The sequence below is a fragment of the Mesobacillus sp. ABV4_180 genome (assembly GCF_056158485.1).
Genome location: NZ_JBSWTJ010000001.1, coordinates 1,185,653 through 1,416,338, shown reverse-complemented (window position 1 = coordinate 1,416,338; position 230,686 = coordinate 1,185,653). Strand labels below are relative to the sequence as shown.

Genomic DNA, 230,686 nt, shown 5'->3' with positions numbered 1-230,686 from the left:
CTCAATATAATTGTACGTACTCTTTTCGATTGAAGTAAGTTTAGCATGAATCCCGGAAAAAACAAAAAGATTCACAAGTGGCCTGTGAATCTTTTTGTTTTTTATGAAATTAGTTTCTCGTTGTCCGCCTGCTTCGCTTCATATTCTTTTATGCTGTCTTCCAATTGCAGTGTTAATTCTATTTCATCCCATCCATTCAGGAGCATATTGTACCAGTATGGGTGGATCTCGAACTCTGCTTTGAAACCTTCATTGTCGAATACAGTTTTCTGTTCCAGCGAAACAGTCAGTTCATATGGCTGTTTTCCTGCTCTATTTAGTAAATAGGCAGCTTCATCTTCTTTTAGTACAACAGGCAGAATACCATTCTTCAGGCAGTTTTGTTTGAAAATATCGGCAAAGGAAGGCGCAATCAACACTTTAAAACCATAATCCATCAGTGCCCACGGGGCATGCTCCCTGGATGAACCGCAGCCAAAATTTTCATTGGCGATTAATATTGATGCTCCCAGATTTTCCGGGAGATTCAGTTCGAATTTTTCATTCAGCTCACCTGTTGCGTTGAAGCGCCAGTCATAAAACAGATACTGGCCAAAACCTGTTTTCTCGATTCTTTTAAGGAATTGTTTTGGAATGATTTGGTCTGTATCCACATTTGCCCGGTCCATTGCGACGGCTTTTCCGGTAAATTGTTTAAAACTGGACATACCCGGCTCCTTTCTTCTGAAAGATTGATGTATTATATTCTCTAAACAACAACGCCAACCAATGTCCTGACATCGACGAAACGTCCAAATAACGCTGCTGCCGCTGCCATGGCAGGACTGACTAAATGTGTCCGTGCCCCTGCCCCCTGTCTGCCTTCAAAGTTGCGATTGGAAGTGGATGCACAATGTTCTCCTGCTGGCACAATGTCCGCATTCATGCTGAGACACATGCTGCAGCCGGATTCTCTCCACTCGAACCCTGCCTCAATAAAAGTTTGGGCAATGCCTTCTGCTTCTGCTATTTTCTTGACAGTCTGCGACCCAGGCACGACGATGGCCTGCACGCCAGGTGCGACTTTTTTTCCTTTGATGACTTCGGATGCTGCCCTGAGATCCTCGATCCGTGAATTTGTACAAGAGCCGATGAAAACCTTGGTGACATTAATATCTGTGATTTGTTGTCCTTCTTCAAGGCCCATATATTCAAAAGCTCTTTGGACGGATTTTCTTTCGGAATCCGTTTCGCATTCAGCCAAGGTAGGTACCCTGTCTGTTACGGGCGCGGTCATGGATGGATTCGTGCCCCAGCTGACCATCGGGGCAACATCATCGCCATCGACTTCTATCACATTGTCATACACAGCATCCTGGTCTGAAGAAAGCTGTTTCCATTCAAGGATTTTATCAAGGAAGGCATCTCCTTCGGGAACATATTTCCTTCCATTGAGGTAGGAAAAGGTTTTATCATCAGGAGCGACAATTGAAGCCTTCGCTCCTCCTTCAATCGACATATTGCAAATCGTCATCCTTTCCTCCATCGACATCTTCTTGACAACATCGCCGCAAAATTCGATCACGTAGCCAGTTCCGAATTTGACTCCATATTTACTGATGATAAACAGGATGACATCCTTGGCACTCACTCCTGGACTGAGTGAGCCGGATACTTCGACTTTCAAGGTTTTCGGCTTCGTTTGCCAGATGGTTTGGGTAGCAAGCACATGCTCCACTTCGCTCGTTCCAATTCCGAAAGCCAATGACCCGAAAGCACCGTGCGTCGATGTATGGCTGTCACCGCAAACGATGGTCATCCCGGGCTTCGTCAGTCCAAGCTCTGGTCCAATGACATGGACGATCCCCTGGTCAGGGCTGTCAAGGTCAGCGAGCGGAATGCCGAATTCAAGGCAATTATCCCTTAATGTATCCATCTGGTTTTCGGCAACTGGATCATCGATCTGGCTGCGATTGATGGTAGGAACATTATGATCCATTGTCGCAAATGTCAGATCCGGTCTCCTCACTGACCGTTTTTTCATCCTCAGCCCGGAAAAGGCCTGCGGGGAGGTTACCTCATGTACTAGATGAAGATCAATGTACATGAGGTCTGGTTTGCCTTCTTCCCTTTGGACGACATGGTTTTCCCAAATTTTTTCTATTATCGTTTTCCCCAATAATACCCTCCCCTTTTACTCGTTGATTTTGGTTTTATTATGCGTAAGCGCTCATGATATTCAAGATTGCTTCATTATCCATGAGTGCTGCCTGGATTTCTTCAACCATCCCCTCAGTTGTAACGAACGGATTGCCAAGTGTTGCGATATCTCTAGTTCTGCTGCCAGAATCAAGGACTTGCTTTACGGCGGTTTCGACAGCTTCCGCTTCTTCCTGAAGACCAAAGGACATCCTCAGCATCATCGCCGCAGAAAGGATCATCGCAATCGGATTGGCTGCATTCATGCCGGCGATATCAGGAGCTGATCCATGGATCGGTTCATAAAGATATGGTCCTTCGACTGATGCGCTGGCTGATGGCAGCATGCCAAGCGATCCAGTCAATACCGATGCCTCGTCGCTTAGAATATCCCCAAACATATTCTCTGTTACCATTACATCAAACTGGCGAGGATTCTTGATCAGCTGCATTGCCGCATTATCGACTAGCATATGCTCAAGCCGGACGCCTGGGTAATCCATTGCGACCTCTTCTGCTGTTTCCCGCCACATTCGGCTTGATTCCAGGACATTCGCCTTATCCACTGAAGTCACCTTGCCTTTGCGGGTAGATGCAAGCTCAAACGCATAGCGAATGACTCTCTCAATTTCTTTTTTCTGATAAAACAATGTATCTACTACGGATGCCTCGCCTTTCTGAACTTTCCTCTCGCTTGGTTTTCCAAAGTAAAGCCCGCCTGTCAATTCCCTGACAACGACCATGTCAGCACCATCGATCACTTCCTTGCGCAGCGGCGAAACCCCTGAAATGCTAGAATAGTATTGAACTGGCCGGACATTTGCATAAAGACCGAGCTCCTTCCTGATTTTCAAAAGCCCTTTTTCAGGACGGATATGCCCAGGCAGACGATCCCACTTTGGACCTCCCACTGCCCCTAACAGGACGGCATCGCTTGCTTTGCACATTTCGAGTGTATGGTCCGGGAGCGGGGTCCCGAATTCATCGATTGCTGCCCCGCCGATCTCACCATAAGAAAAATGGAACTTATGGCCATAAAGCTCACCTACTGCCTGGAGGATGCTGACCGCCCCCCTGCTTACTTCTTTGCCTACGCCATCACCTGGCAGGACTGCGATCCTTTTTTCCATAACATTCGCCTCCGTTTTTTTATGGTTTTATTAGCCATTGACTGCAATTTTCTTAGTATCTTCCATATATAAAACCCGATTAACTGCATTGAGATAAGCTTTCGCTGAAGCTTCAAGTACATCCTGAGCAAGGCCTCTGCCGCTGGTCTCACAGCCTCCGAACTCCAGTTTCACGTAGACCTGGGCGAGGGCATCCCTTCCTGCACCGACTGATTGTATCCTGTAATCAAGCAGACTGGCAGTTTCCTTCATGCACTTTTCCAGCGTATTATACAAAGCTTCAATGCTGCCGGAACCAGTGGATGCCTCCTGGATTTTTTCATTCTGGCATCCATAAAGGGTAACCGTTGCAGTTGGCACCTGGTTGGTGCCATACTGGACCTGGATCGAATCAAGCCGATAAAATTGCTGCTCCTTTGCCAGCTTCTCTTCAAGGATGATTGCCGCCAGGTCCTCATCCGTCATTTCCTTTTTGCGGTCTGCGAGTTCTTTAAATACAGAGAATAATTGATTAATATCCTGCTCAGGAACCGCCAGCCCGATTTCATTCAATCTATTCCGGAATGCATGCCGCCCGGAGTGCTTCCCGAGAACCATTGAGTTATTCTGTAAGCCTACCAGATCAGGAGAAATGATCTCATAGGTCGTTTTCTCCTTCAAAACCCCGTCCTGGTGGATTCCTGACTCATGCGCAAAAGCATTCCTGCCAACCACCGCTTTATTTGCCGGAACAGCCATCCCGGTCAGCTTGCTGACAAGGCTGCTCGTTCTGCTGATTTCCTTGAGGTTCATCCTCGTTTCAGCCTGGTAAAAATCTTTGCGGATATGGAGTGCAACCGCGAATTCTTCCAACGCTGCATTCCCGGCCCTTTCGCCGATCCCGTTTATTGTCCCTTCGACTTGTAAAGCCCCTGCAGACACTGCTGCAAGCGAGTTGGCGATGGACATCCCAAGGTCATCGTGACAGTGTGCCGATAGCTCAACCTTACTAATAGAAGGAACATGTTTCTGCAAATATTTAAAAATATTCCCGTATTCCTGAGGGGAAATATAGCCAACAGTATCTGGGATATTGATGACCTTCGCTCCAGCTTTAATCACTTCTTCAACGATTTCTGCAAGGAATTCCAGCTCTGTCCTGCAGGCATCCTCAGCCGACCATTGGATGACCGGAAACTTTGCTGCTGCATATTTAACAGTTCTTACCGCCGTTTCGATCACTTCTTCTTTTGTCTGCTTCAGCTTGTGCACCCTGTGAATTGGCGATGTTGCGATAAAAAGGTGGAGCCTAGGTTCTGCCCCATTCCGCAGCGCTTCCCACGCAGAGTCAATATCAGACAAAACCGAGCGTGCCAGGCCTGTTACCGAACATCCCTTGATCTGGCGCGAAATTTCCGCGACTGACGCGAAATCTCCCTTCGATGCTGCGGGAAAGCCTGCTTCGATAATATCGACATTCAATCTCTCCAACTGCTTTGCAATCTCAAGCTTTTCGGAAAAATTCAAATTGACTCCGGCCGACTGCTCCCCGTCCCTCAATGTCGTATCAAAGATTTTAATTCTTCGCACTGGCAGCCACTTCTCTCTGCTTTTGTTTATTGACGAACGGCATCATCTTTCTCAGTTCTCTTCCCACCACTTCTATCTGGTGGCGGTTCTCTTTTTCATTAGTGCTATTGAAAACCGGTCTGTTCGCTTCATTTTCGGCAATCCATCCTTTTGCGAAAGTGCCTTCCTGGATGTCCGTCAAAACTTTTTTCATTTCCTGTTTCACCTGGTCATTGACCACTCTTGGCCCGCTGACAAAATCGCCCCATTGTGCCGTGTCAGAGATGGAATAGCGCATTCCTTCGAGTCCGCCCTCATACATCAAATCAACGATCAGCTTAAGTTCATGCATCGTTTCAAAATAGGCCAGCTCTGGCTGGTAGCCTGCTTCGACAAGCGTTTCAAAGCCAGCTTTCACGAGCGAAGTCAAACCGCCGCATAGCACTGCCTGCTCCCCGAAAAGATCCGTTTCAGTTTCTTCTTTGAAAGTTGTTTCCAATGCCCCGGCTCTCAATGCACCAATCGCTTTCGCATAGGCAAGTGCCAGTTCCCTTGCTTCGCCAGATACGTCCTGATGGATTGCAAATAGCGCCGGGACGCCTGCACCTTCCTCATAAGTCCTTCTGACAAGATGTCCTGGGCCCTTTGGTGCGACTAGCAAAACATCACAGCTTTCCGGAGGGACGATCTGGTTAAAATGGACGTTAAAACCGTGAGCAAACATCAGTGCCTGATTTGTCAGCTGAGGTTCAACTTCATTTTTGTAAACAGCGGTCTGCCGCTCATCCGGCAACAGGATCATGACAACATCTGATGCGGCTACTGCTTCAGCAACCGGTTTAACTTCAAATCCATCCTGTTCCGCCTTTTCCCATGACTTTCCTGGCCTTAATCCAACGACAACTTCCACGCCGCTTTCGCGAAGATTCTGTGCATGCGCATGGCCCTGTGAGCCGTACCCGACAACTGCCACTCTCTTCCCGTTAAAATAAGCCTCATTCGCATCACCGTTATAATACATTTTTGCCATGTTCCCTCTCCCTTTCTAAAAGAAAATTTAATTTTAATTAGACAAATGAATATGTTTTTTGCTGGCTGGAACGCTGGTTTCCCCTCGGGAACGCTGTCGTTCCGGTACGGGCCATTTCCTTGATTCCGTATGGCTTGATCAAATCAATAAATGCTTCAACTTTTTCCGTTTCTCCTGTCAATTGGATGATGATGCTGTCCTTGCTCACATCAATCACTGAAGCCCTGAATGGTTCAATGACCGAATAGATTTCAGCACGGTTGTGAGGAAGGACTGGCACCTTCACGAGAACCAGCTCGCGGGCGACAATCGCCTGGTCACTGATATCCGCAACCTTCAGGACGTCAATCTGTTTGTTCAATTGCTTCGTGATCTGCTCAACCATCCCGTCATTCTCGACATGGACAACACATGTCATTCGCGAAACCCCTTCTTGCTCAGTAAGGCCAACCGAAATGCTCTCGATATTATAATTTCTTTTTGTAAATAGATTTGTGATCCTGTTCAATACTCCCGGACGGTTCAAGACTGTCAGCGTTATGATCCTTTTCATTTCTTCACTCCCACCATTTCGTGGATTCCTTTTCCTGGTGCAATCATTGGGTATACATTTTCATCTCCATCTACCCTGAAATCGAGCAGCACCGGTTCATTGTCATTGAGCACTTCATCAAGAACCTTATTCGCTTCTGCTTCGGATCGGATTTCGTACCCTTTGATGCCGTATGCCTCAGCCAATTTCACAAAGGAGGGCTGTACCGGGTTCTTGCTGTGTGAATATCTTGCGTTATAAAATATTTCCTGCCACTGTCTGACCATTCCAAGTGCGTTATTATTGAAAATCGCAATTTTGATCGGCAGCTGGTATTCTGCGATGACCGCCAGCTCCTGGGTAGACATCTGGAAACCGCCATCCCCGAGAACAGCTACAACACAGGCGGATGGATCTGCCAGCTGCGCTCCGATACTTGCGGGAAGGCCAAATCCCATTGTCCCGAGTCCTCCTGAGGTAACCCATCGGTCAGCAGTTTTAAACTGATAGTATTGGGCTGCCCACATCTGGTGCTGGCCTACATCGGTTACAACAATCGCTTCCCCTGACGTCTTTTCAAACAATAACTCCATCACTTTTTGCGGTTTAAGTACATCACTGTCCTCGTAATGATAAGGGAAATCTTTTTTCCAGGCTGATATCGTTTCCATCCAGTCATCATGCTCAGGTGGTGTGCCTGCCAATCCGACCAGCTGCCTTATCGCTTCTCCCGCGTCGCCGACAACAGGAATCTGGGTCGGGACGTTCTTGCCGATTTCAGCAGGATCGATGTCAACATGGGCGACGATTGCATGTGGTGCAAAATGCTTCAGGTTGCCTGTCAGGCGATCATCAAACCTTGCACCAATATTGATCAACAGGTCACAATGATAGAGCGCCATATTCGCTGCATAGCAGCCATGCATTCCTGCCATCCCCAGGAACAAGTTATGTCCAGCTGGAAAACCTCCCAATCCCAAAAGGGTGTGAACAACAGGAAGGCCCTGCTGTTCTGCGAATTCTTTTAAAAGGTTCGAAGCCTTTGCATGGAGGACGCCTGCTCCCGCGAGAATGACCGGCCGTTTTGCCCTGCTGACTGCATCTGATAATTTTTTTACCTGGATTAAATTCGGCTCGATTGTCGGCTGGTAGCCTGGAAGATGGATTTCCTGCTCTGGAGGCTCTTCCGAAACGGCTGCGGCAAGGTCCTTAGGGAAATCGATTACGACTGGCCCCGGCCTGCCGCTTGTTGCAATGTAGAATGCTTCCTTGATGATCCTCGGGATGTCCTTCGTGTCCCGAACCTGATAGTTGTACTTCGTTATTGGAGTAGTAATCCCAAGAATATCAGCTTCCTGAAAGGCATCTGTTCCGATGACGCCGGTCGCTACCTGGCCTGTGAAAACCACGAGCGGCAAAGAGTCCATCATCGCGTCTGCCAGGCCGGTAATAATATTCGTGGCTCCTGGTCCTGAGGTTGCGATCACTACGCCAGGCTTCCCGCTGATTCTCGCATATCCTTCCGCCGCGTGGATTCCTCCCTGCTCATGCCTTGGCAGCACATGAAGAATCTTAGAATCATAGAGTTTGTCGTAAATCGGAAGGACAGCCCCTCCGGGATAGCCGAAGATGACTTCGACATTTTCCTTTTCCAAAGCTTTAAGCAGCAAATCTGCGCCGCTCATCTGACTTGTTTCAGCCTTTGTTTCCTTCAAGGCAGCTTCCATTTATCGAACCTCCCGTTTGTTTATTGCGGTTATTATTGTTTTTTTCAAAATAAAAAAGCCCATTCCATCTCCATATGCCTGGCTGTGCCAGGCAAAGGGATGGAATAGGCTTTGTCTCCTGTTCCACGGTACCACCCTTCTTCACGCTTTAATGCGTGCGCTCATGCAGCTGCTGCTGCCTGTTTTGATAACGAGTGCCGCCACTCGACCAGTTTTACTGGGAAACCTTTCAAACTGGCGCTCCAGGGTGAGTTCATTCAATGCGGCATCACCGGTTCTCAGCAATCCCGGCTCTCTGTGCATGCTGATCGCATTAAATTAATTGTCCCTGTCTTCGCTTTACCCCTATTAAATTAACTGACTTGATGAGCTTTTTCCGGATAAACCTGGACACCTTCGGCAACGACTCTTGCTCTGAACTCCTGCAAAATATTCTGGGTATGCTTTCCTGGAACACCATCACCGATGACCCTTCCATCAACTTTTACAACCGCAATGACTTCTGCGGCGGTCCCGGTAAGGAACACTTCGTCGGCTGTGTAAACATCATGGCGGGTAAACGGTTCCTCCTTCACCTCATACCCAAGATTTTCGGCGATTTCCATTACCGCATTCCTTGTGATTCCTTCCAGAGCCCCTACGTAACCAGGCGGCGTCAGGAAGGTATTCCCTCTGACAATAAAAACATTATCAGCGGACCCTTCGGCAACATAACCTTGGTCATTCAGCATAAGTGCTTCGCTGACATTCGCCAGGTGCGCCTCGATCCTCACTAGTACATTGTTTAAGTAATTGAGTGATTTCACTTTTGGACTCAATACGTCCGGGCGATTCCTACGTGTCGCAACAGTCACGATATCAAGTCCGCGTTCATATAATTCCTTAGGAAAAATAGCGAGCGGTTCAACAATGATGACAACATTTGCGTTCGGACACTTATAGGGATCCAATCCAAGGTCCCCGACACCCCTCGAAACAACGACCCGGATATACGCATTGCGCAATTGGTTCCGTTGTACTGTTTCAACAACAAGGTCAGTGAACTCTTCCTTGGAGTGTGGCATGTTCAGCAAGATGGATTTTGCCGACCGGTAGAGTCGGTCCATGTGTTCTTCCATCCTGAAAATATTGCCGCCGTATACCCGTATCCCTTCAAAAATGCCGTCTCCGTATAGAAATCCATGGTCATATACTGACACCTTAGCATTTTCCTTGGTGACGAATTCACCGTTCAAGTAGATCCATTGATCGGGCACAATCAACACTCCTTTAATGAATAGACGCTTTAAATTATTAAATTCAATAGTTAAAAAAATACAGCTTTACATTATCAATAAATTAATATAAAACTATGTTTCACTTTTGATGCAATTAACTTGTTTTTTTATTTGAGGATTATCTTACGCCCATTTTTTACCCTCGTCAACAGTCTTTTTCCAAATTATCCGATAATTTAGATTAATTAGTTTATTTGTATACGCTTACATTGTTGATATATTCACATTTATAAAATCTTAAAATTTTTTCCTCTTACTGATATTTTATCTTCCTTTCCCAGAGGTGTGGCGATCCATATTATCCGAGCCCCTTTGTCAGGAGAATATAAAAAAAACTCACCTTACAGAAAGGTGAGTTAAGGTATGTAGTCTAAATGGCGTCCCAGGAGAGATTCGAACTCCCGACCGCACGCTTAGAAGGCGTGTGCTCTATCCAGCTGAGCTACTGGGACATGTTTGTTTTTCAAAGACAAGATTTATTATATTACCCAAATAAATAAAAGTCAATAAAAAATAAAACTTTTTTTCTGAGGGAATGATTATCTTCCCTCAGAAAAAATTATAATAGTTTTAGCTGGTTTTGTGAAGAGAAAACTCCTGTTTTAATCCAGGGATTTCTCCTTGTCCGTAGTCAAAAACTCTCAGGACGGCTTTGCCGCTTTCAAATTCAAGAATCGTATAAGTCCTTTCATTTCTGCCTCTAGGAAGTCTTATGCTTCCCGGATTGATGAACAGGACATCGTCTATCATTTCAGCTCCCAGAACGTGAGAGTGCCCGAAGCAAACAATATCTGCCTGTATTTCTTTAGCCTTATAATATAAATTCACGAGTGTTGTTTTCACTGAGTAATGATGCCCGTGCGTCACAAAAATAGTTAAGCCATTGATCACATGAATATCATCATCGGGGAAACTACCAAAGAAATCGCAATTCCCTTTGACTGACTTAAAGTTTTTGATTGCAGGTTCATCTTCTTTAAGCTCAGAATCGCCGCAATGGATCATCAAGTCTACATCTTTTCCATGAAGCTTTTCGATGCCCTCAAGCAGTTCTGTTGATCCGTGGCTGTCGCTGACAATCAATACTCTATTCATCGCCCTGCTCGCGCTCCTTGAGGACTTCCTCCAGTTTCCTGATGGCATTCGCCCGGTGGCTGATCCTGTTTTTCTCTTCGGAGGATAATTCCGCCATCGCCCTGCCTTCAGTTTCTACGAAGAAAACCGGGTCATACCCGAACCCATTGTTCCCTCTCCGTTCATGAAGGATCCTGCCTTCACAAGTCCCGAAAACCGTCAAAGTTTCCTTGCCAGGCTCCGCCATTGCGAGGGCGCAGCAAAACCTCGCAGTGCGCTCGCTTTCTGGCACATCCTGAAGTTCCATGAGAACTTTGTCAATGTTTGCTTCATCATTTTTTTCAGTCCCTGCATATCTTGCCGAATAGACACCAGGCCGCCCGTCCAGTGCATCGACTTCCAGCCCGGAATCATCCGCAATCACACTCACACCTAGAGCGTTTGCGATTGTCTCTGCTTTTAGGATTGCATTTTCTGTAAACGTTGCCCCTGTTTCTTCAACATCATCGAGCTCTGGAAAATCAAGAAGCGTTTTCACTGCCAACCCTTTCGGCAAAAAGATATTTTCGAATTCCCTTGCTTTCCCCTTATTTTTCGTTGCAATAATAACTGTATTCAATTGGGAGCCCCCTATCTCTTTTTTGCGGCTTCAATCCTGGCTGACAATTCCTCACCCAATGCTTCTTTCTGTTTCTCAAAAAGGTCTGCGATTCCTCCTTGTGCAGCCTTTAATAGTTCCTGAAGCTGGCTGTATGAAAAAGTCGATTCTTCGCCGGTTCCCTGAAGCTCAACGAATTCTCCATTGCCAGTCATGACAACATTCATGTCGACGTTCGCAGCGGAATCCTCTACGTAATTCAAATCTACCACTGCCTCGCCGCTTTTAAGGATCCCAACGCTCGTTGCAGCCAGGAAGTCTGTTACAGGAAACCCTGAGAGTTTCTTTTGCTTACTGAGCTTATAAAGTGCCTGTGCCATCGCCACATAGGCCCCCGTTATCGATGCTGTCCGGGTCCCGCCGTCCGCCTGGATCACATCGCAATCTACCCAGACTGTCCGCTCCCCAATTGCCTCGAGGTTGACTACAGCCCTCAATGCCCTGCCGATCAGCCTCTGGATTTCCATCGTCCTTCCGGAAATCTTCCCTTTCGCCGCTTCCCTGATATTCCTCTGCTCAGTTGCACGCGGAAGCATCGAATACTCCGCAGTGATCCATCCTTTGCCTTCACCGCGCATGAATGGCGGGACCCTGTCGTCTATACTTGCAGTGCATATTACTTTCGTATCCCCAACTGTGATTAATACAGAACCTTCGGGATGCTTCAAATAATCAGTTTCAATATGTATCGGCCTTAATTGTAGGGGTTCTCTCCCATCGAATCGCATATAAAAAGCCCTCCTTAGCATGATGAAAGGCAGACGCCGCTTTAGGATCTGCCAGCTATACACAATAAAGAAGAGGCAGCCGAAAGCCTGCCTCTTAAAATGTCTTTATTTAGTATATCAAAATCTCGCGATTAAAAACTACCTGTGTTGACTTTTTCTGGTCTCGTGACTGGTTCCGACAGCTTTTCACCTTTCTCTGTCAGCACATCATTTTTGCCTTTTACAGTGAGGGCAACACTCTCGATGCCAGCCTGCTCAGTCAGGGACAATACAAGTGAATTAAGCAGATGTTCAGAAACCATTTTTTCCTCAAAGCTGCCGTAAATCGACTCGTTAAAGTTCAAAGTAACCTTTCCGCCTTCAAGCTTCGGTGCATCTAGCAGCTTCACGTCCGGCTGGAATTCCGACAGAAGATTTGATGCATATGCCGGGCCTTCAACAAGCTCGTTTACGATCGCGGTAATATTGTCCTTGATATCATTTCCGACGCGTTTAGTCACAGGAACATAGTAGTACGCTTCTTCCTCCCCGCCAATATAATAAACTGTGACAGCTTTTGTATTTGTAATGTCTACAACATCGGAATTATCAATGTTGATGCCATCTGCACGGCTCAGGTCACCACCGATTGGAGTTCCGTTTACAGGCATCTCTTCAAGCGGGGTGCCGTTCATTTGCAGCTTGACCTCATTGATGCTGTCAAATTGGGTAAGTGTCCACGTAACGGCCTCAAGGATCTTTTTCTCATCCTCTTTCTTATAGGTTGCAAATTCTTTTGAGAAATCAACAATTGCCGTTCCATCCTTGATGTTCACTGTCATTTGCGTGTCAGCAGGAAGGACTGCCCTGAATCCATTAGGAAGCATTTCCTGAACTGGCCCATTGGCTACAAGGTATTCAAGAGCCTGCTTGGCTACGCTCTCGGTTTTTGGAAGCTCCATTGTTTGAGAAACGACATAGCCACTTTTGTCGATCAAATACAATTCAGTCTTTACTGTTGTTTCAACTGCTTCTTTGCCATCTTCTGTTGCCTCTGTAGAAACATTTTCATCAACTGCTTCTCCATCTTCCATCAATGTCACATCCTGAGGCGGATCGATTTTCTTTTTTTCCTCTCCTCCGAACAGCCCGCAGCCAGACAGGAATACCGTAGTTGCCAATGTTGCAGCTGTAACGATCACAGTCTTTTTATTTTTTGACATATAAATCCCTCCAAAGACAGTTTGTACTAACATGTATACGAGCCTTTGGATTTTTTAGACCGCCTTTGGAAAGATTTTTGGGAAAAGCTTAAAAAGATTAGAATAAATTAAAGAAAATCACCTGTATTCCTAAACAATAACAATCAAAAGACCCCCATAACTGGAGGTCTCTGTTAACCTAATTTTATTTTCTCTACGTCTTTAATCGGCATTTCAAGCCACTGGGAGGCAATGCTTGTGAAAATTGTCCGGGAACCGGTCGTGTAAAATAAATGCTCAGGCAGTTCATCCCGAACCGCAAACATTTCATTATGGCCAAGGATTGTGCTTACCTCACGGGCCGTCTCTTCACCAGAGCTGATCACTTTGACCTCCGGCCCCATCACTTGCTTGATAAGGGGCTCCAACAAAGGGTAGTGGGTGCAGCCAAGGATCAATGTATCCAGTCCTTGCCCCAGCAAAGGCTGTAATGTTTCTGTGACTACTTTTTCAGCTACATAGCCATTGTATTCACCGCTCTCAACTAACGGTACAAACTTCGGGCAAGCGAGAGCTTCGACCGCAGTCCGGCGGTTGATCGATTTCAGCGCATGTTCATAGGCCCGGCTTTTGACCGTGCCTTCTGTCCCAATGATTCCAATTTTATAATTATCTGTTACCTTGATTGCTGTCCTTGCACCTGGCTGAATTACTCCCAGCACAGGAATCGAGAGCTCATGCCGGATTTCCTCAAGGACCACAGCGGTTGCTGTATTGCAGGCAATCACCAGCATTTTAATATTCTTTTCAAGCAGGAAGCGGGTCATTTCCCATGTGAACCGTTTTACTTCTTCTACAGGGCGAGGGCCATACGGACAACGCGCTGTATCGCCGACATAGATGATTTGTTCATATGGCAGCTGCCTCATGACTTCCTTGGCAACTGTCAGTCCGCCCACACCTGAATCAATGATTCCGATTGGATCGTTCAAAAAACTCGCCTCATTCTCCACGCATTTCATGATGTAATTTTGCCAAACTGTTCTTCAAAGACAAGATTTCCTCGCCAGAAAAATCCTTAAGCACTTCCTGAAGATACAGTTGGCGCTTCTTGATCACTTCATCGATGATTCTTTCGCCTTCTTCAAGAAGATGGATGCGGACAACCCGCCTGTCATTCGGATCCTTAACCCTGACAACGAGTTCATTTTTTTCCATGCGGTCAACGAGATCCGTCGTTGTGCTGCAAGCCAGGAACATCTTGTTCGACAATTCACCGATTGTCATATCTCCATCTTCAAACAGCCACTGCAAGGCAATGAACTGAGGAGGTGTGATCGTGTAATTGCTCAGGAGCTCGCGGCCCTTTTGCTTAATGATTCCCGATATGTAGCGTAAATCTTTTTCAATATCAGCAACCGTGTCCAGTCCCTGATTATTTTCGATTCCTTCAAGCTTCATCCGTAACAACTCCTAGAATAGATGCATTTCTCAATTTTTATCGCAAACACTTGGTAGGCAAGTGAACATTATATTTTATACTATTGCCCTTATTTTCTACTTTTTTCGAGCAAATTTCAAGACAGAATTCTCTTTTGACACGATAATCTCCTTGATTCATCTCCTTATAAACATCTAACCGGCCCCCCAACTGGTTGGCCGGTCTAGATTAAAGTTCTAGCTCTCCCATACGCAGGAGCTCTACAACAGCTTGGGAACGCCCCTTTACACCAAGCTTCTGCATGGCGTTTGAAATATGGTTCCGAACCGTTTTTTCGCTGATAAATAATTCACTAGCGATCTCTTTTGTTGTTTTGTCTTGTACTAACAGTTCGAAAACTTCTCTTTCGCGTTTAGTGAGTAATGGCTTGTGAGTATATTCATTTTCCTTCAAGTATTGTAACCCTCCTTGCCTTCGCCAGCTGTGAACTGCGGGGTGGGTATAAATTTAGTCAACATATCATATGTGAAGGAAAGAGTTGGAGTGACAATATTTAAAGCAGTTCAGAATGATTTTTATAAATTATTCCAAACTTTACTTTACAATCGTTTTTTTGCTTCTTGAAAACAAGTCCCTGCTCTCCTCCGTCCATGCTACCCCCTTGCCTGTCCTCTTGGAAATTTGCACAATTGTGCCTCTTCCGGCAAGGCATATGGCCCCATCTGCCTTCTTCCCCATATAATGCAGATCGACCGAGGAATTCCCGATTGAATTAGCTTTTACATAAATTTTCAACTCTTCATCGAAATAAATTTGGCTCAGGTAGTCACACTGCAAATCGGCCACAACTGGAATGGTTTCATTTTCCGGCTTGACCCAATCCTGCATGAACCCCTGACTTTTAAAATATTCAATCCTGGCCTGTTCAAAATATGTGAACGGAACAGTGTTGTTCAAATGACCGAACATATCTGTTTCAGAAAAACGGACCTTCACCTGATAAAAAAATTCAAATTCCTCATCCCACTTTACGATATCTTCAATGTATCCCATCTTCTTCATCCTGTGACCTCCCAATAAAATGAATGAACATTCACTCTTTTCTTTATTATAAATATTTTAAGTCTTTTAGGGAACAAAAAAGGAAGGATTGGAATTTCCAACCCTTCCGATAATGGTCAGCTTGCCTTATCATACCCACAGGCTTTCCCTTTTTTATCATGCCCTGCATGCTTTCCATGATCTACTCTCTCCTTCTCCGGACCTGCGTTGCCACTTTCATCTGGACATTCTTTTTGCCCATTATTCAAATGAATTTGCACCAAAACAGGATCATGGTCACTTGCCCGGCCATGCTCTTCCATATACAACGAGTTGATGTTGATGATATCAGCCTCTGCTTGATCAGCAAGATGGCTCGATACAAGGATATGGTCCAAAACCTGTGAATTTCCCTGATAGTTATAAGTAAATCTCTCGCCTTCTGGCAAAGTCTCAATCATATTAGTTAATTGGCCGTTTTCCAGAGCCTCAATTGGCCTGGAAAATTCGAAGTCATTCAAATCGCCAAGAACAATAACATTTGCCTTTCGATCTTCCGCATGTATGCCTGCAATGAATTCATTGAGCAATTTTGCAATCTCAATTCTTTTCACTTCGCTATCGAGTACAGGTGGCTGGGTAACCCCGAATAAAGGATCATCTCCGCCCTTTGAGTTAAAATGATTCGCAATGACAATTACTTCCTGCCCTTTGAAAACAAACTCAGCAGCCAATGGCTTTCTAGTATCTTCAAAAATAGGATTCTGTGGATCAATTCTTCCTGGATTCAAGGTTAGGTCGCCGTTTTCATAGGCAACTGCGTCTGTAGCTGTTCCTTTCGGAGCTTCTTTAAGCTGTACGCGTTCAGGATTATATAAATATCCAACCCGGATGTTACCTCCAGGCGCACCACCATCCTGATTGTACTCAGGAGCAATGTCGGTCCAGCTATACGCTGGTCCGCCTTGTGCAATAATTTCATCTATCAAAGCCTGGTAGCTTTGTGATGCATCTGCAGAGCCGCTGGCAGTCTGGCCATCGTTGTCCTGTACCTCTACAAGACCAACAATATCAGGGGTCTTTAAGTTATTGACGATTGAATCAGCAATTCTAGCAGTCTTGGATTGATTGGTTTCAGGAGAAAAATTTTCAATGTTATAGCTTGCGACCGTTAGTTTATTCTCCTTCTGTTCGAAAGTGGCATAATCCTCGACCAGCTCACTCTCAACCAGCTCAGGAAGATTTTCCTGGTCAACAAGGATTTTATAGTTGGAGAAGCTATAGCTCACAACACCTGTAACCATGCCGTTAAAAAAATCTCCTGCTTTTGCTACAAAGTCACGATCGATAAGCAGGAACATTCTTTCAGGATTAGAGCTATCCTCAGTGAGCAGAATGCCGCCTTGCGGACTGTATACTTTCCCTTCAACCTTATTCGGGATGACCGGTACTTCGCCATACTTTTGTGGGCCAATTACCTGTGGGCTTTCCACTCCGGTTCTCATTCCTTCAAGGCTTTCATAAAAATCGATGCCATCCTCCGCAGGATCAAATATACCGAATTGGTCATTGTCGATTACCTGTGTTGGTGCAATACGGTCTTGACCGATGACAACCGGCTCAGGAAGCTTGACTCCAGAAGCAAGTTTTGTCACTGAAGACGCATTGATTTCAGTCATTGCAAGGTCGGTCTGCAGCTTTTCACTGTAACCATCGAGTACCCACTCTTTCACAAGACCATCGACCTCGACTTGATCACCTGCAGTTAGACCGTGAGCTCTTTTATATACATAGATAGCTTCAGAGGTATTGGAATTGCCATCATCTTCAGGATCCTGCATGAAGAATGCGTTGTTTCCTTCAACCTTTGTTACAATACCCGCAACTTGAGCTACCTGCTGGTCCTTATATGGGGAAGCATGACCTTCACCCTGGATGTCATGAATCTTCAAGCCAGTTACCGCTGGTGGCTCTGGCTCACCAGGTTCACCTGGCTCTCCACCGCTGTCGTCAGCAAACACCATAGCCGTTGGGGATTTTAAACCAGGTACAGCGAAATAATCCGTCAACGGACCTGTAACCTGTACCTTTTTCCCGACAATATCTGGATTGGTTTGTAAGCCAAATGCACTTCTATAAGAAGAACTTATTTGAACTGGCAATACTTTTGCCGGATCTGTTTCTCCGGCAGTATCTGCCATCAAAAAATTATAATCATTCCCGAATGGTGCTTCATAGTCATATGAATTAGTACCTGCTGCATGTCCTACTATGTAACCTTCTACTGTAGCCGTTCCACTATTATTCTCGATTGCCTGTTGGACAGTCATAACAGTTTCAGCAGATGCTTGACCAGAAAACGGTATCACATAGCTTACCATTAAAATAACTGCTGACAGCCAGGAAAAAGTTTTACGCTTCAAATTCCCCACATATATTCCTCCTCAAATTTTGTCGGAATTCATAGTCTTTCCGTCAAGAGAAATATAACATGGTTAAATACGCCTTTTCATGAAGTGAATGTAAGTTTTTTGTTAAATACAGAAAAATGAATCTATAGTATGGAAGCGTTTTCTAGTGCGGCAAACTTATTTACTAGATAAAACGAAAACAAGCCAGGACTATTGGTCCTGGCTCCCTTTAAAGTGTCTAGTGTCTATGATTTAATTTTGGATTCAATCGGTATTAGATGCCCTCTTGGCATAAATAATATATCGATCGGGGGCATCGCCTACATAATTGAATGGATAGCAAGTAGTTAAAACGAGCTCTTCTTCGGAATTTTGGAGAGTAATGATACTTGTATCGTCTGCACTGACAATTTTTGTGCCGGTTATCTCATATGTATACTCTCCATAAGGCATTTTCATCGTTAGGTGATCACCCAATTCCAGGTCCCCTGCTTTACGGAAAACTGTATCACGATGGCCTGAGAGGACAATTTGTCCATTTTCCTCTGGGTAGAATGAGTCTTTGTAGTGGCCAACACCTTTTTCAAGATTATCCGGATCTGTCCCCTCTACGATAGGCAGTTCTGCATTAATTTTCGGAATCATCAGCAATCCAGAGGCTTCTCCCGTATCCGGCTTGAATTCTTCCTTATTTGCCTTTGGTTTATCCTCCCTCACCAACGCCCTGGCCGCTTCTAGGGAAATTTGTTCCTGCCGTTTTGTATTCCATAATTGAAATAAACCTATCCCCAAAATAACCATCCCGCAGAGAATAATAGCAATTGCCAATATCTTTGTTATTTTCATAGACCGCTCCTGAATATGTCTTTAGAATCAGTATACCAAGTAGAACTCCGGTAAAAAAAGGATTAATTTATTTGGTAATTAGACAAAAAAAGCGCAAGCGACTTTTTCAGCAAAAAGTTTTGATATGGTAAAAACAATAGCTGGATTGAGAATGATACGGACAGTTATCCGATTTTGATATCCAAAACATGAAAAACCCCCCTTTTCCAAGAGGAAAAGGAGGGAGCTGTTTATACCTGATCGCTTCCGAAGAAGTTTTTGAATGCCTGGATTGTAGTGTCTCGGTTCAAGGCAGCAATAGATGTTGTCAAAGGAATTCCCTTAGGGCAGGACTGGACGCAGTTCTGGGAGTTACCGCAGTTTGCAAGTCCACCATCACCCATGATCGTTTCAAGTCGCTCGCCTTTGTTCAAAGCACCTGTTGGGTGCGCATTGAACAGACGTACTTGTGAAAGCGACTGAGGACCGATGAAATCTGATTTGCTGTTTACGTTCGGACAAGCTTCAAGGCAGACACCGCAAGTCATGCACTTAGAGAGCTCATATGCCCATTGGCGTTTCTTTTCTGGCATGCGCGGCCCTGGTCCAAGGTCGTATGTTCCATCGATTGGAACCCATGCCTTAACTCGCTTCAAGGAATCGAACATGCGGCTGCGGTCCACCTGAAGGTCACGCACAACTGGGAATGTTCTCATTGGCTCAAGCCTGATTGGCTGCTCCAGCTGGTCCACCAGTGCAGAACAAGACTGGCGAGGGCGGCCATTGATAACCATTGAACATGCACCGCAAACCTCTTCAAGGCAGTTCATATCCCATGCGATAGGGGTAGTAGTCTCACCTTTTGAATTCACGGGATTTCGACGGATTTCCATCAGCGCCGAAATCACATTCATGTTTGGACGATAATCCAATACAAATGTTTCATCATAAGCGGCTGAATCAGGAGTATCCTGACGGCTGATAACGAATGTGACAGTTTTTTTCTCTGACATGCCTTATTACTCCCCTTTCTTCTTAGAGTAATCGCGTTTACGCGGTTGGATTAATGAAGTATCAACATCTTCATAGTGGAAAGCTGGCGCAGAATTTGCATCAACAAACTTCGCCATTGTTGTTTTCAAGAAGTCCTCATCATTACGATCAGGGAACTCCGGTTTATAGTGAGCCCCACGGCTTTCGTTACGGTTGTAGGCACCAATCGTGATTACGCGTGCAAGCTGAAGCATGTTTTGAAGCTGGCGTGTGAATACCGCTCCCTGATTGCTCCATTTCGCAGTATCATTGATATTGATATTCTTGTAACGCTCCATCAATTCAACGATTTTCTCATCTGTCTTCAATAGTCTGTCATTATAACGAACTACTGTTACGTTGTCAGTCATCCATTCACCAAGCTCTTTGTGAAGGACATAAGCATTTTCTGTGCCATCCAATGACATGACATTGTTCCACTTCTCCTGCTCCATCATAACGTGCTGGTCAAATACTGCTGAAGAAATCGCATCTGCGCTCTTTTCCAGTCCGTTGATGTAACGGATTGCATTTGGACCTGCTACCATACCGCCATAAATGGCTGATAATAGTGAGTTTGCACCGAGACGGTTCGCACCGTGCTGTGAGTAATCAACTTCACCTGCAGCAAAGAGGCCTGGGATATTCGTCATTTGATCATAGTCAACCCACAGTCCGCCCATTGAATAGTGAACGGCCGGGAATATTTTCATAGGAACTTTTCTTGGATCGTCTCCCATGAATTTTTCATAGATTTCAATGATTCCGCCAAGCTTGATGTCAAGCTCCTTAGGATCCTTATGTGATAGGTCAAGGTAAACCATGTTCTCGCCGTTGATGCCTAGCTTCTGGCTTACGCAGACATCGAAGATCTCACGTGTCGCGATGTCACGCGGTACAAGGTTTCCGTATGCAGGGTACTTCTCTTCGAGGAAGTACCAAGGCTTACCGTCTTTGTAAGTCCAAACTCGTCCACCTTCACCACGAGCAGATTCACTCATCAGGCGAAGTTTGTCGTCGCCAGGAATCGCTGTAGGGTGGATCTGGATGAATTCACCGTTTGCGTAATATCCTCCCTGCTGGTAAACGATCGCAGCAGCTGAACCAGTATTGATAACAGAGTTCGTTGTTTTACCGAAGATGATACCAGGGCCTCCGGTTGCCATGATAACCGCATCAGCAGCAAATGACTTGATTTCCATTGAAGTCAGGTTTTGGGCAACGATCCCGCGGCAGATGCCTTCGTCATCCTTGATTATTCCAAGGAACTCCCATCCTTCATACTTCGTGACCAAGCCAGCCACTTCATGGCGGCGCACTTGCTCATCCAATGCGTACAGAAGCTGCTGTCCAGTTGTCGCACCGGCAAAAGCTGTACGGTGATGCTGAGTTCCTCCAAAACGGCGGAAGTCAAGCAAACCTTCCGGCGTACGGTTGAACATAACACCCATACGGTCAAGAAGATGGATGATTCCAGGTGCTGCTTCAGCCATAGCCTTTACCGGAGGCTGGTTCGCAAGGAAGTCACCGCCATATACTGTATCATCAAAGTGCTCCCATGGAGAGTCACCTTCACCTTTAGTATTTACTGCACCGTTGATTCCGCCCTGTGCACATACAGAGTGGGAACGTTTTACCGGCACAAGAGAGAACAGTTCAACAGGAGTTCCTGTTTCTGCTACTTTTATTGTAGCCATTAAGCCAGCTAATCCGCCGCCGACTACGATAACCTTACCTTTACTCATCGTGACTCACTCCCTTAAATCCAAATCTGTCTTTCATATCCGATCAAAAGAAATTCTTTTACAAATTGAGTGTTTCGATCAACCGCTCAGTCTGATGCATGCGAAAATTCTTATACAAACGCCAGGATCGCGCGGACTCCGACGATGGAAAGCGCAATGAATACACCAATCGTGATATAAGTGGAAATCACTTGTGAACGAGGTGTTACAGTGATGCCCCAGCTTACGAAGAATGACCATAATCCGTTCGCAAAGTGGAAAGTTGTAGAAATGACACCAATTAAATAGAACCATAGCATGAATGGACTTGAAAGGATCGTCTCCATCATCTGGAAGTTAACGTCCGCTCCAAATGCTGCAGCAATACGAGTTTCCCATACGTGCCATGCGACGAAAATCAAAGTAATCACGCCGGACACACGCTGAAGCATGAACATCCAGTTCCTGAAATAGCTATATTTCCCTATATTGTTCTTAGCCGTAAAAGCAATATAAAGACCGTAGATTGCATGGAATAGTAACGGTAAGAAGATAATGAAGATTTCTAGAAAATACCTGAAAGGCAGCTGCTCCATAAAATGAGCTGCTTTGTTGAATGATTCTTCTCCCCCAGTAGCAAAATGGTTGACTACAAGGTGCTGCATGAGGAAAAGACCTACTGGAATAACACCCAGCAACGAATGCAGCCTCCGCCAATAAAACTCTTGTTTACCCGCCATATGTATACCCCCCTTGAAATTTGGCCGTGATGTAAAGGCTTCTCTCCCCATCCCTATTAACCTAACAGATCGATTAAACCCAACACCGAAACTAAGCAATTCTTACAATTATGTGACATGTTCATTTTACTCCCATCATTATAGAGCGTCAAGAAAACGGATACATAAAAATGCTTATATAGATAAAATTTTTAAAATATATTGATATTGTAAAAAATCCCACTTTCTAATTATTTTAACGCCCTTTCGAGTATATTAAAATAATAGTATTGCCTTTTAGATACATCAAAAAAAATTTCCCGATATTATTTTTTATGGCTGTGTTAATGATTATCGTTTTTCAAGTCCTGTTGATTGGAGTGGAAGGCGCGCAGACTCCTGCGGGAGCATGGGTCAGGGGAGACCCCACAGGTGCTGAAAGCGCCGAGGAGGCTCCCCGGGCCACCCGCGGAAAGCGAAGCGCCTGGAACGGAAATCAACAGTCTAATTTAACACAGCCTTTTAATTCACAAAGATTCGGGTATGGTATGAACATGGAAAATAATAATAGAATTTCTAATGCCTATCTAAAATTTAACAACTTTTAAATTGGTTATCACAGGTTGTTTTTTCGGCAAATTGTTTATAATAGAGTAATAGAAAGAGGGGAGAACATGAGTGAATTAACAACTTCAGAGCAAAAACAAGAAAGCGAACCACTTTCAGTTTCCGCTTTCGGGTATGAATTGATCCGGGAAGTCCTGGTTCCGGAACTGCTCGGCAAGGACACCGCCGAAATCCTTTATTGGGCCGGTAAACGCCTGGCCCGAAAATATCCATTATCCACACTGGATGAGACCATCCGCTTTTTCATGGATGCAGGCTGGGGCACACTCACCATCAAAGAAGAATCCAGAAAAGAAATGGTGCTTGAACTTGGCAGCGAACTAATTTCCTCCCGACTGAAAAACAACCCAAACACCACATTCCAGTTAGAAGCAGGATTCATTGCCCAGCAAATGGAACAACAGAAAAAAGTAACAGCCGAAGCCTTCGAACATCCCAATAAAAAGCTGTCAAAAATCCTTTTTACGATTAAATGGGATAAGAATGATTTTATTACTGAATGATTGATGAGTTATGAATAAGCTGCTATAGAAAAAAGCTTTCCTGAAATTTGTCGGGAAAGCTTTTTCTACATCCTTACTTCGTCTTCACAGCTTCGGAATAAAGCTCAAATGCTTCATGCAAAGATTCTACTGCATTGACCATTTGTTTCTCCTCTACAACAGTGGAAACCTTGATTTCGGAAGTGCTTACCATTTTCACCTGGATTCCGCTTCCTTCGAGGACTTCAAACATCTTGGCGGCTACGCCCGGGTTTGAGACCATGCCTGATCCAACGATTGATACCTTTGCAAGGCCAGTTTCTGATTCGATTGCTTTATAGTTCAATAATTCCTTATTGCGTTCCAATACGTCCAGAGTTTCTGTCAGGTCATTGCTCTTGATGGAGAATGAAATGTTCGCAGTATTTGCCTCTGTCCTGCTCTGGACGATGATATCGACATTGATGTGGTTTTGTGCCAGTGTCGTAAAGATCGTCGAAAGTCCTTTTAATGAAGTACTCACCCCAAGGACTGATACTCTTGTGATTTGGTCTTCAAACGCTACTCCGCGTACTACTAGATTCTGTTCCATTCCATTCTCCTCCTCGATGATCGTGCCTCTTTCTTTTTCCATACTGGACCTTACTTCGATTGGCAATCCATAGTTCTTGGCGAATTCCACCGCCCGCGGATGGAGGACACCTGCTCCCAGGTTTGCCAGCTCAAGCATTTCATCATAAGAAACACTCAAAAGTTTCCTTGCGCTTTTCACATATCTTGGATCTGTTGTGAACACGCCTGTTACATCAGTATAAATATCGCACTTATCCGCCTTTAAAGCTGCGGCAAGAGCAACTGCAGTTGTATCTGATCCGCCTCGGCCAAGGGTGGTGATTTCCCCTCCATCAGTCACTCCCTGGAATCCAGCGACAATGACCACTTTGCCATTGCCCAGGTCATTTGCAATCCTGTCTGTATCTATTTCCACAATCCGGGCATTTCCATGGACTGCTTCTGTTTTGATGCCAGCCTGCCAGCCTGTATAGGATACCGCCTCGATTCCGTTTTGTGCCAGTGCCAACGAGAAAAGCGCAATCGTTACTTGTTCCCCTGTCGTCAAAAGCATATCCATCTCTCTCTTTGATGGGGCACTTGAAATCTCATTCGCCATTTCCACCAGATGGTCTGTCGTCTTGCCCATAGCCGATACAACAACGACTACATTATTACCTTTTTGCAATTCCTCTGCTGTCCTGCTGGCTGCATTCCTGATTCTTTCCACACTGCCAACCGATGTTCCGCCGAATTTCTGTACAATCAATCCCATTCGTTTCCCCTGCCTCTTCTTTATTTTGCCTCTGTCAGAGTTTGATGGCTAAGCCGCATATGTATCTTTCCCTAAGGCTTTCTGCTCTTTGCATGCTGTTTTTAATCAGCATGGCTAAAAGAACGCCCAAAAAACAGAAAAAGCAATGGAAAGTGTCTCCCATTGCTTGATAAACGTTTTTATACGCTGCAACATGAGATAGCACTCCAAGACGGCAATCTTGACAATCCTGCGTTTATTCAACGAAGGACCAGCGGTAAAATGGATAGGCATTTTCCCACTTCGGCGAACATCCCCTTTCAAAGCCCATCCCCGAATCCTACAATTCTCCCGGCTTTTACTCTTGAAGCTCGCACCTCTATCTTCACTTTAATGCTCTAAAGTGATAGTCATATTAAATTTTCACCATTATATCATACAAAAAAATAGATTACTACCATTAATTCTGCAATTTAGTATGGAGCTCCTGGGCAACATTCGCAGGCACCCCGGCGGCAGTAAGCTCATCAACAGTAGCTTCCTTCATCTTTTTCACTGAACCAAAATGCTTCAATAAAGCTTTCTTGCGCTTTTCGCCAATGCCTGGAATATCATCGAGCAGCGATTGAAACGCACTTTTTCCCCTTAATTGACGATGGAAGGTGATGGCAAAGCGGTGAACTTCATCCTGAATCCTTTGAAGCAGGTAAAATTCCTGGCTGTTTCGCGGCAGTTCAATCACCTGCAAAGGATTCCCATATAAAAGCTGGGATGTCCTGTGCTTATCATCCTTTGCCAATCCGGCGATCGGGATATCGAGCCCGAGTTCATTTTCCAGAACGTCCCTGGCGGATTCGATATGTCCTTTTCCGCCATCAATAATGATTAAATCTGGCAGGGCAAGTCCCTCTCTCAGCACCCTCGAATAGCGGCGCCTTACGACTTCCCTCATGGATTCATAGTCATCGGGACCTTTTACAGACTTGATTTTATACTTGCGGTATTCTCGCTTTTCAGGCTTCCCGTCTATGAAAACAATCATTGCTGATACCGGGTCTGTCCCCTGGATATTGGAGTTATCGAAAGACTCAATCCGATGGGGTGTGTAGATCCCCATTTGCTTGCCCAGGTTTTCCACAGCCTTGATCGTCCGTTCTTCATCGCGTTCAATCAATGAGAATTTTTCCTTCAGGGCAATTCCCGCATTCTTCGCTGCAAGGCGGACAAGCTCTTTTTTCTGTCCCCTCTGCGGCTGCAGAACTTTAACCTCTAACAGCGCTTCGGCCATTTCTGTATCCACACCTGCTGGCACCAACACTTCCTTTGGCTTGAAGTGTTCATTTTTTGAGTAGAACTGGCCAAGGAAAGTGAGGATATCTTCTTCTGGCTCATTGTGAATTGGAAACATCGAAACCTCACGCTCAATCAACTTCCCCTGGCGGATGAAAAAGACTTGTACACACATCCAGCCCTTATCAACCGCATAGCCGAAAACATCGCGGTCGGTAAAATCGGTGGTTGTCATCTTCTGCTTTTCCATTGTCGCCTCGATATGGGCAATCTTGTCCCGGAACTCCTTGGCCCGTTCAAAATCAAGCTCTTCGGCGGCCGCAGCCATTTTAGCTGTCAAGTCGACTTTGATATCCTTGAAGCCTCCATTCAGGAAGCGTGTGATTTCATCGGTGATTTGCTTGTATTCTTCCTTGCTTACATCTTTGATGCAGGGTGCAAGACATTGCCCCATATGATAATAAAGGCAGACTCTGTCAGGCAGCGTTGAGCATTTCCGCAGAGGATAAATCCTGTCCAGCAGCTTCTTTGTCTCATTTGCCGCCTGAACATTTGGATAGGGCCCAAAATATTTCCCGCTGTCTTTTTTGACCTTTCGGGTAATGATCAGCTTTGGGTGGCGTTCTGCCGTAAGCTTGATGAATGGATAGCTTTTGTCATCTTTGAGCATCACATTATATTTCGGATCATGCTTTTTAATCAGGTTGATTTCAAGTACAAGGGCTTCCATATCGGAGGAGGTGACGATGTATTCAAAATCTTCAATTTCATTCACAAGCCGGAGTGTCTTGCCATCATGTGATCCGGTAAAATACGAGCGGACCCTGTTTTTCAGCACCTTCGCTTTTCCTACATAGATGATGGTCCCCTGCCTGTCCTTCATTAAATAGCAGCCTGGCTGTGCTGGAAGCAGCGCAAGTTTATTTTTGATCTGCTCATTCATTCCGTTCACCTCCTGTTACGGTGTCCATTTATATAAAGTAATTTCGTTATAGACTGGATCAAATAGTTTATTTGACGTAAATGTCCGTATTTCCTCCAGGTTCTCATCAAGTTCTATGCCCTGAGAGCTGAAACCTTCGATTACACTGTCGGTCAAATAGATTTCCTTCCCTTTATACAATGACTGGTCATGCATAAAAATTTTATACGTATATACTCTTTTATGGGCATAAGGCATCCCCAGATACTGAAGTATCCTTGTTTCTTCCCAGGTGTATAGTACAAAGTCCTCAGGCACATCCTCTAGAAATTGGGCAAGCTGATAGACGGCAGGCTTTTCTGCTGCCTGTATTTTGATAAAATGCGTCGAAATCATTGCCTGGGCAATGATGAGAACCAGCACAAGCATACTGGCATAACGCGTTGTATGCTTACTGAAAAAAACTGCCAAACCAAAGAACACAATCAATAATGCCAGCGGCAGGATATGCCTCGGCTTATCGATATTCTGGGCAAACAGCGCCCAAAGTCCATATGAACTCAACATAAAGGTTCCAGAAAAGATGATCCTGTTCTTATACTGTTTAACTGATTTACCCGGCAAAAAAATCAGGATGCCGATAACTATATATATTACCATCAAAACAGTTGTTCGTGTAAATATTCCCCACCATAAAATGTTGGTAAACAGAAATGATTTCAATCTTGCGAAAATATTTAAGTCATTTGAAGCAGATGTACCTCCCCATTCCTGAAAATGGCCGCCAGTGAAACCAAACGCAAGCTCGAGGAAGTTAGCGATTCCCCCTTCTGACATGATCAGCCCGCCAACCCAAATCAGTTGGAACAACCCGGCAATGATCACATATTTTAAAACACCAGCCCAACCGATTTCGAGCTTTCTCCATTTTACATATAAAAGATAAACAAGACCTGCTCCCATCGGGATATAACTTAATCTGATCCCTAAAAGCACGCTCAAAAAAAACAGCGGCAGGATCATCCAATTTCCTGCTGGCCTTGATTCAGCCGCGGAGATACTCCAGAAATACCACCAATAAGCGGCAAGCGCTGCACCCTCTGACATCGGCTGATTTACGATGATCAATGGATAACTGGCAGAATAAATCGCTGAGGCAATCATTAATGCGCGAGAAGGTGCTACTATTTTCGAAGCGAGAAGGTACACCGGCACAATCGAACTGGCATAAACCAATACATTAAAAAGAACCAATGCCTGATTTGGAGTCGGTGCCAATACTTCCGTAAGCATTCCGCCCAATATGAAATATGGATATCCAGGGAAGTGAGGCTGCATCGCCCTAAGGTCATACCTTTCCATTGCCAATGAAAAATCAACCTGATCCCAAGAAGCCACAAAAGGATTAAGTGAGACCACTTGTACCGCAAACACATAGAAGACTGCGATCATACTAAGAGTCACAAATATTTTTTCCTTTATTCTTTCATTCTTCATCATTCTTCACCAACTGACTTTTAAGAAAATCGTCTTAAACGTATGAAAAAAGTACAAGGAATTTCCCTGTACTTTTTCTGGAGAGAGGATCGTAAACATCTCATTATTTTACTTGTGGATTAAGGACATTTACCTGCTTGTTTTCTGCAGCTTTATCTTTCTTCGGGCTCCGTGAGGATGTAAGCAGGAAGATCGCTGCAAAATAGCCGATATAGGCAATGACCTCTTCAATTGAAGGCATCGATGAGTACCCGAACAGCGCCTTCAGGAAAATCCCTATATCACCTGACATTAGCGGTGCGACACCGTTGTCTCTTAGATAATGTGCATAATCGATCGGATGTTCAGGCAGTAGCCATGTAATATCGTAAACATGGTACATGACGCTTCCGATCAGGTTTACGTCCTGCATCATCGAAATGGCCTGGACCAGCAGACCAGCTGAAATCAGGATGATGAAAGCCCCGGTGATCTGGAAGAAAGTCTTCAGTTTGACCTTCATCGTACCTTTAAAGAACATGTAAGAAACGACTACTGCAATCAGTGTACCAGTGATCGCTCCCCAGCCCTGCATTGCGGCACCGATGTTCCCGCCAGTAATGGCAGCGAAGAAAAAGACCGTTTCAATCCCTTCACGCAAGACTACAAGGAATGAATGGATGACCATGCCGACAATATTTCCCGTCGAAATGAACTTGTTCATTTTCCCTTCCATATTGCCCTTTAGGTCTTTACTGTGGCTCGCCATCCAGAATACCATCTGTGTCAGGAGGACCGTGGATACAACCATGATACCAATCTTCAGGTAAATTTCACTGCCCATTGCTGCAAAGCCAGTGAACACGACCTGGAACAGGATCGCTACCCCGATACTCGCCAGGACTGCAAGACCTGCACCCAGCCACACATATTTTGTATATTTGGAATGATCCATTCTCTTTAAGTATGTTGTGATGATTCCGATGATCAGTAACGCTTCTAGTACTTCACGAAAAGTAATTAATAATGCTTGAATTTCCATTGCTGATTCTCCCCTCTCCAAGGTGTCATCAAATTTTATCCTCTTCTTTTTCTAATGCCAATGAATACTACTGCCGCAATGACCGCGACAATCAGGATCAGCGGGAGCCAGTTGCGGATATTCGATAAATCCGTCCAGTCCTTTTTGCCGGTCCCTTCTTCTTCGGCTGTATCAGTAAAATGGCCGACTTCCAGGCTGGCAAGGTCAAATTCAGTTTGCAGCGCTTTCAGGATTTCTTCTTTGTTCGCTTTAAAAGCTTCTATGTCAGATGGTTTCTTCCCGACTCCGAACAGCCCGGGATTTCCAAGTGCTTCAAGTGCTTCGTCAAAATCAGTTTTGATTTGTTGATCCACTTCAGGATTTTCTGCCTCGACTTTCGGTGATAATGCCTGATATGTAGCAAAACCTTTTGCAAGCAGTTTCTTGGAGGTATCATACTCTTCAAAGTTTTTCTCAATGCTTTCTAGCCTTCTTGCTACATTCAAAACAAGGAGCTTCTCCATATTTTCAACTGTCGCTTCTTTATCCTCATCATTCAAACTCTTCATGATGACTTCTCCAGGCTCTGTACCCATATGCATGTCAATTTCTTCTTTCACCGTCTCGAACAGAGACTTTGATGCGGAGAAATTTGGAGGGTTCTCATCAAGCTTCACTTGCATTTCCTTGTAAACCTCCGCAACCTTTTCTTCATTTGGATCTCCATAAGAATAGGCATTGGCAGTTTGAGGAATGCCATTAATGAGAATCAATATCAGTAAAAAACAAAAAAATATCGCTTTTTTCATTTGTTCTTTCCCTCCTACAATGATAATGATAATGATTATCATTATATATGTCAATCATATTTGGCAATCGTCACTTTTTTGTCACTATTTCTACTGTTTTTAAGTTGAGGAGTATTTACTTCGCTTACTTTTCGAACAGGTCTGGACATCTCACGAAACACAGCCGGCACAACATTTGTCATGTATTTCCTGAAGGAAATAAAGGATGTCCCAGTCGTCCTTACACGGTATTGAATCGGCACTTCAAGCACCCTGAAACCTTTACGCACTAGATTCAGCGTCAATACTTGAGCATAATTATAGTCATGGATAATCTCGGAATGCTTCAGAACCTGTCGTGAGAAAGCTCTCATGCCCGATTGACCGTCATAAAGCCACTTTCTCAACAACAATGTTTGCAGGAAGGTGAAAAAATAATTACCCATTCTGCGATGAAACTTCATTCCCTTTATTGTGCCCATAAATCGCGAACCCATTGTATAATCGGCTTCACCATTCAGGATTGGCTTAACGATATCGGGAATCTGCGATGCTGGGTATTCCCCATCAGCGTCAATCATCACACCTACATCTGCGCCCATCCGGTAACATTCTTCTATCCCTTTTCGGACCGCGGCACCAAGGCCGCGGTTTTTTCCAAAGCTGATAATATGGTCTGCCCCCGCTTTTTTTGCCTGATCGACTGTAGAGTCGGTCGATCCGTCATCAATCACAAGCACCTCTACAAGGTCTGCGCCAGCAAAGCTGCGGGGGATATTCTCGATTACTTCCGCAATCGATTCTTCTTCATTGAAAGCGGGCAAAAATACAATTACTTTAGTCAAATCAATTCTCTTCCTTTTCTGCTTTTATTGCATCCAAAAGCACCTTTCCTCTGCTGCTTCCTGGATAAGGGGCACCCATCAAGTAGGAAATCGTCGGTGCCAATGAAACGAGGCTGTGCCTTTCTTGTACTTTGAGTCCTTTGGCAATATGCGGTCCATGCATGAAAAATGGTACGAATCTCTCTCCTTCATCCAAATGCCCATGACCGCCGATTCCATCTGCCTGACCGTGATCCGCACAGATGACTAGTGTCGTATTCTCCATTTTCCCTTCTTTTTCAAGCCACTGTACAAAATCCCTGATAAGGGCATCCGCTTCCTCGATTTTTTCAATATAATCATTGTAGAGGACGCCGCGGCTGTGACCAACCTGGTCCGTCCCGATCATTTGGACTATAAACAAATCCGGGTCCTGCTCATCCATGATCTTACTTGCCCTGGCCAGCATATTCGTATCGGCTTTGTCCTTATGCATGACCGCAGTCACTGTTTCCACATCGCTGCCCATTGCATCAACCAGATGGGCAATGCCAAGCAGTCTGCCTCTTTTGCCAACCTTCCTCAGCGAGTCAAAAATCGTTTCTGTTTTCACGCCAAGCTTGTAGACCATATTCGATTTGATTCCATGTTCAAACGGATATGTCCCAGTAAACATTGAACTAAAGCAAACTACCGTTCTTGCAGGATATAAGGTTTCCATATTCAAATATTCTGTTCCATTTTCTTTCAATTGATCAAGAAAAGGTGTATTCGCCTCATAAAAGCGTTCTTTCCTCATGCCATCGATTACGATGACAATGACTTTGTCTGACAAACCTTTCTCAGGTACTGCAGGTCCTTCATCCTTTGTATAAGTCTCATAGGCCTTTGGCTTCCAGTCAAACAAGTATCTGTGCAACACAAACGCAAAAACGAATACGAAACCATAAAACATCGCCAGATCTGTTATCGGCATGCCGGTATTGCCTGTCAAAGCTGTGAAAGACAATTCCCATATGGAGAGCAGCAGGAATACTTTCGGCAGCTGCTCCTGAGCATTCCCGCTGGTGGAATCACTGTTCTTTAAAACGAGCTTCCAAAATCTCGTGAAGTTCAGCCAGGAAGTGCCAATCCTCAAATGATAATAAAGTGTACCCCAGAAAAACACCGTAAAGAAAAAATAAAGCCCAGCTGCAAACAGCAGCAAATTAAGATTAAGATCCGCCCATAGAATGATGAAAACAATAACTGGAATCCATAAATAGTTTCTCAAAAAAAGCGGGAAATCATAAATGAAATACATAATAAAAAGCGGTAGGACAGTTAGCAGTCCCAGGAATAAATTCATGATCCCTGCCGCATTGCCAAGATCTCCGAGATGGAATAAAACCATTGTACCAACTGTGAAAATTGGCGTAAAAGGCTTGCCTTCATTAAGCAGATTCCAGCTTCGGGCCGCGAATTTCTCAAACTTGGAAGCACTCTTCATGATTCGTTGCCCCTTTCTCTAGTCCATTTCTTCAATAAATCCATTGGTACGGGATAGCTGGCCAAAGCCACCCCTCCAACAATAAATGAAAATATATATTTTAAACTATGGGTAATCACTGCAGCCGTATATGCATTTTCCCCGTTTATCCCAGATGCCCCTAATGCGAAGATCATGATGGTCTCATAGCTGGCAATTCCACCGGGTGTGATTTGAAAGATCTGCCCTGCCACCGTGATGCTGTTCACCCATATAGACTGCACAATATTGATGCCGCCTGCGACATTCAAAACAACACCATAAATGACTGCTGCTTCAAGAATCCAGCTGACTAGTGTCAATCCAATGATTGAAACCCCACGCCACCCAGAAAAAGCGTTTTTGATGATTTTTAACTGTTTGTCAAAAAAAGTCCGGAATTTCAGGTACAGAATAACGACTGCCGAAACTCCGCCAAGGGCAAGCCCTAAAAACCACAATCCACCAATCGGCAGCTCAAGGTAAGCAAGTCCGGCAATCGCCATTGCAAATAAAATGGCTGTGTCCAGCAAGCGCAATATGATCACTGAATTAAATGCCTCATGCCCTGTGATTTCAGATTCCCTTGCTTTTAATACGCCAATCCTCGCAAAATCCCCCGCTTTCACCGGCAGGAGATGGTTCAGCAGCAAACTGTAAAACAGGCCATACATGCAAGTTGAGAGCCTTGCCCTATTTTTCAGATAAAGCCTCCAGGCAAAACCTCTTGCCAAAAAGGCAAAAAAATAGCTGGTAAAAATAAAGATTAAAACTCCCGGACTCGCCGCAAGATTCCGAATTTCGTCCAGGAGGTTTCCTGCATCCAGATAGAAAATGGTCAACAAAACAAAAGCAGTAACCAACAGAATTGAAATCATTTTTTTAAAGGAATTTTTCATACTGTTCCGCCCAGGCTACCGTTTTTGCAATTCCTTTGCTAAAATCCACCTTTGGCTCATATCCAAGCAATTCCCGGGCCAATGTAAGATCTGCCCATGTTTTGTCCACATCTCCAGCACGCTCTCCTTCACACCTGATCCTCATGTCGGGGAAGTAAACCTTCAGCTCATCCAGCAGCTGATTCATCGAAACCGGCCTGCCAGATCCAATATTGATTGTCGCGCTCTGCTGCAGATTTTGTAAAGCCAAGCATATCCCATTCACAATATCGCTAATATATGTATAATCCCTTGACCCACCCTGGCCAAAAACCGTGATTTCTTCCCCGTTTTTCAATTTCCTGATGAAATTGGCAATGGCCATATCAGGCCTGCCCCATGGGCCATATACGGTAAAAAATCGAAGGATTTTTATGTCCATTCCGTAGAGATGGGCATAGACATGGCAAAAAGATTCAGCAGCGTATTTCGAAGCTGCATATGGTGAAATTGGCTTGCCATTTGCCATTCCTTCTTTAAAAGGCGTATTTTTCATCATTCCATAAACCGAAGAGGATGAAGCAAATATAACTTGTTTTACATTTGCCTTACCGGCCGCCTCCAGGACATTAACCGTCGCCTTCACATCATAATCTATATATTCCAGTGGCCGGAGGATCGAGTATGCTACACCTGGCAATGCCGCCAAATGGACAACCGCATCCGGAGATATCTTTTTGATGAGATCTATTGTTTCATCACTGTCTAAGAGATCAGCTTGATAGAATTGATATTCACCTGCGTTTTTTATCACTTCCAGATGCTGCTTCTTGCGGTCAGGTGAATAATAAGGGTGAAGATTATCAATTATTGCAACATCATGCTGTTCCTCCAGCATCTTTACGGCAAAATGGCTGCCAATAAAACCTGCTCCTCCTGTGATCAAAATTTTCAAATTTGACACCTCTTTCTTTCCTCAAGCCATTTTACCATAGTATTTCATGATAAAAGAGAAAATAGAGCCGCATTGCTGCGGCTCTATTCATATTTAGTATTACAGTCCATTGACTGCACTCGTAACTGCTTCACCTTTTGCTTTCACTTCATCTTGCTTGTTCTCTGCGATCGCATTAAACCAGGCTTCAGCATCAGCAAAGACTGCATTCGCTTTTTCTTCACCCATTTTTTCAGTTAACTGGCCTTGAAGCATTTTAAGGAACATGTTTCCTTCCATTGCACTTACCTTAGCTTCCACTGCATTGTCTTCAGCCAACATTTGAGGTGCTTTTTCATAATAGCCGTTGATTTTTCCAGCGATTGCTTTCGCGAATAAAGCATTTGTTTCTGCTGATTTAATCGTTGCAGGATCAGTAGTGTTCAATGTGAAAAGTTTATCTAGTTGAGCAGCAGCTGCTTCATCTCCACCGCCAAGTGAACCTTTGATCGCTTGATAAAAGCCCCAAGCCTCTGCCTGCATGATTGTTAATTCATTCTTGTCTTTTCCTTCTTTTGCTCCTGCTTCTATTTTCTCACCATAAGATTTAGCAGCAAGATAGTAGCTTCTGTAGACTGACTTATCACTAACTTGTAAGAAAACCTGGAAGTCTTCTGCATTTCCTGCATTAAGTGCCTCTTCCTGTGCAGATAATCCAGAGTTGATGTTTTCAACAAGGCTTGAATCGCCGCTTAGCTCATAATAGTTGTCACGCTTCTCAGCTGTTGGGATGAATACTTTTTCTGCCAGATGCTTGATTTGCATGAAAGCAAGATTCGCTTCATCCTTCTTATCTTCAGTCAGTGCTGCAGCAGCTTCTTTTTGAAGTGATTTCTGATTTTGATAGAAGTATGATTGTGTTGTTTTATCAATCAGTTGCACAGCGATGATTGGTTCCATTTCACCGCTCTTGCCTGCAGCAATTGCTGCCTGGATTGCCTGATCGAATTCAGGTGTCAATTCTGCAACATCTTTCTGAAGGCCTGCTTCATACTGCTGCTGAACACTGTCCCAATTTACTTCCTGGTTTTCTTTTGCCTTTACCAGTTCTGCCATCATATCAGCGATAACTGTCGTTTGCTTTCCTGCGTCTGTATCCTCAACATTCACTTCTTTCGGTTCTTCAGACTTTGTATCTGTCTCTGCCTGCTTATTCTCTTCAGGCTTTTCAGTTTGTTCTTCCCCGCCGCAAGCAGCCAATACAGTGCTTGCCATTAAAAAACTTGCAAAAATCGCTTTCAAATGTTTCTTTTTCATGGTTGATAATCCCCCTATGTATAAGTGCTTTTAATAATTGATAATGATTTTCATTGACAATTGTTATTATAGTCGAGAATGATTATCACTGTCAACGGACTTGTTAAGAAAAGTTTGACAAACTTTTGAACACTTATCTTTCCTCATTTCTGAAAACTTTAACAAAAAAAATCCCGACTTCCGGAGAAGGCGGGATTTTTTATTCAGATTAGATATGCTGTTGCAGGCGACCAGCAAGTGCTTCTTTAGGCTGGAAACCAACTACTTTATCTACCTGTTGTCCATCTTTAAGGACAAGCAGGGTAGGAATGCTCATGATTCCGAATTTCGCTGCAGTTTCCTGGTTGTCATCGACATCAAGCTTAACGATTTTCACTTTGTCGCCCATTTCTGCATCTAATTCTTCAAGAACTGGAGCGATCATTTTACAAGGTCCGCACCATGGTGCCCAAAAGTCAACAAGCACTAGGCCTGATCCTGTTTCGTTATCAAAATTTGCGTCAGTAGCGTGTATAATTGCCATTTGTATGCCTCCTAATAAATCTGGAATAATAACTGCAGTATATCATCGTTTACCAATTGATGCTATTTATTTGCTCTTGTTGTAATTTACCCTGATCACACATGAATATTCCTTTAAACACTATTAAAAACGGACGCAGTCGACGTCCGTTTTTTCAGGCCTAATAAAAGGTACAAGCTCCTTTGCAAAGGAGCTTGATTTAGGGTATTAAGCATTTACTTTAAGCTTTTTGAACTCTTCAGTCAGCATTGGAATGACTTCAAACAGGTCACCAACAATGCCGTAGTCTGCAACTTTGAAGATATTGGCTTCCGGATCCTTGTTGATCGCGACAATAACCTTCGAGTTGGACATACCAGCAAGGTGCTGGATTGCTCCGGAGATACCGGCAGCGATATATAAATCAGGTGTTACAACTTTTCCTGTCTGGCCGATTTGCAAAGAATAATCACAGTAGTCAGCGTCACATGCACCGCGGGAAGCACCTACAGCACCGCCAAGAACATTTGCAAGTTCTTTAAGTGGCTCGAAACCTTCTTCGCTCTTGACTCCGCGACCGCCTGCAACGACAACTTTTGCTTCGGAAAGGTCTACACCTTCAGTTGCTTTGCGGACAACATCCTTAATGATTGTTCTCAAATCTTTAATTTCAGCTGATACTGCTGAAACTTCACCTGATCTGCTTTCATCCTTTTCAAGTGGAGCGATGTTGTTTGGACGGATCGTTGCAAACACAAGGCCATCAGTAACAATTTTCTTTTCAAAGGCTTTGCCTGAGTAGATTGGACGCGTGAACACAAGGTTTCCGCCAGCTTCCTCTACAGCAACTGCATCTGAAATCAGGCCGGAGTTCAATTTGCTTGCGATTTTAGGCGCAAGGTCTTTTCCAAGTAATGTATGCCCGAAGATAAGACCTTCTGGATTTTCCTGTTCGATTACCGCCATCAATGCTTGTGAGAAACCATCCGGTGTATACTGTGCAAGCTTCGCATCCTCAACTGCGACAACTCTGTCAGCACCATATTGATATAGGTCGCTGCCTAAAGAACTAACCGAATCACCGATCAATACTCCAACTACTTCTCCGCCCTCTGCAACTTTTTTACCAGCAGCAATTGCTTCGAAGGATACATTTCTAAGTGAACCGTCACGCGCTTCTCCCAATACTAATACTTTTCTCGCCATTTGATTTACCTCCTGCGTATTTATTCTTCCTGTTATGTCTTAGACTACTTTGGCTTCTGTATGAAGCAGACTGACAAGTTCCTTTACCTGGTCGGCAAGGTCTCCCTGAAGAACTTTTCCTGCTTCTTTTTTAGGAGGAAGATAAATTTCGATTGTCTTTGTTTTTGCTTCCACATCGTCTTCATCCAAATCAAGATCATCCAGCTCAAGTTCATCAAGAGGCTTTTTCTTCGCTTTCATGATTCCTGGAAGAGATGGATAGCGAGGCTCATTAAGTCCTTGCTGTGCAGTTACAAGAACAGGGAGGCTTGTCTCAATGACTTCTGAATCCCCTTCTACATCTCTTGTAATGGTTGCAGTAGTTCCGTTGATTTCCAGTTTCGTGATTGTTGTCACATAAGGCATTCCCAGCTGCTCGGCGACACGTGGTCCTACCTGGCCAGAACCGCCATCGATTGCAACGTTTCCGCCGAGGATCAAGTCAGCATCCTTATCCTTAAGGTATTCAGCAAGGATTTTCGCCGTTGTGAACTGATCGCCGTTTTCTACATCATCCTCGATGTTAATTAAAACTGCTTTGTCCGCTCCCATTGCAAGGGCTGTGCGAAGCTGCTTTTCTGCTTCTTCATTGCCAACAGAGACAACGGTAACTTCCCCGCCGTGTGCGTCTCTTACCTGAATTGCTTCTTCGACCGCGTACTCATCGTAAGGGTTGATGATGAATTCTGCACCATCTTCATTGATTTTACCGTTTGTGATCGTGATTTTTTCTTCTGTATCGAATGTTCTTTTCAATAGAACGTAGATATTCATTTGTTCCCCTCCTATGTTTTCAAACATTTTAGCTGTTCTAAAGATTAAAAAAATTTAACTTAAAAAAATTTTGCTGCTAAAAAGTTTGTTATTTGCCTTTGAATTCCGGTGTCCTTTTTTCCAGGAAAGCCGTGATTCCTTCCTGGCCATCCTCGGACAGGAAAACATCTCCGAAAAGCTTCGCTTCTTCCTTGACTCCCTTGTAAAAGGAATCCGTCTTTGTATAGTTTAGAAGTTTGATTGCAGCCCCAATTGATACAGGGCTTTTCCTGGCTATTTTACCAGCAAGCTTGTATGCGTTTTCAAGTAATTGCTCTTCAGGATACGCATGGTTGGCAAGTCCATATTGTACCGCCTCCACACCTGTGATTGGATCGCTTGTAAACAACATTTCCGCTGCGCGGGCAACACCTACATAACGAGGAAGACGCTGGCTGCCAGCAAAACCCGGAATCAAGCCAAGCTGCAGTTCAGGCAATCCCAATTTGGCATTCTCAGCAACAAGCCGGAAGTGGCATGCCATCGCCAGTTCCAGTCCGCCGCCCAATGCCGCACCATGGATAGCTGCGATAATTGGCTTTGGAAAGTATTCCATCCGTTCGAAAAGGTCTTGTCCATACTCTGCCAGTTTCGCAAAATCTTCACCAGTTTTGATTGTGGTGAATTCCTTGATATCTGCACCTGCAGAGAAGAACCTTCCTTCACCATGGATCAGGATTACCCTTATTTCATCGTTTCCCTCAATTTCATCAAGCACTGCCGAGAGTTCCTTCAGCAGTCCGGATGCAAGGGCATTCGCAGGTGGACGGGCAATCGTGATCGTTGCGATCCTGTCCTCCGAAGACCATTTAAGATATTCCACATTATCCCCTCCTCTTACATGAAGGCATTGTTCACCATCAGGATAACCCTATGATGAAACAAGCCTTTTTACGTGCCTTTTCACACTGACTCAAAAGCATAAACAGCTATTGGACGAATGAAAAGGACCTGATTAAAGGACCGGTTTGGCTCCATGGTAACCACAGCCATTGATCAGCAGCTGGTGTACCGCTTTTGCCAGGTCAGGCAGGTTGTATTTCTGTTCATTCATTACCCATGAAGTAACAGTTTCATCAACCGTCCCAAAAATCATCTGCCTTGCAAGACGCAAATCAAGGGAGCTTGAAAATTCTCCATTCTCTATGCCTTCCAAAATGATTTTGTCGATCAGCATTAAGTAGCCCTTCAGCACCTCGTTGATTTTATGGCGGAGATCCTTATTTGACTGCCTTAGTTCCAGCTGGGTTACAATTGCAAGATGCCGGTCCCGGGAAAGCATTTTAAAATGCGTTTCGACCAACATGTATAATTTCTCTGTTGCTGTCTGTTTTCCTGCAATTTTTTCTTCGATATTTTCAACGAAGTAACCCATCTTCTCCTGGAACAGAGAAATCAGTATGTCTTCCTTATTCTTAAAATAGAGATAAATTGTCCCGTCGGCCACTCCAGCCTGCTTCGCTATCTTAGACACTTGAGCCTGGTGGTAGCCGTTTTCAGCGATAACGACGACTGCTGCGTCAATTATTTGCATATATTTCGGCTTGTTTTTTTTCATTTCTTTCACTCCCGCTCCAGGAAAAGCACAAGCATTTAAATGCTACAGTGGCACACTCCCGTTTACGATTTTAGTCTGCAATACGTTTACTGAATGAATCGTCATTCATATTTCAATAATAGTATTCACTCACATTTCTGTCAAGGAAATGTATTTCATTTGGACAACCCTTTTGAATCAAAAAGAAAGAGCCGATTTATAAGCCGGCTTCAAGATTAAGCACGTTTCTGCTGATCTTCCTGGCTTTTCGCTTTTTCCTCATCCACAAGTGCCCTTCTCAGAATTTTTCCGACCGCTGTTTTCGGCAGCTCTTTGCGGAATTCATACAGTCTTGGCACTTTATATGCAGCGAGATGTTTACGGCAATATTCATTAAGTTCTGCTTCTGTTGCTTCTGCGCCATCCTTGAGCACGACATAGACTTTCACTGTCTCGCCACGGTATGGGTCTGGTATCCCGGCGGCAACAACCTCCTGTACCGACGGATGTTCATATAGTACTTCTTCGATCTCACGTGGATAGATATTAAAACCACCGGCAATGATCATATCTTTTTTCCGGTCGACAATGTAAAAGTAACCTTCTTCATCCATATAGCCAAGGTCTCCTGTCAACAGCCAGCCATCTCTCAGAACTTGAGCTGTTTCCTCCGGCCTGTTCCAGTATCCTTTCATCACCTGAGGACCTTTTACAGCTACTTCGCCGATCTCACCTGGTGGCAAAGGTTCGCCATTTTCCATTGAAATGATTGCGGCATCCGTATCTGGCCATGGCACTCCAATGCTTCCCTTAACCCGCTTCTTATCCCAAAGGAAATTGGCATGCGTGACCGGCGATGATTCAGTTAGCCCGTAACCCTCTACCAGCTTTCCGCCGGTTACTTCTTCAAATTTATCCTGCACTTCGACAGGCAGTGGCGCTGAGCCGCTTATGCAAGTATCGATGGAAGAAAGGTCATACTTCTTGATATCAGGATGGTTCAGCAGACCGATGTAGATGGTCGGAGCACCCGGGAACAATGTAGGTCTTTGTTTCTGGATTGTCTTCAATGTTGTTTCCGGATCGAACTTAGGCAAAAGAACCATCTTCGAACCTTGCAGTACCGATAGAATCAGGACAGCAGTCATTCCATAGACATGGAAAAATGGCAGGATTCCCAGCACTACTTCTTCTCCTGGCTTGCATTTATACATCCAGGCATTGCTCATCGCTGCGTTTGCGACAAGATTTTTATGCGTCAGCATGACACCTTTCGGGAACCCTGTCGTCCCGCCAGTGTATTGTAAAAGCGCAAGGTCTTCCTCGAAATCAAAATCATATTCTTTTATTTTTCCGGCCGGCATTTTCATAATTTCAGTGAATAGATGATTCTGGCCTTCATGCTTGACATTTACGATGATTCCATATTGTTTTTTCTGGATGAAAGGATAGACAAGGTTCTTAGGGAATGGCAAATAATCTTTGATAGCGGTTACAATTACATTCTCCAGATCTGTATTCGCGATGACTTTTGATACCCTCGGGTACAAGAGGTCCAGCGTGATGATCGCTTTTGCACCGGAGTCCTTCATTTGGTATTCAATCTCCCGCTCCATATACAAAGGATTTGTCTGGACGACAATTCCCCCTGCCATCAGGACAGCGTAGTAACTGATGATTGATTGTGGAGTATTCGGGAGCATGATTGCCACCCTGTCCCCTTTTTCAATCCCCAGTGTTTGCAGATAAGCAGCCAATTTTTTTGAATAGTTATAGACCTGCCTATACGTGAGTTCTTTACCCATAAAGTGGATCGCAGCTTTATCCGGTAACTTTTCGGCTGTCTGTTTCAAATAATCCTGTACCGTTGCTTCCTTTAGATCCAGGTGAGCAGGAATTTCCGGCGGATATTGTGACAACCATGGCTTTGTTGCCTCCATCTTGTTACCCCCCTTATTTAAATTTTTTGAAAATTCTTTCTCTCATTATAATATAATGGGCTTTTTATGACAATTAGAATAGTTTTTTGTTGGATAATAGGGACAAACTCCCATTTCCATTGTCTTTTAGGAGGTATTAATCTATTTATTTGTTCGTGATAAAAATAAAAAAGCCGTCTCATCCGAGACGGCTTTCTAGCTATTTAAGCAAAAAACATCATATAGATAACGCCGACTAACAGGAATACTCCACATAGAATCAGCAATATTTTTGCCAGTTTTTCCATCTTTTTAGATCCTCCTGTTAAATTCCTGCCCCGATGATATATGACAGCCCGATTGAAATCACCATGGAGATCATCCCTACTGCACGGTTATCATTTTCTATTTCTTTGTCGATATTGAACTTTGGTGTCAGGAATTCAAAAATAAAGTATCCTATCAAGAGCAGCACGAAGCCAAACACTCCCCAGCTGATCATTGTCAGCAGAGAATCATGCTGATTGATGGAATGGCGAAATATATTGGCAACACCGAAGATTTTTCCCCCAGTGGCCATTGCAACGGAGATATTCCCTTTCTTGATTTCCTCCCAATTGCGATATTTGGTCACTAATTCGAAAACTGCCAGGAATACGACCATGCAGAGAATCGCAACACTGTAATAACCAGCTGTGACAACAAATTCATTTTCCCAGAAATGATCCATATCTATTCTCCCTGAAAATATTTTACCCTGCTACCTATTATAATCGTAAACGGCCGGGATGAATATTTTATTTTTTAAACATGGCCATACTATTTGAATTCGACCACAGTAACTCCTGTTCCGCCTTCTCCTGCGTCGCCAAACCTGATTTTCTTGACAGACCGGTGATTGCGCAAGTATTCCTGGACTCCCTGCCTTAATGCGCCTGTTCCTTTACCGTGGATGATGTTGACTCGCGGATAGCCTGCAAGCAGTGCATCATCAATATATTTTTCCACTCTCATAAGAGCATCTTCATATCGTTCTCCCCGTAGGTCAAGCTCCAGACTGACGTGGAAGTCCTTGCCTTTAACAGTCGCGACCGGTTTTGTTTCGACGGGCTTTGGTGATTTGATATATTCGATATCGGATTCTTTCACTTTCATTTTGAGAATTCCGATTTGCACTTCCCACTCTTTATCGTTCACACGCTTTACTAGATGGCCTTTTTGGCCAAAGGTCAGTACATTGACTTCGTCCCCCGGCTTGAATTCATGTTTGGCAGCCTTTGCCCGTGAGCCTTTCTTTACCTGGTTCAGCTCAGGTGTCGCCTCACTCAAGCGTCTTTTTGCATCGATCAATTCATGCTCTTTGATTTCCGCGCCTTTATTAAGACGGAGCTTGCGGAGGTCACGAATGATTCCCTCAGCTTCTTCCTTCGCTTTTTCGACGATCGAAGCCGCTTTTACCTTTGCCTTTTCAGCCAGCTCATCTTTTTTCTGATCATAATCAGCCATCTGCTTTTGCAGATCCTTGTGCAGGTCTTCAGCATCTTTTAACAGCTGATTGGCCTCTTCACGGTCTCTTTCTGCCTGCTTCCTGCTGGTTTCGAGCGAAGCAATCATGTTTTCGACTTCATTGCTGTCAGCGCTTATATAGGATCTGGCTATATCGATGACTGATTCTTTCAATCCGAGTCTCTTTGAAATCTCAAACGCATTGCTTCGTCCGGGCACACCGATCAGCAGCTTATAAGTTGGACTCAGCGTTTCAACATTGAATTCAACACTGGCATTAATGACGCCTTCTCGGTTATATCCATATGCTTTAAGTTCAGGGTAATGGGTTGTCGCGATGACTCTTGCTCCGCATTTATATACTTCATCAAGAATTGAGATCGCAAGTGCCGCGCCTTCCTGAGGATCAGTCCCGGCACCAAGTTCATCGAAAAGGACAAGGCTGTTATAGTCAACCTTATTGAGGATTTCAACGATATTGACCATATGCGATGAAAAAGTACTCAAGCTCTGCTCAATGGATTGTTCATCCCCTATATCCGCATATACCGATCCAAAAACAGCCACTTCTGATCCATCAAGCGCTGGGATCTGTAAGCCTGCCTGTGCCATTAAAGTGCAAAGCCCGACCGTTTTCAATGTTACGGTTTTACCTCCGGTGTTCGGACCTGTGATAACAATTGTTGTATAGTCCTGCCCAAGAGCAATGCTGTTAGGGACGACTTCATCTATCGGAATAAGCGGGTGTCGGGCCTGGAAAAGATTAATTCTGCCCTCATCATTGACGTTTGGCTTCGACCCTTTGATTTTGTTTCCATATCGGGCTTTCGCAAACATGAAATCAAGCTCTGCCATGATCATGACGATTTGCATAAGTTCATCATGATATTCAGCAGTCAATGCTGAAAGTTCAGCAAGGATTCTCTCGATTTCCTGCTGCTCTTTAACCCTGATGCTCTGCAGCTCATTATTCAGCTGGACAACAGCCTGAGGTTCGATGAACAAAGTCTGCCCTGATGAGCTTTGGTCATGGATGATTCCGCCGTAGTGCGCACGATATTCCTGTTTCACCGGGATGACGAATCGATCATTCCTGATGGTGATGATGGCATCCGAAAGCATTTTTGATGCATTGGACGAGCGAATCATGCTCTCCAATTTTTCACGTACTCTTGCTTCCCTTGTCCGCATCTGATGGCGGAGCGACCTTAGTGCTTCACTTGCACTGTCAAGCACTTCACCGCCTTCATCGATTGCATTCCTGATTGATTCTTCCAGATTCGCAAGCACGATGATTCCCTCTGTATAGCCCAATAAAATCGGCACTTCTGTTACTTCCTGCAAATCTTCAACAAACCTCTTCATCTGCCGGCTTGCATGAACAGTGCTTGCGACCTGGATCAGTTCATGTGGACTTAGCACGCCGCCGATTTGAGCCCTTTTTACATGAGGCCGAATATCATGGATGCCGCCCAAAGGGACATTCCCTTTAAGTCTGAGAACCTTGGCTGCTTCATCCGTTTCTTCCTGGAGGCGGGAGACTTCGGCAAAATCAACCGATGGCATCAATGCAATTGCCTTCTCTCTTCCTAATGAAGATGATGTATGTTCAATCAGCTGGTTCCTGATTTTATCGAATTCCAGTGTTTTCAAAACTCTCTGCTGCACAAAATTTCCTCCTTCTTCTCAAGCGAAGGTTCTGTTTTTTAGGCCCATTCAAATTTATTTCATACCCTAATCCATATAGAATGTATCAGGGTGAAAAGCTTTTTTGAAAAGAACCTTTACTTATTACGGCCGTGCAGGAAATCGAGCAAACCATTCAGATCCAATGCGTTCAACACGGTTGATTCTTTGATCCAGCCTTTTCTTGCGGCTGTCACTCCTATTTCCATATGCTCAAGTGTATCCACTTTATGTGCGTCCGTATTGATGACAATCTTTACACCTTCGTCCTGAGCTTTCCTTAAATATTCTGCCGCCAAATCTAGCCTGTTGGGGTTCGCGTTCAGCTCAAGGGCTGTATTTGTTTCTTTTGCAAGCTGAATCAGCATATCAATATCAACTGAATAGCCTTCTCGCCTGCCGATCAGCCTTCCTGTCGGATGGGCGATGATATCGACATGTGCGTTAACTAGAGCTGTTTTCAAACGGTCCATGATTTTCTCGGTTGGCTGCGAGAATGAAGAATGTATCGATGCAATGACCAAATCAAGTTCAGCCAGCAAGTCATCCTCAAAATCCAGACTGCCATCCGGTAAAATGTCCATTTCGATCCCAGTCAGAATCGTGAAGTCATCAAAATTCCTGTTCAATTCTTTCACTTCTTCGATCTGCTTACGCAAACGTTCCGGCGTCAGTCCGTTCGCTACCTTCAAGTACTGGGAGTGGTCAGTGATTGCCATATATTTATAACCATGGGAGATGCATTCCCTTGCCATTTCCTCTATCGAATGTCCGCCATCGCTCCAGGTTGAATGCATATGAAGATCACCTTTGATTGCTTCCAGTGTGATCAATTTCAGTTCTTCCTTATACTGCTCAACTTCCGATCCATCCTCGCGAAGCTCAGGCGGGATGAATGGCAGACCGAAATATTGATAAAATTCCTCTTCTGATTTAAATGTGGTTATTTCACCTGTATCTACATTTTCCACGCCATACTCGCTAATCTTCTCTCCTTTTTCTTTCGCAAGCTGGCGCATTCTCACATTGTGGTCTTTAGACCCAGTAAAATGGTGGAGAGCTGTAGCAAATTCTTTCGGATCAACAAGGCGGAAATCAACATTCACATCATAATCAAGTCCGAGAGTTACAGAGACCTTTGTATCCCCTGCTGCAATGATTTCCTTAATTCTCGGAAGCTTGACCAACTCATCCTTAACTGAGGCAGGGGTGGAAGATGCGATGATAAAATCAAGGTCCTTGATCGTTTCTCTCATTCTCCGCAAGCTGCCTGCTCTTGAAAATTGTTCGATATCTTCTATCTTTTGAAGATACGTTTCAATTAATTCCGCTACCGGCAGCATATATGCCAGCGGAAGGCGTTCCGGGCGTGTCCCGAAATTTTCGATCGCGGCCAGAATCTTTTCCTCGGATTTCTTGCCAAAGCCTGCAAGATCACGGATTTTCCCTGCCTTTGCCGCCTCTTCTAAATCATGGATACTCTCCACTCCAAGCTCTTTATAAAGCTTGGCTATTTTTTTGCCGCCCATGCCTGGCAGCTGCAGCAGCGGGATCAAACCACTTGGGACCTCCTCCTGCAGTTCTTTCAACTCTGTCGATTGTCCAGTCTCCATGTATTCCTGGATGACTCCAGCCGTGCCTTTTCCAATTCCTTTCAGTTCAGTGAGGTCTCCCATCTCTGACATGCTGCGTTCATCACCCTCAAGCGCCGCTGCTGCCTTACGGAAAGCAGAAACCTTGAATGGATTTTCGCCTTTTAATTCCATATATATAGCGATTGTCTCTAGCAATTTTACGATATCTTTTTTATTCATAGACATGTTGTCCACCTGCCTTTTTCAAATCTGTTCCGGTCAACAAGCCGGACTTGGTCATTGTAATCTATTTTATAGAAAACAAGCTCCACTGTGAAATCAAATGAAGATTTTTCGGATAAAAAGAAAAACTTCTCCGCAAAAGAGAAGTTATGCAGCCAAGTATTCAATCCAAAGTTGTTTGATTTGCTGGGAAAAAAGAGGTGTATTTTTTATGATGTTTTCGGCAAGAATTGAATCGTTCAATGGTCCCTGGATTGCCTGGATTGGCAATAGTGCTGCGATGTAGAGAACAATGAAAACGAGAAGATAAACTTCCACAAAACCGAGAAATCCGCCTGCCCATACATTCAATTGGTGCAGGATCGGCAGGTTTGCGACAAAATCAAGCATGGACCCGATGATCTGGAGCAGAATTTTTACAGCGAAGAAGATGACCGCAAACGCGATGGCCCGGTAATAGGCATCCTCCAGATTGGCATTTTCAAATAACAGATTCAACGTCGCGTTATTGCCAAGGTTTGGATATGGGATCCATAAAGTCAGCTTTGGCGCGAGCTGGTCATAGTATATGTATGCTACGATGAAGGCTGCGATAAATCCAGCCAAATGGATGGATTGGAGGATGAATCCCCTCTTCAATCCTACGATAAAGCCGATAAGTAAAATAGCTAAAAGTGCAAGATCAAGCATCGATAATTTCAGTCCTTTAACCTTTTAATTTCCGCTTCGAGCGATTCAACACGATCTTTCATTTTTATGTAATCATTAACGGCATTCACAGCTGTTAATACGGCTAGCTTATTAATATCAAGTGAAGGATTCGCTGAGCTGATTTCCCGCATTTTATCATCTACCATCGAGGCAATGAGCCGGATATGGCTGGTGCTTTCTATGCCGACTATAGTATATTGCTGTCCATATATAACGACAGTCGACCGATTTTTTTTTGTGTCTGACAACATTTATGCCCCCATTCAAAAGAATCCTATTTTATACTATATCATGAACACAAAAGGCTGGGAAGTATTTGCCTGTCAGAACTATATGAATTTTGGAAGAAAATGTCTAAGTTTGAAAACGTTAAAAAAGGGAGTGTAAAGCTATGGGAAATAGTGTCCTTCAGAAGAGTCCCGCAGAAATCAACAAGATGAAAGAGTATTACAAGATGTTCCTTATCGACAAGCTCCCGCCGGGCAGCGTTTTCGCCGCAAAAACACCTTCCTGTGCAATCACTGCCTATAAATCAGGAAAAGTATTGTTCCAGGGAAAAGACGGAGAAACAGAAGCTGCAAAATGGGGAACGGCAACTCCTTCTGCTGCTAAAAAAACTGCAGCTGCTCCTGCAGGCAACCATTTGCCACGGAATATCGCCGAGCTGTCCATCATCGGTTCAGATGAAGTCGGCACAGGGGATTTTTTCGGGCCGATCACCGTCGTCGCTGCCTACGTCAGGCGGCAGGATATTCCGGTGCTGAAAGAGCTTGGTGTTCAGGATTCCAAAAATCTCAAGGATGATAAAATCATCGAGATTGCCAAACAGCTCGTAACCTTTGTACCTCACAGTCTGCTTACCTTACATAATGAAAAGTATAACCAAATGCAGATGAAAGGCATGTCCCAGGGCAAGTTGAAAGCATTGCTCCATAACCAGGCCATCAATCATGTCTTGGAAAAAATCGCCCCAGAAAAACCGGAAGCGATTCTGATTGACCAGTTCGCAAAAGAGGAAATCTATTATGCCCACTTAAGAGGCCAGAAAAATATCATGCGCGAGAATGTACTTTTCAGCACGAAGGCTGAAGGGATTCATCTTGGAGTTGCAGCGGCATCGATGATTGCCCGCTATGCCTTTGTACGCCACTTTGAAAACCTCAGCAAGCGCGCTGGCTTCACCATTCCGAAAGGGGCCGGCGCAGCTGTTGATAAGGCAGCAGCAAGGCTGATCCTGGAAAAAGGAGTCGAGGTGCTGCCTGAGTTCGTCAAACTTCATTTTGCCAATACCGATAAAGCGAAGAAAATTGCAAAGGTATAGCACTTGGCAGCTGGAAAAAACGAGCTGTTTTTTCCAGTTCGCGGAATTATGTGGGAGTATCGCGGAATTATGAGGGGTTTTCGCGGAATAAGTGCTGAGTATCGCGGGAATATGCTCTTACTTCGCGGAATCCAGGGATGGAATCTGTGTTTCCTATCAGGATATCCACGAAAAATGCGCATTCTTCACTTAAAAAATTCAAAAGGCAGCCCGCGGGCTGCCTTTTTCTTGTTTATCCTCTTAATACTGCTCCAGTTTTCTCTTCAAGGGCATTGAGCACCTTATTATGAGCTTTTGCAATATCTTCATCTGTCAGTGTTTTTTCTGGATCGAAGTATTTCAGTGAGAATGCAATGGATTTCTTGCCTGCTTCCATTTTCTCGCCTTCGTACAGGTCGAATACCTGAACTTCTTTTAATAGAGATCCACCCGCTTCTGTGATTACCTGCTTCAGGTTTCCAGCAGCAGTTTCTTTTTCAACAACCAGAGCGATATCCCTCGTGATCGAAGGGAAGCGCGGGATTGCTGTGTATTGAAGAGGTGCTGTTTCAGCCTCAAGTAAAGCTTTAAGCGAAAGCTCGAATACATATGTCTCTTTAAGATCGAGCGCTTTTTGCATTGTTGGGTGAACCTGGCCAATGAAGCCGATGACATTGCCATTCAGCAATATTTCAGCTGTGCGTCCAGGATGCAAACCATCAAGCTCAGCTTTCTGGAATCCGAGCTGGCTTTCAAGGCCAAGCTTCGCAAATAACCCTTCAACAATTCCTTTTAAGACGAAGAAGTCAACGGGCTTCTTCTCGCCTTGCCATGGATGGCTTTCCCATAATCCAGTAATCGCAGCTGCAAGGTGCTCGCGTTCTTCCGGCAGCTCATCATTGCTGCTCTTCAGGAACACTGCTCCTGTTTCATAGACTGAGGCACTGTCGCTTTGGCGGGCGATGTTGTATTTCAATACTTCAAGCAGCTGAGGAACGATGCTTAAGCGCAAAAGACTGCGGTCTTCGCTCATCGGCATTGCAAGCTGTACAGGCTCGCGCTTATCCAATGCGTACTGTGTAGCTTTTTCGGCACTCGTCAATGAATAAGTAACTGCCTGATAAAGGCCTGCACCTTCCATGAAACGGCGGACAACGCGACGGTTTTTCTGGTACTCAGAAAGGTGGCCTGGCGTTGACGGACCAACTGGAAGTGTTGTCGGCAGGTTATCGTAGCCATACAGGCGTCCAACCTCTTCGACTAAGTCTTCTTCGATCGTAATATCCCCACGGCGTGTAGGAACCGTTACGGTAACCGTATCATTGTCGACACTTGTTTCGAACTTCAGGCGGGCAAAAATACCCTCGACCTGCTTCATATCAAGCTCTGTTCCTAACACTTTATTGATCTTTTGCAGCGTTGTTGAAACAACTGCTGGTTTCACTTCAAGTGAGTCTGCTTCGACTACTCCGCCAAGAACTTCTCCGCCGGCTAATTCGATCATCAGTTCAGCGGCACGTTCTGCAGCCGGGCGTACTCTCTCAGGATCGACACCCTTTTCATAACGAGAGCTTGCTTCGCTTCTCAGTCCATGGTCCTTTGAAGCTTTTCTGATTGCCCCGCCAGTGAAATAAGCGGACTCGAGCAGGACAGTGGTCGTATCACTGCCAACCTCGGAATTCGCACCGCCCATGACGCCTGCAAGTGCAACTGGCTCAGTTCCGTTCGTGATGACAAGGTGATCTGGTGTCAATGTGCGTTTGACATCATCAAGCGTTTCAATCTCTTCGCCTTCCTTCGCGCGGCGGACAAGGATTTCTTTCGATCCAAGCTTATCGTAATCGAACGCGTGCAGCGGCTGGCCGTATTCCAATAAGATATAGTTCGTGATATCAACAATGTTATTGTGCGGACGGATACCTGCAGCCATCAATCTTGTCTGCAGCCAAACAGGTGATGGTCCGACTTTTACATTCTTGATTACTTTCGCTACGTATAAAGGGTTATCTTCTTTTGCTTCTACTGTTACATTAATATATTCACTTGCCTGCTCTGAAGAGGTTTCAGGCTGTGGGTTCGGAAGTTTAACATCCTTGCCGAGAATTGCTCCTACTTCATAGGCAACACCAAGCATGCTCATAGCATCGGCGCGGTTTGGCGTCAAACCAAGCTCAAGGATCTCATCGTCCCTGTTTAAAACCGCAAGAGCATCCTGGCCGATTTCCGTATCCTGAGTGAAGTTGTAAATTCCTTCAGCATACTCCTTCGGTGCAAGTTTGCCCTCAATGCCAAGCTCTTGAAGTGAGCAAATCATCCCATGTGACTCTTCACCGCGAAGCTTTGCTTTTTTAATTTTAAAATTGCCTGGAAGGACGGCTCCAACTGTTGCAACAGCAACTTTTTGTCCTTTGCCTACATTCGCTGCTCCGCAAATGATCTGGACCGTTTCCCCATTGCCAAGGTCAACAAGCGTCTTGTTCAATTTTTCAGCATTTGGATGCTTCTCGCATTCAACAACATGACCAACAACAATGCCGCTCATACCTTCATTCAACTTTTCAACGCCTTCTACTTCGATGCCGCTCTTCGTAATCTTTTCAGCAAGCTCATCCGCGGATACGCCTGTTAAATCGATATAATCCTGCAGCCATTTATATGATACCAACATGGTTTTAGCCTCCTAATCGTTATTCTTCAACTGAAAATTGCTTTAAGAAACGGACATCGTTTGTATAGAAATGACGGATGTCATCGACTCCATACTTGAGCATCGCAATTCGCTCAGGTCCCATTCCGAATGCAAAGCCAGTGTATTTCTTCGAATCGTAGCCTGCCATCTCAAGAACATTCGGGTGAACCATTCCTGCACCTAGGATTTCAATCCAGCCAGTTCCCTTACATACGCTGCAGCCTGATCCGCCGCAAATTTTACATGAAATATCCATTTCTACAGATGGTTCAGTGAATGGGAAGAAGCTTGGGCGCAAACGGATTTCACGGTCATCGCCGAACATCTTCTTGGCAAAAACTTCAAGCGTTCCTTTCAGGTCGCTCATTCTTACATTTTCATCGACGACAAGACCTTCGATTTGCATGAACTGGTGCGAATGTGTCGCATCGTCGTTATCACGGCGATATACCTTGCCTGGGCAGATGATTTTCACAGGACCCTTGCCCTTGTGCTTTTCCATCGTCCTTGCCTGAACAGGTGATGTATGGGTGCGCATCAAAGTTTCTTCGGTGATGTAGAAGGAGTCCTGCATATCTCGTGCCGGATGTCCCTTCGGAAGATTAAGCGCTTCAAAGTTATAATAATCCTTCTCGACCTCAGGACCTTCTTCCACTGTGTAGCCCATGCCGATGAAAAGATCTTCGATTTCTTCGATGATGCTTGTAAGCGGATGATGGCTGCCAGTTTTGACAGGTCTTCCTGGAAGCGTCACATCGATTTGTTCAGCTGACAATTGCTGCTGTACTGCTGCTTCCTCAAGCTCCTTCTGCTTTACTTCGATCTGGCCGGAGATTGCATCGCGCACTTCATTGGCCAGTGCACCCATCATTGGCCTTTCTTCAGCCGATAATTTGCCCATTCCTTTTAAAACTTCTGTGATTGGACCTTTTTTTCCAAGATAGGAAACACGGATATCATTCAATTCTTTAAGGTCAGCTGCTGCGGCCACTTTTTCCAATGCCTCAGCCTGCAGTTCTTTTAAACGATCCTGCATGGTAAATCCTCCTTCAAATTCTTCATTTTTGAACACAAAAAGACCCCATCCCTTATAAAGGGACGAGGTCTGAGGTTTCGCGGTACCACCCTTTTTAACAGGCAATACAGGTATGTATTACGTGTTCGCTTCATTGAGATAACGGCTTGTGCCGATGCATCTTTACGCTAAATGCGGTCCCGATGCCAACTCTGGAGGTGAACTTCGCCTGCCTGTTCCATAAAAATGCTTCCAATCTTCGGCATTTTCTCCCTGGATGGCCATCATCAAGCTACTTTTCTCCGTCATCGTTTTTAAAATATTAATTTTGGTGTTTATTATAGTATATTCTTTGCGCAGTATCAAATGGTTTTACGAAAAAAAGAGCCTATTTTGATGTTTTTAAATAATATAGCAGGATACCCGCTGCTACCGCGACGTTCAGCGATTCGCTCTTGCCATAAATCGGGATGAAGAGGTTCTGCGTTGTTTTCGCGAGCAGATCTTTGTTTACGCCGCTTCCTTCATTCCCTACGAGCAGTGCGAAAGATTCCCTGCTGTCAGCCTCTGTAAAAACAACCCCATTTTCAAGCGCTGTCCCGTATACAGGGATATTGTCAGCGTTCAGGTTGTTGATCCACTCAGAAAGGTCTCCACCTAAAACTGGCAAATGGAAGTGGCTGCCCTGCGCAGAACGCAGCACCTTTGGATTGTAGATATCGACACTTCCCTTCCCGACAATGACTGCATCGACCCCGGCAGCATCAGCCGTCCGGATCATCGTGCCAAGATTGCCAGGGTCCTGGACTGAGTCAATCAGTAAATAGCTTTTACCACTTGGAATGTTCTGCTTTGGCTGGCGGCACACAGCAAAAATCCCTTGAGTTGTTTCAGTATCGGCAAGCTGACGGCTGATTTCATCGGTCACAACCGTTACAGGAATCGAGCCGTAATCCAGGCTCGGCGGCATTTCCGTTTTTTCGCATAAAATGATTTCTTCTACATCGTCTATCCTTGTCAGCGCTTCCTCAACCAAATGAAAGCCTTCGACAAGGAACATGCCGGACTTATCGCGTTCTTTTCGAGTCTGAAGCTTCTTCCATTGTTTGACTTGCGGATTTTTATCAGATTGAATGTACTTCAATTCTGGCTCTCCTTTATTATGGCTTGTTCAATTTTACTATTATAGCTCAAAACGAATACATAATAAAACCAAAATTGCAAAACCTATATTCAGTAATGGAAATTTGAAAGGAGTTTGAGCAAGGATGAACTTAAACCTTAGGAACGCTGTTATTTCAAATGTGGCAGGAAATACACAGGATGAGCTTAAAGATACGATTGTCGACGCAATACAGAACGGCGAGGAAAAAATGCTTCCTGGACTTGGAGTGTTGTTCGAAGTAATCTGGCAAAACGCCACTGAGGCAGAAAGACAGGAAATGCTGAATGCTTTGGAAGAAGGATTGAAAGGGAAGTAAAGACTTGTGGGAAGGACTCCTTTATGTTGAGGAGTTCTTTTTTTATTTTCTTGAGTATGGCGAGGGGGAAACACCGGGCGATTTGTTCCATGAGATAGAAATAATAGTGATTAGGCTCGATTTCGCAGTAATTGTAGGTTTTTACGTAGTGATTGTATCTTTTTTCGAAGTAATTACGCTTCAAAACGTAGTGATTAATTTTAAAAAACTAGAGGTAAACAAAAAAAGTGTCCAGAAAACCAGTTTCAAACTGATTTTCTGGACAACACCGTTCTTATTCAAAAGTGATCTTTTCAACTGTTTCTTTGTCGAGACGCTTGATGACTTCGACAATCAGTTTTACTGCGTTTTCGTAGTCGTCACGGTGAAGCATTGCTGCGTGTGAATGGATATAGCGAGTTGCGATTGTGATTGACAGCGCAGGCACACCGCGGTGTGTCAGGTGAATCGCACCAGAATCCGTTCCGCCGCCGGCTACAGCGTCGAACTGGTATGGAATGTTCAACTCATCCGCTAAGTCTGTGACGAAATCGCGAAGGCCTTTGTGTGACACCATCGAAGCATCATAAATGATGATCTGCGGGCCGTCACCCATTTTGCTCAGCGCTTCTTTTTCAGTAACGCCTGGTGTGTCGCCGGCGATCCCTACATCAACACCGAAAGCGATATCAGGCTGAATCATCTGTGCAGATGTTTTTGCACCACGAAGACCTACTTCTTCCTGAACCGTACCAACACCATATACCACGTTCGGATGTTGTGCATCCTTTAGACCCTTCAGGACATCAATGGCAATTGCACAGCCAATGCGGTTATCCCACGCTTTGGCAAGCAGCATTTTTTCATTATTCATGACTGTGAACTCGAAGTAAGGAACGACCATGTCACCAGGAGTGACTCCCCATTCCTTTGCTTCATTACGGCTTGATGCACCGATATCAATGAACATATCCTTGATTTCAACCGGCTTTTTGCGTGCTTCTGCAGGGAGGATGTGAGGTGGCTTAGAACCGATCACACCAGTGATTTCTCCTTTGCGAGTCACGATTGTCACGCGCTGTGCCAGCATAACCTGGCTCCACCATCCGCCAACCGTCTGGAAGCGGATGAAACCTTTGTCATCAATGCTTGTGACCATGAAACCTACTTCATCAAGATGGCCAGCCACCATGATTTTTGGCCCATTTGCATCTCCAACCTTTTTCGCAATCAGGCTGCCCAGACCGTCTGTTGTCACTTCATCAGCGTGTGGTGTTATGTATTTTTTCATGACTTCCCTTGGCTCACGCTCGTTGCCGGGAATGCCCTTGGCATCGGTTAAATCTTTTAACATCGTTAATGTTTCATCTAATTTAGCCATTATTTCGACTCCCTTAATATGTAGTTTCGACTCCTATTATACTAGACCATCAATGTATTGTACAAAAAATTCTGCCTAATATCCTTTTCGCTGCCTATCATAATTTACTTCATTTTTCTTAATATATGCCTGTCCGATTTGTTCAGCTGATAATCCCAGCATTTCAGCCAATTTCATATAGCTTTCGAACAACAGGATAAAATCATTCTCCGTGCGGCTATTCCTAAACCGATGAACAGATTCGTATACTTCAAGGAACTGCTCGCTGGCATTATTCTGGTTGCTTTCTCCCGAAGTAATCGATTCAAGATGTTCAAACCCGCACTCAATTCCAAGCGACAGAATAAAATGGATGCCATCGACGAATTCCTCAAGGATCACTTGAGTATCCGAGGATGGTTTAACGCTCCAAAACTTGAAACATCTTGTCTCATTCGCCAGCTCCCCGATTTCCACCAGCAGCGCCAGCACCTTTCTGTCAAATAAATCCTCATTCTCCAGGCCGTGCTGTAACTCAATATGGCTGTCCAGTTCTGTTTGCATTTTAAAAAGCTTTGTCGTATTCATTCTTCAGCTCCAATTTTTAAATTTTTCCTAAACCGAAAAAAGTTCTCTGCCTAGTTTTTTCCCTTCAATGAGGTTCCAACTAAAAAAAGTATAAAACATTTATAAATTTGTTGAAACTATTTGGAATCTCATCCGTAAAATAAGGAAAGTTAGTATTGGAGGGGCAGCCATGATCCTGCTTTTGCGTCTTATTTTCTTGCTTTTATTCATTTTTCTAATATACAGCGCGGTTAAGTACCTCTTCAACCCGAAGCGTAAGCTCGAGCTTGCACATGAACAGAAGCGCTATTTCTTTCTGGATGATCCGAATAATGTCCGCAAGAATTTTTTACTCACATACAAGGGCGTTTTGTTTGAGGGGGAAAAGTATCTGGGCACGACTCAGTCTGCCTTTGAAGTAGTTTCCATTTTCATCTGGCCAAAAAAGACTTCTGCTTTGAAGGGGCTTGTTCTTGAGGATTTCCAGTACATTGAGCGAAAAATCCGCGAGAGCTACTCTGTGGCAAAGATCGATTGGAAGAGCCCGATCAAGGAATTCATGGCAAACCATAATCAGGATGATGAATCCTAAATGAAAAAGCGTCCGATAAAATTCGGACGCTTTTTCATTATATCGTTGTATCAAAGAATTCCCGCCATTTTATCAAGGTGATTTTTTCCCGCAGCAAGTAGGCAAGCAGCAAAAGGACCATCATCAGCAAGCCCGCAGTCCAAGCATCGAACTTCCTGATATACTCACCATATAATGTGTAAAACAATACAAAAGGGATATTTGCAAAAAAGGAAGCTTTCATAAAGCCTCTAAAGCTCTTTTTCCGTTCGTACAGGCAAAAGCTCAGCAATTGATAATGGATCACCGGCACAAGTCTTAACAACGCGACCTGAGCAACGGTCAAATCCCTGAACCTCCCTACCAGACGCATCTTCAGCCTGCTTAACCTATGCATCGTCTCTGGAAGCTGTTTCATCAATAAGTAAAATAAAACACTTGCTCCCGTCAAGCCGATCAGAGAATAGATGATGCCAGGTAACACTCCGAACAGAAGACCTCCTGCAACACAAACGACGGCTGGAGGGATGAAGACGAATTGGCGGAAAACATGGAACAATATGAACAAAACAGGTGCATACCAGCTTCCCAATTCCACAATAATCAGCAGCAATGACCAGGCATCTTCCATATTCGTCACCTGCCAGCTATTCTATGATGCTATTAAAGCATATAAAATCGCCCGAGCTGTTATGCCAAAAGCATAAATAAAAATACAAAAATACCAATCTCGATCAGAGCAAGAAATGGCATACCATACTTGAACTGAGCATGCTGTGTTTTATGCCGGTAATGCTTCATCCCGGCAAATGCCCCGATCGCGCCTCCGAGAAAAGAGACATTCCACAATGTACTTTCACTTATTCGATAAAGGTTCTTTCTTGCCCGCTTTTTATCTATTCCCATGATAAAAAAGCCAACAAGGTTCATGACTATGATCAAGCCAGCCAAAGACCAGATTTCCACATCTCCACGCCCTCTTCAAGTTCTATGTGTCCATTATATCTTAAGAAAAGCGAAAGCGCCTTGGTCAGGCCCTACAAGCGCTGGAGCTAGACAATTTTCGAAGTGAATTTTATAAAATCTTATCTCTACAAAAAAGAAAAAACCATCCTCAGGAAGAGAATGGTTTATCCTAATTACTTGTTGAATTGTTGCTTAGCTGTTTCAGCCAATTGAGCGAATGCTGCTGCATCGCTTACTGCAAGTTCAGCAAGCATCTTGCGGTTTACTTCGATACCAGCAAGCTTTAGGCCGTGCATCATACGGCTGTAAGAAAGGCCGTTCATGCGAGCTGCTGCGTTGATACGAGCAATCCAAAGTTTGCGGAAGTCGCGCTTCTTCTGACGACGGTCGCGGAATGCATACATTAGGGATTTCATAACCTGCTGGTTAGCAACTTTGTATAATGTATGTTTTGAACCGAAATAACCTTTTGCTAATTTAATGACTTTTTTACGACGCTTGCGCGTAACTGTACCGCCTTTTACACGTGGCATGTAATTTCCCTCCTATATAAATCGATCGCTCGAATTTACTTAATGTTGTCAAGCATGTGACGAATACGTTTGAAATCGCCTTTTGAAACAATTGCAGATTTGCGAAGCTTACGCTTAGCTTTTGTAGACTTGTTAGCAAATAAGTGGCTAGTGTAAGCGTGTGAACGCTTAAGCTTGCCAGTTCCAGTTTTCTTGAAACGCTTGGCAGTGCCGCGGTGAGTTTTCATTTTTGGCATTGGGACTTCCTCCTCGTTACTTGTCAGTTTTAGGTGCTAAGACCAGGAACATGCTTCGGCCATCCATCTTTGGATGTGATTCGATTGTCGCTACCTCTTTGCAAGCTTCAGAGAAGCGATCAAGAACACGCTGACCGATTTCCTTGTGTGTTATAGCACGTCCTTTAAAACGGATTGATGCTTTAACTTTATCGCCTTTTTCCAAGAACTTGATAGCATTGCGAAGCTTTGTATTAAAGTCGTGCTCATCAATTGTCGGGCTAAGACGTACTTCTTTTGTTGTGATGATTTTTTGGTTCTTACGTGCTTCTTTTTCTTTCTTTTGCTGTTCGAACTTGAATTTTCCGTAGTCCATGATTCGGCCTACAGGAGGCTTCGCGTTCGGAGCAACAAGAACAAGATCAAGATTTACGCGCGCTGCGATCTCAAGAGCCTCAGCTTTGGATTTAATTCCTAATTGCTCGCCATTTTGATCGATCAAACGAATTTCGCGAGCACGAATTCCCTCGTTTAGTAACATCGCATCTTTGCTAATAATTAGCCACCTCCAGGGTTTTATCGAATACCTTGTCAAGGAGAAGAAGTTCATTGCCAGGCCGAAGCCCGCCATCTTGCTCACACAATGACATACGATATAGTCCATTTTTATTTTGCAATAAAAAAAGTGCAGGCGACGACACCCACACTTTACGAAAACAAAATAATAAGACGTTTACGTATTACCTGCCAACAGCCTTAATGCGTCAGCCAGGTGAGAAGCGGGTGCTTCTTCTTTCCTAAAACTTGTATTCAGTTCACTTTTGCTAATATAACACAAAGATTTTGACGTGTCAAACGAATCACTTTCGTTAACTGCAACAAAAAGTATTGTATCAGATGGGAATAAAGGCTGCAATACTTTTTTTGACTTTCTTTAAAATCTGTGTTGTTTTCCACTCCCAGAAAAACCTGTTTGATTTATCTCAAACAACCTTGCCGCTCAATTTTTGTTATAATTTTGCATAGAAGAAAGAAGAAAGCTGGTGTACATATGCTGATTGCCATAATTATCACAGGGGTGATCACCGGGCTCCTTGCAGGGACTGCCTTGAAATATTTCAGGACTGGCTATGGATTTGCAAATGATATTGACAACAAGCCTGTTCTTTTTAAATCCTGCAGGTACTGTGGTGAGAAAATCAAACGCAGTTACCGTAAAAATCTTTGCCCTTCCTGTTACAAACCGTTGGAATAAAGCGCAAAAAAAGAGGAGCCACGGCCCCTCTTTTTTATTTCTTCGCTTCCTTCCTGAATGAATCAAGGAATTCTTCGAAGGAAATTGTTTCAGATTTTTGTTCGCCGTATTTACGGACATTTACGGCTTTGTCAGATACTTCATTGTCACCTACTACGAGCATGTAAGGGATTTTCTGCATCTGTGCTTCGCGAATCTTATAGCCGATTTTTTCATCACGGCTGTCGATTTCAACACGGAAGCCTGCTGCTTTCAGTTTTTCCTGGACCTCTCTTGCGTAGTCATAGTGTACCGCAGGAGAAACCGGGATGACTTGTGCCTGTACGGGAGCAAGCCATGTCGGGAACGCCCCTTTGTATTCTTCGATCAGGAAGGCAACAAAACGTTCCATTGTTGATACAACTCCACGGTGGATAACAACCGGGCGATGGTGCTTTCCGTCTTCACCGATATATGTCAGGTCAAAGCGTTCAGGAAGCAAGAAATCAAGCTGGACAGTTGACAGAGTTTCCTCTTTGCCAAGCGCTGTCTTGACCTGGACATCAAGCTTAGGGCCGTAGAAAGCCGCTTCGCCTTCTGCCTCGAAATACTCAAGTCCCATCTCATCCATTGCTTCTTTTAGCATCGCCTGTGCTTTTTCCCACATCTGGTCGTCGTCGAAATATTTTTCCTTATCTTCAGGATCGCGGTAAGAAAGGCGGAACGAATAATCATCCATGCCAAAATCTTTATAGACTTCAAGTACAAGTTCGACAACTCGCTTGAACTCTTCTTTGATCTGATCAGGTCGCACGAAAAGGTGAGCATCATTCAAAGTCATTCCGCGAACACGCTGCAATCCCGCCAATGCTCCGGACATTTCATAACGATGCATTGTTCCCAGTTCAGCGATCCTGATAGGAAGCTCCCTGTAGCTATGGATGCTGTTTTTGTACACCATCATGTGATGAGGGCAGTTCATCGGCCTTAAAACAAGCTGTTCATTCTCCATTTCCATGACAGGGAACATGTTTTCCTGATAATGGTCCCAGTGTCCGGAAGTTTTATAAAGATCGACACTTCCCATTACCGGAGTGTAGACATGGTCATATCCAAGGCTGACTTCCTTGTCGACAATATAGCGCTCGATTACGCGGCGGATTGTGGCACCCTTTGGAAGCCATAACGGAAGACCCTGGCCTACCTTCTGGGAGTTTGTGAATAAGTTAAGCTCTTTGCCTAGCTTGCGGTGGTCGCGTTCCTTCGCTTCTTCAAGCAGCCTTAAGTGCTCTTTCAGATCTTCCTTTTTGAAGAAAGCAGTTCCGTAAATACGCTGCAGCATCTTGTTGTCACTGTCGCCGCGCCAGTATGCACCGGCAATGCTCAACAATTTGAATTCCTTCAGCTTTCCAGTTGATGGAACATGAACCCCGCGGCATAGATCAACGAAATCTCCCTGCTCATAGAGAGTCACTTTTTCATCAGCTGGAATCGCTTCGATTAACTCAAGCTTATATGGGTCGCCAAGCTCTTTGAAAAACTTGACTGCTTCTTCACGGCTTACTTCTTTGCGGACAATCTCAATGTTTTCATTGATGATTTTGTTCATTTCCTTTTCGATTACCGGCAAATCCTCCGGAGACAGTGAATGCTCCATATCGATATCATAGTAGAAACCGCCTTCGATAACCGGTCCTACTCCAAGGTTAACATCTTTATACAGGCGTTTGATTGCCTGTGCCATTAAATGCGCTGAACTGTGGCGCAAAATTTCAAGAGCTTCAGAGTGCTCTGGAGTGACGATTTCAATCGCTGCATCCTCTTCGATTGGTCTCTTCAGGTCATACGGCTGTCCGTTCACCATACCGGCAATGGCTTTCTTCTTTAGGCCCGGGCTGATTGAACTGGCAATGTCTTCAGTAGTTGTACCTGCCGGAAACTCCTTTACTGCTCCGTCTGGAAACGATATTTTCAACATGTCTGCCATTGGCTTTTCCTCCTTTTAATATGTGGCGCTTTATTTGCGCTAAAAATAAAAAAACCCGTCCCTGAAACAGGGACGAGTTTGATCACACGTGGTTCCACCCAATTTTCACTCTCACAAAAAAATGCGGGAATGACTCTGGTTGCGATAACGGCTTCAGCCGCCAGCTAATACTTGCCTGAGCGTTCATAACTGGAGTTCAGAGGTGGTAAGCGTTTCTTTAGTGTTAGGAAGTTTTCAGCCTTGCCTTCCCTCTCTGCAAACCTTTCAAGAAAGCCCATGTCCTCATCATTACATTTGCTATTCGTTAAGTATGTACGTAATTATAGTTTGAAATGTTTTGAAAATCAAGTGGGCTATCGTACATTTTTATTGCCTTTCTTTAAAAAGTGCAATTGCTCCTCCTGAAAAGCAGATAAGGAAGCAATTTTTACACGTTCTTCAAAAATATTGATGATGGTCCTAACCAGTGGCTGCTGAGGATCATCAGTGTACAGGTAAATGGTTTCAGGGGCAATCGACAGTAATGGAGCAATCGTTCCTGAGTCGACGTAGACAGGATGATTTACCAGGAGCTTCCGGTCAATTGCCTTAAAAAGGTCGCCCCTCTTCATTTCAATAAAATCCTGATTGTAAAAAACCATATTTTCATCGATCACCAAATAAAGATGGGAAAGCTGGGGTTTCCTATCTCCAAGAAAGTCTCTGAGAGTCTGCACAAACACCTGATATTCCTGCTCCATCTTATACTCATCGATTGCGATCTCAACCCATTTGGAAAGCTGCTCCACATAGGCCTTTAGCCTGAACATGACAAACGAGTCAAATGAGAAGGAAACTTTTTCGTCCAAAATCTCATTGAGGGCACTTTTAACAATGCTGTTTTCTTCTACCCCTTCCATAAAAGGGATCAGTTCTTTTCGTTCGCCTTCAATGACTGAGTAAATGATATCGATAATCTGGTCCTGTTCTTCCATGTCAGTAAATAAATACGAATCTTTCAGAATGGATCTTAACCAATCATCACGTTTTGTTTTTATTATAAATTCATGAAAGCCCTTTTTCAGGTCTGTCAGTATTTCACATTTATAAAAAAGGTGCGGTATAAGCACTCTATTTCGATCTTCATTAAGAAGAATTGAATCTGTTTCCTGCCACGAAGCAAGCCTGGTGATCAAATGTTTATATAAATTCCAGGCATCCTGCTTTTTTTGGAAGATGATTTCAATCAACCATATCCCCCCTTTTTAAGTAATCCCTGATTATATATATGGGGGACTTGGACAATTTAGAAGTAACCAGGCACCTGCCGGAGGGATATCTATCCAAAAAAAATATGCCGCAGTTTCCACTGCAGCACATCGCTTACATTCTTCTATTCTTACCTTCGACTTTAACTGGCTCTGCAAGGTACTTGATCCGTTCCATGATCCTCGCTGCCTTCAATTGTTCTTCTTCTCCTCGCTGGCTGTGTGTCAGATGATGCTCAAGTCCTTTGAGGTCGAAATTCGAAGTAAAGAAGGTTGGCAGATTTTCGAGCATGCGGAACTGAAGGATGGTCCCCAGTATTTCATCTCGGGCCCAGCTGCTCATCGTCTCAGCGCCAATATCGTCCAGCATGAGGACATTCGCCTTTTTGATCGCTTCGAGCTTATCGTTGACAGTATGGTCACCGATCGCATTTTTCATCTCACGGAAAAATTCCGGCACATACACAATCAACGAGCTTACCTGCTTCTGGGCAAGTTCATTCGCAATCGCTCCAAGGAGGTACGATTTCCCGGTTCCGAATGGTCCATGGAGGAACAAACCTTTCTGCTTTAGACCCGGCTCATAATTTTCGACAAAGTCCTTAGCCATTTTGATCGCCTTGAACCTTCCTGCATCGTCCAGCTCAATATCACCGAATGAAGCCTTTAAAATTTCCTTCGGCACGAAAATGCTGTTGATCAAGCGCGCATGCTTCTGCTGCTCATCATGCATCGTTTTCTTTTTGCATCGGTCATATTTGATATCAATGAAGTTGCCTTTTATAAAAAGCTCCGGCTCATACCCTTTGATCATATTCTTGCAGGATTCGAGGCTTTTGCAGTCTTCGCACCCTTTGCTCTGGTTAGTGAACTCATACAATTTCGTCATGCTGCGGTCGAGCATTTCCCGGGTGATATGATCGGCATTCACATCAAGAAACTCTTTGACATGCTTGTCCTGCATAACCTGCCGCTTTATCGCTTCATAACGTTCCTGGAAACCCTGGTTATTGGCCAGCTTCTTCAATGTTTCATTTATGTTTTGCATTTGAGTCACTTCCCGGATTTGAATTTCTTCAGTTCTTCTTCAAGCTTTTTCTTTTCCAGTTCAAAATCAGGATCCGTGTCAGGAGCACCTGTATGCTGCTCCGGTTCCCCATCACGATTTTTCTCAAACCAGTCTGGTAAAACTTCCTTGCGGACAGGCTTGCGTTTTCCCTGCGAAGCCGGTGCCTTTTTCCCATCTGCCCAATCCAGATATTGACGATGTTCATTTTTAGCCAGCTGCATGGCATCTTTTACGGTAGAGATTTTTTTCCGCGACCAGTGGCTGGCGATTTTTTCAATATAACCCTTCGTAAGCTTCATATCAGTCTTGAGCATAACATACTGGACTAAAACATTCACGACACCCGGCAGCAGTTTTTGCTTGAACATAACCTCTTCAATGATCTGCAGGTCAGATTTAGAAGGTTCTGCACCGCCGGACAAATCGATTAGCAGCTGACGGGGGGATGTTTTTTCAAAATACAGGATCAGTTCCTCTTCCTTTGTTTTCGGCTTCTCGATGCCTGCTTTATGCTGCGCAGGCTGAACCCGGTCCATAAGCGCAGGAAGCTGGTCATGGAATTCAAACTGATACCAGTCACGTGCTCCCTTCCGCAATTCTTCAATGTCTATATCATTATCAGCGGTGACCGCGCTCAAGACGATATTCTTCATCTTAAGGGCATCAATTCCATAAAGGAATGAAAGATTGCTGATTGCCTCTTTTACTTTCGCTGAAAAAGCTTTCTTTGGTATCAGCGACTCCTGCAGCCCCCCTAGCAGCAGATCGAAGTTGAATTCTGCAGGATCAATCTGGATTTTAGAAGCGTCACCTCTGCCAATAAAAGCATTTCCTTCTTCAGCCTTCAGGTCGGAAGCTGAATCAGGATTATGCTTGAGCGCCTCAGGAGGAACGGATAGAAAGACATCCTGAAAAGCTTTTGTGATTTCGGTATAGCCAGAATCTTCAACCGTTTTATCGCTGAAAAATCGCTTAAGACGCAGAAACTGATTTTTTCCTACCTTCCGATAAAGATAGACATTCAGCATTCCATCAAGGAAAAACTGTTCCGGAGTCAGCGGCGGCTGCAATTCATAGATAAACGCGCGGCCAGCCTCCCCATTTTTCACATACGTCTTAAGCAAGCCCATCCCTTCGAGCTTCTGGCGTGCGTGGAAAATATCCTTCAGGTTCATATCCATGATACTCATCAGATTGTGATGCGTAACAGGTTCCGACCAGAGGCGGTTTTCTTCGAGTTCAGCCCACAATGTCATGTAAAGACTCAGGCAAGCTGGCCCAATCAGCGGCTGATATAAAAAAGTGAGAACCTTGCGATCATATTCATGCAAAAGACCGCCAGAAGCAACGATATATTGGTCTACAGGCAACGTTTCCTGCCAATGCTGAGCCATCCCTTTCCCCCCACACCAAATGATTAAAAAAAGCTGAAGTTCCCTTCAGCTTCTTCAGGATTTTCCTGAATTCAATAGAACTTCAGGAAATTCAATGAAGTTCATTAAAACTCCACGATTTTTATGATTGTTCTTTCTTTAATAACTCTTTAAGTTCATCGATAAATACATTGATATCTTTAAATTGGCGGTAAACGGATGCAAACCTTACATATGCAACCTCGTCAACCTTTGCCAGCCTGTCCATTACCATTTCGCCAACTGCTTCGCTTTTGATTTCGGAAACTCCCTGGCTGCGGAGTTCCTTTTCGACATCAGCTGTCAGGTCTTCAAGCTCCTTCAAAGCTACCGGGCGTTTTTCACAAGCTTTGATCAAACCGCGAAGGAGTTTTTCCCGATTGAACTCTTCGCGTGTGCCTTCCTTCTTGACTACAATCAACGGAATTTCTTCCACTTTTTCAAATGTAGTAAAGCGAAATCCGCACGCTTCACATTCACGTCTGCGTCGAATGGAGCGGCTATCGTCAACAGGCCTTGAATCAAGGACACGGGTAGAGTTATTTTGGCAAGTTGGGCATTTCATCTCGATCAGCTCCGAATATTTTGAAATATGGAATAAGCGAATGGCCATTCGCGTCTTCCACTAGTACGTCCATAAGTATTTTTCCTATACTTATATCTTATAAAAAAGATGGTATATGGACAAGAGGAACTATTGATTTCCATATTTGCCTGAGCCAATAAATGTGTGCGAACGGTCGAGTTTCCCGTAAATATTCACCAATTCCTGCTTCAACGCCGGATTGATGCCGGCCAATGAAAATTTTTCAGTAGAAATATGTAAATCAACCGCGGTCTCAAAAGGCTTCGTCGTGATGACAGTCGCAGTTAAAAAGGAAGGTATCTTTCCTTTCAGTTCAGCTGATATTTCACCATGCTCTTTTGAAACACTAATTATTTTGAATGAAGGGTCTGCCTTCAGCAAATCTTCGACTGTCTGGAACATCTGATTGAAGTTCGCTTTGTAATAACGGGTCCTCAGCAGCTCGTCCCTATTGTTTTCACTCGTCCCGCTGAATTTTTGATAACGCCCTGTCAGGGATTTTAATAAAGACATCCAAGATCCTCCTGCAAGTAAGTTCTATTTACAGTTTACCGTATTTTTGAGCAAAGTAAAAAGAGGTGTATCGCTACACCTCTTGTAATTTTTTTATATTTTTAATTATAGAGCATTAGCTTGTGCCTGTTTCACATTCACAGGGCCCATGCCACGTGGAATTTCGATATTCTCGCGTGTTTGTGCACCAAGAGCTTCAGCAATATAGTCAGCTGCAATATTAGGATCCAGATCACCGCAAGTATAAACATCAATGCTGGCATATCCGTGTTCTGGGAAGCTATGAATAGTTAAATGAGATTCAGAAATAATGACAACTCCGCTTACACCTTGTGGCGCAAATTTGTGGAAAGCCACTTCGCGGATTTCAGCACCTGATTTCAAAGCAGCTGAAACGAAAGTTTGTTCAATATAATCCATATTATTCAATTTTTCAAAATCGCAACCCCAAAGTTCAGAAATTACATGACGACCCATTGTTTCCATATTCAATTTCCCCCTCTAACATTATTAGAATGAAATCCTTAGTTTCAATGGTATCTTAACTACCACGGGGGAAAGTTAGTCCAGAGAGGTCCTAACCCTTTAAGTAGCCAATTGGTACCGTTATTAAGAAGTTCACGATGACTAGTATACTTTGTTTATATTTTTTTTGCAACACATGGAAAGAAAATTTTTCACATGTATTTAAGCCTTATATTTTCACAGTTTCACAGATGGCTGGAATAAAGGCTTTCATGGACTTTTTCGCAGTTAAAATCAAGTTTTTATTTTGCATAAACGTAAAAAGCTTGCCGGATCCGGCAAGCTTTTTCGCTTTAGAGTCTATCCTACTTTGACTGTTACGGAATTTTCCATTGCATGTGCAACATGCTTTACCAGGTCCACCACTCTGCTTGAGTAGCCCCATTCGTTGTCATACCATGCAAGCACTTTTACTTTATTAGCGCCGATTACCATCGTGGACAGTCCATCGACGATTGCTGAATGCTCGTTTGTGTTGAAATCGATTGAAACGAGCGGATCTGTCGTGATATCAAGGACGCCCTTAAGCTTTCCCTTTGATGCAGAATAGAATGCATCGTTAATTTCATCCACAGTCACCTCACGCTTCAGGTCGACAACCAGGTCAACGAGCGAAACGTTTGGAGTTGGAACGCGCAGTGCCATTCCGTGAAGCTTTCCTTTCAGCTGAGGAAGTACAAGCGATAATGCCTTCGCCGCTCCAGTCGATGTCGGGATGATGGATTGTCCGCATGAACGCGCCCTGCGCAAATCCTTGTGCGGGTTATCGATATTATTCTGGTCATTAGTATAAGCATGCACAGTTGTCATCAAACCATTCTCGATGCCAAAAGTATCATCAAGTACTTTCGCAACAGGTGCAAGGCAGTTTGTTGTGCAGGATGCATTGGAAATAACATCATGCTCTTCGATATTTAATGCGCTTTCATTTACACCCATAACAATGGTGATATCTTCATTCGTACCAGGTGCTGTCAAAATAACCTTTTTTGCGCCAGCATCCAGATGGAGCGATGCTTTGTCACGGGAATTGAATTTGCCTGTGGCCTCGATGACGATATCGATCTTCATTTCCTTCCAAGGAAGCTCAGCAGGATTTCGATTGCTTAATAGTTTAACAGTCTTCCCGTTCACAATTAGGTGATCATCAGCAGGGATGACCTCACCAGCAAATTGTCCATGTGTTGAATCATATTTAATCAAATGCGCCAGAGTTTCAGCTGGGTAGCTCGCATTAATCGCTACAACCTCAAGATTTTCTTCAAGAATGGCTCTTCTGAAAACCATTCTGCCAATTCTCCCAAAACCGTTTATCGCTATTCTCGCCTTCATTGTACGGCCCCTTCCGAATTAGTGTTATACTTAATAACCCCTTTGTATGGTATTAGTATAACATATTAAATTTTATTTGTGATAAATAAATGCACACATTTAAAATATAAAATAATTCTGATAATAATAATCATTTTGAGTGGTGAAAAAGGCTGTACGGATACTGAACGGCCAAGCTGGGATCATATTCATCGAAACTGGGATTAAAACTCGGCAAACAAGGATTATATTGATTGAAACTGGGATTAAGTCAATGGAAACTGGGATTAAATCAAGGGAACTGGGATTAAATCAAGGGAACTGGGAATATAACGCACGAGACCGGGATTAATATACACCTAACAAGAAATAAGTATGTACTAGAATAAAAAAGAGCCTATTCGGCTCGTAAAATTCCCCACTTATTCAAAATTTCCATCAGCTGCTGCCTTGATTGCTCGATGGTGCCGCTATTATCAATGACCTCATCGGCCAAATCAACTTTACCCCTCAGCGGCATCTGCGATTTGATTCTGGATAATGCTTCAGCTTCGGAAAAGTTATTGCGCATCATCAGCCTCTCCAGCTGTGTTTTTTCATCTACGTATACCACAATGATTTTTTCCACCAGGCCAGTCAATTTGCTTTCGAACAGGAGCGGGATGTCCATGACAATCGCTTCTTCATTTGCTGCCTGCGCTGCCTCTCTTTTCCTGGCCATCCGTTCCCTTACAGCAGGATGGACAATCGAATTGAGCAGCATCCTTTTTTCCTCATTATTAAAAATAATCGAACCTAATTTTTGGCGATTGATTGCGCCGTTTTCTTCTTCTAAAATTGCTGTGCCAAAATGGCTGACAATATCATTGTATGCTTTTTCTCCTGGTTCAACAGCAAGCCTGGCTTCGATATCAGCATCGATCACTGTGATTCCCAAATCAACAAACATGCCTGATACCGTGCTTTTACCGCTTGCTATACCTCCTGTTAATCCAATAACTAATGACATTCTCGCTTTATTCCTTTCAAGGGACTGCTACAGCTTCAGCAGCCCAATTATAATCAATAGGATCCCTGGTACAAAAGAAAACCTCTGTATCCATCCGCTTTCTGAAAAATAACTCCCCATCCTCATCCCTGCATAAACAAATAATGAGCTCATGCATGCCGCAGCCAGCGCCAAATAACCAGGTGAAAAACCTAATAAAGCTGCCCCGATTCCAGCCCCGAACGCATCAAGCGACAGAGCAAGGCCGAGCATGACTGCTTCAATTCCATTGATTGTGCCTGACCGGTCAAAGTCTGCTGTCATTGGTTTTTTCAAAATATTGATGACGATGCCAAGGGATTTGATCTCAAAATTAAGGATTATTTTCTCGTGACAGAGCAATTCTGTTTTGTCTTCGCGGAAAAATTGGAACAGAACCCATCCGCCCAATACGATCAAGACACTGCCACCCAGTTTTTCTGCAAACTCTGGAGAAAAGAAGCTCTCCAGGAAATGTCCGATCATCATCGCAGCCATCAGGACAACTGCTGAACAAACTGCAATCACGGCTATCGATTTAATCGGAATTTTCATCTTACGCAATCCATACGTTAACCCTACACTGAAACTGTCAAGACTGACAGCGAATGCAAGTAAAAGCAGGGAGATTGTTTGTGCCATAAACTGAGCTCCTTCCTGTCAATCGCTACGTTAGTATATGGAAGGAGCCTATTTATGGTGAGAAATCAACAAGCCAATATATTATTTAAGCTTTTGGCATGACGGACAATAATGCGTGCCCCGTCCGCCTACTACGGTTTTCTCAAGAGGAGTTCCGCAAACCTTGCACGGTTCATTTTTCCGCCCGTACACAAGGAGCTGAAGCTGGAACATGCCGATCTGTCCCTGGGAATTCACATAGGAACGGATCGTGCTGCCGCCTTTCTCCACCGCTTCAGACAATGTGCTGACAATCTCATTGTAAAGAATGGACTCTTCTTCTGGAGTCAAAGAATTGGCGATCCTTTCAGGATGGATCTTCGCACGGAAAAGTGCTTCATCCACATAAATATTCCCCAGACCGACAAGAATTTTCTGGTCAAGCAGAGCAGGCTTTATTTTTCTATTCGTCTTTTTAAGCTTTTCAGATAGCCATTCAACTGAAAAATCCTCCGAAAATGGCTCCGGCCCCAAGTCAGCTAAAGGCTGAGTCTCAAATTCCTGACCTTTGCCATAAAGATGCATCGTCCCGAATTTACGGACATCCTTATAGCGCAATTCTTTGCCATCGGTAAAATGAAAAATCACATGCGTATGCTTTTCAACCGGATCTTCACTAGCAAATAATCCGTATTTCCCTTCCATCCTTAAGTGGGAAACAAGTGCATAGTCTTCCGTGTAAAGGATCAGAAATTTACCCCTGCGGCCAATTTCTTTTATCGTCTGGCCTTGCAGGGCATCGTTGAATTGCTCAACCTCATCTGGCCGCTTAATCATCTTTGGCCAAAAAACAGATACATGCTTGATTTCTTTCCCAACCGCAAGCATCTCTAACGTCTGCCTCACGGTTTCAACCTCTGGAAGCTCAGGCATTCGATCCCTCCTTTCTTTGAAATTCCTGTTCATTCATTATTTTGCATCATACCAGGTTGGCCCATATGCGAAGTCCACTTTTAACGGCACCTTCAATTCGATCGCATTTTCCATTACATCCGGAACTATCTTTTTCAGCTTCTCGATTTCATCCTCAGGAGCTTCAAAAATCAATTCATCGTGCACCTGAAGCAGCAATCTTGTCTTCAATCCCTCTTCACGAAGACGATCTGCCATATCGATCATTGCCTTCTTGATGATATCGGCAGCACTTCCCTGTATCGGAGTATTCATGGCAGTACGTTCAGCAAAGCTTCTCAGATTGAAGTTCCGGGCTGTAATCTCCGGGATATATCGTCTGCGGTGAAGCAGCGTCTGGACATAACCTTTTGCCTTAGCATCCTTTACGATTTCATCCATATAATCTTTTACCCCAGGATAGCTTTCCAGGTAGCGCTCAATGAACTCTCCTGCTTCCTTCCTTGAGATGTTCAGGCTCTGTGACAATCCATAATCGCTGATGCCGTATACAATTCCGAAATTTACCGCTTTGGCGTGGCGACGCATATTAGAAGTGACTTCATCTTTACCAACATTGAACACTTCCAGTGCTGTTTTCGTATGAATATCCATATCATGTTTGAATGCATCAATCAGTTTTTCATCTCCAGCAATATGCGCAAGGACGCGAAGCTCAATTTGGGAATAGTCTGCCGCAAAAATAACCCATCCTTTTTCTGAAGGAACAAATGCTTCCCTTATTTTCCTTCCTTCTTCAAGACGAATTGGAATGTTTTGAAGGTTCGGGTCGGTTGAACTTAATCTTCCTGTAGCTGTCAATGCCTGATTGAATCTTGTATGGACTTTTTGAGTTTCTTTATTGACGACCTTCTGCAGTCCCTCAATATAAGTAGATTGCAGCTTGCCAAGCTGGCGGTAGTTCAGGATTTCTTCAATAATTCTGTGCTTCGAAGCCAATTTTTCAAGTACGTCCGCAGATGTGGAATAGCCGGTCTTCGTCTTCTTTGCAGCCGGAAGCCCGAGCTTTTCGAACAGAATGACTCCTAACTGCTTTGGTGAATTAATATTGAACTGCTCTCCTGCCATCTCAAAAATCTTTGTTTCGATTTCGGCAAGTCGTCCTTTGATTTCTTCACCCATGTTTTCCAGACGCTCAAGATCAAGTTTGACACCGAGGTACTCCATATCTGCCAAAACCAGTGATAACGGCATTTCGAGGCTGCTGAACAGATCATGCTGGTCATTGTCCCATAATTCCTGCTCGATTTTTTCTTTTAATGAAACCAACACGGCTGCCTTCCGCACAAGATGTTCACCAAGAGCTTTCTCATCAGGAATCTTCCGTTTTGCTCCTTTGCCATACACAGCTTCGTCTGTCTGAACGCTGATAAAACCATGCTGCTTTGCTATGGCAGCCAGGTCATCGGGTGATTCTGACGGATTGATGATATAGGAAGCCAGTGCAACATCAAAGTCTGCACCCTTTAAATGGATGCCATGATGGCGCAAGCTAACCTCTGAGCGCTTGGCGTCATAAACTGTTTTCCTGCTTGTTTCATCCTCAGCCCATTTCTTGAACTCTTCTGATTCCAAAGCGGTTTTTACTGGCAGGTAGAAACTGCCTTTTTCATTGACGACCGCGAAGCCGACAATATCTGCATAATGGTAGTTATCTTCAAGAACCTCAACATAAAAGCCATTTTCTTTCGCGAAAATGTCCTTTTCAATCATATTCAGCTGCTCAAACTCGATATCTTCAAGTTCTGCAACGTCGACTTCTGCATCCCCTCCCAGCTTGTCCAGCAGGGTGTTGAAACCCAGTTCCTTGAAAATTTTTACGAGTTTCGCGTGTTCTGCGCCTTCATATTCCAGCTCGCTTAAACCTACTTCAACAGGTGCTTCACGGGTGATAGTCGCAAGCTCCTTGCTCATGACGGCCTGGTCTTTGAATTCAGCCAGTTTTTCCTGCAGCTTTTTCCCGCTTACCTGATCGATTGACTGAATTAAATTTTCAAGCGTACCGTATTCTTTCAGCAGCTTGATCGCTGTTTTTTCACCCACCCCGGGAACACCTGGGATATTATCGGACGCATCACCCATCAGACCCTTCATGTCGATGATCTGTTCTGCAGTCAGGCCATATTTCTCCTTGATATGATCCGGAGTATATTCCTCAATGTCAGTGATACCCTTCCTTGTGATGCTGACAGTCGTCTGGTCAGAACTCAGCTGAGTCAAGTCCTTGTCGCCCGAGATGACCTTCGTTTCAAAGCCATCCTTTTCAGCCTGCAAACTCAAAGTACCGATAATATCATCAGCTTCATAGTTCGCCAGCTCATATTGAGGGATACCATATGCCTTCAACAATTCACGGATGAAGGGAAACTGCTCTGAAAGCTCAGGCGGAGTTTTTTGCCTGCCTCCTTTGTATTCACTGAACGTCTTATGCCTGAAGGTCGTTTTACCTGCATCAAATGCCACCAGAATATGCGTAGGCTTCTCATCCTCAAGAATTTTCATCAGCATCATCGTAAAACCATAAACTGCATTCGTATGTATTCCCTTATCATTGTTAAGCAAAGGCAGCGCAAAGAAAGCGCGGTAAGCAATACTGTTCCCATCTATCAAAACAAGCTTTTTAGACATGCCATCCTCCTCTTTAAAATAAGCAAACAGAGTTTTTCAAAAATGGTTTGCTTTTTAATAAAATTCAAATAAAAAAAGACCGTTAAATTCTTTCTTATTTTATCATGAGAGATGATAGAAAGAAAAATAACGGCCTTTGATACTATTAATTTGTATAGCCCATCAGCAATCTTGCGTATGGGGAATTTGAAGGAAGGACGATGACGGTTTCTCCATTGATTGTCTTTTTATAGGATTCCAGTGTTCGGAACATGGTGTAGAATTCCGGGTCCTTTGAGAAGGTTTGATTGTAGACCTTGGCTGCTTCCCCTTCACCCTCGCCACGGATCGTTTCAGCGTCTGCTGATGCCTTTGCCAGGATTTCTTTTACTTCCCTGTCCGTTTGGGCGATGATCCTGTTTTTCTCGGCATCTCCCATAGAAAGGTACTCCTGTGCCTTCGATTCACGCTCTGAGATCATCCTTGTGAAAACAGATTTCTCGTTTTCCGCCGGAAGGTCTGTTCTCTTCATGCGTACATCTGTCACGACCACTCCGTAATTTCCGCCTGCGAGCAGTTCATTGACTTTTGCAGTGACCCTATCATTGAGCGAACCACGGGATGATTTTTCATCATCGATAATTTCATCATATTCCAGTTGGCCAAACTCGGAGCGTACCACGGAATAGATGAATTCTTCCATTCTTGATTCCGCCCCCTCAAGGGTCCTGGCATTTGAAATCATCTTTTTAGGATCTTCAATTCGCCAAATCGCATAATTATCAATCAAGATCCTCTTTTTGTCCTTGGTGTTGATTTCTGCCTGGGAGACATCATAGGTCATTTGGTACTTAGGCAAAGTGGTTACACTCTGGATAAAAGGAACCTTGTAGTTTAGTCCCGGTTCTTTGATAATCTTGACAACTTCGCCGAATTGGCGAACGACTTTATATTCACCCTGTTTTACGATAAATATATTCGTAAAGGTAAAAACGAGCAGAGCAATAAGAATGATGAGGAAGATTCCGAACTTCGTATAGTTGCGCCAGTTGAATGAACCGCCAGTGCGCTCATTCAAATCAATCACATTTTGATCAGCCATTATCTTTTTCACTGCCTTCCTTTTCTGACTTTGGCTTTTCAGCTTCGAGCGGGCGAATCGGGAAATACTTCATTGTATTTCCTTCATCATTCATGATGTAAATCTCGGTACCCGGCAGCACTTGTTCAAGTGTTTCAAGGGTAAGACGCTGTCTTGTTATTTCCGGGTTGGATTTATATTCAACATACAGCTTATTAAAGACTGCAACGTCACCACGCGCACGTTCAATCCTCGCTGCTTTTTCACCTTCTGCACGGGAAATGAGGGCATCCTTTTCCCCCTGCGCTTCATTAAGCTGTTTATTGCGGTACTTCTTCGCTTCATTGATTTTCGTATTCATGGTTTCTCGTGCATCCGTTACATCAGTAAAAGCCTTTCGCACTTCAGCATTAGGAAGTTCGACATCCTGGAGCTTCACTCCAAGTACGGAAACCCCCATATCATATTTGGTGATCAGCGTAGAAAGCAAATCTCGCACATCTGCTTCAATCTCTGCTTTCCCAGATGTCAGCGCGTCGTCAATTTTTGAACTTCCGATAATACTTCTGACAGATGCTGATGTCGCGTCATATAAGATTTCCTTTGGATCATCTGCGTTGTATAAATATTTCGCCGGATCCGTGATTTTCCACTGAACGACCAGGTCAGCCAGAACAATATTTTCATCACCAGTGATCATCTTGGTTTCATCAGGAAACTCCTTGATTTCTCCGTTCTTTTGCTCATATCCAAACTGCAGGCTGAATGTTTCTTTTGATAATTTCTCAACACTTTGGACCGGCCATGGCAGTTTGAAGTGCAGCCCTGGCTCACTGATTCCATCCTCTACCTTTCCGAACGTCAAAATCACCGCTTGTTCCGATTCATCCACTGTGTACCAGGTCGTAAACGCAACTAGACCCAGAATGATGGCTAGAACAACAATTCCGCTGGTTACGTAGATCTTTTTTAAACTCACCATCTTATTCCCCTCTCCCTCTGCTTCTGTCTATATTTGTTTTTACGGTTATAAAGCGTAAAAGTTTCAAAAGTAGCATAATAGAAAAGTAACTTTTTAACAATGGTTGTTTTTGCATCTTTCAGGAAGAGTGTTTTAGGGGGCAAGAGAAAGGAAGTTACCAAATGAAAAAAACACAAGCGGGGTCTGCTTGTGTTTTTTTCTGGCTCCTTGGATGAAGGGGTTTTCAGTAATGATTGTAGCAAGGGAGTGTTAAGGAAAAATAAACCTCTTGTTAAAGGAATGTAAATTTTTACAAAGGTCAAAAAGAAAAAAAGCCAGTCGAATGACTCGACCAGCTTTAATGTGGCAGCTTTTTAAATAGCTTTATGGTAAATGCCGTTCCTTTGCCAACCTGGCTTGTGACCTCAATCGTTCCTTTATGTGCTTCGACAATATGTTTTACAATTGCCAAACCGAGGCCTGTGCCGCCAGAGTTACGGCTTCTGGCTTTATCCACTCGGTAAAAACGTTCAAAAATCCTCGGAATTTCATTCTTCTCGATGCCAATCCCGGAATCCTTTATGTCTATAGATGCCATTTCATCCTTTTCATTCAATGAAACCGTCACCTTTCCTCTATTCGGAGTATAGGTGATCGCATTGCTGATAAGATTGATGAGCACCTGCTTGAGCCTGTCAGAGTCACCTTCTATGACCGGATTCCCACTGGATTGCACGACCTCCAGCAAAATATCTTTCTGATCCGCCTTGCCTTTTAATATCTCGATCACTTCATTGACTTCTTTCACTAGGTCAACCTTGCCGATTGTTAATTTAAAGCCATGCTGCTCAATCTTGGATAGATCAAGAAGCTCTTGAATCAGCACCTGAAGCCGGTCGCTTTCTTTCAGGATGATTTCCAAAAAAGCTTCAAGTGTGGCTTTATCATGCATCGCTCCATCCAGCAATGTTTCAGAAAAGCCCTTGATGGATGTTATGGGCGTTTTAAGTTCGTGAGAAACATTGGCCACGAAGTCCTTACGCATTTGTTCAAGTTTCTTCAGCTCGGTTATATCATGGAAAACAAGCAAGATTCCCTTCCAGACATTATTCATCCCGATGATTGGAACTCCGTATACCTCAAAATAGCGCCTTTCTATCTCCAATGGCAAAACAACTTGTTTTCGGACTTTTTGCTCAGTCATGAAAATTTCTTCAACCATCTGAGTGATGCCCTCATGTTCAATGACTTCATAATAAAGTTTGAAAAGATACTCAGAAGGATCGACATTGAAAATTTCTTTATAAGGCTTATTAATCAAGTTGATATAGCCTCTGCTGTCAATGAGAATCAGCCCGCTGCCCATATTCTCGATAAGAGTGGTGAGCCGGTCCTGCTGGGACTCTTTCAGCTTCATCAATTCCTGTAGATTTCTTGCAAGGATATTGATTGATGAACTCAGCATGCCTGTCTCATCAATATGATCCTCGTAGGTCCTTGCACGATAGTTCCCTTTGGCCAGCTCAATCGCCACATTCGTAGCCGACTCGATTGGTTTTGTATATCGGTTGGTGATTCTTGTTCCCAGCAGGATGATCAAAATCAATGCAATGCCAAGGCTAACGGTGAGGATCCACCAGATCTGCCGATAGGCTTTTTGGAGCTCATCGATTTTCGTAGTAAGAAAAACATAACCTTCCTTTTTCCCACTATGGATGAGCGGATTCCAATAATAATGCAGGTCAAACCCGCCTCCAACTTCCAGGTCGCTCTGCTCTTCCGGCTTATCGTCAACGATTTCACCGATTATATCCCGATGTCTGCTGATCTTCGTGCTGGAAAGTTCCCCCGTATCGTAATGGATGGCACCATCAAGATCCACGATTGTGATCCGTGCATTCAGAAGTTTGCTCATCCTGGTAATCTCTTCTGAGTTAAGCGAATCCAAACCGCCATTTTGTTCAATATTTGAAGTTAACAGATTCATTTCTATTTTTAAGCGTTCATTGAACGAATTAATATAATAATTCTTGAATAATTGCCCAAGCAGCAAGCCTAAGCCTACCAAAACAATGATGATCAGGGTAATGAGGGCAAAAAGGAGCCGTGTCCGGTACTTTGTCATTCTCCTTTTGGTTCCTCCAGCTTATAGCCGAGACCACGGATTGTCTTTATATAGGATGGCTTTTTTGTATTATGCTCGATTTTTTCCCGCAAATGGCTGATATGTACATCCACGATTCTTGTATCGCCTGCAAAATCATAATTCCAAACCGCACTGAGAAGCTGGTCACGGGTCAGTACACGACCTTTATTTTTTGCAAGGTAAAGAAGAAGCTCGAATTCTTTTGGTGTCAGTTCAAGCAAACCGTCCATAAAATAAGCCTCATAGAATTCCGGCATGATTTTCAGTTCGCCAATCTTGATTTGTCCCTCATCCTCCTGTTTTTCTTCAACAGGATCAGGCTGTAACTGTGCCCTTCTCAATATCGCCTTTACCCTGGCAACAACTTCACGAGGGCTGAATGGCTTCGTCATATAATCATCCGCACCAAGTTCAAGTCCCAGCACTTTGTCGAACTCATCATCCTTTGCGGTCAGCATCAGAATAGGAACATTGATCTTCTGCTGGCGAAGCTGCTTACAAACTTCAATCCCATCAAGCTTAGGAAGCATTAAATCCAATACCATAAAATCCGGGTGTTCTTCAGCAGCAAGACGGATCCCTTCCTCTCCGTCCATTGCTGTAACCACCGTATAGCCTGCCTGTTCCAGATTATACTGGAGCAGAGTTACGATTGACTGTTCATCATCCACAACCAAGACCTTCTTGTTCATATAAGCCTCCAAAAAAGTTATTACCCCTGTTTCATCCAATAGCTCTCTCTACATTATAATATCAACCCATCATGTAAAATCAAATTTAACAAGAATAAAAAAAGAGGATGTACATTTTGAATGTACATCCTTTGATTTAAAAGTTTTCCAATGCCTTGCCGTCCATGCGTTGAACAGGATAAGGCGGGCAGACAAGCAGTTTCCCCTTAACCACTGTCTCATCTTCTTCGTTCTTGCCCAAAACTGTTATTTCCACGTTATGCTTGCTCTTGATCACTTCTGTAACTTCAAAAAGGAACTGGACTGTCCCATAATGGTACACCGGCTTAATAAACTCGATATCCTGTTTTAAAATATGGCTCCCTGGTCCAGGCAGATATTTTGATACAGCAGAAGTGATAATTCCATTCAACATGATTGCCGGAACAATCGGCTTTTCATAAGGAGTCTGTGAAGCGTAATCATGCTGGATATATAAAGGATTGGCATCGTTGGTCAGTCCTAAATATAAAAGTAAATCCTTATCTTCAATTTTTTCTGTCAATGTCAATTTTTCTCCGACAGTGATTTCTTCTATTTTTCTGCCAAGCTTACGTTTTCTTCCAAGCAGCATAGCATTTACCCCTTTGCAATAGAAGTTCAGGATCTTGTAATTCAATCTCTTTTTTAAAAGCAATTCACTTTATAATTTTTGCAAAAAAATCGGGGAATATTCCCCGATTCTTTGTATGGATGAAGGACTAAGCAAGTACCGCCATGACGCTGCGAACAGATTCAGCAGACTTGTCGAGCGCTGCTTTTTCTTCTGCAGTCAATTCCAGTTCGATAACTTTCTCGATTCCGCCAGCGCCAAGGATTGTTGGAACTCCCAGGTAGATACCTTCATATCCGTATTCGCCTTCAAGATATGCAATCGCCGGCAGTACGCGGCGCTGATCCTTTAGGATAGCCTCGCACATTTCAACCAGAGAAGCTGCCGGCGCATAGTAAGCGCTGCCATTCCCAAGCAGGTTCACGATTTCGCCTCCGCCTTTGCGGGTGCGTTCTACAATGGCATCAAGACGGTCTTTCGGGATAAGCGTTTCAAGAGGGATGCCTCCAGCATATGAATAACGCACAAGCGGTACCATGTCATCGCCGTGGCCGCCCAGGACAAAACCGGTAACATCCTTGACGGACAGGTTTAATTCCTGGGCCACGAATGTACGGAAGCGTGCCGAATCCAATACACCTGATTGGCCGATTACGCGGTTTTTAGGAAAGCCTGACTCTTGGAAAATAGTATAAGTCATCGCATCGACCGGGTTCGTCAAAACAACGATGAAACTATCAGGAGAGTGCTTAGCGATTTCACGGGCAACACTTTTCATGATTTTCTGGTTGGTCTGGACAAGGTCATCACGGCTCATGCCAGGCTTGCGGGCAATCCCGGCTGTTACTACAACTATGTCGGAGTCTTTCGTATCTTCATAGCTGGAAGTACCGGTAATGTTCGCGTCAAAGCCTTGGACAGGGCTCGCTTCAAGCATATCAAGCGCCTTCCCCTTTGTAGGGTTTTCCATTTGCGGAATGTCGACTAATACTACATCCCCCAGCTCTTTCTGTGCAAGCAGGAATGCAGTTGTTGCTCCTGTGAATCCTCCACCAATGACTGAAATCTTTTTGCGTTTCAATGACATAAGGCTTCCTCCTCAAAACAAATATATTTTTTTTAAAATATATGCTTTTTATATAAAGGCTATCCTAAAAAAAGGATAGCCTTCCATACCTTATTAGCCCATGTTCTTGATCAGTTCATCACCGAACTCAGAAGTCTTTACTTCAGTAGCGCCATCCATCAGACGTGCGAAGTCATATGTTACAACCTTGGAAGCGATTGACTTCTCCATTGACTTGACGATCAGGTTAGCAGCTTCAGTCCATCCAAGGTGTTCAAGCATAAGAACGCCAGAAAGGATTACTGAAGATGGATTAACTTTATCTAAACCAGCGTATTTAGGAGCTGTACCGTGAGTAGCTTCGAAAATAGCGTGGCCAGTTTCATAGTTGATGTTTGCTCCAGGAGCGATACCGATACCGCCTACCTGTGCAGCAAGTGCATCAGAGATATAATCGCCGTTCAGGTTCATTGTTGCAACAACATCGAACTCTTTCGGGCGAGTAAGGATTTGTTGAAGGAAGATGTCAGCAATCGCATCTTTAACGATGATCTTCCCTGCAGCTTCTGCATCAGCCTGAGCTTTGTTCGCAGCATCTGTTCCTTGCTCTTCCTTAATCTTGTCATACTGAGCCCAAGTGAAGACTTTATCGCCGAATTCTTTTTCAGCAAGCTCATATCCCCAGTTCTTGAAGGCGCCTTCCGTGAACTTCATGATATTGCCTTTATGTACAAGCGTAAGAGACTTACGGCCTTCTGTAATGGCGTAGTTGATCGCTGAACGTACAAGGCGCTCTGTACCTTCTTTGGAAACAGGCTTGATGCCGATACCTGAAGTTTCAGGGAAACGGATTTTATTTACACCCATTTCGTTTTGCAGGAATTCAAGAAGTTTCTTGACTTCATCAGATCCGCTTGCATACTCAATACCCGCATAAATATCCTCAGTGTTTTCACGGAAAATAACCATGTCAGTGTCTTCAGGACGTTTTACAGGAGAAGGAACACCTTCGAACCAGCGAACAGGACGCAGGCAAACGAATAGGTCAAGTTCTTGACGCAATGCAACGTTTAGAGAACGGATTCCGCCGCCGATTGGTGTTGTTAAAGGTCCCTTAATCGCGATTAGGTATTCATTGATCAATTCTAAAGTTTCGCTTGGAAGCCACTCACCAGTCTGGTTGAATGCCTTTTCTCCAGCAAGAACTTCCTTCCATACAATCTTGCGCTCTCCCTTGTATGCTTTCTCAACAGCAGCATCAAGGACGCGTACAGAAGCTGCCCAGATATCTGGACCTGTTCCGTCACCTTCAATAAAAGGGACGATTGGATTGTTTGGTACGTTTAATACTCCATCTTTAACCGTAATTTTTTCACCTTGCATGTTTTTCTCTCCCTCCGAAATCTTCATTCAATTACAGAATCAAAGGTTAGCAGGCGAGATTGCCACTAACCTTCATTTTGGAAGCCGTGTATCCATCAAATTTTTAAAAATCTGCTTGGATGCCCAGCTTCCTTCACTCTCCTATTAGAACAATTTTTCACTGAAAAGTAAAATATTGCTCCTTTTTCTCTGAAAATTATCGTAATTCAATCGCTACGTATTCCTGTTTTCCAGGACCTGTGTAATCAGCACGAGGGCGGATCAAGCGATTGTTGTCATACTGTTCAAGGATATGCGCAAGCCATCCTGATACACGGCTCACCGCAAAGATAGGTGTAAACAGGTCATGGTCGATTCCCAGGCTGTGGTAAACAGACGCTGAGTAGAAATCAACGTTTGGCGGAAGGTTCTTTTCGCCTGTGACGATTTCTTCGATTTTAGTAGACATTTCATACCAGTGAGGTTCGCCTGTCAGCTCAGTCAGCCTCTTGGACATTTCTCTCAAATGCTTTGCACGAGGATCTCCCTGACGGTATACACGGTGTCCAAAGCCCATGATCTTTTCTTTGTTGGCAAGCTTTTCACGGATAGCCGGCTCTACATTTTCAAGTGTGCCGATTTCTTTCAGCATTTTCATGACTGCTTCATTTGCTCCTCCATGAAGAGGCCCTTTCAAAGCACCGATTGCAGCTGTAACACCAGAGTACACATCAGAAAGTGTCGCAACGCAAACACGTGCAGTGAATGTTGAAGCGTTGAGCTCATGGTCAGCGTGCAGAACAAGCGCTTTATTCATCGCTTCCACCGCAACCTCATCAGGCTCATCACCAGTAAGCATGTAAAGGAAGTTAGCAGCGAAGTTCAGGTCTTCTCTTGGCGCGATCGGTTCAAGACCCTTTCTCACTCTGGCGAAAGCTGTAACGATTGCCGGCATCTTAGCCTGAAGGCGGATCGCTTTTTGATAATTCGATTCTTTTTCCATTACATCTGCTTCTTCATCATATAATCCTAAAAGAGATACTGCAGAGCGAATCGCAGCCATCGGATGGACTTTATCAATTGGGTACATCTTGAAATGATCAAGTACTTCTTTTGGCAATGCCGCATTCTGTGCAAGCTGCTTCTTCAGTTCGTCCAGTTCAGCCGCTGTAGGAAGCTTGCGGTGCCATAGTAAGTAAATCACTTCTTCAAAACTAGCATTTTCAGCCAGATCATCAATGTCATAGCCAACATAAGTAAGCGTGTCATCAATGATAGAGCTGATAGAGGATGTTGTTGCCACTACCCCTTCAAGACCACGTGTTACTGTCATACTCAATCTCTCCTTTGTAGTTAATTTCCCCATATCCCATTTTGTCTGCATGTTGAAACGCTGTTGAAGAACAGCTATCAGAAAAAAGAAATTTCTGACATTTTATACGATAAGCCGGCCCATGTTCCGGCGACAGACCAATTTCAGTTGGGCTCCCATTTCCCTGAACTTGCTTATCGAGCGCTTGCTCAGGTAATTCCCAAAAAGAAAATGCTTACATTTTATTTTATAAAAATAACCGTGGGTTGCCGCTTCTCTCTCCACCATATTAAAGGATGGAAGCAGTTACAAGTCCTATTATAAACAATTATCTGACATTTGTGAATGAAAACAACTTAAAACAATATAAAATATTATTTTACAAAAAAGCTATTTGAAAAATTCAAAGATTTTCATCGCTGCAAATGCAATGCCGGCACCAATCAAAGGACCTACTGCCACGCCCTTGAACAGGGATACTGCCAATATGGTCCCAAGCACAAGCGCAGTGGTTATATGGGGATCTTCAGCCAGCAAGGTTACTCCGCCCTTGGCGAGCAGTGCAACTGCCATTCCTGAAATCAATGCAATCCATGCATAAGGCGATTTAAAAGCACCCGACAAATCCTTGAAGCCAATTTCGCCGCTTGCTATGGGCGCAAGTACAGCAATCGTGATGATTGTCACACCCCAGTTGATGCCCTTTCCCTGGAGAAGCGAAAATGATTTTGCTTCAAATCCAGCAATTTTCATAAGCAGCAACACCAGCACTGCTACAATCAATGACTGGTTTTTCGCCAGGAAAGCAATCGCCAATAAAGTTAATAAAAATAGCATGGGTTGTAGCATATTTTGTCATCCTTCCACGGTTAAAGCTATTGTAACATAATTAAAAATATTACACCAAAGAGATAAGCCACAGAGCGTTTCATCATCTGATTATATGCCTATAAGGATTGTACACTCAACATGCAAATCTTTCTCAAAGGATCAGTTTTTATTAATATCCTCATTAAACTGATTTTGAAAAGAGTTAGAGGATTTTCTGTGTTATGGTCGAATCTTTTTTACATATAAACCGTATATTGAAGGAAACTTTCAAGATTCGCAGCTGACTGTCAGTTAATATAAAACGGCTGTACCAGGCAAAGTTTATTTTTCCAAGAGGAGGAAACTTGATTGAACCCCGTATATCTTTACCGGACATTTAGATTCATTCTCGTCATCGGTGCCATTGTTGCAGGTGCGCTGGCACTTTTTTATGTTTCTAAAGTGACGTATCCTTTCATCATAGGTTTTCTAATTGCCTTCATGATGAATCCGCTCGTTAATTTTTTGGAAGAGAAGGCTAAAATGCCCAGGGGCCTCGCGGTGATCATCGCACTGATCCTGATCATTTCTGTTTTTGCGGGGTTGGTAACGCTGCTGATCGTTGAAATCGCCTCCGGTGCAGAATATCTGGCAAAGGTCGTACCAGAACACCTCGTTACTCTGATTGACTACATAGAACATCTTTTTGCAGCACAGATCATTCCATTGTACAACCAGCTGGCAGGTCTCTTCCAAAACCTTGAGGCAGGTCAGCAGGACACAATCATGGACAATATCCAGAACGTCGGTGCCACCATTGGCAGTACAGCAGGAAACTTTATCAAGAACTTTTTCGAAAACATTCCAAACGTACTTTCATGGTTCCCGAATGCAGCGACAGTCCTTATTTTTTCATTATTAGGGACATTTTTCATCAGCAAGGATTGGTACAGATTGTCTTCATTGGGAAACCGCCTGCTGCCCAATCGTGCGAGGACGAGCAGCAAGACAGTGTTTGACGATTTGAAAAAAGCTCTTTTCGGATTTGTTAAGGCCCAGGCTACTTTGATATCAATCACGACCGTGATCATCCTGATCGGCCTGCTGATTCTTCGCGTGGATTATGCTATTACGATCGCTCTCGTTACAGGCATTGTCGACATTATTCCCTATCTCGGTACGGGAGCCGTATTTGTACCATGGATCATTTATGAAGCGATAGCCGGAGAAATGAGCACGGCAATCGGTTTAGGCGTCCTGTATATCGTCGTCCTCGTCCAGAGGCAAGTCATGGAGCCAAAGATCCTTTCTTCAAGCATTGGACTAGACCCGCTCGCAACTTTGATCGCCTTGTTTGTCGGCTTCAAAACCATCGGCTTCCTCGGGTTGATTGTCGGTCCGGTAGTGCTTGTCATTTTCAACACATTGCAACGCGCCAATGTCTTCCGTGACTTATGGGCATTTATAAAAGGAAAGGATGAAGTGATTATTAAATGATAAGCGGCTGCATCCAAATCAAAACAAAAACGCCAACTCTGCGTGAAGTTGGCGTTTTTTATGTTAACGAATAACTTTAATGGTTCCTTTATCGATCCAGTTCCTGAATAATTTCAACATCAATGCCTTGAAAAACTTCCTGGTTGGTGGTGCCAGCAGCAAGAATCCCAGCGTATCGGTTATGAAGCCCGGTGTCAGGAGAAGGGTTCCGCCAACCAGAATGCTTATTCCATCCAGGATGACATCCCCTGGCATCATACCTCTTCTTAATTGATCCTGAGTTCTCCGAATGATTTCCAGTCCCTGCTGTTTGGCCAGATATGCCCCAAGGAATCCTGTAAAAATGATGAGCAGGATTGTCGGCCAAATACCGATCGTTTGTCCGGAAAGAAGCAAGAGACTAATTTCAGCTGCAGGAACAATAACTAAAAATAGAAAAATGTATTTCATTTTCCACCTCAATGTGTTGGGATAGCCTGTCTTTCTATTATATGTGCCGTTTCCCAGGAATTACAACTATTAGGAACACTATAAAAGAAAGAGTGGAGGAATCCCCCACCCTTTTCAATGATTGATTTATAGTACGCTTGCATGTCCTCTGTAGATGACGCCTCTTGCTGAATCAACAGTAATTTCCTGGCCATCTTGGAACAGGTTCATTGCGTTTTCCACGCCAACGATGACAGGGATGCCAAGGTTCAGGCCAACTACAGCTGCGTGGCTTGTCAATCCGCCTTCTTCCGTGATCAGTGCGCTGCACTTTTCAAGGGCAGGAACCATTTCACGGTCGGATCCGATTGTTACAAGGATGCTGCCTTCTTTTACTTTGCTTAACGCTTCTTGAGCATCTTTTGCAATGACGACTTTTCCATATGCAGATTTACGGCCGATGCCCTGTGCTTTTGCAAGAATGTCGCCAACAACATGAATCTTCATCAAGTTGGTTGTTCCTGCTTCGCCAACCGGTACACCAGCAGTGATCACGACAAGGTCACCGTGTGACACAAGGCCGCTGTTCACACTTTCTTCAACCGCAACTGCAAGCATTTCATCTGTCGTTACTGCTTTCTGGCCAAGTTGTGGATATACTCCCCACACAAGTGCCAGGCGGCGAACCACATGGTCATTGGAAGTTGACGCAATGATTGGTGCCTTAGGACGGTATTTTGAAATCATGCGTGCTGTATGGCCGCTTTCTGTTGGTGTGATGATCGCATTAACCTCAAGGTTCAACGCTGTATGCGCAACCGATTGCCCTATAGCATCTGTAATGTTGTGCTCAGTGTCTTTACTGCGTGCAGACAAAAGTTCTTTATGGTCAAGAGCCTGCTCTGCGCGGGAGGCGATATTATGCATTGTCTGAACTGCCTCAACTGGATATTGTCCTGCAGCTGTTTCACCAGAAAGCATGATTGCATCTGTGCCGTCAAAAATAGCGTTTGCTACGTCGCTCGCTTCTGCACGGGTTGGACGAGGGTTGCGCTGCATGGAATCAAGCATTTGTGTTGCTGTGATAACCGGCTTTCCAAGTGTGTTGCATTGCTTGATCAATGCTTTTTGTACAAGTGGTACTTCTTCTGCCGGGATTTCTACGCCAAGGTCCCCACGTGCCACCATCAGGCCATCTGATACTTCCAGGATCTCATTGATGTTGTCGACGCCTTCCTGGTTTTCAATTTTAGGGATGATATTGATATACGATCCATTATTCTCTTCAAGAAGCTGGCGGATTTCAAGCACATCAGTCGCACGGCGCACAAAAGATGCTGCGATAAAGTCTACACCTTGCTCGATACCGAAAAGAATATCCTGTGCATCTTTGTCCGTGATGCCTGGCAGCTTAACAGAAACGCCAGGAACGTTAACACCTTTTTTATTCTTAAGTGTTCCGCTGTTCAATACTTTCGTCTTGATTTCGTTATTGGCTTTGTCGATGCTGACTACTTCAAGGCCAATTAAGCCGTCATCGAGAAGGATTTTTGCGCCGGAGTGCACGTCCTCAATCAGGCGATCATAAGTTACAGAGAATTTTTCAGCCGTACCAAGTACTTCCTTCATGGAAATGATGCATTCCTGTCCCGTCTGAAGCTCGATCGCACCGTTCTCCATATCATTTGTGCGGATTTCAGGGCCTTTCGTATCAAGAAGGATCGCTACCTTCTTCCCTGTTTTCTCTCCAGCCTCTCTGATATTCTTGATACGTGCAGCATGTTCTTCATGATTTCCGTGAGAAAAATTCAGTCGGCAGACATTCATGCCAGCTTCCATCAATTGAACCAATTTATCAACACTTTCACTTGCGGGGCCAATCGTACAAACAATTTTCGTTTTGCGCATAGCTTGCAACCTCCTGGTTTACTGTTGAGAGATTAGATAGATAATTCTTTCGATAATTTATATAAGTTCAGATCGACCGTATGCTCTTTTGCCAAAGCCTCGATAATATCGTAATCAACCATGACGTTGCTTTCCATTCCGACAGCACGTCCGCCTTTACCTTCCAATAAAAGCTCCACTGCACGGGCTCCAAGCCGGCTTGCCAGCACCCTGTCAAAAGCAGTCGGCGTACCGCCGCGCTGAACATGTCCAAGTACAGTAACCCTTGTGTCAAAGTCAGTCTCTTCTTTTAGCTTCTTTGCAAAGTCATAACCGTTCATGACACCTTCTGCCACAATGATGATACTGTGCTTTTTGCCACGTCCATGCCCTTTTTTAAGACGGTTGGCAATGTCCTTCATATCGTGCGGGTCCTCAGGGATGAGGATGGTTTCCGCTCCACCTGCTAAACCTGCCCAAAGAGCAATGTCACCTGCATTGCGTCCCATAACTTCAACTACAAATGTTCTTTCATGTGAAGAAGCAGTATCACGGATCTTGTCGATTGCATCAATTACTGTGTTAAGAGCTGTATCAAAACCGATCGTGAATTCTGTCCCCGGGATGTCATTGTCAATTGTCCCAGGTACGCCAACACATGGATAGCCTTGTTCGGTAAGGGCCTTTGCTCCTCTGTATGAACCGTCTCCGCCGATGACAACAAGACCGTCAATGCCGAATTTTTTCAGCTGCTCGATCCCTTTTTGCTGTCCTTCCTTCGTCTTGAACTCTTCACTGCGAGCAGAGTAAAGGAATGTACCGCCGCGGTGGATGATATCACCTACTGATCCAAGCTCAAGCTTTTTAATGTTACCGCTCATCAGTCCAGCATAACCGCCGAACACACCATAAACCTCGACGTCATGATAAATCGCTTTCCTTACTACCGCACGTACAGCTGCGTTCATGCCTGGCGCATCCCCGCCGCTCGTCAATACTCCAATTCTTTTCATAGTCTTTCACCTCATTCGGTATCATCTATGTACTAAACTTATCTCTGTGGCATTCTGTTAACTTATCTTATTATAAACAGAATACCAGGGAATATTTCTAAAATAACACGTTGAATATCGTATCTCAACTGAATCCTCAATATTGACAATAAGACTAAATTGTCAAGAAATTGCAAGCGCTTCAAAAGGGATTTGTCTGGAAAAAAAATAAAACGTGCTTTATTGCACGTTTTATTTTACCCCTATAAATTCATTAGGAAACGAATACTCACCAATTCGTTTATATTTTTCATATCGCTGGCTAAGGAGTGTTTCTTCATCCAATGCGAGAAGCTCTGACATGGAATCCTTCAAGATCTTGTCCATGTATTTTGCCTGCTGTGCTACATCCTTGTGTGCCCCGCCTTTTACTTCCGGAATGATTTGATCAATGATTCCCAATCCCTTAAGGTCTGGAGCCGTGATCTTCATCGTTTCAGCAGCTTTCTTCGCCAATGTGGAATCCTTCCAAAGGATCGCCGCTGCACCTTCTGGGGAAATAACAGAGTAAGTGGAGTTTTCAAGCATGTGAATATAATTGCCTACTCCCAGAGCAAGTGCTCCGCCGCTGCCGCCTTCGCCGATGACCACACAGATGACCGGCACTTTCAACCCCGCCATCTCAAATAGATTGCGTGCAATTGCTTCACTCTGGCCCCGCTCTTCGGCAGCCTTCCCAGGATAGGCTCCCTTTGTGTCAATGAAGCAAATAATCGGCCGTCTGAATTTTTCCGCCTGCTTCATCAGTCTCAATGCCTTCCTGTAGCCTTCAGGATGAGGCATGCCAAAGTTCCTGCGGATGTTTTCCTTAGTATCTTTGCCGCGCTGATGGCCGATGACAGTCACCGGATAGCCATGGAATTTCGCGATTCCGCCTACAATTGCTTCATCATCGCCGTACGCCCTGTCCCCGTGGCATTCGAAGAAATCAGTAAACAGCAAAGAAATATATTCAAGTGTTGTCGGACGGTTTGGGTGTCTGGCGATCTGTACCCTGTCCCACGGTTTCATATTTTCATAAATTTCCGACTCAAGCTTTTCAAGCCTTGCTTCGAGCTTATCAATCTCAGAAGTAAGATCCACATCTGTATTCTTCGTGAATTCCTTTAACTCACTGATTTTTTTCCTTAATTCCAATACCGGTTTCTCAAATTCTAGTTCTCCTGCCATTCGAATGTCCCTCCTGGCTGATGAATTTCAAGTATTCCCGCGATTTTCTCCTTTAAGTCCACCCTTGAGATAACTGCATCAAGCTGTCCGTGCTTCAGCAAAAACTCGGAAGTCTGGAAGTCTTCAGGCAATTCTTCACGGATTGTTTGCTCAATGATCCTTCGGCCTGCAAAACCGATAAGTGCTCCAGGCTCGGCGAGATTATAATCTCCCAGGGAGGCAAAGCTTGCAGAAACTCCCCCTGTAGTCGGGTGAGTCATAATTGATATGATCAGCCCTCCATTATCACTGAACCTTTTCAATGCGACGCTCGTTTTGGCCATTTGCATCAAGCTCAGAACACCTTCTTGCATCCTAGCACCGCCGGAAGCGGTAAAAATGATAAAAGGAATCGATAATTCATCTGCTTTTTCGATTGCTCTCGTAATCTTTTCACCAACAACAGACCCCATGCTCCCCATGCGGAAAGTGGCATCCATGATCGCAATGGCTACATCATTATCATTCACACTTCCAAGCCCAGTGACTACAGCCTCATTTATTCCTGTTTTCTGACGGTCCTTTTCAAGCTTGTCCACATATTCAGGAAAGCCAAGTGGATTCCCTGAAACCATTTCACGATCCAGCTCACGAAAGCTTCCAGCATCGAGGAAGCTCTCAATTCGTTCAGCAGAATTCATTTGATGGTGATAGCCGCACTGGATACACACCTTGCAATTTTTATTCAGTTCTTTTGTATACATGATTTTTTTGCAGTTCGGGCATTTTGTCATGATTCCTTCAGGTACATCCTGCTTCGCTGCTTCAGAAGGAATTGTCGCGTACTTTTTCTTTTTCGTCTTAGTAAAAAGTTCCTTTAGCAAAGGTAAACCCCCTCCGTATATTGCTGGTTGTCTTTACGAATCCAATATTTAGTAATAAAGCCCTAGTGGTCAGACCACTACATCAAAAGAAAGAGAGGCTGCCGTCAAGGCATCTTAAGCATGTCCACTAGTATATAACATCCTTTGCTCAAAAGATGTTACTTCATGTCGTCAGCTAGTCGACATTTTCCGCAGCATGCGATACCTTTCCAGAATCAGTTCTCCTCTTTTTGTTGCAAGTGAATCTACCAGCCTGTGATAGTCTTCTTTTTCAGCAGCCTTCACCTTAAGCTCCAGCGCATTGTAATAATCATTCAATATATCCCAAATTCGGAAAAATAGATGATTGTCCGCAAGTTCGGCAATTTTCTTGAAGAATTGTTCATCTTCAAAATTATGTTCATCAATCCAAACTTTTAGTCTGCTAAAATCCTCATCCTGGAATTTTTCAGCCGCAAGGTACAGACAATCGACCTCTATCATATTTTTGGTTTCAACAACATCATACTTAGCTTTCTCGTCCTGCAGGATAAAAGTGCTTAATAATTGGACAAGCTGATTGCCGCGGAAATCCCTGATAAATGTCCCCTCTCCTCTTCTCGTCTCGATCAATCCTAGAAGTTCGAGTGCACGCAGAGCCTCCCGAACAGAGGAGCGCCCAGCATTAAGGCGCTCTGAAAGCTCACGTTCTGAGGGGATTTTATCTCCTGGCTTTAAGCCGTCATTTTTAATCATTTCCCTTAGCTGCCTGACGATTTCCACATAGACTTTTGTGTTTTTTTCAGGCTGTGCCACTAAGCGCTCACTCACCTTTTCCAATGGTCGCAAGGCGTGTAGTCCGTTCCTTTACCTCTTCTGGATCCACTTTTATCCGTGCCACACCTGTTTCCATCGCCGCATTTGCCACAGCCGCAGCTACGGCAGGCGCAACACGCGGGTCAAATGGGCCAGGAATGACGTAATCGCTTGAAAGCTCGGATTCATTGATCAGGCTTGCGATCGCATTTACGGCAGCAACCTTCATCTTTTCATTGATGTGGGTAGCCCTTGCGTCCAATGCTCCACGGAAGATTCCAGGGAAGGCAAGAACATTGTTTACTTGGTTAGGAAAATCAGAACGGCCTGTACCAATAACCGCCGCTCCCGCTGCTTTCGCTTCAGCTGGCATGATTTCCGGCACCGGGTTTGCCATCGCAAAAATGATTGGATCATTATTCATTGTCTGGATCATTTCCGCAGTCAAAGCTCCTGCCACTGAAACACCAATAAACACATCAGCGCCTTTAATTGCATCAGCCAGGGAGCCTTCTACGTTATCACGGTTCGTGAACTTGGCAACTTCGTCCTTGATCGCATTCATGCCATTTGGACGTCCTTCATAAATAGCACCCTTTGTATCACACATGATGATGTCACGGACTCCATATGAGTATAGAAGCTTAATGATCGCAATTCCCGCAGCACCCGCTCCGTTTGCAACCACTTTGATTTCGTTCATTTTCTTTCCGACAATTTTTAGAGCATTGACAAGTCCTGCTACAGTAACGATAGCAGTTCCGTGCTGATCATCGTGAAACACAGGGATATTTGTCTCTTTTTTCAGGCGCTCTTCAACCGCGAAGCAGTTTGGAGCGGCAATATCTTCAAGGTTGACCCCGCCAAATGTTGGTTCAAGAAGCTTGACCGTTTCGACAATTTTATCCACATCAGTAGTATTAAGGCAAATCGGGAAAGCATCAACTCCAGCAAAGCTTTTAAAAAGCACTGCTTTTCCCTCCATTACTGGAAGTGCCGCCTCAGGACCGATATTTCCAAGACCCAATACTGCCGTACCATCTGAAACGACAGCAACCATATTGCCTTTCATCGTATAATCATATACGGTTTCTGGCTTATCATATATTTCCTTGCAAGGCTCCGCCACACCAGGCGAATAAGCAAGACTTAAATCTCTTGCATCCCTTACAGGCACTTTTGATTTCGATTCTAATTTTCCTTTGTTTACACGGTGCATGTGCAAAGCTTCTTCACGTAAAGTCAACTCTGGTCCACTCCTTAGTTTAAGGCTCTTTCCGTAAACTTTTTTTGCTATGCGAAAACAGCCTGGATATAAAAAATGCTGCCAACTCCAGTGGTCTGACCACACATATCCTTTTCCAATATAACACATCTATTATACTTGTAAAGAACTAATTTTTCAGGACAATATTATTGTCTCCGAACACTTTCTTTAATTCACTCAGGCTGCCAGGGTCAGTGTTGATACTGTATTCTTTTGGCATTAGCACTGATTTTTCAGTTTCTTCATTATACACAATGACAGGAACATCACCAGGATATTTTTTCAGTAAAGCTTTAAGTTCGTTCATTTTGTCCGTACTGCCGGTTCCCCGGGCAATCCGCAAGTAGAGTACGGGATTTTTTTCATCGAATTTAGCTGCTTCTTTATCAAGATCAAGGACAGTTTGTACCACAAACTGGCTTTTTCCTTCCCGCTCATCAAACTTGCCTTCAACGAGCGCCATTTTCCCTTGCGCTAAGACATTTCCATACTGCTTATAAACGGATGGAAATATGACTGCTTCTGTTTCTCCGCTCGCATCACTCAAAGTCAGGAAAGCCATGGCTTCACCCTTTTTAGTGCGGATTTTTTTCTGCTCAGTAATATAGACACCAAGCCTGACCTTGCTTCCAGGGGGCTTTAAAGCAATGTTTTTCACTCCGGCAGCCTTGAACTCATTTTCATGGATAGAAACCGGGTGCCTGGACAAATAGACTCCGAGATATTCTTTTTCCAAATTGAGCTTGTCTTCTATACGCATCGGATCCACTTCCGTGTATTTGGGTTTGAGCGAGAACTCCTCTTCGGCAAACATATCAATCTGGCCTGAATCATCCGGAGCGACAAGCTGCGCATGCTCAATCGCCACATCAATCGTTGCCAGAAGGACGGCACGGTCCTGGCCGAATTCATCAAAGGCACCTGAATAAATCAATGATTCCAGAGTCTTTCTAGAAGCTGCCTTTTGAGGGACCCTGATGCAAAAATCGAAAATATCCCTGAATGGCTGGTTCCTTCTCGCCTGGAATATCTCCTTTAATGATGCAAGGCCGACACCCTTGATACCTGCCAGACTGTACCTGACTGCCTCGCCTTCCGGCTGGAAGCTGAAATTGCTTTTATTGATGGATGGAGGAAGAAGCTTCATCCCCATCTGCTGCAGTTCCCGTGCATACTGGGCGATTTTTACATCGTTCCCGATTGCTGAAGAGAGCAGCGCAGACATGAAATACAGCGGATAATGAGCTTTTAGATACGCCAGCTGATAGGCAATCATACTGTATGCAACAGCATGGCTGCGGTTAAAGCCGTAATTCGCAAACCTGACAATCAGGTCATAAATAACATTCGCCGTCTTGTTGTCATATCCTTTCCTTAATGCACCATTAACAAAATGTTCGCGTTCCTGGTCGAGAACTTCCTTCTTTTTCTTCGAAACAGCCCTCCGCAGCAAGTCAGCTTCACCGAGTGAAAATCCTGCCATCTTTGAAGCGATCTGCATGATTTGCTCCTGATAGACGATGACTCCATATGTATTCCGAAGGATGCTCTCCAGGTCCTTATGGTAATAGTCAATAGGCTGCCTTCCATGCTTCCGGTCAATAAATAACGGGATATTTTCCATCGGTCCTGGCCTGTACAGCGCGTTGACCGCTACGATATCCTCAAATCGGGTCGGCTCAAGCTTCGTCAGGACCTTCCTCATCCCTTCTGATTCAAGCTGGAAAATACCGGTCGTCTCTCCTCTGCCCAGCATTTCAAATGTCATATGGTCATTGAATGGAATCTCATGGATATCAAGCTTTTTACGAGTCTTCTGATGGATTGAATGCAGAATTGTATCGATTAAAGTCAGGTTTCTTAAACCAAGAAAGTCCATTTTGAGCAGTCCGATTTCCTCGAGATGGTCCATTGAATATTGGGTCAGGAAAACTTTTGACTGCCCTTCCTGGATCGGTACCACATTCGTAAGCGGCTGTTCGCTTATCACCACACCGGCTGCGTGTGTGGAAGTATGGCGCGGCAAGCCTTCGAGCTTGATTGCGGTTTCAAGTATTTTCTTATTCTTGGCTGTCTCATCGATGAAATCCCTAAGCCCCTTTGATTCCTTGATTGCATCTTTTAGGGTTATGCCCAGCCTTGATGGCACAAGCCTTGAGAGCCGGTCGAGCTCCTTTGGATTCAGGCCGAATACTCGCCCAACATCCCTGACAGCTGCTTTTGCCGCGAGTGTTCCGAAAGTGGCTATCTGGGCTACGTGAAGCTCCCCATATTTTGCAGCAACATATTCAATCACTTCATCGCGCCGGTTGTCAGGAAAGTCGATATCAATATCAGGCATAGAAATTCGTTCCGGATTCAGGAATCTTTCAAAAAGAAGTTCATGTTCAATTGGATCAGCATCGGTAATATATAGTACATAAGAGACAATGGATCCCGCAGCCGATCCACGGCCGGGTCCAATAAGAATTCCCTTTTCCCGCGAATATTTTATAAAATCCCATACAATCAGGAAGTAATCACTGAAGTTCATTTTTTTTATGACAGAAAGCTCATACTTCAATCTGTCTGCATGCTGTGGTGATGGATTTCCATAACGATCCTTCAAGCCCTGTAAGCACAGTTGCTCAAGCATCCCATCGGCCGTCTGTCCCGGCTCAACAGGGTATTTCGGCAAATGCCTTGTGCCAAAATCAAGCATGACATTGCAGTTTTCCGCGATTTCAAGCGTGTTCTCCAGCGCTTCGGGATATTCTGAGAAAAGCTCGCTCATTTCTTTGGCGGTCTTCAGGTAAAACTCATTGCTTCCGAGTTTTTCACGGTCATCCTCCTGAAGCTTCTCCCCATTCCTGATTGCCATCAAGCATTCCTGGGCAAAGGAATCTTCTTTTTCGAGGTAATGGACCTGGTTTGCAGCTGCCAATGGGGTGTTTGTTTCTCTCCCCAGCCTTGCCAGCTGATCTATCAACTCGTTCTGTCCTGAAAGTCCCTGGTTTTGTAATGCCAGGAAAAAGTTTTGGCTGCCAAATATTTTCGTATATAACTCCACAGTCTGAAACGCTTTTTCTTGCTCGCCATTGGATAAATAATACTCAATTTCTCCCTGTGTACCAGCGGTCAGGGCATATAGCCCTGAAGCATAATGCTTCAGCCATTTCACAGGAATTCCTTCTGGTGATTTCGTCTGAACAGCACTGGAAATCTTAATCAGATTCTGGAATCCCTCATTGTTTTTTGCAATCAGCACTAATGGGAAGGAGTGATCTTCCATAATCGGGCTGACAACGTCCACAGTCAGGCCAAGCAATGGTTTGATTGATTTCTTCAGACATTCTTTATAAAATGCTACAGCTCCATACATGACATTTCGATCCGTTAATGCGAGTGCGGGAAATCCTTTTGCCCTGGCATCGCGGACGAGCTGCTCAACTGTCGACGTACTCGTCAGCAGGCTGTAAGCACTATAGACATGAAGGTGAATAAATGACATTTCTCTCACACCCTTAAAGGTTCATCTACTATTATTATAGGCTTTCAGAGGAAAAAAAGAAAATATGTTCTCATTTGTTCACGTAAGTTTAAACATATTGGATCCAGATTGTCCATATGATGAAATACGAGGAAAAATCGATTTTTTTATAAAAGGGTGTTTACTATGAACCAGCCATTTATTCCAGGTTTGTTTGAGGCATATTTCATCGCACTCGGCGTATTGCTGGGTGGCTCGCTGATTGGCGGTTTGGCTGCTTTCCTGACAGGGCAGCCCCTGCTGACAGAAATTGCCCGCTTCTCTAGTTCAATCAGGATCTGGGCGATCATCGCAGCGATCGGGGGAACATTTGATACAGTGTACAGTTTTGAAAAAGGATTGCTTCACGGGGAGACAAAAGACATCTTCAAGCAATTTTTATTGATCCTGACAGCAATGGGCGGCGCTCAAACCGGGGCACTGCTGATAGACTGGCTGACGCAGGAGCATGTATGAAATGAGGATTTCTCCTTATTACCGCAGACCTGAATGGCAGAGGTTCTTTTCAGGAATGGCCGTGGGCGCTCTATTGAGCTGGTGTGTGTTCCTATATATGAATGGTGTATCAATTGAAAAAAACGCAAAAATCATCCATGAGCAAAAGGGGACCATTGCAGAGCTACAGGACGACATCAAAATCTGGCAGGATGATTATGCCGAGCTCAATAAGAAGAATGAAGAAAAGCTGACCGTCCAGGAGATTAAGGTAAAAATCACAAATGATAAAAAATATAAACAGTATCTGGATGCTCTAAGCATCTATGAAATTGAAGAACAAACAAAGAGCGAATTGAATATTCTGCTTGCCAAGGATCTTGACTCGGTTTTCAAAAGCAGGGATTTAATCACTAAGCTGATTGAAAACAAATCGATCAAAATGAATGATAAACGCTATAAGCTGAAAATAAAATCGATGGTCATCTATACATCCGTCAGCATCCAGGTTGAGATTAATTTGGATTGACTATTTGACAGGTAATTCTCTCCAGTTGTAACGACCTTGTGTGACACCTATTTGAAACGGGAAATATAAACTATAACATTTGATGACTGGAGTGATCGGCATGTCTTTTAATAATGGAGCAGGAAACAGCGGCAGTGGTGTCGGGGGTGGATTATTCCCTGTGTATGCCTTGAATAACCGCGAGCTTGATAACCAGGTGAAATTGAATGAAGATCAGTATGATGTATTTGTGAATGAAGACTTTGTTGGACAGAAAAGCCTTAAGAATCAAGGAGAACACCTTTCGGACATTGACGATTTTTTAAAGCAGCAAGGGATCAGCGGTTTTTCATCATCTCTTGATGGTGACCATTATAAAATCCAGACTGAAGGCCAAAGTCAGGATATTACAGAGGCCTTGAATGTTTATTTTAATAATAGATAGGGCTGCTTTCGTAAAAAATACAATTTAGGTGCGTTTCTTTCTGAAACGCACCTTTTTTTGTCAACTTTCCTTAATGTTCCTATTGTTTGCAGGCTTCGATTAAGTCTCTCAGGACAAGATCGACATCGTCCCATGAATAGATGGAAGCTCCTGCAGCAAGCGGGTGACCTCCCCCATTATACTTCCTGGCAATCGTATTGATCACAGGACCTTTGGAACGAAGGCGTACACGGATCTGGTCTTTTTCTTCAATAAAAAATACCCATGCCTTAATTCCTGAGACATTCCCCAATTCGCTCACGAGCAGTGATGCTTCGGATGGCTTGACTGAATACTTATCAAGCAGCTCCTGCTTCATCACTACCTTTGCAGCTCCATTTTCAAGCAATTCAAAGTTCTGCAGGACATAGCCATTCAATTTCACCACATTTGGTGCCAATTCATACATCCTGTCATACAGCTCGGTACGTGAAAAATTATAATGGATGAGTTCACCTGCATAAGCAAAGGTTTTATTTGTCGTACTAGGGTAAAGGAAGCGTCCTGTATCACCGACGATCCCCGCATACAGCAACCGGGCTGCCTCATCGGACATTTTCAATCCCTTTTCCTTGAAACTCAGATAAAATTCATAGATCATTTCACTCGTAGAACTTGCTTTTGTGTCAACCCATTGCAGGTCACCATATGGATCTTCATTCGGATGATGATCAATCTTGAGGAGCTGCTCGCCTAAACGATAACGTTCGTCACAAATCCGTTCTGCATTGGCTGTGTCACAAACAATGACAAGCGCGCCTTTGAAAGTGTCATCCGGAATTTGATCGAGCCTTCTCAGATAATTGAGGGATGGTTCCTCTTTCCCGACAGTGTATATGTTTTTTTCCGGATAGGACGCTTTCAGGATTTCCGCAAGTCCTCCCTGGGAACCGTAAGCATCCGGATCTGGCCTTACATGACGATGGATAATGATTGTTTCATAATTTTCAATTGCTTCAAGTATTTGCGCTTTCATCAATAAGCTCCTTCACCTTTTTCATATTTTAATTATGAACATAATTTTTGGAAAAGAAAAGCAGGAACATCTTTATGATGGATACAATAGATAATAGTAAAAAAGAAAGAAACTTTTTATTAGCATCATCTGTATGGAATTCCTCTAAAATTAACTGTAAAATAGGATTGATTATAAATTTGGAGGAATTGCAATGCCTATTCTCGTATTCTTGATCGTTTTATCATTCGTTTTTTATATCTTTTACAAGATTAAATATGTTCGCAGCAAAAGGCCTGCTGAGCGAAAATGGCTATCAGCAAAGTCCAGCATCGCACTTGGTTTGTTCGTGGCGTTTTTCGGTTTGAATCAGCTGTTCCTTTTTCAGACTACTGTCACCTACATCGTAGGCGCAATTTTCATTGTCATCGGTTCATTGAGTGCATGGGGCGGGATCAAAGCCTATAAATTCTATCTTCCGCATGCCGCCAAGGAAGCGGAAGAATAATATTGTACAAAAAAGCCGATTCCTTTGTGGATCGGCTTTTTTGTATCTATTAATAAATTATTAATGGCGGTCGATCAGCTGGCACATCATCATGGCCTTCCCTACTAGGACACCTTCATTAAAGGCTTCGATATCAACCTTTCCGAACTTCCTTCCCACCTCGAGCACTTTCGGATAAATCTCTATGACACTGTCAATCTGGACCGGCTTAATGAAATAGATGGTCATATTCTCAACAACCAGGTCGCCTTTTTTATAGCCTCTCAGCACCCGGTTCGCTGCTTCTGTGACAATCGTTGTGAAGACACCATAAGAGACGGTTCCCAGATGATTCGTCATCTGCGGTGTCACCTGACAGCGGAAAATATCATCATCCTTTGTTTTTCCCTTCGCGAGCACCATTTGGTTCGTCACCGTATCATCAAGTGTCTCCCCTACCTGCGGCTGGCGCTGGATCATTTGGAGAGCCTTCAGTACATCCTGTCTGCTGACAATGCCCTGAAGCCTGTTCCCATCATTTACGACAGGGAGGACTTCTATGCCTTCCCACACCATCATGTGGGCGGACGAAGCTACACTCGTCGACCCACTGACTGTCATCGGGCTCTTTGTCATGATTTTCTCAATCATCGTCCCCTGCTCATGGCCCATTACGTCCTTTGAAGTGACCATCCCGATAACCTTCATATTCTGGTCCACTACCGGAAAGCGACTGTGCAGCGTTTCATCCTTATGGCGGTACCAATCCGATACACGGTCATCACTCTTCAGAAAAATGGTTTCAGAAACTGGCGTAAGGATATCCTCCACAAGGATGATTTCCTTTTTGATCAACTGGTCATAGATCGCACGGTTGATCATCGTCGCCACGGTAAAAGTATCATAACTGCTTGAGATGATTGGCAGCTGCAGCTCATCTGCCAATTTCTTTACATGATCTTCCGTATCAAATCCGCCTGTCACCAATACTGCTGCTCCTGCCCTGAGAGCCTGTTCATGTGCTTTGTCGCGGTTCCCGACAATCAGCAAGTTCCCTGCACCTGTATAGCGCATCATCGCTTCCAGCTTCATAGCACCAATGACGAATTTATTCAATGTTTTATGAAGTCCGGCGCGGCCGCCGAGAACTTGTCCATCCACGATATTGACCACTTCGGCAAAAGTGAGCTTCTCTATGTTTTCTTTCTTTTTCCTTTCAATCCTGATTGTGCCGACACGTTCAATCGTGCTGACATACCCTTTCACTTCTGCATCCTTAATGGCTCTATAAGCCGTTCCTTCACTAACATTAAGCGCCTTGGCGATTTGGCGTACCGAAATCTTTTCACCTATTGGCAATTCATCTATATATTGAAGTATTTGTTCATGCTTAGTTGCCAAGACTTTCACCCTTTATAATAATTTTCCGTTCAATGCAGTTCTATCCATTACCATTATAAGGTGAAAGAAGGCTTGATTCAATCAAACCCTTTGGATAATTACACTAGAGCCATTTTAGTCCATAAAAAAACTGGCTAAAATTTTAGCCAGTAAATACGCGGGATTTTCTTTTCGGCTTGCTTTCCACTCTCATCCTGCCAGACTTTGCATGTTTTTTCGGGGTGTACAGAAAGGCTGCCAAGTTCCCAGCGAAGACGAGCAGTGCCAGGAACAGCCATGTCCCGGCAAACAAGGCCTCTTTACCGCCAGCACTGAAATTCAGCTCAGGCATTCCTATGTAAAGCATCACCCCGCATAACAGCAGGTATAAAAGATAGCGGTTCTTCTTCATTTTTCCCCCTCCTACAGGTTGTCTTATTTATAACTATGCTTAGGGAGATAAAAAAAGCATGATAAAAGAAAAAGCTGCACAACTTTTTGTGCAGCCCATGAGTTTACAGTTCAATTGCCTCTCCTGCTTCGAGGACGCGGCCTTGATTTTCCTTAAGCATTTTTACAAAAGCGTGAGGATCCTGCTTGATCGGCGGGAATGTGTTGAAATGGATTGGCACAACCTGCTTTGCGTTCAGGAATTCTGCTGCCAATGCCGCATCTTCAGGCCCCATCGTAAAATTATCGCCAATCGGCAGGAAGGCAAGGTCGATTGGATGCCTCTCACCAATCAGCTTCATGTCAGAGAACAATCCAGTATCACCCGCATGGAACACGGTCTTCCCTTCTGCCATGAACAAAATTCCGGCAGGCATTCCGCCATAAATGATTTCATTGTTTTCAGTCATCATACCTGTTCCATGGAATGCTGGAGTCATTTTCACCTTGCCAAAATCAAATTCATATGCACCGCCAATTGACATCCCATGAGTGTTCAGGCCCTTCCAGCCTAAATATGTAGCAACCTCGAAGTTGGCGATTACAAGGGAGTCATGATGTTTAGCCAGTTCCACTGTATCCCCCAGGTGATCCCCGTGGGCATGTGTAAGGATAATGACATCCGGCTTGACATCCTCCACCTTCAAATCAGTAAGTTCATTTCCGGAAATGAACGGGTCGATCAGGATCGTCTTCCCATTCGTTTCAATTTTAACAACAGAATGGCCGTGATAAGATACTTTCATGTTATCGCTCCTTTCAATGTTCCATAAGATATTTCAACGCAGATTGCCTATCTCCTGCTTCATTTTTCTGTATACCCACTAAATCCCCCATATAAAAGTTTTACTTTTCAACTGTGAATTGCTACTCTCATAGTGAGATATACATATCAGAGGAGGATTTCATATGACTGAAAGATTGGCTGCTTTATCAGGATGGATGAAGGATAATGGGGTGGATGTCACATTCGTCACATCCCCTGACAATGTGTTTTATTTGAGCGGATTCCTAAGTGACCCCCACGAACGTCTGCTCGCTGTTGCTGTTTTCCAGGATGCTGAGCCATTCATGATTTGCCCTGCGATGGATAAGGAAAATGCAAAAAACGCAGGATGGGAGCTTGAAATAATTGGCTACAGTGATACAGATGATTCAATGGAGCTAGCCTACCAGGCGATTAAAAAGAGAGTCGCTTCCATTAGGAAGACTGCTATCGAGAAAGAACAATTGAATGTGGAACGCTATGAAAAAATGGCTGGACTTTTTGGCGGATCCGAATTTGTTTCTGCCGAAGAAAAACTGCGGCTGATGCGCATGGTAAAAACTGAAGAAGAATTGCAGACACTGAGGAAAGCCTGTGAACTTGCAGATTTCGCGATTCAAACAGGAGTCAATGAAATCCAGGAAGGCAAAACCGAACTTGATGTTCTGGCAGCAATTGAATATGAACTAAAGAAAAAAGGCGTAACGGAGATGTCGTTTTCAACGATGGTCCTAACCGGTAAAAATGCTGCTGCTCCACATGGCACTCCTGGCCTGACAAAGATCAAAAAAGGTGATCTTGTATTGTTCGATCTTGGCGTTGTAATGGACGGCTACTGCTCCGACATAACAAGGACTGTTGCTTACGGTGAAATCAACAAACAGCAGGAAGAAATCTATAACACTGTGTTAAAAGCACAGCTGAAAGCTTTGGACACAGCACGCGCTGGCGTTCCATGCTCCGAAGTTGATCTCGCAGCCCGCAATGTGATCGAAGAAGCTGGATACGGAGAATACTTCCCGCACCGCCTAGGACACGGTCTGGGAGTCAGCGTCCATGAGTACCCTTCATTGACGAGCACGAACTCATTGCTACTGCAAAAAGGGATGGTATTCACAGCTGAACCCGGAATTTACGTACCAGGCGTCGCAGGTGTAAGAATCGAAGATGATGTCGTCATCACCGAGGATGGAATCGAAATTTTAACGAAGTTCCCTAAGGAACTGGTTTTTGTATCGTAAGATAGGCTTAAAACCGTCTGGATTGATGATATCCAGGCGGTTTTTCACATTTTATGCTGTGTTAAACTCGACTGCTGGTTTTCCCCATGAAAAATCGCAATCTCCAAACTTAATACTGCTTCGGACAAAGTGAAGAGCATAGGATGAAAAAGTGAACGAACTCGGGACATCTTCGGACAAAATTCTAGAAAGGTCATCCCAAAATGTCCGTAGTCGTGTCCCCTTCGGACAAAATTCTGGAGAGGTCGTCCCTAAATGTTCAAAGACGTCTTCCCTTTGGACAAAAAACTGGAAGGGTCGTCCCTAAATGTCCGTAGTCGCGTCCCCTTCGGACAAATTTCTAGAATGGTCATTCAATAATGTCCGAAGACGTCTTACCTTCGGACAAATATGCAACAAATAGCTTTAATAAAACCTCAATAAAAAAGAGCAGCTGCGGCTGCTCTTTCCATTTTTTAGCGGTTATCCACTTTTTCAGGGTACATATCGTGATTCATCATACGATAATTCGCCATTTCTTCATACTTCGTTCCCGGCTTGCCATAGTTTGTATACGGATCGATCGAGATTCCGCCTCGTGGCGTGAATTTGCCCCAAACTTCAATATATCTTGGATCCATCAGTTTGATGAGGTCATTCATGATGATGTTCATGCAATCCTCATGGAAATCGCCGTGATTCCTGAAACTGAATAAATAAAGCTTCAGCGCTTTGCTTTCGACCATCAGTTTATCCGGAATATAACTGATATAGATGGATGCAAAATCCGGCTGTCCCGTAATCGGGCACAGGCTCGTAAATTCAGGAGTATTGAATTTCACGAAATAATCCCGATATGGATGCTTATTCTCGAATGTTTCCAAAATTTCAGGGCTATATTCGAACAAGTATTTTGTTCCTTGATTCCCTAGTAAAGTTAAATCTTTCATTTCCTCTTCTTTTCTTCCAGCCATTTCAGAAGCCTCCCATGATGTCCGCAAACGCAATATGAGGCCAAAACTCTGCTTCTAAAACAAAAACCATATCCTCTGGATATGGTTGAAATATTTCAAAGCCATAGTTTTTTATAGAGGGTGTCCGCTATGAACCTCTCCCGCGAATGCAGGATGATTTATTCATTTTTCTATAGCAACTATAATGAAACATCAGGACAATGTCAAAAGAAAAATTTACATATAATAAAAGAATAAATATGACAAAATCGTGTATTCCCATTTATTATTTTTACAAATGTTCATTTGATTATTTACATATGTTCAACCACCTGATATATTATTCATGTAAGTAACACATAATAAATTTGTGATATATATTTTCTTCTTAATGAAAGCGTTTCAACATATTTTTATACAGAAAGGGTTTGAATTTAATGACGAACGAATTGGCAAGAATGATCGACCACACATTACTTAAAGCAAATGCAACTGAAGCTGAGGTTGTAAAATTGGCTGAGGAAGCAAAAGAATATAAGTTTGCATCTGTTTGCGTAAATCCTACATGGGTTAAAACAGCTGCTGAAATTCTTAAGGATGCTGAAGGAGTAGAAGTATGTACAGTAATCGGCTTCCCTCTTGGAGCTTCAACTTCTGAAGTAAAAGCATTCGAAACAAAGAATGCAATTGAAAATGGAGCAACTGAAGTGGACATGGTCATCAACATCGGCGCATTGAAAGACAAGCAGTACGATGTAGTTGAAAAGGATATCAAAGCAGTAGTTGATGCAGCTAAAGGCAAAGCTTTGACTAAAGTCATCATCGAAACTTGCCTTCTTACTGATGAAGAAAAAGAAATGGCTTGCAAGCTTTCTGTCAATGCAGGTGCTGATTTCGTCAAGACTTCTACTGGATTCTCAACTGGCGGTGCAACTGTAGAAGATATCGCACTAATGAGAAAGACTGTCGGTCCTGATTTAGGCGTAAAAGCTTCAGGTGGCGTAAGAAGCCTTGAAGATGCACAAAGCATGATCGAAGCTGGCGCAACAAGAATCGGAGCTAGCTCTGGTGTAGCAATCATGAATGGCCTGTCTTCAAATTCTTCATATTAATCGAAAAAGCTTAATAAATAAACATGGGAATGAGGAATGGACGATGGATAAAAACATGCTTGTAGAAAAAGCAATCGAGGCAAGAAGCAAAGCATACGTTCCATATTCTAAGTTTCAGGTTGGCGCTGCAATCATTACCAGCAACGATCAGCTATTTCTTGGCTGCAATATTGAAAATGCATCATACGGCCTTACCAATTGTGCAGAGAGAACGGCTATTTTCAAAGCGGTATCCGAAGGGGATACAGAAATCAAGGCGATTGCTGTGGTCGGAGACACTGAAGGTCCTATTTCTCCATGCGGTGCCTGCCGCCAGGTAATTGCAGAATTCTCGACTGATGACACGAAAATTTACCTTGCCAACCTTAATGGCGATGTAAAGGAAACGACAATCAGCGAAATCCTTCCTGGTTATTTTACATCCAAGGATATGGATAAGGTTAACCAGTCAAAGTAAAAGATTTAACAAAACATTTTAAGTTGGGGGCAATTCTTTCCATCCTAAAGGATGAAGGAGTTGCTCTTTCTTATTCGTGATAAAGGAGGAAAGAGCCTTCTCCTTTAGGAAGGCATACATCATGGGAGACGCAGGTTTATTATTATCAGGCGCAGCACTATTTTTGAACAGCCTGATGCTTCTTGGGCGCGCAAATGCGAAAAGCGTGGCTGTATTTAACCTATTCATCGGGGCAATGCAGGTGATTGTTCCATTTTATCTAATCGTCGTATCTGACCAGGCCAACTGGACCATTTACAGCCTTGCCAGCATTTTTCTGTTTGGCTTTACCTATTTGTACGTTGGATTGACATTATTAAAGGATCTCGATGGCAGCGGACTTGGCTGGTATTCATTATGGGTGGCCGTCATTGCCCTGATCTATGCAATCGTAGCCTTTGTCCATTTTGAAGATATCGTCAGCACACTGACATGGCTGATGTGGGCTTATCTCTGGTTCCTGTTCTTCCTGTCCATGGGCATGAACAAGAAAATCGATGCATATATCGGCAAAGTGGCCATGGTCCAGTCCTGGCTGACATTGACCTTCCCTGCCTTACTATCCATGACAGGATTATGGAAGAGCAATCAGGTGGCTGAAGCCTGGATATACTTCTCCATAGCTGCCATTGTCTATTTCGGATACATTACGTTAAAGCTTGTGAAATCGACAGCCAGAAATGAAAAATTCGCGTAAAAAAAGACATTAATGAATACGAAAAAACTATACAAAAAACCGTCCTGCCAATCGGCATGGACGGTTTTTTCATTATTTCGCCAGTACATTCGTCAATACAGGTACAACCTGTTTTTTACGTGAAACAACACCTTTAAGGGTTGCAGTGTTGTTTTCAAGCGAGACATTGAATGCTTCTTCAACCGCAGCAGCTTTATTTCCAAGTGCGAGCGCAGCCGAATCGTTCGTTAAAATGTCAGTAATGACCAGCACGAAAAGGTCGAGATTCTTATCAGCGATCTTGCTGTTAAGAGCATCTTCTAGCTCTCCCTGACGAGCAAGCACTTCATTAACGTCAACAGTGTTCACTTGGGCGATTTCAACCTTTGACTCACCCATTTGGAATTCCTTTGCATCAAGGGAAATAAGCTCTTCGATCGTCTTGCTGCTCAAATCTGCTCCTGCCTTAAGCATTGCCAGCCCGTACTCATCAGCATCAACCCCAGCGATTTCAGCTAATTCACGTGCAGCTGCCACGTCCTGGTCTGTGCAAGTTGGGGACTTAAACAATAATGAATCGGAAATGATCGCAGAAAGCATAAGGCCAGCGATGTTCTTATCGATTTCCACATTATTTTCTTTATACATCTTATTTAAGATTGTTGCTGTGCAGCCTACAGGCTCGACACGGAAGTATAGCGGATCGCTCGTTTCGAAATTAGCCACACGGTGGTGGTCAATGACTTCAACAATCTGCACTTCTGTAATATCTTCCGCACTTTGTTGGCGTTCGTTGTGGTCAACAAGGATAACCTTGTCCACTTCTTCGGAAACTCTCTCAGTAAGGCGTGGGGCTTCGACTTTGAAGTAGTCCAGCGCGTATTGAGTTTCACCGTTAACCTGTCCCAAACGAACTGCTTCAGCATCCACTCCAAGCTTCTGCTTCAAATGAGAATAGGCAATGGCCGAGCAGATTGTATCGGTATCAGGATTTTTATGTCCAAAAACAAGTACTTTTTCCATCATGACACTCCTCAATTACAAATTAATCACGGTCGTTCTCCTGGAGAACCCGTATATCCCATAAATAATATACGCTAAAATGGAAAGATTTTAAACAGCTTTGTACGAAAAAGAAAAGATCCGGATTCTCGCATCCGGATCTACTATTATTAGAGTTGCTCCAATAATGTTTTTGTTTCAGAATAAACAAGGTTATGAGACTCAGCAACAGCCTGGTATGTAACATAACCGTTTAATGTGTTGATGCCCTTCAGCAATGCTTCATTGTCTAGGCATGCTTGCTTGTATCCTTTGTTCGCAATTTGAACAGCATATGGCACAGTCACGTTAGTCAACGCAATTGTAGACGTTCTTGGCACAGCTCCAGGCATGTTTGCAACTGCGTAGTGAACAACGCCGTGCTTTTCATAAGTAGGGTTGTCATGAGTCGTGATTCTGTCCGTTGTTTCGAAAATACCGCCCTGGTCGATGGCGATGTCGACGACAACTGAACCCGGGTTCATGGACTGGATCATCTCTTCTGTTACAAGCTTAGGAGCCTTTGCACCTGGAATCAATACAGCACCGATTACAAGGTCAGATGTCTTGACTGCTTCAGCAATATTGAAAGGATTAGACATCAGTGTTGTAATATCAGATCCGAAAATATCGTCAAGCTGGCGAAGCCGGTCTGGGTTCAAGTCGATCATTGTGACTTCTGCGCCAAGTCCAACAGCCATTTTCGCTGCGTTCGTTCCAGCTACACCGCCTCCGATGATTGTTACCTTTCCTTTTTGCACGCCAGGAACTCCGCCTAGAAGAATTCCTTTACCGCCGTGGACCTTTTCAAGGAACTGAGCGCCAATTTGTGTTGACATACGTCCAGCAACTTCACTCATAGGCGTCAGCAATGGAAGTGATCCGTTTGCAAGCTGTACTGTTTCGTATGCAATACCGACTACCTTGTTTTCAATCAAAGCCTTTGTCAACTCTGGTTCTGGAGCAAGGTGCAAATATGTAAATAAAATCAATCCTTCACGGAAATAACCGTATTCTTCCCGCAGAGGTTCTTTAACCTTCATGACCATATCCTGCGACCATGCTTCTTCAGCACTTCCAACAATCAAGGCGCCAGCAGCTTTGTAGTCTTCGTCAGTAAAGCTGGAACCAAGACCAGCACCAGTTTCAATAAATACTTCATGGCCGAAGTTAACAAGGTTAAGTACACCTGCAGGCGTCATAGCCACACGATTTTCATTGTTTTTTATCTCTTTAGGTACACCGATACGCATTATTGCATACCTCCTATAATAATAATTGCCCTTCCATTTCATGCACTGCCACAACTAAATTATTTGCCATAGGAAAAATAGTATAATTGGACAAGGATGAAAACACTTTCATTTTAGTTGAAAAAAAGCCTTTTGGCAAAACAATTCGTACAAAATTACCTAAAATATACTATTCTGTATATTTTTAATTTTGGCTGAATTATATTATATCGTTGATTGTGAAAAAATCTGCTTCAATTTAATAGAAAAAGGCTTGCTAAAATCATTGATTTTTTTAGCAAGCCTTTTGTATTCTTTTACCTTAGTTCTTCGTTATTTTCGACTGCTGCTTGCGTTTGCTCTTGTCCGACGACTCCGCTGTTATAGGAATCCATGATCTGCTGGCTCACTTGCATGACACCCTGATCGTCGTAATCATAAAATGACTGGCCGTTCTGCTGTTTCTTTTCCATACTGTTTGCCTCCTTATCTATATTGCTTACGCATATAGTTTTCGTTGGATTGTCACAGCTATACTAAGGAAACTATTGTATAATATAGGTAAAGGAGGCGAGAACTATGGCGCTATATTATAAGAATATTTTAGTTGCCGTTGATGGTTCTAAAGAAGCAGCATGGGCTTTTAAAAAAGCCATTGAAATCGCAAAGAGAAATGATGCCAAGCTGGTCATGACCCACATCATCGATTTGCGCACCTTTGCCACTGTTGAGGCATATGACAGAACAATCTCTGAGCGTGCGAACCAGTTTGCCACAGAGCTGATGGAGAACTATAAACAGCAGGCAATGGAAGCTGGAATCAATGACGTCAGCTATGAAATCGATTATGGTTCACCAAAGGTCAAGATTGCGAAAGATGTTGCGAAAAAATACAACGCCGACCTGATCATTTGCGGAGCGACAGGAATGAACGCAGTGGAACGCTTCTTTATCGGAAGTGTCTCAGAACACATCACCCGTTATGCAACCTGTGATGTCCTGGTCGTCCGGACAGACAAACTTAACTAATCTTCCTTAAAAACAGCAAAGCACGCTGCGAATGATTGCAGCGTGCTTGTTCCGGTTAAACAGATTCTTTTGCCTTTTCAATTTGGACTTTTACCTGTGAGAAACCGGTCCCTCCTGCACTCTTCCTTCTTTCCACTGCATTATACGGATTTAACGCTTCATAAATATCTTCTTCAAATAAAGGATTCATTGATTGATAAACATCCAGAGAGAGGTCTGCAAGATAGCAGCCTTTTTGAATGCAGTCAAGGACAAGCTTGCCGACAATCTCATGCGCTTCACGGAATGGCAACCCCTTCGCTGCAAGGTAATCAGCCAGTTCTGTCGCATTGGAAAAATCGCTCTTGACCGAGCCTTCCATCTGCTCTTTTTTCACATTCATTGTGCTGACCATTCCTGCAAAAATCTTCAGCGACCCCTTTACGGTCTTGACAGTATCAAACATTCCTTCCTTATCTTCTTGCATATCTTTGTTGTATGCCAGAGGCAGTCCCTTCAATACCGTCAGCAATCCCATCAAGCTTCCGTATACACGTCCGGTTTTACCGCGGATGAGTTCAGCCATATCCGGGTTTTTCTTCTGCGGCATGATGCTGCTTCCAGTAGTAAAAGCATCTGAAAGTTCAATGAACTGGAACTCCTGACTCGACCAGAGGATGATCTCCTCGCAAAGCCGTGACAGATGCATCATTAAGATAGAGCTGCCTGAGAGGAACTCGAGGATAAAATCACGATCGCTGACAGCATCAAGACTGTTTTCATATATTCCTTCGAAGCCAAGGAGCTCGGCAGTTAAATGGCGGTCAATCGGGAAAGTTGTCCCGGCAAGCGCACCTGCTCCAAGGGGGGATAGATTGATTCTTTTCAGACTGTCAGCATATCGCTGTTTATCGCGGTCGAGCATCCAGTAATAGGCCATCAGATGATGGGCAAAAGAAATCGGCTGTGCCCTCTGCAAATGTGTATATCCTGGCATTAGAGTTTCAATATTTTGTTCCGCCTGTTGGATCAATTTATTTTGGAATTCCGAAATCAACTCGATGATTTCGGCAACTTGCTCTTTAAGGTAAAGGTGCATATCTGTTGCAACCTGGTCATTCCTGCTTCTGGCGGTATGGAGTTTCCCTCCAGTCGGACCGATCAATTCGGTCAGGTGATGCTCAATGTTCAGATGAATATCCTCCAGCTTGGCTGAGTATTCAAGTTCACCTTCACTGGCCTTGAGTTCGAGATCCTTTAATCCTTGAATGATGCTGTCCGCCTCGGACTCTGTGATGATTCCACACTTCGCAAGCATCGTGGCATGAGCAATGCTCCCCTCAATGTCCTGCTTCGCTAATTCCTGGTCAAAGCCGATTGATGCTCCGAACTCATCAACCCACTCCTCTGCGGATCCGGTGAATCTTCCGCCCCATAGTTTCTTCACACTGTCACCTTCTTGCCCTGGACCATGCTGTGAACAACTGTAGGAAGACCCCAAAGGTTGATGAATCCAACAGCTGCGCTATGGTCAAACTCATCATCTGCAGTATAAGTAGCCAATTTTTCATTGTATAGTGAATATGGAGATTTTCTGCCTTCGATGATCGCATGCCCTTTGAATAATTTAACACGCACTGTACCGGTGACGTGCTTCTGGGTTGATTTTAAGAAGGCGGCCAGTGCCTCCTGAAGTGGCGAGAACCATAGGCCTTCATAAATCAATTCTGTCATCTTTTTCTCAATCACTGGTTTGAAATGGGCAACTTCTTTTACAAGAGTGATGTCCTCAAGTTCCTTATGCGCTTTGATCAATGTCATCGCCGCTGGAGCTTCGTACACTTCGCGAGACTTGATGCCGACAAGTCGGTTCTCTACATGATCGATTCTTCCGACCCCATGCTTACCCGCAATCAAGTTCAGCTCCAGGATTAATTCTGAAAGTGGATATACTTTCCCATCAATCGCTGTTGGTACACCTTCGACAAATTCAATTTCGATCACATCTGGCGTATCAGGCGTGTCTTCCAGCTCAGCCGTCAATTCATACGCTTCAACCGGCGGTGCCTGCCATGGATCCTCGAGAATGCCGCATTCATTGCTTCTTCCCCAAAGGTTCTGGTCGATTGAGAACGGGCTGTCAAGATTGATTGGAATCGGGATGCCGTTATTTGCCGCATAAGCGATTTCTTCCTCGCGCGACCATTTCCAGTCGCGGACTGGAGCAATTACCTTTAGATCAGGGTTCAATGCTTTGATCGATACTTCAAAGCGCACCTGGTCGTTTCCTTTCCCGGTGCATCCGTGTGCTACCGCTACTGCACCTTCCATTTCTGCAATTTCTACTAGTTTCTTAGAAATTAAAGGACGGGAAAGTGCGGATACTAATGGGTACTTCCCTTCGTATAATGCATGTGCCTGCAATGCAAATAATGCATAATCATTGGCGAATTCTTCTTTCACATCCAGCACATAAGACTGGATCGCACCAATTTTGAGCGCTTTTTCTTTAATAAACTGAAGATCCTTTCCCTCTCCCACATCAAGGCAGCATGCAATAACTGCATATCCTTGGTCTTTCAGCCATTTGATTGCAACAGAAGTATCGAGACCGCCTGAATAGGCGAGAACCACTTTATTTTGAGTCATTTTTAAGCTCCTTTTCATTTTCGAATATTTATTCATCAAATTTAATTTTTATTCATGTTTATAAAATTAACAGGTTTTCTGGAATTTTTCAAGACTAAAATTACTTTTTTTATGAAGTATGGAAAGCTGGGGTGGCCAGACTAGTATGGAAGAGGATTTAAAAGTATAGTAGAATGTAAGCAGTGATTATCGGAATGGGGGCTTATCAGATATGGAACAATATTTTCTTTTTAACAGCCGACTGGGCATTCCCCTGCCTTCGCTAAAAGAAAACTGGGATGATTATGACATTGATACAAAGCACGCCATCCTGCTCCACTGGGAAAAAATTCGCGGAAGCATTCCAGACCGTATCGGAGAGCTGGAAAGAACGATCAATATAAAACAAGCTCAACTTTCAGATGAGAGCAACTTCATTCGCTCTTGTGAATTGAACAGTGAAATCGCAGAGCTTGCATCCATTATCAACGACCTCTGGCTCTGGTACCGCACCCACCAGGACATTTCATCAGATAAGATGCATCAATAGTTGATCGCATAAAAAAATAGCCTGGAGCCACTCCAGGCTATTTTTTGTATCTGAACTTCCTGCCAATAATAATTCCCACAACAAGAAAAATGGCCCCAAACATTTTAATTACACCATTTCCTATGTAATTCAACTCATTGATAGTGGAACCAATTAATATGCTGCCAATCAGGATAAATATAATTCCGATGATTAGTCTCAAGATTACCCCTCCTTCTGGGATTTAACGAAAATTATGTAACCTTAGACGAACAATATTTAGGATTAAGGGCGCAAAATTTTAGGATTTCATCCTCAATGAATGACTTCTGCTTTTACCGTTTTTCATAGCTCCACTCTTTTTCGGGCAATGCATGACCTCTGCTTTTACCGTTTTCCAACCTGACACCATTTTAAGGGCAATGCAGGTCTTCTGCTTTTACCGTTTAGCATCATGCCAGCCATTTTCGGGCAATGCAGGCCTTCTGCTTTTACCATTTTGCATCCCGCCACCCTGTTTTGGACAAAGCAATAAAGTAATTCCTCAACAGCATTTAATTTCCACAAAAATCCATTGATGACCTCTATTTCTTTACAAAAGGCTCTGTTAAATTTGACTGTTGATTTTCGTTCCACGCGCTTCGCTTTCCGCGGGCAGTCTGGGAGCCTCCTCGACGCTTTACGCGTCTGCGGGGTCTCCCATGACTTGCTCATCCCGCAGGAGTCTTCGCGCCTTCCACTACAATCAACAGGTAATAAAAATCAACATTGGGCAATAACAGAGCCTTACAAAAAAAAAAGATGAAACCCGTTAAGATTTCATCCTCAGTCCGATTGAATTACAAATCCTTCGTCAGTTCCCTTACTACATGCCCGATTTCAGGGATGATCAGCTTTTCCATCGCCAGGCGGACTGCTCCTGTCGAGCCTGGTGTTGAGAATACAGCGCGGTCATTTACGACACCGGCAGCTGCGCGAGACAATATTGCTGCTGAACCGATATCCTCCTGGTAGCTCAGCATGCGAAAAATTTCGCCGAATCCCGAAATTTCTTTTTCAAATAGCCCCTGGACCGTTTCAATTGTGACGTCCCTCTTGGCGATTCCGGTTCCGCCGTTAGTGAGGACTACATCGACCTCAGGATTGCTGCAGCCTTTCCGGACTTCTGCTTTAATAGGTTCTGCCTCATCTTTGACAATCACATAATCGACAATCTTATGTCCGGCGGCTTCGAGCATATCCATCATCAGCTTGCCGCTCTTATCTGTATCTGCCGTTCTGGTATCACTGACAGTAATCACCTTGCAGCGCACCTGGCTTGGCGCAGCCTGCTTATGTTCCTGTGTGCTCATCAACTACAGTTCCCCTTTTTCTTTGAAATATCTCATCTGGTAAAATTTATGGGCGAATTCTGTTACTCTGCGGGTCAATTGATAGTTTGCCCCTGCCCCGATCGCTATGCTGATTACAGGCATACCTTGTATATGCTTTTTGCGGAATAACAGAATCGCCATTCCTTTGAAGATTTGTTTAATAGGCTGCTCAAGCCATGTAATATCTGTCAGGTCTTCGTTTCCTTGATAAAAATAAAAGTCATCAGCCTGTTCAATGTCATTTTTCAGCTCTTCCCACCCTGCACTCTGCATTCTCGAAGGCATTGTAGCAGTATGGAAGACCTTTAATGCAATCATCATCTCGAATGGTGTGTTCACTTCAAATCCATAGTTCATTGCCACCAGCTGGACGATTCTCAGATTTATGACGGCCATTGCGGGCATATCTGCCCCTAACACGAGATTTCCGCCGCTGCCTGACATACCTCCCTGGACTAAAGAGTAGAGCCTGTGACGGGCGATTTGCTGTCCTGCGATATATTCCAGCTGTTCAATCGGCAGCTCTCTTAAATCCTGGACAGTCAATAGCTCAGGCTGGAATACCCTGCCTGCTGCAAGAATCCGTTCCTTCGCGTCCATCTGAAGCTGTGACCCTTGAATCAAAGAATGAAGATGGAACAGCCAGGAATCAAACAAGGTAAAAAAACGTTCCTGCACTTCCTCAGGCAAAAGTGAAAAGGATCGCTCAAGGTATCGGTCATATGCCAGTTCAAAATCATTCGGCTGATAGTCATACAGCTTATTTTCCCAAAGATTTAATTCCTCCAGCACTTTTTGTTCCCGTTCTGATAAAGGCATTGATAAACCCCCAGCATGTGAATTTTCTTCCAGTATAGCACAAATTATCTTCCTGCATAAAAAAGGCAGAAGCGCCACCGCTTCTGCCTGAAACATTATTTATTTCGCCAAACGCACAACATCGCGCGCGATCATGACTTCTTCGTCTGTCGGGATGACCATTACTTTTACTGGTGAATGCGGATAGCTGATGAATGCTTCTTCACCGCGTACTTTATTCAATGCAGGATCCCAGTAGATGCCCATGAACTCAAGTCCTTGCAGTACGCGTGCACGGATTGCAGAACTGTTTTCACCGATACCAGCAGTGAAAATGATCGCATCAACACCGCACATGCGGGCTGCGTATGAACCAATGTATTTATGGATTCTGTCTGCGAATACCTTCAACGCCAGCTCAGCACGCTCGTTTCCTTTTTCTGCTTCGTCTTCGATATCACGAAGATCGCTGGAGAATCCAGATACACCTAGCATGCCGCTTTCCTTGTTTAACACATCGAGTACTTCGTCAGCGTTTTTATGTGTTTTTTCCATGATGTATGGAATCAAAGCTGGATCGATATTACCAGAACGAGTACCCATTGTCACACCAGCAAGTGGAGTGAATCCCATGGATGTATCGATTGACTTACCGCCTTCGATCGCAGCGATACTAGCGCCATTTCCAAGGTGGCAGGAAATAAGGCGAAGATGCTCAACAGGGCGTCCAAGCATTTCAGCTGCACGCTGGGAAACATACTTGTGTGATGTGCCATGGAAGCCATATTTACGGATACCAAATTCTTTATAGTAGTTATATGGAAGGCTGTACAGGAATGAGTTTTCAGGCATTGTCTGGTGGAATGCTGTGTCAAATACCGCAATAGCCGGTACTGCTGGAAGCACCTGCTGGAATGCACGGATTCCAGTCAAATTAGCTGGGTTGTGCAATGGCGCAAGCTCTGAAAGCTCCTCGATTTTCTGGAGGACTTCTTCTGTGATCAGGACAGAATCGCTGAATTCTTCTCCGCCGTGAACGACACGATGGCCAATTCCTTCGATTTCATCAAGAGATTGGATGATTCCCAATGATGTCAGCTTATCTAGAAGGATTTTTACCGCAACTGAATGGTCTGGGATATCCGTAACTTCCTTGTTCTTTTCACCATTTACAGAGATTGTGAAGATTGAATCCTTAAGACCGATTCTTTCTACAATCCCTTTTGTGATGACTTCCTCGCTCGGCATTTCGAATAACTGAAACTTTAGTGATGAACTGCCGGCATTGATTGCAATGATTTTAGCCATTTTTGTACCGCTCCTTTTATATAACAACCTGATTAAATATACAGTGAAATAGTACACCTTTATTGTGTGCTACAGGCCGAAATTATATCTCTCAATGTTCCATTTAAACACTGTCTTTTTCACATTTCAAGCAAAGCTTTTCCAAACAGGAAATGAGTTTTTATTCAGATACTTCTAATGATTAGAAAAAAATACTGCCATGTTGTTTTTACCCGGATCAAAGAAAAAAGAACCAGAAAAATGAATCCGGTTCCACCTCTTATTATTTCTCTATTCTTTTATTTTCAGCAAACCATTGGTCGATTTTATTGAGCATCCGGTTCACTGCAGGTCCGTCAGATAGCTTTGGAAGTTCGGCCAGCAAGGCCTGTTTAGGTGCTTTTACATCTTCACCTTTCTTTTGAAGGATCAAGATGCTTTTGGCAGCTTGCTTATTTTTGAACAAGGAAGCCGGCAGCTGTAATACTCCCTGCACGATGAGATGATTTTTGATAAACTCATGCAGCAGAGGAGCTTGTTCGCTTTCAAATAAACCATTAGGAATCATAAAGAACAAGTATCCGCCCTCTTTTACATGCTTCGTACTTTGTTCGATGAACATATGGTGAGAATAGGTGTGCCCTTCCTTTGCTTTTACCTCATAATCCTCTGCCCTCAGGTCATTTGGATAATAACCGACTGGAAGGTCGCATATAACAGCATCCGAGGGATCAACAAAAAGCGGTTCAAGGCTGTCCTGGTTAAAGAATTCAACAGGATGCTTCTGAAGGTTCGCATTCGCGAAGGCAAGCCGGATGAGCAAATCATCGATATCGACACCGATGGAATCGATTTCCTTGCCTGTCTGCTGGTTCAGCACGGTCGAGAGGAGGTTTCCGGTCCCGACAGCAGGGTCAAACAGCCTGAATGACTTCTTATCGATAAACTTGTTGACCAGGTAGCCAATGAACATGCCGACAGAATCAGGTGTCATCTGATGGTTGGGCTGTACATGCTCCTTCATCCCCTTCAGAATCGCCAGCTGGAAGCCTTTGCGGATTTCTTCCTTGCTGAAAGCATCCAGATTGATTTCCTTATAGACTTTCTCAAGCCTCTTCTTAGCCATTTCATTCATTTCGTCCTGAAGGACCGTTCCCTGGAACATATTTTCCCCAGTTTCAGCCAGTGCCTCTAAATATGTACATGAAAGTTCTTCTTTTAATAGGTCCGCCGTTGTATTAAAAGCGGTAAAAAGTTGTTCTACCGGAGTGATACTCACTTTTCTTCCTCCCGATTCGATAGTATCCATCTATTTTAGCCATGTTTCCACTTAACTACAAGGCTTATGATTTGGCCAGAAAACAAGCCGCAGAAATTTCTGCGGCTTGTCCATGGATGCTCTTATCTAGCTTGTTTTGCAGCTTCTACTGCTGCTTCATAATCTGGATGATCAGTCACTTCACTCACATATTGTACATATGTTACTTTGTCATTTGAATCAACTACGAATACGGCACGAGCCAGAAGGCGAAGTTCTTGAATCGCCACTCCGTATGCCTCTCCGAATGAAAGCTCACGGTGGTCAGAAAGCGTTTGGACATTTTCAATACCGGCTGCACCGCACCAGCGCTTCTGTGCAAATGGCAGGTCAACGCTCACTGTCAATACCTTAACATTATCAAGTTTAACAGCTTCCTCGTTAAAACGGCGAGTTTCTGCATCACAAACTCCTGTGTCAAGAGAAGGAACTGCGCTGATCAGTCTAACTTGACCTTTCGTATTCTGAAGTGTCACTTCAGACATGTCATTTGCAAGCACTTTAAAATCAGGTGCCTGGTCTCCAACCTTTACTTCATTTCCTAACAATGTAACTGGGTTCCCCTTAAATGTAACAGATGCCATACCTGCTCATCCTCCTTGTCCAATTTATGTACAGTGTTAATATATCTTTTTAAAAATATTTTTGCAATTATTTTACGAAGCTCATTTACTACCTTTCTAACTTTGAATCTGAATAAATCTGCAAGGGTCTTTCAGGTGACTTTCAACCTTCCAGAAATCCTCTAAAATATGTTCACAAAGGAATGCTGCCTCTCCAAACCAGGAGGGCAGCATTGCATTTAAATATCAAGATCTGTTTTCGGTCCGTTGTAAGCAGATTGATTATTGGATTGGTTTTGCTGATTCTGGCTGCTATCCTGGCTGTTCTGGTCTTTCTTGGACATCATTTGCTGAATTTTTTCCACTGCCTGCGGTGCCAGGTCAAGAATTTTCTCATACAAATGTGTGCTTTCGTCAAGATGGAGCATTTTTACACCTTTTGAACTTACAATCAAAAAGGCGATTGGTGTGATCGAAACTCCTCCACCGCTGCCTCCTCCAAAAGGATGCTGTGCTCCTCCTCCAGACTTGCCTTCTGAACCTCCGGAACCGCCGGAGCCTCCCTTTGAGCTTTCCAAAACAAATTCACTTCCACCAGCCGCAAAACCAAAACCTACCTTCGAAACTGTCAGGATTACACTTCCATCCGGTGTTTCTACAGGGTCCCCAATGATTGTATTAACATCAATCATTTCTTTCAAACTTTCCATGGCAGTAGTCATAAGTCCTTGAATTGGATGGTCGGACATTCCTGCTTCCTCCTTTTAAACGGTATTAGTTTTATCACCAGAAAGAGCGGATAGAGGCTTTGATTTAAAATCCGGCCATCCGCCTTTCCAATATTTAACCAGCTTTATTCCTGCTAAAATAGCATGCCCGACTCTGACTTGAATCATACATTTAAAGCTAGTCATTGATACGGCATGCTGAAAGCTCGGTGTAATCGACATGACCGGCATCTCTTTCAGTTTCATATAATGGCTGAGGACACCAATCATACCGCCTTTCACAGCCCAAAAAGCACCCGTGATTACTCCTGTTGCGGCCGCATCTCCTACGCCAACCATCGTGTGCCATTCAATATTCTGGATCACTACTTTGCTTAGAAACTCTTTGATGATCTTATGGAGGCCGACGACATGAACGACCAATTGCTTAAAATCATTAATACTATTTATGATGTCATCCTTATCCTCCTGTATCACCTTTTCACTTTTTAGATTTTCATTAGGACCTGTTTTGACTTTTTGTTCAGCAATAATGGTGGGTGAATTATCATCGATTTTAATAACCGGGACATCGACCTTATAGGTAATTAGCCCACCCCATGCTTTTACGGTCACTTTTAAGTGATCATTATCATTCCCGTGGAAATAATCTAAAAAAATCTTCACTTTCGTTATAAGGATTATAATGGCCAATACGGTGAGAAGCAGTATGGTCAGCAGCACCCATTTCATTATTCTCCACACCCTTTCAGCCTATTATTATCAACAAAATCCAAAAAAATAAACCTGCCGAAGCAGGTTCAAATTCATCGAGGTTCATATATGACAGTTGTATCGGCAAACAAATCATGCAGAGCCTGTTTCTTCTTGGTGAAGGCAACAACCACATACAAAACCATGATTGTCGCTGATATGAAACGGCCGATCCATTCACGGAAAATGACCGTCCCCCAAGAAAGGCGCCTGCCATCAAGTTCTACCACTTTTAATCCAAAGACCATTTTACCAAGTGTCTGTCCGTAGAATTTCGTCATCAGGACAAAATATAAGTAGAAAACGATAGCCGTAGCGATCCCGATTGGAGATAAGATCCCATTCTCCACTAATGGTACATCCAATGCCCGGAAAATCGGATTAATGATCATCCTGTTGATGCTCCCAATTACAATTAAATCCAGCAAATACGCCCAAAACCGAGTCCAGAATCCAGCATAGAGACCACTGAATCGATCATATGCGATATCCCCATTCAGCCTATCATCATGATGGTTTTCTTCCGGTAACTGTTTGGAAGACACTACGTACTCTTCTTTAAGTGCTGGTTCTCCTGCCTGTGGCTCAAGCTGGTGATTTATTGGCTCAGAAGCAGCCCTGGATTCCTCGTTTAACACATCATTCGGATCAGGCTTGAGTTCATCTTTTTCATATTCGTTTGAATTCATCTTTGTCCCCCCTTATTCCGCATATAAATACATGAGGCGCGGAGAATTGGGTTGGGACAGCAGCTTCATCATGCCTGCCATTTCTGCGTCTTTTCCGATGATTTTTTGTGCTCCCATGCTAAAGAGCGACCCGAAGCTCATGCTTTCTGTGTACTTCACGACAGTAGCATCGCCGAGTTTTTCATCCTTCCTTACCTTCTCGATGACATCTTCAAGATAACCAAATCCGTCGATTAATTTTAGCTGCTTCGCCTGGCGTCCATCATAAATCCGGCCATCTGCAATTTTCTTGACCTGTTCAACAGACATTCCTCGCCCTTCCGAAATGACCTTGACGAATCCCTCATAAGAGTTATCGATCATCGATTGCAGGATGTCGCGCTCCTCTTCTGTCATCGCTCTTGTTGGGCTCATGATATCCTTGTATGGTCCACTCTTGATCGTTGTGAATTCCACTCCGTACTTCTCAGCAAGGCCGGCATAATTAATTCCCTGCATGATGACGCCAAGAGATCCTGTCAGCGTTTCAGGGCTTGCAAAGATTTTATCTGCAGGGGCAGAAACATAATATCCCCCGGATGCTGCCATTGATCCCATCGAAACATAGATTGGTTTTTTCGTTTCCTTTTGGATTTCCTTGATCTTGTCATGGATTTCCGCACTTTCCACAACCCCTCCGCCTGGGGAATTCACGCGGAGAATGATCGCTTTTACATCTCCATCTTCTTTTACATAATCAAGCTGTTCCATGAATGCCTTATGATTATAGAGCGGACTTTCAAAGAATGATTCCGCATCTCCTGTATCCTGGATGACACCATCAATTGATAATACTGCGATTTTGCTCAGCATGTCACCCTCTTCAATAATCTCCTCTGCAAACATTTCTTCCGACACAGCAAACATATCTGTGAACGCATTTTCCGCATCACTGAACGCGACGGTTGAAAGGAGATTGATGACCGTTGAAGCAACAAATAACCCGACGGCAATACCAAGTGCCGCCCATCTTTTTCCATTCATCTCTAAGCCCCCTTATAAATTCCTTGTACTTTCAAAAAGTTATGAAAAAATGCTAAACTAATGTCAATAACATTTATTTTAGCAAAAGTTTTCAAAAGTGGGTAAAAATATGGAAGAAATACATAATGTTTGGAGGAATCAATCATGCCAGATCGCCGCAATATTTATTTTTACCATAAACCAGACTCAAGCATGTTGGAAAAAGTTGAGCCTCTTTATGAGCTTGCCCGCCGCTACGATTTCAATATTGTCACTGACTTTCGTATCGCCAATATCATCGTCAGCGTAGGCGATGACGGGACATTCTTGCAAGCTGTAAGGAAAACAGGATTTCGTGATGATTGCCTGTATGCCGGAATTTCAACGACCGGTTCATTGAATATGTATTGTGACTTCCATGTTCAAGATACTGATAAAATGATTGAAGCAATCACGACATCACAGATCGAAGTCAGACGCTATCCTACAATTGAGGTCACAATCGATGAGGAAACTGCGTTTACCTGCCTGAATGAGTTCAGCGTCCGCTCGGGCATCATCAAGGCTTTTGTAATGGATGTATTTATTGATGATATCCATTTTGAAACGATTCGCGGAGACGGCATGATCGTCGCGACGCCTACTGGCAGCACCGCCTATAACAAGTCCGTCAACGGAGCTGTTGTTGATCCACTGCTTCCATGTATGCAGGTTAGCGAGCTTGCTTCAGTAAACAATAACCACTATCGGACACTCGGTTCCTCTTTCATCCTGAGCGGTGACCGAAAGCTTACATTCAAGGTTGCCCAGGACGGCAACGATTATCCAATCATGGGAATGGACAATGAAGCCCTCAGCATCCAGCATGTAGATAAATTCGATGTGAAACTGAGCAACAAAATCATCAAAACTGTCAAACTCAAAGACAACTCCTTCTGGGAAAAAGTAAAGAGGACATTTTTATAAGCCAACAGGCAAAAACGAGCTGCGGATTGATCCGCAGCTCGTTTTACATATGCATACCTTTTTCTTTTTTCCACTTGACTGTCAATGCTGCCGCCATCCTGGTCCTTGATAGGGAATACAAGATTAATGCTGACCAGATAAAGGTAAAGGCAAGGAGATGGACAGTTGAGAAAGTTTCCTGGTAAACGAAGACTCCAAGAATCAAAGTCAAGGTTGGAGCGATATATTGGAGGATTCCAAGTGTAGCGAGCGGAATCCTTTGCGCACCCTTGGCAAAAAACAATAAAGGAACAGCAGTAGCTGCACCAGCGCCAGCCAGCAGAAAGCTAGTTGTCCATGAACCCGCAAAGAGCTCGTTGGATCCCTGGGCAATTAAGTAGCCAATGTAGATTCCTGCGAGAGGCATGACAACCAATGTTTCAAGCGCAAGACCTACAGCAGAATCAACTTTAATCAACTTCTTGGCAAGTCCATACAGCCCGAATGAGATTGCCAGCGACAGAGCAATCCATGGAAATTGTCCATACGAAATGGTCATGATCAATACACCAATTGCGGCAAGCGCAAAGGATGTGTATTGCAGAACTGTCAGTCTTTCCTTCAGGAAAACCATTCCCAGAAGAACACTGACGAGAGGGTTGATATAGTAGCCAAGACTTGCCTGAATCATCTGGTCAGTATTGACTGCCCAAATATAGATGAACCAGTTGATGCTGATGAGCAATGAGGCTATGACGAGCGCCCCTAATTGCTTTTTATTTTTCGCAAGACCTCGAAACGTCACTGTGAATAGATTCCATTTCTTATTGAATGCCAGTACAATGGCGACGAAGAAAAATGACCAGAATACCCTGTTGGCCAGTATTTCATCTGCATTCACATGATGGAGCAACTTCCAATAGATTGGGAGAACACCCCATATGATATAAGAAAAAGCTGCATACAAGACTCCAGCCTGCTGTTCGGTCCTTTTCATCCGATTCGCACCCCTAATCTTTCTAGACTCGAAATAATATTATTATAAGGGCGAAGTCCGGCACTGACAATCTTTTTTTGAAACCAATAAAAGACAAATGTGTTAGCCGTAAATTTCAAAAAAAATAACCCATATTGGGTTATTTTTTTGGATTGAGTTTAAAGTTGTATCCGAATGTCTCTTCAGCAGATGAAATTTTATATCCAAACCCAGATTTGAAATCTAAAAATATTTTACTGGGAAGGGATTCTAATGATTTTTTGGGCACAAAGAAATTTATCCCTTCCTCCGAAATGACCTCATCCTCTGCCTGCTTTTCTTCAATGTGGAGTTGAATATCTGTAGCGATTGAGCAAGTTCCTACAAACTCAGCTAATATTCGTATGCCTTCGCCTTTGTTGAATTGGACCTTTTTCAATTCTTCCAGCGCAGCATCTCTTATTTCGATTTCCAAACATAATCACCCTTTCTGGTTTATATATACCCAAGTTCCTCAACTACACTCTTGGATATACCATTCCTTCCAAAAGAAAAGCAGACCGGAATCAGTCTGCTTTTCTTTCGTAATATTATCTTGCTCCCTCAAGTTCTTTCTTTCTTAACTCGACTCTGCGGATTTTTCCAGAAGTGGTTTTTGGCAGTTCATCCAGGAATTCGATTTTGCGCGGGTATTTGTATGGCGCAGTCAAATCCTTAACGTGCTGCTGCAGCTCTGCAACAAGGTTTTCCTTTTCAGGTGTGACACCGTCACGCAGGACAACAAATGCTTTGACGATATGTCCCCGGATTTCATCCGGTGATGCAACTACAGCACATTCCTTTACATATGGATGTTTAACAAGAGCATCCTCTACTTCGAAAGGACCGATTGTGTAACCTGAACTGATGATGATATCATCGCCGCGCCCTTCGAACCAGAAATAGCCTTCCTCATCCTTGCTCGCTTTGTCGCCTGTGACGTAATAATCACCACGGAACTGCATTGCAGTACGCTCTGGATCCTTATAATAGTTTTTGAACAATGCCGGTGTCTCAACATGGACAGCGATGTCGCCGACTTCACCAGGGGCACAAGGTTCGCCGTTCTCGTTGATGATTTCAACCCGGTTTCCAGGTGTTGGCTTGCCCATTGAACCAGGTCTTAATTCCATGCCCTTTGATACTCCGACAAGCAAGGTATTTTCCGTCTGGCCATAGCCATCACGGACCTCAACATCGAAATGTTTCTTGAAGGTCTCGATTACTTCGCGGTTAAGAGGTTCCCCTGCTGAAACCGCACTGTGGAGTCCCGGAAGATTATAGTCGCTCAGGTTTTCGACCTTAGCCATCAAACGGTATTCAGTTGGTGTGCAGCAAAGAACATTGACATTATATTTTTGTAAAAGTGACAGGTATTGCTGAGGTTCAAATTTCCCCTGGTAGACCAGCCCTGTTGCTCCGGTACCCAAAACGGATAAGAATGGGCTCCAGATCCACTTTTGCCATCCTGGGCCTGCTGTAGCCCATACAGTATCTCCCTCTTCAATCCCAAGCCAATTTGTCGCTGCTGTGCGAAGATGTGCGTATGCCCATCCATGAGTATGGACAACTCCTTTTGGATTCCCAGTCGTGCCGGACGTATAGCTTAAAAATGCCATGTCATCCCGCTCGGTATTTGCCGCCTGAAGATCTTCCGAAGCTGACTCCATTTCTTTATCGAGGTGGATCCAGCCTTCTTTTTCTTCACCAATAACAAACTTCGGCAGTCCTTCTACTTCTGCAAGCCCTGTGAATTCAACCGTATACGGTGCATAGCTGATGATGGCTTTTACATCACCATGGGTGACTCTGTATTGAAAATCTTTCGCTCTGAGCATTTCAGAACTCGGAATGACAACCAGTCCCATTTTCAGCGACGCAATATATACCTGATACGCCTCAATAAGCCTTGGCACAACGATCAGTACAACATCTCCCTGTTTTAATCCATGGTTCAAGAAAACGTTTCCAATTTTATTCGCATTTTTTAATAGTTCACGATATGTAATTTCTTTTGTGCTTCCTGCTTCATTTTCCCATAGGATTGCTTTTCTTTCCGGCTCCTGGGCGTAGCGCTCCATTTCGGATACAAGATTATACTTTTGCGGTGCAATCAATTGTTCCCTGTTCATACTCTTCCCCCTAATAATGTTTTTAGATCAGGCTGATGCCGGAAAATGTTTTTCTGGACTTTTCTAGAAACAGCCCTTTTAGAATCCCCAATTCCTATTATACAAAATTATTCAAAAATTTAAAATTATACGATAACATTTTTTTGAAATAATAAAAGAAGCAGGGCATTTGCCCCGCTCCTTGTAGCCATGTTATTAATTTTTAATTAGCGAGAGAATCCGCCACCAAGTTGTTGTTCAGCCATTTGAACTAAACGCTTAGTGATTTCTCCTCCTACAGAACCGTTAGCACGAGAAGTTGTTTCTGCACCAAGGCTAACTCCAAATTCAGTAGCGATTTCGTACTTCATTTGGTCAAGAGCTTGTTGTACACCAGGTACTACTAGTTGATTTGAGCTGTTGTTTGCCATGTGATTTCACCTCCTTGTGAGTATAGAATGTGTAGAATCACATGGCTTAATACAAAACTTAAATTGGTAATTGTTCACAAATTTTTAACAAATGAAGACATCGTTAAAATAAATCATCAACAGGGTCGTCTTTTCGTTCTGATGCCGGCTTAATTACCATGCGTTCGGTTCCTTCGACGGCCTTTTGGATCAATTCATCGAAATCAAAAAAGCTCTCAAAGTTCTGGACTTTTTCAAGACGCGGTTTTGTTTTAGGGGAGGAAGGTACAAATACCGTACAGCAATCCTCATAAGGCCTGATGGAAATGTCATGAGTATCGATTGTATTGGCAATGTTCATGATTTCAAGCTTATCCATCGTAATCAACGGCCTGATGATGGGCGTGCTTGTCACCTCATTGATCGCATACATGCTTTCAAGTGTCTGGCTCGCTACCTGTCCAAGGCTTTCACCAGTGATGATCGCCAGCCCGCCTTGCTTTTCCCTGATGGCGTCTGTAATGCGGAGCATTAGCCTTCTAGTCGTTGTCATCGTGTAATTTTCCGGAACCTGCTTATGGATTGCCTGCTGGACCTCCGTAAAAGGTACGATATGCAGTGCAAAGTGGCCGTTCACTTCGGCTAGTTTTTCAGCGAGATCGATGACCTTTTGCTTGGCACGTTCGCTTGTAAATGGCGGGCTGAAGAAATGGACTCCTTCTACTTCAAGGCCTCTTTTCATTGATAGATACCCAGCAACCGGGCTGTCAATCCCACCTGATAGCATCAGCATTCCCTTGCCTCCAGATGCAGCAGGCAGTCCACCGGCACCCATGATGGTCTCAGCAGAAATATAGGCAGCTTCTTTCCTGATTTCAATCAGGAGATTAATATCTGGATTTCTAACATCTACCTTCAATCCATCGTTGTTTCTTAAGATATGGCCGCCGAATTCAGAATTGATTCCGTTTGTATCAAGTTCGAAGGATTTATCTGAACGCTTTGCGGTAATTTTAAAAGTTTGTCCAGGCTTATGAATTTTCCGGAAAAGTTCAAGAGCTGCATCCTTCATTCTTTCAAGATCTTTTTCGACCTTTACGGCAGGGCTGAAAGACTGGATTCCAAATATATTTTTGAGCTTATCGCCAATCTCATTGCTGTTTTCCCCATTCAGCAGGATGAACATCCGGTCTCTGTCTGCCTGAATGTCGGCCATTGGATATTCACTTAGAGCCCTCTTGATATTTTTCCTTAACCGATCAATGAATTTATTCCTGTTTCTTCCTTTAGTCGATATTTCTCCATATCGAACCAATATGCGGTCATACATCATTTTTTTACTACCTCGCTTAAATGTTTTACTGCAGCTGCTACTGCTCTAGCAGCCTGATCTGCTTCTTCCACTGTATTGCTGTAAGACAGGCTGATTCTTATTGCACGCTCTGCCTCGTCCACAGGTACACCCATTGCCATCAGAGTCTTGCTGGCCGCCTTCTTTTTTGAAGAACAGGCGCTAGTAGTTGATACATAAATATCTTTTTCCTCCAGCGCATGAACAAATGTTTCAGCCTTCAGCCCTGGTAAAGAAAAATTCAGTATATGTGGTGCGGAATTTACGATTGGAGTGTGAATGGTAATTTCCTTGATTTGGCTAATTCCATCCCTTAATCTTTCCATCGCAGCTGCCATTTGATTCAATTTTTCTTTTCTTTGTTCAAGAGTCATTCTCAGCGCCTTCGACATCGCGACCATTCCCGCTACATTCTCGGTTCCGCTCCGCTGTTTCCATTCCTGATTCCCGCCGGAAAATAAAGGGGAGATAAGAACGCCTTCCTTAATGAACAATGCTCCTGTCCCCTTTAAGCCATGGAATTTATGGCCGGATATGGTGCATAAATCGATTCCTGATCCATAAAAATCCACTGGGACCTTCCCGACACCCTGGACATGATCCACATGAAAAAACGCTTTAGGATACTTTTTCAGCATAGCACCAATTTCTGTTATAGGCTGAATGGTGCCAACCTCATTATTGACATGGATGACTGACACAAGGATTGTATCATCGCGAAGTTCCTTTTCGATTTTCTCGACACTTACAAATCCATCAGCATCCGGTTGGACGTATGTAACTTCAAATCCTATTGATTCAAGCTGCACCATCGCATTATGGATGGATGCATGCTCAATGTTTGTAGTAATGATATGCCTTCCTCTGTCGCGATGGGCCATTGCTACACCTTTTACCGCCAGATTATTGCTTTCAGTCCCACCGGAAGTGAAAAGGATTTCTGTCGTTTTAACATTCAGAAGCTTGGCAATCTGAGAGCGCGCCTGCTGCAGCAGTTTCTCTGCCTGGCCGCCAATTTTATGAAGAGAGGATGGATTTCCGAAAAAATCCTCAGATACCTTCAAGAATGAGTCCAAAACTTCTTTATAAGGTTTTGTTGTGGCACTGTTGTCTAAGTAAATCATCATTGTCCCCCTGTTCAAACCTTTTTGCTAACTAGAAATCTTATCATAATAGTGATTTATTGAAAAATCCTCTGTACCACCCTTAGTATCTCCCAAACAATTGGCAAAGAGGAATCTGCACTTACTTTGCAAAAAAACAGGTCTCCATATTGGAGACCGTGCTTTGTTAAGATTGGTTTTCTGATAAGATTACTTCGATTTTTTTCAGCGCTCCTGGTTCTACTTCTTCTATGGAAGTGGCAGCCTGTTCAAGAGCCTGACGGTAATCATATTGCCTGAAATATTCCTCGGCTTCGCGGAGTCCCCGGTCAACCGATGGATAACGGCTGCGGTATCTGTTGCCATATTGGATCACTTGTTCAGCCAGCAAGACGGTTTCAACAATTTCTTCTGTTGATGCTTCTAATTTTTCCACTGTAAGAACGGCAATTTCAAGATATTGATGAACAGATGGAATATCCAGCGGCTTTTGTTCAAGCTTTTCATTCACCTGTTTGATGCTTTCATTTGCATCATCCAAAAGATATTTGTAATCCTGGGACAAGCCAGGCATATTGCTTTTGGAAACAGTCCGGATTAAGTCTGAGATTGTTTTCGAAAGCTCTTTCACTTTCTCCCTTGCAGACATTTCATCCTTCCTCAATGCGCTTAACTTTTCCATGAGGGCTTTTTGCTCCTCAACCAGCTCATCCAACTGCTGCTTCGCTTCTTCAAGTTCGGCCTTGATTGTGCTCTGTGCTGTATCATTTTCAGTAATTCTGTTGTCAATCAGTTCGAATCGCTTAAGCAGTCCCTTTAGTTGCTGTTCTACCTTTGTTTGAGCTGAAAGCTCTTTTTCAGATAAATGGTAGCTTTCCTGGATTTGTCTTGTCTCTTCCTTGAGCGTCTTGCTCTCACTGATTGCCTTGACAAGGATTTCCTTCGCCGCATGCTCTGTCGCCGTGATGTATTGCTTCGCCAGGACTTCCTGTTCAAGCTGATCGAATAACTGGTCTACTCTTTCCTTCAAGACCTGGATACCCTGTTCCGCTTTGTCAACATCCCCATTTTCTAGGGATGCAATGTATTCATTTAATTCATTGCTTATCTCTTCTATCTCAGTTTCAGCATTTAAATGGTCAAGTACATACCCTTGAGCATTCATTTCCTTGACGCCATCCTTCAAATCGCCGACATGGCCTGGAATGATTGATTGGCAGTCGTGCAACAGAGCAGGAATGGATTCCATTTTTGTTGACACTTGTTCAAGCATTCCCGTGATTGACAGTACGGTTTCCCTTGCTTCCAGGTAATTCCCGTTTTCTGTTTTATCGTCAAATTCACTGAATTTTGCCTGGATCTGTTCGAGCAGTGCTTCAAGACTGGCCTCTGCCCTGCCGAAACTGTGGCGGTGGCTCAAGAGGTTCTTCTTGTTCTCTCTGTATAACTCCTTGAGTCCATCGATTTCTTCACGATTTTTTTCTTCGCTTCCGACGAGTTCATTGAGTTCTCCAAGGATTTTTTTGATTTTTTCTTCGGTTTCTGTCAGCTTTCTGTCAATGACAGCAAGAGATTCTTTCGCTTTATTGAATCTGTATTTATCGATGTATTCTTCTGCATCAAATAAATAATCTTCAATCCCTGGAAGCTTGGAAGTAACCAGCTCATCCCATTCCTGGCGCCAGCGCTCGAAAAGCTCCTCTGTCTGTCCAGTCATGTTCAATTGCTTCACTTTTGACATTTCATCCAGTACAGGCCTGTTCATGATATCGATTTTCCACGATTCATACCTGTCAACCTCACTGTAATATTTCCGCTTCATAAAATAGCCAATTAAAAAAAGAATGATTAATATAGCAATTCCGCCAATTATGTACTCCATTATTATCCCCCTGGCCTCACAAATTCCAAGTTCCTTAACCGCTCTATATAAAATGAATTAATAAATATGTGTATAATGTATTTATATTACCATGTAAACGACAATTTTTGACTATTAAAATCATATTTTTTGTTGAAATTATCCGAATTAAGCCGATTTCACTTGAAATCTCGCATAGATACTACGCTGGGAGGTTTGTTTTTATGAAGGACGGACATATCCACACGTCTTTTTGCCCACACGGAACAAATGATACTATCAATGATTATATTGAGAGAGCCCTGCAGATTGGCTACACGGAAATCACCTTTGCTGAACACGCACCACTGCCTGCAGGATTCATTGACCCGACACCCTTAAAAGATAGCGCCATGCGGCGGGAAGATCTGGATGATTATATTAAAACTATCGAGGAAGCGAAGGAAAAGTATAAGGGAAGAATCAAAATCAATACCGGCTTCGAGGTCGATTTTATGGAAGGATTTGAAGATGATACTACTGCCTTTCTTAATGAATACGGATTATATTTGGATGATGCCATTTTATCGGTCCATTTTTTAAAAAATCCTGCTGGCCGCTATGACTGCCTGGATTACAGTCCTGACCACTTTGGGGAAATGGTTGAAACATATGGTTCAGTTGAGGCTGTGCATGACCGTTATTATCAAACCGTTCTAAAATCCATACAGGCCGAATTAGGTTCCTACAAACCCAAAAGGGTTGGGCACATAACCTTGGCGAACAAATTCCAATTGAAGTATCCAGTCCAGCAAACTTTTACTGGAGTGATCATTGACATTCTGGAGAATATTTCAAGGCTAGGTTACGAACTCGACTACAATGGCGCAGGTACCGCTAAGCCTCTTTGCCGGGAGCCATATCCGCCTGAATGGATCATCAATGAAGCAAAGGCGCGGGGCATTAAGCTAGTCTATGGCTCAGACGCTCACCAGGCAAAAGAGCTTGGACAGGGACTGGATGTAATAATTCTATAAAAAAATTAGGAAACCGCCATTTTATCGGTTTCCTAAAGATTTATCAATATTTTATCATGCTGGTGCTGCTCGGCCCGGAGTGTCCCTTTGATCCACTGTGAGATTTCATTGCTGTATTTGTCAGCAAAGTATTTTTCGTGGAGCTGTAAATGTAAAACCTCAGACACATAGTGAGTATTTAAAAATGGCATTGTAAGCAATGCTTTTAGCTGCAGAATACTGAACTGGATAGAAAATTTCTTGAATTCCCCTGTCTCCATGCCAACTTCAAGCACCCTTTTGAACATATAGCGTTCCTTCACATGATAGGTTGACATGATTTCCCGGACAACCTGGGAATCGATGCTCATTTCTCTCAAGATAAATCTTGTTAATTGGATATTTTCACATTGGTATCTTACAACATGATCAACCATCGCGCTCAGGCAAATTTCCGCTCCGCACTCCAACAGCGAAAAACCCTTTTCCAATTCTTCTAGATATCTCTCAAAAAACACGGTAAAACAATTCTCGAGGAGTCCATTTTTATTCTGGAAGTAGTATGAGATATTCGCTGCATTCACATCTGCTTTTGCCGCAATATCCCTCACCGATGTACCATTGAACCCCTTCGTATTGAATAAGTAGATGGCCGCATCAATAATTGCAGCTTTTGAATTTTTTCTCATTGCTCCGCCCCTCGCTTTCCGCAATTAACCTTACTGATTACCATTCGGGGAATGAGTGAAATTCCCTTTAATAAACGCTCGACAAAGTCTCCATTGTTTCGGCGTTTTTTGATACAATGATAAGTAAAACTTCAGGTATGAGGAGGAAAAAAGATGTTTAAAGTCGAAAATTACAGCGATAGCCGTGATAAAAATTACGATTTATTGAATAAACAATTAAAAGCATTGCTTGAGGATGAAAAAAATGCGATTGCGAACCTTAGCAACGCCTCTGCCCTTTTGAACCAATTCCTGGACCGCGTCAACTGGGTTGGCTTTTACTTATTGGAAGAAGGTGAACTCGTCCTCGGCCCATTCCAGGGTCTGCCTGCATGCGTCAGGATTCCGCTCGGAAAAGGAGTATGCGGTACTGCAGCTTCCAAAAAGGAAACAGTACGGGTAGAAGATGTCCATTTATTCCCGGGCCACATCGCATGCGATGCCGCATCCCAATCAGAGATTGTCGTTCCAATGGTCAAAGATGGTAACCTCGTTGGTGTCCTTGATATCGACTCACCTGAAAAAAATCGTTTTGACGAATTGGATCAGCAAAAGATTGAAGAATTCGTTAAAGTGTTAGTGCAGTATATTTAGGCTTTTTTTAAAGTCAAACAAAAGAAGCAGCTCCTGCTGCTTCTTTTCAATATATTTAAGTTAAATCGAACCAGTCTCCAGCTTGCTTTCTTTCCTGACAGCTTCAAACGCTGCTTCCAGATCGTCCCTAATGTCTTCCCAGGCTTCCAGCCCAACAGAAAGTCTGAGCATATTGTCCTTGATGCCCATTCTCTCTCTCGATTCTTTTGGAACTACTGCATGCGTCATCGTCGCAGGATGCTGGATCAATGTTTCTGCATCCCCAAGGCTGACTGCAATTTTAATAAGGTTCAATTTGTTCATGAATGCCTGAGCTGCTTTTTGATCGCCTTTTATATTAAAAGAAATCAGTCCGCCCGGCTTGCGCATTTGTTTTTTCGCAATTGCATAATCAGGGTGCTTTGGATCACCCGGGAAAATGACTTCCTCAACGGCAGGGTGCTCTGACAGGTAGGATGCCAATTTCTCTGCGTTGTCACAATGGCGGTCCATCCGTACTGGCAGTGTTTTCAATCCACGCAGCAAGAGCCATGCGTCAAATGGTGACATGACACCACCGATATCCTTCTGAGTAGTCATGGCAATCTTGGACATAATGTCTTTCGGTCCAACTGCCACACCTGCAATGACATCCCCATGTCCGCAAATGTATTTTGTTGCACTGTGGATAACGAAATCGCAGCCAAGCTCAATAGGATTTTGCAGATAAGGCGAACAGAATGTATTATCAACTACAACCGGAATGCCTTTTTCCTTAGCTACATCTGCGACCATTTCCAGGTCAACAAGCCTCATTGTTGGGTTAATTGGCGTTTCTATATAGATGACTCTAGTTTCTGGGGTAATGGCTGCCATTACTTCTTCTCGCGTCGACATCATTGAAAAATCATGGTTGATATCATATTTTTCTTTCATAAGCTGAAGCAGCCCAAAGGTACATCCGTAGACCCCCTGTGAACAAAGGATGTGGTCGCCTGACCTTGTCAGAGCAACTAATATTGCAGAAACTGCTGCCATCCCTGAAGCGAATGCAAGAGCTTTTTCCCCTTTTTCAATAACTGCCATACGCTCTTCCAGCATGGCGACAGTAGGGTTTCCAAGGCGTGAATAAATGAATCCTTCCTCTTCTCCGGCAAAACGCCTTTCTCCTTGTTCCGCTGTATCGAAAGTAAACGTACTAGTTTGAAATAAAGGAGGCGCAAGGCTTCCCCTGAATTCGTCCGACTTGTATCCAGAATGGATTACTTCTGTTTCAAATCTTTTCTCTCCCATTACGATTTCCTCCTGTCTATTTGTAACCGCTTACAAATTACCCCCATAAACAGGATATGATATTTATCCCGATATGGAAAGCAATTTATCTTGCTTCAGACAGAAATTGTCAGATGGAAAAATAGGAAAAGAAAAAGCACTCATTCCTGAGTGCAGATAAAATTGAACTGATTTTCTTTTTGGACAACAACTTTATTTTTCCCGGAGCCTTTCGCGATATAAAGAGCCTGATCAGCTCGTTTGAAAACAGACTTAGTGGTATCCTCTTGCCCCCTGATCCATGCGGAAACCCCGCATGATATCGTCACATTCGGATTTGTATGCTGCTCCACCTTATTAACCAGCCTGTTCGCGATCTTCACACCAATCTCTAGCGGTGCTCCCGGCAAATAGATTGCCAGTTCTTCTCCACCCCATCTGGCGCCAATATCGGTTCCACGGATGTTTTGAGCAATCTGTCGTGCAAGCTGGATAAGGACTTCATCGCCAACCTGATGGCCATATTGATCATTTACTCGCTTAAAGTTATCGATATCAATCAAAATAAAGGTTCCCTGCGAATCTTCCAGCATGGACATATTCATCTTATCATCCAGGTATCCGCGGGAGTATAGCTTCGTTAAATGGTCTGTGACAACCATCTTTTCGAGCTCTTCGCGGAGCATCGAATTGGTGAACGCCAGGGTCGAATGGTGGATAAGCGACTGAAGCAGCTTGAAAGTATCAAAAGCAAAGTGGTATGGCTCCTCATGGAGGACAAGTGCAAAGCCTTTCAGTTCTCCACTCTGGATCATGGGTACACCCATGACTGAACGATATTGAATGGACATTTCCCCATCATCTGATGTGAAATCACCTATGAACAAAGCTTCCATTTCCTGCCTGATTCGTCTGCTGACATCAAAAATATACCTGGAGGCATCCTTTGAAAAGAAGAAACTGGTGCTTCCCTGAAGGATGGAGTAGTCGTTTTCCATGTCAAGCATGATAAAACCAACCTCCTGTGCGTTGAACGATTTCAGGATCTGGCGGCAAATGAACCTCATTGTATCAGTCAGACGAAGGCTCGTATTGAGTTGATGGGAAGTTTCGTTGATCAGCTGCAAATCAGCGACCAATTTCCTCGATTGCTCATACAGCTTGGCATTTTCCAGGGCACTCCCCGCCGTATTGGCAAGAAGCTTTATGAACTCCACTTCATTTTGCGGAAAAACAAGCGAATCCGGAGCAAGTACTTGCAGCACTCCATAAACACCCTGTTTTCCTTTCAAAGGAGCATACATAATGGAATTTTTATCAATGACGGAATCCTCAAACTGGATTTCCCCGCTTACATAGGATTGCATCGCAGTCAGGTTTTCACTGTCATATTCAAGGTCTTTAACCGGCAAGCCTCCATAACCCTTATGATCATGGGAAAGCAGCAGGTAATAAGTAAAGGTAGGGTACACTTCACGCAAAGTGGCGATAATTTCCCCGAGGACTGCGTCCATATCCATTGATGAGTGAAACTTTTCGGTAACCCTGAACAACTGCCTGTACCTTTTTTCTTCATCGATCGTTTGTGCAAGGTTTCGAACTTTCTTTATAAAAGCATCACACTCATACGAAATCATCTCCAAGAGCCGGTCTGAAGCAAACAGGGGCGAATGATGCTTCATTTCTATTGCAAACAGACCCTTAATCTTCTCCGTCGAAGACAGAACAAAAATCAGTTCATAACCTGGCATCGAAACAGGGTACCTAATGAAAGATCGTTGTCCGCCCTGCTCACTTACAAGGTAATCAACAATTGATCCGGACAATGCTTCGCTTTTAGCAGTGCGAGTTGTTGACTCCAAATATATGCTCTGTTTCCACTCTGCATAGCTGTAAAAATCGACTTCTTTCGCTTGAAGCAAATCTCGAAGAACAGCCAGCATTTTCGAAAGAACTTCAGAATAAGAAAATGATGATCTGCCAGTGCTGATCAAGTCGAAAAACCTGCTTTTCAGCTCTAATAATATTTCACGTTCCAACTTTTCTTCCATATGTATCACCTGTTTTAAAATCACTTCTGAAGTGATCCGTATGTCGCTCTTAATCAGGCTGCAGCCTGGAATTCTCCACGTGGCAAGTTTCTATATCAAAGGTCATATCCAAATTTTTGAAAAATAAAACAATTACTATTCATTATATCATAGACCTAGTAAAATAGTATGACTTCAAAGTATTCTTTCAAAAAGAATTTTTAATTTATAGTATTAAAACACCAGGTTTCTTTTTAATATAGCCTTGACTTTTCACATGCAGAAATTATATAATACTCTTTGTGTAAAATATCGCAGCCTATGTGATCAACATTGTGTCTGTATTTTGTTCCTCAATTCCAAATTGATGGTGTATCTCGTAACCCGCTGCTGCTAGGGCGAAGGTACATGAAAACAAAATACCCATAACTGGCAATCACAATCTGTTTTTATTTTACAAAATAAAAACTAAGGAGGAGTCATTCATGGCTCGTTATACCGGCCCAAGCTGGAAACTATCCCGCCGTCTTGGAATTTCACTAAGCGGTACAGGTAAAGAATTAGAAAAACGCCCTTACGCACCAGGTCCTCATGGTCCTAACCAGCGTAAAAAACTATCCGAATACGGATTGCAACTTCAAGAGAAGCAAAAGCTTCGCCACATGTACGGAGTAACTGAGCGCCAGTTCCGCAATCTGTTTGACAAAGCAGGCAAAATGTCTGGTAAGCACGGTGAAAACTTCATGATCCTTCTTGAAGCTCGTTTAGACAACGTTGTTTACCGTCTTGGTCTTGCTCGCACTCGTCGTGCAGCTCGTCAGTTAGTAAACCACGGTCACATCATGGTTGACGGATCTCGCGTAGATATCCCATCTTACCGCGTAGCTCCTGGCCAAACAATCACACTTCGTGAAAAGTCTCGCAACCTTGATGTTGTTAAAGAAGCAATCGAAGTTAACAACTTCGTACCTGACTTCTTGACTTTCGACGCAGACAAGCTAGAAGGAACTTTCACTCGTTTACCTGAGCGTTCTGAACTTCCAGCTGAAATCAACGAAGCTCTTATCGTTGAATTCTACTCTCGTTAATAGAGAGCTTAAACAAACCCCATCCATTTTGGCTGGGGTTTTTGTTTTGGGTGGATTTTTGGTATACCGCTTATTACACTTTTTGAGTGAAATGATACGATTCGCGGAATTATGATTGGAATTCGCGGAATCAGTCGTTCTTTTCGCGGAATTAAAGCATAAATCGCGGAATAAACCATGATTTCCGCGGAAAAATATTTTGTTGAATCGGTAACTAACAATTTTATCGCTCAAACAAAGCAAAAACAGCCTCCTTGTACATATGGAGGCTGTTTTTACATTAGTATTTAATCATAAAGTACTTCTTTTTACCGCGGCGAATGATGGTGAACTGCCCTTCGATTTTGTCCGTTTCACCCAGCACATATGCTGTATCCGTTACGCGGTCGCCATTTAATGATACGGCTCCATTGGCTACATCTTCACGAGCCTGGCGCTTTGATGGTGAAATCTTTGCAGAAACAAGCAAGTCAACCAGTCCAAGCTCATCTTCCCCCTCCACTGTAAAAGAAGGAACATCTTTGAAACCTTGCTGAATTTCAGAAGCACTCAAATTTTTGACATCGCCGCTGAAAAGGGCTGCGGAAATCTTGATTGCCTGCTGAAGAGACTCTTCGCCATGAATCATGCGTGTCATTTCTTCAGCCAGGGCTTTTTGTGCCTTGCGCAGATGCGGTTCTTCTTGAACGGCTTTTTCTAATGCTTCAATCTCCTCTTTCCCAAGGAAAGTGAAGAATTTCAAGTATTTCACCACATCAGCATCAGCCGTGTTGATCCAGAACTGGTAGAACTCGTATGGAGAAGTTTTTTCCGGATCCAGCCAAACTGCGCCGCTTTCTGATTTTCCGAATTTTGTTCCATCTGCTTTCGTCACAAGCGGTATTGTCAGACCAAATGCCTTCGAACCCTCTGCAGACATTTTACGGATCAATTCAAGACCTGTTGTGATATTGCCCCACTGGTCACTTCCGCCAATCTGCAATTTACAGTCATGTTTTTCGTATAAATGGAAGAAATCCATCGCCTGCAGGATTGTGTATGTGAATTCTGTAAATGAGATGCCTGTTTCAAGTCTTGAAGCGATTGTATCCTTCGCAAGCATGTAGTTCACGCCGACATGCTTCCCGAAGTCACGCAGGAATGTCACGATATCCATGGAACCGGCCCAGTCGTAGTTGTTGACCATCAATGCGCCATTTTCGCCTTCAACACTGAAAATTTTCTCAAGCTGTTTTTTGATGCCTGCTACATTCAGCTGGACTTGATCTAGAGTTTGAAGTTTACGCTCCTCGCTCTTCCCGCTTGGGTCGCCAATCAGGCCTGTCGCTCCGCCGACAAGGACAATCGGACGATGGCCGGCATTCTGGAAACGGCGCAATGTCAGGAATGGCAGCAAGTGGCCAATGTGCATGCTGTCTGCAGTTGGATCGACTCCGCAGTATAATGAGATCTTTTCCTTAGTAAGGACATCTTTAAGCCCCTCTTCATCCGTCTGCTGGTAAATAATCCCGCGCCATTCGAGATCCTTTAGTAATTCCATCTTTTCTTCCTCCATTCAAAAAATATATTTCGTGACCGGATTTTTTGCGAAATAAAAAACGCCCCTGCAATAAATGCAGGGGCGCTGTATGCGCGGTACCACCCGGCTTGAAAACAAAATTGTCTTCCACTCAATAAAAATAACGGTTACACCGGCCGCGGCTACTCTGTAAAACGGTTCACTGCGGCGCTCGGGGAGGTAATTCATCCTTCTGTTTGTACCGGCTCACAGCGGCCGCCGGCTTTCTGGAACATTGACAGAAGCACTACTCATTCCCTTCACAGCTTTTTACTATAAAGTTAATAAAGCATTTTTACCACAAAGCAATATATATTGTCAAATTCGACATAAATTTTCTGAAAAATTAAGATTGTCGTCTTTTCGACAGCGTGTTTATGCTATAATGTATGTGATTTTAGGGGGAATGATATGAATGCATGAAGGAAAACAGCCTTGGAAAGAGAAGCTTAAATCCTTAGGTGCTATTTTTACGAATAAAAAGACCGTAAAAGGAGCCCGGATTACATATTCGGTCGTCTGGAACATGCTGCTGTTATTGATCATCGTGCTAGTCCTCGGTGCTGGTTTTGCCGGAGGGGTGGGTGCGGGGTACTTTGCATCCCTTGTCAAGAATGAACAAATCAGACCTTATGAAAATATGAGGAAAGATATTTACAACTATGAAGAAACATCGGATCTATATTTTGATAACGATGTTTATCTTGGCAAGCTCCGAACGGACCTTTACCGTGAGGAAGTAAAGCTTGATGATATGTCTAACCATTTGATAAACGCAGTAGTCGCAACCGAAGATGAGTACTTTTACGAGCATGATGGTGTAGTTCCAAAAGCGATCATGCGTGCACTTTTCCAGGAGGTCACAAACTCAGCGACATCCTCCGGAGGAAGCACACTGACGCAGCAGCTCATCAAGAACCAGATTCTGACGAATGAAATTTCCTTCGAGCGGAAAGCGAAAGAAATCCTTCTCGCCCTTCGCCTTGAGAAATTCTTCGACAAAAAAGAAATCCTCGAAGCATATTTGAACGTTGCCACATTTGGCCGTAATGCGAATGGCAGCAACATTGCCGGTGTACAGGCTGCTGCTAAGGGAATCTTCGGAAAAGATGCAAAGGATCTTACTTTGCCTCAGGCAGCATTTATCGCTGGCCTTCCACAGAGTCCTTTTGGTTATACGCCGTTCAGCAGCGACCATGGCAAGCTTAAGGATGCCGCTGGACTGGAACCGGGCATGACAAGATTCAAAACCGTCCTTACAAGGATGCACGGAGCCGGATTCATTACCGATACAGAATTCAAAGAAGCAATCAGCTATGATATTACGAAAGACTTTGTAAAAGAAGTTCCAAGTGACAATACTGTTGAGGAATATCCATTCCTGACGTTTGAAATCGAGGCACGTTCGGTAGAAATCCTGGCGAAGATCCTGGCAGAGCGTGATGGCTATGAAAGTGAAGATTTCGAAAAGGATAAAGATCTGAAGGCTGAGTATCAAGCACTTGCTGATCGCGACCTGCGCCAGAATGGCTATAAGATTTACACAACAATCAATAAAAAAATCTACGAAAAAATGCAGGAAACGGCAAAGAACTACCCTTACTATGGAAGTGACAAACCTCAGGAAGTCCCGGATCCAGATGATCCGAACAAAACAATCGTGATCCAGGAACCTGTAGAAGTTGGTGCTACCTTAATCGAAAACAAAACGGGGAAAATCATCAGCTTTGTTGGCGGCCGCAATTTCAAGCGTGAACAAACAAATCACGCAACAAGGGCCCCTAGACAAAACGGTTCGACGATGAAGCCGCTTCTCGTTTACGCTCCTGCAATGGAACTTGGAAAGCTGCATCCGGGTTCTGTCCTGCCAGACGTTCAAGTATTCTTGAATGGACCAGGCAAGGCATGGCCGAACAACTATGATATGAGTTACAGCGGATTGACATCAGCAAGACATGCACTGACAAAATCCTATAACGTACCCGCTGTTCTTGCATATAAGAGTATCATCGGTCAAAGACCGGCAAACTTCCTTGATAAGATGGGATTCTCTAATCTGCAAAAGGATGATTACGAAAACCTGTCAACAGCAATCGGATCGCTGCGGGGCGGTGTCACTGTTGAAGAAAACACCAATGCATTTGGCACATTTGCCAATGGCGGGAAGTTCATCGATGCGTATATGATCGAGAAAATTGTGGATAAACATGGGAACATCGTTTTTCAGCATAAATCTGAACCTGTCGATGTCTTCAGCCCTCAAACAGCTTATCTCACGATTGATATGATGCGTGATGTAATTAATCGAGGAACTGCAACAGCCGTCAAAGGCAGACTGAAGTTCGGCTCTGACTGGGCTGGAAAAACAGGAACAGGCCATGATTATTATGATGCATGGTTTGTAGCTACTAACCCTAATGTATCTTTCGGGGTATGGCTGGGTTATGACCACAACAAACAGCTTGAAAAAAGATATAAAGGACTTTCCTATGGAGTCAGGACCCAATACATTTGGGCTGACCTTATGAACGATGCATATTCCGTTGCTCCTAAGCTTGTTGATCCTGAGGGAAGCTTCAAAATGCCAGGCGGAATCGTCAAGAGATCTTATTGCGCAGTATCAGGCTTGCTGCCTTCAAGTGCATGTTCGAAAGCCGGACTTGTAGAGTCAGACTACTTCATTGCAAAGTACGCACCGACAAAAGTGGATGACAGCCTCGTTGAAAACAAATTCGTTTTCGTAGGCGACAAACGCTTCCTGGCACTTGATTCAACACCTGCTGAATTTACAGAGTCAGGAGTCATCTTGAATCCAGAATATATGGAAAGCATCATAGGCCATAAAATCAGGAACCCTCAACAGCTGATCCCTAAAAAGGATGCCTGGAACAAAATCCTTGTTGCGGATGACAAGCTGAGTGAGAATGGAAAAACCCCGGCAGCATTGGGAATCAAGCTTTCAGGCAAGACGATTACCTGGGGCAAGCATCCTGAAAACGACATTGTCGGTTACCGGATTTACAACAACAAGAAAAAAGTCGGCAGCATTAAAGCTGGCGCCGACCTTGTCTTCAAGGCCGGCGACGGTTCATTCTATATCACAGCAGTTGATATAGCTGGAAAAGAATCTAAACCATCCAATATCATTGAGATTGGCAAAAAGCCAGAACCTGAGGATCCACCGAAGGAAGACAAACCGAAGGATCCAAAACCAAAAGACCCACCACCAACTGATCCTAAACCAAAGGATCCGCCAAAACCTCCACCACCTCCACCACCGGGTGATGGAGATGGAGATGGCAATAGTGATGGGAATGGGAACTAGCAACATAATCTAAAAACAAACACCGCATCCAATTGGCTGCGGTGTTTGTTTTGGCTAAATGAAAAAAGAGCGTGAAGTGGATTCACGCTCTTCCATAAAAAAATATTAGTCTTCCATTGTCGACAAGTCGCCAGTTGGAAGGTCCAGTTCCCAGGCTTTCAATACACGGCGCATGATTTTACCGCTTCGTGTTTTTGGAAGCTTGTCGCGGAACTCGATTTCACGTGGTGCAGCATGTGCCGCCAGTCCTTTTTTCACAAACAGACGAATTTCTTCGATCAATTCCTCAGACTGCTCGTAGCCATCACGCAATGCAATGAACGCTTTGATGATTTCACCGCGGACTGGATCCGGCTTGCCGATGACGCCTGCCTCTGCAACTGCAGGGTGTTCGACAAGCTTGCTTTCTACTTCGAAAGGCCCTACCCGTTCACCAGCTGTCATGATGACATCATCAATCCGGCCCTGGAACCAGAAGTAGCCATCTTCATCCATATACGCTGAGTCACCGGAAACATACCAGTCACCAGGCATGAAATAAGATTCGTACTTTTGAGGGTTGTTCCAGATTGTATGCATCATGGACGGCCAGCCCTTTTGGATCGCCAGATTGCCCATTCTGTATGGTGGCAATTCATTGCCCTGGTCATCGACAATTGCAGCCTTTACACCCGGAATCGGCTTACCCATTGAGCCTGGCTTGATTTCCATGCTTGGATAGTTACAGATCAATTGAGCACCTGTCTCAGTCATCCACCAAGTATCATGGATACGCAAGTGGAATACCTTCATCCCCCACCTTACAACCTCCGGATTCAAAGGTTCTCCGACACTCAAGATATGGCGAAGTGAGCTTAAATCAAATTTCTTCACAACCTCATCGCCAGCACCCATCAGCATCCTGAATGCTGTAGGGGCGCTATACCAAACGGTCACACCGTATTCCTCGATCATCTTGTACCATGTTTCCGGATTGAAGCGGCCGCCAATGATCACATTTGAAGCACCAGCCAGCCAAGGACCGAAAATTCCATAAGATGTTCCTGTTACCCAGCCTGGATCGGCCGTGCACCAGTAAACATCATCTTCCTTAAGATCCAATACCCATTTCGCTGTCTGATAATGCTGGATCATCGCATTATGGACATGCAGGACGCCTTTAGGCTTTCCAGTCGAACCAGAAGTGTAATGTAAAATCAGGCCATCATTGCGGTCAACCCACTCGACATTAAGTTTGTTGCTTGCCTCTGACAGCTTCCTCTTAAAGTCAACATATTGACCATTTTCCTCTAAATTGTCGCCAACCAGAAGAATATGTTTCAAGTCAGGCAGTTCGCTGACAGGAACCCTTTCGAGCAGTTCAGGTGTAGTCACCAAAACTTTGGCACCGCTGTCCTGCAGTCTGTCTCGTACAGCTCCTTCCATGAAGGCTTCAAACAATGGTCCAACAATCGCTCCCAGCTTGACGGCACCAAGTACAGCAAAATACAATTCAGGAGAACGAGGCATGAAGATGAATACGCGGTCCCCTTTTTCCACATCTGCGTAAGTTTTAAAAACGTTGCCAGCTTTATTGGAAAGTTCCTTCATCTCTTTAAAAGTATACTTTTCCTTGCGTACCCCGTCCTGATAATATAGCGCGATTTTATTTTTCCTGGAACCATTCGCATGGCGGTCAATCGCTTCATAAGCTATATTGACCCTGCCTGTCTCATGCCAGGAAAATTCCTTTTCAGCTTCAGTCCAGTCAAACTGGCCATAAAACTCTTTATAGTTTTTTAAGTTATGATCCCCTTGTGTTACTGGTAGCGCTTCCACTTTCATCAATCCATCCCCCTTGTCTTTTTTATTTAAAATTCATTATAGTATAAAAATTCGTTTTTCTCAATTTTTAAAATATTAGTAGAAAATAAAATACTTTTTTGCTTAATAACCATAATTATCGAGAAAGTAAAGCGGATAGAAAAAACTATGGCAAATTTCAAAAGTCTTACGTCAAAAGAGGGCAGTAAATACAGAAAATTTTGTGAAAGCGCTTTTATCTGTTAGATTTTATGTATAATAGAATTATCGTTTGAATTGTTGACGGGTGGTGACTGAATGGAACATAAAAAGATATATAACGCAAAAGAATTAAAAACTCCTAATGGCCGTTTAATCATTGAAGGCCCGATTTCTCCTGAAAAACTGGCAAGCTATGAATTTCATGAAGATTTGGTGGCATTCCGACCTCCAGCCCAGCAGCACAAGGCACTTGTTGAAATTGCCGGACTGCCGGAAGGAAGGATCATTGTCGCTCGTTCAGGGCACATGGTCGTTGGTTATGTTACTTACCTATATCCAGATCCTCTCGAAAGATGGTCTGAAGGCAAGATGGTTGATTTGATAGAGTTAGGTGCAATCGAAGTCATTCCTGAATTCCGCGGAAGTTCTGTGGGCAAAAACCTGCTAACGGTTTCAATGATGGATGATGCGATGGAAGACTATATCATCATTACCACAGAGTATTACTGGCACTGGGATCTGAAAGGCACCGGCCTGAATGTATGGGAATACCGTAAAGTGATGGAAAAAATGATGAATGCCGGGGGCCTTGTCTGGTATGCGACAGATGATCCTGAAATCAGCTCTCATCCAGCCAACTGTTTGATGGCGCGAATCGGCAAAAGGATCCCGCCTGAATCTGTACAGAAATTTGACCAGCTCCGGTTCATGAACCGTTTTATGTATTAAATAGATCATTGAAGTTTTGCTTTAAGCTGTTTTAACTATCTGTGCGAATACTTGAGAGATAGCTCATCATTCAAGGAGGAAGGAACATGATCGTCGAAGAAATCATGAAACAGAATGTAGCCTCTCTTTTTCCGGAAGCTACGATTGCTGAAGCGATTAAACTGATGTCAGACAAAAAAATACGCCATATCCCTATCATCAATCATGACCATGCAGTCGTCGGCCTGGTGTCGGACCGGGATATCAAGGATGCGGCTCCATCTATTTTCCATTGGGAAGAACATAAAGATGAACTCGAAAAGCCAGTTAAAAACATCATGACAACAGATGTAATAACTGGTCATCCTCTTGACTTTGTCGAAGAAATATCAGCTGTATTTTATGAGCATAATATCAGCTGTATGCCCATCATCAAGGATAAGAAGCTAGTTGGGATTGTTACGGAAACAGACCTGCTGCACACCCTTGTCGAATTGACCGGTGCCCATCAGCCAGGATCCCAGATTGAAGTAAAGGTTCCCAACAAGGCAGGAATGCTTTGTGAAATTGCCTCTGTCATAAGCATGAGAAAAGCGAATATCCAAAGTGTGCTTGTATACCCTGACCAAAAGGATGAGCGCTACAAAATCCTTGTCGTAAGGATTCAGACGATGAACCCGATCGCAGTCATTGAGGATTTAAAGAAAGCCGGACATAACGTTCTCTGGCCGAACCTGCCGGGGGTTTCATCATGAGCCACCGCTCTGTGTTTGTCTTTTCAGATGAACTGCTGAATTACCGGTTCAGCAGCAATCATCCGTTTAACCAGATGCGGCTGAAACTCACTTTGGATCTGTTGCAAAAAATAGGCGCAATCGAGGATAGTCAGATCATTGCCCCCCGTGCAGCAACGGATGAAGAATTATGCCTTGTCCACGATCCCAATTTTGTAAACGCAGTTAAGCTTGCAGGCCAGGGAAAGCTTAAAGAAGAAACCGCTGAAGGATACGGACTGGGGACGGAAGACACACCCATTTTCGCTAATATGCATGAAGCAAGTGCCTTGCTGGTTGGCGGAACGCTGACGGCGGTAGATTATGTCATGACCGGGAAAGCTGAGCATGCCTTGCACCTCGGCGGAGGGCTTCACCATGGCTTCAGGGGTAAAGCATCAGGCTTCTGCATTTATAATGACAGTTCTGTAGCCATCAAATACCTTCAGGAAAAATACAATGCCCGGGTTTTATATGTGGATACAGATGCCCACCATGGAGACGGTGTGCAATGGTCTTTTTATGATGATCCGAATGTCTGTACATTGTCGATTCACGAAACGGGCCGCTATCTGTTCCCGGGGACAGGAAACGTGAATGAACGCGGACAAGGCAAAGGCTATGGCTATTCGTTCAATATTCCGGTAGATGCCTTCACGGAAGATGACTCGTGGCTTGATGCGTACAAAAGTGCATTGACGGAAGTAGCCGAATTTTTCAAGCCCGATGTCATTCTTACCCAGAATGGTGCCGATGCGCATTACCTTGACCCTCTTACCCACTTATCTGCCTCGATGCGAATTTATCGGGAAATACCGAAGCTTGCCCATGAAATCGCCCATAAATATTGTAGAGGCAAATGGATTGCAGTAGGCGGCGGCGGTTACGATATATGGCGGGTTGTTCCAAGAGCCTGGTCACTGATCTGGCTTGAGATGATTGAAAACTCAAACTGTTATGGAAGTTTGCCTCAGGATTGGATTGATGAATGGAAGGATCAGGCACCCGTAGATTTGCCACTTGAATGGGACGATCCTGAAAATTTATATCCCCCTATTCCGCGCAAACCCGAAATCAGTGAAAAGAATGCGCAGACAGTGGAGAAAGCATTGTACCCAATACGCTCGAGCAAAAAGTCAGAAACCGTCTAAGTATGAAACCGGGAACATTCGTCCCGGTTTTTTTGTTTTGTTAAATAGATGATTTTGTAGTCCTGGTCGATATAATGTGTAAGTTGGTCGATATATTCTGATTTGTGGTCGATTTATTGTCAAATGTGGTCGATATATTGTGAAATGTGGTTGGTATATATTGATTCGTGTTTGATTTGACGTCAAAGTTGGTCTGTATCTGCTGATTCATTCTAAATAATGTTTACCAAATAGAACATCCACACATTATAGAGAACAACTTAGGTGTTCAATCGCTTAATAATTGCGAGGTTTCGCTTCCAAATTCAGGACAAAATAAATAAAACCCCTTGCATGAATGCAAGGGGCCTCGTTATTATTTCGTTGATTTTCGGTTTTCAATTCGGTGTGGCAATACGACGATGTGCTCGTCTACTTTTTCTTTGTTCATATATTTTGTCAGCAAACGCATCGCAACAGCGCCGATATCGTATAATGGCTGGACGATTGTTGTAAGCTGAGGACGTACCATCAAAGTGAGTCTTGTGTTATCAGAACTGATCACTTCGAAATCATCGGGAACGCTGAAGCCGCGGTCGAATGCTCCGTGGATCACACCAAGTGCCATTTCATCAGAGCCTACAAGGATTGCTGTCGGCTTTGAATCAAGCTCAAGGATTCTTTCAATAGCCTCGAGGCCTGAATCATAGGTATAATCACCTTCAACGACAAGCTCTTCCTTATATTCAATACCTGCATCGCTTAGGGCACGCTTGTAGCCTTCAAGTTTTTTATCCTTGTTGATTGGTTCATGGTGCGGCCCGATGACAAAGGCAACTTCCTTATGGCCTTTTTCAATAAAAGCGGACACAGCATCGTATGTTGCCTGTTGGTAGTCGATATTGACCGATGGAGTTTCGCCAGTTTCCTCGATTGATCCTGCAAGTACGATCGGTACCGGGGATTTTTTGAATTCCTCAACATGCTCAGCTTTGATATTTCCACCCATGAAGACGATTCCATCAACCTGCTTGCCAAGCATAGTGTTTAACAGATGCAATTCTTTTTCGATATTTTGGTCTGAATTGCTCAGGATAATATTGTACTTATACATTGTTGCGATATCTTCAATTCCCCTTGCAAGCTCAGCAAAGAACGGGCTTGAGATATCAGGGATGATGACACCTACAGTCGTCGTCTTCTTGCTTGCCAATCCTCTTGCAACAGCGTTTGGACGATAGCCAAGTCGGTCAATGACTTCCATTACTTTTTTCCTTGTAGCAGGTTTAACATTCGGGTTTCCGTTGACAACACGTGAAACCGTTGCCATCGAAACATTCGCTTCCCGGGCAACATCATATATGGTGATATTCATCTATTTCACTCCTTCAGGTAATAAACGACGCTTTTCATTTAGTTTACAGCAAAAAATGCCACAATAATCATATTTTAAGTTTGTGATTATATGTACAAGTTAATTATGTTATTAATCATACGATATCCACACCAATCCCGCAATCTGAACAGCTTATTTTCACAACATTTTTATCCGGCGGCTGAGAAATGCAAAATAAAAAAACCTTCCTGCTTTTAACAGAAAGGTTTTCGATAATTATACTCTAACGAATGGTGTAGACTTCAATCCGTTCAGGAACTCGTCAAATTGCTTAAGATCCATCTGCTGGGCATTATCTGACAAGGCTACAGCTGGATCCGGGTGAACCTCAGCCATGACTCCATCAGCCCCAATTGCTAATGCTGCTTTAGCTGCAGGGAGCAAGAGATCCCTTCTGCCTGTCGAATGTGTAACGTCAACCATTACCGGCAAGTGCGTTTCTTTCTTGAGGATTGGCACGGCAGAAATATCTAGTGTATTCCTTGTCGCCCTTTCGTATGTTCGGATGCCTCGCTCACAAAGAATGATCTGTCCATTGCCCTGTGACATAATGTACTCAGCAGCATTGATGAACTCTTCGATGGTTGCAGCAAGTCCACGTTTTAATAAAATTGGTTTATTCACGGCACCTGCAGCCTTTAGCAATTCGAAGTTCTGCATATTGCGTGCGCCAATCTGGATGACATCAAGATAGTCAACCGCAATCTCAATATCCGCAGGAGTAACAATTTCACTGATCACAGCAAGATCATATTCATCAGCTACTCTTTTGAGGATTTTCAAACCTTCAACACCCAAGCCCTGGAAGTCATATGGTGAAGTCCTTGGCTTGAATGCTCCGCCGCGAAGCAATTTAAAGCCTTTAGATTTTACTGCCTCGGCTACGGTAGCCACCTGCTCATAAGATTCCACTGAACATGGCCCGAAAACAAAGTCCGGTGTCCCATCTCCAATTTTTAATCCCTTTATATCAATTACAGTATCCTCAGGCTTTTTCTTCCTGGAAACCAGAAGCGCCTTACGGTGGTCATCTGACTGAAGTTCGAGGCCCGCCTTGAAAATTTCTTTGAAAATATGTTCAATTGTTGAGCTTTCAAAAGGACCGTTATTGTTTTCCTTAATCAGATCAAGCATTTCCCTTTCACGTACGGGATCATAACGGTAGACACCCTGTGTTTCTTTTGCACGGCCAATTTCCTGGACGAGCAGGGCTCTTTCATTAATCAATGATAAAAGCTCTAAATTTAATTCATCCACACGATTTCTAAGCTGGTCAAGATTTTTACTCATTCTCCGTCCCGTCCTTTCGGAATACATTTTAGCCCTAAACATGACAATCAACAAGAAAAAGAAAGCTCAGCCCTTCACAACTTCAAAGCTGTTTATTGAAGAATCACGCAAAAGCCTGAATCTTCTTTATAGCAACACTAATGTATGATACATTTTTATTAGAAGGCAGTGTTGCTTTCGGATAAACGCTTAGTGGTCATCAATTGAGCTGGACAATTAGATAAAGGTAATTATAGCTGAAATAAAATTAATTGTCACGCAATTTTCTTTAATAATTAAACGCTTTTAAGTGATAAAGCATCGTATGAGAAAATATGTTAGAAGGTGCACAAATTTGCATGTAAATGAAAAGCTGTTCGCTCTTGATATTGGCACTCGTTCTGTAGTCGGCATCATTCTTGAAGAACATAATGGCCGACACGAAGTTATTGACATCCTAATCCGCGAGCATAAGGAAAGGTCGATGCTTGACGGCCAAATCCATGATGTAATGTCTGTCTCAGAAGTCATCCGTGAAATAAAGGAAGAACTGGAATCATCACATGGTCCATTGACAAAAGTTTGCGTAGCTGCGGCTGGCAGGGCCCTGAAAACAGAGCGCTCCAAGGCAGTAGTAGATATCTCGGGAAAACCGATGTTCTCTAAGCAGGACATCCTCCACCTTGAATTGAGCGCAGTACAGCTTGCCCAGGCTGCTGTTGCCGGAGAAAAGACTGATGAGAAAAGTCATCACTATTATTGTGTCGGATACTCTGTACTTTATTACCAGCTTGACGGAGAGGAAATTGGAAGCCTGATCGACCAGCGCGGCAATGAAGCTTCTGTAGAAATCATCGCGACCTTCCTGCCAAAAGTTGTTGTAGAATCATTGCTTTCGGCTTTGGACCGGGCTGACCTTGAAATGGATGCATTGACACTTGAACCGATTGCAGCCATCAATGTGTTAATTCCTGCTTCAATGCGGCGATTGAATGTTGCCCTTGTAGATATTGGAGCCGGGACGTCCGATATCGCCCTGACCGATGCTGGTACAGTCATTGCTTACGGTATGGTCCCTGTGGCCGGTGACGAAATAACTGAAGCTGTAAGTGATGAGTTTTTGCTCGACTTCCCTCTTGCGGAAAAAGCAAAACGTGAACTGCATGACCAGGATTCCATTACAATTACAGATATTCTTGGTTTCGAAACAGAGATCGGCAAAGATGAAGCAGTGAGCCGAATCGCACCTGCAATTGACCGGCTCGCAGATTCCATTGGTGATGAGATTTTAAAATTAAACAATTATCGGTCTCCTAAAGCTGTCATGCTCGTTGGCGGTGGCAGTCTGACACCTGAGCTGCCAAAAAGACTGGCAAACAAGCTCCATCTCCCTGAAAACAGGGTTGCCATCCGGGGACTGGATGCCATTTCAAGCGTTACTTTCGCGAGCAAAATCGCAAAAGGGCCTGAACTGGTGACACCAATCGGCATTGCCATTGCTGCCAAGCAATCTCCTGTCCAGTACCATACAGTGCAAGTAAATGGACAGCCGGTGAGGCTGTTCGAAGTTAATAAATTGACTGTCGGCGATTGTTTGCTGGCTGCCGGAATCAAGATGAACAAGCTTTACGGCAGACCAGGCCTCGCCATGATTGTCAGCCTGAATGGAAAAAATATTACCATCCCAGGAAAACATGGACAGCCGCCTGTTTTATTGAAAAATGGAGTCCCTTGTTCATTCGATGATGAAGTAGATGGTAGAGATGAGCTTACTGTAATCAAGGGAGAAGATGGAATAAGAACCGAAATGACCCTCGAAGAGCTAATTGGAGAACTCCCGACAAGGACCGTGATCATCAATGGTGTACGACATGAAATAAGAGCGCGTCTGTCCTGCAACGGGATCAGGACGTCATTATCGAGATCATTGGAAGACAGGGACAAGATTACATTTGAAATGCCACACACAATTGAAGAGTTGCTAAAAGAACTAAATCTATCAGAAATTCTTAATGGAATTCGTCCATTTTACATTAAACTTGATGGAACAGAATTCAAAGTCACGGAATTCATGGGTAAAATCTTCTTAAACGGCAGCAAAGCGAATCTCAATGACATTTTTGAGCACTTGGATGATCTCCGTTTCGAAGAAGGTATGCAGCCTGCATTGTCCAGGCTTATTTCTGTCCTGGATGTAAAGGCCGTAGATACCATGCCAATATTTTTTAATGGACAGCCATTCCAGCTTGAACAGGAGATCCGACAGTTTTTCCGAAAAGACAAGAAGCTGGAAATGAATGATTTACTCCATAATGGTGACCAACTGACATCAAAAGAAAAAAAACAGGAAGCGTTTATTTTCCAGGATATTTTCAGCTTCGCCCAAGTTGAAATCCCAAAAGACAGCGGCGGATTCACACTTCTCAAAAATGGTGAGCAATCGGGCTTTGATGCTCCGCTGGCACCTGGCGATGACCTAAAAATCGTCTTCGAATCTAAAATTGGAATAAAGTAAAAAAACATCCTATGGATGTTTTTTTTACTTTAGATTCTCTTCTTGGGCAGCGGCCATTGCTTTTGCCGTAATTTTAAAATGGGATGCATGCCATGCAACATCAGAATTCACAAACAAAATGGCCTGAGGCGATTCATGTTTGATATGGAACTTCTCAGCAATATGGTTGGACACATCACGTGAATCCTGAACTGTTAAAAAGTAGAGATTATCATTTCCGTTGTTTTCGAATTTCGCGTATTCATCATAGCCAGCCTGGCTGATTGGGCACGTGGTGCTATGCTTCAGCATGAAGAATGTTTCACCCGAATCGACAAGCTGATCAAATTTTTCTATTGAATCGATCTTTTGCATTCTTGTCCTCTCCTTATAAAAAATAAACGGTGAAGTTATCTTACCACTTCACCGTTTGGTTGACAAACTTACCGATTCAGTTTGCTTTCAGTTTCGTCAAATGCTTTTTGAGTCTCTTCAAGCTTCCTTTGAAGTTCCTCACCAGTAGCAGTATGTGTGTGATCCATAGAGCTTGTCTCTGCCATTGAAGTTGGCACCTTTTGAAGCTCGCCATCTTCCACAGTTGTTTGAGAAGTCTCATTGCCCTGGGTTTTCATGTCTTTCACTTTGTTAACCAGAGTAGAAGATTGCTGTGAAACTGTCTCCTTCAAGCCGCTTGCTTTTTCCTTCGCTACTGAAGCCAAGTCAATCCCTTTGGTTTTCAGGGTAGACGTTTGCTCGTTAAGAGATCCTCTTAACTCTTTACCTGATTTCGGTGCAAGCAATAATGCAGCCAGCGCACCTGCAAGTCCGCCAACGATCGCTCCAGTCACAAAATCGCGGGAATTGCTGTTCTCCCTTGTAGTCCCATTTACATCATACTGATTCTGTTCTCTGTTCATCACTTATCTCCACCTTTCTATTAATACCTGACTCTTTCACGCTGCCTCGTGACCATCTGCTCGCCTTCCATCTGATGGTCAATCTGAGCTGTTTTTTTTGTCTTCCACTTTTCCTTCAATTCAAGGAAAACATTGCTCCACTGAACAACCTGTGAAATCTTGTCCTTATTTTTATCAATCTGCAAGTCAACCATTGTTTGCACATTATGGATCGATTGATTGAATCGTTGGACAGTGTTTCCAACATCCCTTACAGCGTTTACTACACCATTCAGGCTTTCAGATTTCCTTGAAATATCATCAGCCAAATTGTTTGTCTTGTGCAGAAGCTCAGTTGTTTCACGAGTCACTCCATCCAACTGCTTCTCCAGGCCATCAAGTGTGCCTGATACACTGTCTAAAGTTGTTTGTAAGGATTTCAGTGTTTTTGATAGTGAGATAACCAACACTAAAAATGCAATTGCTATAACAGCAACACTTAGATACAAAATAATTTCCACTGTTTATACACCTCCGTTAGCATATGTACATTTTACCCCGCAAAAAGCGACGTAAACCACCTTGTCTAATTAGTATTTCAATAAAAGCATACCCTTTTCCTTCCTATTTAAGAATATCTTTCTATTAAGGGAAAATCCAGCAGTTCATTTGAATATTTTAGATTTGGGATTTAAGGAACATTTCAGAGATGAGATTGGTTTCAATTGTCTAAGAAGTGGATTTTAATGGACATTTCGGTTTGAGTTTGTCTTCGAAATGTCTAAGAAACTGGCTTTAATGGACATTTCTGTTTGAGATCGTCTTCGAAATGTCTAAGAAACTGGCTTTAATGGACATTTCTGTTTGAGATCGTCTTCGAAATGTCTAAGACACTGGCTTTAATAGACATTTCAGAGTGAGATTGTCTTTGAAATGTCTAAGAAACTGGCTTTAATGGACATTTCTGTTTGAGATTGTCTTCGAAATGTCTAAGAAATCAGCTTTAATGGAAATTTCAAAGTGAGATTGGCCTCTAAATGTCTAAGAAATAAATCAGCCTATAAGTGTTATAAGGAAAAGAGCACAAATTGTCGCGTTTCGGTTACAATATGGATATGTGCTTTATTTTAATACATAGGAGTGATGTTGGTGAAAGACCCACGTATTCAAACACTGGCAAAAAATCTGATTAATTATTCTGTAAAGCTCCAAAAAGGCGAAAAAGTCCTGATCGAAAACTTCGGAATTCAAAGGGAACTTGTTACGGCTCTTGTTAAAGAAGCATACGAAGCGGGTGGATACCCATTCGTTTCTTTGAAGGACCACCAGGTTGACCGTGCCCTTCTTATGGGTGCGCAGCAGGAGCAATTTGACATGATTGCGGACTTTGAAGCGAATGTAATGGGCAAAATGGATGCCTACATCGGGCTGCGTTCAGGGGATAACATCAATGAGCACGCTGATGTTCCAGCGGACAAAATGAAGATTCATGGCAACACTATAGGAAAGAAGGTACATAGAGATATCCGTGTTCCAAAAACGAAATGGGTGGTTCTTCGCTATCCAAACTCTGCCATGGCCCAGTTGGCAAAAATGAGCACAGAGGCATTCGAGGATTTCTACTTCAATGTGTGTAACCTTGATTACGGAAAAATGGATAAGGCAATGGACAGCCTGGCTGATTTGATGAACCGCACTGACAAAGTGAGAATCACTGGGCCAGGAACAGACCTTACTTTTTCAATCAAAGATATCCCAGCTGTAAAATGTGCGGGCGAACTGAATATCCCTGATGGTGAAGTCTATACAGCTCCTGTACGCGACTCCGTCAATGGAGTCATCACATACAACACACCTTCACCATACCAAGGATTTACGTTTGAGAATGTTAAACTGACATTCAGGGATGGTAAAATCGTAGAAGCATCAGCTAATGACAGTGAGCGCATCAACAAGATTTTCGATACTGATGAAGGTGCAAGATTCATTGGCGAATTCGCGATCGGTGTGAATCCTTATATCCTTCATCCAATGCAGGACATCCTGTTCGATGAAAAAATCGATGGAAGCTTCCATTTCACTCCTGGACAATGCTATGATGATGCTTTCAATGGCAACCATTCTAACATCCACTGGGATATGGTCAACATTCAGCGTCCGGAATACGGCGGTGGAGAAATCTACTTTGATGATGTCCTGATCCGAAAAGATGGACGTTTTGTCATTCCAGAACTTGAAGTACTTAATCCTGAAAATCTTAAATAAAGAGAAAAGGATGCGGCCAATGGCCAGCATCCTTTTTATTTTACCTGCAATTGTTTTTCATACGCTTCCTGAAATTTCTGGATATCACCGGCACCCATGAAAAGAAGAACGCCGCTTTCATGCGTCTTAAGGATTGAAGTATCTTCTTCCGAAATAATTTCAGCTCCATCGATTTTATCTTTAAGGTCCGTGATGGAGAGCTTCCCGTGAATCTCGCGGGCAGAGCCGAAAATTTCGCAAAGATATACTTTGTCTGCTTTATTAAGGGTGTCAGCAAACTCATTCAGGAACGCCTGGGTTCTCGTGAAAGTATGCGGCTGAAATACTGCTACGATTTCACGGTCAGGATATTTCTGTTTTGCTGCATCGATTGTTGCTTTGATTTCTGTTGGATGGTGGGCATAATCATCAATAAGGATCTGGTCCGCAACCTTCTTTTCAGAGAATCTTCTTTTAACGCCTTCAAAAGTTTCCAGCTGTGCCTGGATCACCTTTGACTCAATGTTTTCATAATGGCACAACGCAATGACGGCAAGCGAGTTCAGGACATTATGGTCACCAAACGCCGGGATTGAGAATGTGTCATAGAACGTATTCCTGACAAAAACATCAAAGGTAGTCCCATTTGTCGATTTTACGATATTTCGGGCCTGAAAATCATTTTCTTCCCCGAAACCATAAAATACAACTGGAACTTTCGCCTGGATTTTTTGAAGCTGCTCATCATCACCGCACGCAAAGATTCCTTTTTTGACTTGCCAGGACATTTCCTGGAAAGCAGAGAAAACATCATCAATATTTGCGAAATAATCCGGATGGTCAAAATCAATATTTGTCATGATTGCATAATCAGGGAAATAGGAAAGGAAATGGCGTCGGTACTCACATGCTTCAAATACAAAGTACTGAGCATCCCTGTCACCTTTTCCAGTACCATCGCCAATCAGGAATGATGTAGGCTTTGCGCCCCTCATCACATGTGCAAGCAAACCCGTAGTCGATGTTTTGCCATGTGCACCTGTAATCGCAACACTGGTAAAGTTCTGCATAAAATCACCCAAGAACCGGTGATATCTTATGATTGGAAGACCGTGCTTCATCGCTTCCTGGATCTCTTCGTGAGTATCCGGATAGGCATTGCCTGCAATGATGGTCAACCCGGGCTGTATATTTTCCTTATTAAACGGAAGGATCTTTATTCCAGATTTCTCCAGAGCTACCTGGGTAAAAAAGTGCTTGTCATAATCGGAGCCCTGTACCTGATAACCCATATCATGGAGAACTTGAGCCAAAGCACTCATTCCAGACCCCTTTATACCTACAAAATGGTAAATAGTCATATAAAGAACCTCCAACAACGTCTGTATGTAACACAGTATATGACAGATATCCTGTTTTGCTCATTTCGCCCCGGACCAGCTCAGCCACAGGACAAAAAAGCGGATTTTATATCTATCTTTTTAATTTATTGAACCATTATAACATCATTATTATAAATAACACAGTTTCATTAAAAAACCGAAATGTTTGATAAATGTACGTTTTCCCTTAAAGAACAACTTCCAAACTAATAAAGTAATTTTGCTTCTTAGAATTCTACTTTTTCAAGGCGCGGGTTTGGCCTGAATTTTCTTCCCGACTTCGCCTGATGCTTCCCGTTCAACATGACATTGTCACCCGTAAAGCCTATTTTAAGCTTTAAAAGGCTTCCTCCTACACCATACATGTCAACCGGCACATTATGTTTTTCGAATTCAAGAATTCTTTTTTCGCTGAAGCCGCCGCTTACGACAATTTTGACATGGTTGAAGCCCTCATCATCAAGCGCTTTTCTTAGAGCGAAAATTAGCTCAGCATTGACTCCTCGCGGATCGAAAGTTCCAAGGAGGTGCTGGTTGCGAAGGAAATACTGGTCAATAAGTGTACGTGAAGTATCGACCCTGACTCCCTTAAGCTTTTCTCCAAACTCCCGAGCTACTTTCAGAGAATCCGTGATTGCGTCATTATTATAGTCGACAAGGGCAATCAAGTCATCATTCGGGAATGTTTCGTGGTAAGCATGGGTAGCGGAAACGATATCTCCGTTGAACAGCTGGATAAGAGCATGCGGCATTGTTCCCATACCCTGCTTGCCCCACCATTCGTTCATCGCATGTGTTGCCTGGGCAGTGGCTCCGCCAATATAGGCTGCATACCCATCCCCAGCCTGTGTCGTATAATGATCATCACGGTCTCCCATGAAAATCACCGGTTTTTGCCTTCCTGAAACACTTGCTGCTTTGACCACATTATAAACATTTGTGGCGACAGAAGTCCTTCTGGCAAGAATTCCATCGATGATTCCTTCTAGGTAGCCGAAATTCTGATATGGTCCTGTAATTGTCAGGACTGTTTCAAACGGAGCGATCTTATCTCCATCCTTAAGTGAATAAATCTCCAGCTCTTCAGGATTGTCAGCAAATGATTGCACAAGGGCGATCACCTCATCTGTCCCGCAAAGGACTGCCTCATCCTTTTGGAAGAACTGCATCGTGATTATATTATCTTCATGGTATTTCTTTACAAGCTCTCTTGTCTTAAGAAAATACACGGCTGAAAACCAGCCGTCCCTGATTCTTTCATCAAATTTAAATGTATGATTTGTCAGGCGGCTGATTTTCCCCTGCATTTTCAATTCGATTTCTTTCATCCAAAAAGCTCCTTCAACATCAACCAATAGGTTTTTAGGCATATATCCTTATTATGAGTACATGCAAATAAAGAATACCATTTATTAATTGAATGTACTAGTCTCCTGAAAGGCCTCAAGGTCTGCTGCAGAGATCAGGACATCCCTCGGCTTGCTTCCTCGTCCCTCAGAAATGAATCCCTGCTGTTCCATCATTTCAATCAATCTGGCTGCCCGATTATAACCTATTTTGAACCTGCGCTGGACGCTTGAAGTCGAAGCAGAGCCCTGGTCGACGACAAACTCACAGGCATCGTAGAATAGTTCATCTTCATCTTCACTGATTTGCGCCTTCTTCAGGAGCTCTTCCTGCTCAAATAAGTATTGGGGAGCGCGCTGTTCCCTGGCAAAAGCGACAACATCGTCAATTTCATTGTCTGTTACGAATGTTCCCTGGAGACGGAATGGTTTTGATGATCCATTTTCAAGGAAGAGCATATCGCCTCGACCGAGCAGCTTCTCTGCGCCGCTTATGTCAATGATCGTTCTTGAATCGATCTGGGAAGAAACTGAGAATGCGATCCTAGTAGGGACATTCGCTTTAATTAGCCCGGTAATGACATCCACAGATGGACGCTGGGTCGCGATGATTAAATGGATACCACATGCACGTGCCTTCTGTGCAATTCGGCAAATCGCTTCTTCCACATCTGCAGGCGCCATCATCATCAAGTCTGCCAGCTCGTCAATAACGATGACGATAAAAGGAAGCTTTTCAGAGAATCTGCGGTGCTTGATGGCGAGCTCATTGAATCGGTTGATGTCACGGACGCCAGCGTGAGCGAACAACTCGTATCTGCGTTCCATCTCTTCTACAGCCCACTTCAGTGATGCAGTCGCTGCTTTTACATCCGTAATGACCGGACTGACCAAATGCGGAATCTGATTATAAGGCGCCAGCTCGACCATCTTTGGATCAATTAGCAGCAGCTTTACATCATCTGGATGTGCTTTATACAAAAGACTTACCAGCATGGTATTGATACAAACACTCTTACCAGAACCTGTCGCCCCCGCAATCAGACCGTGCGGCATTTTCTTCAGGTCTGTGACAATCGGTTTACCGGCAATATCGAGACCAAGAGCAACAGCCAGAGGCGATTCATGCTCAAGGAAACCGCTGGATTGTAAAATCTCACTTAATAAAACCGGCCTGCTCGAATGGTTCGGCACTTCAATCCCAATCGTATGCTTTCCTGGGATTGGCGCTTCGATTCGTATATCCTTCGCTGCAAGGCTAAGCTTGATGTCATCTGATAGATTCGTAATTTTATTGACTTTGACTCCGGGTTCAGGCTGCACCTCAAAGCGTGTAACAGAAGGACCTTGCGTCATATTGACCACGCGGGCTCCTACGTTAAAATTCCTCAAGGTTTCATTCAGCATATGTTCCTGCTCCGCAAGCCATTCTGGATCCGGAGCCTTAAAGACCGGCGGGCTCAATAGTTCCAGCGGAGGGAAATCGTATTCCATGAAAGACGGCTCTTCCGCCTGAACAGGAACATTTTTGACAGCTGGCTGAATTACAGGCGCAACTGGTTGAGATTCTGCAAGCTTGGCACTTGGCTTAGCTTCCTGCGAATTTGATTCAACTTCTATCTGCCGGGCTGCTGGCTGTATTTCCTTTGAAACCGATTGAATGTCATCCTGTTTGGCACTTGGCTGAGATTCGAGCGAAAGTGACTGAACTTCTTCCTGTTTGGCACTTGGCTGAGATTCGAGCGAAAGTGACTGAACTTCTTCCTGGTTGGCACCTGGATGAGATTCAAGCGAAAGTGGCTGAACTTCTTCCTGTTTGGCACCTGGCCGAGATTCTAGCGAAACTGGTTGAACTTCTTCCGCCTTGACACTTGGATGCGATGCAAGTGTAGTTGGCTGAGCTTCTACCAGGTCGGCACCTGGCTGAACATCCAGCTGATTCACACTTGGTTGATTGCCAGGCTGGGGCACAGCTACGGGTACTTCCTGGCCCAGATCAGTTGGCGCAATTTCTCGTTCAACTGCAGCTGCCTGCTCCGCTTGAACTGTCTTCCTTCCTTCTGCCATAAAAGAAGGATATTTGGAGACTTGTCGCTCTTCCCATTTCTTCTTATCCTGTTTAAGCATGATTACATTGAATGGAAGCTGCCTTTTGGCTCGTGGCTTTTCAGTAATCTCTGAATCCGCAGCATGGCTTTTTTCCAATTCAGTGCTAATCCCCACTTCTGTTTGGGCCTCTTCTCTCTCTTCAAAAGGTGATTCATCACCATATTTGAACCCTTCTTGAGCAGGATAAACTGCATCTTTAACGGCTTCTTCTGCAGGCTGGATTTCATCGCTTTCATATGCCTGATCATTTGGATGTTCCTCCAGCTCCAAATTCAGGATATGGTTAATCGCTTCTGTTTCAAGATCATCTTGTTCTTCATTTTCCACGTTTTCAAGTTCTAACTGGTCATCTTCAGGATCGACATCGAGTTCCACCATGCTTATTTCCGTTTCTAGAGTTTCTGCGAGGTCGTCTTCTATGTAGATTTCCTGTTCCTGGTCTTCGAAGGTACCGGTATTTAAGCTTGTTTCTTTCACTTCGTTGAACTCTGGAAAACCGTTAATTTCTTCATTCAAGCTATACGCATCAACACTTTCCTGATTCCCTTCAAACCCGGTCAGTTCATACTCAACTTCTTCCATACTCTTTTTTTCCGGCTGTGGTTTTTGGGGTGGTCTATTATACGCATAGATCGGCGATGGAATTTCTGTTGGCTTGAACGGCTGTCTGAATTTTGGACCGCTGTCCTTCCGAGGTTCATATTTAAATTGCGAGACGGGCTCCTTCACGGGCTTATGCCTTGTGGCTTCATTTTTCTTAAGCGGTTCCCGGCCGGCTTTATTCGGTGTCTTTCGCTCAGATTCATTTCGCTGGTTGGCAAATGTACCGGTTATTGAATAGTTATCATTCTTCATTGGCAGTGAGCCATGCTCATTGAAAAAAGGCTTTACTTCAACAATTGGTTTAACTCTTTCTGGACGATTTTTTTTGCTGTTTTCCTGTTGAGTTTCTGGCTGCCCATCTGGAATCAGCGGGAAGCGAAACTGGCCTTTTGGATATTGATACAAAACTCTGGCTTCGATATCTTTATTTTGATTTTTTTCAATTTTAACTGGTTTCGATTTTGTTTTCTCTTGTTCGATATCATCAAATTCATTTTCTTCATCATTTTGGAACATAGTAAAAATCTTTTTTATCCAACTCAATATAAATCACTCTTTCTTTCGCATTTCATTACTATTTTAACAGTTAATCGGTATTTTTCGAGATAAATTGAAAGAATGAGCATTTTTTACGAGAATAATTTGCACTGAAAATAAACTTTCGGCTTATATATTTACAAAACCTTACAACATAAGTATTAAAAGGAAAAAGCCCGTGGGTTTCGGGCTTTTACTGAAATCAGTTTATTCCTTTGTCGTCTTTCCTAAAATGAAGATCGGTTCTAATTCACCGTCTTCGTAAAGGAAACTCAAGGCAGTGATCGGCACTCTGCCACTCGCAAAAAAGCTCATCGTCATCTGTGCCAAAATATCATAACCTGTGTTATTTTCCACATCAGCGATTATCAAAACATCCTGGTGAGGAACAGCTACAGCCATGGTGCCTTTCATCCTTTTCTTCATTTCATTCAGGAAACTCGTATTCAGGATCCTGCTGGCATCATAGCCATCATTTGAATTAAGGAAATAAAAGGTGTTATCGGCCACGCGGTCTTCTTTAAGCTTTACTGACAGCGAGCGAACATTGAACAATGCTGTTTCCCGAACCTGCTTCTCAGACCATCCTTCTTTTTGCAAAAGCTTAGAATCAATCAGCCTGTATGTACTGCCTAAATCCAATGCGTAATAAATTCTTGTTTCCGCAGTATGTTCGTCATAAAAGAAAGGAACTCCTTCTTCCGCTTCTGAGGGAAATGATGTAGAGCGGATGACCGGATAGATATTTTTCTCTTTTCCTGAAAGCTCTAGCCGGCTTTCCATTGCGTTCAGGCCTTCGGAAACATAATAGACGACCTCTTCAATCGCCTTTTCCTTCTGTTCCTGCCATTTGGCAACAATTCCAGGCAGAGCGATTGTGATGCCGCGGCCAGTATTTGTGTTTTCGATTCTCAACTGGTCTTTTTCCCGGTCATAGGAAAATGTCCGGTCAGGGTGCTGAAGCCGTTCCTCCAGTTCTTTCCGCATTTTTCTGCTATCCATGAATAAATCCTCCATTTCTTCAGGAGTTTCTGCAACCATTTTACATGAAATTTCCCTCCACCTCAAAAGATGGAGGGAAACGGTTAAGCTAGGCCTTCAATGAAGTTTTCAATTTCCTGCTGTGTCTTTCTGTTCTTGCTTACAAAACGTCCAAGCTCTTTCCCATTTTCAAAAGCGATGAAACTTGGGATCCCAAACACGTCTAGCTGGATGCACAGGTCGATGAATTCATCCCGGTCAACAGAAATGAATTGATACTCACTGTATTTGCTTTCAATCTCTGGCAGCACAGGATCAATCACTCGGCAATCGGGGCACCAGTCTGCAGTAAATAAAAATATATGTTTTCCATCATTTTTCAACGTTTCGAGCTGTTCCATTGATTCCAAGTTTTTCATAGCAAATCCTCCTGGTAAAAATCTCATTGTACTCCATTTATTTTACCCATGGAAAAATAAAAAAGAAACAAATCTGTTTTATTATAGAGTCTATCACCATTAAGAAAAAGAAAAACACCGTCAAATGACGGCGTTATTTCACATTCACAGAATTGGCGATTACCATTAATGCTTCAGCATCTTCTTTTATGTCGTCAGTTTCGGTTGTCAACTTGACGCCGCCAATCCCGACAATGAGCTGATAGTGCTCTTCTTTCATTTTTTTGACAAGCATATAGCCAAACTTGCCGTCTTGAACGAAAGTTTCATTAGAATCCCATTCCTTTTGCTGCTTCATGGTTGATTCATAGACGACTTTACTGTCAGCCTTTTCATGCTGATTATAAAAAAGAATAAATGTCTTGTCACCGTCTTTGAGCAAAACATTATTTGGCGTTTCCTCTTCGACTTTCACACCAGCAGGCAGGTAATACTCTATGTCTTTTGAACTATTGTTTGTTTTTTCAGGTTTGCTTTCAAAAGTATTCTTAACTTCCCCTTTTGCATCAGCTAACTGTTCCGGAAATGAGGAAGAACAAGCGCCCATGAGTAATACTCCTATTATAACAAGCCCAAAAGTTCTAATGAACTTCATCATACTTTTTACCTCCTTGTTAAGGACTTAACCACTCCTTTTCTATCATACCTTTCTTGTTTATTAAGTGACAAGGGTTGTCGAATACTTTTTGTTGGAATTTTAGGTATTTTTCAGAAATTTGTCGAGAAATCTTTAGGAATATACATTTTTAAAAGGGTAATTTTAGGAGTATAAGTCTTCTTGAAAGATAGAGTCTGGTAAATTATTTGTGAACTTAAAACCTGTGATTTATGAATTAGAGGAACATAATTCCTAAACATGTGACCGTAATTCGTGAGAATTCATATTTACGGGCACATAAACGGCATTTATGTTACCGTAATCCTTAGAAAATCAGTTTCACGGTCACATAAACGGCATTTATGTAACCGTAATCCAGACTAAACCCGTTTTACGGGTATATAAGTAGTTTCATTCATAATAGGCGGACAACCGGTCCACCATTCCAGCTTCAGATCGAAAATCACCTATGTTCAAACAAAACTAGCAAACGGCTTTTACTTTTTCCCTATCTGATATTCATATTGTCCGACAAGCAGCTGCATGACATGTGTGAACATTTCGCTCCTGTTGATTTGTCCATTGGTCAAGATGCCTACTGCGCCTTCGTTTTTCCGAACATTTTGTTTCTTGGCATAATCGTCCATCACTGGACCAAGTTCTTCTCCAGCCAATAATCTTTGAGCTATCTCCATAGGGAGAGGAATCCTCGCACCTCCGGCAATGATTGGCTCCATGCCTTTCACCGCCAAGGCTCCCCAATTGCAAAGCATCAGGCCAAACGGAGTTTGCTGGACCCCGCCTTCTAATCCTATTCCAATATCAGCGCTTCCCTGTTCTGCAGCCTGTATTGCCCTGTTGATCGCGCCTTTAATTGTTTCCTCATCTGACATCGGCTGGTCGCTTACACCTGATTCAGCATCAACTGCGATGATTTCGTATGGAAACTCCTTAAATGCTTCCTCTACCGCAGAAATTTTTGCAGGGTTCTTTGATCCAACTGCTACTTTCATCTTAAGTACCACCTTCCGTCCATGAAAAAGGAGCAGTTTTTAGCTGCCCCTAATCGCTGTTTCATTAGCTATTATTTTTAATTGTTTCCACTGTTGTTTTATCGCAAGCTTTGACTAGCTTGACGAGCAATTCTTTTGCTGCTGCATAGTCATCGACATGGATCATCGATGCAGCGGTATGGATGTAACGGGAGCAAATGCCGATTACTGCGCTTGGAATGCCTTCATTTGCAGTATGCACTCTTCCTGCATCCGTTCCACCCTGGGAAACGAAATACTGGTAAGGAATATGGTGGGTTTCAGCCATATCGAGGATGAATTCTCTCATGCCGCGATGTGTGACCATAGAGCGGTCGAGAATCCTCAGCAATGTTCCTTTGCCAAGCTGGCCAAATTCATTTTTGTCACCTGACATATCGTTTGCCGGGCTCGCGTCAAGAGCGAAGAAAATGTCAGGGTCGATCATATTGGCAGCTGTCTGCGCTCCTCTTAGGCCTACTTCCTCCTGGACAGTTGCGCCGGAGTATAACATATTTGGCAGCTGGATATCTTTTGTTTCTTTTAGCAATTCAATCGCCAGTCCGCAGCCATAGCGGTTATCCCATGCCTTTGCAAGAATCTTTTTTTCATTTGCCATTGGCGTGAACGGGCAAATAGGCACGATTTGCTGTCCTGGTTTGATGCCGATCTTAATGGCATCTTCCTTATCATCAGCACCGATATCGACCAGCATATTCTTGATTTCCATCGGTTTGTTGCGTTTCGCTTCATCCAAAAGATGAGGAGGGATTGAGCCGATCACCCCGGTTACTGGGCCATTGTTTGTCATAATTTGAACGCGCTGAGCCAACAATACCTGGCTCCACCATCCGCCAAGTGGCTGGAATCTGATCATGCCGTTCTTTGTAATGGATGTGACCATGAAGCCAACTTCATCCATATGGCCTGCTACCATGATTTTCGGACCGTTCGCATCGCCCTTTTTTACTCCAAAAACACTTCCCAATTTATCCTGGATCAGCTCATCTGAATACTTAGCTAATTCCTCTTTCATGAAGCTGCGGACCGCATGCTCATTTCCCGGTGCTCCAGGCAATTCAGTCAATGTTTTAAAAAGGCTTAATGTTTGCTCGTTCATGTCACTGCTCCTTCTAACCAAAAGTTTAGTTTTCCTAAGGATATGTATATATCATTTATTTTACAGAACATTCATTATCCTTGCCAGTCTTATTCCTGGCATTCAAGTTTTTTTAGGTGCATTATAGCTTTGCTCCAGTAGTCGGATTTGTTATGATGAAGGTATCAAATTCCATATATAACCTTGGAGGTCCTTGACTATGAACTGGAAAGCCTTTTTGATTGGCGTTGGTGCCGGACTCGCAGGTGCTTATGCGGTAAAGGAACTATACTCACAAAAAGAAACCGTCTCTGCTGATAAAGTCCTGAATCAGGCAAAGGCAGCATTTAAGCAATCAGGGCCAATAAGTGGCTCATGGATCAATATGACGGCAGAGCCTTATTCAAAACCGCCAATTGAGTATCAGGTCTACAAAGGCGGCATCTCCCGCAATGTGGATGGCAGGATTGAACAATATGAATTTATTGCTGATGCATCCACAGGCGCTATTCTCGATGCATATTCCCTACATTAACTCAAAGGATTAGACCTGCTGATGCAGGTCTATTTTTTTCTCTCAAGAGTTTCTTTGATTTTCCCATCGTGATCAAACTTGATGGCACGATATACCGCATCGTGGTAAAAAGTAAACCAAGCATCCTTGCTGATTCCATACTCTAACCATTCCTGTTTTGCAGAAATAGAATCCATTGGATAATCATCGTAGGCCATAACCCAGAGAGGATTTTGATGGGCATGGGTCGGCATGATATCAGCCATATGGATGACCGACATATCTTCATCTTCAATGATCAGGATCGAATGGCCATCGCTATGTCCCCCCGTGTGGATCATTTTCAGCGGGCCAAACGCCCATTCCTTCTCAAACGTCTCAACATGCTGTTCAATCCCCTGCCAGTTTTCTTTCCAATATGTACTCTTCGAGCGGATATTCGGGTTGCGCATTTCGTCCCATTCAATCTGGGAAGTGACAATCTTAGCATTTGGAAAAACAGAGACCAGTTCGCCATTTACTTCTTTCGTCAAACCGCAGGCGTGGTCGAAATGCATATGTGTCATTAAAACATAATCAATGTCTTCAGGTTTTAACCCAAGCTTGTCCAGATCCTGATCGAGGCTCGATTCTTCAAGGACACCAAAATTGCGTTTTTGCTTCTCATTCAGTTTCCCATTTCCCATCCCGCTTTCAACTAGGAAATTCTTCCCTTCAGCCTGGATTAAAATTGGATCTGCCCTTAACTCTATTTGATTATTGTCATTTACTTCATATTTACGCGCCCAAAGCGGCTTAGGGACAACACCAAACATAGCCCCTCCATCAAGATGAGTGACCCCGCCGTTCAGCCACTCCAGCTTAACGTTTCGTAACTCAAGTTTTTCCATTACTATTCCCCCTTTTTCTTATAATTTTAACACTGGGATTTGAAATTTTTAAATAATTCACCTTCCATTTGTTCTTTTTAAAAGGCAAACGCTATTTAATCCATTTTTATTGGCGAAGTTATCATTTTGATAGAAACTGGAAAATAATGTTTTTTTAGTTACAAATCTGTACATTATCCCCCATCCATGCAAAAAGCCAGTCGACATGATCGACCGGCCTTACTTCTTACTTAGATTGAAACTGAACCTCACAGCGGTAAATGCGGCTGCCTCTTGAAGAGAATTTTTCTTCATATTCCGTCATGATATTTTCTTCATAATCACTGTTATGAAGATCAAGGCTGACATAGTTAAGCTTCATGCCGTAATGTGAGAAGCTCATAAGAGAATACTCAAATAATCCCTGGTTATCTGTTTTGAAGTGGATTTCACCATTTTTCACAAGAATGGATTCATATACTTCAAGGAAGGATTTGAAAGTCAGTCTTCTTTTTTCATGGCGGGTTTTTGGCCATGGATCAGAGAAGTTCAAATAAACACGGCTGACATCTCCGCTTGCAAAATAATTTGCAAGCTCAGCACCATTCACGTTCATCAGTTTGCAGTTTGGCAAATCTTCTTCAATCAGCTTGTCCAGTGCGCTCACAATGACGCTTTCCTGAAGCTCAATGCCGATATAGTTGATGTGAGGGTTTGCTTTTGCCATTCCCGTAATGAACTGGCCTTTTCCGGTACCGATTTCAATGTGGAGAGGCTGGTCTTTTTCAAAGACCTCTCCCCAATTCCCACGGAATTGTTCTGGTCCATGGACCACATAATTCGAATATTGCTGTAATTTATCTTTAGCCCAAGGCTTGTTTCTTAGTCTCATTTTGACACCTCTGTACTATTTTCATTCGTTTCAAACAATATCATGCAACCCATATGTTTTCAAGGTGAAATTTCTGAAGCCTCCGCTCAAAATGTATAAACACAAAAAGGAATCCACAATCTAAATGTGAATTCCTTTAAAACGAAAGGGTGATCATTGTGCCTTTAAGCCACCATGACCAGGTAAATTTATTAAAGGATATATTAAGCAACCAGCAGACAGACTGCTGCGGATCGATTGCAGAGTATCAACAATTGGAACGCCTGATTAAATCATTGATGGTCAACACAAATGTCGACGGAAATATAAAATCAATCTTGCAGGACGTTTACCAGTATAGCCAGAACGGCGTCAACGCCTCTGACCTGGAACAGCATATCCAGACCAATCAAGGCCAGTTATCCCAATGGGTAAATGACATCGGGCAATTCTCATAAAAAAATTAGAAAAGTGCTTTTAAAAATTCAATCCATTTTTCCATTTCTGGAATTCGGTTCTGATTCTTATGCCATTGGATGGACGATAGTGATTGTGCAAGTGCATACCATTTCATCCGCTGTCTCAGTCCCTCGGTCAGGCTGATTCCATATTTATTCAGCCAAGCCTCCCATTCTTCTGCAGGTATATAGGAGTATAGGAGAAGTCCGAGATCGATTGCAGGGTCAGCGATCATCGCCCCATCCCAATCAATTAAATACAACTGGTTGTCTTCTGTAAGCAGCCAGTTGTTATGATTAACATCGCAATGACAGACTACTTTCTCATCATCGTCGACCTTATCGACGTTTTCTTCCAGGAACTTCAATGATTCTATGACTGCTGGCTTCGCTCGCAGGTCTTCATCCAATTCCTCATTTAATGCATGAAGGATCATCTCTGGCTTAAGCGGGCTTTTACCAAGCCTGGTTAGCATCCCAAGAAGCGGTTCTGACGCATGGATTTTCTTCAGCAGCTTGGCCACCCGGTCATCGTTCATATCCCCAGGCTTCAGCTCTCTGCCGTTCATCCACTGCTGCGCCGTTATGACATCTCCGTTTTCTAACCTTTTAGTCCAAACAAGCTTGGGTACGATTCCTTCTGCGGAGAGTACAGCAAGAAAAGGGGATGAATTACGTTTTAGAAACAGCCTTTGTTCTTCATGCTGTGCGAAATAAGCAGCACCAGTTGCACCGCCTGCAGGAACAATCTCCCAATCCTGTCCAAATAAATGTTCCAAAGTTAGTCACCTTCATTTATCACTATTTCCCTTATGCCAAAAAACCGGAAATGGATTTATAAAATCTAAATTCACTGTTGTACTTATTATCGGAAATAAGAAAAGCGCAAGCGCCTTTGGTCAGCCCCGACAAGCGTTGGAGGGCCGGACAGTGAAGTCGCTTTTTGACTTCATTGGCCGGACCGAAACGTCTCGAGGGGCTAGGCGCTGGAGCTGGACATTAATCTAAGTAAAAGAAGTTAATGCATTTAATAAAGTAAAAGACAGCTATTGATAGAAAAATACACACAATAGCTATCTTATAAATTTTATCTCCTAGAGGCTTTGTACGTCAACCCCATGAAACCTAAATTAATATTATCAAATCAAGTATCTATTAAATTGCAGCCACGAAAACAGAGCATGGCTCCAGCAATACCTTATCCCCTTCGATATGGCGGAATGGTTCAGCAGAGGCTTTTTCATGGTCAGCGAGGATGTTCCACCTGGCGTTTTCAGGGAACTGCACCAGTTGCTGAGTCATGGACGGATTGATGAACACGAGGATTTTCTCCCAACGTCCCAGGTACCTGATTTCTGCCAAAGAAAAACCGATCACAGGTGCGGGCATCGACAAAAAGGACATATGCTTGCGGATTTTTTCGCTGTCAGCAAGCCGGAACGCCTCATTTGTACTGCGAATGGCAATCATTCCTTTAATGTACTCAACATTATCAAAGTTTTCATCGCGCAAATCCCAATCGAGCCAGTTGATTTCATCAGGCGAACGGTAGCTGTTGCCGACGCCTTTTTTCGTCCTGTAAAATTCCTGGCCGCTATGCAGGAACGGAATTCCCTGTGCAAGCAAAACCATGGAGGTAGCCAATCTGTGCTGCTTTTTTAAAATGGCTTCATCCTGTTCCGGATCACATATTTTCAGCTTATCCCAAAGTGTGTGGTTATCATGGGATTCAATATAATTTACAGACTGAACCGGCTGAAGAAATAAGCCATTCTTCCGTTTCCCAATGCCAACGCTGCCTGCCATTACCTGCTTTGCTGCTTCAAGGTAGCGTTCATTCCCAAGGGCGTAGCCTTTGTCATAAATGTTAAAGGTACTTCCCTTGATCGAATCCCGGAACCAATCATTGAATTGGCCGATTCCCGGCAGTTTCGCCTGGTTCGCAATATTGGCCTTCCTTTCAGGCGGAAGTGGTGTATTAAGGTCCCAGCCCTCCCCGATGATCAGAGATGTCAGGATTGATGGAATCTACCGCACTCCTTATTGCTGCCATTGTCTCAACATCCAAAATCCCCATTAAATCAAAGCGCAGGCCATCAATCTGAAATTCCTTTAGCCAGTACAATACAGAATCGATAATATATTTTCTGGCCATCAGTCTTTCAGAAGCAATATCATTCCCCACTCCTGTTCCGTTCGAAGGCAGCCCATGCTCATTGTGGCGAAAATAATATCCCGGAACAATTTTTTCAAATGAAGAGTCCTCTCGAATGTACACATGATTGTACACAACGTCCATGATTACGCCCATTCCCATCTGGTGAATGGAGGAAATCAGATTCTTAAGCTCGACGATCCGATTATAAGGATTCTCTGGATCTGTGGCATAGCTGCCATCAGGCGCATTGAAATGGATGGGATTATAGCCCCAATTGTATGAACCCGTTCGGTCAAGCTCATCTACGCCTTCGAAATCATGGAAGGGAAGAAGTTCAATATGTGTGACACCAAGATTTTTAATATAGGAAAGACCAGTCTCCACGCCATTAGGACTTCTGGTTTCTATTTCAGCAGCTCCCAGGTATGTTCCTTTTTTAATGGCTCCACTGCTGGGATGCATTGTCAAGTCCCTGATATGGGTTTCATAAATTATTGCATCAACCGGCCTGTTCAGTGGAGGAGAATCGGTGTGTGTAATCTGCGATTTTAAAGGATTGATGATGACCCCATATTCTCCATTAACGGTTAAAGCGGTTGCATAAGGATCGACCGCTTCTCGCCATTCGAGATTGATGCAGACTAAAAACGTATAGCAGAAAAGCTCCAGATTGCGGTCAACTTCAATGCTCCAAACCCCTTTATCCATTCGTTTCATACTGAATAATTCATGGCTTGGTTCATCCTCGTTGAACAACTTCAGCTTAACTTTCGCAGCAGTCGGTGCCCACAACTTGAAAATGGTTTTATCCTTTGTATAACCTGCTCCAAGGTCATCGCCGCCATAGAAAAATAATTGATCGAACTCTTCTGAACGGATGACTGCACCAATTTGCAAATCAGTTTCCCCGCCATGTTCATCCATGACAAAATACGTTTTACCAATTTCCGGATTCACACTCGATAAGCAAATATATTTTACTGCATGCTCAAGGTAGACCTTCTCCTTGATTGCCAATGGCAAATCAACGCCTTCTCCTTTTAGCCGGAACTCATTTGAGGTTCCTTCAAAATAAGAATGAGGAAGCAATACGGTTATATGATTCACTTGATCGAGATAGGCGTTAAATTTTCTTTCAATGGCAATCATTCATTTTCAACTCCTCGGTATGCCCAGAATCGTTTTTTCCTGAAAAAATAGTTAAAGCCTTTGGACATGCCTGGATATTTAATGGTGTGTGTCCAGCCATTTCCCCATCTGCATGGGCCAAGACTTCACCAGGGGATTTAATCGAGATTTTCTTTCCTGTAAATTGCTCAACTTCCCTGAAATTTGTATGCTTTCCCCAAAAGACACTGATGAAAACCAATAAGAGCTTCCATCTGGAAATCTGGTGGACGACCGTCACATCAAGAATTCCATCATCAGGCAAAGCATTTGGAGCGATCTTCATGCCGCCCCCATAGTACGACTGGTTGGAAACGGTCACAAACCAGGCGGCGTCGAATTTATACTCTTTCCCATCAATCGTGAGTTCTATAGGAATGGAGCGGTAGGTTAGGAGCTTCTTGATCAGGATATATACATAGACCAGCCTGCCCATGGAAAGCCTGTTCAGAAACCGCTTCATTTCGGATTCATTAGACTCCTTTGCCACAGCTGCATCAAAGCCTACACCCATATTATTCATAAAATATGTTTCATGTAATTCATTGTGCCGAATTTTTCCTATATCAATGAATGAGAGATGTCCCTGCTGTTGTTCAAGTAACAGACGCAAGGCATCCACGGACCTTTTCGGGATCCCAAATCCTCTTGAAAAATCATTCCCTGACCCGCCGGGAATAAAGCCGACCTTAACGTTTGGATAATGCGCAATCCCATTTACGACCTCATGCAGGGTGCCATCGCCCCCGACTGCAGCTATGATGGCCGGTGCCCCACTCGCCTTCCGGGCAATCGACTCAGAAAGCTCCTTCGCATGTCCAGGATACTCAGTAAAAAATGCAAGATAAGCGATGTCAAGCCCCTTCAGTTCATTCTCAATCTTTCTCCAAATCTCCCGGCAGTTCCCATTTTTCGCATTGGGATTGACGATAAAATAGATTTTCTCCATATGATCAACCTTTATCTATTTATTAGGATCTTATTCGCTGCTCGGTCTGTTCTCCCATTCGAGTCTCCTGACTGATGTTGTCTGGCAGAATTGAAGCAATACCTGTGCCGCTTTTAATTGCATATGCTTCAGTGGAGATTTCATTCCTCTGAGTGCCATGAACCAGTCTTCGAAATTGCGTTTTTCGATGAACTCCACCCCGTATGGCTGCAACGGATAATCGATGAACCCATTCCGGCTTAGCAGCAGTTTTTGCACAGGGAGATCCACTCCGTGCATGTCGAAAAGGGTCTTGACGATTTTCTCGGTCCTGCCCAGAGCAATCAGCGGATTCAAAACTTTCTTCTGTGAATTCTTGGTTTTCTTGACCCAAAAACGATCCTTGGATCCAACAAATACAGCATTCTCTTCTTCCTCGATAAAAGAGATACACATAGCAGCTGCAGGGGTAATCAGAATCAGCTCCGCCTCTACAGGCGCTTTTTTCAGTAAAAATATAGGTTTATATAAAATGAGGAATGTATCTGGAAAGCGCTGAAGCAAGAATTTCAGTGTCTGGTCATGGGTATATTCTTTTTCAACAAAGGATCTTTCCGTCAGTGTCGAGCTGGCCCACTTAAACTGGAAAGGAAGCAGCTGGTCAAGGAAATGCTGTTTCAATCCATCGATCGTATGAATTTTACTTAACGCATCCATAGTCCGATCATCCATCATTATTTCCTGGTCATCACTATTTTGGAACTGAATCCTCGCATCATTCACTTCAAGTGAAGAATCCGGCTGGCGAACCATACTTTTTAGCTTTTGAAAAAGATTGTTAGACTGGTCATCGAGCGAATTCTCTGAGATGGAATCCACCGCTTGATCCGGACCTTCTTCCCACTTCTTCTTTAAGCCTTCCCACTGTTTTTTCTTCAGGCGAACATATCTTGAAGGATAAAGATAGATATCCTGTGCATAGCGTGAAACATAGTCCTGGAGTTTGATTAGTTGTGCCATTGATTGACCTGCCTTTATGCTTTCTCCCCTTCATTAATCGTACCGGAAGCGAGAGAGAATATTTTAATTGGTTCGTATTTTGGACTATTCCCCAGATGGGTCTTGTACAAAACGACCCTTTCTGCATGGAAAGTTATTTTTTCATTTGAAGAGGGATTGAGATTGGCCAGCTGATCATATTCAAATGACTGCTCGCTTGTCCACTTTCTTGCTATTGTGATATGGGGGCTGAACGGGCGTGTTTCAAGTGTAAAACCTGATGTCAGACAAGCAGAGAATACATCGTTTCTTATTGAATTCAGGTCCTCTGAATTTTCAAGCCCTGCCCAAAAAATCCGGGGGGAATCCTTGCGTCCGAAGATCCCCAGATGATCTATAGTTAACTCGAATGCAGCATGCTTTTTCACTGCTTCGTCAATTAATTGATTGGATGCAGCCATTTTCGGTTCTGGAGCATTGCCGAGAAACGCAAGGGTGATATGGAAATCCTCGGGATGGACCCATGAATTAAATGGCATAGCTTCTTTAAGGCTGCCCGCTGCTGCCTCAAGCTTTTCTTTTACGTCGCCTGGCAATTCGATAGCATAGAAAAAATGAACATGCTGTCCCATTCCTGTAAAACACCCTTTCTATTCCACTTTAATTTATTTTAGCAAATGGCATCTGTTTTTGGCAGATTTTCCTTCTAATCATCTTTTTAATCCCTTCAAGTTGATAGGAATAATTCTTTTTTATATGATAAAAGAAAGTTATTGTTATTTTTTTGTCAGCCTTAATCAATTATTCACTTAAAAGGCAATACTAAACAACGGAACAATCAGCAAGGAGGCAATCGCCCATGAAAGTCGTCAATAATATCGCTGCATTAATCGGTGAAACTCCGATGGTAAAATTAAACCGTCTGGCCCCAGAGGGTGGAGCATCGGTTTACCTGAAACTCGAATACTTTAACCCAAGCAAAAGTGTCAAGGACAGAGCAGCTTTCAATATGATCGTGGCAGCTGAAAATGAGGGAAAACTGAAACCAGGTTCAACCATCATCGAACCAACAAGCGGGAATACAGGAATCGGTTTGGCGATGAACGCCGCAGCAAGAGGCTATAAAGCGATCCTGGTCATGCCGGACACGATGACCATCGAAAGGATCAATCTGTTAAAAGCATACGGAGCAGAAGTTGTTTTGACTCCTGGAGATGAAAAAATGCCAGGGGCAATCAAAAAAGCAGAAGAGCTGTTAAAAGAAATTCCAAACAGCTTCATGCCGATGCAATTTGAAAACGATGCGAACCCAGACGCCCACCGAAAATCAACGGCGAAAGAAATTATCGAAGCGATGAAAGAACTAAAGAAGCCACTCAGCGCGTTTGTCGCAACAGCTGGAACCGGCGGCACCATCACCGGTACAGGCGAAGCGCTTAAGGAAGAATATCATGATTTGGCTGTCCATGTTGTTGAACCTGCCGGATCACCTGTATTATCAGGCGGCAAGCCAGGTAAGCATAAATTAGTCGGCACAAGCCCTGGCTTTATCCCAAAAATCCTTAATCAGGATGTATATGAAAAGATCCACAAGATTGAGGACGAGGATGCCTATGATACAGCACGCCGGTTGGCAAAAGAAGAAGGTATTCTTGTTGGTCCATCATCAGGAGCTGCCTGCTTCGCCGCAATCAATGTCGCAAAGCAGCTGAAGCCGGGTGAAGTCGTCATCTGCATCGCCTGCGACACAGGCGAAAGATATTTGTCGAGCGATTTGTTTATGTTTGAAGACTAACGTAAAAAGCTGCGGGATTCATTCCCGCAGCTTTTCTTATTTTTCATCATTATTCTCTTCGTCCTCTTCAAAAATCGTTCCTGAGTGGAGGGTCATGCCGGAGACGATTTCCTCCATTTCTGCCTGGAGTCTTTCGGTGATTTCCTCTCTTTCTTCAGGGGAGAGTGAATCCTTCGTGTATCCGAATAGATAATTATTTAAATCGAACTCTCTCAGCTTGCATTTTGTATGAAAGATGTTTTCCTGATAGACATTGACATCGACCATATCAAATTCGTTTTTTACAGATTCCGGAATATAATTCTGGATCGAGCTGATATCATGGTCAATGAACAATTTGTTCCCATCCTTATCCCTAGTGAAGCCTCTAACCCGGTAATCGATGGTCATGACATCGGTTTCGAACGAATGAATCAAATAATTCAGCGCCTTCAGCGGTGAGATTTCCCCGCACGTGGATACATCGATATCGGCCCGGAACGTACTGATTCCTTCGTCCGGATGGAATTCAGGATAAGTATGGACGGTAATATGGCTTTTATCCAACTGCAGCACGACGTTGTCCGGCAGCGGGCCTGGTGATTCATCATAGGCTTCATCAGGGACTTCGACGACCGGCCCTTCGGAAACGAGGATGGTCACACTGGCTCCCTGCGGCACATAATCCTGCTTGGCCACATTCAGGACATGTGCGCCAATGATATCGGAGACATGGGTCAATATTTTTGTCAGACGGTCTGCATTATACTGCTCATCAATATAATCAAGATAAGCTTCACGCTCTTCTTTTGTTTTCGTATAACAAATATCATACATGTTAAAACTTAAGGATTTCGTCAGATTATTGAATCCATGCAATTCAATATGCTGCTCTGATGTGAATTTCATTTACTGTTTCCCCCTGTTCGGTTTTCGGCTATGCTTTGTCTGATTTTGAACAAAAGCAGGTATCCTGTTGATTTAAATATTTTTATGATACCCATTCCTGCCAAGAAAAAACAAAGCCCCGGTTAAAACCATTGGGGATTAGTCCGCAAACAAAATGGTGATTTCTTAAAAAAATCTTATTGAAATAAAGTTGCCCGAAGAAAAACCTGCAGTATCATAACTGCAGGTTAGATGTTATAGCGTGCCGCATTGGCGTTCAATTTCTGCTTTAAAAAGGTTTTGCAGTTTTCTTGTGACAGAGCCTGGCGCGCCATTTCCAACTGGCTTCCTATCGATTTCGACTACCGGCATGACTTCCACTGTGGTGCCTGATGAGAATACTTCATCAGCTGAAGACAGTTCATCAAGTGTATATGCTCTTTCCTCAAAAGGAATTTTTTCATTAGCACAGATCTCCAGCACCTTCTGTCTCGTAATCCCATTAAGAATGTGATTGTCTGCTGGATGGGTAATAATCACACCATCTTTTACAATCGAAATATTGGAATGGCTGCCTTCCGTAACGGTTTCCCCGCGGTGCAAAATAGCTTCGAAGCATCCTGCCTCTGCTGCTTTTTGCTTAGACAGCAAGTTGCCAAGCAGATTAAGGCTTTTGATATCACATCGCAGCCAGCGGATATCCTCATCAAGGATTGCCCTGACTCCTGTTTCCATTGATTGCTCGGGTCGTGGAACCTTACGGGTATAGGCAACAAAAGTTGGTGCAACATCCGCACCAGGAAAAACATGGTTACGAGGAGAAGTTCCCCTTGTAAATTGCATATAAACCGTACCAGTGTCCAACTCGTTCCGGGAAATCAGCTCTTCCATTTTGTCTTCAAGCTCTGCAGGAGTGTACGGAAGCTTCATCCTGATTTTCTCTGCACTTTCCACAAGTCTGTTCAGATGTTCTTTCCCAGTAAACATTTTGCCATTGTATACGCGAATAACCTCATATACACCATCTCCGAACTGATAGCCCCTGTCCTCTATATCAACCTTAGCGGTAGTCCTTTCGAGAATCTGGCCGTCTACGATAACATATTCCATTGTTTTTCCCCTCCTTGATTTATGTGTGTAACCCTATTATTTTGCTAAATCATAAATAGCCTGAGCATAAATCGCAGTCGCCCTTAGGAGATCTTCTATAATCATATATTCATCTTTTTGATGTGCAATATCAGGTCTTCCAGGGAATAATGGACCAAAAGCCACTCCTGATTTCAATGACCTTGCATATGTGCCCCCGCCGATCGAGATTAGTTCTGCTTTTTCCCCAGTCTGGTCTTCGTACACCTTTTTCAATGTCTGGACCAAAAAGTCATTTTCATCAACGTGATGTGGGTTGGAGTTGGAGAAATTCTCAATGGCAAGCCCTTCAGCTTCTAAAAGCTGATTCAATATTTCCTTCGTTTTTTCCAGCTTAGTCGTCACTGGATAGCGCATATTCAAACCTGCGCGTCCGCCATTTTCACGATTATAAGAAAGCTTGCCTACATTGACAGTCAATTCCCCGGTAATGTCGTCTGAATATGCGATGCCGAGTTCCTTGCCGCGTGAATCTTTCCCTAGATATTTCGCAATGAATTGAAAATATTTGTCACTGCTTCCGTCCAGATTCAACTGGGAAAGGAAAGCTGCCATATGAAGTCCAGCGTTCTTTCCATTGTCCGGCTCCATGCCGTGAGCAGATATACCTTCAAGTTCGAGGACCAGCTTGCCACTTTCAACAACCGCTTTGCCGTCAAGTTCGTTTTGCTTTTTATAATCTTCAAAACGCTGGACGATATCCGTTTGTCCCTGCTGGACAATGAGGGCAGCTTTGGCGAAATCAGGAACCATGTTATAACGGCGGCCTGAAGAAAATTCAATCACTTCTGCATCGAATCCTTCTTTTGCCATTTCTTCAGGTTTGCATACTAAATCATAATCAGCAATGCCTTTTTCAGCATAGATGATCGGAAAATCCGCATCAGGGGCAAATCCCATCGCAGGCATTTCTTCGTGTTCAAAATAATGATCGACACAACGCCAGTCGCTTTCCTCATCAGTGCCAATGATCATTCTCACCCGCTTGTTCAATGGCAGACCCAATTCCTTAACGATTTTCATTGCATAGTATGCAGCCATCGTTGGCCCTTTGTCATCGATTGCGCCGCGGGCAAAGATTTTGCCATCACGGATTTCAGCTCCATAAGGATCGCTTGTCCAGCCATCTCCTTCAGGAACAACATCAACATGGCAGAGAACCCCGACAATTTCTTCACCTTGACCAAACTCGAGATGGCCAGCAAGATTGCCAACATTTTTGGCAGTGAAGCCATCCTTTTCACCCAATTGAAGCATGAAATCCAAAGCTTCCTTTACACCTTCGCCAAGCGGTGCTTCGGGAGTTGCATTATCTTCGTCAAGCACACTCTTGATTTTGAGGAGTTCCTGCGCGTCCTTAATCAAATCCGCCTCTCTTTTTTCTACTTCCTTTGTCCAGTTAATTGAAGTCATTGTTCCAAACCTCCTATTTCACTTACATATGTATGAAGAATTTCTAAGCAAAAAATACATTCTTATTGTACCACTTGAAAACTTGATTTATATTTTACTCCTTCTTTGTTCCTTTCGTAAACTCTGGACATAAGATATTGCAGTAATATATTTGTTATTTTTTCTTAATTTTCTAACAACTGTCATAATTAGCCTGTTTAATGCCATATCGTTAAGTATATAAACAATTAGGGAGGGGCTATCCAGTTAGCTAAATGTTAAACTTTTATAAAAATCAGTGAATTATCTGGAATTTTATTTTATTAAAGTGTAAAATAGTCCAAAAGGTTAGACATCTTATATCTGCCTTTTAAAAATGGACGCAAAAGGAGCTGTCTGGAAAGAAGAAAACTACATACTTGAGGCTTCGTCTTCAATCAGTGTCGGTTGCAGGAAAATGACAAGGGGTTTAAAAAAGGATAGGGAGTGGTTGTTTGAAACCTTCGACTAACCGGATGATAAACCGCATCAAATCCATCTACATGTTCATATGTCAGAATGGTACTGTCACAACTCAAGATCTTGTAGAGGAATTCGGAATTACTCCTCGAACCATCCAGAGGGATTTGAATGTCCTGGCTTACAACGACTTAGTGAAAAGTCCGAGCCGAGGTAAATGGACAACGACCCAGAAAAAGGTAAAGATGTCATCTTAATTCGAAAAGCGCAAGCTTGTTTATCTAAAAAAGAAATCGCCAGAGATATTATCTCGGCGATTTCTTTTTTTAGATTTCATATGTTTGCAGCATTTCGATTTCTTCATCCGTAAGCTCTCTGTATTCTCCAAGCTCAAGCGTTTCATCGAGCTTGAGCGGTCCCATCGACAGTCTCTTCAGATAGATGACTCGTTTCCCGACAGCCTGGAACATGCGCTTCACCTGATGGAACTTTCCTTCTGTGATCGTCAGTTCAATGTCAGAGGTTAAACCAGATTTTAAAATTACAAGCTCACCTGGTTTGGTCTCGTATCCATCATCCAGGGTGACGCCTAGTTTGAATGCTTCAATATCTTCTTCTGTCACTTCTCCCTCAATCACAGCGAAATAGGTTTTTGGAACATGTTTTTTCGGTGATAAAAGCTTGTGGGATAACTGCCCATCGTTGGTGATCAGTAACAGGCCCTCTGTATCCTTATCAAGCCTTCCGACCGGGAATGGCTCAAATACCTGGTCATCGACCTCAAGCAGGTCAATTACGGTCTCATCACGATTGTCCTCTGTCGCTGAAATTACCCCTGGAGGCTTGTTCATCATTAAATAAATAAATTCCCTGTACTCAATTTCCACACCATTTAAAGTGATTAAATCTTTTTCAGGATCGACATGCTGTTTCGCATCTTTAATGGTGGCATTATTCACTTTTACAGCGCCATCCTTTAAAAGTTTCTTCACATCTTTCCTGCTTCCATACCCAAGGTTCGAAAGCACTTTATCGATTCTCATTGCGAGCCTCCTTTTTTTGTAATGGGCATGTGCCCATCCCACTTTTCGTAGTTTTACATAGACTAATATCATATTTCACATTAGATCATGAGGAGATGACCTGAATGAATTATCGTCAGCAAGGACAAGGGTTGTACATCCCTCTCCCTGGCATTCCAGGTGGAGGATTCCCTGGCGGGGGTTATCCTGGCGGAGGTTTTCCCGGCGGTGGAGGCCAGTTTGACCAAAGACTCGACCGCCTGGAAAGACAGGTTCAAAGACTGAGCAATCAAATCGATCGGCTTGACCGCAGAGTCGACAGGATTGAACGCCGTCTGGATATCCGCGATAACGACCAGCAGTTCTATTATTAGTGAAAAGCGCAAGCGCCTTGGTCAGCCCCGACAAGCGCTGGAGGACCTGACAGTGAAGTCGTTCTTTGACTTCATTGGCAGGACCGAAGCGTCTCGAGGGGCTAGGCGCTGGAGCTGGACATTTCTCGAAGTGAATTTTATACTTTCTACCCTTATAAAAAATGGCCTTCATAACCGAAGGCCATTTTAGCTTAAACCGGCAGCCTCAATTTACGCTTGATTTTGGTGACCCGGTCCCCAAAGAGCCTGTCCACCAGTTTGGTACGGAGTCCAAGGTAGAAGTAAACCGAAGCACCTACAATCGCAGAGATTGCAATGATCACGATTGACTGGAACTTTGAAGCAGGTGACAGGAACTGGACAAACATTTCGTAAAATGCCATCGTGACACCTGCCATCAATCCCGAGAACATCAGGATCAGGATAATCCTTCTCGTCACAAGGCCCATTGGATATCTGGCGAATTTTTTTATAACAAACAAGTTGATGAGAATCGCAGTTATATAGCCTAACGCCGTCGAAAGGACAGCTCCTTGCGTTTCAAACAGCTTGATCATTGGGATGTTAAGAGTGAGCTTCACCAATAATCCAGTCAGCAAGCTTAGAATCGTGAAACGCTGTTCGTTGATTCCTTGCAGGATTGCGGCTGTTACGGAAAATAGGGCAAATAATATCGCTACTGGCGCGTAAGTGCTCAACACTTCTGTCCCAAGGTTATCATGTGCATAGAAAACAGTATACATAGGTTCCGCAAGCAACGAAATGCCAATTGCTGCAGGTACAGTCAGAAACATCAGGACCTGAAACGTCTGGTCAAGCTGCCTTCTCATCCCCTTGCGGTCGTTTTCTGTGAAAGCTTTAGTGATGCTGGGCACCAGTGTCAATGAAAAAGCCGTAGCCAGGGAAACAGGTATGATCACCAGCTTATGTGTTTCGAAATTCAATACAGAAAACGCCGAACTCGCTTCATTTGAGCTAAAACCAATGGATGTCATCGCTCTGGTGAAAGTCATCATATCAATGAATTGGAACAACGGATTGGCAATCCCGACAAAGACAAACGGTGCCGCATAAAGCAGGATTTCCTTATATATATCTTTTAAGGAAATATCCATCGTCTTCTTGTCTTCCTCAAGCAGCTTATCTAGATGTGGTTTCCTTTTTACCCAGTACCATCCCAGTACACCCAAACTGCCAAGCGCACCGATAAACGCTGCAAAAGTAGCCACGCCAACAGCTGTGACCATATCTCCCTTAAAAACATTCAATACGGCATATGCTCCTGCCAGCACAAAAACTATACGTACAATTTGCTCAACAACTTGCGATACGGCAGAAGGTCCCATTGATTGATGGCCCTGAAAAAAACCGCGGATCAAGCTCATGAATGGTACAACGATCAGTGCAAAACTTACAGCCCTAATCACTGTTGTAACATCCTCGGCAGTGATTTTTACATTTTCTTCACTATTCTGCTCTATAACCATTTCGGCAAGCCCTGGCGCTGTAAAATACATGACCAAAAACGAAAGTATTCCTGTCGCAAGCATTACTGCTACACCCGACTTGAACAATTTCCTGCCCACCGAATATTCCTCAAGAGCGTTATATTTTGCTATAAATTTAGACACAGCCAGCGGGACACCCGCTGTAGCTATGCTTATGAAAATCGTATACGGAATATAGGAAAACGAGTAAAGCGCGGTTCCATACCGGCCTACAATCGCAAAAAAGGGAATGACATAAAATAAACCCAGCACCTTCGATAAGATCGTGCCAAGCGTCAATATGAACGTCCCTCGTAAAAGCTTAGATGACATAAGATCCCTACTTTTCAATCGATAAAATAAAAACAGATTACAAACTTGTATTTTACCATAAACAAAACCGGGTACTATGATATTTATCATTTATAGCAGACTTTTTCTGCATTCCCTAGTTTACTCCTATTTTAACCTGACTGCCAGTTTTGAAGACGAAGTCTTTTATCTGTTTGAAGATCATCATTCCTGGCAATGTTTTTAATGAAGAGATGCATTATAATAAGAAAAGTGCACAAATGCATAGATTAAAGTGAAGTGAAAAGTTGGTGGAATTATGAAATACGATGTAATCGTTCTAGGAGGCGGCCCATCTGGTTTGATGGCTGCAATCGCTGCTGGCGAACAAGGCGCAAAGGTGCTGCTGATCGACAAAGGAGACAAGCTTGGCAGAAAGCTGGCGATTTCCGGCGGCGGACGCTGCAATGTGACCAATCGGCTGCCAGTCGATGAAATCATTAAACATATACCCGGAAATGGGCGTTTTCTATACAGTGCCCTTTCAATTTTCAGCAATGAAGATATTATTTCATTTTTCGAGGGACTCGGAATCAAACTGAAAGAAGAAGATCATGGCCGGATGTTCCCTGTCACGGATAAGGCCCAATCAGTTGTTGATGCCCTTCTCTCTAAGCTTAAGAATCTGAAGGTTGAAATCAGGACAAACAGCCCTGCAGCAGATGTTCATTACAATAATGGCACGGCGCACGCAGTGGAATTGAAAAATGGCGAAATGTTGTATGCAGACAGCATCATCATCGCAGTTGGCGGAAAATCAGTGCCGCACACCGGATCGACAGGCGATGGCTATGCCTGGGCTGAAAAAGCAGGCCATACGATAACCACCCTGTTTCCGACCGAAGTGCCATTGACGTCCAGTGAACCTTTTATCAAAGAAAAAGTCCTGCAGGGTCTTTCTTTACGAGGAATCGGCCTCAGCGTCCTCAATCCAAAAGGGAAAGCGCTGATCACCCATAAAATGGATATGATCTTCACTCATTTTGGCATCAGCGGCCCAGCAGTTCTGCGCTGCAGCCAGTTCGTCGTCAAAGCGATGCAAAAATGGAATCTGAAAGAGGTCGTCATGTCTTTGGACGCTCTTCCTGACATGAGGGAGGAAGAATTGTTCCAGGAACTGAATAAATTGATCAAAGCTGAGCCGAAAAAAGCAGTGAAAAATCTGCTGAAGGGGCTTCTGCCAGAACGTTACCTATTGTTCCTTCTTGAACGTAATGATATTGACCCTGGGATGCAAGGCGGGCAGATTGGCCATGAAAAACTCCGAAGCTTCGCCAAATCTGCTAAGCAATTCGAATTCAAAGTGAACGGTACCTTGCCCCTAGACAAAGCATTCGTCACAGGCGGCGGCGTGTCAGTCAAAGAAGTCGAGCCGCAGAGAATGGCATCCAAGAAAGCAGATGGACTTTATTTTTGCGGCGAAATCCTCGACATCCATGGTTACACAGGAGGCTACAATATCACCTCTGCCCTTGTAACTGGCAGGCTCGCTGGAACCAATGCAGCGGAGTATGCACTGCAGAGATAGATTGAATGAACTAGTGTCCGTTGCGATTTTGATGACGGACACTTTTTTCGGTTTCACACAGATTTTTGTCCGTCATGACCTTGATGACGGACAATTTTTACGTTCTCCCATCGATTTGTGTCCGTCATGACCTTGATGACGGACACTTTTTTTGTTTCCCACTGATATATGTCCTTCATGACCTCGAAGACGGACATTTTTTTCGTTCTCCCATCTATTTTTGTCCTTCATGACTGCGATGACGGACACTTTTTACGTTATCCCACCGATTTTTGTCCTTCATGAACTTGATGACGGACACTTTTTTTGATACTCCATCAATTTTTGTCCTTCATGAACTCGATGACGGACACTTTTTTTGAATCTCCACCAATTTTTGTCCTTTATGAACTCGATGACGGACAATTTTTACGTTCTCCCACTGATTTATGTCCTTCATGAAATGATAAGATATATATTTTCACTTTTTCATTGCACAAAAAAACAGAGCCCGAAAACTCAGGCTCTGTACACGATCATGGCTGAAAAACAGTAAATCTGCTCTTCGTCCTCTTCTTCAGGTATGACCGCGACATTGTACTTAATGTCCAGAAGCTTTTTTTCATCAAGCTTCTCGAGAAATCTGTTCATATCCTGTTCTAAATCTTGTTCATGTTCATGATCAAACACTCTGACCTGGATCAAGGTAAGTCTTCCTTCCTTTTTAGCATCCATTATGGCCAGATTTTCAGAATTTTATAATTATGGGCGTTTTGTTTCTCCGCCCCAGCTCATCATGCCGCCAACCATGTTGCGGACTTTGTAGCCTTGTTCGTTCAAGTAGTGGCAGACGTTGCCGCTTCGTGCGCTTGAACGGCAGATGAAAATGTATTCCTTGTCTTTATCTAATTCACTCATTCTCTCAGGAATTTCGCCCATTGGGATGTGCTTGGCTCCTGGGATCATTCCAGATTCCACTTCATCATGCTCACGTACGTCGATCATTTCTGGCTTTTCGCCTGCTTCCAATTTCTTTTGAAGCTCTTCAGTTGAGATTGTTTCAATATTATTCATAATTGTTTTCCTCCATTTTTACAGATAAATTAATCCTCAATTATAGGATTCGATACGTTTATGATTTTCCCCTATTTATTATATAAAAACTCTTTTTATAATACAAAGAATACACCTTATAGGGTATAGAACATGATAAAACAAAGGACCGCCAATGCGATCCTTTGCGAATAAATATTAGTTAGCGACAATATTGACAAGCTTTCCTGGTACTGCAATCACTTTGCGGACTGTTTTGCCGTCAATTTGTTCTTTAACAGCATCATCTCCCATCGCGATTTGCTCAAGAGTTTCTCTGTTGGCATCAGCAGGAACCATCATTTTCGCCTTGATTTTACCGTTGACCTGGACAACGATTTCTACTTCGTCATCAACAAGCTTTGCTTCGTCGTAAGCCGGCCATGCCGCGTACGTGATTGACTCGCTGTGTCCAAGCTTGTTCCAAAGTTCTTCGGCAATATGCGGCGTAATTGGCGCCAGCATTTTTACGAATCCTTCGACGTATGCTTTTGGAAGTTCTTCGGCCTTATATGCTTCGTTCATGAAGACCATCATTTGCGAAATCGCTGTGTTGAAGCGAAGTCCTTCGTAGTCTTCCGTTACCTTTTTCACTGTCTGGTGGTAAACCTTTTCAAGGCTCTGATTGTCAGTATCCTTGATTTTCTCGCTCAAGCTGCCGTTTTCATTCATGAACAAGCGCCAGATGCGATCAAGGAAGCGGCGGGATCCGTCCAGTCCATTTGTTGACCATGCAATGGATGCTTCAAGCGGACCCATGAACATTTCATAAAGGCGAAGTGTATCAGCACCATGGCTTGCGACGATTTCATCAGGATTGACGACATTGCCTTTTGATTTACTCATTTTTTCGTTATTTTCACCAAGAATCATTCCCTGGTTGAAAAGCTTCTGGAAAGGCTCTTTCGTGTGAACGACACCCACATCAAAAAGGACCTTATGCCAGAAACGAGCGTAAAGCAAGTGAAGTACCGCGTGCTCCGCTCCTCCAATATAAATATCAACAGGAAGCCATTCTTTTAATTTTTCAGCATCGGCAAGTGCCTGTTCATTCTTCGGATCGATATAGCGAAGGTAGTACCAGCAGCTGCCTGCCCATTGAGGCATTGTATTTGTTTCCCTGCGGCCTTTTTTGCCTGTTTCAGGGTCAACGACATTCACCCACTCATCAATATTCGCAAGCGGTGATTCACCAGTGCCCGATGGCTTGATTTCCGTTGTTTTAGGAAGGACTAACGGCAACTGATCCTCAGGAACAGCTGACATTGTGCCATCTTCCCAATGAATGATTGGAATCGGCTCGCCCCAGTAGCGCTGACGGCTGAACAGCCAGTCGCGAAGGCGGTAAGTGACCTTCTTTGTGCCGATGCCTTTTTCTTCAAGCCAGGCAATCATCTTGCTGATGGCCTCTTCTTTGCCCATGCCGTTAAGGAAATCAGAGTTGATGTGATCGCCATCGCCAGTGTAAGCTTCTTCCTGGACATTTCCGCCGGCTACCACTTCCTTTATTTCCATGCCGAACTTCTTCGCAAATTCATGGTCGCGCTCATCGTGTCCAGGTACTGCCATGATGGCTCCAGTTCCGTATGATGCTAGAACGTAGTCAGCGATCCAGATTGGCATTTTTTCGCCATTCACCGGGTTGTTTGCATAAGCACCAGTGAATACACCTGTTTTATCTTTTGCAAGGTCAGTACGCTCAAGGTCGCTCTTGCTCTTAATTTCATCGATATATTTTTCAATTGCCGCACGCTGCTCAGCTGTCGTGATTGTATCAACCAGCTGGTGTTCTGGAGCAAGCACTGCGTAAGTTGCTCCGAACAATGTATCCGGACGCGTTGTGAAAACAGTAAATGTTCCATCATGCCCTTCGATGTTGAATGTGATTTCAGCACCTTCAGAACGGCCGATCCAGTTGCGCTGCATATCCTTTAAGCTTTCTGGCCAATCAAGTAAATCTAGATCCTCAAGCAAGCGGTCTGCGTATGCTGTGATTTTAAGCATCCACTGGCGCATCGGACGGCGTTCTACCGGATGCCCTCCACGCTCACTTTTCCCGTCGATTACTTCTTCATTCGCTAAAACTGTTCCAAGTGCCGGGCACCAGTTAACAGCTACTTCATCAATATACGCAAGGCCTTTTTCATATAGCTTCAAGAAAATCCATTGCGTCCACTTGTAGTAGCCAGGATCAGTCGTATTGACTTCGCGGTCCCAGTCATATGAAAAACCTAATGCTTTGATCTGGCGGCGGAACGTATTGATGTTCTGCTCAGTGAATTCAGCCGGGTCATTTCCAGTATCCAAAGCATACTGCTCTGCCGGAAGTCCGAATGCATCCCAGCCCATTGGATGAAGGACGTTGAAGCCCTGCATCCTTTTCATGCGAGAAAGGATGTCAGTCGCCGTGTATCCTTCCGGGTGGCCGACGTGAAGGCCGGCACCTGATGGATACGGGAACATATCCAGCGCGTAGAACTTCTCTTTCCCTTTATCTTCAGTCGTCTTGAACGTTTTGTTCTGTTCCCAATGGTCTTGCCATTTTTTCTCGATTTCCTGATGGTTAAAGCTCATCGTAAATGCCCTCCTGTTTTGGTTTCGATTTATTTTTGCGGATGGAATTTTCTTCGTAAAAATAAAAAACTCCCGTCCCTGTAAAAGGGACGAGAGGATATGTATGATCTCCCGCGGTACCACCCAAATTAGTGTGCAACACTCGCTTCATTCATCCTTAACGCGGAATACGGCAAACGCTACTTGTCAGTTCACGTATGCGACTCAAAGGCGAGTTCATGATGGTCCTGTCTGGCTTGCACCAACCGCCAGCTCTCTACATCAGGCTTTGCACCACTACTACTCCTTGTCGAAGTCTTTCGTTATGAATATAGGGATATTGTAATAAAATTCCCCCGCAGATGCAAGCAGGGATGGAAATAAATGATTATGGAGAGTAGTTTATGAAGATGGTGACTATTTTGTGTAGGAATTTCACCTTGTTTTCGGACACAATTTTGGAAAAAATCGCTGAGAATTTACAGTTCGCGAATAAACCATAGAAATTTGCGAATAAAATTCCTTTTTTGCGAATAAACCATTCGAATTTGCGAATAAATTTATTAATTTGCGAATAAAATAATCTTTTTAACCATGAAAGAATTTGTTCACAGTTTTCTATTATAAAAAGAGGTAAAATTTGAAGTAAATAATACTCTTTTGGTAAACTTTGTTGTTTTCTCAAGCAAAAGTTTATCAAAACGAAAACAAAATAGGAGTGATAAACTTGATTTTAAAAAAGAGAACAATACCAATGAAAATCCTAATTTATGAAGCCGTTGTGAGAAGGATCCCAATCAACCATCCCCGCAAAACAGAATTTCAGAAAAAACTGATGAAATTGAAGGCGGGGTACAAGGGAGAAATTGATCTGGATTATTACCTTTCACAACTTCCAGATAAGGATTATATTCTCATTCAGAGTTTGAGACTTCCTCATTTAGAAACCTTCTTTCAAATCGATACCCTACTCCTTTACCCATCATTTTTCATTAATTTCGAATCCAAAAATTACGCCGGTGAGATTAACATAGATACAACATTCGATCAATTGATACGAAATATCGATGGCAGACAAGATTCATATGGAAATCCTATTTTACAAGCAAAAATTCAAACTTCAAATTTAACTACCTGGTTAATAAACCATTCCTTCTCCTTCCCGCCTATTGAATATTTCGTTACGATCAGCAGTTCACAAACAATCATTAAAAACTCAAACAGGACCCCTGAAGTATCCTATAGAGTTTGTCGGACCGCCCGTTCACTCTATAAGATTGAGGATATGAAAATAAAGTACAAATCTGAAACTCTCACGATGAAGGATCTTAAGAAGATTGCGCATAAATTAATAAAATCTCATCAGCCATTAATCATTGATCCAAAAACATTGAATCTTCCTCTTAGTGAAATGAAGAAAGGGATTCAATGCCCGAATTGCCATGATTTTGGAATGAAAAGGATTCATGGGAATTGGCTTTGCTCATCCTGCAGCCATATTTCAAAAACTGCCCATATTTTCACAATTAAAGATTATTTTCTACTGCACGGTTTTTCCATTAGCAACAAACAGCTTCGTGAATATTTAGAAATTGACTCGATTGATCTTGCTACTCATATATTGAATTCGCTCAACCTTATCCCGTCTGGTTCAAAGAAAAACAAAACGTATTCCCCTCCAAAAGATTTTTTCAGCTGACAAAATATATGTAGTACTATTATTTAAAAAGGAAAAGAGGCGGTACGATGAAGGTGGCTCTTTTTGCGACTTGTTTGGTGGATCTGTTCCAGAGCAATGCGGGGAAGGCGACGGTGAAGCTTCTGGAGCGGCTTGGCTGTGAGATTGATTTCCCGGAATCGCAGGTTTGCTGCGGCCAGCCTGCCTACAACAGCGGTTATGTGAAGGAATCGAAGGCGGCGATGAAATCGATGATCGACACGTTCGCCGAAGCGGAATACGTTGTATCTCCTTCCGGTTCCTGCATTGCCATGTTTCATGAGTATCCACATGTTTTCAAAGGTGACCCGGTTTGGGAATTGAAAGCTAGGAATCTGGCAGCTAAATCCTATGAACTGACGCAATTCATCGTGGATGTATTGAAAATCGAAGATGTGTGCGCGAGGTTCGAGGGCAAGGTTACCTACCATACTTCTTGCCATATGACGAGACTGCTCGGTGTAAAAAAGGCTCCTATGATTCTATTAAGCAATGTGAAGGGACTGGAATTCACCGAGCTCCCATCCAAGGAGCAATGCTGCGGTTTCGGCGGGGCTTTTTCGGTAAAAATGGCGCAAATCTCGGAACAGATGGTGGATGAAAAAGTCATGCATATCGAAGAAACTGGAGCTGACTATTTGATTGGTGCAGACGCCGGGTGCCTGATGAACATCGGCGGACGAATCGAGCGAAAAGGCAAGCCAGTCAAGGTGCTGCATATCGCAGAAGTGCTGAATAGCCGTTAAGTCCGGGCATATCGCAGAAGTGCTGAATTGCCGTTAAGTTCGGGATATTCCAGAGCTGCAGAACAGCATATAGTTTGAGAGAAGGAGGGCCAATCTTATGCCAATGAAAATCGGGACACATGATTTCAAGGATCGTGTCGGAAATGGCATCAATGACTCATTCATGAGAGGTGCTGTTGCCGGAGCCCAGGAAAGGATGGGAACCAGGAGACAGGACGCCGCCGATGAACTGGGAAACTGGGAAGAATGGCGGAACCATGGAGAGGAAATCCGCCAGCATGTTCTTGAAAATCTGGACTTTTAACTTGAACAGCTTAGCGAGAACGTAGCAAAACGCGGCGGCCATGTTTTCTTCGCCCAGACAGCTGAACAGGCTAATGACTATATAAAAGATGTCGCCGCAAAAAAGAACGCAAAAAAAATCGTCAAAGCAAAGTCGATGGTTACGGAAGAAATCAGCCTCAACTCTGCCCTTGAACAAGCAGGCTGTACAGTGATTGAGACGGACCTAGGAGAGTATATTCTCCAGGTCGATGACCATGACCCGCCATCACATATCGTCGTACCGGCTTTACATAAAAACAAGGAGCAAATCCGGGATGTTTTTTCCAAAAAACTTGGCTATCAAAATACCGAAAAGCCTGAAGAACTGGCCTGGCATGCCCGGAAAATGCTGCGTCAGGAATATTTGACAGCGGATATCGGCATCACTGGCTGCAATTTCGCTGTAGCGGAAACAGGATCATTCGCACTTGTGACAAATGAGGGAAATGCCGACCTTGTAACGGCCCTGCCGAAAACACAAATCACGGTGATGGGAATGGAGCGTCTCGTGCCAACATTCGAAGAACTCGAGGTTCTTGTAAGCCTGTTGACGAGAAGTGCCGTTGGCCAGAAGCTGACGAGCTATATTACGGTACTTACTGGCCCGCGTGAAGAGCTGGACACTGATGGACCAGAAGAATTCCATCTTGTGATCGTGGATAATGGCCGATCAAGAATACTCGGCACCGAGTTCCAGCCAATCCTCCAATGCATCCGCTGTGCGGCCTGCATCAATGTTTGCCCAGTTTACCGGCATGTTGGCGGCCATTCATATGGTTCCATCTATTCCGGCCCGATTGGTGCTGTATTATCCCCGCTTCTCGGCGGGTACGATGAATACAAGGAGCTGCCATATGCATCTACATTGTGCGGAGCCTGTACAGAAGTCTGTCCCGTAAAAATACCGCTTCATCAGCTATTGCACAAGCATCGCCAGGTCATCGTCGAACAGGAAGGCAAAGCGCCGATCTCAGAAAAAATCGCGATGAAGGCATTCGGACTCGGGGCAGCTTCCCCTATGCTTTACAAGTTCGGCTCCAAAGCAGCACCTGCAGCGATGAATCCTTTTACAGCCGGCGATAAAATTTCAAATGGGCCCGGACCATTAAAGGCCTGGACGGAAATCAGGGAATTCCCGGCTCCAAACAAAGAAAGATTCAGAGACTGGTTCAAAGACAGGGAAAAAGGGGGCAGCGAATCATGACAGGGACTATCCAAAACCGTGAGGCATTCCTTGACAAAATTGCCAACTCACTTGGCAGGAGCAGACGCACAACCGAAGTAAAAGTCCCTGATTGGAAGCACCGCCCACAGATTGAGATTTTAAAAGATGCGACTCCTGATAATTTGATTCAAGTTCTGAAAGACCAGTGCCTTAAAATCCATACGAGTCTTGTGATGACCGACCTGAAAAATTTGCCCAAGATATTGAACGATGTTGTCGAGGATCACGGCGGCGGACCTATCGTAACCTGGAAAGATGATCGTTTTTCGCAATGGGGACTTGATCCGCTGATGAAAAATGAGTGGCAGGCCAAAAATATGGAAGTATATGAATGGGATTATACAAATGGGATTGAAAACATCCGCCAGGCTGAAAGAGCCAATGTCGGGCTCACCATCAGTGAAATTACTCTAGCAGAGTCTGGCACAGTCGTATTGTTCAGCGGCAAGGATAAAGGACGGACCGTAAGTTTCCTGCCTGCGACATACATTGCACTCATACCCAAAAGCTCAATCGTTCCAAGGATTACCCAGGCCGCACAAAAACTGCAGGAAATGCATCATTCAGGCAAGCAGGTGGCATCTTGCATCAACTTCATTACCGGACCTAGCAATTCAGCGGATATCGAGCTGAACCTTGTCGTTGGAGTGCACGGTCCAGTAAAAGCCACTTATATCGTCATCGAGGATCTATAAATGGAAAATGAGCCGGACTCCCTCAAGGAAACCGGCTCATTTTTTCGGATAGTTTCTTTTACCCTAGACTCAACCTTATTGTATCGTATACCCTCCATCAATGACGGCCGCCTGGCCAGTGATTCCTTTGGCACCATCACTTGCAAGAAAGAGGACATAATTGGCGATTTCCTCAACAGCCAGCAGCCGCTTTTGCGGCACCAGCGGGAAAATAACCTCCTCCAGCACTTTTTCAAGCGGAACATTCCTCGTCTCTGCCAGACTTGCAAGCTGGTTCCTTACTAATGGCGTATCCACATACCCGGGACAAACGGCGTTCACTGTGATCCCATGCTCTGCAGTTTCAAGCGCAGCAACCTTTGTCAGGCCGATGACGCCATGTTTGGCGCTATTATACGCTGCTTTCCCTGCGAAACCGACTAATCCGTTGATCGAGGCCATATTGATCACACGGCCGAAGCCTTGCTTTTTCATGACTGGCAGCACATGCTTTATGGCAACGAATGGCGCAGTCAGCATCACCTTAATCAGCAGTTCGTATTTTTCCGTCGGGAAGTCTTCGATCATCGATACATATTGCAAACCTGCGTTATTAATGAGCACATCCACTGTGCCAAAATGCTCTACGCATCCGGACACGGCCTTCTCAATATCCTTCTCGTTCGTGACGTCGCATTTCAGGCCGGCAGCTTCGAAACCCAAATCCCGCAGGCTCGCGGCCGCTTTTTCCACTGCTTCCTCTTGCAAATCTGTTAAAAATACCTTACCGCCTTTTTCAGCAAAGCTTTTGCCAATCTCATACCCGATCCCCTGGGCTGCCCCGGTGATCAGTACTACTTTATCCTGTACCATCATGAAACTCCTTCCCTTAAATTCCTAGACCTAGTGAGAATAGAACAATCGCAATAATCACACCGATTGCGGGAACGATAACAGTCACAGCGGCAACTGGATTATAAGCATCCTGATGAGACTCGCCGCAGATTGCCCTGACAGTCGTTACAACATAGCCATTATGCGGCAGTGAATCCAGTGCACCTGAGGAAATCGCGGCAACCCTGTGCAGCGCTTCCGGATTGACACCCATGTCGAGATAATGCGGAGCGAGCAATGGCAGTGCGATTGCCTGCCCCCCTGATGCTGAGCCAGTCATACCGGCAATGACACTGACCGCTATTGCAGCACCAATCAGTGGGCTTCCAGGGATATTTGTCATAAAATCGACTGCAGTCTGGAAAGCAGGAACCGCTTTTGCGACGCCGCCAAAACCGACGACCGCTGCTGTATTACCGATGGCGATCAGTGCACCCATCGTTCCTTCTGAAACTGCCTCCCAGAAATTTTTAAAATATTTGCGATTAAGCACATAAGCAGCAACAACTCCGCCAAGAAGTGCAATGATCAGCGCAGATTGCTTCAATGAATCATGGAAAAAGTACGAAATCCCCAAAACCACCAAAAGTGGAAGGACACCCATCAACGGATTTGGAAGACTGCGTTTTTCGACCATTGGATCCTTGTCTCTAGCTACGAATTTCTCTCCTCTTGCTACTGCTTTCGTGATCATCTTTTTCAGCCACCAATAACCAAAAATCATCATGAAGACGGCAACAATTAAGCTGACTTCCCAGCCGGCATACGGAGAAGTATTCAGGAATTGAATCGGAATCCAGTTCTGGATTTCAGGAGAACCTGCAGATGTCATCGTAAAAGTAACCGAACCAAAGGCCAATGCGGCCGGAATAAAACGTCTAGGCAGATCCGCCTGCCTGAACAAGCTCAATGCCATTGGGTAAACCGAAAACGCAACGACGAATAAGCTTACACCGCCATAAGTCAAAACGGCACAGGCAACGACAATTGCCAACACTGCATATTTCATCCCTAACTTTCCAACGATGAATTCCGAGACGCTGTCAGCAGCACCGCTGTCCTCCATCACCTTTCCAAAAATCGCACCAAGCAAGAACATCAGGTACCATGCAGTAACGAAGCCAGAAAATCCAGACATATAATTGCCAACAAAATTGGCTGCTCCTTCTTCAGTCAGCTGCGGGAACAGCGGCATTCCACTAAACAAAGCGACAACCAGAGCAGATAACGGCCCAACAATAAGCAGGTTCATACCCCTCATCGTCAGATAAATCAATAATGCCAGACCGCCAATCAATCCAATCATGCTCAGCATTTCTTTTCCCCCTTTGTGTTTTTTAATATCAAAACAGATGAACTTCACCCTGCCCTCCCCTGCTTAAGTTTGGTAACGCTTTCAAAATAGTTAAATAAAATTGCTGTTTTATATTAATGCAACAATCGTGCCAACTTTTAAGGTTAAGTAATATGAGATTATATTCTAAATTTTCAGTAATAAAATTCCGGATTTCCGGACTCTATTATTTTTTTTATAAAATTACTTACTAGTTATCTTTCAAAAACCCCTGTCCAAATCCAGTTGAATTTCAACCATTAGTACAGTGATAACATTTTAAAAATTTGCTAGAAAAAAACAAGTCCGAAAATCCGGACAGCATTCCGGGTTTTCGGACTAAATAAGGTGGTATTTATTGAGCTTTTCATAAAGCGTCGACCTGCTTACGCCAAGTTCCTTTGCCACCAGGCCTTTATCATCATAATTTCTTTCCAGACTTTGTTTTAAAACCCATTTTTCCGTTTCCTCGAGGATATCCTTGAGCTTTTTATTATTGAAGCGATACAGGGCATTCTGTGTTTGCAGGTAATCCGGCAAGGATTCAAGCGTAATCTGTTCCCCTTTAGTCAAATGGACCGCGGCCTCAATGACATTTTCAAGCTCTCTGATATTTCCGGGCCAGCTATAAGATGTGAGCACTTCCATGACGTGACGGTCGATTCCGCCAATCCTCTTGCCCAACCGGTTAGTGACTTTCTCGATGAAATGAGCAATTAACAAAGTCAGGTCCTCAGAACGCTCCCTTAACGGTGGAACACTGAACGGAACAACATTGATCCGGTAAAATAAATCCTCCCTGAAACGCTTGTCTTCAATCATATTTTCCAGCGGCCTGTTCGTCGCAGCGATAATCCGGACATCAACCGAGACAGATTTGGTCGACCCAATCGGTTCTATCTCTCCATCCTGAAGGGCGCGCAGAAGTTTGACTTGCATGCTGAGCGGCATGTCCCCGATTTCATCGAGGAACAATGTACCACCATTCGCCAGCTGGAATTTGCCCTTTTTCCCGCCCTTTTTTGCCCCGGTAAACGCTCCTTCTTCATAGCCAAACAACTCGGATTCGAGCAGATTCTCGGGAATGGCGCCACAGTTCACTTTGATGAACGGTTTCTGGCTCCGGCTGCTGAGCTGGTGGATGCTGTGGGCAAACAGCTCCTTCCCTGTCCCGCTCTCACCCCTGATGAGAATGGAAATATTGCTGTTGGATACCATTTTCACTTTCTCTTTTAAACTCTTAATCTGTTGTGAATCACCGAGGATATCATCAAGTGAATATTTTACGCCTGAATCAATTTTCTGGATATAAGGCTGCATTCTCGTGAGCAGGCTTTTTACATGGCTGTCCATTTTCATCCATTCCTGCGTATCCCTGAAAAATACAGTTCCGAACGCCGCAATCACTTCCCCATTTTTAATGATTGGCACCCGGTTGGCAATCATGTAATTGCCCTTAATATACTGCAGATCAGCCAGTTCTTCCTTTCCTGTCTGGGCCACAATATGCATCCTCGTATTCTCGATTACTTCTGTCACATGCTTGCCAATCGTTTCTTCACGGTTCACTTCGAGAAATTCACAGTAATTATGATTGATATAGATGATTTTGCCTTCACGGTCGACAACAACAAGCCATTCAAATGCATTCTCGACGATGGTTTCAATGATATCAGCTGGTATATGTAAAAGCTTCGCATTCATAATCCGTCACCTTGTTTTTCTTTTGATTTTATCATATTTTTCAGAAAACTAGGATGGATAAAAAAAACACCTGAAATTCAGGTGCTTTACATTACATCAGCTGCATTGTTGTAATACAGGTAGGATCATTCTCAAAAGTGGATATTTCTGCTTCGACTGATTTACCGTCGCGTCCAATCTTTGTGATGAACTTTTGATCTCTTGGCAGCCATAGATCGATGAATCCATTCTGCTGGGACGTCATTTTCTCGTCCACGATCACGTTTCCATCCATGTCCTCAATATATACGTCAAACTCTTCCTTTACCATCTCACCTTGACAACCTGTCAAGCTATGATTCGTTCAAGGATGGGTTTGATTTTCATAAGGTGCGATTGAAACAAAAAAGTCTTTCTCAGGAAGGTCATATACCTGTTTACTCCCGTCGCTCTCCGTAACAGCCAACTCTTCAGATGTGATGGAGGCGTTCTGGCCTTTGAGCTTTCCTGAGCTGTACTCGCTCACAAGTTCTTTTATGTTTTGCGGTTCTTTTTCAGCTGGTGATGCCTTATCTCCACTGCCACAGGCAGTCAGCAAAGCAGCAGCGATGAAAGTGACCGCGAGGATTTTATTTTTCAAAGCCATTCACCCCCTTGTCTTTCAAAATTCGATTATACCACATATACGCAAGACCTATATTAGATGCTAAATGTGCAGTTTTTATCGAGAAAAAATGCATATATTGTGACCGTTTTTGAGTAAGAAAAGCGAAAGCGCCTTGGTCAGCCCCGACAAACGACTCGAGGGGCTAGGCGCTGGAGCTGGACAATTCTCGAAATGAATTTTATTCTTTCTTACTTTGTGAATGTAAAAAAGCTGGCTCTGAAGAACCAGCCAGCAATTTTATGAAGCTCTTGCAGCCATGCTGCCTGCTTCTTTTAATTTCCGATCATATATCACAGTCGTAAAAATACCAACAAACATAAGAGCGATCAGCACGGCGAACAGCATTGGCATTCCATAAAGGTCAACAAGGATTCCACCCATAAGTGGGCCGATCATCCGTCCGCCGGTAGCAGTGCTGTTGACGATCCCCTGATAAAATCCTTCCCGGCCCTTTGGAGCCAGGTCATTCGCAATTGTTGGCACTGCCGGCCAGATGAGCATCTCGCCAATCGTCAAGATCACCATGCCTGCCACGAATCCAGAAAATTGCCCTGCACCCGCTGCTACTGCATAGGAAACCATGAAGATGACCATACCGATAATGATTTGCAACTTCAATTTATTCTGGAACGGCTTGATCAGTTTATTGACCACAGGCTGGCCTAGCACAATCAATGCTCCATTGACAGTCCACAGAATACTATATTGGTTTAAAGATATATTAAGTTCCTGTGTATACGCTGCAATCGTTGTCTGCCACTGCACATATCCAACCCAGCAAAGCAGGTAGCCCACCGCGAGAATTAACAGGGCATAAAGTTTGGTATGGCTTTTGACCAAGCCATTTTCCTGGAGGATGTTCGTTTGTTTCGCAGTCCTGGTATCGATGCTGCGATAGCCAAAAACAGCAATCATCATGAAAACCAGATACATGACCGCGTTCGCCATGAAAATCAGCTGGAACGAGTAGGAAGCAACCAGTCCGCCAAGCGCTGCGCCAACAGCGACCCCAAGATTCTGGGCAACATAAATGGCGTTGAAGGCTTTGCGGCCGCCTTCCTTCCACACAGAACCCGCCATTGCATACATAGCTGGAAAAACGATCCCGGATCCAAAACCGACTAAAGTTAAAAAGAAGATATATTGGGGCCATCCTGGCCAAAGAGTAAGGCCAAGCAGCGCAAAAATCGTAACGCCGATTCCCAGAATAATAGACTTATAACCACCAATTTTATCAAACAGGCTGCCACCGAATAGATTCCCAATCACGCTGGCAGCAGAGTTGATCATCAAAACAATCCCAGCAACCGATAAAGACTTGCCAAGATGCTCATGAATATAGATCGTGTTCAAAGGCCATAAAAAAGAAGAGCCAGTAACATTGACTGCCATCCCAATAATTAAAAGCCACAAGGCTCTAGGCATCATAAAACGCCTTCTTTCACTGAATAATTTCGAATACCAAAGTAATTTTAGAGGTTTTCACAATTGGTTGCAATAGGAATTTAAGCAGGGATTTGAAGTTGAAATTTTCTATTTTTTTGAAGGTGGATTTGGAAAAAATACTCAATTATTTCCAGTTCGCGGAATTACCTGTTGTTTTCGCGGAATCATGGGGTATTTTCGCGGAATCGAGGAATGTGTTCGCGGAAATCACGATCATTTTCGCGGAATTAGCGCGTTCCAAGCTGGATTTCATAGAATTTAGTGATATATCCACGGGAACCAAGCAGGATTTCATAGAATTTAGTGATCTACCCACAGGAACCAAGCTGGATTTCATGGAATGGAGCAATCTTATCTTGGAATTAATCAAGTTTTCGCAGATATAGGGCGACAAACAAATCCTCGATGATTGACACCTATCCATTTTTCTGTAAAACTAAAGAAAACACCGTACAAAGTACCATTTGCACAGTGTTTTCCTATTTATTTTTTCTCTAATTTACTATTCTCTATTTTTTTGGGGCAGGCTGTTGTGCCGGGAAGTAACTGTTGATTGCTTTTTCTTTCTTCTTGAAGTTATCTTTTTCGTCGTAAACAGCCTTCTTCACTTTTTCAATCTCTGTCTTGACTTCCTCCAGGTTTACACCTTTCTTTGTTAATTCCTCAATAGCAAGATTGATTGCTGCGTTAGATTCTTCCACTGATAGCCTTAATGAATCCATTGTTCCCTGCGGATTGTGGAATCCAGCCGAATTTTCCGCCGCTACGATATCCCAGAACCATTGAGCTTTCCTTACATGTGCTTGTGCTTCCTTAATTTTAGCCTCGCTGACACCGGATGTGATCATCTTATTAATATAATAGTGTGATGTGATCGAGATATCCTCTGCTTTATGGAGTGCTTCCATATGGGTATCCTGAATGTCCGTCACCCTGCCCTTCAGCTCTTCCATATCTCGATTGGTATGGCATGTCGCGCAGGACTGATCCATGGTCTTCAGCGGGGAAGTCCACCAGTGTGAACTGATTTTCTTCTTGCCATCGACTCGGTCATAAGGCATGTGACAATCTGAGCAAGTCACTCCTGCCTCACCATGCGGACCTTCAATATGCGTTTCAAATTCTGGGTGCTGCGACTTTAACATTGGCGTACCGGAAACATTGTGGATCCAATCCTTTTCAAACCCTTGTTCCTTTGCAGTTGTTTCATAATAATCGTACATGTCTTCAGGCTTGAAGCCTTTCGCCCATGGGTATGTTACTTCCCCATTTTCTGCAGCAAAATAATATTCCACGTGGCATTGGCCGCAAACATAATTTCTCATATCATTCTTCGTTGGGTTGGACATATCGATGCCCTGTGATTCCATTGCCTTGATGAAACTTGGACGGGTGACACGCAAATCCATCGTCTGCGGGTCATGGCAATCGGAACAGCCGATTGGCGAGTGGCCCATTGCTTCAGCTTTTGGCCAAATGTCTTTATTGAAGTTGCCGCCCCAGTAATCCTCTCCCATTTCCTCAATCATATGAGGCACTGCAGTCGATTTACAGGTTAAGCATGAACCGATGGACTTGTCATTAATGCGGGCAATCGCACGGATGTCTTCATTCGCGTAAATATGCCCCCGGTCCTCGTTGTACTCCGTTGCAAAGCCATATCCGTTAAAAAGCACCGGCAGATACGGTTCCTTGTCAGGGTCATACTTGCTCCGTTTGACAGAGCCACTGTACTTTGTATCTTCCATTTTTTCATTCTGCTGATAGCTTTCATATTGAAGCGGAAAAAGGTCCTTGAAGGCCTCATTGCTGATTTCATCTTTGCTTAGCCCCGTTTTCAGCTCACTGGCGGATGTTGCTTTTTCCTCTGAGCTGGAGCAGCCTGTTATGATGAGCATGACAGCCGCAAGGAGCAAATAGGCCCAGCGGGAATTTCTAGCCATTGTTCATCGTACCTCCTTTATTTTCTAAAAGCTCGCCTGGTTTTGGCGGTTTAAAATAATCCTCTGTCTTGAATCCTTTGCCATGCGGCACGGCCTGATGACAGCTGGAGCAGCTATCCTTTGCATCATGGGAAACATTATCCAATGTATTTTCATGGCAGCTGATGCAGTTTTCATTAATCACTTCATCAGAGTTTTCGGTTGCGTGCAGCACCTTCGGAATTTTTGCCTCCCCCAGGGTGTTGTAATACACATGGGTCATACCAGCCTTGGCCTTGTAAGTATATTTTTTGACCATATTCTCATGCGGCAAATGGCAGTCCCCGCAGGCAAGTCCGGCGTGGTTGGAATCAGAGAATGAGTCATGGACCTCCGTCATGATATGGCAGCTTGAGCAAAATTCCGGTGAATCCGTGTACGCGAGCGTTTTGACAGTAACGACAGAAACAATGATTCCAGCAAAAACGCCGATGAATAACAGCATCTTTTTGTCTATTCCCAGCAGCTTTTTCAGCATCCTTTTCACCTCCCTTATCAAACGGATAAAAGCGGATGCATATGGTGGCATCTCGCAATCTATTAAAACACTTAAGTGCTTTAATCAAGGTCACGGTGAAACATTTTCCTGGATCAATTTGATTAAATCTTGTTTTGTAGTCGGACCTGAAAAGCGTTCGACAATGATGCCATTTTCATCAATAATGATGGTTTCCGGCTGGCCGATCACGCTATAATCCTTTGAAGTCTCTTCTTTTGTGTCCAAAAGGTACGTCAGCTGCGAACCACTTTCCCCGATGTATTTTTCCATCCGTTTTCTGGATTCACCTTTGGCAAGGATCAGCAGTTTAGCATCTGAATACTCTTTTCCGAACGCCTCCAGTTCCGGCGCTTCATCAATGCATGGTGCGCACCATGTCGCGAAGAAGTTCAGCACGACAGGCTGGCCTCTGAAATCCGATAGCTTGAATGTATTACCATCGACATCCTGCAATTGAAAATCGATTGCCTGGTCCCCTGGCTGCGCTGACGCTTTGCCGCCGAGTCCGTTCACGAGAAAGCCCAGAACGCCAATGACGGCAGCGATGACGATTATTGGAACAATCTTTTTGCCCATTTTCTTCACCTTCTTTTTAGAAATCAGTGTTCCATTCTTCAAGAAGTTCAAGTTCTTTTTTTAGCTGTTTCTGGCGGCGGCCAAGAACGATGACATAACCAGCGATCAACGTCCAGATAACTGAGTAAGCCATGAATAAGTAGGTCATTTCAATTCCTCCTAAAAATTTTTAGATATTTACAAGGTAAAAGTTTTACCCTGCAAGCTTTTCGATTGCTTTCGATTTTGCCTTCTTGACGATGTGTCTCATTTTTTCTATTTCAATCCCTTTGCGCATCAGGAAGGCGTATAGAAGTGTGATCGTGAAAATGGAGAATAGCAATGCGACAAGCATGTCGGGTTCAATTCCTCCGCCTGACTGGTTTTTCCCTTCACCAAACACGATGGGATGCAGCTTTGTGTTCCACCAGCGGATCGCCATGAAGACAATCGGAACGTTGATGACACCGATGATTCCGAACACCGCTGAAAGCCTGGAGATTTTATCCATTGAACCGTCCATTTTGCGGACAAACAGATAAGCCACATAGATGAACCATAGAATCAATGTAGTTGCAAGGCGCGGTTCCCATGTCCACCATGTATTCCAGCTGGATTTGCCCCAGATCATCCCGGTTATCAATGTAATGGTCGTGAACAGGACACCGATTTCAGCCGAGATTCCAGCGTTAATATGATGCTGTATTCTCGGATTGATCAGGACTCTGATGCTATAGTATCCAACAACTCCAAAGGCAAGAAATGCTACCCAGGCGCTGCCGACATGGAAGTAGAAAATCTTTTGCGTTTCTCCCATGATTTTCTCAACAGGCGACCAAATAAAGATTAAGTAAAGTGCGATCAAAACGGATGGCACAAGTGTATAAAATAACAGCCGTTCTATCATGCCACTATCCTTTTTCATCAGGATCCCTCCATAATAAATTCAAATAAGAAAAAGCAAGCTGCGAGAAACAGCAAATCGTAGGCTGACATCAACCTCAGCCATGAAAGGGCATCAGTGATTGTTTCATTTTCCAGGATGATTCTTGTCGCCTGGACTGCGGCAATCATCAGCGGGCTCAACAGAGGAAGCAGCAAAACCGGAAGCAGCATCTCGCTGTTCTTCGCATTCGCAGAAAGCGCGGCAAGAAACGTCCCGACAATGATGAATCCGATTGTACCGATGAATACTACGAAAATGAACCAGCCGATTTTTCCAAAGAAGCGATAGTCGAACAAGATGAATAAAACTGGAATACTGATCACTTGTACTACTGTTACCATTGTGAGGTTCGCGAGCACCTTTCCAAGATAGATGCTTGAAGGATCGATGGGTGCCGACCTCAATCCTGTCAGAGCATCGTTTTCGTGCTCAGACAGGAAGGAACGATTCAGGCCAAGCACTCCAGAAAATACGGTGATCAGCCAGACGAGTCCGGGTATGACCGCTTTCACCATGTTGTTAGTCGGATCAAACGCAAAGCTGAAAATGAGGATCACGAGGCTTGAAAAGATGATCATCATGCCGATTGTCTGCTTTGTTTTCAATTCATTGCTCAAGTCCTTGCTGGCGATTGTCCATGCATCTCTAAGAATCGAATTCATGAACTCATCACCTCTGCTTCGTACCACTGCTTCATCGCAGCTAAGCTTACTCCTGCACCAAGCGGCCTTGTCGAAACAATTTTCCCTTTCTTCAGCACGGCTGCCCTGTCGGCAAGTGCATGGACCTGTTCAAAATCATGCGAGATGATCAAGATGGAAGTCCCGCTTTCCCGCTTTTTTCTAATAATCCTATTCAGCAGGGTGACCGCTTCTTGGTCAAGGCCGGTATGCGGCTCATCGAGCAACAGGATTTCCGGATCGGGAAGAAGCACCCTGGCGATTGCCAGCCTTTGCATCATCCCCCTCGAGAAGGAACGGATCGGCATATCCCTGAAAAGGTAGAGGCCGACTTCTTTCAAAAGTTCGTTCGCTTTCCTTTCTAGCTCTTTCACCTTAAACAGCCTGCCGTAAAATTTCAGATTCTCGAGCGGGGACATGTTATTGTAGAGGAACGATTCATGACCTAAAAATCCAATCCGCTGCTTCATTTCCGCTGAATTTTTCTTAACCGGTTTCCCATTCAGAAAAATCTCCCCGCTTGTAGGCTGCAGCAGTCCGACCGTGCATTTGAAGAAGGTGCTCTTCCCGGCCCCGTTTGGCCCGATTACCGCTAATATCTCGCCTTTTTCCAATGAAAGGGTGATGTTCTTAAGTACCAGTTTATCTCCCAGAGTTTTGGTCATTTTCTTCAGTTCAAGCATGGGCCCCAACTCTTTCATAAAGTGTATTGTTTTAATTCAGTGTTCACCTGCTCCAGATGGCGTTCGTATTCTTGTAGCATCCTGGAGTACTCTTCAGATTGAATTTCAGCACTGTTGAGTTTTTCATCAAGCTCCTGGACTTGTTTTTCGATTAGGCTTTTTCTTGACAGGAGATGTTTGAATATCTGATCTTCTTCCACCAATTCATTTGCTGCTGAGGCACGACGTTTTCTCTGAAAGTAGTTAAGTACGAGCACTGTGGCAAAAATAATCAACAGATAGTGAGGGTTCAGCAGGTTCAAGCCTGGAGTCGTCAGCCAGAATGCCACAAGCCAGTCTGGATGATATGCCGGTCCCATCCTGATCACCCCTTCTGCCTGCGGAGCTTCTGTAATTCCCTCAGAATTTCCGCCTCGGCCTCGTCAGCATTGTCTGCCGCCCTGTTTCCAAGTTTTGTTGTCTTACCTGGTTGCTTTCCTCTTGGTCCTTCCTTCATCAGTCCTGCTGCAAGCAGCTGATACTGCTCTTTCATCTTGTCAAAATCATCTCGGGTGATTTTCTCCATTAAGAAATCCATCTCAAGCTCATTCACAGCACTGTAAACTTGCTCAAGGTTCCATTTCTCTTCTCCCGCATCCACCCTGACCGCTTGTTTTTCACTGGCATTAAAAAACGGGGAGATGATGAAATAAAAACATGTCAGGATCACCAGTGAGCCCACAATTAAAAATACATAATCCATTTTGATCAGCTCCTAGAAAAGCTTCCGGCGCTCTTCGTCAAATGTTTTTGATGCGATTTCCTTCTCTATTTCCGAATCCCATCCGTTTTGGGATTGCGGCTTTTGGTCATTCTTTTTCATTTTTATTTTCCTGAGCCAGACACCGACAATCAAGCCGCCAATCCCAAAGCCTGCAGCAGGCATTCCCCAGGCAAACCAGCCGCTTGCGCCGCCGCCCGGAGTTCTCAGGGCAGCCTGCCCATAATCATCGACATAGGATTGAATGATTTCACTTTCGGATTTGCCGCCATTCAGCATCTCAACAACTTCATCGTAATAAATTTTCTTTACTGAGCAGGTGGACAGCTCATGGTCTGCATGCCCCTGCATATCAAGCTGGGCAATGATGTGCTTGAATTCCTTGGAATTGTATGTGAAAGCCGTTGTCAGGCCGGGAATCAGGATGAAAAACAAGAGGGTTGTCAGGATTATTTTTTTCTTCATCTTCATCACCTTCCTGTCATGTTCATGCCTTTAGCCATTTGATAGCGGAACGAGGTCGGCCTGCCGCCAACAAGTGCAAAAGCCGTGCCGATCACCATGATGATTCCGCCTGCCCAGATCCAGCTGACAAATGGATTCACTTTTACCATGAACGTCACTTTTTCTTTCGTCTCCCACGAACTCAGCACCACATACAGGTCCTGACTCCAGTTCGTCTTGATCGCTACCTCAGTTGACGGCTCCGGCCATGTTTCATAAAAGATTTTCTCAGGCTTGATCTTGCCGATGTCCCTGCCCTTATAAGTCACATCCACATCCGCTACGACAACGCCATTTCCATTTTTCATATGCTCAGTCAGCTCGTTGAACGTAAGCTCGTATTCTCCAATTGTGATGCTTTTTCCGGCATCGACTGTTTTCAATATTTCCGTTGAGTAAGAGTGGGATGAAATAACACCTACTGCAATGACAGCAATACCGATATGGACGATATAGCCACCGTATCGCCGCTGATTTTTCACCGACAGCCTGAAAGCGGCCTTCAGGAAATTTTCCTTGGTCGCTTTCCGTCTTGCACCAATTCCTCTTGCAAATTCAAGAAGATGTGTGCAGAACATGAAGCTTGTTGCTGATAATCCAATCACGGCGTATATCCCTTTAATTCCAGCTGCAAACAGGATAATAGCTGTCGCTGCACCCATCAGCAGGGGCCAAATCATGCTCTTCATGAATTTTTCAATGGCTGCTTTTTGCCAGGCGATCAGCGGGCAGATGCCCATAAGAACAATCAGTGCCAGCAGGATCGGAGCCATCACTTTATTAAAATAAGGCGCTCCGACATTGACCTTCGTACTCGTAAAAGTTTCCGAAATCAGCGGATACATCGTGCCCCAGAAAACAGCGAAAGCTGCAGCAACAAGGATCAGGTTGTTCAGCAGGAAACTGCTTTCTTTGGAAAAATAAGCTTCAATCGGGCTGCTGTCTTTTTTTATCAGGCTGTATCTCGTCATGACGATATAGATAGAAAACAGCATCATGAATGCCATGAACACTAGGAAATATGTGCCGAGATTGCTGTCGCCAAACGCGTGGACACTCGTCAGGATTCCGCTCCGTACAAGGAAAGTACCGAACAATGTCAAGATGTAGGATAGGATGATCAAACTTACATTCCACGTTTTCAGCATGTTCTTCCGTTCCTGGATCATCACCGAATGCAGGAACGCTGATACGGTGAGCCATGGCAGGAAAGAAGCATTTTCAACCGGGTCCCACGCCCAGTAGCCGCCCCAGCCGAGTTCAAGGTAAGCCCACCAGCCGCCGATCACATTGCCGAGTGTAAGGAAAAGCCATGCAAGCAAAGTCCATCTTCTCGTCAGCTTGATCCATTCCGAATCCATCCTCTTCAGGATCAATGCTGCAATTCCGAATGCGAATGGAACCGCGAGCCCAACATAACCCATATAGAGCGTTACAGGATGAAGGATCATCCCGGGGTTTTGCAGCATTGGGTTCAACCCTTTACCATCCGCCGGAATTTTATCCGTCATTTCAAATGGATTCGCATTAAGTGCCATCACTGTGAAAAAGAACAGGATATTCACCATCAGGATGCTCGATACATACGGCATCATTGTGTTTTTCTTTTCTTTTGAAAAAACAACCATTGCACCATAAAGGGACAAAAGAAATGCCCAGAGCATCAGCGATCCGGCGTTGCCCGCCCAGAAAGCTGTCAGTTTATAGACAATAGGCAATGCTTCATTCGTATACGAAGCGACATATTTATACTGGAACTGGCTTGTTCCGAGAAGGTACAACAGCAGGAAGGATGCAATGCTGGACACAAAAGCCAGGGACAGTACAGCTCCTCTTGCGCTTTCAAGCCATTTGCTGCTCTTCCGTTTCATACCGGCGACATTGGCAATGATTCCATAAAGTGAAATCACGATACCGAGGTAAATTGAGATGTTCCCGATCAAATACATACAGATAACCACCCATCTGTTTTATTCCTTCTTGTCATTTTTGTACATTTCCTTATGCATCTCGGTGTCATAGTTCTCCATATCCTCACCCTCATATTTTGAAGGACATTTCGTCTGGACTTTTTCTGCTTCGAACACCCCGTTTTTCTGGATAAAACCTTCGACAAGGACGATGACATCCTCTGAAAAATTGTCAGGCTTTATGCCTTTATGGAAAACTTGCAGTGTTCCCTGGCCTTCCTCGTAAAGCTCGAAACGAAGCTCCAGTTTGTCTGCATCCCATTTGACAGATTCCTTATTGAGCAAGCCTTGGGTCATGATATAATCGCCTTCATACTTCGAGCCATTTTTTGAAAGGTCTGCAATCGTGATTTCCTTGCTTCCCGCGCTTGGCATTGTCGAGAACATCATGATCACGAAAGCAACTGCTGCAAGGGCGAGACCCATTACGATTTTTTTGTTTTTGGACATTATCTTCCGCCTCCCAGCTTTTTCATCAATTCGTTGTACTCTGGTTCCGTGATACTCCCTTTCACCAGCATGGCACGGAGCTTAGCCTTCTTCATTTCAAAATTATTTTCCGCTACCTTCTTTTCCGGTTTGGCATCCTTTTTATTCATCAAGAAAATAAGAAGGATTGCTGCGAATACGCTCACACTTCCCACGACGGTAATGACAAGCCACAGAGGCATTTTCTCTTCATTCTGTTTTACAGCTCCTGCCTTTTTGGCATCACCAGCCATATCCTCCATGATTTCCGCTGTCGTTCTTGTTTCAGCACGCTTGTATTCCAATGTGATGTTCCGTTCTTCTCCCGGCTTCATTCCTTGATTCTGATAAAGGAACATGTTCATATTGTATGAATTTTTCTGCTGCTGCTCAGAGACTGGTTCAAGCTTGAAACTTTCTGTTTTCAGCGGTTCTACAAAAATGAGGTTCATCAAGCCGATCTCCGCGAAGCTTTTAAAATCGTAAGCCAGAGTATTCGTGCCTTCATTTTCCTTAATGCTTTCGGTATAGTACTCAATCACAAATTTATAGATTTCCTGTGGCTGGATTTCCTCACTCGTTTCCCAGGAAATCGTTCCTTTTTCCTTGTCGAGTTCATATTCAATTTCATTCATCTCTGTCAGGTCGCGGGAATAATCAGCAACAAATCCAATCCTGAAGTTCTTCTCATCCATTGGCAGAGGAATGACAACCTGGCCTTTTTTTGGCTCAGTGGCTTGATTGATCAATGCACCGTGATAGCCAACAAGCAGTGGGGGATTCTTCTTTTTATCTTTTGGGTGGTAAGAGTACTCCGGCATCACCTGAATCGTGAGCTCCTCCATTTTGAGGACATTGGTTGCTGTTTCTGCCCTGGACTGATGGGGCAGTTGGAAAATGATTATTAAAATCAGGCACATGAATATCTGCACTATTTTCATTTGAGTGACATCCTTTCTATATGTGGCAAATTCGTGAATATTTTCACAAGATAACTTGTCATGAAAAATTGCCTTCTGATCATGACCGCTTTCCCTTTTTATAAAATTGCCTTTTTTGCTGTTGTTCTACTTTATATAAACCATTTCTAAAAGCTCTCATTCTGTGATATTAATCACGGAATTTCCGCCAGTTTTATCCGAATTGTGAACGGGGGGTATTTTAAAATATTTCGTTTTGAGCATTTCACACAAAAAAACCTCACTTCCCGAAATGGAAGTGAGGGTGTTACAACTTTATGAAGATTGCCCTTATTCAGGATGGAATTTCGACTTGACCGGCTGCCCGCCGCTTCGCTCATACTTCTTTTTCGCTTCTTTTACCGGATCATGATCCATGCCAAGTTCAAGATCCTGATTGTTGATGCCGTTCCGCGTTTTCTGTTCCGGATTATTTTGCTTTGAGCGCTTTTTCAAAGTTTTCCCCTCCTGTTTAATGATCAAGCAAAATCATGCTGTTCTGGACTTGCTGCAGCTGCAGCCTCATCCTGTGCAGCTGATCCCGTTGCTGGGCGTTCGCACTGAAGGCAAGCTTGGCGAGATCATTATACGCATCTTCCAGCGCTTGCAAAGCATTTGTAAACTCACCGTTATTGTAATGCTGCTGCATGCTGGCATTTTTGTATTGTTCCTGGGCAAGATTGATGGCATCCTCACACTGCTGAAGTAGCTGGTCAACCGATTGACGTGTAGCCAATTTTAGCCCCTCCTTTACTTGATCCTGAAGCAAAGTCTGCTTCTTCTTTATTTTGTTCACAATGCTCTTTCCTATCACGATTTCAGCAATGTTTAATGATTCCAATTATCGAGGGTCGATGATGCCGCTGCACTTTGTAATCTTTTTGCAATTGGAATCGCTTATCCTAAGTGGTACAATTCATAATGAATTTATCGGACAGATATTAAGGAGGTTTTTGGCATGGTCAACGCCAACCCTTTTCCATATGCAACAGATGACAAACGCTACCATACATGGAACTACCACCTTCGAAACCACTTTGGGCATAAAGTTTTCAAGGTGGCTCTTGATGGCGGATTCGACTGCCCAAATCGTGACGGCACTGTAGCTCATGGCGGATGCACCTTCTGCAGCGCAGCTGGTTCAGGAGATTTTGCCGGAGACAGAGTGGAAGATCTCGGCACCCAGTTCAAGAAGATTAAAGAAAAAATGCATACAAAGTGGAAAGACGGCAAGTATATGGCTTACTTCCAGGCGTTCACCAACACCCATGCGCCGGTTGAAGTGCTGCGTGAAAAATACGAAACCGTCTTGAATGAAGAAGGCGTCGTCGGAATATCGATCGCGACAAGGCCCGACTGCCTGCCGGACGATGTCGTCGAATACCTGGCTGAGCTGAACGAACGGACGTACTTATGGGTCGAGCTAGGACTGCAAACCGTCCATGAGAAAACAGCCCATCTAATCAACCGCGCCCATGACTATGAAACGTATAAAGAAGGCGTGGACAAGCTTCGAAAGCATGGCATCAGGGTTTGTTCCCATATCATCAATGGACTGCCGCTCGAAACACCTGAAATGATGATGGAAACCGCGCGTGAAGTGGCAAAACTCGATGTCCAGGGAATCAAGATCCACCTCCTTCATTTGCTGAAAGGCACCCCGATGGTAAAACAGTACGAAAAGGGCTTGCTTGAATTCCTTACCTTTGAGGATTATGTAAAATTGGTATGCGATCAGCTGGAAATCCTGCCTCCTGAAATGATTATCCACAGGATCACGGGAGATGGACCAATCGAGCTGATGGTCGGCCCAATGTGGAGCGTAAACAAATGGGAAGTGCTGAACGCGATTGATAAAGAAATGAAACGCCGCGACAGCTGGCAGGGGAAATTCTATATTAGGAATAAAGTGGTGATTGAGAATGAAGCTTGAACGAATCCTTCCATTTGCCCGGAATCTTCTTGAACTAGCCGTGAAGCCTGGCGATATCGCTGTTGATGCGACTGTAGGAAACGGACATGATACATTATTTTTAGCAAATCTGGTCGGACCATCAGGCAGAATTTATGGCTTTGATATCCAGGATGAAGCGCTATTGTCATGCAAAGCAAAGCTAAGAGAGCATGACCTGCAAGACCAGGTCACCTTATTTCATACCGGCCATGAAAATGTGTCAGAATGCATCCCGCCTCTGCATTTCGGAAAAATCACCGGTGCAGTTTTCAATTTGGGGTATCTTCCAGGAGGAGACAAGGACATCGTTACCGTCCCCGAGACAACCATCCAGGCCATCGACCAGCTGCTCGACATCATGGCACCAGAAGGCATCATCGTAATCGTGATCTACCACGGCCACCCAGAAGGCAAGGTCGAAAGGGAATATTTACTCCGTTATGTAAAGTCCCTGGATCAAAATACAGCACATGTTCTTGAATACAAATTTTTGAACCAGAAAAATAACCCGCCATTTATCATTGCGATTGAGAAAAGGTAACAGGATGTCCCGAAAGTTTTAACTTTTGGGGCTTCTTTTTTTGAGGCAAGGAATTTATGGAATCAAGATTGTGGCCGGATTTCTACTGTAGGTGGATTTCGGCGCAGACGTTTCGGTTATGTGACCATAATCGATTTAAAATCGAATTTACGGGCACATCCCGAGCGTTTATATGACCCGTAATCCATAGAAAATCGAATTTACGGGCACATCTCGAGCTTTTATGTGACCGTAATCCATGGAAAGTCAGAATTATGGGCACAACCCGAGCTTTTATATGACCGTAATCCATGGAAAGTGAGAAATTACGGGCACAAAGAACCAGCCAGGAATCAAATCCGTGACTGGCTCTCTATCTGTTACTTAATAAAACCCCTAACCAATCCAGCTGGCACCCACCTTTGCAATGACCGGTAGGCTCGTCCATTTATATAAAAGAAGTAGCTGATCGGACCGGCTGTTTTGATCATTTCCCTTGCGAGCTTCCTGATTCTTTCCTGGTGTCTAACTTTTTCATCTGATAGATACACTCCAAGCAGGCCTCGGTTGATCAATTTGTGGAAGCGCTGATGCGGCAGCTTGGCGGTATGGTAATCTGCGTTTTCAACGAAATGCCTCAAGCGTTCAAACAAGGCTTCTTCATTTTCATAGTAAAAGCAGAAGTTGAGGTCGCCGCCTTCGCGGTCCTCCTCCTGGTCGATGAAATAATCCAGCAGGATGTGGAGCCCCTGTATGTATGGAAAATATCCGTTGCGGATGCTTTCTGCGTATTCCGGCTGGAAATCATCGCGGAGTGCATAGGAAACAAGGCAAAAGATGCCGAGCGTCGATCCTGTGCATGCGGAAAACTCATACCACTCCATGTCCGGGATGCCATCACGATGTCCATCGAACCATGTTTGCAGCCGGGGAACCCGTTCTTTTACATCCACATGCTTGTGGATTTGCAAATCGCAATAAAAAGCACATAGTTCAGCCAGATGCCCCATGATGTCCTCATAGTGATCCAGTTCCGCCAAGACCTCCCGGCAGACCGATACGAGCTCAATCAGATATCCCCCGTCATTCTGGTCCTCCCGCTCCCGATAGTAGTTTTTCAGCTGGCGGTCCAGATCGAGCGCGTCCGCCATCGATTCGTGAAGCGCCGCAAAATCCACCGGATCCAATGAAGTACTGCGGTCACAAAGATTATCAAGATAATCGCTGATGGTCTGGTAGGCGACAATAAACCGGATCGCCTGCTTATAATTCTTCTTCGCAGTCAGGCTTAAAATCGAACCGCCCTCGCAATGGAAGGTTTTGTGTTCGATACTCGCGAGTGCCTGCTTTCTTAATTCAGGGTTCGGGATTTCTTCTGCCCTGCTTTTCCAGTATGCAAGCTCCCGGTGCACCTGCGGCAGAACTTGCCTGTATACACGGTACATTAGACTAATAGGCATTGATGGTATTAACATGTATACACCTCCAAGGCTCTTTCTCAATGCTATCGAAATAGATTAGCTTTCGGGATAATCCAACAGTGCACGAAAATCAAAACGAAGCTTGATCCTGGAACACCTTAATATACATATCCAATCGCCTTCAGCTGGCTGATGACGAAATCATGGGCATAGTCGAAAACCTCTTCACGTTCGGGCTCATTGAAGACTTCGTGGTAGCACTTCGGCCATTCCTTATATCGCTTTTCAGAAAGCGGAGCGTTGTTGAACCATTCTTTTACCGCCCGTTTGTTGACGATCTGGTCATCGCCTCCCTGCACCAGCAGTGTTGGGATGTCCTGTATTTTTTCCATATTTTCGAAAGCCTGCTCCATCGCTGCAATCAGCTCTCGATACCAGCGGATGGACACCTTGGTAATGTACAGCGAGTCATTCGCGTCGACTGCCCTTACATCCTCATTCCTAGTTGCCATTTCGACCGTCAGCCCTGGTGACATGCGCAGGGTTGGCAAAAGAACATTCAATCCATGCGATAGCACATTGAGTATCTTTGAAGGATATTTCACCAGTCCAAGGCATGGCGATGACAGAATGAGTCCGGCCACTTCCACCCGCTCCTCCTGCAGCATGCGGATCGCGATAAGCCCTCCCATGCTGTGCCCCAATATAAATACAGGCAAGTCAAAATTATAGGCGGCTTCGACCCATTCTTTCGCCTCGATAATATATTCATCAAATGAATCAATATGGCCACGGTTCGCTCTAGTTGTCATACCCTGACCAGGCAAATCTCCCATAATTACATGAAAGCCTGATGAGCGCCACATTTCGATCAGCCATCCGTATCGGCGATGGTGCTCGAGTGCCCCATGAATCATGACGATTACGCCCTTAGCTTCTCCGTCAGCCTCCCATTTCCACATGACCATTCCCCCACTCAAATACTTTTTCTTTCTTTAAAAGAACTATAATATATAATTAGCGAAAAAAAAAATGAAAGCATCTATTCAAATCCATTTTATTCAGGAGTGTGCACAATGATTTATCCTTACAATGGCAAAACACCAAAAATAGCAGATTCTGCGTTTATTGCAGATTACGTAACGATTACTGGCGATGTCGAAATCGGCGAGGAGTCCAGTGTCTGGTTCAACACCTCGATCCGCGGCGATGTAGCCCCGACCATTATCGGCAATAAAGTGAATATACAGGATAACTCGGTCCTCCATCAAAGCCCGAACAATCCGCTGATCCTTGAGGACGAAGTAACAGTCGGCCACCAGGTCATACTCCACAGCTGCATTATCAGGAAAAAGGCCTTGATTGGCATGGGCTCGATTATACTCGACCAGGCCGAAATTGGCGAAGGCGCATTTATCGGCGCAGGAAGCCTTGTTCCTCAGGGTAAAAAAATCCCGCCAAACACACTCGCATTCGGAAGGCCAGCCAAGGTTATCCGCGAGCTGAATGAAGACGATATCCGCGACATGGAACGAATATCACGAGAGTACGCCGAAAAAGGACAATATTATAAAAGTCTTCAAAACAAATAGATGGTGATCACTCCATCTACTTAACAAATCCACCATCAGTCCGATATTAATCTATATACTATACCCGACTATTTTTCCAATTATGCGGACGAAACAGGTGATGGATGTGGACACATTATTTATACCGATCGCAGCGATCATATCGCTGCTCGCTTTGTTTTTACTGTTGATCCGAAAACAGAATAGCATGCTGAAATCCATAATGATGTTCCTGCTTGTTTTTACATCAGTAGCCGGCGCTTTCATGCTGGAGAATCTGCAGGCTTCTCATGTCGCCAAAGCAGTCCAATCAGTCAAGGACTGGCTTGATGAGCCAGAGCCCGCTGTGTCGCCCAAAGCTATAGAAGATGATAAAGCTGAAATCATTCCAATAAAGGAACAGGTCCTGCTGGACGCCCCAATCATATGGCAGATGCCAGAGCTTCCAAGAGGCTGCGAAGTTACAAGCCTCGCCATGCTTTTACAATTCAGAAGTGTTCAAGTGGACAAGCTGACACTTGCGAGGGAAGTGAAGAAAAACCCGGCAGAATACAGACTGGATCATGGCAAAATCTATTTTGGAGATCCGAATGAAGGGTTTGTCGGCAATATGTACACCTACACCAAACCTGGTCTTGGCGTCTATCATAAACCAATTGCTGAACTGGCCGAACAGTATCTTCCCGGTAAAATAAAGGACCTGACTGGTGCTGAGTTTCAGGAACTGAAAATCCACCTGTCTGACAACCGGCCTGTCTGGATTATTACCAATACTGAATATGAGAGGCTGGACGATAGCTTTTTCCAGAGATGGTATACACCGAACGGAGAAGTAAGAGTAACAACGAAGGAGCATTCTGTCCTGATTACAGGCTATGACCAAAATCATGTATATTTTAACGATCCTTTGACGGGTGAAAAAAATAAAAAAGCACCCATGCAGGATTTCGTGGAAGCATGGGTGCAGATGGGAAGGCAGGCTATTACCTACCTGCCTTGATTAGCCTTTTAAAGATTGCAATACTTTTTGTGCCTCATACTCCTTCTGGAAGGAGTATTTTTTTTCGACGTAAACATCATGCCACATCATGAACATAAGAACAGTCCAGATTTTACGGCTGTTGTCAGCCTTGTTCTGGCAATGGTCATCCAATAATTTCAGTAGATATGACTTATTGATTAAATGTTCCGTGTTGCTTTCCTTAATGATGTTCTTAGCCCATTCATTCATTTCATCCTTCAGCCAGTGGCGAATCGGCACTGGGAAGCCAAGCTTTTTGCGGGTAAGTACATGGTCGGGAACCACACCTTCTGCGGCTTTACGCAAAATGTACTTCGTCGTATTATTAGCCGTTTTCAGGCTCGTTGGGATCTTTGAAGCTGTTTCAAACACAATCTTATCCAAGAATGGCACGCGCAGCTCAAGGGAGTGGGCCATCGTCATTTTATCAGCTTTCAATAAAATGTCGCCGCGCATCCACGTATGGATATCGATATATTGCATGGTATCAACAGGGTCATATCCTCTGCTCTCTCTGTATAGAGGCTTCGTGATATCCCTGTAATCGTACTGGCCATTATAAACGTGCAGAAGCTCGCTCTTCTCTTTTTCAGAGAACATTTTCGCGTTTCCGATATAACGCTCTTCCATTGGAGTCACGCCGCGTTCAATGAAGCTTTTACCCTTCATTCCCTCTGGCATCATTTTCGCGATGCCTTTCAGCATGGACTTCCCTACTTGCGGGATCTTGTTGAACATTTCCAGGTCCTGCGGTTCACGGTAGATGTTATAACCGCCGAACAATTCATCCGCACCTTCACCTGATAGAACAACCGTTACATGCTTCCTTGCTTCACGGGCAACGAAATACAATGGTACAGCTGCCGGATCGGCTAGAGGATCATCCATATGCCACATGATCTTCGGAAGTTCATCCATGTATTCCTGCGGGCTGATGACATAGCTGATGTTTTCAACACCGAGTTTATCAGCCGTTTCTTTCGCGACATCGATCTCGCTGAAGCCATTTCGTTCAAAACCAACCGAGAATGTCTTAATCCCTGGATGATATTGCTTGGCAATCGACGCGATGATGGATGAGTCAATACCGCCAGAAAGGAACGAACCGACAGGCACATCACTGCGCATGTGAATTTTCACGGATTCGAAGAGGACGTCCCTGATCTCCTTCGTGAATTCTTCTTCCGTTTTCTGGATCGGCGAGAAGCTTGCTTTCCAGTAGCGTTTGATTTCCATTGGCGATCCGATCTTCTTTGTAAAATAATGACCTGGCTCAAGCTTATAAATGCCTTCAGACAATGTATTAGGTTCCGGTACGAATTGGTACGTCAAGTAATGCTGCAGCGCCTTGTAATCAAGGACATCATTTTCCAATGCCAGCAGTATGCTCTTCTTTTCGGAACCGAAGAATGTACGGTCTCCATCTTCAAAATAGAAGAATGGCTTGATTCCAAAATGATCACGGGCACCGAATAGAACCTGTTCCTGTTTATCCCAAATGACAAATGCGAACATACCACGCAGCTTGTCGACAGCCTGCTCTTTTACATGGCTGTAGAGGGCAATGATGACTTCTGTGTCAGAATGAGTTTCGAACGTCAATCCTTCTTCAATCAGCTCTTCACGAAGCTCAAGATAGTTGTAGATTTCGCCATTGAAAATGATCCAGTACCGCTCATTTTCATACGTCAATGGCTGGTGTCCAGCTTCAATGTCAATGATGCTCAGACGGCGGAAGCCAAACTGGATGTGCTCATCATAAAAATAACCATCATCGTCCGGTCCGCGGTGGGAAATAATATCATTCATATTTTTAAACAGCTGCTTTTGGTCGCTGCTGAATTCCTGTGCTTTTTCATGTACACAACCGATAAAGCCACACATTATGTACTTCACCTTCTCCATTTCAAGACTAATTTATTGTAATCTTACTCTCAAAAAACATACCATCTAATACTACCATTAAACGCTAATATTTTGCAGTAAAATCTAAGGGAAATTTAAGGTAATACTTTATTTTACACCTTTTGAACCATATGCAAACATTCTCTACATCGATGAAAGCGGTAAACAAAAACCATTATGGTTTTGAACGGTTCGATAATTCGACGCAAAAAAAGAAAGGGAGTTACATATTTCTATGCAACTCCCTTATCATTTTATTTTCCTTCAGCTTGAGTGCGAAGTGCCTCAGCCTTGTCTGTACGTTCCCATGGAAGGTCAACGTCAGAACGGCCGAAGTGTCCATAAGCAGCAGTCTGCTTGTAGATTGGCTTGCGCAGGTCAAGCATGTTGATGATTCCTGCAGGACGAAGGTCGAAGTTGCTGTTTACAACGTCGATCAACACATCTTCGCTTACTTTGCCTGTTCCGAAAGTATCGATTGAAATAGATACCGGACGGGCAACGCCGATTGCGTATGCAAGCTGAACTTCAACTTTTTCAGCAAGGCCAGCAGCTACGATGTTCTTCGCAACGTAACGTGCAGCATATGCAGCTGAACGGTCAACTTTAGTAGGATCCTTACCAGAGAATGCGCCGCCGCCGTGACGAGCATATCCGCCGTAAGTATCAACGATGATTTTGCGGCCAGTCAGACCAGCATCACCCTGTGGTCCGCCGATTACGAAACGGCCTGTTGGGTTGATGAAGTATTTTGTGTTCTCGTCGATCAATTCTTTTGGTACAACAGGATTGATGACATGTTCTTTAAGGTTGCGCTGGATTTGCTCAAGTGAAACCTCTGGATGGTGCTGAGTTGAAATAACGATTGTATCGATGCGGATTGGCTTGTCGTTCTCATCGTATTCTACCGTTACCTGAGTTTTACCGTCTGGACGAAGGTATGGAAGGATTTCTTCCTTGCGCACTTCAGTCAGGCGGCGTGAAAGCTTGTGTGCCAAAGAAATCGGAAGAGGCATAAGCTCTTTCGTTTCGTTGCAGGCAAAACCGAACATCAAGCCCTGGTCACCAGCGCCGATAGCTTCGATTTCATCATCAGACATTTGGCCTTCACGTGCTTCAAGAGCCTGGTCAACACCCATTGCGATATCAGCAGACTGCTCGTCAATAGAAGTCAAAACTGCACAAGTTTCAGAGTCAAAACCGTACTTGGCACGAGTATAGCCAATCTCCTTAACTGTTTCACGAACGATTTTCGGAATATCTACGTATGTAGATGTAGTGATTTCCCCTGCAACAAGTACAAGGCCTGTAGTAACTGATGTTTCAGCAGCAACACGAGCGTTAGCATCCTTTGCAAGGATTGCATCCAAGATTGCGTCAGAGATCTGGTCACAAATCTTATCCGGATGGCCTTCAGTTACTGATTCAGAAGTGAACAAACGACGTTTTGTTGACATCTGATTTCCTCCCTCATTTATAAAAATAGATCGAGGCTGTCCCAATACAAACCTCGGTTTGATACGGTACTCATTCCCTATGTAGTATGAAATAAACGCTGAGTTTTTATTAGAAAAAAATGATTTAGATTCATGCTGAATGATCATTTCCTAATCTTACCCATGGGAGCAATGACACCAAAGAAGGCAGTCCAGCTGTTTTTTTACCAGCTGTGAACGGAAAAAAGCAATATAAAAAACCTCTCCAATTCATGAGGAAAGGTTTTGCTTCAATCCGCGCCTTTCGCTCTTATCGTTCAAGGGCAATTCCCTTGCGTCAGGTTAGCACCTTTGCCCGGAAAATGTCAGCAGTAAAACAGCTGTTTTTCTCGTTTGCAGGTTGCTGGGTTTCATTGGGCCTGTCCCTCCACCAGCTCGGGATAAGAGAGTATCCGTTCAAATCAAAATCATAACGAACCTATAATTACATGTCAATCATTTTCTCGTTGTTTTTGTCGATTGTTGTTGAAAGTTTTTTCCTAAGAATGTTTTCATAGATTTTTTCCCATTTATATTGAAGTAAATTCCTTTTTTGCATAAATAATGATGATTGTTTGTAAAAGATTTAAAACTATGTTAGTACATAGGTAAAAGGTTATTTTTTTAATTCATTAGTATAGACTAATTAAACTAATGTGTTATACTATTATCCGAGATGTAAACACTTACAAAATATTAAACTTGCAAGAAATGCGGAAGCGCCTTGGTCAGCCCCGACAAGCGCTGGAGGGCCGACCGGTGAAGTCGCTCTTTGACTTCATTGGGCGGACCGAAATCGAAAAGTATAGCCGACTGTCCAGAACGAAGAAACTGGAGACTCCGACAAAGAAGCGCTTTTTGCTTCTGCGGGCGGAGTTGAAGTTTCGGAGTTTCTAGGAGGCAACACTAGACAATTCGAAAAGCGGAGGCGACTGCCAACTCCGACAAGCGCTGGAGGGCCTGACAGTGAAGTCGCTCTTTGACTTCATTGGCAGGACCGAAGCGTCTCGAGGAGTTAGGAGCCGCAGCTAGACAAGCGTCTCGAGGGGCTAGGCGCTGGAGCTGGACATTTCTCAAAGTTGATATGAATTTTGAATCTATAAAAAAGGAAGGTATTCTCCGATGAATGTTGTAGGAATATCAAACGAACTTTCAGCTTTATTAAAAGGAAGCAATATACAGGTACAGCTATCTGTTCCCCAGCTTGTTGAAAAAGTACTGAACCGCAACGAAGGAGTACTGACTTCAACTGGCGCAGTCAGAGCAACAACTGGAAAATATACTGGCCGTTCACCCAAGGATAAATTCATTGTTGAAGAAGAAGCCGTAAAAGATAAAATTGACTGGGGATCCGTCAACCAGCCTATTTCTGAGGAATCTTTCACAAAGCTTTATAATAAAGTCCTGAATTTCCTAAAAGAAAAAGAGGAAGTTTTTGTATTCAAGGGCTTCGCAGGTGCTGACAAGAAATACCGACTTCCAATCCAGGTCATCAATGAGTATGCATGGCACAACCTGTTCGCTCATCAATTGTTCATCCGCCCGAACGAGGAAGAGCTTCTTGGACATGAATCCGAATTCACGGTAATCTCTGCTCCGACTTTCAAGGCTGACCCTAAGATCGATGGCACAAATTCCGAGACATTCATCATCGTTTCTTTCGAACAGCGCGTCGTGTTGATTGGCGGAACTGAGTATGCTGGTGAAATGAAGAAATCGATTTTCTCCGTCATGAATTACATTCTGCCTGAGAACGGCATTCTTTCTATGCACTGCTCTGCAAACGTAGGTCGCGAAGGCGATGTAGCATTGTTCTTCGGACTTTCTGGAACTGGCAAGACAACTTTATCGGCTGATACGAACCGCCGCTTGATTGGTGATGACGAGCATGGCTGGTCAGCAAATGGTGTGTTCAACATCGAAGGCGGCTGCTATGCAAAGTGCATCAACTTGTCCAAGGAAAAAGAACCGCAAATCTATGATGCGATTCGCTTCGGTTCTGTACTTGAAAATGTTGTTGTCGACAACGAAACACGTGTCGCTGATTATGATGACAGCACACTGACAGAAAACACTCGCGCAGCTTACCCAATCCAGGCAATCGATAACATCGTAGAACCAAGCATTGCGGGACACCCAAATGCTATTGTATTCCTGACTGCAGATGCTTTTGGAGTATTGCCTCCAATCGCCAAGCTGTCAAAGGAACAGGCAATGTACCATTTCTTGAGCGGCTATACATCAAAGCTTGCAGGCACAGAGCGCGGTATCACGTCACCGCAGGCTACTTTCTCAACATGCTTCGGTTCACCATTCCTTCCGCTCGCTGCAACAAGGTACGCGGAAATGCTGGGTGAAAAAATCGATGAGCACAACGCGAAGGTATTCCTTGTTAACACTGGATGGACTGGCGGAGAATACGGTACAGGAAGCCGCATGAAGCTGGCGTACACTCGTGCAATGGTCCAGGCAGCACTTGAAGGCGAATTGAACAATGTCGAAACAGTCAAAGACGAAATCTTCGGCCTTGACATCCCTCAACACGTTCCAGGTGTACCGGACGATGTCCTGCAGCCAGTAAAAACTTGGAACGACAAAGACGCTTACTATGTTAAAGCAAACGAGCTTGCCGGAAAGTTCCGCGAAAACTTCAAAAAGTTCTCTAACGTACCTTCAGAGATCGAAGAAAAAGGCGGACCTACAGCGAAATAGAATTTTTTTGAGGCCATCTCTGAGGAGGAGATGGTCTTTGCTTTTGCTTCTTTTCCTGTTCGTGCTTTTTTAGGGTTTAGCTGAACAATATAAGATAGCAAGTGAAACAGATTGGTCACCTGTTATTTTGATTTCAGGAAAAACAGGGTACTAATGAACCTGGTTGGTGACCTGAATTTCCTATTTTCAGGATAAACAGGGCTCCAATAAAACAGATTGGTAACCTTATTTTCCAATTTCAGGAAAAACAGAGCTCCAATAAACCCGATTGGTGACCTCATTTTCCTATTTCAGGAAAACCGGGTCACCAATAAAGCTGATTGGTGACGTGAATTTCCGATTTCAGGAAAAACAGGGCGCTAATAAACCCGATTGGTGACTTCATTTTCCTATTTCAGGTAAAACACGGCGCTAATGAACCCGAGTCGGGACCTCATTTTCCTATTTCAGGTAAAACACGGCGCTAATGAACCCGATTGGTGACTTTATTTTCCTATTTCAGGAAAAACAGGGCTCTAATAAACCCGATTGGTGACTTCATTTTCCTATTTCAGGTAAAACACGCGCTAATGAACCCGATCGGTGACCTCATTTTCCTATTTTAGGAAAAACATGGCGCTAATGAACCCGATTGGTGACCTCATTTTCCTATTTTAGGAAAAACAAAGCACCAATGATGCCGATTGGCCACCTATTTTTCCTATTTCAGGAAAAACGGGTCACCAATGAAGCTGATTGGTGACGTGAATTTCCGATTTCAGAAAAAACACGGCGCCAATGAACCCGATTGGGGACCTCATTTTCCGATTTCAGAAAAAACAGGGCTCCAATGAACCCGATTGGTGACCTCATTTTCCGATTTCATGTAAAACAGAGCATCAATAAAGCCGATTGGTGATCCGCTCACACTCTTATTCGCTCATCACCACAGTATTCTCTCCAATAAAAAACAGAGCACAATTTGTGCCCTGCTTAGTTCGTTGAATTCAATGAAATCAACTTATATGTGAGTGTGGTAACATTTTTTGTCCACTCGACTTTTGTGATGACGCCGGTTCCTGACAGGTCACCTTCAATCGTCTTTTTGACTTCTAGCGGAATGTCAATCGGGTAAAGCCTGTAGCCTTCCTTTTCCAGAGAGAAGAAATTGTCTTCGAGCCGTTTTTCCCTGCCCTTTGTTACGATCATTGTATTCAACTCTAATGGCATTCCCATCTTTCTCGCTCCTCTTCATTGGTCACTTAAGCCTTCACTTTTTATTTTATCATTGTTGTGACTGCGTTTTCATCCAATTCGTTAAATCCTCGACAACTTTCCGGTTGGTCACGGGCGGAAAGTAGTGTGTATATTCATCAAAATACCAGCTTTCTACAGGCTTGTCCAACTCTTTCAGCCGTTTCTCGAGACGGTATGAATGTTCAACGGATACATTTCGGTCATTCCTGCCATGAATCAAAAGCACCGGTGCATTCAGGTTTTCAATCTGGTATAAAGGTGTCCTGAACCTGTACATTTTCGGAACCTTCTTCGGCGAGCCGCCGATCACCCTTTTCATCATCCGCCGCAAGTCTTTTCTCTCGACATAGGTCAAAGACATATCCGTTACACCGCCCCATGTCACTACTGACGCTGCTTCAGGGAATTTGATGCCCGTCAATAATGCCATCAACCCTCCGCGGGAAAAACCAAAGATATGAATTTTATCTACCCATGGAAAAGATTGCAGCAGCTGGAACCCTGCAAAGGCATCAACACGGTCTTCGCCGCCAAAATCCTCATCCCCTTCTCCACCCTGGTTGCCGCGATAGAATGGGGCAAATACGGTAAAACCCTCGGAGGCGAACTGGGCAATCCTCGCCGGCCTCACCTTGCCCACATTCTTAATGCCCCCGCGCAAATACAGGAACCCTTCTGTTCCGCTTCCATCTGCAGGTTTGGCCAGAAGTCCTTTCACTCTCAATCCGCCTGCATAATAGGTCACCATTTCCATCTCAACAGACGGATTAGGGGAAGGAAATTTGAAAGCTGAGTACATTTGACCGTCATTTGCCAAACGAATCACTCCTCTATATGAAATTATTTTAATTTTGGTACCTGGGCATTCACACATTTTTCGATGATTCATACGATATCCTAAGCCCAATTTAAGACAGATTTTTAGGAGGCATTTGTATGAAAAAATGGTTCAAAGCCGGTTTCGCTTTATTTTTGATTGCTGTCCTTATTATACCTCTTGCTGCCTGCGGTAAGGAAAAGGTACAGACAGTCAAGGTTGCCGAGGTCACTCGTTCGATTTTCTATGCTCCTCAATATGTTGCCCTTGCAAAAGGATTTTTTGAGGATGAAGGGTTAAATGTTGAATTGACGACTGCATGGGGCGGTGACAAAACCATGACAGCCGTACTTTCTAATGCGGCAGATATCGCCCTTGTAGGATCGGAAACTTCCATTTACGTCTATGCACAGGGATCAAATGACCCAGTCATCAACTTTGCCCAGCTGACCCAGACGGATGGAACCTTCCTTGTTTCAAGAGAAAAAATGGATGATTTTTCATGGAATCAGCTGAACGGATCAACTTTCCTTGGCCAGCGCAAAGGCGGAATGCCTCAAATGGTTGGTGAATTTGTTTTAAAGAAACATGGAATCGACCCACAGCAGGACCTCGAATTGATTCAGAACATTGATTTTGCGAATATCCCTAACGCCTTCGCATCCGGCACTGGAGACTTTGTCCAACTGTTCGAGCCAACTGCGAGTTTGTTTGAAAAAGAAGGCAAAGGCCATATCGTCGCTTCGTTCGGAACAGAGTCCGGTCATGTACCTTATACCACTTTCATGGCAAAACAAAGCTTTATGAAGAAAAATCCCGAAACAATCGAGAAATTCACACGTGCCGTTTACAAGGCACAGCAATGGGTGGATTCCCATAGTGCAAAAGAAACGGCCGAAGCCATCCAGGAATATTTTAAAGATACAGATTTAGAGTTAATTGAAACAGTTGTTGAGAGATACAAGAGCCAGGGGTCTTTCGCAACGGATCCGATCCTGGATGAAAAAGAGTGGAATAACCTGCAGGACATCATGGATGAAGCAGGTGAACTTCCTAAGGAAGTCAGCCATGAAACCCTGGTCAATACAGAGGTTGCAGGAGATGTCATGAAATAAAAGGAGGTTGCAGCCAATGGACTTTTTGACATTAAGAGGAATCCATCACACATATTTCACAAAAACATCCGCTGTCACTGCCTTGAATGATATTTCACTCGATGTCCGGGAAGGCGAGTTTGTCTCCTTCCTGGGTCCGAGCGGCTGCGGCAAAACAACGCTGCTTTCCATCATCGCGGGCCTGATAGAGCCAACAGATGGCCAGATCACGCTGGAAGGGAAAACTGTTAAGGATGCTACGAACCAGACCGGTTACATGCTGCAGCAAGACTATCTTTTTCCATGGAAAACAATCGAGGAAAATATTCTGCTTGGCTTAAAGATCAGCGGTACTTTGGAAGAGTCGAAGAAAAAAGAAGTTTTAGCGCTGCTCGGGCAAATGGGATTGGAGAATGTTGAATCCCTTTACCCAAAACAGCTTTCCGGCGGGATGCGCCAGCGTGTGGCACTGGTCCGGACTCTGGCAACGGCACCGAAGCTGCTCATGCTGGATGAACCATTTTCGGCTTTGGATTACCAGACTAAACTTAAACTTGAGGACCTGGTTTCCAACACCTTAAAATCATTTGGCAAGACAGCGATTCTAGTAACCCATGATATCGGAGAAGCCATTGCCATGAGCGACCGAATCTTCTTGTTCTCGCCAAGGCCGGGGCGGTTGCACAAAACATTCTCGATCCCAGATGAGTTAAGGAACTTAAGTCCGTTTGAGGCTAGGAACCATCCTTTATACAACGAGCTGTTCCAGAATATATGGAAGGAGTTGGAATCCATTGAACCAGAAGAAAACTGAACTCCTCCATCAAAACTATTTGAAAAGCCTGAGCCGGGAGCGGAAAATTATCCGCTTGTACCAACTGCTAATCTTTATCGCTTTCTTCGGAACTTGGGAAATTTCCAGCCAGCAGAAATGGATTGATCCGCTCCTGTTCAGCTCACCTTCAAAGATATGGAATTTGTTAATCGAGAAGACGATGGACGGATCATTAGCTGTGAACCTCGGTGTGACACTGGCCGAAACCGTCCTTGGTTTCATCCTTGGCACCCTTCTCGGAACAGTACTCGCTGCACTGTTATGGTGGTCACCAATGCTTTCAAAAATATTGGACCCCTATCTTGTTGTGCTGAATTCAATGCCCAAGGTTGCCCTTGGCCCGATTTTGATTGTCGCTCTCGGCACCAATTTAACATCGATTGTCGCAATGGGAGCAATCATCTCCATCATCATCACGACAATCGTTGTGTACACCGCCTTCAAAGAGGTCGATCCCAATTACCTTAAAGTGCTTCAGACATTTGGAGCAACCAGGGCTCAATGCTTCCGGGAAGCGATTCTGCCAGCCTCCTTTCCCACCATCATCTCAACTTTGAAGGTGAATGTCGGCCTTTCCTGGGTTGGGGTCATCGTAGGGGAATTCCTCGTCTCTGCGCGAGGGCTCGGCTATATGATTATCTACGGATTCCAGGTATTCAACTTTACCCTCGTGTTCCTGTCGCTGTTTGTCATCGCCGTATTTGCGACCGTTATGTACCAGCTTGTCGAGCTTCTCGAAAAGAAACTGATCAAAAATAATCATTAAAACAGCCGGATTATATGTCCGGCTGTTTACACAAGGTGAGTTTTACTCTTTTTCACATAAATATTCCAGACTTCTTTTCACAACATCGTCTTTCATGATAAAACTGAATTCATCATTCATCCTAAGCGATAATAAATCCCCGTTAACAAACACCGGTCCGCCTGTTTCGAGATAATCATCCTGGGGAACAATCTCTTCTGCTACACCATAAAAAATTCGCTTTACAAACGATGTATCTTCCGCGACAACCTGGTACTCACCAATACTTTCAAGCGTACTCAACACAGCACCTGTTTCCTCCATGACCTCTCGGTGGGCTGCTTTTTCCAGCGTTTCGCCTTTCTCCACTTTGCCGCCAGGAAACTCGAGTCCCCTTTCGCTATGGCTGGTCAGCAGCCACTCACCTTTATATTTGCATATCACCAAAATATGTTCCGGTTTTATATCAAAAGCATTTTCATGAAAAGCAAGCGTCACTTCGGCCCCATTCAAATCTCTGAACTTTTCCATCCCTAATCTCTCCCACAAACTTCTTTCTTTTATTATATAGGAAAGCCGGTAAATGAATAAACCGCAGACATCAGTCTGCGGCTCTATTTCCCGATAGGATACCCATGCTTTCGATATGCTGTTTAGCTTCATCATCACCTAGCTTGTAGATCGTTTCATATACTTGTACCAGCTGGCGGTCCAATGCATCATTTTCCCTGTCATAATGATACTGAACGTAAGGTACATGGGCTCTCATGAAGTTTTGCCATCCCGTTGAATGGCTCTGATCGAAAATCTCCCTTAAGTTCGTAATTTCTTCATCTGTCGCTTCAATCTTGAAGTTCCATGGAGATGCAGTCGATACGCTGGAAATCTCGCCATCACTTATGTTGATATAGTAAGTTCTTTTTTGATCTGGCATGCTGAATCACCTCATGGATATCCTTCCCTGCTGTCAATCTGAATATCCTTAAATAAATAAATTTTCCCACCCACCTAATGGGATGTATTATGGTAAAATGAAAAACAATACAGAGACAATTGCAGGACTTACGCTCAGGAAAATACTTCAATATCAAGGCATATTTTTTCCTATGGAGGGTATTTAATAAATATAAGAATAAAATGGATTATGGACAAAAAGAAGGAGAGGTGAATTGAAATGAAACTGATTGATGAGCTGTACGAATTATATCGTAATAAATTGACCGGTGACGAAGAGGATATCGATATGCTCGCTTTTGCTTTCCTTGAAGAAATGAGCCGTGAAGATTTGCTGAAAATCATTCATGATCTTGATAAACAAGAGCTTTATGATTTGATGGGCCACTATCTGATTGAAAGCCTGAAGGGCAAGTTTGCCCAGGATGATTTCGGAGCGCGTTCAGTAAATTCCTATTCTTCCCGCAATGTCCATTGATGAATCGTCATAACATACATATCTGCCGGCTGCTGAAGCCGGTTTTTTCTTTTATCACAAAAAAACTGGCCCGTTAAGACTAACGGGTTGGGTTTTCGAGTACAAAAACTTCATTAGCACACAAAATAGAAGTCCAATTCGTAATTGAATTGGACTGCATCTTTTTGTAGATATATCAAGCTTTTCTGTGCATAATAAGGGGTTTTAGCACCTGGATTTTCACCCCTTTTTAACAGGATGGCAGAAGTTATTGTCAGCCTTCGAATTCGTATGCTAATTGGTGTGCTAAAAATGATAAACAGGATTTTGGATAAAGGAAGCTTATTCAACTACAGATGCAGTTAAGTTTAATGAAGAATATGGGATAAAATAGATTTGAATAACGAACGGAATCAAAAAAAGGGGTTTTTTTATGTCTTCTGGACGTGATGAAATGATTAAAGCACTGAAATCAATTCTTGTACCATTATTAAGAGAAAAGGGCTTTAAGGGGTCTTTTCCTCATTTTCGACGGATATTAGAATCCCGAATTGACCTTATTTCTTTCTTCTTTGACAAGTATGGTGGTGGGTTCATTGTTGAAATTGGGGCTTCTCCAGTCAATGGTTTTACAATTAAGGGTGGACCTCATTTTCCTCCAAATAAGGTAAACACAACTCACCACGTTCCTTGTACACGACTTGAACCAAATGAGGAACACGACTCTTTTAGATATGACGAAGAACCTATTCCAGATGATATTTACGAAAAATTAGCATATGAGGTTGTCTCCCTTCTCCCAAAAGCAGAGGAATGGTGGAACTCTGATAAAATAGTTCGCATTATTAAGAAAAAGACTAAACAACAAGGCTACATCAATTTGGATTGAATAAATATCCCGTTATTATGCGAACAGGTGCTAATGTACAACAACGCACTAATATAAAGAAAGCTCAGGGCTTTTATGGCTCTGAGCTTTTTGTGTGCTAAGATATATGATAAAACACCTGCTAATTCAAATGCGAAATACTGTGCATATTGCACTGTGAATTCCCATTTTGCATCTCAAGGCCGAAAACATTAAGTTAAAACGGCCAGTTTTACTTTTAACCCAAATAGGCCTTGAACATCCACATATGCTTGCGAAGGCTCTTTTTTACCTCAGTCAACATGTCAGCAGTAGCTGCATCTTCTTCTTGTTCTGCAAGTTCAATTCCTTCTTGCAGCTCGTCCACAATTTTAGAGAAGTCGTCATGCAGTTGGCTGACCATATCCTCTTCTTTTTCATTGCCTTTTGCTTCCTTGACAGTAGACATTTCCAGGCATTCTTTAAGAGTCGCAACAGGTTTTCCTTCAAGTGCGAGGATTCTTTCTGCGAATTCATCTATAATTACTGCTGCTTCATTGTAAAGTTCTTCGAATTTAACATGCAGCGTGAAGAAATGGCGGCCTTTGACGTACCAGTGATAGTTATGAAGCTTAGTGTAAAGGACCGTCCAGTTTGCTACTTGCTGATTAACTGCTTGGATTAAATCTTTTTGTGCCATTGTATTTTCATCCTCCTCTTAATTCATTAATGTATATTCCCCTGCCTTTGTGGTAACAAACATCTTGACAGCAACTTTTTTCCTATGGCAGAAAAGAACATGCTAAAATAATTTTGAAGCAAAGGAGGCATTTTTATGTATACAGTTTTGATTATCTCAGTCGTCATTGTTATCATTGTTCTTGTATTAAGCGTAGTGACCACCTCTAAAGCCTATCAATTTAAGCACACGATCGACCCTGTTGACAAAAACAACAGCCAGGGAGATGCTCCTGAAATAGAAAATGACGAAAAAAAATAAGGAGCTGGCAGCAGCTCCTTTGAATCGTTAATAAGCTAGAGAAGGGATCGCAATCACATGCTAAAAAAAGCATTCATCGGCATTATCCGTTTTTACCAGATCGTCATTTCGCCTATAAAACCGCCAACATGCCGATTCTATCCTACATGCTCTCACTACGGACTGGAGTCGATCAAACGTTTTGGCGCATTGAAAGGTGGCTTGATGACGATTGTCCGTATCTTGAAGTGCCAGCCCTTCCACCCCGGCGGCATTGATCCTGTACCCGAAGTGTGGCCTTCAAAGAAAAAGGCAAAAGCGCATAATCATTAATAAGTAGATTTACCCTTCATACCCATTGATCACCTGATCCAGTCTTCCAGTCGCTGGATCGATCACCAGGCCATGTACGGGAACATCTTTTGGCATTAAAGGATGGTTTCGGACGATTTCAACACTGTGGGCAACGCTGTCCTTGACGTTGTCAAATCCATGAAGCCATTCCTGAACATCAATACCTGAATAATTTAATGTTCCCAGCGTTTCTTCAGCGACACCGCGCTTTAGCATTTCCTCAATTACGATATCAGGCTTCATCCCGCTCATTCCGCAGTCATAATGGCCGATGATCACCACTTCTTCAGCCTTCAGCTGGTAAACAGCGACAAGCAGGCTCCTCATAATACTTCCAAACGGATGCATGATTAGCGCACCGGCATTTTTAACAATCTTCACATCCCCATTCCGAACATTCAATGCTCTCGGCAGGAGTTCCACAAGCCGTGTATCCATGCATGTTAAAATAACCATCTTTTTATTAGGAAATTTGGTCGTCGTAAATTCTTCATATTTTTTTTCAGCGACGAACTGTTCATTGAAATTCAGGATTTCTTCAAGCATTCTCATTTTTTTGCAGCTCCTTTAAAAATTCTCTTTTTAATAGCATACATCAAACTTATAGATGAACCAAAATTTTTTACTTGCTTTTACCTCCAACCTTTTGTATGATACAGAAGGTAAATCGTAACCATTACGAATTAATATTTTTATTGATGGTCTAGTAAACTAAGAAAGCTAAAGAATCCGCTTCTAAATCGTAATGAGTCCGTTTTAATATTCAGGAGGCGCTAACAATGAAAAAAATCGCAATTATTTTATCCTTTATTATGTTAATCAGCATTTTTCTCAGCGGCTGTGCACAGGAATCAGCTGACAAAGACAAGGATGACAACATGCTGCAGGTATATACCACTGTATATCCGCTCCAGTTTTTCGCACAGCAGATCGGCGGCGACTATGTCAATGTTGAAACCATCTACCCCCCAGGAGCAGATGAGCATACATTTGAACCATCTCAAAAAGATATGATGGCACTGGCGGACTCAGACTTATTTTTCTATGTAGGCCTGGGGCTTGAAGGTTTTGTTGATAAAGCCAGCAAAACTCTGGAAAACGAGGATGTTAAAATGGTGCCCGTTGGAGAAACACTGCATCTCGAGGAAGGTGCCCAAGAGGATGAAGCTGGTCATGAAGACGAAGGCCACGAAGATGAAGCCGGACATGAGGATGGAACTGACCATGAGGATGAAACCGATCATGAGGAAGAAGCTAGCCATGAAGGTGAAGATGCCCACGATCACGGCGATGTCGATCCGCATGTCTGGCTTGACCCGATTTATGCGAATGAGCTGGCGTTGGCAATTAAGGAACAATTAGTTGAGCAAATGCCTGAGCATAAAGATACGTTCGAAAAAAATTACACGGAACTATCTGCCCAATTGAAAGCAATTGATCAGCAGTTTACAGAGGTTATTGACTCAGCAAAGCGGAAGGAGATCATCGTCTCCCACTCTGCCTACGGTTATTGGGAAGAGCGGTACGGTATCCACCAAATCAGTATTTCCGGCCAATCAACAACAAACGAGCCATCACAAAAAGAATTGCAGCAGTTGATCACACATGCAAAAGAAGAAAAGATTAAATATGTATTGAATGAGCAAAATTTTGATTCCAGGCTCGCTAAAATGGTTCAGGGTGAAATTGGTGCAAAATTGCTTACTCTCCACAATCTTTCTGTATTGACCGACGAAGATATAAAAAATGATGAAACTTACATTACATTGATGAAAAATAATATCGCTACCCTTGAAAAAGCGCTAAATGAATAATATTGACGACCTCCCAACAGGGAGGTTTTTTTAATGGAATTCCCTTTAAAATCCCAGAGTCCCACCCTCTTTTCCAACTCCCGAGCACCATGATAAAATTAGAAAAAGCAGAAAACAACTTAATAGGGGATGACATCATGTTAGAGGGGAAGATTATTAAGCTTTATCGGGAGCTACAGAAAATGAAGCAGAAGGATTTGGGAGCAGGAATCTGTTCAACTACCCATATCAGCAAAATCGAGCGGGGTTTAACCGAGGTCTCGGATGAAACAATCCTTTTGCTATGTCAACGTCTTGGAATCATGATGGAAGAGAAAGTTTCCGAGTACAAAAGTGTGGAGACTTTGCTAAAAAATTGGCTTGATGCGATTGTAAGGAATCAAAAGAAAAAGGCAGAGGAAATCAAGCATCAACTTGATCGAATGGAGCTTTTACATATCCCGGATTTTTATCGGACTTACACGATGGTGCTGACCAGATTTTATTTATCCATATCGGATGAGCATTTGTCTCAGAGGCTTATAGACGAGATGGATGCCTGGACCGGTTTGACAAAATATGAAGAGAATATGCTGCTGCATATCAAAGGTATTTTCTATCAATCCCTGAAACATGATTACGTTCGTTCAGTCTATTTTTTAGGTAAAATCAATCCCGAATATTATCCGAATCAGGAATACTATTATGATTTGGCCCGTGCTTATAATTTTCTCAATTCCCGAATCCTTGCCTTCTTTAATGCGAGTAAGGCCTTGGAGTTTTTTACGAAGACCCGCAATTTCTCCCGAATCATTGATACCGAAATGCTGATTTTGATCCAGCAGGAGCAATCGGAGGACTTTCCTTTCCTGAAAAGGGAGTATCAGAGGCTGATCGATATGACTGAGGATTATGGCCTTGAGCAGCATCGGGCAAGGCTGCACCATAACCTGGCCTACCTACATTTGATGCATGGATATTATAAAGAAGCAAGTGAATATTATAAAAAAGCGATGGATGCACGAGAATCTTCCAATCCCTTATACATGGGTTCGTTGGAGGGCTACCTCAACGCTTTATCTAAAGAGGGGAAAACGTCCAAACATAAATTGCTGAAGCTGGCAGAGGAAGGATTATCTTTAAGTAAAAGAGTGCCAGATCGGACATTCCTCCATTTGTTTACCTTGCACAATCATTCCATATCGGAAGAGGAAGAAAAGTACTATCAGTATCTGGAGACTCTGGCCATGCCCCACTTTGTTAAAAATGGCTATGGATTGACGGTAGAGTATTACTCAGTCAAGCTCTTTGAT

219 protein-coding genes, 1 tRNA gene, 2 pseudogenes, 2 riboswitches and 6 other annotated features (1 of these 230 only partly in view) are annotated in these 230,686 nt (G+C 43.8%); of the genes and pseudogenes, 49 read left to right on the top strand and 173 right to left on the bottom strand.

Annotated features, from left to right (window positions below; all coding sequences use genetic code 11):
• Nucleotides 1–101: 101 nt before the first annotated feature.
• From leuD to ACXAEA_RS06925, 22 genes are all read right to left on the bottom strand, one after another.
• On the bottom strand, nt 102–707 hold the full coding sequence (leuD, locus tag ACXAEA_RS07030; protein WP_475095193.1) for a 3-isopropylmalate dehydratase small subunit: 606 nt from the start codon (nt 705–707) through the stop codon (nt 102–104).
• Nucleotides 708–748: 41 nt separating this feature from the next.
• Nucleotides 749–2,158: a 3-isopropylmalate dehydratase large subunit gene (gene leuC, locus ACXAEA_RS07025; RefSeq protein ID WP_475095192.1), complete on the bottom strand. Its 1,410-nt coding sequence runs from the start codon at nt 2,156–2,158 to the stop codon at nt 749–751.
• A 37-nt stretch (nt 2,159–2,195) separates the two neighbouring features.
• Nucleotides 2,196–3,308: a 3-isopropylmalate dehydrogenase gene (gene leuB, locus ACXAEA_RS07020; RefSeq protein WP_475095191.1), complete on the bottom strand. Its 1,113-nt coding sequence runs from the start codon at nt 3,306–3,308 to the stop codon at nt 2,196–2,198.
• A gap of 30 nt (nt 3,309–3,338) precedes the next feature.
• Entirely contained in the window at nt 3,339–4,877 is a 1,539-nt protein-coding gene (locus ACXAEA_RS07015) for a 2-isopropylmalate synthase (protein ID WP_475095190.1), read from the bottom strand.
• On the bottom strand, nt 4,864–5,886 hold the full coding sequence (ilvC, locus tag ACXAEA_RS07010) for a ketol-acid reductoisomerase (protein ID WP_475095189.1): 1,023 nt from the start codon (nt 5,884–5,886) through the stop codon (nt 4,864–4,866). Before ilvC ends, ACXAEA_RS07015 begins: the two co-directional genes overlap by 14 nt.
• Nucleotides 5,887–5,923: 37 nt before the next feature.
• Nucleotides 5,924–6,439: an acetolactate synthase small subunit gene (ilvN, locus tag ACXAEA_RS07005; protein WP_475095188.1), complete on the bottom strand. Its 516-nt coding sequence runs from the start codon at nt 6,437–6,439 to the stop codon at nt 5,924–5,926.
• Nucleotides 6,436–8,145: an acetolactate synthase large subunit gene (gene ilvB, locus ACXAEA_RS07000; RefSeq protein ID WP_475095187.1), complete on the bottom strand. Its 1,710-nt coding sequence runs from the start codon at nt 8,143–8,145 to the stop codon at nt 6,436–6,438. Before ilvB ends, ilvN begins: the two co-directional genes overlap by 4 nt.
• 92 nt (nt 8,146–8,237) lie before the next feature.
• Nucleotides 8,238–8,489, bottom strand: a binding site (T-box leader).
• Nucleotides 8,490–8,498: 9 nt separating this feature from the next.
• Nucleotides 8,499–9,401: a branched-chain-amino-acid transaminase gene (ilvE, locus tag ACXAEA_RS06995; protein WP_475095186.1), complete on the bottom strand. Its 903-nt coding sequence runs from the start codon at nt 9,399–9,401 to the stop codon at nt 8,499–8,501.
• Nucleotides 9,402–9,797: 396 nt separating this feature from the next.
• A tRNA-Arg gene (locus tag ACXAEA_RS06990) sits at nt 9,798–9,874 on the bottom strand.
• Nucleotides 9,875–9,992: 118 nt separating this feature from the next.
• Nucleotides 9,993–10,517 (bottom strand): metallophosphoesterase, encoded by a 525-nt coding sequence (locus ACXAEA_RS06985; RefSeq protein ID WP_475095185.1) that lies wholly within the window; start codon nt 10,515–10,517, stop codon nt 9,993–9,995.
• On the bottom strand, nt 10,510–11,115 hold the full coding sequence (locus ACXAEA_RS06980) for an XTP/dITP diphosphatase (protein WP_475095184.1): 606 nt from the start codon (nt 11,113–11,115) through the stop codon (nt 10,510–10,512). The genes ACXAEA_RS06985 and ACXAEA_RS06980 overlap by 8 nt, the downstream gene beginning before the upstream one ends.
• Nucleotides 11,116–11,126: 11 nt before the next feature.
• Nucleotides 11,127–11,882: a ribonuclease PH gene (gene rph, locus ACXAEA_RS06975; RefSeq protein WP_475095183.1), complete on the bottom strand. Its 756-nt coding sequence runs from the start codon at nt 11,880–11,882 to the stop codon at nt 11,127–11,129.
• Between the two features lie 131 nt (nt 11,883–12,013).
• Entirely contained in the window at nt 12,014–13,084 is a 1,071-nt protein-coding gene (locus ACXAEA_RS06970; RefSeq protein WP_475095182.1) for a GerMN domain-containing protein, read from the bottom strand.
• Between the two features lie 173 nt (nt 13,085–13,257).
• Nucleotides 13,258–14,055, bottom strand: coding sequence for a glutamate racemase (gene racE / locus ACXAEA_RS06965; protein ID WP_475095181.1), 798 nt, complete (start codon nt 14,053–14,055; stop codon nt 13,258–13,260).
• Nucleotides 14,056–14,065: 10 nt separating this feature from the next.
• On the bottom strand, nt 14,066–14,524 hold the full coding sequence (locus ACXAEA_RS06960) for a MarR family winged helix-turn-helix transcriptional regulator (protein WP_475095180.1): 459 nt from the start codon (nt 14,522–14,524) through the stop codon (nt 14,066–14,068).
• A gap of 208 nt (nt 14,525–14,732) precedes the next feature.
• Nucleotides 14,733–14,957 (bottom strand): spore germination transcription factor GerE, encoded by a 225-nt coding sequence (gerE, locus tag ACXAEA_RS06955; protein WP_019154738.1) that lies wholly within the window; start codon nt 14,955–14,957, stop codon nt 14,733–14,735.
• Between the two features lie 141 nt (nt 14,958–15,098).
• A complete protein-coding gene (locus tag ACXAEA_RS06950) occupies nt 15,099–15,566 on the bottom strand; it encodes an acyl-CoA thioesterase (RefSeq protein ID WP_475095179.1) in 468 nt (155 codons plus the stop codon).
• Nucleotides 15,567–15,682: 116 nt separating this feature from the next.
• Entirely contained in the window at nt 15,683–17,977 is a 2,295-nt protein-coding gene (locus ACXAEA_RS06945) for a DUF6359 domain-containing protein (protein ID WP_475095178.1), read from the bottom strand.
• 243 nt (nt 17,978–18,220) lie between these two features.
• Complete coding sequence (locus ACXAEA_RS06940) at nt 18,221–18,796, bottom strand: class D sortase (protein WP_475098071.1); 576 nt, start codon at nt 18,794–18,796, stop codon at nt 18,221–18,223.
• Between the two features lie 236 nt (nt 18,797–19,032).
• Nucleotides 19,033–19,794 (bottom strand): succinate dehydrogenase iron-sulfur subunit, encoded by a 762-nt coding sequence (gene sdhB / locus ACXAEA_RS06935; RefSeq protein WP_475095177.1) that lies wholly within the window; start codon nt 19,792–19,794, stop codon nt 19,033–19,035.
• A 6-nt stretch (nt 19,795–19,800) separates the two neighbouring features.
• Entirely contained in the window at nt 19,801–21,558 is a 1,758-nt protein-coding gene (gene sdhA, locus ACXAEA_RS06930) for a succinate dehydrogenase flavoprotein subunit (RefSeq protein WP_475095176.1), read from the bottom strand.
• Nucleotides 21,559–21,668: 110 nt separating this feature from the next.
• Complete coding sequence (locus ACXAEA_RS06925) at nt 21,669–22,277, bottom strand: succinate dehydrogenase cytochrome b558 subunit (RefSeq protein WP_475095175.1); 609 nt, start codon at nt 22,275–22,277, stop codon at nt 21,669–21,671.
• Nucleotides 22,278–22,930: 653 nt separating this feature from the next.
• Here ACXAEA_RS06925 and ACXAEA_RS06920 point away from each other — a divergent pair.
• On the top strand, nt 22,931–23,386 hold the full coding sequence (locus ACXAEA_RS06920; protein ID WP_475095174.1) for a YslB family protein: 456 nt from the start codon (nt 22,931–22,933) through the stop codon (nt 23,384–23,386).
• A gap of 73 nt (nt 23,387–23,459) precedes the next feature.
• Here the strand turns inward: ACXAEA_RS06920 and ACXAEA_RS06915 are convergent, their stop codons facing one another.
• From ACXAEA_RS06915 to zapA, 21 genes are all read right to left on the bottom strand, one after another.
• The gene (locus ACXAEA_RS06915) at nt 23,460–24,692 is read right to left on the bottom strand and encodes an aspartate kinase (RefSeq protein WP_475095173.1); all 1,233 of its coding nucleotides are present in this window, start codon (nt 24,690–24,692) and stop codon (nt 23,460–23,462) included.
• Between the two features lie 191 nt (nt 24,693–24,883).
• Nucleotides 24,884–25,061, bottom strand: a riboswitch (Lysine riboswitch).
• A gap of 70 nt (nt 25,062–25,131) precedes the next feature.
• Complete coding sequence (uvrC, locus tag ACXAEA_RS06910) at nt 25,132–26,904, bottom strand: excinuclease ABC subunit UvrC (RefSeq protein WP_475095172.1); 1,773 nt, start codon at nt 26,902–26,904, stop codon at nt 25,132–25,134.
• A 15-nt stretch (nt 26,905–26,919) separates the two neighbouring features.
• Nucleotides 26,920–28,380: a hypothetical protein gene (locus ACXAEA_RS06905; protein WP_475095171.1), complete on the bottom strand. Its 1,461-nt coding sequence runs from the start codon at nt 28,378–28,380 to the stop codon at nt 26,920–26,922.
• Between the two features lie 103 nt (nt 28,381–28,483).
• A complete protein-coding gene (locus ACXAEA_RS06900; RefSeq protein ID WP_475095170.1) occupies nt 28,484–29,401 on the bottom strand; it encodes an FTR1 family iron permease in 918 nt (305 codons plus the stop codon).
• Nucleotides 29,402–29,436: 35 nt separating this feature from the next.
• Nucleotides 29,437–30,189: a hypothetical protein gene (locus ACXAEA_RS06895; RefSeq protein ID WP_475095169.1), complete on the bottom strand. Its 753-nt coding sequence runs from the start codon at nt 30,187–30,189 to the stop codon at nt 29,437–29,439.
• A 50-nt stretch (nt 30,190–30,239) separates the two neighbouring features.
• Nucleotides 30,240–31,019 carry a glycosyltransferase family 2 protein gene (locus ACXAEA_RS06890; RefSeq protein ID WP_475098070.1) on the bottom strand — a complete coding sequence of 260 codons (780 nt, stop codon included), beginning with the start codon at nt 31,017–31,019 and terminating at the stop codon, nt 30,240–30,242.
• Nucleotides 31,015–32,481, bottom strand: a complete 1,467-nt coding sequence (locus ACXAEA_RS06885; RefSeq protein ID WP_475095168.1) for an alkaline phosphatase family protein — start codon at nt 32,479–32,481, stop codon at nt 31,015–31,017. The genes ACXAEA_RS06890 and ACXAEA_RS06885 overlap by 5 nt, the downstream gene beginning before the upstream one ends.
• Nucleotides 32,478–33,398, bottom strand: coding sequence for a lysylphosphatidylglycerol synthase transmembrane domain-containing protein (locus tag ACXAEA_RS06880; RefSeq protein WP_475095167.1), 921 nt, complete (start codon nt 33,396–33,398; stop codon nt 32,478–32,480). The genes ACXAEA_RS06885 and ACXAEA_RS06880 overlap by 4 nt, the downstream gene beginning before the upstream one ends.
• A complete protein-coding gene (locus ACXAEA_RS06875) occupies nt 33,382–34,332 on the bottom strand; it encodes an SDR family NAD(P)-dependent oxidoreductase (RefSeq protein ID WP_475095166.1) in 951 nt (316 codons plus the stop codon). The genes ACXAEA_RS06880 and ACXAEA_RS06875 overlap by 17 nt, the downstream gene beginning before the upstream one ends.
• 99 nt (nt 34,333–34,431) lie before the next feature.
• On the bottom strand, nt 34,432–35,628 hold the full coding sequence (locus ACXAEA_RS06870) for a hypothetical protein (RefSeq protein ID WP_475095165.1): 1,197 nt from the start codon (nt 35,626–35,628) through the stop codon (nt 34,432–34,434).
• A 208-nt stretch (nt 35,629–35,836) separates the two neighbouring features.
• Nucleotides 35,837–36,151, bottom strand: a complete 315-nt coding sequence (trxA, locus tag ACXAEA_RS06865) for a thioredoxin (RefSeq protein WP_475095164.1) — start codon at nt 36,149–36,151, stop codon at nt 35,837–35,839.
• 207 nt (nt 36,152–36,358) lie between these two features.
• Complete coding sequence (locus tag ACXAEA_RS06860) at nt 36,359–37,336, bottom strand: electron transfer flavoprotein subunit alpha/FixB family protein (protein WP_475095163.1); 978 nt, start codon at nt 37,334–37,336, stop codon at nt 36,359–36,361.
• Nucleotides 37,337–37,375: 39 nt separating this feature from the next.
• On the bottom strand, nt 37,376–38,149 hold the full coding sequence (locus ACXAEA_RS06855) for an electron transfer flavoprotein subunit beta/FixA family protein (protein WP_475095162.1): 774 nt from the start codon (nt 38,147–38,149) through the stop codon (nt 37,376–37,378).
• An 88-nt stretch (nt 38,150–38,237) separates the two neighbouring features.
• The gene (locus ACXAEA_RS06850) at nt 38,238–39,011 is read right to left on the bottom strand and encodes an enoyl-CoA hydratase (RefSeq protein ID WP_475095161.1); all 774 of its coding nucleotides are present in this window, start codon (nt 39,009–39,011) and stop codon (nt 38,238–38,240) included.
• Nucleotides 39,012–39,143: 132 nt separating this feature from the next.
• Entirely contained in the window at nt 39,144–39,746 is a 603-nt protein-coding gene (locus ACXAEA_RS06845) for a TetR/AcrR family transcriptional regulator (RefSeq protein WP_475095160.1), read from the bottom strand.
• Between the two features lie 215 nt (nt 39,747–39,961).
• Nucleotides 39,962–41,665 (bottom strand): long-chain-fatty-acid--CoA ligase, encoded by a 1,704-nt coding sequence (locus ACXAEA_RS06840; protein WP_475095159.1) that lies wholly within the window; start codon nt 41,663–41,665, stop codon nt 39,962–39,964.
• Nucleotides 41,666–41,969: 304 nt separating this feature from the next.
• Nucleotides 41,970–42,374 (bottom strand): DUF350 domain-containing protein, encoded by a 405-nt coding sequence (locus tag ACXAEA_RS06835; protein ID WP_475095158.1) that lies wholly within the window; start codon nt 42,372–42,374, stop codon nt 41,970–41,972.
• Between the two features lie 89 nt (nt 42,375–42,463).
• Nucleotides 42,464–44,818, bottom strand: coding sequence for an endonuclease MutS2 (locus tag ACXAEA_RS06830; protein ID WP_475095157.1), 2,355 nt, complete (start codon nt 44,816–44,818; stop codon nt 42,464–42,466).
• A gap of 116 nt (nt 44,819–44,934) precedes the next feature.
• Complete coding sequence (polX, locus tag ACXAEA_RS06825) at nt 44,935–46,656, bottom strand: DNA polymerase/3'-5' exonuclease PolX (protein WP_475095156.1); 1,722 nt, start codon at nt 46,654–46,656, stop codon at nt 44,935–44,937.
• Between the two features lie 144 nt (nt 46,657–46,800).
• On the bottom strand, nt 46,801–47,343 hold the full coding sequence (locus ACXAEA_RS06820) for a CvpA family protein (protein ID WP_475095155.1): 543 nt from the start codon (nt 47,341–47,343) through the stop codon (nt 46,801–46,803).
• 8 nt (nt 47,344–47,351) lie between these two features.
• The gene (gene zapA, locus ACXAEA_RS06815; protein WP_475095154.1) at nt 47,352–47,612 is read right to left on the bottom strand and encodes a cell division protein ZapA; all 261 of its coding nucleotides are present in this window, start codon (nt 47,610–47,612) and stop codon (nt 47,352–47,354) included.
• A 143-nt stretch (nt 47,613–47,755) separates the two neighbouring features.
• On the opposite strand from zapA, the gene rnhC reads away from it, so the two are divergent.
• Nucleotides 47,756–48,685 carry a ribonuclease HIII gene (gene rnhC, locus ACXAEA_RS06810; RefSeq protein WP_475095153.1) on the top strand — a complete coding sequence of 310 codons (930 nt, stop codon included), beginning with the start codon at nt 47,756–47,758 and terminating at the stop codon, nt 48,683–48,685.
• Nucleotides 48,686–48,917: 232 nt separating this feature from the next.
• Here rnhC and pheT read toward each other — a convergent pair whose 3' ends face one another.
• The 3 genes from pheT to ACXAEA_RS06795 form a co-directional block, all read right to left on the bottom strand.
• Nucleotides 48,918–51,332, bottom strand: coding sequence for a phenylalanine--tRNA ligase subunit beta (pheT, locus tag ACXAEA_RS06805; RefSeq protein ID WP_475095152.1), 2,415 nt, complete (start codon nt 51,330–51,332; stop codon nt 48,918–48,920).
• Nucleotides 51,333–51,351: 19 nt separating this feature from the next.
• Nucleotides 51,352–52,389, bottom strand: a complete 1,038-nt coding sequence (gene pheS, locus ACXAEA_RS06800) for a phenylalanine--tRNA ligase subunit alpha (protein ID WP_475095151.1) — start codon at nt 52,387–52,389, stop codon at nt 51,352–51,354.
• Nucleotides 52,390–52,444: 55 nt separating this feature from the next.
• Nucleotides 52,445–52,686 (bottom strand) — a binding site (T-box leader).
• A gap of 70 nt (nt 52,687–52,756) precedes the next feature.
• A complete protein-coding gene (locus ACXAEA_RS06795; protein WP_475095150.1) occupies nt 52,757–53,512 on the bottom strand; it encodes a TrmH family RNA methyltransferase in 756 nt (251 codons plus the stop codon).
• Nucleotides 53,513–53,636: 124 nt separating this feature from the next.
• Between ACXAEA_RS06795 and sspI the strand changes: the two genes are divergently transcribed.
• Entirely contained in the window at nt 53,637–53,849 is a 213-nt protein-coding gene (gene sspI, locus ACXAEA_RS06790) for a small acid-soluble spore protein SspI (RefSeq protein WP_475095149.1), read from the top strand.
• A 274-nt stretch (nt 53,850–54,123) separates the two neighbouring features.
• Here sspI and ACXAEA_RS06785 read toward each other — a convergent pair whose 3' ends face one another.
• Together ACXAEA_RS06785 and ACXAEA_RS06780 are read right to left on the bottom strand one after the other, a co-directional pair.
• Nucleotides 54,124–55,209 (bottom strand): M42 family metallopeptidase, encoded by a 1,086-nt coding sequence (locus ACXAEA_RS06785; RefSeq protein ID WP_475095148.1) that lies wholly within the window; start codon nt 55,207–55,209, stop codon nt 54,124–54,126.
• Nucleotides 55,210–55,284: 75 nt separating this feature from the next.
• On the bottom strand, nt 55,285–55,776 hold the full coding sequence (locus ACXAEA_RS06780) for a dUTP diphosphatase (RefSeq protein ID WP_475095147.1): 492 nt from the start codon (nt 55,774–55,776) through the stop codon (nt 55,285–55,287).
• A gap of 169 nt (nt 55,777–55,945) precedes the next feature.
• On the opposite strand from ACXAEA_RS06780, the gene ACXAEA_RS06775 reads away from it, so the two are divergent.
• Entirely contained in the window at nt 55,946–56,347 is a 402-nt protein-coding gene (locus ACXAEA_RS06775) for a sigma-w pathway protein ysdB (RefSeq protein ID WP_475095146.1), read from the top strand.
• 37 nt (nt 56,348–56,384) lie between these two features.
• On the opposite strand, the gene ACXAEA_RS06770 is transcribed toward ACXAEA_RS06775, so the two are convergent.
• From ACXAEA_RS06770 to ACXAEA_RS06645, 26 genes are all read right to left on the bottom strand, one after another.
• Complete coding sequence (locus ACXAEA_RS06770) at nt 56,385–56,957, bottom strand: TVP38/TMEM64 family protein (RefSeq protein WP_475095145.1); 573 nt, start codon at nt 56,955–56,957, stop codon at nt 56,385–56,387.
• 59 nt (nt 56,958–57,016) lie between these two features.
• A complete protein-coding gene (locus ACXAEA_RS06765) occupies nt 57,017–57,292 on the bottom strand; it encodes a DUF1294 domain-containing protein (protein ID WP_475095144.1) in 276 nt (91 codons plus the stop codon).
• Between the two features lie 173 nt (nt 57,293–57,465).
• Entirely contained in the window at nt 57,466–57,825 is a 360-nt protein-coding gene (gene rplT, locus ACXAEA_RS06760; protein WP_102263819.1) for a 50S ribosomal protein L20, read from the bottom strand.
• A gap of 35 nt (nt 57,826–57,860) precedes the next feature.
• On the bottom strand, nt 57,861–58,061 hold the full coding sequence (rpmI, locus tag ACXAEA_RS06755) for a 50S ribosomal protein L35 (protein WP_023627047.1): 201 nt from the start codon (nt 58,059–58,061) through the stop codon (nt 57,861–57,863).
• Nucleotides 58,062–58,077: 16 nt separating this feature from the next.
• A complete protein-coding gene (infC, locus tag ACXAEA_RS06750) occupies nt 58,078–58,581 on the bottom strand; it encodes a translation initiation factor IF-3 (RefSeq protein WP_139378409.1) in 504 nt (167 codons plus the stop codon).
• A gap of 132 nt (nt 58,582–58,713) precedes the next feature.
• Nucleotides 58,714–58,841 (bottom strand) — a sequence feature (ribosomal protein L20 leader region).
• A 488-nt stretch (nt 58,842–59,329) separates the two neighbouring features.
• Nucleotides 59,330–61,261: a threonine--tRNA ligase gene (gene thrS, locus ACXAEA_RS06745; RefSeq protein WP_475095143.1), complete on the bottom strand. Its 1,932-nt coding sequence runs from the start codon at nt 61,259–61,261 to the stop codon at nt 59,330–59,332.
• 65 nt (nt 61,262–61,326) lie between these two features.
• Nucleotides 61,327–61,559: a binding site (T-box leader), on the bottom strand.
• 55 nt (nt 61,560–61,614) lie between these two features.
• A complete protein-coding gene (ytxC, locus tag ACXAEA_RS06740) occupies nt 61,615–62,490 on the bottom strand; it encodes a sporulation protein YtxC (RefSeq protein WP_475095142.1) in 876 nt (291 codons plus the stop codon).
• 133 nt (nt 62,491–62,623) lie between these two features.
• A complete protein-coding gene (gene dnaI, locus ACXAEA_RS06735; protein WP_475095141.1) occupies nt 62,624–63,556 on the bottom strand; it encodes a primosomal protein DnaI in 933 nt (310 codons plus the stop codon).
• A 5-nt stretch (nt 63,557–63,561) separates the two neighbouring features.
• Nucleotides 63,562–64,971, bottom strand: coding sequence for a replication initiation and membrane attachment family protein (locus ACXAEA_RS06730; RefSeq protein WP_475095140.1), 1,410 nt, complete (start codon nt 64,969–64,971; stop codon nt 63,562–63,564).
• 121 nt (nt 64,972–65,092) lie between these two features.
• A complete protein-coding gene (gene nrdR, locus ACXAEA_RS06725; protein ID WP_475098069.1) occupies nt 65,093–65,554 on the bottom strand; it encodes a transcriptional regulator NrdR in 462 nt (153 codons plus the stop codon).
• 129 nt (nt 65,555–65,683) lie between these two features.
• Complete coding sequence (locus tag ACXAEA_RS06720; RefSeq protein WP_475095139.1) at nt 65,684–66,088, bottom strand: hypothetical protein; 405 nt, start codon at nt 66,086–66,088, stop codon at nt 65,684–65,686.
• A gap of 105 nt (nt 66,089–66,193) precedes the next feature.
• The gene (gene speD, locus ACXAEA_RS06715; protein WP_475095138.1) at nt 66,194–66,574 is read right to left on the bottom strand and encodes an adenosylmethionine decarboxylase; all 381 of its coding nucleotides are present in this window, start codon (nt 66,572–66,574) and stop codon (nt 66,194–66,196) included.
• Between the two features lie 339 nt (nt 66,575–66,913).
• On the bottom strand, nt 66,914–67,945 hold the full coding sequence (locus ACXAEA_RS06710) for a glyceraldehyde-3-phosphate dehydrogenase (RefSeq protein ID WP_475095137.1): 1,032 nt from the start codon (nt 67,943–67,945) through the stop codon (nt 66,914–66,916).
• 376 nt (nt 67,946–68,321) lie between these two features.
• Nucleotides 68,322–68,933, bottom strand: coding sequence for a dephospho-CoA kinase (gene coaE / locus ACXAEA_RS06705; RefSeq protein ID WP_475095136.1), 612 nt, complete (start codon nt 68,931–68,933; stop codon nt 68,322–68,324).
• Between the two features lie 27 nt (nt 68,934–68,960).
• Nucleotides 68,961–69,593, bottom strand: coding sequence for a sporulation membrane protein YtaF (gene ytaF / locus ACXAEA_RS06700; protein WP_475095135.1), 633 nt, complete (start codon nt 69,591–69,593; stop codon nt 68,961–68,963).
• A gap of 81 nt (nt 69,594–69,674) precedes the next feature.
• A complete protein-coding gene (gene mutM / locus ACXAEA_RS06695) occupies nt 69,675–70,505 on the bottom strand; it encodes a DNA-formamidopyrimidine glycosylase (protein WP_475095134.1) in 831 nt (276 codons plus the stop codon).
• A 36-nt stretch (nt 70,506–70,541) separates the two neighbouring features.
• Nucleotides 70,542–73,172 (bottom strand): DNA polymerase I, encoded by a 2,631-nt coding sequence (polA, locus tag ACXAEA_RS06690; protein WP_475095133.1) that lies wholly within the window; start codon nt 73,170–73,172, stop codon nt 70,542–70,544.
• A gap of 145 nt (nt 73,173–73,317) precedes the next feature.
• Complete coding sequence (gene hflC / locus ACXAEA_RS06685; RefSeq protein ID WP_475098068.1) at nt 73,318–74,253, bottom strand: protease modulator HflC; 936 nt, start codon at nt 74,251–74,253, stop codon at nt 73,318–73,320.
• Nucleotides 74,246–75,214, bottom strand: coding sequence for an FtsH protease activity modulator HflK (hflK, locus tag ACXAEA_RS06680; protein ID WP_475095132.1), 969 nt, complete (start codon nt 75,212–75,214; stop codon nt 74,246–74,248). The genes hflC and hflK overlap by 8 nt, the downstream gene beginning before the upstream one ends.
• Before the next feature lie 337 nt (nt 75,215–75,551).
• Complete coding sequence (pnpS, locus tag ACXAEA_RS06675) at nt 75,552–77,318, bottom strand: two-component system histidine kinase PnpS (protein ID WP_475095131.1); 1,767 nt, start codon at nt 77,316–77,318, stop codon at nt 75,552–75,554.
• Nucleotides 77,315–78,031, bottom strand: a complete 717-nt coding sequence (locus tag ACXAEA_RS06670; RefSeq protein WP_475095130.1) for a response regulator — start codon at nt 78,029–78,031, stop codon at nt 77,315–77,317. Before ACXAEA_RS06670 ends, pnpS begins: the two co-directional genes overlap by 4 nt.
• 136 nt (nt 78,032–78,167) lie before the next feature.
• Nucleotides 78,168–78,644 (bottom strand): MaoC/PaaZ C-terminal domain-containing protein, encoded by a 477-nt coding sequence (locus ACXAEA_RS06665; protein ID WP_475095129.1) that lies wholly within the window; start codon nt 78,642–78,644, stop codon nt 78,168–78,170.
• Nucleotides 78,645–78,771: 127 nt separating this feature from the next.
• The gene (gene mdh / locus ACXAEA_RS06660) at nt 78,772–79,710 is read right to left on the bottom strand and encodes a malate dehydrogenase (RefSeq protein ID WP_475095128.1); all 939 of its coding nucleotides are present in this window, start codon (nt 79,708–79,710) and stop codon (nt 78,772–78,774) included.
• A gap of 93 nt (nt 79,711–79,803) precedes the next feature.
• A complete protein-coding gene (gene icd, locus ACXAEA_RS06655; RefSeq protein ID WP_475095127.1) occupies nt 79,804–81,072 on the bottom strand; it encodes an NADP-dependent isocitrate dehydrogenase in 1,269 nt (422 codons plus the stop codon).
• A gap of 196 nt (nt 81,073–81,268) precedes the next feature.
• Complete coding sequence (gene citZ / locus ACXAEA_RS06650) at nt 81,269–82,384, bottom strand: citrate synthase (RefSeq protein ID WP_475095126.1); 1,116 nt, start codon at nt 82,382–82,384, stop codon at nt 81,269–81,271.
• Between the two features lie 369 nt (nt 82,385–82,753).
• The gene (locus tag ACXAEA_RS06645) at nt 82,754–83,212 is read right to left on the bottom strand and encodes a DUF441 domain-containing protein (protein WP_475095125.1); all 459 of its coding nucleotides are present in this window, start codon (nt 83,210–83,212) and stop codon (nt 82,754–82,756) included.
• A 330-nt stretch (nt 83,213–83,542) separates the two neighbouring features.
• Between ACXAEA_RS06645 and ytvI the strand changes: the two genes are divergently transcribed.
• On the top strand, nt 83,543–84,670 hold the full coding sequence (ytvI, locus tag ACXAEA_RS06640; protein WP_475095124.1) for a sporulation integral membrane protein YtvI: 1,128 nt from the start codon (nt 83,543–83,545) through the stop codon (nt 84,668–84,670).
• A 63-nt stretch (nt 84,671–84,733) separates the two neighbouring features.
• On the opposite strand, the gene ACXAEA_RS06635 is transcribed toward ytvI, so the two are convergent.
• The 8 genes from ACXAEA_RS06635 to dnaE form a co-directional block, all read right to left on the bottom strand.
• Nucleotides 84,734–85,120, bottom strand: coding sequence for an FxsA family protein (locus tag ACXAEA_RS06635; protein WP_475095123.1), 387 nt, complete (start codon nt 85,118–85,120; stop codon nt 84,734–84,736).
• A gap of 126 nt (nt 85,121–85,246) precedes the next feature.
• Nucleotides 85,247–87,007, bottom strand: a complete 1,761-nt coding sequence (pyk, locus tag ACXAEA_RS06630; RefSeq protein ID WP_475095122.1) for a pyruvate kinase — start codon at nt 87,005–87,007, stop codon at nt 85,247–85,249.
• A gap of 32 nt (nt 87,008–87,039) precedes the next feature.
• Nucleotides 87,040–87,999, bottom strand: a complete 960-nt coding sequence (pfkA, locus tag ACXAEA_RS06625) for a 6-phosphofructokinase (RefSeq protein ID WP_475095121.1) — start codon at nt 87,997–87,999, stop codon at nt 87,040–87,042.
• Nucleotides 88,000–88,230: 231 nt separating this feature from the next.
• Nucleotides 88,231–89,208 (bottom strand): acetyl-CoA carboxylase carboxyl transferase subunit alpha, encoded by a 978-nt coding sequence (gene accA / locus ACXAEA_RS06620; protein WP_475095120.1) that lies wholly within the window; start codon nt 89,206–89,208, stop codon nt 88,231–88,233.
• The gene (gene accD / locus ACXAEA_RS06615) at nt 89,193–90,071 is read right to left on the bottom strand and encodes an acetyl-CoA carboxylase, carboxyltransferase subunit beta (RefSeq protein ID WP_475095119.1); all 879 of its coding nucleotides are present in this window, start codon (nt 90,069–90,071) and stop codon (nt 89,193–89,195) included. The genes accA and accD overlap by 16 nt, the downstream gene beginning before the upstream one ends.
• Nucleotides 90,072–90,242: 171 nt before the next feature.
• Nucleotides 90,243–90,806 (bottom strand): FadR/GntR family transcriptional regulator, encoded by a 564-nt coding sequence (locus ACXAEA_RS06610; protein WP_475098067.1) that lies wholly within the window; start codon nt 90,804–90,806, stop codon nt 90,243–90,245.
• A gap of 67 nt (nt 90,807–90,873) precedes the next feature.
• Entirely contained in the window at nt 90,874–92,112 is a 1,239-nt protein-coding gene (gene ystJ / locus ACXAEA_RS06605) for an NADP-dependent malic enzyme (protein WP_475095118.1), read from the bottom strand.
• A 148-nt stretch (nt 92,113–92,260) separates the two neighbouring features.
• Nucleotides 92,261–95,623, bottom strand: a complete 3,363-nt coding sequence (gene dnaE, locus ACXAEA_RS06600) for a DNA polymerase III subunit alpha (RefSeq protein WP_475095117.1) — start codon at nt 95,621–95,623, stop codon at nt 92,261–92,263.
• Nucleotides 95,624–95,788: 165 nt separating this feature from the next.
• On the opposite strand from dnaE, the gene ytrH reads away from it, so the two are divergent.
• From ytrH to ACXAEA_RS06585, 3 genes are all read left to right on the top strand, one after another.
• Nucleotides 95,789–96,118: a sporulation membrane protein YtrH gene (gene ytrH, locus ACXAEA_RS06595; RefSeq protein WP_475095116.1), complete on the top strand. Its 330-nt coding sequence runs from the start codon at nt 95,789–95,791 to the stop codon at nt 96,116–96,118.
• A gap of 1 nt (nt 96,119) precedes the next feature.
• Nucleotides 96,120–96,626 carry a sporulation membrane protein YtrI gene (ytrI, locus tag ACXAEA_RS06590; RefSeq protein WP_475095115.1) on the top strand — a complete coding sequence of 169 codons (507 nt, stop codon included), beginning with the start codon at nt 96,120–96,122 and terminating at the stop codon, nt 96,624–96,626.
• 100 nt (nt 96,627–96,726) lie between these two features.
• A complete protein-coding gene (locus ACXAEA_RS06585) occupies nt 96,727–97,050 on the top strand; it encodes a hypothetical protein (RefSeq protein WP_475095114.1) in 324 nt (107 codons plus the stop codon).
• Between the two features lie 79 nt (nt 97,051–97,129).
• On the opposite strand, the gene ACXAEA_RS06580 is transcribed toward ACXAEA_RS06585, so the two are convergent.
• Nucleotides 97,130–98,065 carry a DHH family phosphoesterase gene (locus tag ACXAEA_RS06580; RefSeq protein WP_475095113.1) on the bottom strand — a complete coding sequence of 312 codons (936 nt, stop codon included), beginning with the start codon at nt 98,063–98,065 and terminating at the stop codon, nt 97,130–97,132.
• 193 nt (nt 98,066–98,258) lie between these two features.
• On the opposite strand from ACXAEA_RS06580, the gene ACXAEA_RS06575 reads away from it, so the two are divergent.
• Nucleotides 98,259–98,552 (top strand): YtpI family protein, encoded by a 294-nt coding sequence (locus ACXAEA_RS06575; RefSeq protein WP_475095112.1) that lies wholly within the window; start codon nt 98,259–98,261, stop codon nt 98,550–98,552.
• Between the two features lie 60 nt (nt 98,553–98,612).
• Here ACXAEA_RS06575 and ACXAEA_RS06570 read toward each other — a convergent pair whose 3' ends face one another.
• The 3 genes from ACXAEA_RS06570 to ACXAEA_RS06560 all read right to left on the bottom strand — a co-directional run bounded on the left by ACXAEA_RS06570 (nt 98,613) and on the right by ACXAEA_RS06560 (nt 101,107).
• Nucleotides 98,613–99,932 carry a DRTGG domain-containing protein gene (locus ACXAEA_RS06570; RefSeq protein ID WP_475095111.1) on the bottom strand — a complete coding sequence of 440 codons (1,320 nt, stop codon included), beginning with the start codon at nt 99,930–99,932 and terminating at the stop codon, nt 98,613–98,615.
• Between the two features lie 142 nt (nt 99,933–100,074).
• Complete coding sequence (locus tag ACXAEA_RS06565) at nt 100,075–100,323, bottom strand: hypothetical protein (RefSeq protein WP_475095110.1); 249 nt, start codon at nt 100,321–100,323, stop codon at nt 100,075–100,077.
• 103 nt (nt 100,324–100,426) lie between these two features.
• Nucleotides 100,427–101,107 carry a metal-dependent hydrolase gene (locus tag ACXAEA_RS06560; protein ID WP_475095109.1) on the bottom strand — a complete coding sequence of 227 codons (681 nt, stop codon included), beginning with the start codon at nt 101,105–101,107 and terminating at the stop codon, nt 100,427–100,429.
• A 163-nt stretch (nt 101,108–101,270) separates the two neighbouring features.
• Here ACXAEA_RS06560 and ACXAEA_RS06555 point away from each other — a divergent pair, with 163 nt between their 5' ends.
• Nucleotides 101,271–102,368, top strand: coding sequence for a M24 family metallopeptidase (locus tag ACXAEA_RS06555; RefSeq protein WP_475095108.1), 1,098 nt, complete (start codon nt 101,271–101,273; stop codon nt 102,366–102,368).
• Nucleotides 102,369–102,823: 455 nt separating this feature from the next.
• On the opposite strand, the gene queF is transcribed toward ACXAEA_RS06555, so the two are convergent.
• Complete coding sequence (queF, locus tag ACXAEA_RS06550) at nt 102,824–103,321, bottom strand: preQ(1) synthase (protein ID WP_475095107.1); 498 nt, start codon at nt 103,319–103,321, stop codon at nt 102,824–102,826.
• Between the two features lie 416 nt (nt 103,322–103,737).
• Between queF and deoC the strand changes: the two genes are divergently transcribed.
• From deoC to ACXAEA_RS06535, 3 genes are all read left to right on the top strand, one after another.
• A complete protein-coding gene (gene deoC / locus ACXAEA_RS06545; protein ID WP_475095106.1) occupies nt 103,738–104,412 on the top strand; it encodes a deoxyribose-phosphate aldolase in 675 nt (224 codons plus the stop codon).
• Nucleotides 104,384–104,869 (top strand): cytidine deaminase, encoded by a 486-nt coding sequence (locus ACXAEA_RS06540; RefSeq protein ID WP_475095105.1) that lies wholly within the window; start codon nt 104,384–104,386, stop codon nt 104,867–104,869. The genes deoC and ACXAEA_RS06540 overlap by 29 nt, the downstream gene beginning before the upstream one ends.
• A 121-nt stretch (nt 104,870–104,990) precedes the next feature.
• Nucleotides 104,991–105,605, top strand: coding sequence for an AmiS/UreI family transporter (locus ACXAEA_RS06535; RefSeq protein WP_475095104.1), 615 nt, complete (start codon nt 104,991–104,993; stop codon nt 105,603–105,605).
• Between the two features lie 72 nt (nt 105,606–105,677).
• Here the strand turns inward: ACXAEA_RS06535 and ACXAEA_RS06530 are convergent, their stop codons facing one another.
• The 3 genes from ACXAEA_RS06530 to ACXAEA_RS06520 form a co-directional block, all read right to left on the bottom strand.
• Nucleotides 105,678–106,607, bottom strand: coding sequence for a manganese-dependent inorganic pyrophosphatase (locus tag ACXAEA_RS06530; RefSeq protein WP_475095103.1), 930 nt, complete (start codon nt 106,605–106,607; stop codon nt 105,678–105,680).
• A gap of 149 nt (nt 106,608–106,756) precedes the next feature.
• A complete protein-coding gene (ald, locus tag ACXAEA_RS06525) occupies nt 106,757–107,878 on the bottom strand; it encodes an alanine dehydrogenase (RefSeq protein WP_475095102.1) in 1,122 nt (373 codons plus the stop codon).
• Between the two features lie 296 nt (nt 107,879–108,174).
• Nucleotides 108,175–108,330, bottom strand: coding sequence for a hypothetical protein (locus tag ACXAEA_RS06520; protein ID WP_475095101.1), 156 nt, complete (start codon nt 108,328–108,330; stop codon nt 108,175–108,177).
• Nucleotides 108,331–108,436: 106 nt separating this feature from the next.
• Between ACXAEA_RS06520 and ACXAEA_RS06515 the strand changes: the two genes are divergently transcribed.
• Nucleotides 108,437–108,886 carry a universal stress protein gene (locus ACXAEA_RS06515; RefSeq protein ID WP_475095100.1) on the top strand — a complete coding sequence of 150 codons (450 nt, stop codon included), beginning with the start codon at nt 108,437–108,439 and terminating at the stop codon, nt 108,884–108,886.
• A 55-nt stretch (nt 108,887–108,941) separates the two neighbouring features.
• Here the strand turns inward: ACXAEA_RS06515 and argH are convergent, their stop codons facing one another.
• Both argH and ACXAEA_RS06505 read right to left on the bottom strand, forming a co-directional pair.
• Nucleotides 108,942–110,312 carry an argininosuccinate lyase gene (argH, locus tag ACXAEA_RS06510; protein WP_475095099.1) on the bottom strand — a complete coding sequence of 457 codons (1,371 nt, stop codon included), beginning with the start codon at nt 110,310–110,312 and terminating at the stop codon, nt 108,942–108,944.
• A complete protein-coding gene (locus ACXAEA_RS06505) occupies nt 110,309–111,514 on the bottom strand; it encodes an argininosuccinate synthase (protein ID WP_475095098.1) in 1,206 nt (401 codons plus the stop codon). Before ACXAEA_RS06505 ends, argH begins: the two co-directional genes overlap by 4 nt.
• 211 nt (nt 111,515–111,725) lie before the next feature.
• Here ACXAEA_RS06505 and ACXAEA_RS06500 point away from each other — a divergent pair, with 211 nt between their 5' ends.
• Nucleotides 111,726–112,043, top strand: coding sequence for a hypothetical protein (locus ACXAEA_RS06500; protein WP_475095097.1), 318 nt, complete (start codon nt 111,726–111,728; stop codon nt 112,041–112,043).
• A 37-nt stretch (nt 112,044–112,080) separates the two neighbouring features.
• Here the strand turns inward: ACXAEA_RS06500 and ACXAEA_RS06495 are convergent, their stop codons facing one another.
• The 10 genes from ACXAEA_RS06495 to sppA form a co-directional block, all read right to left on the bottom strand.
• Complete coding sequence (locus ACXAEA_RS06495) at nt 112,081–112,245, bottom strand: hypothetical protein (protein ID WP_475095096.1); 165 nt, start codon at nt 112,243–112,245, stop codon at nt 112,081–112,083.
• Between the two features lie 616 nt (nt 112,246–112,861).
• Nucleotides 112,862–113,374: a MogA/MoaB family molybdenum cofactor biosynthesis protein gene (locus tag ACXAEA_RS06490; protein ID WP_475098066.1), complete on the bottom strand. Its 513-nt coding sequence runs from the start codon at nt 113,372–113,374 to the stop codon at nt 112,862–112,864.
• 3 nt (nt 113,375–113,377) lie between these two features.
• The gene (locus tag ACXAEA_RS06485) at nt 113,378–114,214 is read right to left on the bottom strand and encodes an EcsC family protein (protein WP_475095095.1); all 837 of its coding nucleotides are present in this window, start codon (nt 114,212–114,214) and stop codon (nt 113,378–113,380) included.
• Nucleotides 114,215–114,313: 99 nt separating this feature from the next.
• Nucleotides 114,314–115,501, bottom strand: a complete 1,188-nt coding sequence (locus tag ACXAEA_RS06480; RefSeq protein ID WP_475095094.1) for an acetate kinase — start codon at nt 115,499–115,501, stop codon at nt 114,314–114,316.
• A gap of 262 nt (nt 115,502–115,763) precedes the next feature.
• Nucleotides 115,764–116,759, bottom strand: coding sequence for a class I SAM-dependent methyltransferase (locus tag ACXAEA_RS06475; protein ID WP_475095093.1), 996 nt, complete (start codon nt 116,757–116,759; stop codon nt 115,764–115,766).
• Nucleotides 116,760–116,881: 122 nt separating this feature from the next.
• On the bottom strand, nt 116,882–117,382 hold the full coding sequence (tpx, locus tag ACXAEA_RS06470; protein WP_475095092.1) for a thiol peroxidase: 501 nt from the start codon (nt 117,380–117,382) through the stop codon (nt 116,882–116,884).
• Nucleotides 117,383–117,600: 218 nt separating this feature from the next.
• Entirely contained in the window at nt 117,601–118,110 is a 510-nt protein-coding gene (ytfJ, locus tag ACXAEA_RS06465; RefSeq protein ID WP_475095091.1) for a GerW family sporulation protein, read from the bottom strand.
• Between the two features lie 15 nt (nt 118,111–118,125).
• Nucleotides 118,126–118,821, bottom strand: a complete 696-nt coding sequence (locus ACXAEA_RS06460) for a DUF2953 domain-containing protein (RefSeq protein WP_475095090.1) — start codon at nt 118,819–118,821, stop codon at nt 118,126–118,128.
• 74 nt (nt 118,822–118,895) lie between these two features.
• On the bottom strand, nt 118,896–119,342 hold the full coding sequence (locus tag ACXAEA_RS06455) for an RDD family protein (RefSeq protein ID WP_475098065.1): 447 nt from the start codon (nt 119,340–119,342) through the stop codon (nt 118,896–118,898).
• A gap of 201 nt (nt 119,343–119,543) precedes the next feature.
• Nucleotides 119,544–120,554: a signal peptide peptidase SppA gene (gene sppA / locus ACXAEA_RS06450; RefSeq protein WP_475095089.1), complete on the bottom strand. Its 1,011-nt coding sequence runs from the start codon at nt 120,552–120,554 to the stop codon at nt 119,544–119,546.
• Nucleotides 120,555–120,698: 144 nt separating this feature from the next.
• Between sppA and ACXAEA_RS06445 the strand changes: the two genes are divergently transcribed.
• Nucleotides 120,699–121,499 carry an NAD kinase gene (locus ACXAEA_RS06445; protein ID WP_475095088.1) on the top strand — a complete coding sequence of 267 codons (801 nt, stop codon included), beginning with the start codon at nt 120,699–120,701 and terminating at the stop codon, nt 121,497–121,499.
• A gap of 43 nt (nt 121,500–121,542) precedes the next feature.
• On the opposite strand, the gene rarD is transcribed toward ACXAEA_RS06445, so the two are convergent.
• The 7 genes from rarD to ezrA form a co-directional block, all read right to left on the bottom strand.
• Nucleotides 121,543–122,475 carry an EamA family transporter RarD gene (gene rarD / locus ACXAEA_RS06440; protein ID WP_475095087.1) on the bottom strand — a complete coding sequence of 311 codons (933 nt, stop codon included), beginning with the start codon at nt 122,473–122,475 and terminating at the stop codon, nt 121,543–121,545.
• Between the two features lie 139 nt (nt 122,476–122,614).
• On the bottom strand, nt 122,615–122,929 hold the full coding sequence (locus ACXAEA_RS06435) for an iron-sulfur cluster biosynthesis family protein (RefSeq protein ID WP_475095086.1): 315 nt from the start codon (nt 122,927–122,929) through the stop codon (nt 122,615–122,617).
• Nucleotides 122,930–123,044: 115 nt separating this feature from the next.
• Nucleotides 123,045–124,625, bottom strand: coding sequence for an acyl-CoA synthetase MbcS (mbcS, locus tag ACXAEA_RS06430; protein ID WP_475095085.1), 1,581 nt, complete (start codon nt 124,623–124,625; stop codon nt 123,045–123,047).
• A gap of 206 nt (nt 124,626–124,831) precedes the next feature.
• Nucleotides 124,832–125,035 (bottom strand): small, acid-soluble spore protein, alpha/beta type, encoded by a 204-nt coding sequence (locus ACXAEA_RS06425; RefSeq protein ID WP_475095084.1) that lies wholly within the window; start codon nt 125,033–125,035, stop codon nt 124,832–124,834.
• Between the two features lie 103 nt (nt 125,036–125,138).
• Nucleotides 125,139–126,347 carry a tRNA uracil 4-sulfurtransferase ThiI gene (thiI, locus tag ACXAEA_RS06420; protein ID WP_475095083.1) on the bottom strand — a complete coding sequence of 403 codons (1,209 nt, stop codon included), beginning with the start codon at nt 126,345–126,347 and terminating at the stop codon, nt 125,139–125,141.
• A complete protein-coding gene (locus ACXAEA_RS06415; RefSeq protein WP_475095082.1) occupies nt 126,344–127,489 on the bottom strand; it encodes a cysteine desulfurase family protein in 1,146 nt (381 codons plus the stop codon). Before ACXAEA_RS06415 ends, thiI begins: the two co-directional genes overlap by 4 nt.
• Before the next feature lie 166 nt (nt 127,490–127,655).
• Nucleotides 127,656–129,350 (bottom strand): septation ring formation regulator EzrA, encoded by a 1,695-nt coding sequence (gene ezrA / locus ACXAEA_RS06410; protein WP_475095081.1) that lies wholly within the window; start codon nt 129,348–129,350, stop codon nt 127,656–127,658.
• Between the two features lie 203 nt (nt 129,351–129,553).
• Between ezrA and hisJ the strand changes: the two genes are divergently transcribed.
• Entirely contained in the window at nt 129,554–130,345 is a 792-nt protein-coding gene (gene hisJ, locus ACXAEA_RS06405) for a histidinol-phosphatase HisJ (protein WP_475095080.1), read from the top strand.
• Between the two features lie 32 nt (nt 130,346–130,377).
• Here the strand turns inward: hisJ and refZ are convergent, their stop codons facing one another.
• Nucleotides 130,378–131,013, bottom strand: a complete 636-nt coding sequence (refZ, locus tag ACXAEA_RS06400; protein WP_475095079.1) for a forespore capture DNA-binding protein RefZ — start codon at nt 131,011–131,013, stop codon at nt 130,378–130,380.
• Nucleotides 131,014–131,166: 153 nt separating this feature from the next.
• Between refZ and ACXAEA_RS06395 the strand changes: the two genes are divergently transcribed.
• Nucleotides 131,167–131,646: a GAF domain-containing protein gene (locus tag ACXAEA_RS06395; RefSeq protein ID WP_475095078.1), complete on the top strand. Its 480-nt coding sequence runs from the start codon at nt 131,167–131,169 to the stop codon at nt 131,644–131,646.
• A 60-nt stretch (nt 131,647–131,706) separates the two neighbouring features.
• On the opposite strand, the gene megL is transcribed toward ACXAEA_RS06395, so the two are convergent.
• Both megL and ACXAEA_RS06385 read right to left on the bottom strand, forming a co-directional pair.
• Nucleotides 131,707–132,918 carry a methionine gamma-lyase gene (gene megL, locus ACXAEA_RS06390; RefSeq protein ID WP_475095077.1) on the bottom strand — a complete coding sequence of 404 codons (1,212 nt, stop codon included), beginning with the start codon at nt 132,916–132,918 and terminating at the stop codon, nt 131,707–131,709.
• A 140-nt stretch (nt 132,919–133,058) separates the two neighbouring features.
• Nucleotides 133,059–134,948, bottom strand: a complete 1,890-nt coding sequence (locus ACXAEA_RS06385; RefSeq protein ID WP_475095076.1) for a sensor domain-containing diguanylate cyclase — start codon at nt 134,946–134,948, stop codon at nt 133,059–133,061.
• Nucleotides 134,949–135,412: 464 nt separating this feature from the next.
• Here ACXAEA_RS06385 and rpsD point away from each other — a divergent pair, with 464 nt between their 5' ends.
• A complete protein-coding gene (gene rpsD, locus ACXAEA_RS06380; RefSeq protein WP_475095075.1) occupies nt 135,413–136,015 on the top strand; it encodes a 30S ribosomal protein S4 in 603 nt (200 codons plus the stop codon).
• A 280-nt stretch (nt 136,016–136,295) separates the two neighbouring features.
• Here rpsD and tyrS read toward each other — a convergent pair whose 3' ends face one another.
• Nucleotides 136,296–137,555 (bottom strand): tyrosine--tRNA ligase, encoded by a 1,260-nt coding sequence (tyrS, locus tag ACXAEA_RS06375; protein WP_475095074.1) that lies wholly within the window; start codon nt 137,553–137,555, stop codon nt 136,296–136,298.
• Between the two features lie 74 nt (nt 137,556–137,629).
• Nucleotides 137,630–137,846 (bottom strand) — a binding site (T-box leader).
• A 142-nt stretch (nt 137,847–137,988) separates the two neighbouring features.
• Between tyrS and ACXAEA_RS06370 the strand changes: the two genes are divergently transcribed.
• Nucleotides 137,989–140,898, top strand: coding sequence for a transglycosylase domain-containing protein (locus tag ACXAEA_RS06370; RefSeq protein WP_475095073.1), 2,910 nt, complete (start codon nt 137,989–137,991; stop codon nt 140,896–140,898).
• 105 nt (nt 140,899–141,003) lie between these two features.
• Here ACXAEA_RS06370 and acsA read toward each other — a convergent pair whose 3' ends face one another.
• Nucleotides 141,004–142,722 carry an acetate--CoA ligase gene (gene acsA / locus ACXAEA_RS06365; protein ID WP_475095072.1) on the bottom strand — a complete coding sequence of 573 codons (1,719 nt, stop codon included), beginning with the start codon at nt 142,720–142,722 and terminating at the stop codon, nt 141,004–141,006.
• 276 nt (nt 142,723–142,998) lie between these two features.
• On the opposite strand from acsA, the gene ACXAEA_RS06360 reads away from it, so the two are divergent.
• From ACXAEA_RS06360 to ACXAEA_RS06350, 3 genes are all read left to right on the top strand, one after another.
• Nucleotides 142,999–143,631: a GNAT family N-acetyltransferase gene (locus tag ACXAEA_RS06360; RefSeq protein WP_475095071.1), complete on the top strand. Its 633-nt coding sequence runs from the start codon at nt 142,999–143,001 to the stop codon at nt 143,629–143,631.
• 86 nt (nt 143,632–143,717) lie between these two features.
• A complete protein-coding gene (locus ACXAEA_RS06355) occupies nt 143,718–144,365 on the top strand; it encodes an acetoin utilization AcuB family protein (protein ID WP_475095070.1) in 648 nt (215 codons plus the stop codon).
• Complete coding sequence (locus ACXAEA_RS06350) at nt 144,362–145,534, top strand: acetoin utilization protein AcuC (protein WP_475095069.1); 1,173 nt, start codon at nt 144,362–144,364, stop codon at nt 145,532–145,534. The genes ACXAEA_RS06355 and ACXAEA_RS06350 overlap by 4 nt, the downstream gene beginning before the upstream one ends.
• A gap of 355 nt (nt 145,535–145,889) precedes the next feature.
• Here the strand turns inward: ACXAEA_RS06350 and ccpA are convergent, their stop codons facing one another.
• Both ccpA and ACXAEA_RS06340 read right to left on the bottom strand, forming a co-directional pair.
• Nucleotides 145,890–146,888, bottom strand: a complete 999-nt coding sequence (ccpA, locus tag ACXAEA_RS06345) for a catabolite control protein A (RefSeq protein ID WP_475095068.1) — start codon at nt 146,886–146,888, stop codon at nt 145,890–145,892.
• Nucleotides 146,889–147,125: 237 nt separating this feature from the next.
• Entirely contained in the window at nt 147,126–148,199 is a 1,074-nt protein-coding gene (locus ACXAEA_RS06340) for a bifunctional 3-deoxy-7-phosphoheptulonate synthase/chorismate mutase (protein WP_475095067.1), read from the bottom strand.
• A gap of 334 nt (nt 148,200–148,533) precedes the next feature.
• Here ACXAEA_RS06340 and ACXAEA_RS06335 point away from each other — a divergent pair, with 334 nt between their 5' ends.
• A complete protein-coding gene (locus tag ACXAEA_RS06335; RefSeq protein WP_475095066.1) occupies nt 148,534–150,693 on the top strand; it encodes a cell division FtsA domain-containing protein in 2,160 nt (719 codons plus the stop codon).
• A 24-nt stretch (nt 150,694–150,717) separates the two neighbouring features.
• Here ACXAEA_RS06335 and ytxJ read toward each other — a convergent pair whose 3' ends face one another.
• From ytxJ to ACXAEA_RS06320, 3 genes are all read right to left on the bottom strand, one after another.
• Nucleotides 150,718–151,047 (bottom strand): bacillithiol system redox-active protein YtxJ, encoded by a 330-nt coding sequence (gene ytxJ / locus ACXAEA_RS06330; protein WP_475095065.1) that lies wholly within the window; start codon nt 151,045–151,047, stop codon nt 150,718–150,720.
• A gap of 68 nt (nt 151,048–151,115) precedes the next feature.
• Nucleotides 151,116–151,589: a YtxH domain-containing protein gene (locus tag ACXAEA_RS06325; RefSeq protein WP_475095064.1), complete on the bottom strand. Its 474-nt coding sequence runs from the start codon at nt 151,587–151,589 to the stop codon at nt 151,116–151,118.
• A gap of 20 nt (nt 151,590–151,609) precedes the next feature.
• Entirely contained in the window at nt 151,610–152,089 is a 480-nt protein-coding gene (locus ACXAEA_RS06320; protein WP_475095063.1) for a DUF948 domain-containing protein, read from the bottom strand.
• A 628-nt stretch (nt 152,090–152,717) separates the two neighbouring features.
• Here ACXAEA_RS06320 and ACXAEA_RS06315 point away from each other — a divergent pair.
• The gene (locus tag ACXAEA_RS06315; RefSeq protein WP_475095062.1) at nt 152,718–153,833 is read left to right on the top strand and encodes an aminopeptidase; all 1,116 of its coding nucleotides are present in this window, start codon (nt 152,718–152,720) and stop codon (nt 153,831–153,833) included.
• Nucleotides 153,834–153,868: 35 nt separating this feature from the next.
• Here ACXAEA_RS06315 and murC read toward each other — a convergent pair whose 3' ends face one another.
• From murC to ACXAEA_RS06275, 8 genes are all read right to left on the bottom strand, one after another.
• Entirely contained in the window at nt 153,869–155,173 is a 1,305-nt protein-coding gene (murC, locus tag ACXAEA_RS06310; protein ID WP_475095061.1) for a UDP-N-acetylmuramate--L-alanine ligase, read from the bottom strand.
• Between the two features lie 248 nt (nt 155,174–155,421).
• Complete coding sequence (locus ACXAEA_RS06305; RefSeq protein ID WP_475095060.1) at nt 155,422–156,522, bottom strand: nicotinate phosphoribosyltransferase; 1,101 nt, start codon at nt 156,520–156,522, stop codon at nt 155,422–155,424.
• 84 nt (nt 156,523–156,606) lie between these two features.
• Nucleotides 156,607–159,795 (bottom strand): DNA translocase FtsK, encoded by a 3,189-nt coding sequence (locus ACXAEA_RS06300; protein ID WP_475095059.1) that lies wholly within the window; start codon nt 159,793–159,795, stop codon nt 156,607–156,609.
• Nucleotides 159,796–159,996: 201 nt separating this feature from the next.
• Complete coding sequence (locus tag ACXAEA_RS06295) at nt 159,997–160,791, bottom strand: DUF1444 domain-containing protein (protein ID WP_475095058.1); 795 nt, start codon at nt 160,789–160,791, stop codon at nt 159,997–159,999.
• An 83-nt stretch (nt 160,792–160,874) separates the two neighbouring features.
• On the bottom strand, nt 160,875–161,189 hold the full coding sequence (locus ACXAEA_RS06290; RefSeq protein ID WP_475095057.1) for a thioredoxin family protein: 315 nt from the start codon (nt 161,187–161,189) through the stop codon (nt 160,875–160,877).
• Between the two features lie 133 nt (nt 161,190–161,322).
• Nucleotides 161,323–161,826, bottom strand: coding sequence for a hypothetical protein (locus tag ACXAEA_RS06285; RefSeq protein ID WP_475095056.1), 504 nt, complete (start codon nt 161,824–161,826; stop codon nt 161,323–161,325).
• Nucleotides 161,827–162,323: 497 nt separating this feature from the next.
• The gene (locus ACXAEA_RS06280; protein ID WP_475095055.1) at nt 162,324–162,839 is read right to left on the bottom strand and encodes a DUF84 family protein; all 516 of its coding nucleotides are present in this window, start codon (nt 162,837–162,839) and stop codon (nt 162,324–162,326) included.
• A 64-nt stretch (nt 162,840–162,903) separates the two neighbouring features.
• Nucleotides 162,904–163,977, bottom strand: a complete 1,074-nt coding sequence (locus tag ACXAEA_RS06275) for a M42 family metallopeptidase (protein ID WP_475095054.1) — start codon at nt 163,975–163,977, stop codon at nt 162,904–162,906.
• 199 nt (nt 163,978–164,176) lie between these two features.
• Between ACXAEA_RS06275 and ACXAEA_RS06270 the strand changes: the two genes are divergently transcribed.
• On the top strand, nt 164,177–164,491 hold the full coding sequence (locus ACXAEA_RS06270) for a PepSY domain-containing protein (RefSeq protein ID WP_475095053.1): 315 nt from the start codon (nt 164,177–164,179) through the stop codon (nt 164,489–164,491).
• A 29-nt stretch (nt 164,492–164,520) separates the two neighbouring features.
• Here the strand turns inward: ACXAEA_RS06270 and ACXAEA_RS06265 are convergent, their stop codons facing one another.
• A complete protein-coding gene (locus ACXAEA_RS06265; protein ID WP_475095052.1) occupies nt 164,521–165,360 on the bottom strand; it encodes a YtnP family quorum-quenching lactonase in 840 nt (279 codons plus the stop codon).
• Between the two features lie 226 nt (nt 165,361–165,586).
• Nucleotides 165,587–166,231, bottom strand: a complete 645-nt coding sequence (gene trmB / locus ACXAEA_RS06260; protein WP_475095051.1) for a tRNA (guanosine(46)-N7)-methyltransferase TrmB — start codon at nt 166,229–166,231, stop codon at nt 165,587–165,589.
• A 158-nt stretch (nt 166,232–166,389) separates the two neighbouring features.
• Between trmB and ACXAEA_RS06255 the strand changes: the two genes are divergently transcribed.
• A complete protein-coding gene (locus tag ACXAEA_RS06255) occupies nt 166,390–166,668 on the top strand; it encodes a YtzH-like family protein (protein ID WP_475095050.1) in 279 nt (92 codons plus the stop codon).
• A gap of 5 nt (nt 166,669–166,673) precedes the next feature.
• On the opposite strand, the gene ACXAEA_RS06250 is transcribed toward ACXAEA_RS06255, so the two are convergent.
• The 5 genes and pseudogenes from ACXAEA_RS06250 to thpR form a co-directional block, all read right to left on the bottom strand.
• Nucleotides 166,674–167,447 (bottom strand): phosphotransferase, encoded by a 774-nt coding sequence (locus ACXAEA_RS06250; RefSeq protein ID WP_475095049.1) that lies wholly within the window; start codon nt 167,445–167,447, stop codon nt 166,674–166,676.
• Between the two features lie 376 nt (nt 167,448–167,823).
• Nucleotides 167,824–169,975, bottom strand: a pseudogene (gene pulA, locus ACXAEA_RS06245) (type I pullulanase).
• Nucleotides 169,962–170,942, bottom strand: a complete 981-nt coding sequence (locus tag ACXAEA_RS06240) for a diacylglycerol/lipid kinase family protein (RefSeq protein WP_475095048.1) — start codon at nt 170,940–170,942, stop codon at nt 169,962–169,964. The pseudogene pulA and the gene ACXAEA_RS06240 overlap by 14 nt, the downstream one beginning before the upstream one ends.
• Nucleotides 170,943–170,972: 30 nt before the next feature.
• The gene (locus ACXAEA_RS06235) at nt 170,973–171,941 is read right to left on the bottom strand and encodes an NERD domain-containing protein (RefSeq protein WP_475095047.1); all 969 of its coding nucleotides are present in this window, start codon (nt 171,939–171,941) and stop codon (nt 170,973–170,975) included.
• 14 nt (nt 171,942–171,955) lie between these two features.
• Entirely contained in the window at nt 171,956–172,552 is a 597-nt protein-coding gene (gene thpR, locus ACXAEA_RS06230) for an RNA 2',3'-cyclic phosphodiesterase (protein ID WP_475095046.1), read from the bottom strand.
• A 227-nt stretch (nt 172,553–172,779) separates the two neighbouring features.
• Here thpR and cysK point away from each other — a divergent pair, with 227 nt between their 5' ends.
• On the top strand, nt 172,780–173,715 hold the full coding sequence (cysK, locus tag ACXAEA_RS06225; protein ID WP_475095045.1) for a cysteine synthase A: 936 nt from the start codon (nt 172,780–172,782) through the stop codon (nt 173,713–173,715).
• A gap of 36 nt (nt 173,716–173,751) precedes the next feature.
• Here the strand turns inward: cysK and speD (ACXAEA_RS06220) are convergent, their stop codons facing one another.
• From speD (ACXAEA_RS06220) to pepV, 3 genes are all read right to left on the bottom strand, one after another.
• On the bottom strand, nt 173,752–174,603 hold the full coding sequence (gene speD / locus ACXAEA_RS06220; RefSeq protein WP_475095044.1) for an adenosylmethionine decarboxylase: 852 nt from the start codon (nt 174,601–174,603) through the stop codon (nt 173,752–173,754).
• 234 nt (nt 174,604–174,837) lie between these two features.
• Nucleotides 174,838–175,692: a D-amino-acid transaminase gene (dat, locus tag ACXAEA_RS06215; RefSeq protein ID WP_475095043.1), complete on the bottom strand. Its 855-nt coding sequence runs from the start codon at nt 175,690–175,692 to the stop codon at nt 174,838–174,840.
• A gap of 36 nt (nt 175,693–175,728) precedes the next feature.
• Nucleotides 175,729–177,144: a dipeptidase PepV gene (gene pepV / locus ACXAEA_RS06210; protein WP_475095042.1), complete on the bottom strand. Its 1,416-nt coding sequence runs from the start codon at nt 177,142–177,144 to the stop codon at nt 175,729–175,731.
• Between the two features lie 473 nt (nt 177,145–177,617).
• Between pepV and ACXAEA_RS06205 the strand changes: the two genes are divergently transcribed.
• Complete coding sequence (locus ACXAEA_RS06205) at nt 177,618–177,839, top strand: DeoR family transcriptional regulator (protein ID WP_207500860.1); 222 nt, start codon at nt 177,618–177,620, stop codon at nt 177,837–177,839.
• Nucleotides 177,840–177,908: 69 nt separating this feature from the next.
• On the opposite strand, the gene ACXAEA_RS06200 is transcribed toward ACXAEA_RS06205, so the two are convergent.
• On the bottom strand, nt 177,909–178,625 hold the full coding sequence (locus ACXAEA_RS06200) for a pseudouridine synthase (protein WP_475095041.1): 717 nt from the start codon (nt 178,623–178,625) through the stop codon (nt 177,909–177,911).
• A gap of 104 nt (nt 178,626–178,729) precedes the next feature.
• Here ACXAEA_RS06200 and ACXAEA_RS06195 point away from each other — a divergent pair, with 104 nt between their 5' ends.
• Nucleotides 178,730–178,978 carry a hypothetical protein gene (locus tag ACXAEA_RS06195; protein ID WP_475095040.1) on the top strand — a complete coding sequence of 83 codons (249 nt, stop codon included), beginning with the start codon at nt 178,730–178,732 and terminating at the stop codon, nt 178,976–178,978.
• A 191-nt stretch (nt 178,979–179,169) separates the two neighbouring features.
• Here ACXAEA_RS06195 and ACXAEA_RS06190 read toward each other — a convergent pair whose 3' ends face one another.
• Nucleotides 179,170–180,798, bottom strand: a complete 1,629-nt coding sequence (locus tag ACXAEA_RS06190; protein WP_475095039.1) for a putative polysaccharide biosynthesis protein — start codon at nt 180,796–180,798, stop codon at nt 179,170–179,172.
• 277 nt (nt 180,799–181,075) lie between these two features.
• Here ACXAEA_RS06190 and ACXAEA_RS06185 point away from each other — a divergent pair, with 277 nt between their 5' ends.
• The gene (locus ACXAEA_RS06185) at nt 181,076–182,344 is read left to right on the top strand and encodes a BaiN/RdsA family NAD(P)/FAD-dependent oxidoreductase (protein ID WP_475095038.1); all 1,269 of its coding nucleotides are present in this window, start codon (nt 181,076–181,078) and stop codon (nt 182,342–182,344) included.
• 53 nt (nt 182,345–182,397) lie between these two features.
• On the opposite strand, the gene ACXAEA_RS06180 is transcribed toward ACXAEA_RS06185, so the two are convergent.
• The 4 genes from ACXAEA_RS06180 to leuS all read right to left on the bottom strand — a co-directional run bounded on the left by ACXAEA_RS06180 (nt 182,398) and on the right by leuS (nt 185,989).
• Nucleotides 182,398–182,541, bottom strand: coding sequence for a hypothetical protein (locus tag ACXAEA_RS06180; protein ID WP_475095037.1), 144 nt, complete (start codon nt 182,539–182,541; stop codon nt 182,398–182,400).
• Nucleotides 182,542–182,842: 301 nt separating this feature from the next.
• Nucleotides 182,843–183,028 carry a sporulation protein Cse60 gene (locus tag ACXAEA_RS06175; RefSeq protein WP_475095036.1) on the bottom strand — a complete coding sequence of 62 codons (186 nt, stop codon included), beginning with the start codon at nt 183,026–183,028 and terminating at the stop codon, nt 182,843–182,845.
• Nucleotides 183,029–183,085: 57 nt separating this feature from the next.
• Complete coding sequence (locus tag ACXAEA_RS06170) at nt 183,086–183,397, bottom strand: rhodanese-like domain-containing protein (protein WP_475095035.1); 312 nt, start codon at nt 183,395–183,397, stop codon at nt 183,086–183,088.
• A 177-nt stretch (nt 183,398–183,574) separates the two neighbouring features.
• Nucleotides 183,575–185,989: a leucine--tRNA ligase gene (gene leuS, locus ACXAEA_RS06165; protein ID WP_475095034.1), complete on the bottom strand. Its 2,415-nt coding sequence runs from the start codon at nt 185,987–185,989 to the stop codon at nt 183,575–183,577.
• An 82-nt stretch (nt 185,990–186,071) separates the two neighbouring features.
• Nucleotides 186,072–186,291 (bottom strand) — a binding site (T-box leader).
• A gap of 431 nt (nt 186,292–186,722) precedes the next feature.
• On the opposite strand from leuS, the gene ACXAEA_RS06160 reads away from it, so the two are divergent.
• The 4 genes and pseudogenes from ACXAEA_RS06160 (at nt 186,723) to ACXAEA_RS06145 (ending at nt 190,675) form a co-directional block, all read left to right on the top strand.
• Nucleotides 186,723–187,667: a nuclease-related domain-containing protein gene (locus ACXAEA_RS06160; protein ID WP_475095033.1), complete on the top strand. Its 945-nt coding sequence runs from the start codon at nt 186,723–186,725 to the stop codon at nt 187,665–187,667.
• 47 nt (nt 187,668–187,714) lie between these two features.
• On the top strand, nt 187,715–188,431 hold the full coding sequence (locus ACXAEA_RS06155; RefSeq protein WP_475095032.1) for a (Fe-S)-binding protein: 717 nt from the start codon (nt 187,715–187,717) through the stop codon (nt 188,429–188,431).
• Nucleotides 188,432–188,528: 97 nt separating this feature from the next.
• Nucleotides 188,529–189,959 (top strand): annotated as a pseudogene (locus ACXAEA_RS06150) (LutB/LldF family L-lactate oxidation iron-sulfur protein).
• The gene (locus tag ACXAEA_RS06145; protein ID WP_475095031.1) at nt 189,956–190,675 is read left to right on the top strand and encodes a LutC/YkgG family protein; all 720 of its coding nucleotides are present in this window, start codon (nt 189,956–189,958) and stop codon (nt 190,673–190,675) included. The pseudogene ACXAEA_RS06150 and the gene ACXAEA_RS06145 overlap by 4 nt, the downstream one beginning before the upstream one ends.
• Before the next feature lie 75 nt (nt 190,676–190,750).
• Here the strand turns inward: ACXAEA_RS06145 and ACXAEA_RS06140 are convergent, their stop codons facing one another.
• The 20 genes from ACXAEA_RS06140 to ACXAEA_RS06045 all read right to left on the bottom strand — a co-directional run bounded on the left by ACXAEA_RS06140 (nt 190,751) and on the right by ACXAEA_RS06045 (nt 207,419).
• Nucleotides 190,751–191,527: a 3-hydroxybutyrate dehydrogenase gene (locus ACXAEA_RS06140; RefSeq protein WP_475095030.1), complete on the bottom strand. Its 777-nt coding sequence runs from the start codon at nt 191,525–191,527 to the stop codon at nt 190,751–190,753.
• Nucleotides 191,528–191,543: 16 nt separating this feature from the next.
• Nucleotides 191,544–192,863 (bottom strand): GntP family permease, encoded by a 1,320-nt coding sequence (locus tag ACXAEA_RS06135; protein ID WP_475095029.1) that lies wholly within the window; start codon nt 192,861–192,863, stop codon nt 191,544–191,546.
• 357 nt (nt 192,864–193,220) lie between these two features.
• A complete protein-coding gene (locus ACXAEA_RS06130) occupies nt 193,221–194,585 on the bottom strand; it encodes a sigma-54 interaction domain-containing protein (RefSeq protein WP_475095028.1) in 1,365 nt (454 codons plus the stop codon).
• 91 nt (nt 194,586–194,676) lie between these two features.
• Nucleotides 194,677–195,204, bottom strand: coding sequence for a CueP family metal-binding protein (locus ACXAEA_RS06125; protein ID WP_475095027.1), 528 nt, complete (start codon nt 195,202–195,204; stop codon nt 194,677–194,679).
• 264 nt (nt 195,205–195,468) lie between these two features.
• Nucleotides 195,469–196,656, bottom strand: coding sequence for an MDR family MFS transporter (locus ACXAEA_RS06120; protein ID WP_475098064.1), 1,188 nt, complete (start codon nt 196,654–196,656; stop codon nt 195,469–195,471).
• 530 nt (nt 196,657–197,186) lie between these two features.
• Nucleotides 197,187–198,620: an ammonia-forming cytochrome c nitrite reductase subunit c552 gene (locus ACXAEA_RS06115; RefSeq protein WP_475095026.1), complete on the bottom strand. Its 1,434-nt coding sequence runs from the start codon at nt 198,618–198,620 to the stop codon at nt 197,187–197,189.
• Nucleotides 198,613–199,137 carry a cytochrome c3 family protein gene (locus ACXAEA_RS06110; RefSeq protein ID WP_475095025.1) on the bottom strand — a complete coding sequence of 175 codons (525 nt, stop codon included), beginning with the start codon at nt 199,135–199,137 and terminating at the stop codon, nt 198,613–198,615. The genes ACXAEA_RS06115 and ACXAEA_RS06110 overlap by 8 nt, the downstream gene beginning before the upstream one ends.
• A 90-nt stretch (nt 199,138–199,227) precedes the next feature.
• Nucleotides 199,228–199,734, bottom strand: a complete 507-nt coding sequence (locus ACXAEA_RS06105; RefSeq protein ID WP_475095024.1) for a TlpA family protein disulfide reductase — start codon at nt 199,732–199,734, stop codon at nt 199,228–199,230.
• Between the two features lie 16 nt (nt 199,735–199,750).
• Nucleotides 199,751–199,882 (bottom strand): CcmD family protein, encoded by a 132-nt coding sequence (locus ACXAEA_RS06100; RefSeq protein ID WP_475095023.1) that lies wholly within the window; start codon nt 199,880–199,882, stop codon nt 199,751–199,753.
• Between the two features lie 45 nt (nt 199,883–199,927).
• A complete protein-coding gene (gene ccsA, locus ACXAEA_RS06095; protein WP_475095022.1) occupies nt 199,928–200,638 on the bottom strand; it encodes a cytochrome c biogenesis protein CcsA in 711 nt (236 codons plus the stop codon).
• Complete coding sequence (locus tag ACXAEA_RS06090; protein ID WP_475095021.1) at nt 200,638–201,321, bottom strand: heme exporter protein CcmB; 684 nt, start codon at nt 201,319–201,321, stop codon at nt 200,638–200,640. Before ACXAEA_RS06090 ends, ccsA begins: the two co-directional genes overlap by 1 nt.
• Nucleotides 201,318–202,022: a heme ABC exporter ATP-binding protein CcmA gene (gene ccmA / locus ACXAEA_RS06085; RefSeq protein WP_475095020.1), complete on the bottom strand. Its 705-nt coding sequence runs from the start codon at nt 202,020–202,022 to the stop codon at nt 201,318–201,320. Before ccmA ends, ACXAEA_RS06090 begins: the two co-directional genes overlap by 4 nt.
• Before the next feature lie 14 nt (nt 202,023–202,036).
• Complete coding sequence (locus ACXAEA_RS06080) at nt 202,037–202,381, bottom strand: hypothetical protein (RefSeq protein WP_475095019.1); 345 nt, start codon at nt 202,379–202,381, stop codon at nt 202,037–202,039.
• Nucleotides 202,382–202,386: 5 nt separating this feature from the next.
• The gene (locus ACXAEA_RS06075; protein WP_475095018.1) at nt 202,387–202,764 is read right to left on the bottom strand and encodes a hypothetical protein; all 378 of its coding nucleotides are present in this window, start codon (nt 202,762–202,764) and stop codon (nt 202,387–202,389) included.
• Nucleotides 202,765–202,776: 12 nt separating this feature from the next.
• Nucleotides 202,777–203,247 carry a cytochrome c-type biogenesis protein CcmH gene (locus tag ACXAEA_RS06070; protein ID WP_475095017.1) on the bottom strand — a complete coding sequence of 157 codons (471 nt, stop codon included), beginning with the start codon at nt 203,245–203,247 and terminating at the stop codon, nt 202,777–202,779.
• Between the two features lie 5 nt (nt 203,248–203,252).
• On the bottom strand, nt 203,253–205,235 hold the full coding sequence (locus ACXAEA_RS06065) for a heme lyase CcmF/NrfE family subunit (protein WP_475095016.1): 1,983 nt from the start codon (nt 205,233–205,235) through the stop codon (nt 203,253–203,255).
• Between the two features lie 21 nt (nt 205,236–205,256).
• On the bottom strand, nt 205,257–205,706 hold the full coding sequence (locus ACXAEA_RS06060; RefSeq protein ID WP_475095015.1) for a cytochrome c maturation protein CcmE: 450 nt from the start codon (nt 205,704–205,706) through the stop codon (nt 205,257–205,259).
• The gene (locus ACXAEA_RS06055) at nt 205,706–206,665 is read right to left on the bottom strand and encodes a hypothetical protein (protein WP_475095014.1); all 960 of its coding nucleotides are present in this window, start codon (nt 206,663–206,665) and stop codon (nt 205,706–205,708) included. Before ACXAEA_RS06055 ends, ACXAEA_RS06060 begins: the two co-directional genes overlap by 1 nt.
• A gap of 309 nt (nt 206,666–206,974) precedes the next feature.
• On the bottom strand, nt 206,975–207,139 hold the full coding sequence (locus ACXAEA_RS06050) for a glycogen biosynthesis protein GlgD (protein ID WP_475095013.1): 165 nt from the start codon (nt 207,137–207,139) through the stop codon (nt 206,975–206,977).
• Between the two features lie 16 nt (nt 207,140–207,155).
• A complete protein-coding gene (locus ACXAEA_RS06045; RefSeq protein WP_475095012.1) occupies nt 207,156–207,419 on the bottom strand; it encodes a YtzC family protein in 264 nt (87 codons plus the stop codon).
• Between the two features lie 222 nt (nt 207,420–207,641).
• Between ACXAEA_RS06045 and mnmL the strand changes: the two genes are divergently transcribed.
• Together mnmL and mnmM are read left to right on the top strand one after the other, a co-directional pair.
• A complete protein-coding gene (mnmL, locus tag ACXAEA_RS06040; RefSeq protein WP_475095011.1) occupies nt 207,642–208,616 on the top strand; it encodes a tRNA modification radical SAM protein MnmL/YtqA in 975 nt (324 codons plus the stop codon).
• Complete coding sequence (gene mnmM, locus ACXAEA_RS06035) at nt 208,606–209,178, top strand: tRNA 5-(aminomethyl)-2-thiouridylate-methyltransferase MnmM (RefSeq protein ID WP_475095010.1); 573 nt, start codon at nt 208,606–208,608, stop codon at nt 209,176–209,178. Before mnmL ends, mnmM begins: the two co-directional genes overlap by 11 nt.
• A gap of 359 nt (nt 209,179–209,537) precedes the next feature.
• Here the strand turns inward: mnmM and ACXAEA_RS06030 are convergent, their stop codons facing one another.
• Nucleotides 209,538–210,632, bottom strand: coding sequence for a tetraprenyl-beta-curcumene synthase family protein (locus ACXAEA_RS06030; protein WP_475095009.1), 1,095 nt, complete (start codon nt 210,630–210,632; stop codon nt 209,538–209,540).
• A gap of 104 nt (nt 210,633–210,736) precedes the next feature.
• The gene (locus tag ACXAEA_RS06025; protein WP_475095008.1) at nt 210,737–211,540 is read right to left on the bottom strand and encodes a lysophospholipase; all 804 of its coding nucleotides are present in this window, start codon (nt 211,538–211,540) and stop codon (nt 210,737–210,739) included.
• Between the two features lie 114 nt (nt 211,541–211,654).
• Between ACXAEA_RS06025 and ACXAEA_RS06020 the strand changes: the two genes are divergently transcribed.
• Both ACXAEA_RS06020 and ACXAEA_RS06015 read left to right on the top strand, forming a co-directional pair.
• Nucleotides 211,655–212,170, top strand: coding sequence for a gamma carbonic anhydrase (locus ACXAEA_RS06020; RefSeq protein ID WP_475095007.1), 516 nt, complete (start codon nt 211,655–211,657; stop codon nt 212,168–212,170).
• Nucleotides 212,171–212,270: 100 nt separating this feature from the next.
• The gene (locus ACXAEA_RS06015) at nt 212,271–213,149 is read left to right on the top strand and encodes a C39 family peptidase (protein ID WP_475098063.1); all 879 of its coding nucleotides are present in this window, start codon (nt 212,271–212,273) and stop codon (nt 213,147–213,149) included.
• On the opposite strand, the gene asnB is transcribed toward ACXAEA_RS06015, so the two are convergent.
• Both asnB and metK read right to left on the bottom strand, forming a co-directional pair.
• Nucleotides 213,150–215,054, bottom strand: a complete 1,905-nt coding sequence (asnB, locus tag ACXAEA_RS06010; protein WP_475095006.1) for an asparagine synthase (glutamine-hydrolyzing) — start codon at nt 215,052–215,054, stop codon at nt 213,150–213,152. It lies immediately after the preceding gene.
• 275 nt (nt 215,055–215,329) lie between these two features.
• Nucleotides 215,330–216,532: a methionine adenosyltransferase gene (gene metK, locus ACXAEA_RS06005; protein WP_475095005.1), complete on the bottom strand. Its 1,203-nt coding sequence runs from the start codon at nt 216,530–216,532 to the stop codon at nt 215,330–215,332.
• Between the two features lie 286 nt (nt 216,533–216,818).
• Nucleotides 216,819–216,958: riboswitch (SAM riboswitch) on the bottom strand.
• A gap of 714 nt (nt 216,959–217,672) precedes the next feature.
• Here metK and pckA point away from each other — a divergent pair.
• The gene (pckA, locus tag ACXAEA_RS06000; protein WP_475095004.1) at nt 217,673–219,262 is read left to right on the top strand and encodes a phosphoenolpyruvate carboxykinase (ATP); all 1,590 of its coding nucleotides are present in this window, start codon (nt 217,673–217,675) and stop codon (nt 219,260–219,262) included.
• 972 nt (nt 219,263–220,234) lie between these two features.
• Here pckA and ACXAEA_RS05995 read toward each other — a convergent pair.
• Both ACXAEA_RS05995 and ACXAEA_RS05990 read right to left on the bottom strand, forming a co-directional pair.
• Nucleotides 220,235–220,477, bottom strand: coding sequence for a DUF2584 domain-containing protein (locus ACXAEA_RS05995; protein ID WP_475095003.1), 243 nt, complete (start codon nt 220,475–220,477; stop codon nt 220,235–220,237).
• A 49-nt stretch (nt 220,478–220,526) separates the two neighbouring features.
• The gene (locus ACXAEA_RS05990) at nt 220,527–221,297 is read right to left on the bottom strand and encodes an alpha/beta hydrolase family protein (protein WP_475098062.1); all 771 of its coding nucleotides are present in this window, start codon (nt 221,295–221,297) and stop codon (nt 220,527–220,529) included.
• A 137-nt stretch (nt 221,298–221,434) separates the two neighbouring features.
• Here ACXAEA_RS05990 and ACXAEA_RS05985 point away from each other — a divergent pair, with 137 nt between their 5' ends.
• From ACXAEA_RS05985 to ACXAEA_RS05975, 3 genes are read left to right on the top strand one after another with little or no spacing between them, the layout of a single operon-like run.
• Nucleotides 221,435–222,430 (top strand): ABC transporter substrate-binding protein, encoded by a 996-nt coding sequence (locus tag ACXAEA_RS05985; RefSeq protein ID WP_475095002.1) that lies wholly within the window; start codon nt 221,435–221,437, stop codon nt 222,428–222,430.
• Nucleotides 222,431–222,446: 16 nt separating this feature from the next.
• A complete protein-coding gene (locus ACXAEA_RS05980) occupies nt 222,447–223,223 on the top strand; it encodes an ABC transporter ATP-binding protein (protein ID WP_475095001.1) in 777 nt (258 codons plus the stop codon).
• A complete protein-coding gene (locus ACXAEA_RS05975) occupies nt 223,204–224,010 on the top strand; it encodes an ABC transporter permease (protein ID WP_475095000.1) in 807 nt (268 codons plus the stop codon). The genes ACXAEA_RS05980 and ACXAEA_RS05975 overlap by 20 nt, the downstream gene beginning before the upstream one ends.
• Nucleotides 224,011–224,052: 42 nt before the next feature.
• Here ACXAEA_RS05975 and ytkD read toward each other — a convergent pair whose 3' ends face one another.
• Both ytkD and ACXAEA_RS05965 read right to left on the bottom strand, forming a co-directional pair.
• Entirely contained in the window at nt 224,053–224,520 is a 468-nt protein-coding gene (ytkD, locus tag ACXAEA_RS05970) for an RNA deprotection pyrophosphohydrolase (protein ID WP_475094999.1), read from the bottom strand.
• Between the two features lie 70 nt (nt 224,521–224,590).
• Nucleotides 224,591–224,923: a hydrolase gene (locus ACXAEA_RS05965; RefSeq protein WP_475094998.1), complete on the bottom strand. Its 333-nt coding sequence runs from the start codon at nt 224,921–224,923 to the stop codon at nt 224,591–224,593.
• Between the two features lie 240 nt (nt 224,924–225,163).
• Between ACXAEA_RS05965 and ACXAEA_RS05960 the strand changes: the two genes are divergently transcribed.
• Nucleotides 225,164–225,421 (top strand): DUF6154 family protein, encoded by a 258-nt coding sequence (locus ACXAEA_RS05960; RefSeq protein WP_475094997.1) that lies wholly within the window; start codon nt 225,164–225,166, stop codon nt 225,419–225,421.
• A gap of 412 nt (nt 225,422–225,833) precedes the next feature.
• Entirely contained in the window at nt 225,834–226,289 is a 456-nt protein-coding gene (locus tag ACXAEA_RS05955; RefSeq protein WP_475094996.1) for a DUF4304 domain-containing protein, read from the top strand.
• Nucleotides 226,290–226,506: 217 nt separating this feature from the next.
• On the opposite strand, the gene ACXAEA_RS05950 is transcribed toward ACXAEA_RS05955, so the two are convergent.
• Nucleotides 226,507–226,947 carry a Dps family protein gene (locus tag ACXAEA_RS05950; protein ID WP_475094995.1) on the bottom strand — a complete coding sequence of 147 codons (441 nt, stop codon included), beginning with the start codon at nt 226,945–226,947 and terminating at the stop codon, nt 226,507–226,509.
• 135 nt (nt 226,948–227,082) lie between these two features.
• On the opposite strand from ACXAEA_RS05950, the gene ytzI reads away from it, so the two are divergent.
• Both ytzI and yidD read left to right on the top strand, forming a co-directional pair.
• Nucleotides 227,083–227,247: a YtzI protein gene (gene ytzI, locus ACXAEA_RS05945; RefSeq protein WP_475094994.1), complete on the top strand. Its 165-nt coding sequence runs from the start codon at nt 227,083–227,085 to the stop codon at nt 227,245–227,247.
• A gap of 57 nt (nt 227,248–227,304) precedes the next feature.
• Entirely contained in the window at nt 227,305–227,559 is a 255-nt protein-coding gene (gene yidD, locus ACXAEA_RS05940) for a membrane protein insertion efficiency factor YidD (RefSeq protein WP_475094993.1), read from the top strand.
• A 9-nt stretch (nt 227,560–227,568) separates the two neighbouring features.
• Here yidD and ACXAEA_RS05935 read toward each other — a convergent pair whose 3' ends face one another.
• A complete protein-coding gene (locus ACXAEA_RS05935; protein WP_475094992.1) occupies nt 227,569–228,132 on the bottom strand; it encodes a beta-class carbonic anhydrase in 564 nt (187 codons plus the stop codon).
• Between the two features lie 227 nt (nt 228,133–228,359).
• Between ACXAEA_RS05935 and ACXAEA_RS05930 the strand changes: the two genes are divergently transcribed.
• Both ACXAEA_RS05930 and ACXAEA_RS05925 read left to right on the top strand, forming a co-directional pair.
• Complete coding sequence (locus ACXAEA_RS05930; RefSeq protein WP_475094991.1) at nt 228,360–229,394, top strand: metal ABC transporter solute-binding protein, Zn/Mn family; 1,035 nt, start codon at nt 228,360–228,362, stop codon at nt 229,392–229,394.
• 137 nt (nt 229,395–229,531) lie between these two features.
• Nucleotides 229,532–230,686, top strand: the 5' portion of a protein-coding gene (locus ACXAEA_RS05925) for a helix-turn-helix domain-containing protein (RefSeq protein ID WP_475094990.1). It continues 90 nt past the right edge of the window; only the first 1,155 of its 1,245 coding nucleotides appear in the window; its start codon is at nt 229,532–229,534; the stop codon falls past the right edge of the window.

Coding starts and splice junctions, on each gene's coding strand:
- trmB (WP_475095051.1), bottom strand. CDS start 166,231: ATGAGACTAAGAAACAAGCCTTGGGCTAAAGATAAATTACAGCAATAT.
- thiI (WP_475095083.1), bottom strand. CDS start 126,347: ATGATGTATGACCGCATATTGGTTCGATATGGAGAAATATCGACTAAA.
- ACXAEA_RS06710 (WP_475095137.1), bottom strand. CDS start 67,945: ATGAAGGCGAGAATAGCGATAAACGGTTTTGGGAGAATTGGCAGAATG.
- ACXAEA_RS06190 (WP_475095039.1), bottom strand. CDS start 180,798: ATGTCATCTAAGCTTTTACGAGGGACGTTCATATTGACGCTTGGCACG.
- ACXAEA_RS06350 (WP_475095069.1), top strand. CDS start 144,362: ATGAGCCACCGCTCTGTGTTTGTCTTTTCAGATGAACTGCTGAATTAC.
- ACXAEA_RS06635 (WP_475095123.1), bottom strand. CDS start 85,120: ATGAAATACATTTTTCTATTTTTAGTTATTGTTCCTGCAGCTGAAATT.
- sdhA (WP_475095176.1), bottom strand. CDS start 21,558: ATGAGTAAAGGTAAGGTTATCGTAGTCGGCGGCGGATTAGCTGGCTTA.
- ACXAEA_RS06090 (WP_475095021.1), bottom strand. CDS start 201,321: ATGAATTCGATTCTTAGAGATGCATGGACAATCGCCAGCAAGGACTTG.
- ACXAEA_RS06340 (WP_475095067.1), bottom strand. CDS start 148,199: ATGAGTAAAAATCTTGACCAGCTTAGAAATCGTGTGGATGAATTAAAT.
- ACXAEA_RS06110 (WP_475095025.1), bottom strand. CDS start 199,137: ATGCTGAAAAAGCTGCTGGGAATAGACAAAAAGATGCTGTTATTCATC.
- ACXAEA_RS06860 (WP_475095163.1), bottom strand. CDS start 37,336: ATGGCGAGAAAAGTATTAGTATTGGGAGAAGCGCGTGACGGTTCACTT.
- ACXAEA_RS06290 (WP_475095057.1), bottom strand. CDS start 161,189: ATGAAAAACTTGGAATCAATGGAACAGCTCGAAACGTTGAAAAATGAT.
- ACXAEA_RS06015 (WP_475098063.1), top strand. CDS start 212,271: ATGGATGTGGACACATTATTTATACCGATCGCAGCGATCATATCGCTG.
- ACXAEA_RS06155 (WP_475095032.1), top strand. CDS start 187,715: ATGAAGGTGGCTCTTTTTGCGACTTGTTTGGTGGATCTGTTCCAGAGC.
- ACXAEA_RS06920 (WP_475095174.1), top strand. CDS start 22,931: ATGAGTGAATTAACAACTTCAGAGCAAAAACAAGAAAGCGAACCACTT.
- rplT (WP_102263819.1), bottom strand. CDS start 57,825: ATGCCACGTGTAAAAGGCGGTACAGTTACGCGCAAGCGTCGTAAAAAA.
- ACXAEA_RS05985 (WP_475095002.1), top strand. CDS start 221,435: ATGAAAAAATGGTTCAAAGCCGGTTTCGCTTTATTTTTGATTGCTGTC.
- sdhB (WP_475095177.1), bottom strand. CDS start 19,794: ATGTCAGAGAAAAAAACTGTCACATTCGTTATCAGCCGTCAGGATACT.
- ccmA (WP_475095020.1), bottom strand. CDS start 202,022: ATGCTTGAACTGAAGAAAATGACCAAAACTCTGGGAGATAAACTGGTA.
- ACXAEA_RS06670 (WP_475095130.1), bottom strand. CDS start 78,031: ATGAACAAGAAGGTCTTGGTTGTGGATGATGAACAGTCAATCGTAACT.
- hisJ (WP_475095080.1), top strand. CDS start 129,554: ATGAAGGACGGACATATCCACACGTCTTTTTGCCCACACGGAACAAAT.
- ACXAEA_RS06065 (WP_475095016.1), bottom strand. CDS start 205,235: ATGTATTTGATCGGGAACATCTCAATTTACCTCGGTATCGTGATTTCA.
- mnmM (WP_475095010.1), top strand. CDS start 208,606: ATGAAGCTTGAACGAATCCTTCCATTTGCCCGGAATCTTCTTGAACTA.
- ACXAEA_RS06835 (WP_475095158.1), bottom strand. CDS start 42,374: ATGGATCATTTCTGGGAAAATGAATTTGTTGTCACAGCTGGTTATTAC.
- tyrS (WP_475095074.1), bottom strand. CDS start 137,555: ATGGAATTACTAAAGGATCTCGAATGGCGCGGGATTATTTACCAGCAG.
- ACXAEA_RS06520 (WP_475095101.1), bottom strand. CDS start 108,330: ATGGAAAAGAAACAGCAGAACGGCCAGTCATTTTATGATTACGACGAT.
- polA (WP_475095133.1), bottom strand. CDS start 73,172: ATGTCTAAAAAGCTTGTTTTGATAGATGGGAACAGTATTGCTTACCGC.
- ytzI (WP_475094994.1), top strand. CDS start 227,083: ATGTATACAGTTTTGATTATCTCAGTCGTCATTGTTATCATTGTTCTT.
- coaE (WP_475095136.1), bottom strand. CDS start 68,933: ATGTCATTAGTTATTGGATTAACAGGAGGTATAGCAAGCGGTAAAAGC.
- ACXAEA_RS06785 (WP_475095148.1), bottom strand. CDS start 55,209: ATGGCTAAATTAGATGAAACATTAACGATGTTAAAAGATTTAACCGAT.
- asnB (WP_475095006.1), bottom strand. CDS start 215,054: ATGTGTGGCTTTATCGGTTGTGTACATGAAAAAGCACAGGAATTCAGC.
- deoC (WP_475095106.1), top strand. CDS start 103,738: ATGACGAACGAATTGGCAAGAATGATCGACCACACATTACTTAAAGCA.
- mnmL (WP_475095011.1), top strand. CDS start 207,642: ATGGTCAACGCCAACCCTTTTCCATATGCAACAGATGACAAACGCTAC.
- ACXAEA_RS06780 (WP_475095147.1), bottom strand. CDS start 55,776: ATGAATACGACAAAGCTTTTTAAAATGCAAACAGAACTGGACAGCCAT.
- ytfJ (WP_475095091.1), bottom strand. CDS start 118,110: ATGTCCGACCATCCAATTCAAGGACTTATGACTACTGCCATGGAAAGT.
- ACXAEA_RS06030 (WP_475095009.1), bottom strand. CDS start 210,632: ATGTTAATACCATCAATGCCTATTAGTCTAATGTACCGTGTATACAGG.
- ACXAEA_RS05950 (WP_475094995.1), bottom strand. CDS start 226,947: ATGGCACAAAAAGATTTAATCCAAGCAGTTAATCAGCAAGTAGCAAAC.
- ACXAEA_RS06195 (WP_475095040.1), top strand. CDS start 178,730: ATGAATTATCGTCAGCAAGGACAAGGGTTGTACATCCCTCTCCCTGGC.
- ACXAEA_RS06950 (WP_475095179.1), bottom strand. CDS start 15,566: ATGAAGAAGATGGGATACATTGAAGATATCGTAAAGTGGGATGAGGAA.
- ACXAEA_RS06855 (WP_475095162.1), bottom strand. CDS start 38,149: ATGAATATCTACGTTCTATTGAAAAGAACATTCGATACAGAAGAAAAA.
- pnpS (WP_475095131.1), bottom strand. CDS start 77,318: ATGACAAAGTACCGGACACGGCTCCTTTTTGCCCTCATTACCCTGATC.
- ACXAEA_RS06665 (WP_475095129.1), bottom strand. CDS start 78,644: ATGCTGCTTGGAAGAAAACGTAAGCTTGGCAGAAAAATAGAAGAAATC.
- ACXAEA_RS06770 (WP_475095145.1), bottom strand. CDS start 56,957: ATGGAAGATGCCTGGTCATTGCTGCTGATTATTGTGGAATTGGGAAGC.
- ACXAEA_RS06070 (WP_475095017.1), bottom strand. CDS start 203,247: ATGAAGAAAAAAATAATCCTGACAACCCTCTTGTTTTTCATCCTGATT.
- ilvC (WP_475095189.1), bottom strand. CDS start 5,886: ATGGCAAAAATGTATTATAACGGTGATGCGAATGAGGCTTATTTTAAC.
- pepV (WP_475095042.1), bottom strand. CDS start 177,144: ATGACTTCAATTAACTGGACAAAGGAAGTAGAAAAAAGAGAGGCGGAT.
- ACXAEA_RS06395 (WP_475095078.1), top strand. CDS start 131,167: ATGTTTAAAGTCGAAAATTACAGCGATAGCCGTGATAAAAATTACGAT.
- mdh (WP_475095128.1), bottom strand. CDS start 79,710: ATGTCATTGAAACGCAAAAAGATTTCAGTCATTGGTGGAGGATTCACA.
- pfkA (WP_475095121.1), bottom strand. CDS start 87,999: ATGAAAAGAATTGGAGTATTGACGAGCGGCGGGGATGCGCCAGGCATG.
- cysK (WP_475095045.1), top strand. CDS start 172,780: ATGAAAGTCGTCAATAATATCGCTGCATTAATCGGTGAAACTCCGATG.
- yidD (WP_475094993.1), top strand. CDS start 227,305: ATGCTAAAAAAAGCATTCATCGGCATTATCCGTTTTTACCAGATCGTC.
- thrS (WP_475095143.1), bottom strand. CDS start 61,261: ATGGCAGACATGTTGAAAATATCGTTTCCAGACGGAGCAGTAAAGGAG.
- ACXAEA_RS06120 (WP_475098064.1), bottom strand. CDS start 196,656: ATGCCTAGAGCCTTGTGGCTTTTAATTATTGGGATGGCAGTCAATGTT.
- ACXAEA_RS06130 (WP_475095028.1), bottom strand. CDS start 194,585: ATGAATGCGAAGCTTTTACATATACCAGCTGATATCATTGAAACCATC.
- ACXAEA_RS06355 (WP_475095070.1), top strand. CDS start 143,718: ATGATCGTCGAAGAAATCATGAAACAGAATGTAGCCTCTCTTTTTCCG.
- ACXAEA_RS06515 (WP_475095100.1), top strand. CDS start 108,437: ATGGCGCTATATTATAAGAATATTTTAGTTGCCGTTGATGGTTCTAAA.
- ytaF (WP_475095135.1), bottom strand. CDS start 69,593: ATGGCACAAACAATCTCCCTGCTTTTACTTGCATTCGCTGTCAGTCTT.
- citZ (WP_475095126.1), bottom strand. CDS start 82,384: ATGACAGTAACACGTGGTCTTGAAGGGGTAGTGGCAACAACATCCTCT.
- ACXAEA_RS06235 (WP_475095047.1), bottom strand. CDS start 171,941: ATGGCACAACTAATCAAACTCCAGGACTATGTTTCACGCTATGCACAG.
- ezrA (WP_475095081.1), bottom strand. CDS start 129,350: ATGGAGTACATAATTGGCGGAATTGCTATATTAATCATTCTTTTTTTA.
- ACXAEA_RS06730 (WP_475095140.1), bottom strand. CDS start 64,971: ATGGCTCAGCATTGGCAGGAAACGTTGCCTGTAGACCAATATATCGTT.
- ACXAEA_RS06610 (WP_475098067.1), bottom strand. CDS start 90,806: ATGATTAAAAATGACGGCTTAAAGCCAGGAGATAAAATCCCCTCAGAA.
- ACXAEA_RS06540 (WP_475095105.1), top strand. CDS start 104,384: ATGGCCTGTCTTCAAATTCTTCATATTAATCGAAAAAGCTTAATAAAT.
- ACXAEA_RS06580 (WP_475095113.1), bottom strand. CDS start 98,065: ATGAAAGCGCAAATACTTGAAGCAATTGAAAATTATGAAACAATCATT.
- accA (WP_475095120.1), bottom strand. CDS start 89,208: ATGGCAGGAGAACTAGAATTTGAGAAACCGGTATTGGAATTAAGGAAA.
- ACXAEA_RS06325 (WP_475095064.1), bottom strand. CDS start 151,589: ATGAACAGAGAACAGAATCAGTATGATGTAAATGGGACTACAAGGGAG.
- speD (WP_475095138.1), bottom strand. CDS start 66,574: ATGGAAACAATGGGTCGTCATGTAATTTCTGAACTTTGGGGTTGCGAT.
- leuB (WP_475095191.1), bottom strand. CDS start 3,308: ATGGAAAAAAGGATCGCAGTCCTGCCAGGTGATGGCGTAGGCAAAGAA.
- ACXAEA_RS06880 (WP_475095167.1), bottom strand. CDS start 33,398: ATGAAAAATTCCTTTAAAAAAATGATTTCAATTCTGTTGGTTACTGCT.
- rnhC (WP_475095153.1), top strand. CDS start 47,756: ATGGGAAATAGTGTCCTTCAGAAGAGTCCCGCAGAAATCAACAAGATG.
- polX (WP_475095156.1), bottom strand. CDS start 46,656: ATGTCTATGAATAAAAAAGATATCGTAAAATTGCTAGAGACAATCGCT.
- ACXAEA_RS06535 (WP_475095104.1), top strand. CDS start 104,991: ATGGGAGACGCAGGTTTATTATTATCAGGCGCAGCACTATTTTTGAAC.
- speD (WP_475095044.1), bottom strand. CDS start 174,603: ATGAAATTCACATCAGAGCAGCATATTGAATTGCATGGATTCAATAAT.
- metK (WP_475095005.1), bottom strand. CDS start 216,532: ATGTCAACAAAACGTCGTTTGTTCACTTCTGAATCAGTAACTGAAGGC.
- ACXAEA_RS06480 (WP_475095094.1), bottom strand. CDS start 115,501: ATGGCTAAAATCATTGCAATCAATGCCGGCAGTTCATCACTAAAGTTT.
- leuD (WP_475095193.1), bottom strand. CDS start 707: ATGTCCAGTTTTAAACAATTTACCGGAAAAGCCGTCGCAATGGACCGG.
- ACXAEA_RS06565 (WP_475095110.1), bottom strand. CDS start 100,323: ATGAAGAAGAACCGCTATCTTTTATACCTGCTGTTATGCGGGGTGATG.
- ACXAEA_RS06100 (WP_475095023.1), bottom strand. CDS start 199,882: ATGACCTACTTATTCATGGCTTACTCAGTTATCTGGACGTTGATCGCT.
- ACXAEA_RS06500 (WP_475095097.1), top strand. CDS start 111,726: ATGGAACAATATTTTCTTTTTAACAGCCGACTGGGCATTCCCCTGCCT.
- ACXAEA_RS06870 (WP_475095165.1), bottom strand. CDS start 35,628: ATGAAAAAGAAACATTTGAAAGCGATTTTTGCAAGTTTTTTAATGGCA.
- ACXAEA_RS06645 (WP_475095125.1), bottom strand. CDS start 83,212: ATGCTACAACCCATGCTATTTTTATTAACTTTATTGGCGATTGCTTTC.
- ACXAEA_RS06385 (WP_475095076.1), bottom strand. CDS start 134,948: ATGGAAGAAAAGTTGGAACGTGAAATATTATTAGAGCTGAAAAGCAGG.
- ACXAEA_RS06485 (WP_475095095.1), bottom strand. CDS start 114,214: ATGCCTTTATCAGAACGGGAACAAAAAGTGCTGGAGGAATTAAATCTT.
- ACXAEA_RS06985 (WP_475095185.1), bottom strand. CDS start 10,517: ATGAATAGAGTATTGATTGTCAGCGACAGCCACGGATCAACAGAACTG.
- ACXAEA_RS05960 (WP_475094997.1), top strand. CDS start 225,164: ATGAAACTGATTGATGAGCTGTACGAATTATATCGTAATAAATTGACC.
- ACXAEA_RS06265 (WP_475095052.1), bottom strand. CDS start 165,360: ATGGAAAAACTTGAGTTACGAAACGTTAAGCTGGAGTGGCTGAACGGC.
- ACXAEA_RS06135 (WP_475095029.1), bottom strand. CDS start 192,863: ATGCTGAGCATGATTGGATTGATTGGCGGTCTGGCATTATTGATTTAT.
- ACXAEA_RS06915 (WP_475095173.1), bottom strand. CDS start 24,692: ATGGGATTGATTGTACAGAAATTCGGCGGAACATCGGTTGGCAGTGTG.
- ACXAEA_RS06280 (WP_475095055.1), bottom strand. CDS start 162,839: ATGAAAGTAGCAGTTGGATCAAAGAACCCTGCAAAAATTTCTGCGGTA.
- ytrI (WP_475095115.1), top strand. CDS start 96,120: ATGAGGATTTCTCCTTATTACCGCAGACCTGAATGGCAGAGGTTCTTT.
- leuS (WP_475095034.1), bottom strand. CDS start 185,989: ATGAGCTTTAACCATCAGGAAATCGAGAAAAAATGGCAAGACCATTGG.
- infC (WP_139378409.1), bottom strand. CDS start 58,581: ATGTTACTAAACGAGGGAATTCGTGCTCGCGAAATTCGTTTGATCGAT.
- ilvB (WP_475095187.1), bottom strand. CDS start 8,145: ATGGAAGCTGCCTTGAAGGAAACAAAGGCTGAAACAAGTCAGATGAGC.
- ytrH (WP_475095116.1), top strand. CDS start 95,789: ATGAACCAGCCATTTATTCCAGGTTTGTTTGAGGCATATTTCATCGCA.
- ACXAEA_RS06160 (WP_475095033.1), top strand. CDS start 186,723: ATGAAAATCCTAATTTATGAAGCCGTTGTGAGAAGGATCCCAATCAAC.
- ACXAEA_RS06970 (WP_475095182.1), bottom strand. CDS start 13,084: ATGTCAAAAAATAAAAAGACTGTGATCGTTACAGCTGCAACATTGGCA.
- ACXAEA_RS06585 (WP_475095114.1), top strand. CDS start 96,727: ATGTCTTTTAATAATGGAGCAGGAAACAGCGGCAGTGGTGTCGGGGGT.
- ACXAEA_RS06295 (WP_475095058.1), bottom strand. CDS start 160,791: ATGGATAGCAGAAAAATGCGGAAAGAACTGGAGGAACGGCTTCAGCAC.
- ACXAEA_RS06180 (WP_475095037.1), bottom strand. CDS start 182,541: ATGTCCGTCTTCGAGGTCATGAAGGACATATATCAGTGGGAAACAAAA.
- ACXAEA_RS06460 (WP_475095090.1), bottom strand. CDS start 118,821: ATGAAATGGGTGCTGCTGACCATACTGCTTCTCACCGTATTGGCCATT.
- ACXAEA_RS06025 (WP_475095008.1), bottom strand. CDS start 211,540: ATGTGGAAATGGGAGGCTGACGGAGAAGCTAAGGGCGTAATCGTCATG.
- ACXAEA_RS06285 (WP_475095056.1), bottom strand. CDS start 161,826: ATGATGAAGTTCATTAGAACTTTTGGGCTTGTTATAATAGGAGTATTA.
- ytkD (WP_475094999.1), bottom strand. CDS start 224,520: ATGGAAAAGTTCAGAGATTTGAATGGGGCCGAAGTGACGCTTGCTTTT.
- ACXAEA_RS06415 (WP_475095082.1), bottom strand. CDS start 127,489: ATGATTTACTTAGACAACAGTGCCACAACAAAACCTTATAAAGAAGTT.
- ccpA (WP_475095068.1), bottom strand. CDS start 146,888: ATGAATATCACCATATATGATGTTGCCCGGGAAGCGAATGTTTCGATG.
- ACXAEA_RS06170 (WP_475095035.1), bottom strand. CDS start 183,397: ATGAATAATATTGAAACAATCTCAACTGAAGAGCTTCAAAAGAAATTG.
- ACXAEA_RS06560 (WP_475095109.1), bottom strand. CDS start 101,107: ATGAAAGTATCTTATCACGGCCATTCTGTTGTTAAAATTGAAACGAAT.
- pckA (WP_475095004.1), top strand. CDS start 217,673: ATGAATGTTGTAGGAATATCAAACGAACTTTCAGCTTTATTAAAAGGA.
- ACXAEA_RS06105 (WP_475095024.1), bottom strand. CDS start 199,734: ATGGGCAAAAAGATTGTTCCAATAATCGTCATCGCTGCCGTCATTGGC.
- ACXAEA_RS06840 (WP_475095159.1), bottom strand. CDS start 41,665: ATGGAGGCAACAAAGCCATGGTTGTCACAATATCCGCCGGAAATTCCT.
- ACXAEA_RS05930 (WP_475094991.1), top strand. CDS start 228,360: ATGAAAAAAATCGCAATTATTTTATCCTTTATTATGTTAATCAGCATT.
- rpmI (WP_023627047.1), bottom strand. CDS start 58,061: ATGCCAAAAATGAAAACTCACCGCGGCACTGCCAAGCGTTTCAAGAAA.
- ACXAEA_RS06530 (WP_475095103.1), bottom strand. CDS start 106,607: ATGGAAAAAGTACTTGTTTTTGGACATAAAAATCCTGATACCGATACA.
- queF (WP_475095107.1), bottom strand. CDS start 103,321: ATGGCTGGAAGAAAAGAAGAGGAAATGAAAGATTTAACTTTACTAGGG.
- ACXAEA_RS06305 (WP_475095060.1), bottom strand. CDS start 156,522: ATGAAAGAAATCGAATTGAAAATGCAGGGGAAAATCAGCCGCCTGACA.
- ACXAEA_RS06900 (WP_475095170.1), bottom strand. CDS start 29,401: ATGGAAATTCAAGCATTATTAATTACTTTTCGTGAAGTACTAGAAGCG.
- tpx (WP_475095092.1), bottom strand. CDS start 117,382: ATGGCATCTGTTACATTTAAGGGGAACCCAGTTACATTGTTAGGAAAT.
- trxA (WP_475095164.1), bottom strand. CDS start 36,151: ATGGCAATTATACACGCTACTGACGCAAATTTTGATAACGAAACAGGA.
- ilvN (WP_475095188.1), bottom strand. CDS start 6,439: ATGAAAAGGATCATAACGCTGACAGTCTTGAACCGTCCGGGAGTATTG.
- ACXAEA_RS06080 (WP_475095019.1), bottom strand. CDS start 202,381: ATGGGACCGGCATATCATCCAGACTGGCTTGTGGCATTCTGGCTGACG.
- ACXAEA_RS06200 (WP_475095041.1), bottom strand. CDS start 178,625: ATGAGAATCGATAAAGTGCTTTCGAACCTTGGGTATGGAAGCAGGAAA.
- ACXAEA_RS06555 (WP_475095108.1), top strand. CDS start 101,271: ATGACTGAAAGATTGGCTGCTTTATCAGGATGGATGAAGGATAATGGG.
- ACXAEA_RS06360 (WP_475095071.1), top strand. CDS start 142,999: ATGGAACATAAAAAGATATATAACGCAAAAGAATTAAAAACTCCTAAT.
- mutM (WP_475095134.1), bottom strand. CDS start 70,505: ATGCCTGAGCTTCCAGAGGTTGAAACCGTGAGGCAGACGTTAGAGATG.
- rpsD (WP_475095075.1), top strand. CDS start 135,413: ATGGCTCGTTATACCGGCCCAAGCTGGAAACTATCCCGCCGTCTTGGA.
- icd (WP_475095127.1), bottom strand. CDS start 81,072: ATGCAAGGTGAAAAAATTACGGTTAAAGATGGAGTATTAAACGTACCA.
- ACXAEA_RS06505 (WP_475095098.1), bottom strand. CDS start 111,514: ATGACTCAAAATAAAGTGGTTCTCGCCTATTCAGGCGGTCTCGATACT.
- refZ (WP_475095079.1), bottom strand. CDS start 131,013: ATGAGAAAAAATTCAAAAGCTGCAATTATTGATGCGGCCATCTACTTA.
- rarD (WP_475095087.1), bottom strand. CDS start 122,475: ATGAAAAGGACCGAACAGCAGGCTGGAGTCTTGTATGCAGCTTTTTCT.
- ACXAEA_RS06185 (WP_475095038.1), top strand. CDS start 181,076: ATGAAATACGATGTAATCGTTCTAGGAGGCGGCCCATCTGGTTTGATG.
- ytxJ (WP_475095065.1), bottom strand. CDS start 151,047: ATGCAAAAGATCGATTCAATAGAAAAATTTGATCAGCTTGTCGATTCG.
- ACXAEA_RS06775 (WP_475095146.1), top strand. CDS start 55,946: ATGATCCTGCTTTTGCGTCTTATTTTCTTGCTTTTATTCATTTTTCTA.
- ACXAEA_RS06925 (WP_475095175.1), bottom strand. CDS start 22,277: ATGGCGGGTAAACAAGAGTTTTATTGGCGGAGGCTGCATTCGTTGCTG.
- acsA (WP_475095072.1), bottom strand. CDS start 142,722: ATGAAAGTGGAAGCGCTACCAGTAACACAAGGGGATCATAACTTAAAA.
- ACXAEA_RS06020 (WP_475095007.1), top strand. CDS start 211,655: ATGATTTATCCTTACAATGGCAAAACACCAAAAATAGCAGATTCTGCG.
- rph (WP_475095183.1), bottom strand. CDS start 11,882: ATGCGATTCGATGGGAGAGAACCCCTACAATTAAGGCCGATACATATT.
- mbcS (WP_475095085.1), bottom strand. CDS start 124,625: ATGAACAGGGAACAATTGATTGCACCGCAAAAGTATAATCTTGTATCC.
- thpR (WP_475095046.1), bottom strand. CDS start 172,552: ATGGGACAGCATGTTCATTTTTTCTATGCTATCGAATTGCCAGGCGAC.
- pheT (WP_475095152.1), bottom strand. CDS start 51,332: ATGTTGGTATCATATAAATGGCTGCAGGATTATATCGATTTAACAGGC.
- murC (WP_475095061.1), bottom strand. CDS start 155,173: ATGACTATTTACCATTTTGTAGGTATAAAGGGGTCTGGAATGAGTGCT.
- ACXAEA_RS06275 (WP_475095054.1), bottom strand. CDS start 163,977: ATGAACGAGCAAACATTAAGCCTTTTTAAAACATTGACTGAATTGCCT.
- ACXAEA_RS06425 (WP_475095084.1), bottom strand. CDS start 125,035: ATGGCAAACAACAGCTCAAATCAACTAGTAGTACCTGGTGTACAACAA.
- ACXAEA_RS06145 (WP_475095031.1), top strand. CDS start 189,956: ATGACAGGGACTATCCAAAACCGTGAGGCATTCCTTGACAAAATTGCC.
- ACXAEA_RS05995 (WP_475095003.1), bottom strand. CDS start 220,477: ATGGGAATGCCATTAGAGTTGAATACAATGATCGTAACAAAGGGCAGG.
- ACXAEA_RS06240 (WP_475095048.1), bottom strand. CDS start 170,942: ATGGAGAAAATCTATTTTATCGTCAATCCCAATGCGAAAAATGGGAAC.
- ACXAEA_RS06490 (WP_475098066.1), bottom strand. CDS start 113,374: ATGAGCACACAGGAACATAAGCAGGCTGCGCCAAGCCAGGTGCGCTGC.
- ACXAEA_RS05935 (WP_475094992.1), bottom strand. CDS start 228,132: ATGAGAATGCTTGAAGAAATCCTGAATTTCAATGAACAGTTCGTCGCT.
- dnaE (WP_475095117.1), bottom strand. CDS start 95,623: ATGTCATTTATTCACCTTCATGTCTATAGTGCTTACAGCCTGCTGACG.
- pyk (WP_475095122.1), bottom strand. CDS start 87,007: ATGCGCAAAACGAAAATTGTTTGTACGATTGGCCCCGCAAGTGAAAGT.
- ccsA (WP_475095022.1), bottom strand. CDS start 200,638: ATGAAAAAGGATAGTGGCATGATAGAACGGCTGTTATTTTATACACTT.
- ACXAEA_RS06270 (WP_475095053.1), top strand. CDS start 164,177: ATGAACTGGAAAGCCTTTTTGATTGGCGTTGGTGCCGGACTCGCAGGT.
- hflK (WP_475095132.1), bottom strand. CDS start 75,214: ATGGTGAGTTTAAAAAAGATCTACGTAACCAGCGGAATTGTTGTTCTA.
- ACXAEA_RS06075 (WP_475095018.1), bottom strand. CDS start 202,764: ATGGATTATGTATTTTTAATTGTGGGCTCACTGGTGATCCTGACATGT.
- ACXAEA_RS06055 (WP_475095014.1), bottom strand. CDS start 206,665: ATGAAAATAGTGCAGATATTCATGTGCCTGATTTTAATAATCATTTTC.
- ACXAEA_RS06820 (WP_475095155.1), bottom strand. CDS start 47,343: ATGCTTGATCTTGCACTTTTAGCTATTTTACTTATCGGCTTTATCGTA.
- megL (WP_475095077.1), bottom strand. CDS start 132,918: ATGGGAGAGAAAAGATTTGAAACAGAAGTAATCCATTCTGGATACAAG.
- ACXAEA_RS06575 (WP_475095112.1), top strand. CDS start 98,259: ATGCCTATTCTCGTATTCTTGATCGTTTTATCATTCGTTTTTTATATC.
- dnaI (WP_475095141.1), bottom strand. CDS start 63,556: ATGCAAAACATAAATGAAACATTGAAGAAGCTGGCCAATAACCAGGGT.
- dat (WP_475095043.1), bottom strand. CDS start 175,692: ATGGAATATGTTATCGTAGACGGCCAGATTCTCGAAAGGACTACCGCT.
- ACXAEA_RS06895 (WP_475095169.1), bottom strand. CDS start 30,189: ATGAAAAAAGCGATATTTTTTTGTTTTTTACTGATATTGATTCTCATT.
- ACXAEA_RS06905 (WP_475095171.1), bottom strand. CDS start 28,380: ATGAAGAATGAAAGAATAAAGGAAAAAATATTTGTGACTCTTAGTATG.
- ACXAEA_RS06845 (WP_475095160.1), bottom strand. CDS start 39,746: ATGAAAAAAAACAAGCCGAAATATATGCAAATAATTGACGCAGCAGTC.
- hflC (WP_475098068.1), bottom strand. CDS start 74,253: ATGGCTGATCAAAATGTGATTGATTTGAATGAGCGCACTGGCGGTTCA.
- nrdR (WP_475098069.1), bottom strand. CDS start 65,554: ATGAAATGCCCAACTTGCCAAAATAACTCTACCCGTGTCCTTGATTCA.
- ACXAEA_RS06115 (WP_475095026.1), bottom strand. CDS start 198,620: ATGGCTAGAAATTCCCGCTGGGCCTATTTGCTCCTTGCGGCTGTCATG.
- ACXAEA_RS06140 (WP_475095030.1), bottom strand. CDS start 191,527: ATGGTACAGGATAAAGTAGTACTGATCACCGGGGCAGCCCAGGGGATC.
- ACXAEA_RS05955 (WP_475094996.1), top strand. CDS start 225,834: ATGTCTTCTGGACGTGATGAAATGATTAAAGCACTGAAATCAATTCTT.
- ACXAEA_RS06060 (WP_475095015.1), bottom strand. CDS start 205,706: ATGTCCAAAAACAAAAAAATCGTAATGGGTCTCGCCCTTGCAGCAGTT.
- ACXAEA_RS06445 (WP_475095088.1), top strand. CDS start 120,699: ATGCCAGATCGCCGCAATATTTATTTTTACCATAAACCAGACTCAAGC.
- ACXAEA_RS06885 (WP_475095168.1), bottom strand. CDS start 32,481: ATGAAGAGTGCTTCCAAGTTTGAGAAATTCGCGGCCCGAAGCTGGAAT.
- ACXAEA_RS05965 (WP_475094998.1), bottom strand. CDS start 224,923: ATGCCAGATCAAAAAAGAACTTACTATATCAACATAAGTGATGGCGAG.
- ACXAEA_RS06370 (WP_475095073.1), top strand. CDS start 137,989: ATGCATGAAGGAAAACAGCCTTGGAAAGAGAAGCTTAAATCCTTAGGT.
- ald (WP_475095102.1), bottom strand. CDS start 107,878: ATGCGTATCGGTGTACCTAAAGAGATAAAAAACAATGAAAATCGTGTG.
- ACXAEA_RS05980 (WP_475095001.1), top strand. CDS start 222,447: ATGGACTTTTTGACATTAAGAGGAATCCATCACACATATTTCACAAAA.
- ACXAEA_RS05990 (WP_475098062.1), bottom strand. CDS start 221,297: ATGTACTCAGCTTTCAAATTTCCTTCCCCTAATCCGTCTGTTGAGATG.
- ACXAEA_RS06960 (WP_475095180.1), bottom strand. CDS start 14,524: ATGAAGCTTGAAGGAATCGAAAATAATCAGGGACTGGACACGGTTGCT.
- sppA (WP_475095089.1), bottom strand. CDS start 120,554: ATGAATGGAAAAAGATGGGCGGCACTTGGTATTGCCGTCGGGTTATTT.
- pheS (WP_475095151.1), bottom strand. CDS start 52,389: ATGCAGGATCGTTTAAAAGAACTGCAGGCTGAGGCATTGGAAAAAGTG.
- ACXAEA_RS06720 (WP_475095139.1), bottom strand. CDS start 66,088: ATGTCTTTATTAAAATCCCTGACAGGGCGTTATCAAAAATTCAGCGGG.
- sspI (WP_475095149.1), top strand. CDS start 53,637: ATGAACTTAAACCTTAGGAACGCTGTTATTTCAAATGTGGCAGGAAAT.
- uvrC (WP_475095172.1), bottom strand. CDS start 26,904: ATGAATGAGCAGATCAAAAATAAACTTGCGCTGCTTCCAGCACAGCCA.